Annotated in this window: 209 protein-coding genes and 1 tRNA gene (1 of these 210 cut by a window edge); 108 read left to right on the top strand and 102 right to left on the bottom strand. The window is 39.6% G+C overall.

The window, feature by feature from the left end; all coding sequences use genetic code 11:
* A protein-coding gene (locus tag ACEQZT_RS02885) for an isochorismate synthase (protein ID WP_370087045.1) crosses the window boundary here: on the bottom strand, nucleotides 1-600 show its 5' portion. 573 nt of this gene lie to the left of the window's left edge; only the first 600 of its 1,173 coding nucleotides appear in the window; its start codon is at nucleotides 598-600; the stop codon falls past the left edge of the window.
* Nucleotides 597-1,034, bottom strand: a complete 438-nt coding sequence (locus ACEQZT_RS02880) for a hotdog fold thioesterase (protein WP_370087043.1) — start codon at nucleotides 1,032-1,034, stop codon at nucleotides 597-599. Before ACEQZT_RS02880 ends, ACEQZT_RS02885 begins: the two co-directional genes overlap by 4 nt.
* Before the next feature lie 28 nt (nucleotides 1,035-1,062).
* Between ACEQZT_RS02880 and ACEQZT_RS02875 the strand changes: the two genes are divergently transcribed.
* Nucleotides 1,063-1,671, top strand: a complete 609-nt coding sequence (locus tag ACEQZT_RS02875; protein ID WP_370087041.1) for a histidine phosphatase family protein — start codon at nucleotides 1,063-1,065, stop codon at nucleotides 1,669-1,671.
* Nucleotides 1,672-1,778: 107 nt separating this feature from the next.
* Here ACEQZT_RS02875 and ACEQZT_RS02870 read toward each other — a convergent pair whose 3' ends face one another.
* The 3 genes from ACEQZT_RS02870 to ACEQZT_RS02860 all read right to left on the bottom strand — a co-directional run bounded on the left by ACEQZT_RS02870 (nucleotide 1,779) and on the right by ACEQZT_RS02860 (nucleotide 4,988).
* Entirely contained in the window at nucleotides 1,779-2,258 is a 480-nt protein-coding gene (locus ACEQZT_RS02870) for a hypothetical protein (protein WP_370087039.1), read from the bottom strand.
* Nucleotides 2,259-2,366: 108 nt separating this feature from the next.
* Nucleotides 2,367-2,729 (bottom strand): hypothetical protein, encoded by a 363-nt coding sequence (locus ACEQZT_RS02865; RefSeq protein WP_370087037.1) that lies wholly within the window; start codon nucleotides 2,727-2,729, stop codon nucleotides 2,367-2,369.
* A gap of 90 nt (nucleotides 2,730-2,819) precedes the next feature.
* Nucleotides 2,820-4,988, bottom strand: a complete 2,169-nt coding sequence (locus tag ACEQZT_RS02860; RefSeq protein ID WP_370087036.1) for a helix-turn-helix domain-containing protein — start codon at nucleotides 4,986-4,988, stop codon at nucleotides 2,820-2,822.
* Nucleotides 4,989-5,379: 391 nt separating this feature from the next.
* Between ACEQZT_RS02860 and ligD the strand changes: the two genes are divergently transcribed.
* Complete coding sequence (ligD, locus tag ACEQZT_RS02855; RefSeq protein WP_370087034.1) at nucleotides 5,380-7,686, top strand: non-homologous end-joining DNA ligase; 2,307 nt, start codon at nucleotides 5,380-5,382, stop codon at nucleotides 7,684-7,686.
* 57 nt (nucleotides 7,687-7,743) lie between these two features.
* On the opposite strand, the gene ACEQZT_RS02850 is transcribed toward ligD, so the two are convergent.
* Nucleotides 7,744-10,815, bottom strand: a complete 3,072-nt coding sequence (locus ACEQZT_RS02850; protein WP_370087032.1) for a WD40/YVTN/BNR-like repeat-containing protein — start codon at nucleotides 10,813-10,815, stop codon at nucleotides 7,744-7,746.
* Nucleotides 10,816-10,839: 24 nt separating this feature from the next.
* Entirely contained in the window at nucleotides 10,840-11,601 is a 762-nt protein-coding gene (locus tag ACEQZT_RS02845; protein ID WP_370087030.1) for an outer membrane lipoprotein-sorting protein, read from the bottom strand.
* A 169-nt stretch (nucleotides 11,602-11,770) separates the two neighbouring features.
* Between ACEQZT_RS02845 and ACEQZT_RS02840 the strand changes: the two genes are divergently transcribed.
* Nucleotides 11,771-12,154 carry a response regulator gene (locus tag ACEQZT_RS02840; protein ID WP_370087029.1) on the top strand — a complete coding sequence of 128 codons (384 nt, stop codon included), beginning with the start codon at nucleotides 11,771-11,773 and terminating at the stop codon, nucleotides 12,152-12,154.
* Here the strand turns inward: ACEQZT_RS02840 and ACEQZT_RS02835 are convergent.
* A complete protein-coding gene (locus ACEQZT_RS02835; RefSeq protein WP_370087027.1) occupies nucleotides 12,146-14,548 on the bottom strand; it encodes an ATP-binding protein in 2,403 nt (800 codons plus the stop codon). The genes ACEQZT_RS02840 and ACEQZT_RS02835 overlap by 9 nt on opposite strands.
* A gap of 36 nt (nucleotides 14,549-14,584) precedes the next feature.
* Here ACEQZT_RS02835 and holA point away from each other — a divergent pair, with 36 nt between their 5' ends.
* The 8 genes from holA to ACEQZT_RS02795 all read left to right on the top strand — a co-directional run bounded on the left by holA (nucleotide 14,585) and on the right by ACEQZT_RS02795 (nucleotide 24,668).
* Nucleotides 14,585-15,607, top strand: a complete 1,023-nt coding sequence (gene holA, locus ACEQZT_RS02830; protein WP_370087025.1) for a DNA polymerase III subunit delta — start codon at nucleotides 14,585-14,587, stop codon at nucleotides 15,605-15,607.
* A 53-nt stretch (nucleotides 15,608-15,660) separates the two neighbouring features.
* Nucleotides 15,661-18,594: a tetratricopeptide repeat protein gene (locus ACEQZT_RS02825; protein WP_370087023.1), complete on the top strand. Its 2,934-nt coding sequence runs from the start codon at nucleotides 15,661-15,663 to the stop codon at nucleotides 18,592-18,594.
* Between the two features lies 1 nt (nucleotide 18,595).
* Nucleotides 18,596-20,239 (top strand): hypothetical protein, encoded by a 1,644-nt coding sequence (locus ACEQZT_RS02820; protein WP_370087021.1) that lies wholly within the window; start codon nucleotides 18,596-18,598, stop codon nucleotides 20,237-20,239.
* Nucleotides 20,240-20,297: 58 nt separating this feature from the next.
* A complete protein-coding gene (locus ACEQZT_RS02815) occupies nucleotides 20,298-21,500 on the top strand; it encodes a hypothetical protein (protein ID WP_370087019.1) in 1,203 nt (400 codons plus the stop codon).
* Between the two features lie 79 nt (nucleotides 21,501-21,579).
* The gene (locus tag ACEQZT_RS02810) at nucleotides 21,580-22,254 is read left to right on the top strand and encodes a MotA/TolQ/ExbB proton channel family protein (RefSeq protein ID WP_372530125.1); all 675 of its coding nucleotides are present in this window, start codon (nucleotides 21,580-21,582) and stop codon (nucleotides 22,252-22,254) included.
* Between the two features lie 5 nt (nucleotides 22,255-22,259).
* On the top strand, nucleotides 22,260-22,649 hold the full coding sequence (locus ACEQZT_RS02805) for an ExbD/TolR family protein (RefSeq protein WP_370087015.1): 390 nt from the start codon (nucleotides 22,260-22,262) through the stop codon (nucleotides 22,647-22,649).
* Nucleotide 22,650: 1 nt separating this feature from the next.
* On the top strand, nucleotides 22,651-23,454 hold the full coding sequence (locus tag ACEQZT_RS02800; RefSeq protein WP_370087013.1) for a hypothetical protein: 804 nt from the start codon (nucleotides 22,651-22,653) through the stop codon (nucleotides 23,452-23,454).
* Nucleotides 23,451-24,668, top strand: a complete 1,218-nt coding sequence (locus ACEQZT_RS02795; RefSeq protein ID WP_370087011.1) for a folylpolyglutamate synthase/dihydrofolate synthase family protein — start codon at nucleotides 23,451-23,453, stop codon at nucleotides 24,666-24,668. Before ACEQZT_RS02800 ends, ACEQZT_RS02795 begins: the two co-directional genes overlap by 4 nt.
* Here the strand turns inward: ACEQZT_RS02795 and ACEQZT_RS02790 are convergent.
* Nucleotides 24,665-25,192 (bottom strand): hypothetical protein, encoded by a 528-nt coding sequence (locus ACEQZT_RS02790; RefSeq protein WP_370087009.1) that lies wholly within the window; start codon nucleotides 25,190-25,192, stop codon nucleotides 24,665-24,667. The genes ACEQZT_RS02795 and ACEQZT_RS02790 overlap by 4 nt on opposite strands.
* 32 nt (nucleotides 25,193-25,224) lie before the next feature.
* Between ACEQZT_RS02790 and trmB the strand changes: the two genes are divergently transcribed.
* Nucleotides 25,225-25,884 (top strand): tRNA (guanosine(46)-N7)-methyltransferase TrmB, encoded by a 660-nt coding sequence (gene trmB, locus ACEQZT_RS02785; protein WP_370087007.1) that lies wholly within the window; start codon nucleotides 25,225-25,227, stop codon nucleotides 25,882-25,884.
* Here trmB and ACEQZT_RS02780 read toward each other — a convergent pair.
* Both ACEQZT_RS02780 and ACEQZT_RS02775 read right to left on the bottom strand, forming a co-directional pair.
* Nucleotides 25,881-26,591, bottom strand: coding sequence for a flavodoxin family protein (locus tag ACEQZT_RS02780; protein WP_370087005.1), 711 nt, complete (start codon nucleotides 26,589-26,591; stop codon nucleotides 25,881-25,883). The two genes, trmB and ACEQZT_RS02780, sit on opposite strands and share 4 nt — an antisense overlap.
* Nucleotides 26,592-26,650: 59 nt before the next feature.
* Nucleotides 26,651-27,157: a 3'-5' exonuclease gene (locus ACEQZT_RS02775; protein WP_370087003.1), complete on the bottom strand. Its 507-nt coding sequence runs from the start codon at nucleotides 27,155-27,157 to the stop codon at nucleotides 26,651-26,653.
* A 174-nt stretch (nucleotides 27,158-27,331) separates the two neighbouring features.
* Between ACEQZT_RS02775 and ACEQZT_RS02770 the strand changes: the two genes are divergently transcribed.
* Complete coding sequence (locus ACEQZT_RS02770; protein ID WP_370087001.1) at nucleotides 27,332-29,098, top strand: ATP-binding protein; 1,767 nt, start codon at nucleotides 27,332-27,334, stop codon at nucleotides 29,096-29,098.
* Nucleotides 29,099-29,100: 2 nt separating this feature from the next.
* Here ACEQZT_RS02770 and ACEQZT_RS02765 read toward each other — a convergent pair whose 3' ends face one another.
* Nucleotides 29,101-29,877: a hypothetical protein gene (locus tag ACEQZT_RS02765; RefSeq protein WP_370086999.1), complete on the bottom strand. Its 777-nt coding sequence runs from the start codon at nucleotides 29,875-29,877 to the stop codon at nucleotides 29,101-29,103.
* Nucleotides 29,878-29,898: 21 nt separating this feature from the next.
* On the bottom strand, nucleotides 29,899-30,504 hold the full coding sequence (locus tag ACEQZT_RS02760; RefSeq protein WP_370086997.1) for a hypothetical protein: 606 nt from the start codon (nucleotides 30,502-30,504) through the stop codon (nucleotides 29,899-29,901).
* 84 nt (nucleotides 30,505-30,588) lie between these two features.
* Between ACEQZT_RS02760 and ACEQZT_RS02755 the strand changes: the two genes are divergently transcribed.
* The 11 genes from ACEQZT_RS02755 (at nucleotide 30,589) to ACEQZT_RS02705 (ending at nucleotide 42,255) form a co-directional block, all read left to right on the top strand.
* Nucleotides 30,589-30,903, top strand: coding sequence for a thioredoxin family protein (locus ACEQZT_RS02755; RefSeq protein WP_370086995.1), 315 nt, complete (start codon nucleotides 30,589-30,591; stop codon nucleotides 30,901-30,903).
* 1 nt (nucleotide 30,904) lies between these two features.
* Entirely contained in the window at nucleotides 30,905-31,147 is a 243-nt protein-coding gene (locus tag ACEQZT_RS02750; RefSeq protein WP_370086993.1) for a hypothetical protein, read from the top strand.
* Nucleotides 31,148-31,238: 91 nt separating this feature from the next.
* Nucleotides 31,239-32,210, top strand: coding sequence for an arsenosugar biosynthesis arsenite methyltransferase ArsM (arsM, locus tag ACEQZT_RS02745; protein WP_370086991.1), 972 nt, complete (start codon nucleotides 31,239-31,241; stop codon nucleotides 32,208-32,210).
* Between the two features lie 98 nt (nucleotides 32,211-32,308).
* On the top strand, nucleotides 32,309-33,424 hold the full coding sequence (gene mnmA, locus ACEQZT_RS02740) for a tRNA 2-thiouridine(34) synthase MnmA (protein WP_370086989.1): 1,116 nt from the start codon (nucleotides 32,309-32,311) through the stop codon (nucleotides 33,422-33,424).
* A complete protein-coding gene (locus ACEQZT_RS02735) occupies nucleotides 33,385-34,152 on the top strand; it encodes a hypothetical protein (protein ID WP_370086987.1) in 768 nt (255 codons plus the stop codon). The genes mnmA and ACEQZT_RS02735 overlap by 40 nt, the downstream gene beginning before the upstream one ends.
* A complete protein-coding gene (locus ACEQZT_RS02730; protein WP_370086986.1) occupies nucleotides 34,142-35,797 on the top strand; it encodes a S8 family serine peptidase in 1,656 nt (551 codons plus the stop codon). The genes ACEQZT_RS02735 and ACEQZT_RS02730 overlap by 11 nt, the downstream gene beginning before the upstream one ends.
* A gap of 108 nt (nucleotides 35,798-35,905) precedes the next feature.
* The gene (locus ACEQZT_RS02725) at nucleotides 35,906-37,135 is read left to right on the top strand and encodes a TlpA family protein disulfide reductase (RefSeq protein ID WP_370086984.1); all 1,230 of its coding nucleotides are present in this window, start codon (nucleotides 35,906-35,908) and stop codon (nucleotides 37,133-37,135) included.
* Between the two features lie 5 nt (nucleotides 37,136-37,140).
* Nucleotides 37,141-37,794 carry a ribulose-phosphate 3-epimerase gene (gene rpe / locus ACEQZT_RS02720; protein ID WP_370086982.1) on the top strand — a complete coding sequence of 218 codons (654 nt, stop codon included), beginning with the start codon at nucleotides 37,141-37,143 and terminating at the stop codon, nucleotides 37,792-37,794.
* Nucleotides 37,795-37,798: 4 nt separating this feature from the next.
* The gene (locus tag ACEQZT_RS02715; protein WP_370086980.1) at nucleotides 37,799-40,165 is read left to right on the top strand and encodes a carboxypeptidase-like regulatory domain-containing protein; all 2,367 of its coding nucleotides are present in this window, start codon (nucleotides 37,799-37,801) and stop codon (nucleotides 40,163-40,165) included.
* Nucleotides 40,166-40,209: 44 nt separating this feature from the next.
* Nucleotides 40,210-40,794, top strand: coding sequence for a penicillin-binding protein activator LpoB (locus ACEQZT_RS02710; RefSeq protein ID WP_370086978.1), 585 nt, complete (start codon nucleotides 40,210-40,212; stop codon nucleotides 40,792-40,794).
* 69 nt (nucleotides 40,795-40,863) lie between these two features.
* Entirely contained in the window at nucleotides 40,864-42,255 is a 1,392-nt protein-coding gene (locus ACEQZT_RS02705; protein ID WP_370086976.1) for a COG3014 family protein, read from the top strand.
* Between the two features lie 5 nt (nucleotides 42,256-42,260).
* On the opposite strand, the gene ACEQZT_RS02700 is transcribed toward ACEQZT_RS02705, so the two are convergent.
* Nucleotides 42,261-42,554 carry an MTH1187 family thiamine-binding protein gene (locus tag ACEQZT_RS02700; protein ID WP_370086974.1) on the bottom strand — a complete coding sequence of 98 codons (294 nt, stop codon included), beginning with the start codon at nucleotides 42,552-42,554 and terminating at the stop codon, nucleotides 42,261-42,263.
* A 106-nt stretch (nucleotides 42,555-42,660) separates the two neighbouring features.
* Here ACEQZT_RS02700 and ACEQZT_RS02695 point away from each other — a divergent pair, with 106 nt between their 5' ends.
* The 11 genes from ACEQZT_RS02695 (at nucleotide 42,661) to ACEQZT_RS02645 (ending at nucleotide 54,866) form a co-directional block, all read left to right on the top strand.
* Nucleotides 42,661-43,272 carry a hypothetical protein gene (locus ACEQZT_RS02695; protein ID WP_370086973.1) on the top strand — a complete coding sequence of 204 codons (612 nt, stop codon included), beginning with the start codon at nucleotides 42,661-42,663 and terminating at the stop codon, nucleotides 43,270-43,272.
* A 25-nt stretch (nucleotides 43,273-43,297) separates the two neighbouring features.
* The gene (locus ACEQZT_RS02690) at nucleotides 43,298-44,254 is read left to right on the top strand and encodes an FKBP-type peptidyl-prolyl cis-trans isomerase (RefSeq protein WP_370086971.1); all 957 of its coding nucleotides are present in this window, start codon (nucleotides 43,298-43,300) and stop codon (nucleotides 44,252-44,254) included.
* Nucleotides 44,255-44,274: 20 nt separating this feature from the next.
* Nucleotides 44,275-45,363: a hypothetical protein gene (locus tag ACEQZT_RS02685; RefSeq protein ID WP_370086969.1), complete on the top strand. Its 1,089-nt coding sequence runs from the start codon at nucleotides 44,275-44,277 to the stop codon at nucleotides 45,361-45,363.
* 112 nt (nucleotides 45,364-45,475) lie between these two features.
* Nucleotides 45,476-48,007 (top strand): DNA gyrase subunit A, encoded by a 2,532-nt coding sequence (gyrA, locus tag ACEQZT_RS02680; RefSeq protein ID WP_370086967.1) that lies wholly within the window; start codon nucleotides 45,476-45,478, stop codon nucleotides 48,005-48,007.
* Nucleotides 48,008-48,020: 13 nt separating this feature from the next.
* A complete protein-coding gene (locus ACEQZT_RS02675; RefSeq protein ID WP_370086965.1) occupies nucleotides 48,021-49,172 on the top strand; it encodes a tetratricopeptide repeat protein in 1,152 nt (383 codons plus the stop codon).
* A 59-nt stretch (nucleotides 49,173-49,231) separates the two neighbouring features.
* Nucleotides 49,232-49,852: a Crp/Fnr family transcriptional regulator gene (locus ACEQZT_RS02670; protein ID WP_370086963.1), complete on the top strand. Its 621-nt coding sequence runs from the start codon at nucleotides 49,232-49,234 to the stop codon at nucleotides 49,850-49,852.
* A 59-nt stretch (nucleotides 49,853-49,911) separates the two neighbouring features.
* A complete protein-coding gene (locus ACEQZT_RS02665) occupies nucleotides 49,912-51,633 on the top strand; it encodes a SulP family inorganic anion transporter (RefSeq protein WP_370086961.1) in 1,722 nt (573 codons plus the stop codon).
* A 59-nt stretch (nucleotides 51,634-51,692) separates the two neighbouring features.
* On the top strand, nucleotides 51,693-53,102 hold the full coding sequence (locus ACEQZT_RS02660; protein ID WP_370086960.1) for a rhodanese-like domain-containing protein: 1,410 nt from the start codon (nucleotides 51,693-51,695) through the stop codon (nucleotides 53,100-53,102).
* Between the two features lie 30 nt (nucleotides 53,103-53,132).
* The gene (locus ACEQZT_RS02655; protein ID WP_370086958.1) at nucleotides 53,133-53,693 is read left to right on the top strand and encodes a YeeE/YedE family protein; all 561 of its coding nucleotides are present in this window, start codon (nucleotides 53,133-53,135) and stop codon (nucleotides 53,691-53,693) included.
* A gap of 11 nt (nucleotides 53,694-53,704) precedes the next feature.
* Nucleotides 53,705-54,118, top strand: coding sequence for a DUF6691 family protein (locus ACEQZT_RS02650; RefSeq protein WP_370086956.1), 414 nt, complete (start codon nucleotides 53,705-53,707; stop codon nucleotides 54,116-54,118).
* Between the two features lie 121 nt (nucleotides 54,119-54,239).
* Nucleotides 54,240-54,866 (top strand): hypothetical protein, encoded by a 627-nt coding sequence (locus ACEQZT_RS02645; RefSeq protein WP_370086955.1) that lies wholly within the window; start codon nucleotides 54,240-54,242, stop codon nucleotides 54,864-54,866.
* A 146-nt stretch (nucleotides 54,867-55,012) separates the two neighbouring features.
* Here ACEQZT_RS02645 and ACEQZT_RS02640 read toward each other — a convergent pair whose 3' ends face one another.
* The 3 genes from ACEQZT_RS02640 to ACEQZT_RS02630 all read right to left on the bottom strand — a co-directional run bounded on the left by ACEQZT_RS02640 (nucleotide 55,013) and on the right by ACEQZT_RS02630 (nucleotide 60,934).
* Complete coding sequence (locus ACEQZT_RS02640; protein ID WP_370086953.1) at nucleotides 55,013-57,136, bottom strand: response regulator; 2,124 nt, start codon at nucleotides 57,134-57,136, stop codon at nucleotides 55,013-55,015.
* An 81-nt stretch (nucleotides 57,137-57,217) separates the two neighbouring features.
* Nucleotides 57,218-60,310, bottom strand: a complete 3,093-nt coding sequence (locus ACEQZT_RS02635) for a Tn3 family transposase (protein WP_370086951.1) — start codon at nucleotides 60,308-60,310, stop codon at nucleotides 57,218-57,220.
* Nucleotides 60,311-60,313: 3 nt separating this feature from the next.
* Nucleotides 60,314-60,934, bottom strand: a complete 621-nt coding sequence (locus tag ACEQZT_RS02630; protein ID WP_370086949.1) for a recombinase family protein — start codon at nucleotides 60,932-60,934, stop codon at nucleotides 60,314-60,316.
* Between the two features lie 281 nt (nucleotides 60,935-61,215).
* On the opposite strand from ACEQZT_RS02630, the gene ACEQZT_RS02625 reads away from it, so the two are divergent.
* The 7 genes from ACEQZT_RS02625 to ACEQZT_RS02595 all read left to right on the top strand — a co-directional run bounded on the left by ACEQZT_RS02625 (nucleotide 61,216) and on the right by ACEQZT_RS02595 (nucleotide 65,437).
* Nucleotides 61,216-61,566, top strand: a complete 351-nt coding sequence (locus ACEQZT_RS02625) for a SnoaL-like domain-containing protein (RefSeq protein WP_370086947.1) — start codon at nucleotides 61,216-61,218, stop codon at nucleotides 61,564-61,566.
* An 82-nt stretch (nucleotides 61,567-61,648) separates the two neighbouring features.
* On the top strand, nucleotides 61,649-62,278 hold the full coding sequence (locus ACEQZT_RS02620; RefSeq protein ID WP_372530124.1) for a YceI family protein: 630 nt from the start codon (nucleotides 61,649-61,651) through the stop codon (nucleotides 62,276-62,278).
* Between the two features lie 54 nt (nucleotides 62,279-62,332).
* A complete protein-coding gene (locus tag ACEQZT_RS02615; RefSeq protein WP_370086943.1) occupies nucleotides 62,333-62,989 on the top strand; it encodes an NAD(P)-dependent oxidoreductase in 657 nt (218 codons plus the stop codon).
* 79 nt (nucleotides 62,990-63,068) lie between these two features.
* Entirely contained in the window at nucleotides 63,069-63,548 is a 480-nt protein-coding gene (locus ACEQZT_RS02610) for a phospholipase (RefSeq protein ID WP_370086941.1), read from the top strand.
* A gap of 20 nt (nucleotides 63,549-63,568) precedes the next feature.
* Entirely contained in the window at nucleotides 63,569-64,015 is a 447-nt protein-coding gene (locus ACEQZT_RS02605) for a MarR family winged helix-turn-helix transcriptional regulator (RefSeq protein WP_370086939.1), read from the top strand.
* A gap of 49 nt (nucleotides 64,016-64,064) precedes the next feature.
* Nucleotides 64,065-64,928: a dioxygenase gene (locus ACEQZT_RS02600; RefSeq protein WP_372530123.1), complete on the top strand. Its 864-nt coding sequence runs from the start codon at nucleotides 64,065-64,067 to the stop codon at nucleotides 64,926-64,928.
* A gap of 77 nt (nucleotides 64,929-65,005) precedes the next feature.
* A complete protein-coding gene (locus ACEQZT_RS02595) occupies nucleotides 65,006-65,437 on the top strand; it encodes a PaaI family thioesterase (protein WP_370086935.1) in 432 nt (143 codons plus the stop codon).
* A 143-nt stretch (nucleotides 65,438-65,580) separates the two neighbouring features.
* On the opposite strand, the gene ACEQZT_RS02590 is transcribed toward ACEQZT_RS02595, so the two are convergent.
* Nucleotides 65,581-66,147 carry a TetR/AcrR family transcriptional regulator gene (locus ACEQZT_RS02590; protein ID WP_370086933.1) on the bottom strand — a complete coding sequence of 189 codons (567 nt, stop codon included), beginning with the start codon at nucleotides 66,145-66,147 and terminating at the stop codon, nucleotides 65,581-65,583.
* A gap of 77 nt (nucleotides 66,148-66,224) precedes the next feature.
* On the opposite strand from ACEQZT_RS02590, the gene ACEQZT_RS02585 reads away from it, so the two are divergent.
* The 7 genes from ACEQZT_RS02585 to ACEQZT_RS02555 all read left to right on the top strand — a co-directional run bounded on the left by ACEQZT_RS02585 (nucleotide 66,225) and on the right by ACEQZT_RS02555 (nucleotide 74,755).
* A complete protein-coding gene (locus ACEQZT_RS02585) occupies nucleotides 66,225-66,689 on the top strand; it encodes a GbsR/MarR family transcriptional regulator (protein ID WP_370086931.1) in 465 nt (154 codons plus the stop codon).
* Nucleotides 66,690-66,694: 5 nt separating this feature from the next.
* A complete protein-coding gene (locus ACEQZT_RS02580) occupies nucleotides 66,695-68,038 on the top strand; it encodes a TolC family protein (protein ID WP_370086929.1) in 1,344 nt (447 codons plus the stop codon).
* 8 nt (nucleotides 68,039-68,046) lie between these two features.
* A complete protein-coding gene (locus tag ACEQZT_RS02575; protein WP_370086928.1) occupies nucleotides 68,047-69,099 on the top strand; it encodes an efflux RND transporter periplasmic adaptor subunit in 1,053 nt (350 codons plus the stop codon).
* A 6-nt stretch (nucleotides 69,100-69,105) separates the two neighbouring features.
* Complete coding sequence (locus tag ACEQZT_RS02570) at nucleotides 69,106-72,243, top strand: efflux RND transporter permease subunit (protein ID WP_370086927.1); 3,138 nt, start codon at nucleotides 69,106-69,108, stop codon at nucleotides 72,241-72,243.
* An 18-nt stretch (nucleotides 72,244-72,261) separates the two neighbouring features.
* The gene (locus tag ACEQZT_RS02565) at nucleotides 72,262-72,942 is read left to right on the top strand and encodes a sterol desaturase family protein (RefSeq protein WP_370086925.1); all 681 of its coding nucleotides are present in this window, start codon (nucleotides 72,262-72,264) and stop codon (nucleotides 72,940-72,942) included.
* Nucleotides 72,943-72,978: 36 nt separating this feature from the next.
* Nucleotides 72,979-73,590 (top strand): HD domain-containing protein, encoded by a 612-nt coding sequence (locus ACEQZT_RS02560; RefSeq protein WP_370086923.1) that lies wholly within the window; start codon nucleotides 72,979-72,981, stop codon nucleotides 73,588-73,590.
* Nucleotides 73,591-73,927: 337 nt separating this feature from the next.
* Nucleotides 73,928-74,755 carry a tetratricopeptide repeat protein gene (locus ACEQZT_RS02555; RefSeq protein ID WP_370086921.1) on the top strand — a complete coding sequence of 276 codons (828 nt, stop codon included), beginning with the start codon at nucleotides 73,928-73,930 and terminating at the stop codon, nucleotides 74,753-74,755.
* Between the two features lie 1,131 nt (nucleotides 74,756-75,886).
* Here the strand turns inward: ACEQZT_RS02555 and ACEQZT_RS02550 are convergent.
* The 3 genes from ACEQZT_RS02550 to ACEQZT_RS02540 are packed head-to-tail and all read right to left on the bottom strand — an operon-like array spanning nucleotide 75,887 to nucleotide 78,453.
* The gene (locus ACEQZT_RS02550; protein ID WP_370086919.1) at nucleotides 75,887-76,648 is read right to left on the bottom strand and encodes a phosphoribosyltransferase family protein; all 762 of its coding nucleotides are present in this window, start codon (nucleotides 76,646-76,648) and stop codon (nucleotides 75,887-75,889) included.
* Nucleotides 76,623-77,012 (bottom strand): hypothetical protein, encoded by a 390-nt coding sequence (locus ACEQZT_RS02545; protein WP_370086917.1) that lies wholly within the window; start codon nucleotides 77,010-77,012, stop codon nucleotides 76,623-76,625. The genes ACEQZT_RS02550 and ACEQZT_RS02545 overlap by 26 nt, the downstream gene beginning before the upstream one ends.
* Nucleotides 76,999-78,453 carry a nicotinate phosphoribosyltransferase gene (locus ACEQZT_RS02540; protein WP_370086916.1) on the bottom strand — a complete coding sequence of 485 codons (1,455 nt, stop codon included), beginning with the start codon at nucleotides 78,451-78,453 and terminating at the stop codon, nucleotides 76,999-77,001. Before ACEQZT_RS02540 ends, ACEQZT_RS02545 begins: the two co-directional genes overlap by 14 nt.
* A 102-nt stretch (nucleotides 78,454-78,555) precedes the next feature.
* On the opposite strand from ACEQZT_RS02540, the gene ACEQZT_RS02535 reads away from it, so the two are divergent.
* The 4 genes from ACEQZT_RS02535 to ACEQZT_RS02520 are packed head-to-tail and all read left to right on the top strand — an operon-like array spanning nucleotide 78,556 to nucleotide 82,838.
* A complete protein-coding gene (locus ACEQZT_RS02535; RefSeq protein ID WP_370086914.1) occupies nucleotides 78,556-79,233 on the top strand; it encodes an NUDIX domain-containing protein in 678 nt (225 codons plus the stop codon).
* A 4-nt stretch (nucleotides 79,234-79,237) separates the two neighbouring features.
* Nucleotides 79,238-81,238 carry a TonB-dependent receptor gene (locus tag ACEQZT_RS02530; RefSeq protein WP_370086912.1) on the top strand — a complete coding sequence of 667 codons (2,001 nt, stop codon included), beginning with the start codon at nucleotides 79,238-79,240 and terminating at the stop codon, nucleotides 81,236-81,238.
* Complete coding sequence (gene pnuC / locus ACEQZT_RS02525; protein ID WP_370086910.1) at nucleotides 81,238-81,858, top strand: nicotinamide riboside transporter PnuC; 621 nt, start codon at nucleotides 81,238-81,240, stop codon at nucleotides 81,856-81,858. Before ACEQZT_RS02530 ends, pnuC begins: the two co-directional genes overlap by 1 nt.
* Entirely contained in the window at nucleotides 81,855-82,838 is a 984-nt protein-coding gene (locus tag ACEQZT_RS02520) for an AAA family ATPase (RefSeq protein WP_370086908.1), read from the top strand. The genes pnuC and ACEQZT_RS02520 overlap by 4 nt, the downstream gene beginning before the upstream one ends.
* 676 nt (nucleotides 82,839-83,514) lie before the next feature.
* On the opposite strand, the gene ACEQZT_RS02515 is transcribed toward ACEQZT_RS02520, so the two are convergent.
* Genes ACEQZT_RS02515 through ACEQZT_RS02505 form a run of 3 tightly spaced genes read right to left on the bottom strand, consistent with a single transcriptional unit; the run spans nucleotide 83,515 to nucleotide 87,607 of the window.
* Nucleotides 83,515-84,189: a hypothetical protein gene (locus ACEQZT_RS02515; protein WP_370086906.1), complete on the bottom strand. Its 675-nt coding sequence runs from the start codon at nucleotides 84,187-84,189 to the stop codon at nucleotides 83,515-83,517.
* 23 nt (nucleotides 84,190-84,212) lie between these two features.
* Nucleotides 84,213-85,259 (bottom strand): hypothetical protein, encoded by a 1,047-nt coding sequence (locus ACEQZT_RS02510; protein ID WP_370086904.1) that lies wholly within the window; start codon nucleotides 85,257-85,259, stop codon nucleotides 84,213-84,215.
* The gene (locus ACEQZT_RS02505; RefSeq protein ID WP_370086902.1) at nucleotides 85,259-87,607 is read right to left on the bottom strand and encodes an AAA family ATPase; all 2,349 of its coding nucleotides are present in this window, start codon (nucleotides 87,605-87,607) and stop codon (nucleotides 85,259-85,261) included. Before ACEQZT_RS02505 ends, ACEQZT_RS02510 begins: the two co-directional genes overlap by 1 nt.
* 335 nt (nucleotides 87,608-87,942) lie before the next feature.
* Between ACEQZT_RS02505 and ACEQZT_RS02500 the strand changes: the two genes are divergently transcribed.
* The 3 genes from ACEQZT_RS02500 (at nucleotide 87,943) to ACEQZT_RS02490 (ending at nucleotide 89,925) form a co-directional block, all read left to right on the top strand.
* The gene (locus ACEQZT_RS02500) at nucleotides 87,943-88,641 is read left to right on the top strand and encodes a helix-turn-helix transcriptional regulator (RefSeq protein ID WP_370086900.1); all 699 of its coding nucleotides are present in this window, start codon (nucleotides 87,943-87,945) and stop codon (nucleotides 88,639-88,641) included.
* A gap of 61 nt (nucleotides 88,642-88,702) precedes the next feature.
* Entirely contained in the window at nucleotides 88,703-89,095 is a 393-nt protein-coding gene (locus ACEQZT_RS02495; protein ID WP_370086898.1) for a hypothetical protein, read from the top strand.
* Nucleotides 89,096-89,124: 29 nt separating this feature from the next.
* Entirely contained in the window at nucleotides 89,125-89,925 is an 801-nt protein-coding gene (locus ACEQZT_RS02490; protein ID WP_372530122.1) for a hypothetical protein, read from the top strand.
* A gap of 1,105 nt (nucleotides 89,926-91,030) precedes the next feature.
* On the opposite strand, the gene ACEQZT_RS02485 is transcribed toward ACEQZT_RS02490, so the two are convergent.
* The 7 genes from ACEQZT_RS02485 to ACEQZT_RS02455 form a co-directional block, all read right to left on the bottom strand.
* Complete coding sequence (locus tag ACEQZT_RS02485) at nucleotides 91,031-91,642, bottom strand: BglII/BstYI family type II restriction endonuclease (protein ID WP_370086895.1); 612 nt, start codon at nucleotides 91,640-91,642, stop codon at nucleotides 91,031-91,033.
* Between the two features lie 4 nt (nucleotides 91,643-91,646).
* Nucleotides 91,647-93,284: a DNA cytosine methyltransferase gene (locus ACEQZT_RS02480; RefSeq protein ID WP_370086893.1), complete on the bottom strand. Its 1,638-nt coding sequence runs from the start codon at nucleotides 93,282-93,284 to the stop codon at nucleotides 91,647-91,649.
* Nucleotides 93,281-93,616: a helix-turn-helix domain-containing protein gene (locus ACEQZT_RS02475; protein ID WP_370086891.1), complete on the bottom strand. Its 336-nt coding sequence runs from the start codon at nucleotides 93,614-93,616 to the stop codon at nucleotides 93,281-93,283. The genes ACEQZT_RS02480 and ACEQZT_RS02475 overlap by 4 nt, the downstream gene beginning before the upstream one ends.
* A gap of 66 nt (nucleotides 93,617-93,682) precedes the next feature.
* Nucleotides 93,683-94,426, bottom strand: coding sequence for a BglII/BstYI family type II restriction endonuclease (locus ACEQZT_RS02470; protein WP_370086889.1), 744 nt, complete (start codon nucleotides 94,424-94,426; stop codon nucleotides 93,683-93,685).
* A 63-nt stretch (nucleotides 94,427-94,489) separates the two neighbouring features.
* On the bottom strand, nucleotides 94,490-96,064 hold the full coding sequence (locus ACEQZT_RS02465) for a DGQHR domain-containing protein (protein WP_370086887.1): 1,575 nt from the start codon (nucleotides 96,062-96,064) through the stop codon (nucleotides 94,490-94,492).
* Nucleotides 96,065-96,502 carry a hypothetical protein gene (locus ACEQZT_RS02460; RefSeq protein ID WP_370086885.1) on the bottom strand — a complete coding sequence of 146 codons (438 nt, stop codon included), beginning with the start codon at nucleotides 96,500-96,502 and terminating at the stop codon, nucleotides 96,065-96,067.
* 1,233 nt (nucleotides 96,503-97,735) lie between these two features.
* Complete coding sequence (locus ACEQZT_RS02455; RefSeq protein ID WP_370086884.1) at nucleotides 97,736-98,167, bottom strand: hypothetical protein; 432 nt, start codon at nucleotides 98,165-98,167, stop codon at nucleotides 97,736-97,738.
* A 416-nt stretch (nucleotides 98,168-98,583) separates the two neighbouring features.
* Here ACEQZT_RS02455 and ACEQZT_RS02450 point away from each other — a divergent pair, with 416 nt between their 5' ends.
* Entirely contained in the window at nucleotides 98,584-99,078 is a 495-nt protein-coding gene (locus ACEQZT_RS02450; RefSeq protein ID WP_370086882.1) for a hypothetical protein, read from the top strand.
* A 163-nt stretch (nucleotides 99,079-99,241) separates the two neighbouring features.
* On the opposite strand, the gene ACEQZT_RS02445 is transcribed toward ACEQZT_RS02450, so the two are convergent.
* Nucleotides 99,242-99,436: a cold-shock protein gene (locus ACEQZT_RS02445; RefSeq protein ID WP_370086880.1), complete on the bottom strand. Its 195-nt coding sequence runs from the start codon at nucleotides 99,434-99,436 to the stop codon at nucleotides 99,242-99,244.
* Between the two features lie 36 nt (nucleotides 99,437-99,472).
* Complete coding sequence (locus ACEQZT_RS02440; RefSeq protein ID WP_370086878.1) at nucleotides 99,473-99,667, bottom strand: cold-shock protein; 195 nt, start codon at nucleotides 99,665-99,667, stop codon at nucleotides 99,473-99,475.
* Nucleotides 99,668-100,485: 818 nt separating this feature from the next.
* Between ACEQZT_RS02440 and ACEQZT_RS02435 the strand changes: the two genes are divergently transcribed.
* Nucleotides 100,486-100,713: a hypothetical protein gene (locus ACEQZT_RS02435; RefSeq protein ID WP_370086876.1), complete on the top strand. Its 228-nt coding sequence runs from the start codon at nucleotides 100,486-100,488 to the stop codon at nucleotides 100,711-100,713.
* Nucleotides 100,673-100,903 carry a hypothetical protein gene (locus ACEQZT_RS02430; protein WP_370086874.1) on the top strand — a complete coding sequence of 77 codons (231 nt, stop codon included), beginning with the start codon at nucleotides 100,673-100,675 and terminating at the stop codon, nucleotides 100,901-100,903. Before ACEQZT_RS02435 ends, ACEQZT_RS02430 begins: the two co-directional genes overlap by 41 nt.
* Nucleotides 100,904-100,983: 80 nt before the next feature.
* Here the strand turns inward: ACEQZT_RS02430 and ACEQZT_RS02425 are convergent, their stop codons facing one another.
* Nucleotides 100,984-101,853, bottom strand: coding sequence for an RNA polymerase sigma factor RpoD/SigA (locus ACEQZT_RS02425; protein WP_370086872.1), 870 nt, complete (start codon nucleotides 101,851-101,853; stop codon nucleotides 100,984-100,986).
* A gap of 194 nt (nucleotides 101,854-102,047) precedes the next feature.
* Between ACEQZT_RS02425 and ACEQZT_RS02420 the strand changes: the two genes are divergently transcribed.
* The 6 genes from ACEQZT_RS02420 to ACEQZT_RS02395 all read left to right on the top strand — a co-directional run bounded on the left by ACEQZT_RS02420 (nucleotide 102,048) and on the right by ACEQZT_RS02395 (nucleotide 109,913).
* Entirely contained in the window at nucleotides 102,048-102,755 is a 708-nt protein-coding gene (locus tag ACEQZT_RS02420) for a fatty acid desaturase (protein ID WP_370086870.1), read from the top strand.
* Nucleotides 102,756-102,828: 73 nt separating this feature from the next.
* The gene (gene greB, locus ACEQZT_RS02415) at nucleotides 102,829-103,344 is read left to right on the top strand and encodes a transcription elongation factor GreB (protein ID WP_370086868.1); all 516 of its coding nucleotides are present in this window, start codon (nucleotides 102,829-102,831) and stop codon (nucleotides 103,342-103,344) included.
* 359 nt (nucleotides 103,345-103,703) lie between these two features.
* Nucleotides 103,704-104,378, top strand: coding sequence for a hypothetical protein (locus tag ACEQZT_RS02410; RefSeq protein ID WP_370086866.1), 675 nt, complete (start codon nucleotides 103,704-103,706; stop codon nucleotides 104,376-104,378).
* A complete protein-coding gene (locus ACEQZT_RS02405; RefSeq protein ID WP_370086864.1) occupies nucleotides 104,375-107,125 on the top strand; it encodes a TonB-dependent receptor in 2,751 nt (916 codons plus the stop codon). The genes ACEQZT_RS02410 and ACEQZT_RS02405 overlap by 4 nt, the downstream gene beginning before the upstream one ends.
* Nucleotides 107,126-107,133: 8 nt before the next feature.
* The gene (locus ACEQZT_RS02400) at nucleotides 107,134-108,309 is read left to right on the top strand and encodes a DUF4249 domain-containing protein (RefSeq protein WP_370086862.1); all 1,176 of its coding nucleotides are present in this window, start codon (nucleotides 107,134-107,136) and stop codon (nucleotides 108,307-108,309) included.
* Nucleotides 108,300-109,913, top strand: coding sequence for a hypothetical protein (locus tag ACEQZT_RS02395; protein WP_370086861.1), 1,614 nt, complete (start codon nucleotides 108,300-108,302; stop codon nucleotides 109,911-109,913). Before ACEQZT_RS02400 ends, ACEQZT_RS02395 begins: the two co-directional genes overlap by 10 nt.
* Before the next feature lie 132 nt (nucleotides 109,914-110,045).
* On the opposite strand, the gene ACEQZT_RS02390 is transcribed toward ACEQZT_RS02395, so the two are convergent.
* The 4 genes from ACEQZT_RS02390 to ACEQZT_RS02375 all read right to left on the bottom strand — a co-directional run bounded on the left by ACEQZT_RS02390 (nucleotide 110,046) and on the right by ACEQZT_RS02375 (nucleotide 116,145).
* Entirely contained in the window at nucleotides 110,046-111,695 is a 1,650-nt protein-coding gene (locus ACEQZT_RS02390; protein ID WP_370086859.1) for a RagB/SusD family nutrient uptake outer membrane protein, read from the bottom strand.
* Between the two features lie 20 nt (nucleotides 111,696-111,715).
* On the bottom strand, nucleotides 111,716-114,820 hold the full coding sequence (locus tag ACEQZT_RS02385; protein ID WP_370086857.1) for a SusC/RagA family TonB-linked outer membrane protein: 3,105 nt from the start codon (nucleotides 114,818-114,820) through the stop codon (nucleotides 111,716-111,718).
* A gap of 272 nt (nucleotides 114,821-115,092) precedes the next feature.
* Entirely contained in the window at nucleotides 115,093-115,482 is a 390-nt protein-coding gene (locus ACEQZT_RS02380; RefSeq protein ID WP_370086855.1) for a response regulator, read from the bottom strand.
* A gap of 21 nt (nucleotides 115,483-115,503) precedes the next feature.
* A complete protein-coding gene (locus ACEQZT_RS02375) occupies nucleotides 115,504-116,145 on the bottom strand; it encodes a hypothetical protein (protein ID WP_370086853.1) in 642 nt (213 codons plus the stop codon).
* A gap of 146 nt (nucleotides 116,146-116,291) precedes the next feature.
* On the opposite strand from ACEQZT_RS02375, the gene ACEQZT_RS02370 reads away from it, so the two are divergent.
* From ACEQZT_RS02370 to ACEQZT_RS02355, 4 genes are all read left to right on the top strand, one after another.
* On the top strand, nucleotides 116,292-116,708 hold the full coding sequence (locus ACEQZT_RS02370; RefSeq protein ID WP_370086852.1) for a hypothetical protein: 417 nt from the start codon (nucleotides 116,292-116,294) through the stop codon (nucleotides 116,706-116,708).
* Nucleotides 116,709-116,890: 182 nt separating this feature from the next.
* Entirely contained in the window at nucleotides 116,891-117,403 is a 513-nt protein-coding gene (locus ACEQZT_RS02365) for a hypothetical protein (RefSeq protein WP_370086850.1), read from the top strand.
* A 118-nt stretch (nucleotides 117,404-117,521) separates the two neighbouring features.
* Nucleotides 117,522-117,917: a DUF1987 domain-containing protein gene (locus ACEQZT_RS02360; RefSeq protein WP_370086848.1), complete on the top strand. Its 396-nt coding sequence runs from the start codon at nucleotides 117,522-117,524 to the stop codon at nucleotides 117,915-117,917.
* Between the two features lie 121 nt (nucleotides 117,918-118,038).
* On the top strand, nucleotides 118,039-118,920 hold the full coding sequence (locus tag ACEQZT_RS02355; protein WP_370086846.1) for a hypothetical protein: 882 nt from the start codon (nucleotides 118,039-118,041) through the stop codon (nucleotides 118,918-118,920).
* A gap of 1 nt (nucleotide 118,921) precedes the next feature.
* Here the strand turns inward: ACEQZT_RS02355 and ACEQZT_RS02350 are convergent, their stop codons facing one another.
* Nucleotides 118,922-119,389 (bottom strand): hypothetical protein, encoded by a 468-nt coding sequence (locus tag ACEQZT_RS02350; protein ID WP_372530121.1) that lies wholly within the window; start codon nucleotides 119,387-119,389, stop codon nucleotides 118,922-118,924.
* Nucleotides 119,390-119,449: 60 nt separating this feature from the next.
* Nucleotides 119,450-122,866, bottom strand: coding sequence for a PAS domain S-box protein (locus tag ACEQZT_RS02345; RefSeq protein WP_370086842.1), 3,417 nt, complete (start codon nucleotides 122,864-122,866; stop codon nucleotides 119,450-119,452).
* A 194-nt stretch (nucleotides 122,867-123,060) separates the two neighbouring features.
* Here ACEQZT_RS02345 and ACEQZT_RS02340 point away from each other — a divergent pair, with 194 nt between their 5' ends.
* The gene (locus ACEQZT_RS02340) at nucleotides 123,061-124,671 is read left to right on the top strand and encodes an ABC-F family ATP-binding cassette domain-containing protein (RefSeq protein ID WP_370086840.1); all 1,611 of its coding nucleotides are present in this window, start codon (nucleotides 123,061-123,063) and stop codon (nucleotides 124,669-124,671) included.
* Between the two features lie 52 nt (nucleotides 124,672-124,723).
* Here ACEQZT_RS02340 and ACEQZT_RS02335 read toward each other — a convergent pair whose 3' ends face one another.
* The 17 genes from ACEQZT_RS02335 to ACEQZT_RS02255 form a co-directional block, all read right to left on the bottom strand.
* Nucleotides 124,724-127,456, bottom strand: coding sequence for a TonB-dependent receptor domain-containing protein (locus ACEQZT_RS02335; RefSeq protein WP_370086838.1), 2,733 nt, complete (start codon nucleotides 127,454-127,456; stop codon nucleotides 124,724-124,726).
* Nucleotides 127,457-127,520: 64 nt separating this feature from the next.
* The gene (locus ACEQZT_RS02330) at nucleotides 127,521-128,324 is read right to left on the bottom strand and encodes a PP2C family protein-serine/threonine phosphatase (RefSeq protein WP_370086836.1); all 804 of its coding nucleotides are present in this window, start codon (nucleotides 128,322-128,324) and stop codon (nucleotides 127,521-127,523) included.
* Nucleotides 128,325-128,329: 5 nt separating this feature from the next.
* Nucleotides 128,330-128,797, bottom strand: coding sequence for a chemotaxis protein CheX (locus ACEQZT_RS02325; RefSeq protein WP_370086834.1), 468 nt, complete (start codon nucleotides 128,795-128,797; stop codon nucleotides 128,330-128,332).
* Nucleotides 128,787-129,161 (bottom strand): response regulator, encoded by a 375-nt coding sequence (locus tag ACEQZT_RS02320; protein WP_370086832.1) that lies wholly within the window; start codon nucleotides 129,159-129,161, stop codon nucleotides 128,787-128,789. The genes ACEQZT_RS02325 and ACEQZT_RS02320 overlap by 11 nt, the downstream gene beginning before the upstream one ends.
* Nucleotides 129,158-131,758 (bottom strand): nitrate- and nitrite sensing domain-containing protein, encoded by a 2,601-nt coding sequence (locus tag ACEQZT_RS02315; RefSeq protein WP_370086830.1) that lies wholly within the window; start codon nucleotides 131,756-131,758, stop codon nucleotides 129,158-129,160. The genes ACEQZT_RS02320 and ACEQZT_RS02315 overlap by 4 nt, the downstream gene beginning before the upstream one ends.
* A gap of 16 nt (nucleotides 131,759-131,774) precedes the next feature.
* The gene (locus ACEQZT_RS02310) at nucleotides 131,775-132,137 is read right to left on the bottom strand and encodes a response regulator (protein WP_370086829.1); all 363 of its coding nucleotides are present in this window, start codon (nucleotides 132,135-132,137) and stop codon (nucleotides 131,775-131,777) included.
* A gap of 70 nt (nucleotides 132,138-132,207) precedes the next feature.
* Nucleotides 132,208-132,804 carry a hypothetical protein gene (locus tag ACEQZT_RS02305; RefSeq protein ID WP_370086827.1) on the bottom strand — a complete coding sequence of 199 codons (597 nt, stop codon included), beginning with the start codon at nucleotides 132,802-132,804 and terminating at the stop codon, nucleotides 132,208-132,210.
* Nucleotides 132,805-132,885: 81 nt separating this feature from the next.
* Nucleotides 132,886-133,248, bottom strand: coding sequence for a response regulator (locus ACEQZT_RS02300; protein WP_370086825.1), 363 nt, complete (start codon nucleotides 133,246-133,248; stop codon nucleotides 132,886-132,888).
* Between the two features lie 6 nt (nucleotides 133,249-133,254).
* Nucleotides 133,255-134,073, bottom strand: a complete 819-nt coding sequence (locus ACEQZT_RS02295) for a protein-glutamate O-methyltransferase CheR (protein WP_370087135.1) — start codon at nucleotides 134,071-134,073, stop codon at nucleotides 133,255-133,257.
* Between the two features lie 20 nt (nucleotides 134,074-134,093).
* The gene (locus ACEQZT_RS02290) at nucleotides 134,094-135,803 is read right to left on the bottom strand and encodes a chemotaxis protein CheA (RefSeq protein WP_370086823.1); all 1,710 of its coding nucleotides are present in this window, start codon (nucleotides 135,801-135,803) and stop codon (nucleotides 134,094-134,096) included.
* Nucleotides 135,804-136,838 (bottom strand): chemotaxis-specific protein-glutamate methyltransferase CheB, encoded by a 1,035-nt coding sequence (cheB, locus tag ACEQZT_RS02285; RefSeq protein ID WP_370086821.1) that lies wholly within the window; start codon nucleotides 136,836-136,838, stop codon nucleotides 135,804-135,806.
* A complete protein-coding gene (locus ACEQZT_RS02280; protein ID WP_370086819.1) occupies nucleotides 136,839-137,510 on the bottom strand; it encodes a chemotaxis protein CheW in 672 nt (223 codons plus the stop codon).
* 5 nt (nucleotides 137,511-137,515) lie between these two features.
* Complete coding sequence (locus ACEQZT_RS02275) at nucleotides 137,516-138,262, bottom strand: ParA family protein (RefSeq protein ID WP_370086817.1); 747 nt, start codon at nucleotides 138,260-138,262, stop codon at nucleotides 137,516-137,518.
* Nucleotides 138,262-140,793: a methyl-accepting chemotaxis protein gene (locus ACEQZT_RS02270; RefSeq protein WP_370086815.1), complete on the bottom strand. Its 2,532-nt coding sequence runs from the start codon at nucleotides 140,791-140,793 to the stop codon at nucleotides 138,262-138,264. The genes ACEQZT_RS02275 and ACEQZT_RS02270 overlap by 1 nt, the downstream gene beginning before the upstream one ends.
* A 24-nt stretch (nucleotides 140,794-140,817) precedes the next feature.
* The gene (locus tag ACEQZT_RS02265; protein ID WP_370086813.1) at nucleotides 140,818-141,405 is read right to left on the bottom strand and encodes a chemotaxis protein CheW; all 588 of its coding nucleotides are present in this window, start codon (nucleotides 141,403-141,405) and stop codon (nucleotides 140,818-140,820) included.
* 91 nt (nucleotides 141,406-141,496) lie between these two features.
* The gene (locus ACEQZT_RS02260) at nucleotides 141,497-141,712 is read right to left on the bottom strand and encodes a cold-shock protein (protein ID WP_370086812.1); all 216 of its coding nucleotides are present in this window, start codon (nucleotides 141,710-141,712) and stop codon (nucleotides 141,497-141,499) included.
* A 54-nt stretch (nucleotides 141,713-141,766) separates the two neighbouring features.
* Nucleotides 141,767-143,419: a DEAD/DEAH box helicase gene (locus tag ACEQZT_RS02255; protein ID WP_370086810.1), complete on the bottom strand. Its 1,653-nt coding sequence runs from the start codon at nucleotides 143,417-143,419 to the stop codon at nucleotides 141,767-141,769.
* A gap of 219 nt (nucleotides 143,420-143,638) precedes the next feature.
* On the opposite strand from ACEQZT_RS02255, the gene ACEQZT_RS02250 reads away from it, so the two are divergent.
* The 4 genes from ACEQZT_RS02250 to ACEQZT_RS02235 all read left to right on the top strand — a co-directional run bounded on the left by ACEQZT_RS02250 (nucleotide 143,639) and on the right by ACEQZT_RS02235 (nucleotide 148,603).
* Nucleotides 143,639-144,064: a DUF2061 domain-containing protein gene (locus tag ACEQZT_RS02250; RefSeq protein WP_370086808.1), complete on the top strand. Its 426-nt coding sequence runs from the start codon at nucleotides 143,639-143,641 to the stop codon at nucleotides 144,062-144,064.
* 83 nt (nucleotides 144,065-144,147) lie between these two features.
* Nucleotides 144,148-144,963 carry a hypothetical protein gene (locus tag ACEQZT_RS02245; protein ID WP_370086806.1) on the top strand — a complete coding sequence of 272 codons (816 nt, stop codon included), beginning with the start codon at nucleotides 144,148-144,150 and terminating at the stop codon, nucleotides 144,961-144,963.
* 71 nt (nucleotides 144,964-145,034) lie between these two features.
* On the top strand, nucleotides 145,035-148,217 hold the full coding sequence (locus ACEQZT_RS02240) for an ATP-binding cassette domain-containing protein (protein ID WP_370086804.1): 3,183 nt from the start codon (nucleotides 145,035-145,037) through the stop codon (nucleotides 148,215-148,217).
* A gap of 5 nt (nucleotides 148,218-148,222) precedes the next feature.
* Nucleotides 148,223-148,603 carry a DoxX family protein gene (locus tag ACEQZT_RS02235; RefSeq protein WP_370086802.1) on the top strand — a complete coding sequence of 127 codons (381 nt, stop codon included), beginning with the start codon at nucleotides 148,223-148,225 and terminating at the stop codon, nucleotides 148,601-148,603.
* Here the strand turns inward: ACEQZT_RS02235 and ACEQZT_RS02230 are convergent.
* From ACEQZT_RS02230 to ACEQZT_RS02220, 3 genes are read right to left on the bottom strand one after another with little or no spacing between them, the layout of a single operon-like run.
* On the bottom strand, nucleotides 148,589-149,182 hold the full coding sequence (locus ACEQZT_RS02230) for a pseudouridine synthase (protein ID WP_370086800.1): 594 nt from the start codon (nucleotides 149,180-149,182) through the stop codon (nucleotides 148,589-148,591). The two genes, ACEQZT_RS02235 and ACEQZT_RS02230, sit on opposite strands and share 15 nt — an antisense overlap.
* The gene (locus ACEQZT_RS02225; RefSeq protein WP_370086799.1) at nucleotides 149,175-149,537 is read right to left on the bottom strand and encodes a VanZ family protein; all 363 of its coding nucleotides are present in this window, start codon (nucleotides 149,535-149,537) and stop codon (nucleotides 149,175-149,177) included. Before ACEQZT_RS02225 ends, ACEQZT_RS02230 begins: the two co-directional genes overlap by 8 nt.
* Entirely contained in the window at nucleotides 149,534-150,265 is a 732-nt protein-coding gene (locus ACEQZT_RS02220; protein ID WP_370086797.1) for an MBL fold metallo-hydrolase, read from the bottom strand. The genes ACEQZT_RS02225 and ACEQZT_RS02220 overlap by 4 nt, the downstream gene beginning before the upstream one ends.
* 16 nt (nucleotides 150,266-150,281) lie before the next feature.
* Between ACEQZT_RS02220 and ACEQZT_RS02215 the strand changes: the two genes are divergently transcribed.
* The gene (locus tag ACEQZT_RS02215) at nucleotides 150,282-150,944 is read left to right on the top strand and encodes an alpha/beta fold hydrolase (RefSeq protein WP_370086795.1); all 663 of its coding nucleotides are present in this window, start codon (nucleotides 150,282-150,284) and stop codon (nucleotides 150,942-150,944) included.
* Here the strand turns inward: ACEQZT_RS02215 and ACEQZT_RS02210 are convergent.
* From ACEQZT_RS02210 to rimK, 5 genes are all read right to left on the bottom strand, one after another.
* Nucleotides 150,928-151,620: a TIGR04283 family arsenosugar biosynthesis glycosyltransferase gene (locus tag ACEQZT_RS02210; protein ID WP_370086793.1), complete on the bottom strand. Its 693-nt coding sequence runs from the start codon at nucleotides 151,618-151,620 to the stop codon at nucleotides 150,928-150,930. The two genes, ACEQZT_RS02215 and ACEQZT_RS02210, sit on opposite strands and share 17 nt — an antisense overlap.
* A gap of 57 nt (nucleotides 151,621-151,677) precedes the next feature.
* Nucleotides 151,678-152,046, bottom strand: a complete 369-nt coding sequence (locus tag ACEQZT_RS02205) for a hypothetical protein (protein ID WP_370086791.1) — start codon at nucleotides 152,044-152,046, stop codon at nucleotides 151,678-151,680.
* Nucleotides 152,043-152,654 (bottom strand): tetratricopeptide repeat protein, encoded by a 612-nt coding sequence (locus ACEQZT_RS02200; RefSeq protein ID WP_370086789.1) that lies wholly within the window; start codon nucleotides 152,652-152,654, stop codon nucleotides 152,043-152,045. The genes ACEQZT_RS02205 and ACEQZT_RS02200 overlap by 4 nt, the downstream gene beginning before the upstream one ends.
* A gap of 3 nt (nucleotides 152,655-152,657) precedes the next feature.
* On the bottom strand, nucleotides 152,658-153,503 hold the full coding sequence (locus ACEQZT_RS02195) for a Ku protein (RefSeq protein ID WP_370086787.1): 846 nt from the start codon (nucleotides 153,501-153,503) through the stop codon (nucleotides 152,658-152,660).
* A 160-nt stretch (nucleotides 153,504-153,663) separates the two neighbouring features.
* The gene (gene rimK / locus ACEQZT_RS02190) at nucleotides 153,664-154,548 is read right to left on the bottom strand and encodes a 30S ribosomal protein S6--L-glutamate ligase (protein WP_370086785.1); all 885 of its coding nucleotides are present in this window, start codon (nucleotides 154,546-154,548) and stop codon (nucleotides 153,664-153,666) included.
* 205 nt (nucleotides 154,549-154,753) lie between these two features.
* Here rimK and tyrS point away from each other — a divergent pair, with 205 nt between their 5' ends.
* Together tyrS and ACEQZT_RS02180 are read left to right on the top strand one after the other, a co-directional pair.
* Entirely contained in the window at nucleotides 154,754-156,031 is a 1,278-nt protein-coding gene (gene tyrS, locus ACEQZT_RS02185) for a tyrosine--tRNA ligase (protein WP_370086783.1), read from the top strand.
* A gap of 112 nt (nucleotides 156,032-156,143) precedes the next feature.
* Nucleotides 156,144-156,536 carry a hypothetical protein gene (locus ACEQZT_RS02180; RefSeq protein ID WP_370086781.1) on the top strand — a complete coding sequence of 131 codons (393 nt, stop codon included), beginning with the start codon at nucleotides 156,144-156,146 and terminating at the stop codon, nucleotides 156,534-156,536.
* 99 nt (nucleotides 156,537-156,635) lie between these two features.
* Here ACEQZT_RS02180 and ACEQZT_RS02175 read toward each other — a convergent pair whose 3' ends face one another.
* Nucleotides 156,636-157,712 (bottom strand): AI-2E family transporter, encoded by a 1,077-nt coding sequence (locus tag ACEQZT_RS02175; protein WP_370086779.1) that lies wholly within the window; start codon nucleotides 157,710-157,712, stop codon nucleotides 156,636-156,638.
* A 62-nt stretch (nucleotides 157,713-157,774) separates the two neighbouring features.
* Here ACEQZT_RS02175 and ACEQZT_RS02170 point away from each other — a divergent pair, with 62 nt between their 5' ends.
* On the top strand, nucleotides 157,775-158,347 hold the full coding sequence (locus ACEQZT_RS02170; protein WP_370086777.1) for a hypothetical protein: 573 nt from the start codon (nucleotides 157,775-157,777) through the stop codon (nucleotides 158,345-158,347).
* A 2-nt stretch (nucleotides 158,348-158,349) separates the two neighbouring features.
* Here ACEQZT_RS02170 and ACEQZT_RS02165 read toward each other — a convergent pair whose 3' ends face one another.
* A complete protein-coding gene (locus tag ACEQZT_RS02165) occupies nucleotides 158,350-158,763 on the bottom strand; it encodes an OmpA family protein (protein WP_372530120.1) in 414 nt (137 codons plus the stop codon).
* A gap of 136 nt (nucleotides 158,764-158,899) precedes the next feature.
* Between ACEQZT_RS02165 and ACEQZT_RS02160 the strand changes: the two genes are divergently transcribed.
* From ACEQZT_RS02160 to ACEQZT_RS02145, 4 genes are all read left to right on the top strand, one after another.
* Nucleotides 158,900-162,127 (top strand): WD40/YVTN/BNR-like repeat-containing protein, encoded by a 3,228-nt coding sequence (locus ACEQZT_RS02160; protein WP_370086773.1) that lies wholly within the window; start codon nucleotides 158,900-158,902, stop codon nucleotides 162,125-162,127.
* Nucleotides 162,128-162,185: 58 nt separating this feature from the next.
* Nucleotides 162,186-164,546: a penicillin acylase family protein gene (locus ACEQZT_RS02155; protein ID WP_370086771.1), complete on the top strand. Its 2,361-nt coding sequence runs from the start codon at nucleotides 162,186-162,188 to the stop codon at nucleotides 164,544-164,546.
* A 57-nt stretch (nucleotides 164,547-164,603) separates the two neighbouring features.
* Nucleotides 164,604-165,428, top strand: coding sequence for a prohibitin family protein (locus ACEQZT_RS02150; protein WP_370086770.1), 825 nt, complete (start codon nucleotides 164,604-164,606; stop codon nucleotides 165,426-165,428).
* Nucleotides 165,429-165,494: 66 nt separating this feature from the next.
* Nucleotides 165,495-166,781 (top strand): citrate synthase, encoded by a 1,287-nt coding sequence (locus ACEQZT_RS02145; protein ID WP_370086768.1) that lies wholly within the window; start codon nucleotides 165,495-165,497, stop codon nucleotides 166,779-166,781.
* A 262-nt stretch (nucleotides 166,782-167,043) separates the two neighbouring features.
* On the opposite strand, the gene ACEQZT_RS02140 is transcribed toward ACEQZT_RS02145, so the two are convergent.
* Nucleotides 167,044-167,535 (bottom strand): nuclear transport factor 2 family protein, encoded by a 492-nt coding sequence (locus ACEQZT_RS02140; protein WP_370086766.1) that lies wholly within the window; start codon nucleotides 167,533-167,535, stop codon nucleotides 167,044-167,046.
* A 93-nt stretch (nucleotides 167,536-167,628) separates the two neighbouring features.
* Here ACEQZT_RS02140 and ACEQZT_RS02135 point away from each other — a divergent pair, with 93 nt between their 5' ends.
* The gene (locus ACEQZT_RS02135; protein ID WP_370086764.1) at nucleotides 167,629-168,018 is read left to right on the top strand and encodes a cytidine deaminase; all 390 of its coding nucleotides are present in this window, start codon (nucleotides 167,629-167,631) and stop codon (nucleotides 168,016-168,018) included.
* Here the strand turns inward: ACEQZT_RS02135 and ACEQZT_RS02130 are convergent.
* Together ACEQZT_RS02130 and ACEQZT_RS02125 are read right to left on the bottom strand one after the other, a co-directional pair.
* Nucleotides 168,015-168,524: a hypothetical protein gene (locus ACEQZT_RS02130; protein ID WP_370086762.1), complete on the bottom strand. Its 510-nt coding sequence runs from the start codon at nucleotides 168,522-168,524 to the stop codon at nucleotides 168,015-168,017. The two genes, ACEQZT_RS02135 and ACEQZT_RS02130, sit on opposite strands and share 4 nt — an antisense overlap.
* 44 nt (nucleotides 168,525-168,568) lie before the next feature.
* Complete coding sequence (locus tag ACEQZT_RS02125; RefSeq protein ID WP_370086760.1) at nucleotides 168,569-168,937, bottom strand: response regulator; 369 nt, start codon at nucleotides 168,935-168,937, stop codon at nucleotides 168,569-168,571.
* A gap of 278 nt (nucleotides 168,938-169,215) precedes the next feature.
* Here ACEQZT_RS02125 and smc point away from each other — a divergent pair, with 278 nt between their 5' ends.
* The 3 genes from smc to ACEQZT_RS02110 are packed head-to-tail and all read left to right on the top strand — an operon-like array spanning nucleotide 169,216 to nucleotide 174,336.
* The gene (gene smc, locus ACEQZT_RS02120; RefSeq protein ID WP_370086758.1) at nucleotides 169,216-172,737 is read left to right on the top strand and encodes a chromosome segregation protein SMC; all 3,522 of its coding nucleotides are present in this window, start codon (nucleotides 169,216-169,218) and stop codon (nucleotides 172,735-172,737) included.
* Between the two features lie 11 nt (nucleotides 172,738-172,748).
* A complete protein-coding gene (locus tag ACEQZT_RS02115; RefSeq protein WP_370086756.1) occupies nucleotides 172,749-173,675 on the top strand; it encodes a hypothetical protein in 927 nt (308 codons plus the stop codon).
* A gap of 58 nt (nucleotides 173,676-173,733) precedes the next feature.
* Nucleotides 173,734-174,336, top strand: a complete 603-nt coding sequence (locus tag ACEQZT_RS02110; RefSeq protein ID WP_370086754.1) for a DinB family protein — start codon at nucleotides 173,734-173,736, stop codon at nucleotides 174,334-174,336.
* A 40-nt stretch (nucleotides 174,337-174,376) separates the two neighbouring features.
* Here the strand turns inward: ACEQZT_RS02110 and ACEQZT_RS02105 are convergent, their stop codons facing one another.
* The 8 genes from ACEQZT_RS02105 to ACEQZT_RS02070 all read right to left on the bottom strand — a co-directional run bounded on the left by ACEQZT_RS02105 (nucleotide 174,377) and on the right by ACEQZT_RS02070 (nucleotide 182,259).
* Nucleotides 174,377-174,535, bottom strand: a complete 159-nt coding sequence (locus tag ACEQZT_RS02105; RefSeq protein WP_370086752.1) for a hypothetical protein — start codon at nucleotides 174,533-174,535, stop codon at nucleotides 174,377-174,379.
* Nucleotides 174,536-174,624: 89 nt separating this feature from the next.
* Nucleotides 174,625-175,104: a hypothetical protein gene (locus ACEQZT_RS02100; RefSeq protein ID WP_370086750.1), complete on the bottom strand. Its 480-nt coding sequence runs from the start codon at nucleotides 175,102-175,104 to the stop codon at nucleotides 174,625-174,627.
* Complete coding sequence (locus ACEQZT_RS02095; RefSeq protein WP_370086748.1) at nucleotides 175,101-178,232, bottom strand: T9SS type A sorting domain-containing protein; 3,132 nt, start codon at nucleotides 178,230-178,232, stop codon at nucleotides 175,101-175,103. Before ACEQZT_RS02095 ends, ACEQZT_RS02100 begins: the two co-directional genes overlap by 4 nt.
* Nucleotides 178,233-178,275: 43 nt before the next feature.
* The gene (locus ACEQZT_RS02090) at nucleotides 178,276-178,836 is read right to left on the bottom strand and encodes a uracil-DNA glycosylase family protein (protein ID WP_370086746.1); all 561 of its coding nucleotides are present in this window, start codon (nucleotides 178,834-178,836) and stop codon (nucleotides 178,276-178,278) included.
* 17 nt (nucleotides 178,837-178,853) lie between these two features.
* The gene (locus ACEQZT_RS02085; protein ID WP_370086744.1) at nucleotides 178,854-179,957 is read right to left on the bottom strand and encodes a fatty acid desaturase; all 1,104 of its coding nucleotides are present in this window, start codon (nucleotides 179,955-179,957) and stop codon (nucleotides 178,854-178,856) included.
* Between the two features lie 81 nt (nucleotides 179,958-180,038).
* Nucleotides 180,039-180,791 carry a LytR/AlgR family response regulator transcription factor gene (locus ACEQZT_RS02080; RefSeq protein WP_370086742.1) on the bottom strand — a complete coding sequence of 251 codons (753 nt, stop codon included), beginning with the start codon at nucleotides 180,789-180,791 and terminating at the stop codon, nucleotides 180,039-180,041.
* Entirely contained in the window at nucleotides 180,788-181,846 is a 1,059-nt protein-coding gene (locus ACEQZT_RS02075; protein WP_370086740.1) for a sensor histidine kinase, read from the bottom strand. The genes ACEQZT_RS02080 and ACEQZT_RS02075 overlap by 4 nt, the downstream gene beginning before the upstream one ends.
* Entirely contained in the window at nucleotides 181,843-182,259 is a 417-nt protein-coding gene (locus ACEQZT_RS02070) for a DUF2141 domain-containing protein (protein WP_370086738.1), read from the bottom strand. The genes ACEQZT_RS02075 and ACEQZT_RS02070 overlap by 4 nt, the downstream gene beginning before the upstream one ends.
* Nucleotides 182,260-182,483: 224 nt before the next feature.
* On the opposite strand from ACEQZT_RS02070, the gene ACEQZT_RS02065 reads away from it, so the two are divergent.
* The 3 genes from ACEQZT_RS02065 to ACEQZT_RS02055 all read left to right on the top strand — a co-directional run bounded on the left by ACEQZT_RS02065 (nucleotide 182,484) and on the right by ACEQZT_RS02055 (nucleotide 187,305).
* Complete coding sequence (locus ACEQZT_RS02065; RefSeq protein WP_370086736.1) at nucleotides 182,484-184,292, top strand: acyl-CoA dehydrogenase family protein; 1,809 nt, start codon at nucleotides 182,484-182,486, stop codon at nucleotides 184,290-184,292.
* A 114-nt stretch (nucleotides 184,293-184,406) separates the two neighbouring features.
* A complete protein-coding gene (locus ACEQZT_RS02060) occupies nucleotides 184,407-185,837 on the top strand; it encodes a TonB-dependent receptor (protein WP_370086735.1) in 1,431 nt (476 codons plus the stop codon).
* 79 nt (nucleotides 185,838-185,916) lie between these two features.
* Nucleotides 185,917-187,305, top strand: a complete 1,389-nt coding sequence (locus ACEQZT_RS02055; RefSeq protein ID WP_370086733.1) for a sodium-dependent transporter — start codon at nucleotides 185,917-185,919, stop codon at nucleotides 187,303-187,305.
* Between the two features lies 1 nt (nucleotide 187,306).
* Here ACEQZT_RS02055 and ACEQZT_RS02050 read toward each other — a convergent pair whose 3' ends face one another.
* Complete coding sequence (locus ACEQZT_RS02050; protein ID WP_370086731.1) at nucleotides 187,307-188,116, bottom strand: hypothetical protein; 810 nt, start codon at nucleotides 188,114-188,116, stop codon at nucleotides 187,307-187,309.
* Nucleotides 188,117-188,287: 171 nt separating this feature from the next.
* Between ACEQZT_RS02050 and ACEQZT_RS02045 the strand changes: the two genes are divergently transcribed.
* From ACEQZT_RS02045 to ACEQZT_RS02035, 3 genes are read left to right on the top strand one after another with little or no spacing between them, the layout of a single operon-like run.
* On the top strand, nucleotides 188,288-188,500 hold the full coding sequence (locus tag ACEQZT_RS02045) for a hypothetical protein (RefSeq protein WP_370086729.1): 213 nt from the start codon (nucleotides 188,288-188,290) through the stop codon (nucleotides 188,498-188,500).
* Between the two features lie 28 nt (nucleotides 188,501-188,528).
* Nucleotides 188,529-189,092 carry a DUF4136 domain-containing protein gene (locus ACEQZT_RS02040; protein WP_370086728.1) on the top strand — a complete coding sequence of 188 codons (564 nt, stop codon included), beginning with the start codon at nucleotides 188,529-188,531 and terminating at the stop codon, nucleotides 189,090-189,092.
* Nucleotides 189,089-190,504, top strand: coding sequence for a Na+/H+ antiporter NhaC family protein (locus tag ACEQZT_RS02035; protein ID WP_370086726.1), 1,416 nt, complete (start codon nucleotides 189,089-189,091; stop codon nucleotides 190,502-190,504). Before ACEQZT_RS02040 ends, ACEQZT_RS02035 begins: the two co-directional genes overlap by 4 nt.
* Here ACEQZT_RS02035 and ACEQZT_RS02030 read toward each other — a convergent pair whose 3' ends face one another.
* Genes ACEQZT_RS02030 through ACEQZT_RS02020 form a run of 3 tightly spaced genes read right to left on the bottom strand, consistent with a single transcriptional unit; the run spans nucleotide 190,505 to nucleotide 192,776 of the window.
* Nucleotides 190,505-191,095, bottom strand: a complete 591-nt coding sequence (locus tag ACEQZT_RS02030) for a tetratricopeptide repeat protein (RefSeq protein WP_370086724.1) — start codon at nucleotides 191,093-191,095, stop codon at nucleotides 190,505-190,507. It lies immediately after the preceding gene.
* 32 nt (nucleotides 191,096-191,127) lie between these two features.
* Nucleotides 191,128-191,913, bottom strand: a complete 786-nt coding sequence (locus ACEQZT_RS02025; RefSeq protein ID WP_370086722.1) for a DUF3108 domain-containing protein — start codon at nucleotides 191,911-191,913, stop codon at nucleotides 191,128-191,130.
* A gap of 50 nt (nucleotides 191,914-191,963) precedes the next feature.
* Nucleotides 191,964-192,776, bottom strand: coding sequence for a 2,3,4,5-tetrahydropyridine-2,6-dicarboxylate N-succinyltransferase (locus ACEQZT_RS02020; RefSeq protein WP_370086720.1), 813 nt, complete (start codon nucleotides 192,774-192,776; stop codon nucleotides 191,964-191,966).
* A gap of 24 nt (nucleotides 192,777-192,800) precedes the next feature.
* On the opposite strand from ACEQZT_RS02020, the gene ACEQZT_RS02015 reads away from it, so the two are divergent.
* The 8 genes from ACEQZT_RS02015 (at nucleotide 192,801) to ACEQZT_RS01980 (ending at nucleotide 199,278) form a co-directional block, all read left to right on the top strand.
* Nucleotides 192,801-193,904, top strand: a complete 1,104-nt coding sequence (locus ACEQZT_RS02015) for a hypothetical protein (RefSeq protein ID WP_370086718.1) — start codon at nucleotides 192,801-192,803, stop codon at nucleotides 193,902-193,904.
* 90 nt (nucleotides 193,905-193,994) lie between these two features.
* Complete coding sequence (locus ACEQZT_RS02010) at nucleotides 193,995-194,672, top strand: metal-dependent transcriptional regulator (protein ID WP_370086716.1); 678 nt, start codon at nucleotides 193,995-193,997, stop codon at nucleotides 194,670-194,672.
* The gene (locus ACEQZT_RS02005) at nucleotides 194,669-195,583 is read left to right on the top strand and encodes a metal ABC transporter solute-binding protein, Zn/Mn family (protein WP_370086714.1); all 915 of its coding nucleotides are present in this window, start codon (nucleotides 194,669-194,671) and stop codon (nucleotides 195,581-195,583) included. The genes ACEQZT_RS02010 and ACEQZT_RS02005 overlap by 4 nt, the downstream gene beginning before the upstream one ends.
* Nucleotides 195,580-196,371 carry a metal ABC transporter ATP-binding protein gene (locus ACEQZT_RS02000; RefSeq protein WP_370086712.1) on the top strand — a complete coding sequence of 264 codons (792 nt, stop codon included), beginning with the start codon at nucleotides 195,580-195,582 and terminating at the stop codon, nucleotides 196,369-196,371. The genes ACEQZT_RS02005 and ACEQZT_RS02000 overlap by 4 nt, the downstream gene beginning before the upstream one ends.
* Nucleotides 196,371-197,663, top strand: coding sequence for an iron chelate uptake ABC transporter family permease subunit (locus ACEQZT_RS01995; protein WP_370086710.1), 1,293 nt, complete (start codon nucleotides 196,371-196,373; stop codon nucleotides 197,661-197,663). Before ACEQZT_RS02000 ends, ACEQZT_RS01995 begins: the two co-directional genes overlap by 1 nt.
* Nucleotides 197,664-197,689: 26 nt before the next feature.
* Nucleotides 197,690-198,040, top strand: a complete 351-nt coding sequence (locus ACEQZT_RS01990; RefSeq protein WP_370086708.1) for a four helix bundle protein — start codon at nucleotides 197,690-197,692, stop codon at nucleotides 198,038-198,040.
* A 33-nt stretch (nucleotides 198,041-198,073) separates the two neighbouring features.
* Complete coding sequence (locus tag ACEQZT_RS01985; protein ID WP_370086706.1) at nucleotides 198,074-198,913, top strand: metal ABC transporter permease; 840 nt, start codon at nucleotides 198,074-198,076, stop codon at nucleotides 198,911-198,913.
* Nucleotides 198,910-199,278, top strand: a complete 369-nt coding sequence (locus ACEQZT_RS01980; protein ID WP_370086704.1) for a hypothetical protein — start codon at nucleotides 198,910-198,912, stop codon at nucleotides 199,276-199,278. The genes ACEQZT_RS01985 and ACEQZT_RS01980 overlap by 4 nt, the downstream gene beginning before the upstream one ends.
* Here ACEQZT_RS01980 and ACEQZT_RS01975 read toward each other — a convergent pair.
* Nucleotides 199,275-199,805 carry an adenine phosphoribosyltransferase gene (locus tag ACEQZT_RS01975; protein WP_370086702.1) on the bottom strand — a complete coding sequence of 177 codons (531 nt, stop codon included), beginning with the start codon at nucleotides 199,803-199,805 and terminating at the stop codon, nucleotides 199,275-199,277. The genes ACEQZT_RS01980 and ACEQZT_RS01975 overlap by 4 nt on opposite strands.
* 73 nt (nucleotides 199,806-199,878) lie before the next feature.
* Between ACEQZT_RS01975 and ACEQZT_RS01970 the strand changes: the two genes are divergently transcribed.
* Complete coding sequence (locus ACEQZT_RS01970; RefSeq protein ID WP_370086700.1) at nucleotides 199,879-200,262, top strand: hypothetical protein; 384 nt, start codon at nucleotides 199,879-199,881, stop codon at nucleotides 200,260-200,262.
* A gap of 28 nt (nucleotides 200,263-200,290) precedes the next feature.
* Here the strand turns inward: ACEQZT_RS01970 and ACEQZT_RS01965 are convergent, their stop codons facing one another.
* On the bottom strand, nucleotides 200,291-201,529 hold the full coding sequence (locus tag ACEQZT_RS01965) for an ABC transporter permease (RefSeq protein WP_370086698.1): 1,239 nt from the start codon (nucleotides 201,527-201,529) through the stop codon (nucleotides 200,291-200,293).
* Between the two features lie 60 nt (nucleotides 201,530-201,589).
* Between ACEQZT_RS01965 and ACEQZT_RS01960 the strand changes: the two genes are divergently transcribed.
* Together ACEQZT_RS01960 and ACEQZT_RS01955 are read left to right on the top strand one after the other, a co-directional pair.
* Nucleotides 201,590-202,846, top strand: a complete 1,257-nt coding sequence (locus ACEQZT_RS01960) for an asparagine synthetase B (protein ID WP_370086696.1) — start codon at nucleotides 201,590-201,592, stop codon at nucleotides 202,844-202,846.
* Nucleotides 202,846-203,328 carry a PH domain-containing protein gene (locus ACEQZT_RS01955; protein ID WP_370086694.1) on the top strand — a complete coding sequence of 161 codons (483 nt, stop codon included), beginning with the start codon at nucleotides 202,846-202,848 and terminating at the stop codon, nucleotides 203,326-203,328. Before ACEQZT_RS01960 ends, ACEQZT_RS01955 begins: the two co-directional genes overlap by 1 nt.
* Here ACEQZT_RS01955 and ACEQZT_RS01950 read toward each other — a convergent pair.
* Nucleotides 203,288-203,887, bottom strand: coding sequence for a tRNA-(ms[2]io[6]A)-hydroxylase (locus ACEQZT_RS01950; RefSeq protein WP_370086692.1), 600 nt, complete (start codon nucleotides 203,885-203,887; stop codon nucleotides 203,288-203,290). The two genes, ACEQZT_RS01955 and ACEQZT_RS01950, sit on opposite strands and share 41 nt — an antisense overlap.
* Nucleotides 203,887-205,743, bottom strand: coding sequence for a putative porin (locus tag ACEQZT_RS01945; protein ID WP_370086690.1), 1,857 nt, complete (start codon nucleotides 205,741-205,743; stop codon nucleotides 203,887-203,889). Before ACEQZT_RS01945 ends, ACEQZT_RS01950 begins: the two co-directional genes overlap by 1 nt.
* 127 nt (nucleotides 205,744-205,870) lie before the next feature.
* Between ACEQZT_RS01945 and ACEQZT_RS01940 the strand changes: the two genes are divergently transcribed.
* The gene (locus ACEQZT_RS01940) at nucleotides 205,871-206,965 is read left to right on the top strand and encodes a Nif3-like dinuclear metal center hexameric protein (RefSeq protein WP_370086688.1); all 1,095 of its coding nucleotides are present in this window, start codon (nucleotides 205,871-205,873) and stop codon (nucleotides 206,963-206,965) included.
* An 8-nt stretch (nucleotides 206,966-206,973) separates the two neighbouring features.
* Nucleotides 206,974-207,759 (top strand): zinc ribbon domain-containing protein, encoded by a 786-nt coding sequence (locus ACEQZT_RS01935; RefSeq protein WP_370086686.1) that lies wholly within the window; start codon nucleotides 206,974-206,976, stop codon nucleotides 207,757-207,759.
* Nucleotides 207,760-207,807: 48 nt separating this feature from the next.
* Here ACEQZT_RS01935 and ACEQZT_RS01930 read toward each other — a convergent pair whose 3' ends face one another.
* Nucleotides 207,808-208,359 carry a lysophospholipid acyltransferase family protein gene (locus tag ACEQZT_RS01930; protein WP_370086684.1) on the bottom strand — a complete coding sequence of 184 codons (552 nt, stop codon included), beginning with the start codon at nucleotides 208,357-208,359 and terminating at the stop codon, nucleotides 207,808-207,810.
* A gap of 50 nt (nucleotides 208,360-208,409) precedes the next feature.
* On the bottom strand, nucleotides 208,410-209,354 hold the full coding sequence (locus ACEQZT_RS01925; protein WP_370086682.1) for an acetyl-CoA carboxylase carboxyltransferase subunit alpha: 945 nt from the start codon (nucleotides 209,352-209,354) through the stop codon (nucleotides 208,410-208,412).
* A 131-nt stretch (nucleotides 209,355-209,485) separates the two neighbouring features.
* Between ACEQZT_RS01925 and ACEQZT_RS01920 the strand changes: the two genes are divergently transcribed.
* The 3 genes from ACEQZT_RS01920 (at nucleotide 209,486) to ACEQZT_RS01910 (ending at nucleotide 220,286) form a co-directional block, all read left to right on the top strand.
* Nucleotides 209,486-209,559, top strand: a tRNA-Asp gene (locus ACEQZT_RS01920).
* A 245-nt stretch (nucleotides 209,560-209,804) separates the two neighbouring features.
* Nucleotides 209,805-216,146, top strand: coding sequence for a T9SS type A sorting domain-containing protein (locus tag ACEQZT_RS01915; protein ID WP_370086680.1), 6,342 nt, complete (start codon nucleotides 209,805-209,807; stop codon nucleotides 216,144-216,146).
* Between the two features lie 180 nt (nucleotides 216,147-216,326).
* Complete coding sequence (locus tag ACEQZT_RS01910; protein WP_370086678.1) at nucleotides 216,327-220,286, top strand: T9SS type A sorting domain-containing protein; 3,960 nt, start codon at nucleotides 216,327-216,329, stop codon at nucleotides 220,284-220,286.
* 156 nt (nucleotides 220,287-220,442) lie between these two features.
* Here the strand turns inward: ACEQZT_RS01910 and rplT are convergent, their stop codons facing one another.
* From rplT to ACEQZT_RS01840, 14 genes are all read right to left on the bottom strand, one after another.
* The gene (gene rplT, locus ACEQZT_RS01905) at nucleotides 220,443-220,784 is read right to left on the bottom strand and encodes a 50S ribosomal protein L20 (RefSeq protein ID WP_370086676.1); all 342 of its coding nucleotides are present in this window, start codon (nucleotides 220,782-220,784) and stop codon (nucleotides 220,443-220,445) included.
* 87 nt (nucleotides 220,785-220,871) lie between these two features.
* Nucleotides 220,872-221,066 (bottom strand): 50S ribosomal protein L35, encoded by a 195-nt coding sequence (rpmI, locus tag ACEQZT_RS01900; RefSeq protein ID WP_349567321.1) that lies wholly within the window; start codon nucleotides 221,064-221,066, stop codon nucleotides 220,872-220,874.
* 26 nt (nucleotides 221,067-221,092) lie between these two features.
* Nucleotides 221,093-221,647, bottom strand: coding sequence for a translation initiation factor IF-3 (gene infC, locus ACEQZT_RS01895; RefSeq protein WP_370087133.1), 555 nt, complete (start codon nucleotides 221,645-221,647; stop codon nucleotides 221,093-221,095).
* Between the two features lie 71 nt (nucleotides 221,648-221,718).
* Complete coding sequence (gene thrS, locus ACEQZT_RS01890) at nucleotides 221,719-223,662, bottom strand: threonine--tRNA ligase (RefSeq protein ID WP_370086674.1); 1,944 nt, start codon at nucleotides 223,660-223,662, stop codon at nucleotides 221,719-221,721.
* Nucleotides 223,662-224,729, bottom strand: a complete 1,068-nt coding sequence (locus ACEQZT_RS01885; RefSeq protein ID WP_370086672.1) for a tetratricopeptide repeat protein — start codon at nucleotides 224,727-224,729, stop codon at nucleotides 223,662-223,664. The genes thrS and ACEQZT_RS01885 overlap by 1 nt, the downstream gene beginning before the upstream one ends.
* 42 nt (nucleotides 224,730-224,771) lie before the next feature.
* Entirely contained in the window at nucleotides 224,772-225,548 is a 777-nt protein-coding gene (locus tag ACEQZT_RS01880) for an XRE family transcriptional regulator (RefSeq protein WP_370086670.1), read from the bottom strand.
* The gene (locus ACEQZT_RS01875) at nucleotides 225,548-225,832 is read right to left on the bottom strand and encodes a hypothetical protein (RefSeq protein ID WP_370086668.1); all 285 of its coding nucleotides are present in this window, start codon (nucleotides 225,830-225,832) and stop codon (nucleotides 225,548-225,550) included. Before ACEQZT_RS01875 ends, ACEQZT_RS01880 begins: the two co-directional genes overlap by 1 nt.
* Before the next feature lie 59 nt (nucleotides 225,833-225,891).
* Complete coding sequence (locus ACEQZT_RS01870) at nucleotides 225,892-226,935, bottom strand: glycosyltransferase family 2 protein (RefSeq protein ID WP_370086666.1); 1,044 nt, start codon at nucleotides 226,933-226,935, stop codon at nucleotides 225,892-225,894.
* The gene (locus ACEQZT_RS01865; protein ID WP_370086664.1) at nucleotides 226,877-227,656 is read right to left on the bottom strand and encodes a hypothetical protein; all 780 of its coding nucleotides are present in this window, start codon (nucleotides 227,654-227,656) and stop codon (nucleotides 226,877-226,879) included. Before ACEQZT_RS01865 ends, ACEQZT_RS01870 begins: the two co-directional genes overlap by 59 nt.
* Before the next feature lie 95 nt (nucleotides 227,657-227,751).
* Nucleotides 227,752-228,438 carry an SGNH/GDSL hydrolase family protein gene (locus ACEQZT_RS01860; RefSeq protein WP_370086662.1) on the bottom strand — a complete coding sequence of 229 codons (687 nt, stop codon included), beginning with the start codon at nucleotides 228,436-228,438 and terminating at the stop codon, nucleotides 227,752-227,754.
* Between the two features lie 51 nt (nucleotides 228,439-228,489).
* The gene (locus ACEQZT_RS01855) at nucleotides 228,490-228,774 is read right to left on the bottom strand and encodes a GNAT family N-acetyltransferase (protein WP_370086660.1); all 285 of its coding nucleotides are present in this window, start codon (nucleotides 228,772-228,774) and stop codon (nucleotides 228,490-228,492) included.
* Complete coding sequence (locus tag ACEQZT_RS01850) at nucleotides 228,764-229,132, bottom strand: MmcQ/YjbR family DNA-binding protein (RefSeq protein WP_370086658.1); 369 nt, start codon at nucleotides 229,130-229,132, stop codon at nucleotides 228,764-228,766. Before ACEQZT_RS01850 ends, ACEQZT_RS01855 begins: the two co-directional genes overlap by 11 nt.
* Nucleotides 229,133-229,582: a hypothetical protein gene (locus ACEQZT_RS01845; protein ID WP_370086656.1), complete on the bottom strand. Its 450-nt coding sequence runs from the start codon at nucleotides 229,580-229,582 to the stop codon at nucleotides 229,133-229,135.
* A 25-nt stretch (nucleotides 229,583-229,607) separates the two neighbouring features.
* A complete protein-coding gene (locus ACEQZT_RS01840; protein WP_370086654.1) occupies nucleotides 229,608-230,327 on the bottom strand; it encodes a hypothetical protein in 720 nt (239 codons plus the stop codon).
* Between the last annotated feature and the right edge of the window lie 359 nt (nucleotides 230,328-230,686).

Here is a 230,686-nt window from a genome sequence, read left to right as displayed (position 1 = left end):
ATCTGAGAGGAGTAATTCAGGGCTTGCACCAATCCACATCCCTTTATCGGGAATAAAGCACAAGCTGCAAAAAGCATTGATGTAGGTCTTCGAAATGCTTTCAAAGAAAAGCCATGGGGAGAAATTTTCTGGTAAGGGCTCATCTCTGAATCTCGATAACACCACTTTCTCAAATGAGCCTTGTTTTATTTCTGAAATGGCATTTTGTACCATAGCTTCAAAATCATTGGTATCGGCTATCTCTGATTTTGGCAATGGCTTTGATTGTCCAGTCTTGCGAATTCCCTCCTTGAATGCGTCTATTTGCGAATCACTGATGTTTGGATTAATCGAAATTTCCTGATTCTTTATAACGATATCCGCCTCAATGAAATAAGGTGCAATAGGATGGTTAGCATCATAGGCATTGATTAAAAATCCGGTTTTAGAGTTAGCTAATTGAAGGTCCGTTTCCTGCCTGGTTTCTGAGAGAGATATTATGAAATGACTTTCAGTTTCATTCGGCATGCGCCACATTGCGAATGAATATCCGGATCCGGCGAGTTGTCTGATTAACTCCTCCGGCTGTTTTAAGCTTAAAATGGCGGTGAGTTCTTTCACTTTTTTCTGTCTAAGATAGCCATGGTAATCCGACTGATCGCCACAAGCTGATTGTTTTCATTATGAATTTCAATACTCCAAACATGCGTTCCTTTTCCAAGATGGATAGGCTTTGCAGTGCCGGTCACCACTCCACTGGTAGCTGATTTGATGTGGTTGGTATTGATTTCCAGTCCCACAGCATGTTGTTTGTTCAAATCGATGCATACGGTGGCACCCACACTTCCCATCGTTTCAGCAAGTGCTACGGAAGCGCCTCCATGCAACAATCCCATGGGCTGCTTGGTTCGGTGATCCACCGGCATGGTCGCTTTTAAATAGTCGGGACCGATTTCAGTGAAAACAATGCCGAGATGCGACACCATGCACCCTTCACCCATGCTATTGATTGCATCAAGTTCGAGGTAGTCGGGAAAAATTGGTTCTTTTGCCATTTGATCAGCAAACCAAGATAAAGACAGTTTGAAAAGCAAGACGATTTACATACTTCGGCACGGAGAAACAGATTTTAATAAAAAAGGAATGGTGCAGGGTAGAGGCGTCAATGCCTCAATCAATGAAGCTGGGAGAGAGCAGGCACGAAAAGCTGGCCTTTCCTTCAGAGACATCCATTTTGATCAGGTGTTTACTTCTGCTTTGATTCGAACCAAAGAAACCGTGGGACAGTTCGTCCAAAACGGAACACAAGTGACTGCTTTGGAAGGATTTGACGAGATCAGCTGGGGCAATCAGGAAGGTAAGGTGGCCTCATACGATGCGAAAAACCTGTATGCTGATACGGTGAATGGCTGGCGAAGAGGTGAGCTTCACCTCAATGTGGGCGGAGGTGAAAATCCTATTCAGGTGATGGAAAGGCAGAAAAAAGCTATGCAACTGGTTATGGAAGCCGATGGTGAGAATATTCTCATTTGTATGCATGGCAGAGCGATGCGGGTGTTACTCTGCTGGACGTTGAATTATCCACTAAATTTTATGGATGGCTTCCCACATGCGAATTGCTCTTATTATGTGTTAGGTTATCGAGGCAGTTCGTTTTACCTGAAGGATTTTAATCAGACCCGACACCTTTGAGGATAATCAGAGGGGTTAATTGAAGCTTTTTTAGATTAAAAAAAAGAGCTGATCTCAATTGCCTGAAATCAGCTCCAAATTATCATGTTAACAGTGAATTTTCTTCATCAATGACTAATGAATTTATTAGTAATTGCTTCCCATTTCCTAATGAGAGGTAGTTCTCCATTTAACTTAAAATGCTCATTAGAATCAAAGAACGCCAATCGAGAGGGAGCAACGTTTCCATCCTTTGGGATAAAAGTGAGCTCAAGCTTATCGATTATGGTTTCATTGCCACTTTTAGCGTTGACTGTTCGTTTGGCACTGTCCACCTGACATTTTCTAATAGCATTCAATGGAACACATTCTTCGGATATTGTCCCCTTTCTTTTCTTATAATAAAAGATGTAGTTATTTGCCGAAGATATCCCAATTGAGAATTCAATACCACAGTCATACGAAGAGATGTCACTGTTGTATGAATCTGCTATAGATCTCAGTCCATTGATCAGGTCTTGTTTGTTATTTTTTATACTGTTGTGCACCAGTACAAACGGAATGATGCACAGGGCTAGTGCAATTAGCCCAATTATGGTTATTCCCATGTTCTAATTTTTATAAATGATAGTATCCCAGCACGCCGCAAGACTGCTGAAAATTCAAGAGAAGGGTGTATATAAGGCTAACTGAGAGCCTTAGACTATCATTGGGAGTTACATGAAGAAGTGAAAGGAAAATAAGAGATTTACCTTTTTTTGCTCAATGAGAAGATCGAGCAAATCAGCAGAAAGTCTGCTGAATAGTCGATCAAAATAGATTGAATCCGTGCGCGGAAATGCCCATAGCTGAGCTTCATCTGAAGGGAATGGCTTTGGTGAGGGTTTTACCTGAACAGCGAGGTTGAACTTAACCGGTACGGTATGATTGAAATGATCCTTTAAATCATCAATTTGGTACCAGTCGTTTCCATGGTTTTTTTGAGGGCCAGATTGAAAGTGAGCAGAATAGCCCAGTCCAATAGTCATGAAATAAATGACAAGGGAAGAAACAGCAGCTATTTTCTTTAGATTACCCACTTTCTATAAAAGAATCAATTCACAAAATTACATTCAATAAACGATTTTTTGATATTAATGATACTGACTGTAGTCACAGAAATTCTTGAATTATGAGTTTCTTATAGCATGCGCAATCCCCATCTTAATCTCTCCCCAGGTATAGCTATCTGGTAAAGCGCCTTTTATTTCACCGGATCGTGTCAAGCCTTCATTATAGCATTTTAGAATGGCCTTGAGCTTGGTTGGTTTCACAAACTCCGATGCATCCAATTCACCTGACTCAACATATTTGGCCAGGTGAGATTCGATGGTGCCTTCCACCAGACCTCTTTCTTCTGCTATCACCTTAATGGATTTACCCTCTTTGTACATGTCATAAGTAATCTCGGCAGTAGGGGTTTTGTCTTTAGAAGCCACCTTGTTTACTTGCTGAGTTGAGTTGTGTTTATGCAGCGCCTCTTTTGTGAGAGGTTTCCCTTCATTGATATGCTGAATCAGGAGGTTAAGCTTGACAATTTGTCTCAGCTGATTGCTAAGTAAATCCTTAATCTCCACCAACTCAGCTCGATAGGTTTTTGCCTGCGTTTGGGTTTTGAGCATGCGATGCTGTGTGGTGACACGATCTATTTTATCCGTAAGTTGCTCTGTAAAATAATCAGACGCTTTGGTCATTCGCTCAGCTAGCTGATGCCATTCTCCTTTTGATAACAGTGAATTGACCTGTCGAATGAAGGTTTCTCCCACTTCTTTCAAGGGAAAAGTATCATTGATAAGCTCATCCGTCCAGGGTAGCTGCTTTTGCTTCAGTGATCGGTTTTCATCTTTATTGAACGTCTTTTTATGATTCACCAACTCCCTCAGTAATGGATCAAATAGAAAAGCACGTTCAGCAAACATTCGAATGAACCCGATGCGATCATTCTTAAATTGTTTCTCGAGCTTTTCCTGACCTTCAAAGTTCTCTATGAAGTATTGGAGTTGCTCATCGATGGAAGGAGAGCGTTTAGGAAGTGGACTCGAGAGAATCAATCCAGCCAAGGAAGTCAGCCTGGAAAGAGCAACGTATAGCTGTCCTGCAGCAAACGTATTTTCAAGATCAAGGATGGCTTTATCAAAGGTAAGCCCCTGACTTTTGTGAATAGTGACTGCCCATGCCAGTTTTAACGGATACTGCTTGAACGTTCCAATGACCTTTTGTTCCACCTCTTTGGTCTGCTTATCCAGAACATAGCGAACATTCTCCCATTCATACTGCTCTACTGAGACTTCCGTGCCGTCTTCAAACTTCACTTTAATGCCATCTTCGAAGCTTGAAACCCTTCCGATCTTTCCATTAAAAAACTGTCCTTTACCTGATGGATCATTTTTGATGAACATCACCTGTGCACCCTCCTTAAGTCTAAGGTTAACTTCATTTGGATACGCATTTTCAGGAAAGTCGCGATCAATATCAGCCGTGAATAGTTCATCCCTTCCATCCAGATCAGCAAGCCTTGAAGTATTGATTTTGTCTGCTTTTTGATTGTGTGTGGTGAGGTGGATGTATCCGTCCAGGTTCTTGTTGACTACTTCAGCATCATAGTGTTCGTTCAGTAGTTCTACATCATCTTCCAGCAGTTCATTATGCCTCAATCGATTGAGCAACTTTATAAAAGCCTCATCAGTTTGCCTATAGACCTTATTCAATTCAACGCGAATCGGAGGGTTGTCTTTAAGCACACGCGCATCGAAGAAATAAGGAGAAGCATAAAACTGCTGCAGCAACCCTTGTTCCTCTCTCTTAACAACAGGAGGTAACTGCATCAAATCACCGATGAAAAGAACCTGCAATCCACCAAAAGGATCAAACCTTCTCTTTCTTAAATGTCGAAGTGTAGCGTCAATACAATCCAAAAGATCAGCGCGAAGCATACTTACCTCATCGATGATTAGTAATTCCAGTTCATTGATCAGTTTACGTTTCTGAGCGCCAAACTTGGCCTCTCTGAATAGTGATGAAGGAGTGTTGACCAGTATATTCCGATCAGAATAGGGGATGTCTTCCGGAACAAATGCTCCGAATGGTAACTGTAGCAAAGAATGGAGTGTAACACCTTCCGCATTGATAGCAGCGATCCCTGTAGGCGCTGCTACTACTGCATTCTTGTATGTGTTTTTTACAATGTTTCTAAGAAAAGTCGTCTTTCCTGTTCCCGCTTTTCCTGTGAGGAAAATGTGACGATTGGTGCTGTTAACATAGTTGGCAGCTAGCTCTGCTGCGTCACTGAACTGGTTCATATGACGAAGATAAATGCAATTACATTATCTGTCGTATTTGACTCGCATAGATTCTGAAACAAGCTTGCCTTTGTCGGAAGACGGTTCAGAATGACCTTCGATTCAAAGAAATCTCATACGATAGTCACCCTGAATTTATTTCAGGGTCTAAATAAAGAATGATAACTTTCTACCCTGTCATGAGGGTGTCTCAAAAGGTCTGTCATCCTGAATTTATGAAGGATCTCTTTGTTAAGAATGCCAATAACCACATGTTGTAAGAGATTCTTCCTTCGTCAGAATGACAGCTAATATTAATAGACCTTTTGATACAACCTTTTCTTCCTTAAATAAGGCAGATTGTGGACCAAGTCCGCAATGACAAAATGAGAATAAGTACTAATATTACTCTATGGCCAAGCAAAAGATACATGCGGAGGTAGGAAAGCGGGTGATAGAGCTGTCCAATCTGGATAAAGTACTCTATCCGGAGGATGAGATTGTGAAAGCTGAGATCATTGAGTACTACCTAAAGCTTGCACCGACCATCCTGAATCACATTAGAGGCAGGGCACTGTCATTGGTGCGCTATCCTGATGGTATCTACGGGGAGCAGTTTTTTCAAAAGCACCGTCCTGACTGGACACCCGACTGGATTGATTATAAGAGGTTAGGCCAGGAGCGTAAGAAAGAATATGTGGTAGCAAAAGAAGAAGCCACACTTGTTTGGCTGGCAAACCTTGCTTGCTTGGAAATTCACCAGATCCATAGCTTTTCAGAGCACAGTGATAAACCGGATTATATCGTGTACGATTTGGATCCACCGGAGGATGGTTCATTTCCACTGGAAGATTTGAAACAAATTGCCTTTGCTTTAAAGGAACACCTGGAACGATACAACTACCACGTTTTTGTAAAAACAACAGGTGGAAAAGGGCTTCATCTTGTCACGCCGATAGAAGCAAAATACACTTTTGAAGAATGCTTTCAAGCTGCCAAAAAAGTCGCATCGGACTTCATTCAAAAACACGATCAAACCACCCTACACATCAAAAAGGAATCACGAAAAGGCCGGGTGTTGGTTGATATTTATCGTAACAGGCCATCTCAGACAATTGTCTGCCCGTATAGTTTGAGAGGGAAGGTTGGTGCTACAGCATCTACTCCACTTGAGTGGGAGGAGTTGGAACAGCTAAAGGATCTAAATCAGTGGAATATTAAGACCACACTAGAGCGAGTGATCAATAACGGAGATGCTTGGGAGCAGATCAGGGGTTGGGCTGTTCCACTTCATACGGATAAGCGTGCGGTGGTAGAAAAAGAGCTGCCACCAAATAAACGACACAAGACACCTGAACAACTTTCGGATTATGAAAGGAAACGGGATTTTAATAAAACTCCAGAACCTTTGCTTTCTGAAAATGAAGCACCGGGAAGTAGGTTCTGCATCCAGCGTCATCATGCGTCGCACCTACATTACGATTTGAGACTTGAACAAGATGGAGTATTAAAATCCTGGGCGATACCACGAGGCATGCCACCTGTGCCAGGTGTAAAACGGTTGGCTGTTCAAACGGAAGATCACCCACTAAAGTACCTCACATTTGAGGGTGAGATTCCGAAAGGAGAGTATGGTGGCGGGATGATGTGGGTATACGCGACCGGACGATATGAAATCACAAAAGAAAAGAAACAGGGATTTTATTTCAGGCTTTCGGGGAAACAATTGAGTGCTGAATACCGCATGCATTTGATGAAGGATAAAGAGTGGTTGCTAGAACGTGTTGATACTCCACAACAAAACTTGTTGGAGGTGGTGCTGAGTCCTATGCTGGCAGATGCATCCAAGCGTGTGCCCATCGGAGACTATTATTACGAAGTAAAGTGGGATGGAATAAGAGCGTTGATCTATTTGAACGAAGGTCAGCTTAAGATTTATAGTAGAAATGGTAATGACATCACCGAGCAGTTTCCCGAACTAAATGTTCCGGAACAAGCCTTCAGAATCAACAATGCCATCTTCGATAGTGAAATTGTATGTCTCGATCAGGAGGGAAAAGCCAATTTTAAAAAGGTGATCAAACGCTTAATGAGCAAGAAAAACTTTGACTATGAATCGAAACGTTCGCCAGCTTATTGCTATTTATTTGACTGCCTGTATTTGGATGGACGGTCGTTGATGAATGACCCTCAGGATCGTCGACGGTGGTGGATGATCGATTCAACTCGAGTAGGAGAGACCAACTACCGAATCAGCCAATCGGAAGAGGATGGTAGAGCACTATTTGCTGCGGCTAAAGCTCATGGTATTGAAGGCATAGTTGCCAAAAGAATTGATGCAAAGTATACCGTGGGAAAACGAAGTGATGCCTGGATCAAAGTGAAAGTGAAGGAAACCAAAGATTGTTTGATTATTGGTTTTACTCAGGGTGAAGGTGAGCGTGAAAGATCATTTGGATCGCTCCAACTAGCAGAACAAGATGGAGATGAGTTGATATATCGGGGGAGAGTAGGTACCGGTTTTGATGATGTGCTTCTAAAAAGTCTGGCTGCTCAATTTGTTGACATGATATCGCCGGATAAACCTGTGGATGCTGATGTGCATGAGGAGAAGAAGACGGTATGGCTAAAGCCTGAATTGGTGTGTGAAGTAGAGTATTCGATGATTACCGATAATGGGACTTTTAGAGATCCGGTTTTTAAGAAATTGGTGGATTAGAATTTAAAAAGCCATCTCGAAACTCGAAATGGCTTTTTTTCAAGTAAACTTATAAGGTTAATCCTCTATAAACTCTTCGAAAGTTTTCAATTGGATATTCGTAATTCCTTTTCCTTCCATGTATTTCTCCATTTTCGGAACTTTCTTCGATTTGATATAGCTGAAATCATTCTTTGCCTTTTCAAAGCGCTCATCAAGCAGTGAAAGGTTTTCCAATTCAGAAGCGGATGGGGGCTCGAATCCAGAAGCAATTTTGCTATATAGCTCACCAATCTTACTTCTAAGCTGTGGTTCTGCTGAGGCAACATAGTTGTCTCCCGTTGTAATTACCAATGTCTCTTTTAAGGCATTTAAATCTTTGATCACCCCTTCGGCAACTTTATTGCCACCACTTTTGGAAACCTCTTCAGCCTTTAGCAAAATTTCATCCATTTCATAAACCATATAAGCCAACTCCTGAGACATATCATAAAGCTTGGCAACAGTTCGGTAATACTGTGCTCTATCTGCATCAGTAAGTATAGAGTTTGGATCATTCTTTAAGGTCACAGTTGTGGTATAAGTGTCTTTGCCTTTAGTCATTACCACATTGTAGGTTCCGGCTGGCACCCTTGGTGAAGTAAACCCACCGAAAGCAAGGGTCTTACCTTTAGCCATTTTGGGTTGCTTTATCAATCCATTCCACGTTACAATATTTATTCCCTTGGATTTTCCGGGTGTTAACTCAATAAGTTTAACTCCTGAAGGATCCTGGATTTCCATAGTCATCTTGCCGAAAATGTGCTTTTTCTTTAGGTAATACCTGATTTGAGCATTGTTTGAGCTATTTGCTCCTACAAATTCCATTTCGGTGGCAGTGCCACCAAAAGGACTTGTCTCCTTCATGATCATTGGTTTACTTTCAAAGAAATGAACATCCTTCGCTAACACCTCCTGATTGATTTGTCGGAGTGGACTTATGTCATCGATGATGATAATGCCACGCCCATGTGTCCCCATTACCAGATCGTTGGTTTGCTTTTGCAGATCTATGAAATGCACGGCAACCGGTGGCATATTATTGGTAAATTGATTCCAATTTTTTCCTCCATTAATGGTCACATACAAGCCGAATTCTGTTCCAAGAAAAAGCAAGTCTTCATTCTCATAATCTTCCTGAATATTTCTCACAAACCCATATACTTCATCGGTGATTATTGACGTCCATGTTTGGCCATAATCGGTAGTCTTATAGGTATAAGGATTCATGTCTCCAGAGGTATGTCCTTCCAGCACCGCATAGGCAGTACCTTCACCGTGAACACTTGCCTCAATGTGATATACCCATGTGTTAGCTGGAACACCTGATAAATTAGCTGTTGTGTTTGTCCATGTTTTTCCACCATCTTTTGTCACCTGAATATTACCATCGTCCGTACCAACCCAAATCACCTTTTCATTCAATGGAGACTCAGCAATAGTGAAAATTGTACAGTGATTTTCAGCACCTGAATTATCCATGGAAAGCCCCCCGGATTCAGCTTGATTTTGTTTTGACTTATCGTTTGTAGTCAAATCCGGAGAAATGATTTTCCAGGTGTTTCCCATATCTTCAGATATATGGAGATATTGGCTTCCCATGTAAAAGCGATCTGGTTGAGCTTCACTGGTAGCCATAGGTGCGTTCCAGTTGAATCTTAGCTTATCATATCCTTTGACCTGAAGAGGTTGGATGGTTTTGGTCTGTTGCTTGTCCATATCATACCTCCACACATTCTGAGCTCCCTGCATTTCAGAATAAAGAATCTTCTTAGTAGGATGGGGTAGCACCCTGAATCCATCACCATAACCTACTACATTCCAATCTCTCGCTTCAACACCACCAGGTGAGCTTGACGGTCCGTACCAAGAGCCATTGTCCTGAAGTCCTCCATATACATTATAGGGTTCAGCATTGTCAACACTAATGTGATAAAATTGCGAAACAGGCATATTAGCTACAATTTCCATGGTGGCAGCACCATCCCAAGTTCTATATACGCCACCATCTGTGCCTACATACATTCTGTCAGAATCATTTAAATCAAACAGGATGTCATGGATATCAGCATGCATGTTGCCCATATTTTTGAAGGTCTTTCCACCGTCTCTACTAATAGAGCCAAGCAATCCTCCTTTTACAACTACATCGGGATTTCTTGGATCGATCACAATTCTGGAGAAGTAAAAAGGTCTAACAACCAATCCAAAATCGCTATTTAATAAAGTCCAATTTGAACCAGCATCATCAGATCTATAAAGACCTCTTTTAGTTTCATCCTCCGTTTCAAGTACCGCATATAAAATCTGACTGTTCGATGGAGCCACAGCAACGGCAATTCTTCCAAGCTTCCCTTTCGGAAAACCATTGTGAATTTTGTTCCATGTTTTGCCACCATCTGCTGATTTGTATAGTGCACTTTTGTCTCCACCTGAGTTGAAACCCCAGGCTTGTCTTCTGAACTCCCACATGGATGCATATAGAATGTTTGGATCATTAGGATCCATAATTACATCCGCACAACCTGTTGTTTGATCAATATAGAGTGTTTTCTCCCAGGTAACACCCCCATCTTCCGAACGATAAACACCTCTTTCATCACTATCACTCCATAGTGCTCCAAGTACACCTACATACATGATGTTGGTGTTTTCAGGATGGATTTCGATGCTGCTGATTCGTTCAGATTTTTCAAATCCCATTTTCTTCCAGTTTACGCCACCATCAGTAGTTTTATACAAACCATCGCCTACGGAAACACTGTTTCTGGTCCAGATTTCACCTGTCCCAACCCATATTGTGTTGTCAGGATCTTTAGGATCAACCTTTACTTTACCAATGCTTTGTGCATAATCATCGAAAATAGGTTGAAATGAGGCGCCTCCGTTTGCTGACTTCCAAACTCCACCACCAGCTGTTCCAGCATATAGAATTCGACCATTGGTAGGATGTCCTTCCATATCAATAATTCGACCACTCATAAGGGCAGGGCCAATGTGCCGGGCACGCATGTCGCCAAAAAGTTCTTTACCATTTAGCGTAATTTCACCCTCTTGTGCGGTAGCCATAGCCATTGCTCCACACATCAATAATGTGAGTAATTTCTTCATAATATGCTTTTCAAAAGTTCTTAATTACTCACCTCCTGATGGGAAAGCAAAGACGCTTTCATCAACCTCTGGATTCAGGGTTATCTCAGTTAAAGTAATAGGTTGAGATGGGCCATCTTTTACGCCCTGAGTCATTGAAAATGGAAAGTATAATCCATCCACTTCCTGATAATCACTGAAAGTTACCCTACCAACCATCCCAGCTTGTGGTCCTGCTTTAACTTCAGAGTCCATTGCTAGAGGTACATATGAATCTACATCAAAATAATAGTAGTATACATCCTCAACTTGCTTTCCATCTACTGTTTTTGGCTCTTTGATCAGTTTCACCTTGAAGGTTTCTGCACCATCAATTGTCTCCTTGCCAATAAACTCTGCTGTGTATCCCTTGTCCTTATAGTCAAGCCAGGAATCAGGAAAGTCATTGGCATCCAATTTTGCGTTTGATGTTGTTTCTGCATCAGCTTTTTCTGCTTTCAAAGATTGAAAGTTTGTACTCCACATTGTCTCTCCGTCAAAGACTCCCTGATAGAAGTCATTGCCCTGTAGTGAAATTTTTGTGTATTGACGACCGTTAGTCATTTGTACAATTTCGATTGGAATTTCCATTCCACCTTGATTAACCTTTGCTGTCATTTTCATTCCTTTGACAGCTTTCCAATTTTCAATGCCTCCGGTATTTTCAAAATACCCATTGATTATTTCGTCTACACTTACATCCTGACCTGAAATAGAGGTAAATGCAAAAAATGAGGTGAGTGCTACGATTAGTTGAATTTTTCTCATGACTTTTGTTTAAAAATTTGATTGTAATTTAAAGATTGGTATTAATTAAATCTCACAGAGAAAGCTAATCGGTTTAAACAAGCCACCGAGCGGAAATGACAAACTTGCGAATATCAAAATTCATTATTATTCTTAATCTAAATTTTCCGACCAGCTAATGGAGAATAGAATGAAAAGAATTGTGCTGATTGACGATGATTCTACAACTAATTACCTCAATAAATTAATCATTGAGCGATCTGATTTAGTAGATGAAGTACTTTCATTTGATTCAGCTCAGGATGCGTTAGACTTTTTTAATCACAGTAATTCTGCTGAAGATCAATCCCTTGTATTGCTGGACATAAATATGCCTATCATGAGTGGATGGCAGTTTTTAGATCAGTATCAAAACCTTCAAAACAGCAGTACCAATAAGATTGTAATCCTCACATCATCAATAAATCCGGCCGATAAGCTATTGGCAGAAGAAAGAAATGGCATCATGGATTATAAGTCAAAGCCACTGTCGATGGAAATGCTGGACGAGCTCGTGCAGTCCTACCTAAACTAAGTGTGGGTTTTTCGGGAACTTCATAATGAATGAAGTGCCAACACCTTCCTCACTATCTACGTCGATTAATCCGTTTATGGCGCTGATTCTGTTTTTTACAATGAATAGACCAATGCCACGACCTTCGGTATCCAGGTGAAATCTCTGATACATCTTGAAAATTTTATCTCCAACCTGAGCTAAGTTCATCCCTCTACCATTGTCAGATATCTTTAAAAGATTGTGCAACTCATCTTCGTAAGTTTCAATTTTTAGAAGAAGTCGCTTATCAGGATATGAAAATTTCAGACTATTGGAAAGCAAGTGATATAAAGCGTCCGACAAGAAGGGTTTATAGCTCTTGATCTTCGTTACTTTCAGGTTCTGATCTATGGTCACGTTTCGGGACTTCATCTCACTTTTTAATAGATCTAAAACCTCTTTTATAAGCCGATCAATTGAAATGGATCTAAAATCAGAAAGTTTGGGGTCACTCTCGTTCAGAATGGTGCTCAGTTCTTTAATGACCGTGTCAATACGATTCGATGCGGTGGATATTCGTGAAACTATTTCAAAAGCTTCTTCCTGGTTTTTGCCTTTGTTGTCTTTTAATAGATCAGAGAGACCGATGATTTGAGTAAGGGGTTCTCTCAGATTATGACTGATTATGCTATTGAATTCCTGCAAACTCTTATTTCTTATGCGCAATTTCTGGATCAGCTCCTCTTTTTCTATTTCAAGTATGTCACCTCTTTTCTTTGCCATTGCTGCAACTATAAGGTCGGCCAGAGAACCTACAAATCTTTGATCTTGCAAACTCCACTCTCTGCTTTTTTTGTGAAGTATTACGTAAGAGAGAAATCCAATAAATTTCTTGTCAGCAATGATTGGAGCATTTATAACTGCTTCAATTCCAGCTGGCTTATAATATCTTTCATAAATATCCTGCAGTCTGAGATCTGAGCTCATTCTGCTAACAGCCACTGTTCTGTTTTGTAGGAATTCGCTTAAAAAATCAGGAAACTCTTCATTAGAGAATTCTACGGTTCGGATATGAGGTGATCCTGGTTTCACGCTCTCTCCCTTGAGAACAAGTGAATTTTCAGGACTTAACTCCCAGTAAGTGGCCCTGTCACAGCTTAGGTTTTCTCTGGAACTGACCAATAAATCTTTTATAAAGGAATCAATATCCAGATTCTCGTGATTTAGTTTCCGAGAAAGTTCAAGTAGCGAGCTGGTATAGTTGGACTCTGTTGTAGTCTCATTGATTATTCGTTGTTTCTTTTTGTACTGATAAGTGGTGATTCCCAGACCGGCAATAATCAGAATACCCAAGGCAATTACAATCAGTCTTGCATCCTCTTCCGCTTTTGCCTTTTGCTGTTCCTGTCTCAAAATTTCATTCTCAGCGATCACTAGCTCAGCTTGTAGTGCAGATCTGATTTTTTGCACATTACCAATAAACTCCGCATTTCGAATACTATCACTTAGGTTTTTATGCCTGTTTAAGTAGGCTGCCGCCTCAGCTATATTATCTTCATTGAAGTAGAATGTATAGAGCTTATTGTAGACTTCATTGAGTAGATCATTAGCTTCATTCGACGAGGCAAGTTGCTCTGCTTTCTTCCAATAGTATAAAACAGAATCTCTTTGCGATTTAGATTTAAAATACTCACCAAGTTTCAGGTAAGATTGAATAAGCCCACGTTTATGATCTGCCTTGAGTCGACTTTGAATGGATTGTTTCTGTAGATCAATAGCAAGATCACTATTGCCCTCTTTAAAAGTACACTCTGCCAAACCATAATAACCATACCCTTGTCCTCTTAAATGATCGGATGATACAGCATTTTCGAGACACTTTTGGAAATAACTTTTAGCAGAATCAATCTGATTTTGCATAAGTAGTACCTCACCAATGTTGGACAGAATAATAACGGGCAGATATTGTTTCAGCTTTTTTTCTGCGAGAAACAATGCTTTGTTAAAATGTTTAAGACTGGAGTCATAGACGCCTTTTCTCCTGTACACTTCTCCGATATTATTATTGAGCCTCACGAACTCCATTGGGTATTTCTCAGCATTGTAAGACAAGGCTTCCAGGTAATAAGAAAGTGCTTGATCGGTGAGACCTATTATCAAAAAGCTACTTCCTTTAATCGTAGTAGCTCGGATAAGCCCCTTTTCATAATTGATTTCTTTTGCTATAGAAATGCCCTGATTTATATAATAGATTGATTGTTGCTGATCGGTTAGAGAAAGGCGAAAAGCTATATCGTTAACAACGTTCACATAGGTAGAGTCTTTCTTTTTCAAATCCCCTAAGGTCACCAACAAGCTATCTACTTCGTTGCGCTGACCGATTGTGATTGTCGGTAAAAGGAATATCAGGAAAAGAAATAAGAATTTGCGCATTACAATTATCTAAGGTAGCGTTTACCTTTGGAAAATATGGCATCAGAATACACTGAAATACTCAGGGATATTAACAATGGAACTTTCGCGCCAGTATACTTCCTACAGGGAGAAGAAACATTTTTCATCGACAATATTATTAAAAATATTGAAAATAACGCTTTAGATGAAAGCCAGCGAAGCTTCAATCAGATCATCTTATATGGTAAGGATACATCCCTGACTGATGTAATAGGAGCTGCGCGAAGATACCCAATGATGGGCGAGAGGCAAGTCGTAATCGTAAAGGAAGCACAGGAGATGCGAGACTGGACAAAGGAAGAGAAGCAGACTCTTGTTATTAATTATCTGGAAAACCCACTTGCCAGTACCATATTGGTTTTTGGTTACAAGTATAAATCAGTTGATAAGCGTACCAAATTTGGCAAAGCAATTGAAAAAAGTTCAGTATTTCTCAACTCCAAAAAATTATATGATAATCAAATCCCTGACTGGATAAGAAGCTTCTGCAAGGCCGATGGGGTGAAAATAGAAGATAGTGCGGTGATGATGCTTTCTGAAAACATTGGAAATAATCTTCAGCGTCTGGCCAATGAAATAGAAAAACTGCTACTGAATGTAAAAGAAGGAGAAAGCATTACCGCAGCAATGGTTCAGCGATACGTTGGAATTAGCAAAGACTACAACATATTCGAGTTGCAAAAGGCATTGAGTAGCCTGAACAAACAAAAGGCTCATAAAATTGTGGATTACTTCGCATCAAATCCTAGTAATAATCCATTAGTACTCACGATTTATAGCTTGTTTTCTTATTTCAGCAAGCTTCTTCTGATTCATCATTCAGACAACAAAAATGATAGAGCCATTGCTTCGCTAATTGGTGTGAATCCTTTTTTTGTGAAGGAGTATATGCAGGCAGCCAGGAATTATCCATTAGGAAAGGTCGTTCAAAACATTAAGTATTTACATGAAGCAGATATGCAATCAAAGGGCATAGGTTTTGCTACAAAAAAGGAAGGTCCGGTTTTAACAGAGTTGGTATATAAATTGATGAATTAACACAATTTGGAGCCAAATATTCGTTGCATTTGATGGTCAAAAACTATTCATTCTTGAAGAAATCAGTATTCATTCTATTATCACTCGCCATCAATTTTGGTTGGGCTCAAAATTCAATTCAGTCTGGGGAATATGCTGAGTTATCGGCTTTTGAAAGTTTCCAATCTCAAAATTATCAGGAGGTTGTAGGCGAACTGAAAAATCGTAGCAGTCGAACTCAGGATGAGCAGATTTTGCTGTTGCTAAGTGAGCTTAAAACTGGTAAAGCAAAGTCCGAAGAGATTGAGCAGTGGCTTCAGGATAATGCCAAACATCCTCTAAAGTCTTTGGCGACTTTTCATCTAGGTGAATACTATTTCTATTCCGGAGACACTCTAAGCGCAAAGAAGAATTTAGCTACAATTTCACGATCAGATTTAGGTAGTCAGGATAAGGGCTCCTATGGATTTGTCTATGGCGTTATTCAGCTTTCATCCAAAAATTATAAGCAAGCCAAAAATCTATTTCAGTTTGCCAGGGCAAATGGATTTAAAGAACCATTAAAACTTTCCTACTTCGAAGCATTCGCAGACTATCACTTAGGAAACATTGATGAGGCTTTAGAGGGATTTGCTGAGGCAAAAGATGATGCAAACTTTGGATTGTCTTCTAAATTTTTCATATCCAAAATCAAGTTGGACAATGGTGAGCTCGACGATGTGATAAGTATATCGCAGGGTGAGCTCTCAGATGACAAGACCCGGACAAACTCTGCCTTTCACCAACTCATTGGAGAGGCATATGCATTGAAAAACAATGTAGCAAAGGCAGATGCTTTTTTCCAAAGGGCAATTGAATTGCACCCTGGTAAACCATCAGCTGCATTGTATTATCAGGCAGGTGTTGCAAAATTCAAAATTGGAAATGAAGATAAGGCGATAGCTTTTTTAACTAGTGCCGGAATACAAGGTGGGGAATATGCACAATTAAGTGCGTTCCAGCTCGGAAGACTTTACCTCAAGAAAAGAGATTTTGAGCGTGCGCTCACAGCTTACATTGAGGCTTCCACGTCTGACGATATGGCCATAAAGGAAGAATCATATTATCAGGCTGCCATGATCAATGCTCAGCTTGGTTTTTTTGCTGACGCCATCAATTATTCAACTGACTATCTAAAGAATTTTAAAAATGGAAGTAAGGTGGAAGCAATTCAGAACCTGATTGCTCAATCGTATTTAAGGACTTCCAACTATGATCTGGCTATTGAGCACCTGAACGCTATTGGTGTTACCACTAACACTCAAAAAGAAGTATATCAAAAAGTAGCTTTTCAAAAGGCGGCTCAGTCATTCAACGATGGCAACTTTGCCGATGCAGAGAAGTGGTTTAGGCAAAGCTTGCGTTTTACTCCTGATCAATCTTTGAAAAACTCATCCAACTATCATTTAGCCGAGATTTCGCTAAGGAATGGCCGATTTAATGAAGCCATAGGTCATTACAAAAACCAATCACAGCTCGATCCAATGTCCAACTACGGGATAGGGTATGCCTATTTTAATCAGCAGCAATACCCAGAAGCCCTTCCTTATTTTAGATCCGCTACAAAAGCTCAGGATAAAACGGTCAAGCAAGATGCTAATGTTAGGCTGGCAGATTGCCTATTTGCAACAAAAAACTACTCGGAAGCATTGACGATCTATTCTGGTGTATCCACTCAGGTAGGCTCTGCATATGTGATCTTTCAGAAAGGAATGACATATAAGAATCTTGGTGATCGTAAAAATGCGATTCAGGAATTTAAAGATGTCTTCTCTTCTCAGAAATATGGGGCAGATGCCAGATTTCAGGTGGGAATGATCCACTTTGAAAGTGCTGAATTTTCAGAAGCTGAACGATACTTTACTCAGGTGATCAGCAACCACCCCAACTCAACCTATGTTATAGAATCCTTATTGAATCGTGGTGTTTCCAGAAAAAATCTGGGTCAGCTAAAAGAGGCACAAACTGACTATGAGAAAATTCTAAGTGATTATATAAACTCTGAAGTGGCTCTAAACGCCATTCTTGGTCTTCAGGAATTACAACAGAGTGGCCAGTCGGTAAATAACCTAGATAAGCATATAGCTAACTTCAAAAAAGCTAATCCTGAGAATGGAAGTCTGGAACTCATCGAGTTTGAGGCAGCTAAGCGATTCTATTTTGATTTTGCTTATGAGAAGGCTGTGTCAGCTCTTCAGAAATTTCTAAAAGATTACACCACCAGCAGTAGTAAGCAGGAAGCTAAGTATTATCTGGCTGATTCATATTACAGGCTCAACAACTTAAGGGAGGCTAAATCCGCCTTTGATGAGCTTAAGTATGTAAAAAATTCTTTCACAGGAAGAATCCTTAGCAGGTTAGGAGATATAAATAGACAACTGAAAAATGTAAAGGAATCGGAAGAGGCCTATCAGCTTCTGGTTGACCTCAACTTAACAGCAAAGGATACATATAATGCCAGACAGGGTCTGATGTATCTGTATTTTGAAAATAGTCAATATGAGAAAGCCATCCAGCTGGCAGATGAGATTCTAAAAGCAGAATGGAAACCATTAAATGCTGAAAATGAGGCTATTTTGATCAAGGCGAAAAGCTGGCTCAATTTGGAAAGTCTTCCTGCTGCAAAGTCTAATTTTGAGATTCTGGCAGGAGGTGATAATGTCTTTGCCGCAGAGGCGAATTACTACATAGGCCACATTCAGTTTACTCAAAATGAAAATGAAGCATCACTGAATACTTTATTTGATCTCAACTCAAAATTTGGCAACTATTCGCAATGGGTTGACAAGTCTTATTTGCTGATTGCTCGAAATTATATCATCATGGAAGAGCTGTTTCAGGCAAAAGCAACACTCAGATCAATAATTCAACATTCTAAGAATCAGGAAATTGTGAATGAATCGCAGCAGCTTTTAAATGCGATAGAACAAAACGTAAGCATGTCGGACTCTACTCAAAACAAGAATTAAGATGAGAATAATAGTTACAGGCATTCTTCTTTTGGGTTTTATCCAGTCTATGGCTCAAACAGACAGCACTCGTAATCAAGGCGAAATCCTGACAGGAGAGGTTGTGATCGAGAAGGATAAAAAGATAACACTTCCTCAGGCTGACAAGATTTTCGTTAGAAGTGAGCCTAAGACCTTTTCGAACGATCCACTAAATCTCACATTTGAAATCCAGGAGCCTTCATTTGAATGGCCAGACTATAAGTCCGATGTTCCATTCCAATCAGTCAGAGATGCATATCCGCTAGCGGAGTATCAAAATTACGTAAAGCTAGGCTATGGAAATTTCAACTCTCCACTGCTTGAAGCAGGCCTTTTTCAGAGTTTTGGCACATTTGATAGCCGTGCTAAGCTGTTTTATGAGAGTTTTAATTCCGGTCCGGTAAAAGGAGATAATAGTGGCAATTCCATTGCTGGTGTTGAACTGTCGGGTGATTATAAACTACCATCAATATCCGTTACACCATCAATTGTCTACAGTAGAAAGGAATACAATTTTTATGGCAGTACAGCTTCTACCAACTTCCCTGATAATCCTAATGAAGCGTCCTTTTCAGATTTTGGAATTGGTATTAACCTAAGCGGAGGAAGTGAAGATATCAACTATGGACTTAGACCAATTTTTTCTACGGTAAACCAGCAGATATCCCCATCTGAGTTTAATAAAGAAGATGTTTTGGAGCTGGCTGGTGCCTTCAATTATAAAATAGGCAAGGTCTTTAGCACTGGTCTTGACTTGGATGCCTCTAGCGCCTCCTATAAAAGCGGCACAGACTATGATCGCTCTCTAATCAATATTAAACCATGGGTTTCATATAAAAAGGAATTGCTTAGACTCAATGCCGGATTGATTGTTTCATCCGGAAAGATTGCCGAATCATCAAAGACAAGTATCTATCCTGACATACGAATGGAGTACGATCTTGCCGATCAATGGGTAGTTTATGGAATACTTTCAGGAGGACAGTCGATGAATACCCTCCGAGATATGATTGGCGAAAACCAATTTTTGGATGATTCTTTGGTTTTGAGTTTTTCTGAAAATGCAATTGAATTTGGCGGTGGGATAAAGGGTAATCCGTGGAAAAACATGCTGATTGAGGGGAGTGTGTCTTATCGTGATGTAAATGGAATGCCGTTTTTTACTCCTTCATCAAGTGACTCATCCAGGTATTCACTTGATTATGACACAGATGCTGTTAATGTCATAACGTTCAAATCAAAGCTTGCCTATATGCCCACTTCCACCAGTACCTATGGAGCAAGTGTAGAAATCAACGGGTATTCCACCGAATCATTGGATAAACCTTGGCATAAACCCAGTTTCATTTTTAAGGCCTTCACAAGTCACAATATCAAAGAAAAGCTTATAGTTTCTGCTTATTTAACCAGTATTGGAGGTATTAGAGCTCCTGCAAATGTCGATTTTGGCTACTTGAAATTGGATGGATTTACGGATGTTGGCATTAGTGCCAAATACCTATTCACAAAGCGCGCATCAGCATTCATTGATATAAATAATTTGCTTAATAACGAATACGAACGATATTTGGGGTACCCGACCCGAGGACTCGCTTTTAAAATAGGAGGTCAGTACCGTTTCTGACCGTAATATTTCCTAATAATGAATTTTATTTTATCTTGGTTCGGTCAAAAAACATACTATGGCTAAAGACGACAAGAACACAGACAAAGAACAGGACGATTTCTTCGGCGATGATGAGGATTTTGGTCTACCAGAGCTAGACTATGAGGCATTAGATGATGACGATTCTGATGATGTTCAGGAAGAACCAAAAGCGGAAGAAGCACCTGCCGAGGAGCCTAAGGTAGAAGAGGAGGAAAGCGTTAGTGCAGAGGATGATTCTGTCTTTGATAGTGAGTCAATGGACGACATGGATATGGATGATATCGGCGATCTGGATGGATTAGATGATCTGGATGAGGAAGATATCCCTGACCAGGTGACCGATGAGGAGTTAGAGGCTTCTTTAGCCGATGATAGTGGAGAGGATGACTTCAAGGATGAGCCGAAGGCAAAGTCAGACGTCAAAGATGCATCCGATGAGGATATGGAAATGGATGACTTTTATGAAGAAGAGTCGTTTGATGACTTTGATGTATCCGAGGATGATGGAGAGGACATTCCTGATTCGGTTTTTGACAGTGATGTTCTTGACGAGGACGAATTTGCTCAGTTTGAGAAAGAATTGATGGAAACCGAAGAGGGGGATATGGCGGACATGTCTTCTTTTGATGCGGATGATTCACCTGCGGCTACTGAAAGTAAAGGAAAGTTTGCCAAAGTAGTGATCTTCGGAATTATAATTTTTGCAGCTTTAGGTACAATATTCTGGTTTATGTCGCCGCTAGGAGGTGGAGAAGAAGATAAAAAACCAGTTGCTGAAAAAACTCAGAAACCTGTTGCTAAAAAGCCTGTAGAGAAAAAGCCGGAAGAAACTGCCAACTCCGGTACGTCTACCGAAAGAACATCAGGTGGAAGTGCCGCTACTGCCAAGCCAGCAGAGACTAAGCCTAAAACGCCTGCTCAAAGACCCGCTGCAAATACTACTAAACCTAAACAGCAACAACAAGTTGCATCTAATCCTGGTACGGTAAACTCACTGTCGGCCAGAACCGGCAATGCATTCATCATTATTGCCAGTTTCGTAGATGGTGATATGGCGATGGATTATGCGAATAAGTTGGCTGGACAAGGTAAGAGTCCTTCAATCATTCCACCTTTTGGGAATGCCATTACTCACAGAGTAGCCATTTCTGGATACCCGTCCATAGCTGCTGCTCAAAACGCAATTGGCGGTTTTCAAGGTGAGTACGGACAGGATATCTGGATTCTAAAATATTGAAGCACTAATCTTCAGTATATTACGTTCAGTCTGTTTGAGTGGGGCTTCCATTCATAAAACGTCAAGATAAAAAGAACATATGCTAATTAGTGTTATGCAAGATCCTGTGCTAGAGGGTCTGGAATCAGAAGAAAGTATATCATTATTGGAGCTTCTTACCAATGGAGGCTACATGATGATTCCCATCCTGCTTCTTTGGATGGTTGCTATCTACATATTTGTGGAACGAACCCGTACATTGAGTGCGGCAGCAAAAACCCCCGAATCTTTTAAGGATCAAATCAGGTCTTTGGTTATCTCAGGAGATATCAGTGGCGCAATGGTTCTGTGTGGCAAAACAGACACCCCAGTAGCCAGAATGATTGAGAAGGGCATCAGCCGCATCGGTCATCCATTGAAGAATATCGAAGTTAGTATCGAAAACATAGGTAAACTCGAAATCTACCGATTGGAGAAAAACCTGAATTTGTTGGCGACCATATCAGGTGCTGCACCGATGATTGGCTTTTTAGGTACCGTTACAGGTATGATTCAGGCATTTATTGCTATAGCGCAGGAGGAAGGTGCCGTTAGTCCAAAACTACTTTCCTCAGGGATTTACGAAGCGATGATTACGACCGCTGCAGGATTGTTTGTAGGTATCTTGGCATACCTGGGGTACAATTATCTTGTTTCTAAGGTGGGCAAGGTCATACACACAATGGAGTCAAATGTGATAGATTTCATCGACCTGCTGCAAGAACCTAAAAAATAGGAGCTATGGATTTGAAGTCAAAACATAAGGTGAGTGCCAATTTCAGCATGTCATCAATGACGGATATCATATTTCTGTTATTGATCTTTTTCATGCTTACAGCTTCATTTATCACACCTTCGGGTCTGCCGGTCAATTTACCTTCATCCAAGTCTTCGGAAATAGTGATGCAGAAGGTGAGTGTAACAATCACCAAAAATCTAACCTATTTCGTCAATAATCAGCGAGTGAATCGATCTTCGCTGGAATCCGTACTAAGAAGTAATCTGTCTGGCAAAGAGGGCATTGTGGTGTTGCACTGTGATGCTGACGTGCCTGTAGAGCGTCTGGTAGAAGTGGCGGGCATTGCCACATCACTGAAGGCGAAAGTCTCCATTGCAACGAAACCAGAGTAGAATGGACGAGCGAGAAAAAAAGGAAGAACGAAATAAGCGTATCGGATGGCTGACATCAGTCGGTGTGCAACTGGTGCTTTTGGTTCTTTTTTATTTCATCGTAGCATGGAAAGAACCTTTTCCACCTATTCCTGAGTATGGAATAGAGCTTGGCTTCACTACTTCTGCTGGTGCACCACCTACTTCATCCCCTTCAGAACAAGCCCCTGAAACGGAGGAGATCCCCGATGAAACGGTAGAAGAAGAGGCGGAAACAGAGTCCAACCAAGAAATAGAAGATGTTCAGGAAGAGGTGGAGGAGCAACAAACGCCTGTTGCCAAAGTAGAAACTCCGGTGAAGGTAGAAGAAACGAAACCTGCTGAAACTAAGCCTGCAGAGGAAAAGCCTAAGGTAGATTCCAGGGCTGTGATGAAGCCTTCAGAGACCGATTCAGAAGATAAAAGCACTAATCCTGCTGAAGGAAAAGAGGAAGAAAAGAAAGTTGATCAGCGTGCTATTTATGGCAGCCAGGGAACAAATACAGGAGAGTCTGAAGGTGCTAATCTCGCACTCTCCGGATGGATTTGGGATTTTAAACCTAAGCCGGATGATCAATCTGATGAGTCAGGAAAAATCGTATACAAGATTGCCGTAGACCAAGATGGGTATCTCGTTAAAATAGAAACAATAACATCAACTGTTTCTCCAGCTGTTGAACGAAAATATCGCTCTGCAGTAGAGAAGCTAACGTTTAGTAAAACTGCCGATTATAATACCGCTGCTGTTTCAACAGGCACCATTACGTTCATCATCAAGTCCAAATGACCTATAAGGAGACGTTAGACTATCTCTTTTCCAGGCTTCCTATGTATCAGCGCGTTGGGAAAGTTGCATACAAAAAAGACCTCACCAATACACTCAAGCTCCTTGAAAAGCTAGACAATCCACATAGAAAGTTCAAGAGCGTTCACATAGCCGGGACCAATGGAAAAGGAACCTCTGCACATGGTATTGCAGCTATTTTGCAAACTGCAGGTTATAAAACGGGTTTGTACACTTCACCTCATCTCAAAAGCTTCACAGAGCGGATCAGAATAAATGGAAAAGAGGTCTCTGAGTCTTTTGTTACTGATTTTGTTGATCGTATTCACGAAGCTATTGATGAAATAGAGCCTTCTTTCTTTGAAATAACAGTTGCCATGGCATTCGACTATTTTGCTCAGCAGGAGGTGGATATCGCTGTTGTTGAAACAGGTCTCGGTGGTAGGCTCGATAGCACAAATGTCATTAATCCTGAAGTTTCGCTGATTACAAATATCGGGTTTGATCACATGGATATGTTGGGAGATACCCTTGAGAAAATAGCTGCTGAAAAAGCAGGGATTATCAAACCAGGAGTACCAGTAGTAATAGGTGAGAGGCAACCAGAAACAGCACTTGTGTTTGAGGAGATTGCCCGAAAGCAAGGTTCACCACTTTCATACGCAAGGAGGGAGGCGTGGAAGCCGAAAGGATTGGTACCATCTTACCTCGTTAGGAATTATCCCGGGATAAAGGCTGTAGTAGATGTATTGATCGATCAGGGTTGGAAGATTAGCCCAAATGATATTGAAACCGGTCTGGACCTACTAAATGAACTAACGGGCTTAAAAGGAAGATTACAAGTACTTCAAAATCAGCCGCTTATCATTGCTGATGTTAGTCATAATGCCGATGGACTCAGAGTTCTATTTGAGCAGGTGAATGAGATTTGTAAACGAACACTTCACCTAGTTTTCGGGTCAGTCAAAGACAAAGATCTCAGCCCTATTTTTAAGCTTTTTCCGGTGGGGGCCAAATGTTACTGGACTCAATCAAGTGTTCCTCGATCATTGTCAGTGGAAGAGTTGGCCATTCAGGCAATTGTAAATGGGATTCAGGGAGAATGCTTCACAAACGTGAATGAAGCGATCACTCATGTAAAAGAAAAAGTGCTCCCCGATGATCTCATTCTGATTACAGGAAGCACTTTTGTTGTTGCGGAGATCAATGACCTCTAATCTTCCCCTAAATGCAGGTGATGCACGTGCTCATCAATCAAATCTATCTGCTTGGTGATTTCAATCACATATTTACTTAGCTCAGCTTCTAATGCTTCCACCTCTTCATCATATTCCGGGCCCTGCTCAGCTCCAAGATTTCGCTCTATGTCGTTGTATGTTTGGCATTCTTTGCGGATGAATATCCTGAATGACTTGGTGGTATAATCTACCTCCAGCTTTTCTATGTCATCGAGTGTGGCTTTTGCCTCCTTGTCTTTATCCTTTTTAAACTTACGTGTCACAATACCATATAGCAGGGTGTCGTAATGGTGGATTTCGTCCAACATCTCCGTAATCATATTTCTGTAGGTAGAATGGGCACAAAAACTCGCCAGGCCTTCATAAGTTTGCAGCATTTCTGCCTCATTGTCCCAGCGCATGGTGAGATCATCGATGGCTTTCACGATTTCAGATTCGTCCTCCTGTGCGAAGGATGAAAACGAAAAGAAGAAAAGTAAAAGGAGCAGAGTTTTTAGTTTCATTGATTTAAGAGTTAGGTTGAATAGATAGTACATTGGGTAAAAAGAATAAGTTAGCAAAGTTTTCCGAAAATATGGCAAGCAAAAATGTCATAGAGCCCGGAAAAGAACTATATGAATCAATCCATGGGAAGTGGAGTGAATTCTTCGGTAATGATAATGAAATCGTAATAGAACTTGCTTGTGGATGGGGTGAATACACGATTTCACTGGCAGAAAAGTTTCCTGATAGAAACTTCATTGGGATTGATATCAAAGGGGATCGAATATGGAGAGGAAGCCAGTATGCTCAAAAAAATGGGTTAGACAATGTTGCCTTTCTTCGTACACACATTATTGAAATACTAAATCTCTTTGACGAAAATGAGGTGGATGAAATTTGGCTCACCTTTCCTGATCCACGCCCTAAAGATCGAGATGAAAAGCACCGTCTGTCCAATAAAAGCTTCCTAGAGAAATACCGGAAGCTATTGAAACCGGAGGGATGGTTTAAGTTCAAAACAGATAATACCGAGCTTTTCGAGTATACGCTTCAGGTTCTTGCTGACTTTGATATCAAAGACCATGAATTCACCTTTGACCTATACAACTCACAGCTGTTGGCAGAACATCATGACATTAAAACCAAATACGAACGTATCTGGACGGAGAAAGGAGAGAAGATCAAGTACATGAAGTTTAGATTTGAGGATTAGCGATACTCAGGATTCTCAAAATTCCATCTGTTTCCATCATCCCAGTCTTTTCTCGAATTGCCATAGGTAGGGTAGCCATCATTCTCCTTTAGCATTTTGGCTAGATGCATGAGGTTATAGGTCATGAAGGTGGTGTTCCGATTTGTAAAATCATTGTTTATAGCTCCCGACTCTTCATCCATGTAGCTTGGGCCTGGTCCTGCTTCTCCAATCCAGCCACAGTCCGCCTGAGGTGGGATAGAGTATCCAAGATGCTGGAGTGCGTAGAGGATACCCATAGCACAATGCTTGATGCCGTCTTCATTGCCAGTAATGATACATCCTCCCACTTTACCGTAATAAATGTATTGGCCTTTATCGTTTTGCTTGCCACTCATGCCATAAAGTCGCTCTATCAGTTTTGTTGCTACTGAAGATTTTTCACCTAACCAGATCGGAGTACCAACTACCAGGATGTCAGCTTTCATAACCTTACGATAGATAGTTGGAAAATCATCTTTATCATACCCATGTTCAGTCATGTCAGGATATACCCCATAGGGCACTTCATGATCTACAAAACGTAAGAATTCCACCGAAACACCCTCTTTTTTCATGATATCCATGGACACTTGCATCAGTCCTTGGGTGTGACTTTGTCTAGGAGTTTTTTTCAGGGTACAATTAATGAATAGGGCAGAAAGGTTGGAGAAATCGGGATTGCTCATGATGTGATCGGTTTACTTTCAAGTTAACAAAACTTTGACTGCACTATGTGAAGGAAATACTAAAACAGGCTTCCAGTCTTTGGCAGGGCTTGTCTTTTCAAGTGCTTCAGGTAGAGTTGTGCACAGGCGTTAGCATCACTTAGTGCATTATGGTGTTGCAACTCAATTTTATACTTCTTACTCAGGTAGGCTAGCCCTCTGCGATAGATCACTCTCGTGCATCTAACCTCAAAATCTGGCTGTGTAATATCATAGTATGCGAGCGTATTTCGCAGGCAGTTTACATCAAAATTAGCATTGTGTGCCACCACCACTTCATCTTCTATCAGGTGCTTAATGTCAAACCAGACATTTTCAAAAAGGGGAGCATCCATCGTATCCTCTGGCTGGATTCCATGTACCTCAATGTTTTTGTAGAAATACTCGTTTCGTGGGGGTTGAACCAGCCGATCTACTTTCTCTACAACCTCCCCATCCACTACACGCACAATCCCGATCTGGCAAATACTTGCCGGATTCCATGTTGCAGTTTCAAAATCAAGAGCAGAAAAGGATTCTAGAGGCATGACTTAAATATAGCTGGATTGCGAAGAATTTATGAAGTAAATCTGTTTCATCCAGCGAATAATAAACTTAATCCAAACCGAAATGATGTTCATAGTTTAATGCATCAGTCTAGATATAAAATAAGTATATTTAACATGCTACCTAGTTAGGCTAAGCAGTCATTCACCGCCAGTATGATCAGGTTATATATTCTTATCGGCTTCATTTTAATTCCCTTTGTAACGCTGGGGTCAGGCGATAGCTGGGCGAAAATATTGAGAGAGGGCAAGGGGACGGTTGAGGTATACTGGTATCCGAATAATGTGATTATTGAAAACTCTTTGGACATTATTGATGGGATAGAGCATGATCTTTCTCTGGCTTTTGTAGATTATCTAAATAAGGAATACAGCGTTGAAATTGAACTAAAATGGATTAAGACACAAAGCTTTGATGAGGTAATGAGTACAGTTAGAACCGGAACAGGAGGAACTTTCGGTGCATCTTCTATCTCCATTACACCTCAGCGAATGAAGTATCTCAATTTCACTGAACCATACATGGCAGATGTTGCGGTTCTCATATCCAATTCCGAGTTACCAGTAGCTTTAACTGAAGAAGAACTAACATCTATCCTCCACAATAAAACCGCAATATCCATCACAAACACTACGCTTGTAGAGTCCCTTGAGAAACTTAGAGTGAGATTGGGGATTAGTTTTGACATCACATATGTTAAAAACAGTGGCGACATCATTGATATTATAAGTGAAACGCCTGGCAGCTTTGGATACGTTGATATCGCCAATTTCCTTGTTGCCATTGACAACAATACCAATGTCAGGAGGCAGTTCTTCCATCCAGTCAAGTTAGATGGACTGGCAATAATTTACCCTAAGAATAGTGATTGGACTGAGCCTGTAAACAGGTACTTTAAGAGTGGACAATTTCATAGAGATAAAGTTCGCATCATTACAAAATATCTGGGATCAAATGCCTCCGAAATCATCGAGCGTATTTCAAAATCAGCTGAAATCGGACCATTGGAAGAAATTGTGATTTCCAATAGAGAGAAGGAGTCTCAATACGAACGACTGATTGAAGCAGCAAAGAGAGATCAGAATGCGGAGCGCCTGACTATCATTTTAGCGTCCATAATATTTATCATTATTATCATCCTAGCGCTTCTTTATTTTCTCTACTGGATAAAGTCGAAGACCACTCAAAAATTGGTTTCTCAACAAAAGATAAACGAGGAAGCAAACAAGCGATTAAGAGAACTTAATGAGGAGAAAAACAATCTCATTCAGGTTCTCGCGCATGACTTGAGATCACCATTGTCTAACATTCTGGGTGGTGCTCAAATCATCGAATCTAGTGAGACTCTTAGCGATGATGGTAAAAAGCTACTTGGATTTATCCTGCAATCTTCCGAAAAAATGCGCGCGATGATTGATAAGATTCTGGATGTAGACGCAATCGAGACGGGCAAGCACAATCTGAAAATTGAATCGTTGAGCCTCAATGATATTGTAGCTACAGTACTAAAGGATAACATCTCCCGAGCCACTAGCAAAAAGATCAAATTGATATCACGATTGGAGGATAGTATAAAAGTCAAAGCAGATAAGGTTTACCTTATTCAGGTGATGGATAATTTAGTTTCAAACGCAATCAAGTATAGCACGGAGGGTTCCAATGTTGAGGTTGCTGCTGTTTATGATAAATCCATGGTTAAGGTTTCTGTCTCAGACGAGGGCCCTGGGCTTACGGAGGAAGACAAGGAAAAGCTTTTTGAAAAATATCAGCACCTGAGTGCAAAGCCTACACAAGGAGAAACTTCAATCGGATTAGGCCTTTCCATAGTGAAGATTTTCACAGAACGGATGGGAGGGGAGATTTCTTATGAAACAGAGCTTGGCAAGGGAACAACGTTCTGCATATCATTAAACAGGGGATAGGCTTACTCAATGATTTCTATCTGATCACATGTGCCAACAAAAGGCACTCCTGTAGTATAAAAAGCGTAAGTGATAAGCCCTACATATACCTCTTCTTCAAAAGTGGGTGCCGTGCCGGGTAAGTTTCCGGTTCCATTATACAGTATCCACTCGTCGGATTCTCCGCTGCTTTTTGGCTGTTGCCAGTAAACCGTAATGGTCTGATCTGCATTACCAACAATTCGGATATCTGCTCTACCTACGGGAACTGTGTTTGCACCTATGTCATTTACAGTAGAAGTGCCATTCAGTGTGTTTTTTCCTTCAATGGTAAATCCAGTTGCCCCACGGTGACCAACTACTACGTGTGCAGAGTTAGGATCATCTAAATCTAAAACGTGCACCTGAACTCCTGCAAAGTTGTAAGGCTCACCAGAATGAGCCGGAGCAGTTTGTGAATCCTCAAGTGTTCCTATTCCAATATTCCTTGCAATAAACTCGAAAGGAAAGCTCACACGTTTAGCATCCAGTCTTCCTTGATCCTCATTGAAATGTAGAGTTTGATTAGTAGCATTATCGGTAAGTTCAGCCCTGTATCTACCATCAACCTGCTGTACATTGGGCAGGGCTTCAGCATTGTTGGTTGTGAAATCTACAAGATCACCTGACCCATCAAAACTATCCACAAAGGTTCCTTCAACAATTTCATCTTCCGTTAAATCGTCTGGCTGACTATCGTCTTTAGAGCAGGATGTGTCTAAAACGACTAATAGTAAGAGTAGTAAGAAGGATCGTGGCATGATAGTGTGTTTGAATTAAAGTTAATCTTCGTCGATCACCTCTAAAACGTCCATGATCTGACCATAGTCTTTGTATCCTGGTCTTTCTTCTTCTGTTGCCTCCAGCTCCAATCCAGGGTAACGTTCTAGACCTGCTTCTGCCTTGATTCCATACCCCTTCAAAAGCTTGAGATTTCCATTGTAATAGCCTATTTGAGCGTCTAACTCATCATGAATCTCAGTGTTATTTGATCTGATAACAACCATTTTTACCAACTCATCCAGATAGCTCAAATTGGATTTTAGTTCATCTAAACCTGCCTTTGAATTGACATTCAGCCTAAAGATGATCGGTTTACCCAACAGTCCAACCTTTTCCACAATACCCAGATCATCAATCTCGATGAAATCCACAGGGTAATTTTTGATGGAATTGCGAATCTCGTCAATTCCCGCTCCATAATATTCACCCGCAAACTTCACACCAGCCACCCAATCTGTAATCTCTCCAAAGTCTCCCTCACTAACGAATGTATCTGTGGTAGGATCAATGTTAAACCCAATAACGTCCACCATCATTCCGGCGCAATAACGTGCATCTGAGAGATTGGAAACATTACTGATTTTCACAAATGTTTTGAGTGCCATAGATTCAAAAATTTCAGTCGCAAAGAAAGGGTACAGAACGAAACAATTTGAACAAATTTGCGGTTTTGCACAAAAAACATTCAAATGGCAGTAGAATTAAAGACAGATCAAGATTTTAAAACAGCAATTAGCGAAAATGATAAAGTGGTGGTAAAATTCTTTGCAGACTGGTGTGGAAGCTGTAGACTTTTCGCCCCAAAATTCAGAAGACTATCAGAGGATGAACGATTTGGAGATGTTTTGTTCTTAGATGTGAATGCAGAGCAAAGTCCTGAGGCTCGAAAACTAGCCGGTGTGACAAATCTGCCATTTTTTGCTACATTCAAGAATGGGGAGCTACTAAAGTCAGTACCTACGAGCAAAGAAGAGTCTGTTGTTGAAATGATAAGTGAGCTATAAGATGAAGATACCTGTAATAAAGAAGCTGGTAGAAAGCTATACCATTGAGGAACTAACCCAAGCAGAATCTGCAATAGCTGAAGAACAAAAACCTGAGATTGAAATTCCCGGAGATGATGAAGGAGAGCAATTGACACATGCTTATGCAGCTATTCAGATTTTGCAGAGCATGAAAGAAAATGATGTGGATTTTAAAACTGCTCTTAGAGAATACACAGGTCGAGTTCGAAATTCCATTAGTTAAGGTAGATATACGACACTTGGTTACGTAAAAGTCCAGATGCTAGAATTTTTACGTAATTGATGAATTAGCTTACTGATCTTAATAAGACAATATGGAAACATACTTAGATACCACCAAAGATATTTATAAGCGGGCAGCAGAAACACCGGATGTTGGGCTTTGCTGCACTACTACACCAATCTGGGCATTCCCGGGGTTGGACATTCCTAAAATCATGCAGCAGATGAATTACGGATGTGGTAGTACCGTTCATCCGAGAGATTTGATTAATAATCCTAAGGTCTTGTACGTGGGTGTAGGTGGCGGTATGGAGTTGTTGCAGTTTTCCTATTTCAGCCGGCAGCCAAATGGAGTAGTAGGAGTGGATGTGGTAGATGAAATGTTGGAGGCATGTGAACGAAATTTTATAGAAGCAGAGGCTTCCAACGAGTGGTTTCAATCCGATTTCGTAAGCTTACGAAAGGGTGATGCCCTTAATCTTCCAGTAGAAGATGAATCCATTGATGTAGCCGCTCAAAACTGTCTCTTTAACATCTTTCATGAAGAGGATCTGAAGAAAGCTTTGCAAGAAATGTATCGGGTACTTAAACCTCATGGTCGATTGGTTTTGTCCGATCCAGTTAGTGAGGATGTTATGCCTGAAAACCTGAAGAATGATCCGGAATTAAGGGGATTATGCTTAAGTGGAGCCTTGCCACTGAAAGACTATATCAAGATGATTACTGATGTAGGATTTGGTACTGTCGAGATTAGAGCCAAGCGCCCATACAGAATATTGGATACTAAGCACTATGATACCAATCAACCGATCCACATTGAAAGTGTAGAAGTCTGCGCGATTAAAGATCCAATCCCAGCTGATGGACCATGTGTATTTACAGGAAAAACAGCCATTTACACAGGCAATAAAGAGTATTTTGATGATCATGCAGGTCATGTACTTGTGTACAACCAGCCACTCTCTGTTTGTGACAAAACCGCAGGAAACTTATCCGCTATTGGGAGTGAGGATATCTATGTCAGCGAAAGTACTTTCTTTTATGATGGGGGTGGATGTTGTTAATTATTCCAATAATCTTGTAAACTGGTAAAGGTCAAGCAACTACCTTTGCACTTATAATGTATAAACCGTGGCTGTGAACCCGGCAGAAGTACAAAACAATGAGTAAAAAAGGACGAATTTTAGTCGCCATGAGTGGCGGCATTGATAGCTCACTCGCTGCAGTGATGCTACACGAAGAAGGATACGAAGTGATAGGCATGACCATGAAGACATGGGACTATCAATCTTCAGGAGGAAGTAGCAAAGAAACAGGCTGTTGCAGCTTAGACTCCATCAACGACGCAAGAAACATTGCGGTAAGCTTAGGATTCCCACATTTCATAGTGGACATCAGAGAAGAATTCGGTGATGCTGTCATCGATTATTTCACGGATGAATACATCGCTGGTAGAACGCCCAATCCTTGTGTGATGTGCAACACCCATATCAAATGGGACGCACTGCTTAGAAGAGCTGATAAGCTGGACTGTGAATACATTGCAACTGGGCACTATGCCAATATTAGAGAGGAAAACGGAAGACACATCGTATCAAGAGGAGTAGATGGATACAAGGATCAATCCTATGCGCTGTGGGGCATTTCACAGGAAAGCTTGGCCCGAACGAAATATCCACTGGGACATTTAAAGAAATCTGAGATTTATGACATGGCTCGTGAGCGTGAGTTCTATGAGTTGGTGTCAAAGTCTGAGTCTTACGAAATATGTTTTGTTCCTGACAATGACTACCGGGGATTCCTAAAAAGAAGAGTTCCTGAGTTAGAAAAGGAAGTTGCTGGAGGTGAATTTGTGCTGGAAACAGGTGAAGTCGTTGGGAAGCACGAAGGATACCCTTTCTACACTGTGGGACAAAGAAAAGGACTTGGAATCGCTTTAGGTTATCCTGTTTATGTGACTGAAATACAGAAAGATACGAATAGAGTGATTCTCGGAACCTTTGATGAGCTTAGTCGGGACGGTATGTACGTGAAGCAGCTCAATATGCAAAAGTACGCTTCCATCGAGGGAGAGAGAAAAGACACAATCACAAAAGTACGATATAATGATAGTGGGAATCCTGCCGTTATAGAGCAGGTGGGTGATACCATGAAGGTATACTTTGGCAATGGTGTGAGCGCAATAGCTCCAGGCCAGGCCGCAGTTTTTTACGAAGGAGACGATGTAATTGGTGGCGGTTGGATAACTTCAAGCTTTCATCAGAACAGGCAGAATTGAAAATAGCTAATAATTCATTTTCAAAATCAATTCCTCTCTTTAAGTGGCTGAGGGGGATATTATTGTTAGTGGCTGGTGTGGGTATTTCCTGCAGTGAATCCCGAAAAGCTGATCCATCAACTTTAGGATATGATTTCTACCCCCTAAATATTGGGCAATACAGAATCTATGATGTTGAGGAGATCAAGTATCTGGTTTCAGGGTTTGATACCACTGTGTTTCAACTTCGAGAAACTATCTTCGACTCAATCTCTTCAATTGACCAGACAGTTTATTTGCTCAGAAGAGATATCCGTGCAGATGACACTGCTCCCTGGAAAAGCGATTCAGTTTGGTCTGTGACGAGCACTTCCAATTATCTTTCCATTTCAGAAAACAACATCCCATATATAAAACTCACCTTTCCTGTAAAAGAAGGAAGAGATTGGGATGCGAATAGTTTAAATAGTAAAGACCCTTCAACTTCCTACTATCAGTCTATGAGTAATTCGATCATAGATTCTGTAGGAACTGAAAGCCATATGAGAGTTATTATCGAGGACATTGAAGAGAATGTGACAGGAGTTGATCTTAGAAGCGAAGTATATGCGAGAGGAATAGGTTTGGTTGAAAAAGATTACCTGGTTCAGAAGAAATGTACTTCTAGCGATTGTGGTGGTGATTTGGGAGAGGTTATTGCAGGTAGATCTCTAAAGCAAGTTTTAATAGAAATAGGAAATGAAGAATAAACTAGTCTGGTTAACCATTTTTCTCTTAGCCTCCAATCTTAGCGTTGGTCAAAGTCAGGTTAACAGGTATTTTATATACTTCATTGATAAGTCAAGTGAGTCGTATCCATACACTATCTCTAATCCAGAAGAGTTTCTCACACAAAGAGCAATTGATCGAAGAACCAAGCAAAACATAAGCATAGTTGAGACTGACCTACCAGTAGATCCAAGCTATGTTCAGGGTTTAAGAAATATTGGGATTGATGTGTTTTTCACATCCAAGTGGTTCAATGGGGCGTTGGTTAACGCAGACACCACCTTGCTTGACGACATTCAGCTACTTTCATTTGTAGATAGTATAGCCTGGATAGCGGACACCACGAGGCTGACATATGAAAAGGACATACCTGCTAACCCTGAAACATTTGACCCTCCTGGATCAGTGAATGGAGATTCTGACATTCAACTAATCATGCTGGGTGCCGATCATATGCATGCGGATGACATAAAAGGGCAGGGCATGCTCATTGCTGTGTTAGATAATGGATTTACCGGAGTGAATAAATATACGCCATTTCAGCACCTGTGGGAAAATAATCAAATCATTGCCACCAAAGACTTTGTCCAGAATACTGGTAATGTATATCAATTTGGTGATCATGGCACGTCCGTTTTCTCCACCATAGCCTCAAAATACGAATCATCAAATGGCAATCTCTATGGCATTGCTTATGAGGCAGATTTTATTCTGTGCATTACTGAAGAGGGAGGTAGTGAAGATCGGGTGGAAGAGTACAATTGGCTGTTGGGTGCTGAGTTTGCTGATAGTCTTGGAGCAGATGTAATTAACTGCTCGCTGGGGTATAAGTTTTTTGATATCTCCGAACATGACTATGGTGTTGATGATTTGGATGGAAATACTGCTGTCATCTCCAAAGCAGCGAGGATAGCCTCCGAAAAAGGGATGGTGGTAGTTACTAGCGCTGGGAACAGCGGAGATGATCCGTATCCTAGAAACCTGATAAGCCCTCCAGCAGATGCAGATGGGATTTTAACTGTCGGGAGTGTAAATCCTGATTTCTCCTACACACTTTTTAGCTCGGTTGGTAATACAACAGATGATAGAATAAAGCCTGACATTGCAGCATTGGGTTTTCAAACAGCCGTGGTACGAGGTTCGGGAAACATCCAGAGGGGGAATGGAACCAGTTTCGCATCACCGCTTATTGCAGGGTTTGCAGCAGGCATCTGGCAAGCCAATCCGGACTGGACGAGTGGAGAGGTAATCGCAGCTATAAAAAATTCAGGACATAGAAATCATAACCCGGATTCCCTCAGAGGATGGGGAGTGCCAAACTATTCGTACGCAGTAGCTGGCGAGACGGCACTTAAGGTCAAAGATATCCTGGAAGATAAAGTGACCATCTACCCCAATCCTTTCAACGGTGATACGCTGTACTTGATTACAGAAGGTTTGTTTGATCAGGGAATGAACATCCGCATCATCGACCCCAAAGGGAGTTTGATATTCAATCAGGAATTCAAGCAGAAGGAAATAAAGGAAAACATGGAATTGACGATTGATGGTAGCCAACAAGGAGTTTATTTCTTATTCTTGCAAACAGGAAAGAATCAAAAGATCGTCAAACTCATCAATTTTTAAATGAAGATTTTCTCACTCCTCGCTTTATTCTGTTGTTTTTTAACAGTTTATGGCAATACAACAAAAGTTCGAGGATCAGTTAATTTGCCAGGATTCGAAATTCAATTAATGGGTTTTGAAAACCCATACTCAGATAATATCTATTTATTGGATAGTGACAAAGTAACAGGCGATGGCAATTTTGAACTCTCACTAGAATCGGAGGTAGAATCAAAGGTTCTTCTACTGATAAATGATCAATCACAAGAGCTATTCTTAAGCCCAGGAAGCACTCTGGATATTGTTTTGGAATATGAAGAATTTGACAAGCCTGATGACCTTGGAAGGTCTGGTCAATTAAAATTGACGAGCATTAAATCCAACAATGAACTTGAAACCCAGATTTACAATTCAAAAACCGAATTAGAATCAATTAGGAATAGAAATAGAAAACGGAATGGTAGCTTGTCTAAAAACTATGTGACAGAATTAGAGAATTATTTAGTTAAGCAACTTCAAAATGAAAATCAGGCTTTCATAACCTCTCTTACAAATTCTACTGATTTTGCATACGCATTGTCATTTTTAAAGCGCAACAAGGCCAATTCTGTGGAATTACTTTCAAATACATTTAGCGATAATTTTAAGCCAAGCTTACAGGGAATCAAGGCTGTCAATATTCTTTACACGATTAACCTCCAGTTAGATTTTTTCAGAAATAAGATTAACTCAGTTGATTACTTTGATTTTATTGATCAAGCAGTACCGAATGTCACATCCAATAAAACTATCCAGGAGGCACTAAAACTGGATCTGATAACCATCGGTTTTGAACGAAAATGGACTGATCAAAAAAAGGCTGATAAAGCGATTTTGGAATTTATAGAAACTTCAAATTCTGATGTTCTAAAACAGTATGCTATTGAGTTTAAGAACCTTCAGGCAAACTCCATAATTGGTGAAGAGATTAAGAATTTCACATTTAGAAAAGTTGACAATTCTTCAATAGAACTAAGCTCATTCAAAGGCAAGTATCTTCTGATTGACTTTTGGGCCACTTGGTGTGGACCATGCATCAAGTCTATGAAAAAGCTACCATCACTAAAGAGTAGTCTAAACACAGAACTTGAGATTCTTTGTATAACGGAAGAAAATGATGTTGACAAGATTCAAAAATTTATCTCAAAGCATAATTTTAATGATGTTTTAGAATTTGCGATTTCGGAGCAAGATGACGAATTAGCAAGTTATTTCAATAAACGTGCTATTCCCCTTTACTTCTTAGTTGACCCAAATGGAGTCATTATTGATAAAGCCGTTGCAGATCCAGAACCAATGATTCTCAAGCACCTTAATTAGTCACTATGTCCAAAAAGCTAATCGCTCCATCGTTCCTCGCCGCTGATTTTGGCAATGTTCAGCAAGAAGTAGAAATGCTAAACAACAGTGAGGCCGACTACATTCATATCGACATCATGGATGGGGTATTTGTTCCCAATATTTCGTTTGGTTTTCCTGTTTGTCAGGCCATTCATAAGCACGCAAAGAAGCCAATGGACTTTCATTTGATGATAGAGCATGCAGATCCATACCTGGAAGAGTGCATGAAAGCTGGTGCTGAAATCATCACAGTGCATGAGGAAGCATGTAGACACCTCCATCGAACGGTCTCTGAAATTAGAAACCTAGGAGCCAAGGCAGGGGTGGTAATCAATCCGCATCGTCCGGTTAGTGCACTGGAAGAAATCCTACCTTATGTAGACTTAGTACTTCTTATGTCCGTTAATCCGGGTTTTGGAGGTCAAAAATTCATTCCAACTACGTTTGATAAGGTCGGAAAGCTGAAGAAAATGGTGGATGAAATCAATCCCGAAATCATCATAGAAATAGATGGTGGAGTGAATGATGAAAATGCAGGTGAACTTTTTAATGCAGGTGCAGATATGCTTGTTGCAGGGAGTTTCGTTTTCAAGTCAGATGACCCAGCTCAAACCATCGCTAACCTCAAAAAAGCCTAATCAGTTGAGATCACTGATTTCCTTATTTCTAATCTGTCTTTCAGCTTCTCTATTGGCTCAGCAAGCAATTATTGAAGGCAGAATTGTTGATGAGGAAGGAGAGCCTATTCCTGCAGTCAATGTGATATTGAAATCAGACCGATCTAAGGGAACAATTTCAAACATTGATGGATATTTTCTGATTGAATTAGCACCCGGGACCTATGATCTGATCTTCTCGCATGTTCAATATGGTGTCCATGAACTGTCAGGTATCCCAACCGGAGTTAGTGACTTCATAGTGACAATGAAACCTGAGGCAAGGCAACTCGATGATGTACAGGTAGAAGGTAATAGAGAACGAGATGCCATCGATCCAGCGACAAGAATTGATCCTAAATCAGCTAAGAATTTACCATCCGCATTTGGCGATTTCAATAAGGTTTTACTAACACTCCCTGGTGTGGCTGGCAACAATGAGCTGTCGTCTGCCTATAATGTGAGAGGAGGAAACTTTGATGAAAATCTGGTTTATGTCAACGATATACCCGTTTACCGTCCGTTTCTAGCTAATGCCGGCAGGCAGGAAGGGCTTAGCTTCATCAACCCTGATTTAGTAGGAGATATCAATTTTTATGCTGGTGGTTGGGAATCTAAGTATGGTGATAAGCTCTCCTCATCATTAAACATTGATTATAAAGAGCCCGAATCACTAGAAGGTCAGTTGAATGGGGGGCTGCTTGGTGGCTCAGCATACATCGGCAACCGAATCAGTGATGATGTTCAGTTCCTCTTTGGAGCCAGGCACAGAGACTCCAGGTATCTACTAAACACTCTGGAAACTGATGGCCAATACCTTCCGACCTACACTGACGCTCAGGCATTTTTCACATTCGATCTCACCGGAAAAAATAGCAAGCAGTTCAATCGGACGAAGCTAAACTGGTTGCTGGCTTATGGACGCAACCGATATCTAACATTACCAGCTTCACAAACCACAGAGTTTGGTTCCGTGAGTCAAAATCTCCGCATTCAAACGGCTTTTGATGGGAGGGAGGAACTAGATTATGATACCTATCAAAGTGGATTTAATCTGTCGCATCGCTGGTCAGATAAGTTTCTAAGTAGATGGATTGGATCAGCTGTGCATACATCAGAACGTGAAAATTATAATGTAGAGGGAGCTTATCGTATCTGTGATGTAGACAATAATCCCGGTTCCAATAGCTTCAACGAGTGTGTGGTTGTGCGTGGTATAGGCACCAATTTTAACTATGGTCGTAACAGGCTTGAGGCTCAGATATACAATGCGGAATGGCGCAATGAATATCTGCTGTCTGATTGGTCTATTCTTGAGGGTGGTATTGGGTTTGCAAGAAATGTGATTAGTGATGAACTGAATGAATACGCATTCCTGGATTCTGCTGGCTTTGTAAATCTAAATGAAAGCACTTTCAATGCTCTTGATCTAACAACAAATACAATCTCTGGCTATCTGCAGGCAACCATCTTTAGTAAGGACTCTATGCATGCTGTGAATTTTGGAGGACGTATAAACCACATGGATTATAATGGTGAGACTCTTTTCAGTCCTCGGGTCATCTATCGGTATAAGCCAAGATGGGAAAAAGAGACTTCTTTTAGATTTTCAATCGGTAAGTACAGTCAGCCTCCTTTTTATCGTGAGTTGAGAGATCGATCTGGTGACATTAGAGAAAATGTAAAGGCGCAACAATCCATTCATGTCATCGGAGCGATGGAGCGTATGCTAACTTGGTGGAATCGCCCATTCTTATTTTCAACGGAAGTTTACTATAAGTCACTTAAGAATGTGGTTGCCTACGATATTGACAATGTTCGTTTGAGATATTTTGCCAATAATGATGCTCAGGCATTCGCCTACGGTTTTGATTTTAGAATCAATGGTGAGTTTATTCCGGGTACTCAATCATGGTTTAGTCTGGGTATTCTAAACACACAAGAGGACATTGCTGAAGATGACAAAGGATTTATAAGAAGGCCTTCAGATCAGCGAATCAATCTGGCATTTTTCTTTGAAGATCACCTACCAAACGATCCAACCATGCGGGTTTATGTAAATTCTGTTTTCGGATCCGGTTATCCATTGGGACCACCTAATGAAATAAATGCAAGAAATATTTTTTCTGGTGATGAGTATTATCGAGTAGATCTCGGGTTATCCAAATCATTTGAACTAACAAACCATAAATACCTGAAAACCTTTTGGTTAAGAGCTGAAGTACTGAATGTTTTAGGAGCTGATAATACGCTATCCTATTCATGGATTCAGGATGTGACAGGAGCTCAACTAGCCATCCCCAATTCATTATCGGCAAGGTTTTTGAATTTCAGAATCTCAGCAGATTTTTAGGTGAAGGTTTCGCCTATCTTTGTTTCACCATATACATTAAAGAAATGAAAAAGATCACTCAATTATCCATGATAGCGCTAGCTGTTTTAGTGCTGGCATCTTGCAATAGACAAGTAACCCGAATCAATCCTGATCAGCAAGTAGACCTTAGTGGTCGCTGGAACGACACAGATTCTAAATTGGTAGCCGAAGAAATGATTCAGGATGTAACCGGACGTCCATGGCACAACAATTTCAGAATTGAAAAAAATACCAAACCTGTCGTAATCGTAGGATACGTTCAGAACAAAAGCGCTGAGCACATCGAATCTGAAACATTCATCAAAGACATAGAAAGAGAGTTCATTAACTCAGGTTTTGTGCGGGTTGTATCCAACTCAGAGTTTCGTGAAAAATTAAGAGAAGAGCGTGCGGAACAAGGAGAGTTCGCGTCTCCGGAAACTCAGGCAAAGTGGGGTAAAGAGCTTGGTGCAGACTTCATGATGTTTGGTGTTATCACCGCCGTGACGGACTCTTATAAGAAAGAAAAAGTGGTGAACTACAAAGTAAACCTTGAGCTTGTGAGCATCGAAACCAACGAAAAAGTGTGGTTGGGTGATAAGGAAATCAAGAAATATATTAAAAACTAATACCATTAAAATCGCAGGTTAGAGATGACCTGCGATTTTTAACCTTCTCTCAATCACCACATCAGACTCATGGTTTCATCCAAGACCATTTACGTTTTCATCACACTGATTGCGCTTACAGGTTGTGCATCATTCTATCAGCTCAATTATGAATTCAATAAGAATTTTGAGCAGGGGAATATAGAACAGGCGGCCACTGTATTGAATCAAAACAAGAAAGCAGCCAAGAGTAAAACTCGCTTTCTTTATTATGCAAATCAAGGAGTAGTAGAGCATCTGCTAGGCAATTATCAGGAAAGTAACAACTGGCTGGAGCAAGCATATATTTTCGGTGAGGACTATCAGAAAAACTACCTCAACTTTGCCGCTTCTTATTTCCTGAATCCCAACCTCATCGTCTACCCAGGCGAGGATCATGAGCACTTAATGCTACTTTACTACAAAGCCCTGAATTTCCTTAAGATGGAGGATTATGAATCGGCACTGGTAGAATGCAGGAGATTGAACCAAAGACTTTATGAGCTGGGAGACAAGTATACTTCGGAGAATAAATACCAGAAAGATGCCTTCATTCAAAATCTCATGGGAATTATTTATGATGCTGCTGGTGACTATAATAATGCTTTCATAGCTTATCGTAACTCGTTGGAAGTTTATCAAAATGAATTCTCTGAGATGTTTGGACTGTCAGCTCCTGAGCAGCTAAAAAAAGACTTGCTCCGAACCGGCTCACTTGCTGGTTTTCCTGAAGAGGTTGATCGTTATAGCGAAGAGTTTGGGATCGAGTATACCAATCTACCACCACCTGAAGGAGGGGAGTTGGTATTCTTTTGGCACAATGGGCTGGCACCTGTAAAAGATGAGTGGTCAATCAACTTCGTGGCAGTAAAAGGTGATGGTGGACAGATATTCTTCCAGAATGAGGAGTATGGTTTGAACTTTCCATTTTTCTATGATACAAATCAAGAAGGAAATGCCAGCATTACTGATCTTACCGGAACACGGGTGGCTTTTCCAAAATATGTGGAAAGGGAGCCTTTTTTCAACTCAGCAAGTCTGGAAATTAACAACTATTACTATCCATTAGAAAAAGCAGAAGATATCAATGCTATAGCTTTTAAAACACTAAGAGAGAGGATGCTGGAAGAACTAGGTAAGGGGTTGTTACGGGTAGCACTGAAAAAAACCATTGAAAGACAAGTTCGGAAAGAAGATGAAACACTGGGCTTTTTGGTAGGTGTTCTCAATTTTGCATCCGAGCAGGCCGATACCCGAAACTGGCAGACCATTCCCCACAGTATACACTATACCAGAGTGCCACTAAAGGAAGGTGAAAATGAGATTGTTCTTCACACTGAAGGTAAACGCGGCTCCAGTGAACAGACGTTTAAGTTTATAGGAGAGAAGCGTAAAACTCAATTCCAAACCTATCAATCACTCGAAAGCAATGTTGCTTTTTAGCTCTTTTACCTGTCTAACTTTTTTTCTTCCATAGTCACATCAGCTTCAGTACGGATGTGCATTTTTATGTTTACCAAAAACTCTTTGCACCCAGCATCCACCAGTGCTTGCTGAGCTTCTTTTGCCACCGCTTGCAGCTTATCATACGGCCCTTGCATTACTGTCTCCATTGGAGTTATCATGTACTCTACTCCTGAATTTTGAATGACCTCTATGGCAGCATCAATCTTTTCATAGATGTTACCTTCACGCTCTAGGGGCACGACCTGTATAGCTAGTTGAATATTTTTATCAGTCATTTTATTTGCTTTCCTACGAAAATAATTCTTACAATATTACATCTTGTCTTTTCCCTATTTAGGTAAAAGGCTTTATTTTGAGGTCACATAAATAACCATCCTGGCAATGTTCACCGAGTACGAAATAGAATCAATGATCGAGTATCCTGAAGTAAAGGATGCTACGAAAGCTTTAAAGAAAGATTTTCTAAAAACAGAAGCTCCATATCTGGAAATTGAAGATGAGGATTTCTTCTCGTTAATCATCATGACTCCTACCATAGGAATTGCCATGGCGGACGGTAAGATATCGTTGTTTGAAGAAATGGCACTTAATAAAAAAGCCAGGAAACTATCGAAGGGTGGTTACTTTATGAAGAAGGACCCGGTTGTTTATGCCATGAAATTCCTTATCAAAAATTACTACAACTGGTCTGATAAATTTTTGGATGTGCTAAAGCTGACCATCAAAGTAACTTGTGGACTTGATGCTATCGTTCACGCCCCGGTTGAGAAAAAAGGGGAAGTGGACTATAAAGAATATCGTCAGGCAGTATTGCACTCACCGTACCTTTTGATCAGGTTTATCGCTAGTTTTTTCCTGGAAAATGATGAAGACATCATCAATCAAAATCATAAGATTGGTAAAGAAGAATACCAGCGTATGATCATCATCGGTGAGAAGCTAGAACTGGATCACATTCCCGTGTTTCAGATGTTTTGTAAGACGTTCAAATAATGAATAACGCACATTGGCGTTGTTGATGGTAGTGAATCGAAACACACTCATAATCCTCCTTTTATCTATACTTTTTGCGTGCAGCAAAGATGACATTTCAATCACCTCAGTGGATGAGGAGATTCAGGCATGGTTGGATACAATGAACATTACAGCAACACGCGACAATTCAGGTATTTTTTATTACTCTGATATAATCAATCCCACTGGCGCTCAGGCGACTGATGGTAGTGTAGCTGCCATCTATTACACACTAAGCGATCTTGAAGGAAATGTTATTGCTAGTCATCAACAATCAGATGGTGATTCACTCATCTTCAAAGTTGGTTCGTCTGCAGTTTATCCTCTTGGTGCTGATTTTGGAGTGAGTCTGATGAGAGTGGGGGAAACCTACAATTTCATATTACCCCCAAGTCAAGCCTATCAGGACTTGTCTTCAGGAGCAATCAACCCGAATCTTATTGCTCATCTGCAAATACAGTTGGTTGGAGTTCATAATGAAAATGATCTCTTCGCTCAGGAACTTGTTGATATAGACGACTACATTTCCGATAACAACCTAAATGATGTGGTTGCAAATCCCCTTGACATGGTAGAGCAATTCCCGGCTTCAGGGATTTCATATAAACGGCGTAGAGCAGGAAGTGGAACTCTGCCATTAAATGGTGACACTATAGTTGTTGATTACTCAGGTAGATTTATTGATGATACAAGTTTCGGAAGTGATAGTGGATTTGAGTGGATATATGGCTCTGGAGAACCAAGAGAGCTGCTCACAGGCTTTGAATTTGGAGTTTCACTCATGCAGACGAACGAGCAGGCACTGGTAATGATCCCTTCATCCCAGGCTTATCGTGAAAGTGCTCTTGTTATTCCTGATTTCATCAAAGATGATTTGGTTGAAGATGCCATCATTCCAGACTATGTCACGAGGATTCCTCCGTACCGAACCTTATTATTTGAGATAACACGTGTCGATTAATCCATTAATTTTGAAATGATTTGCTCTCCACAATCAAACGATATGGACTTATTTGCCTGATTTGGCTAATCGCTTCGGAAGCGACATCTCAGGATATCTATCAGAAATACGATATCTATAGAAATCCTATTCGTGTAGTTCTAAATAAATTCAGTATTACAGCTACAACTGGAATTGGAATTACCAACTATAGTCATAGGTTGGAGGGAGTGTACTTCTATCAGGATGCAGAAAACCAGTTTATTTTCTCAAACGAGATAGAGAATTTGGGGAGTTCGTTTTCAGGCTACACAGATTGGCTCAATGATCCTCAGCTGGGATTTGAGACTTCACTAGAAAATCCGTTTGATGTTCCGTTTGATTATCTATCAAACCCGGTCTACAACCCATCTCTTAGTGATCAAACCTTTTTGGTAAATACTGATACCACAGATTTTGGGTTTAAAGGTGGATCCAGAGGTATCCCAATTACCCTGATGGTTCATTACGAATACGAGAAATTCAGAATAGGGGCAGGTTACTCGTATGAGTTTCATTTTCTCCGCCGTTTAGAACCAACTACCTATAGTGATCAGGTGAGAGATTATCAGCCAAACTTTGTTAAAACACGATATTCCAGGCTGTTTGGGATGGTAGGCTACAAATTCTACCAATTCTGGAGCTATGATTTTGTGGGGGAGCTTCAGTTCGGTAGAATCACAGCCGGAAAGCAATTTAATAGTGGTGCAATATCCAGAGGGATATACACCAGTCTTGGTGTGAGCATTGAAAACAATTGGTCAGAGTACTTTCGGGTGATCATTAAACCAAGCGTAGAGTTCAAGTCTTACAGCATCAGTATTCCGGATGGATCAACAGTCAATCATAAATATCCTACATTCTTTATTCAAGCAGGAGTGAGCATCAATATTCCGGACATTCCACGTTCTCCAATGAATAGCGATCATGTGCAGCTAAAACATGTTTATACAGACCCTGTGACAGGTAAAAGGATGGAAGTAAGAGGCCAACCGATTTGGAAGCGTCAGAATCCAAAAGTTGGTGAGAACAATCGCAGAATGTGGCCAAAGAGGAAAAAGGCCATCAAGAAGTTAAAGACTAAAAATTGATGGTCTGATCTCCCTCCAAAATCCTTACGATTTGTGTTGAATTAAGACTACTTTTTCAGCTAGTTTTTTGCTAAATTGCGGGTTGATTTTTAGCTCAAGCAAATAAGCGTAAATGGCAGACGGAGATATTGATAACCTGTCCTCATCCGAGGAAAATATTATCCCAATAAATATTGAAGAAGAAATGCGAGGGGCGTACATCGATTACTCGATGAGCGTTATTATTTCCCGAGCACTTCCTGACGTAAGAGACGGCCTAAAGCCGGTTCACAGACGTATCCTGTACGGAATGGACGAACTCGGTGTGAACTACAATAAGTCCTATAAAAAGTGTGCGAGGATAGTCGGGGACGTATTAGGTAAGTATCACCCTCATGGAGATACTGCAGTATATGATACCATGGTTCGTATGGCGCAGGATTGGTCCATGAGATATCCGTTGGTAGACGGGCAAGGAAACTTTGGGTCTGTGGATGGAGACTCACCTGCTGCAATGCGTTATACCGAGGCGCGTCTTCGAAGAATATCGGAAGAACTTTTAGCTGACATTCGTAAGAATACAGTTGATTACGTTCCAAACTATGACGACAGTACTGAGGAACCAAGTGTTCTACCATCTAAGATCCCCAACCTTCTGGTAAATGGTGCAAGTGGTATTGCGGTAGGTATGGCGACCAATATGGCGCCACATAACTTGTCTGAAGTGGTGGATGGTACCATCGCATACATTGAAGACAATGACATTACAGTTGAGGGGCTGATGCAGCATATCACCGCTCCCGATTTCCCTACTGGTGCCACTATTTATGGGTATCAGGGTGTTAGAGCCGCTTTTGAGACAGGTAGAGGTAGAGTTGTACTTCGAGCTAAAGCTGAATTTGATACTACCAGCACAGGTAGAGAGCAAATCATTGTGACCGAGATTCCCTATCAGGTGAATAAGGCAAACATGATTGAGAAGACAGCTGCCTTAATCAATGACAAAAAAATAGAAGGAATAGCCGACATTCGAGACGAGTCTGATAAGGCCGGAATGCGGGTCGTTTATGACTTGAAGAAAGATGCTATTCCTAACATTGTCCTCAATAATCTTTACAAGCAAACTGCACTTCAGTCATCATTTAGTGTAAATAATGTAGCACTTGTAAAAGGACGACCTAAGACTCTCAATCTCAAAGATTTAATTGTTCACTTCGTCGACCACAGACATGAGGTTGTTGTAAGGAGAACTGAATTTGAACTTGATGAAGCAGAGAGAAGAGCACATATCTTAGAAGGTTATCTCATTGCACTTGACAACCTTGATGAGGTGATCAACTTAATAAGAGCTTCCAAAGATCCAGATGAAGCGCGAATTGGATTGATTGAAAAGTTCAGTTTATCTGAAATTCAAGCCAAAGCAATATTGGACATGAGACTTCAGCGTCTCACCGGTCTTGAGAGAGATAAAATTCAGAAAGAATATGAAGAGATTCAGGCGCTTATCAAGGAGTTAAAAGACATTCTGGGTAACGAGGAGAGACGAATGGAGATCATCAAAGCTGAGCTTCTAGAAATGAAAGAGCGCTATGGTGATGAAAGACGTTCAGAAATAGAGCATAGTGCTGATGAATTTACAGCAGAAGATATGATTCCAGATGAGGACATGGTCATTACTATCTCTCATCAAGGATATATCAAAAGAACTCCTTTGGTAGAGTATAGAACGCAGGGAAGAGGTGGAGTTGGAAGTCGTGCTGCAAAATCTAAAGATGATGATTTTACAGAGCACCTGTTTATTGCCTCTGCACACAATTACCTATTGATTTTCACAGAGTTTGGTAAGGTATTTTGGATTAAAGTTTGGGAGTTACCAGAAGGAAGCAAGACCTCAAAAGGACGGCCAATTCAAAACCTAATCAATATTGAATCTGAGGATAAGGTCCGTTCAGTGATCAATGTGAAAACACTTGAAGATCCAGACTATATCAACAATAACTTCCTGGTGATGTGTACGAAGCGAGGTATCATAAAGAAAACATCACTTGAAGCTTACAGCAGACCAAGAAAGAATGGCATCAATGCCATTACTATCAGGGAAAATGATAAACTTCTAAATGTACGTCTTACTGATGGTGATAATCACATTGTAATTGCGAGTAATACAGGCAAAGCAATCAACTTCCATGAATCAGATGTCCGCTCAATGGGACGAATGGCATCTGGTGTTCGGGGAATGAACATCACAGACAAGGAATTTGTAGTTGGTATGGTTTGTGTAGACCATAAAAACCCACCAAACCTTCTTGTGGTATCCGAAAAAGGATATGGCAAGAGATCTGACCTGGAAGACTACCGTATCACCAAACGAGGTGGTAAGGGAGTTAAAACCTTGAATGTTACGGATAAAACAGGTGAATTAGTAGCAATAAAAGATGTAGTTGATGGAGATGAACTGATGATTATCAACAAATCGGGTATTGCCATCAGAATGTCGGTCGACAACTTGAGAGTAATGGGAAGAGCCACTCAGGGTGTTCGCTTAATAAAATTGAATGATGAAGATGAAATCTCTGCAGTAGAGAAAATTTCCAATATTGGGAATGATGATGAAGAAGGAGAGGAACCTTCAAATGAAAAAGAAAACCAAACGGATAACGATTAAACCAAAACGAATAATGAGAACATTATTAACCATTTTGTTAGCGGCTGTATGTGTAGTGGGATACTCGCAGAAGAAGCCCAAAATCAATCAGGCTCTTTCCGCCATGGAAGAGGGCAATCTGGCAGAAGCTAAATCTATCATTGATGCTGCCATTGAACATGAAAAAACAAAAGATGATCCTAAAACGTGGTTTTACAGAGGTCAAATTTATGCTGCACTTGATACAGCTAATAACGAGCCTGGCGCTCTTGATGAATCATTAGCCGCTTTTGATAAAGTTCTTGAACTAGATCCTGAGCAAAAGTCAGTTAATTCTGTAGACTTCAACTCAGGACAGGTTGTAAATGTAGATTCAAAAAGACAAGGTTATTACGCACATTATTACAACAAGGCGATTGAAGCCTACAACGCTGAGCAATTCGGTAAAGCTGCAGATAACTTTGAGACTGCTTTCTATATCTTTCCAAGTGATACCAATGCAATTCTAAATGCTGCATATGCAGCAGCAGCTGATGGCGATGATGCAAGAGCAGTAGCTAACTATAAGAAGGCATACGATGCTGGGGTAAGAGATAAGATGATATTTCTTCAGCTATATAACTATGCCATCAAAGAGGAAAGATATGAAGATGGTTTAGAAGTTATTAGAAAGGGTAAAGAAGCTTATCCTGGAGATATTGAACTCGCTAAATATGAGATTAATTTATTAATTCAACTTGAAAAAACTGAAGAAGCTAAAGCAGGCTTAGAAGAGGCAATAAAAGCTGATCCAGAAAACGCAGATCTGTATTTTAGTCTTGGTGTTTTAAAGGAAGAGTTAGAAGACAAGGAGGCTGGAATTGAAAGTTACCGAAAAGCCCTTGAAATTGATCCTAATCATTATAATTCAAATTTCAACTTGGGTGTTGCAGTTTTTAACGAAGCGAATGAGTTAATTAAAGAAAGAAATGCTCTAAGCTATAAAGAGACGACTAAGAACAAAGAACTAACTAAAAAAATTAACGTGAAGCTAGAAAAAGCTTTACCAATTTGGGAGAAGCTTTACTCTCTAAAAAATACTGATCAAACAGTACTTGAAACATTGGGATATATCTATAATAACCTAGGAATGAAAGATAAGTACAATAAAATTCAGGATGAAATTGATGCGCTTAGTGGAAACTAAATCTCATAAAAATTATAAAAAAGGCTGATCTTTAGATTGGCCTTTTTTGTTTTGAAAACATGATCGAAGAAATTCTAAGCTCTCTTGGTTTTGAAGCTCAACTTATTCAGGAAATCATAGATTCCGGGTTTACGAAAACTGCAAAGAAAGATGACCACATCATCGGTGAGGGTCTTAAAGATAAAAGCATTCCCATTGTATTGGATGGAGTATTAAAGGTTTATCGAAAAGAAGAAAGTGGCAATGAGGTTCTTTTATACTATCTGGAAAAGGGAGAGACTTGTGCCATGTCCATCACATGTTGCCTTGATAGCAAACCCTCTGAAGTAAAGGTAATAGCAGAAACAGATGTTAAAATTTGGATGATCCCCAGCGCAAATTTGGATCGATGGGTTTCAAAATACCCGTCATTTAGACGATATGTTTTTGGAGCTTATCAGTCTCGCTTTGATGAATTGATGCAGACAGTTGACAGCCTGGTATTTACAAATATGGAAGATCGTCTCTTAAAATACCTTCTGGACACCAAGCAGGCCATAGAATCTTTTGAAATACACAAAACACACCAGGAGATTGCCGACGAGCTAAATACTTCAAGAGTGGTGGTGTCAAGACTCTTGAAGAAGCTAGAGCAGGAAAGCAAAATTCGCCAGCGAAGGAATTGCATTGAAATTCTATGAGCCTGCATGTAACAAAAGTTACAAGGAACTATCTTGTGGACTGCTACTTTTGAGGTATCATGAACATCAAGCATTATTTCCCTGTTCTACAATGGCTTCCCTCTTATAAAAAAGAGCAATTAAGCGGAGACCTTTTTGCCGGAATCACAGTTGGTGTTATGCTAATACCACAGGGTATGGCCTACGCCTTAATTGCAGGCTTACCACCAGTATATGGGCTCTACGCCTCCATTGTACCTCAGATTATATATGCACTTTTAGGTACCTCAAGACAATTATCCGTTGCACCTGTTGCAATGGATTCATTATTAGTAGCAGCTGGTGTTTCAGTTTTAGCAGCCGAAGGGTCCGACAGCTATATTGCCTTTGCCATTCTAATAGCTTTTTTTATGGGAGCATTTCAGCTGATGCTAGGCGTTTTCCGGTTGGGATTCATCACCAACTTATTATCAAAACCTGTCATCAGTGGTTTCACTTCAGCTGCTGCTTTGATCATTGGACTCAATCAGCTCAAATACTTGTTAGGGACTGAAATTATTAAAAGCAATCGCTTTTATGAGATCATCATCAACGCTATTGAAAAGCTAAATGAATCCCACCTCGTTACCCTAATTATTGGTATTGGAGGGGTTGTTTTAATTAAATTCTTAAAAAGAATAAATAAAAACATCCCCGGAGCTTTAATAGCTGTGATTATAGGAACCGGTATGGTATATGTATTAGGACTGGGAAGTTCCGGAGTAAGTATTGTTCAGACAATACCAGACGGACTTCCTAATCTTAAATTACCAGACTTCTCACTAGGAAAATTCGGTGAAGTACTTCCCTTGGCATTCACGATCTCTGTAGTTGCGTTCATGGAAGCATTTTCAGTTGCAAAAGCAGTAGAAGCTAAAAAGAGAGATCACAAAGTGATACCCAATCAGGAATTAATTGGATTAGGAGCTGCAAACTTGATTGGATCACTTTTTCAATCTTTCCCGGTTACAGGCGGTTTTTCCAGAACCGCTGTTAATCACCAGGCAGGCGCAAACACACCTTTAGCCTCCATTGTTAGCGCTGGGCTGGTGGCGCTCACACTCATATTTCTAACACCTCTATTCTATTATTTACCGCACGCTATTCTGGCAGCAATCATCTTAGTGGCTGTGAGTAATTTGTTTGATTTGGAGTACGCTAGAAAGCTTTGGCATGATAGTAAAAAGGAATTCCTGGTTCTATTATTTACTTTCCTTGTCACATTAAATATCGGAATGGTGGTAGGGATTGTGACCGGAATTATTCTTTCCATATTACTCTTTCTCTATCGTGCAGCCTACCCACACATTGCGAGATTAGGTAGGATAAAAGGACACCATGAGTTTAGAAATGTCACCCGATTTCAAAATCTGGAGACCTGGGAAGAGATTGCTATCATCAGAATAGATGCACCCCTGAGTTTCATTAACATTCAGGAAATAAGTGAGTACATCGGTGATCTAATTTCCAAAGAAACCAAAGTGAAGGAGATCATCATAGATGCAGGGCCGGTTAGTCATCTGGATGCAACTGCAGCAGAGGGCCTTCATACCATTCTGGATGAGCTGAACCAAAAAGGAGTGAGGCTGGTTTTATGCGACGTTATAGGCCCAGTACGCGATACTATGAAGCAAACAGGACTTACTCAGGTTATTGGAAAGAAAAATCTATTCCTAAGTCTCAGCGAAGCTTTGGAAAATGCATTAACCAATGCAAAAGATCCCTATAAAAAAGTCACACTTCAATCGAATGTCAAAACGTAACAATTGTTACAAACTCGATCATTTAAGCATAGTACCTTTGCAATAGAATTATTCAGATTATGAACATTGAACAGATATATACAGGATGCCTTGCTCAAGGCGCATATTACATAGAAAGTAATGGAGAAGCTGCCATCATTGACCCGCTTAGGGAGTCTGCTCCATATCTAAAAAAAGCCGAAAAAGAAGGAGCAAGAATCAAATTCGTTTTTGAGACACACTTTCATGCAGATTTTGTATCTGGTCATGTAGATCTGGCACAAAAGTCGGGTGCAACTATCGTATACGGCCCTAATGCCAATCCTAATTATGATGTACATCAGGCTCGAGATGGTGAAGAATTTAAAATTGGAAAGATCACCATTAAGGCGCTACATACGCCAGGCCACACTCTGGAAAGCACCACTTATTTATTGTTGGATGAGACAGGGAAGGAGCACGCCATTTTTAGCGGAGACACCTTGTTCATCGGAGATGTAGGACGCCCGGATCTTGCTCAAAAAGGAAGCATGACGCAAGAAGATCTGGCTGGTATGTTGTATGATAGTTTGAGAAGCAAGATTATGACATTACCCGATGATATCATCGTATATCCAGCTCACGGTGCAGGTTCGGCCTGTGGAAAAAATATGAGCAAGGAGACGCATGACCTGCTGGGCAACCAGAAAAAGACCAACTACGCCTTAAGAGAAGATATGACTAAGGAGGAATTCATTAAGGAAGTAACAGATGGACTGTTGCCTCCACCACAATATTTTGCGCAAAATGTGGCGATGAATAAGTCTGGAGCTATCGGACTGGATAAAGTATTGGAAAAAGGAACAGTACCATTAGATGTAGAAACATTTGAAGCAATAGCCAACCATGAAGGCGCTTTGGTGCTGGATACCCGTCATCAGGCAGATTATATAAAAGGGCACATTCCAAACTCCATCTTCATAGGAATAGATGGTGGCTTTGCTCCCTGGGTAGGTGCTTTGATACCTGATTTACAGCAACCAATTATCTTTTTAGCTCCCGAAGGAAGGGAGGAAGAAGTTGTAACAAGGCTCTCTAGAGTGGGATATGACAATACGCTTGGCTTCCTGAAAGGTGGAATTGAATCATGGAAAGAAGCAGGAAAGGAGCTTCAGGATATGGAATCCATCTCTGCTGCTGAATTTGCTACCAGATATAAATCAGGGAATCTGCATGTGATGGATGTACGTAAACCGGGTGAATTTGAGGCCGAACATGTAGAAGATGCAGAAAGTATCCCGCTTGACTTCCTCAGTGAACAAATGGATAATATAGATGAAAACAAAACTTACCATATCCACTGCGCAGGAGGATACAGGTCGGTCATAGCTTCTTCTATTTTGAAATCCAGGGGCTTTCACAATCTGGTAGATGTAGCCGGTGGCTTCAAAGCCATCAAGGAAACAGATATCCCTACCACCAATTTTGTATGCCCAACCACCCAGAAATAGTATAGGGTAGCACTTTAAACTTAAAATCAAATGGAATTTATTAGCCAACCATGGCCATGGTATGTGGCAGGACCGCTTATTGCTTTTACAATGCTCAGCCTCTTGCTTAGTGGAAAGCGCTTTGGACTCAGCAGCAACTTGAGAAGTATGTGTGCAATCATGGGAGCCGGGAAGCATTGTGACTTTTTTGATTTCAACTGGCGCGCTCAGAGTTGGAATCTTGTATTTGCAATAGGGCTGATCATCGGTGGATTTATTGCTAATCAGTGGATGAGCACCGATGGAGTGAACATCTCTCAGCAAACAATAGAAGAATTAGAAAACATCGGTATTAACAATCCGGGTGAAAACATTGTACCATTGGAATTATTTGGATGGAATAACTTGCTGACTATTAAGGGATTGATAGCGGTCATTTTAGGTGGATTCTTAGTTGGTTTTGGAGCTAGGTATGCTGGCGGATGTACATCAGGACATGCAATCAGCGGTCTAAGTGACTTACAAGTACCGTCGCTAATAGCTGTCATAGGATTCTTTATAGGTGGACTAGCCATTACATACTTTGTGACGCCACATCTTTTCAATCTATAAGCATTAAAAATATGAAATTCATCAAATTCTTATTCTTTGGAATCCTATTTGGCATCACACTTACCAAATCAGAGGTCATTTCATGGTATCGTATCTATGAGATGTTTCGCTTCCAATCGTTTCACATGTATGGAGTAATAGGTTCATCTGTGGTGCTTGGCATATTAATTATCCAAATTATCAAAAGAAGAGAGATAAAAGCACTAGATGGCACTCCAATTCAAATAGAGCCGAAAGATCGTAGTATAATGCGCTATTTACTTGGTGGAATAATATTCGGGTTAGGCTGGGCACTTACAGGCGCTTGCCCCGGGCCAATGTTTATATTGATTGGCAATGGAGTGGGTACCATAATAATAACCATTCTCGCTGCAACGCTTGGTACTTATGTTTATGGGAGGATTAAGCATCGATTACCACACTAGAGGGTTGATCAGCAGCTATTTTATGGTACCTACGTGATTTACGTATTTTGGCAAAACCATTGAAATACGGATGTATAGCTTATCATAAGAGTTCACTTTTGTAGCATAGAAATTGAATAATATGAAAGCTTTAGTAACCATTTTACTTGTTCTTGGAATTACCAGCAGTCTGTTTGCCACTGATAACGTGCCTACTAAAAGGAAAAACATTGAAGGTCTGGCCATGAAAATCATTGAGAGCTTCAACTATTATAAGCAGCGTGACGAAAATTCTTGCAAAGCTTTGATGAAGCAAATGGGATTTAGTCTTTCTAAGGAAGAAGTCAATGACGTCCCTAAGACAAGCTTAGTAGCAAGTCTGGTTTATGATAACTCATCTGATTCTAAATGGGCTTACTATAAAATGGTGGATCTGGATTACATCCGAGATGTTGAGGCAACAATTTCATTTAAACATTCTGACAGCCAGCTTATTTTTGAAGCACTAAAGGAACTACTAAGCAACACACATCACCTTGAATATGAAGGCGATATGATGGGGATGAAAACAATCAAGTTTGTAGATCATGAAGGTGCAGTAGTTATCGATGATCGATTTCAACAAGAGTCTGCCTCTAAAGAAGCCAGCCTATACCAATATCAAATCAGCACCGACGGTGAATATGTCTTCATTGACCTAAAAGAGACCGTGCCAAGAAAAGTATTTGTGGCTAACGAAATTGAACTCCTTGCAGCTAACGAGGAATAAGTTCACAATCAAAGTGTCTTTAGCTATTCATCTTATACCTTTAAGCCATGCTATTGACTATTCTGCTCCTTCTGACCTTAGCTGGTATTATTTGGTTTGTGTATTACATCTTTAGAAACGAAGGCCCGCACCACCAATAAATCAACTTATTCTGCTACAGCCAGCTGTTTACTTACTTTTTGATAAAATTCAGTAGGATGGAAGGGCTTGGATATAAATCCATTCATCCCGGATTGGAGCACCTTGATTTCTACATCACCCATTGCGTCAGCAGTTAGAGCAATCACAGGCAATTTGTTTATCAAATTATTATGATGCCCCCTAATAGCCGCTATGGTTTCATAGCCATCCATTATCGGCATTTGTAGATCCAGTAAAACAATATCGACGGAATTTTTAGATAGAATTTCAAGTGCTTCCTTGCCATTTTCTGCTTCTAACACAGAGCAGCCCCAGGACTCCAGGAAATCCCGGGCTATGACGCGATTGAACGCATTGTCCTCTACCAGTAAAACTTTAGCTTCCAGTACTTGATCATTCACATGTTTGGATTCACCTTGAGTAGGAGAAGATGTTCTGGTAAGGTGTAGGATAAACGAAAATTCAGAACCCATTCCTTCTGCACTCTGCAATTGTATCTCGCTACCCATGAGTTCAAGTATTCGCTTTGTTATGGTTAGGCCTAGACCTGATCCTCCGTACTTTCGTGTAGTGGTTTTATCTACCTGTGTAAAGACCTCAAAGATCTCGGCATGCTTTTCTTGAGGAATTCCAACACCTGAGTCTTTGACGCTAAAGAAAATCTCATCTTTATCACCAACCGAGTTATTCATTCTAATACTAAGAAGCACTTCACCTTGATGAGTAAACTTTACGGCATTATTCATCAGGTTATGTAAAATCTGCGAAATACGAACCGAGTCTCCCAGATAGTAATCGGAGAGGTGCTGGTCATAATCAAGCCTTACATCAATACCTTTTTCATCCGCCTGAAGCTTGTAGTTGTTGTAAATACTTTCCGCAAGATCATTCAGACTAAATGCGGATTGATCAATCAGCACTTTTCCTTTTTCAATCTTTTCAAAGTCCAGGATATCGTTGACGATAGACATCAGGTTATTGCTACTCTGCTCTAGTACCTTCAGGTGGGAAATCTGTTCGTGACTGGGTGATTTGGCTAGTAGGAGGTGCGTAGTGCCGATGATTCCATTGAGCGGCGTACGAATTTCATGAGACATCATCGATAAGAAGTTTGCTTTGGCTATAGAGGCCTGTTCAGCTTTCAATCTGGTTCTCTTCATTCTTCGGTAATTAACAACCACATAAACAAGTACTGCTGCAATGAGTAAAAACCAGCTAAAGACAAATACCACACGGTAAACATTAGGAGTGGGGGCTTCTTTATATGCTGTACCTACCTGAACACCAACGCCATGTATGTCTACTTTGGAAGTAATAAAGTCATCCGTATTGCTGTAAGATTTATAAAACAGCGGATCATTCTCCTGATTGTAGATTACAGAACCATCATAAATAGCCCTTCGGTCAAAATCAAAGCCTCTGTCCGTTGTGAATTTGAATACAAAATCATCATTCATTTTAGGCTGGTAAATAGCATCCAAAATGGTACCCATGTCAATGATTGCCGCGATATAGCCAATGGATTTGCCACCTTTTTCTACGTTGAAAACAATAGGCATACCCAGCCAGCCTTCCACAAGGTTGATGGGATAATTGAAATGCAGCTCCTGATCCTTCATAGCATTCTCCAGAAATGCAATTTCTTCTGGGTCCCGTATAGAAGCCACATTTACACCGGAGAGATCATTTTCATTGACTGAGTTTCTGGTGAAGGAATAGATAAACACATGAGAAGCATTGACATACGAAATGACAAGACTGTCTTTGAAAGCAATCTTATCAAGCGCCTGATTCGTGAATGATTGCAACTCATACGTGCCGGGCATCTCATCACTTAAGACTATATGCGCACGAATACCAGAGATGAGAATGGTGAACTTTTCTACAGAGGACTGTAGCTGCTGAATAGCTCGCATGTGAGCAATTTCTTTTTTTACCTGCAAAGCTTCTCGTTCACGCTCAGCAATCACCTGGTTCATGTAGAGCACGTAAACGCCACTAAGAATAAAAAGAAGCGCAAGGGCGATATATAGGTAAAGTGATTTCCGTCCAACCAGCATAACTCCAGACATAGGGGAAATGCTAAGATAATACCATACAGGAGAATCCTTTATTTTATTACTTAACATAATATAAATTATATAACAAAATAGGTTTTGTTGCTGCTGGCGCATGATTGGCCCTGTACAAAAGTTCTGCAAAATTCGCAGTTAAATAATTTGACCATCTGACTCAAACTCATATCCAACTAGTGAATCAATATCAAATTTCTCTGAATTAGATCCCATCAATTCAAAATCGTATTCACCATGGATATTTACATGTTGCCACGAAATCATACTGTTGCTATTAAGAGAACCTAATATTTCTTCTTGAACTTGCTTCTTAGCATTTGATATTTTCTTCGTGAGATTTAAGTAGTTCCATAATACCACGGAGTTCTGAATTAAGTTTCTACATGTTACCGCTAGGTTTTGCTCTTCTTTAGTGCCAACCTTGAATTCTTGATTATTTCCAAAGAATATTTCTTTGGCAAATTTGTGCCATAACTCGCCTTTGTTTAGTTGCTTTTCTATTCTTTGCCTTAATTCAGGATCATCGTAGTATTCAAGCAAAAACAAAGATTTATGAATTCTGCCTAATTCTTTCAGAGCCTGATACAACGGATGGTTTTTCGCATAAGAGCTTAACCGCTTCATAAGTACTGATGCAGTGACTTTTTTAGTTTTTAAGGAAACTAAAAGTCTTAAAATATTATCCCACTGAGTTAATAAATGATTTTCATCGATGTATTTAGATTTTTCAGGAATCAGCCTGTACCCTTTATCCTTATAACTCCTTGAAGGATGATCTTTGAAAGTATATAGTATTTGATTACCTGGGCTTTTAATTCTTGGAGCAAACTTTATTCCTAGGGAATTACAAACTCCAAAAATCACTTCTGTATAGCCATGTGTATCAGTACTGTGGATAGTACTTTCAACCACATCATTATATAGTAATCCATCAAGTACATAGGCTGCCTCCCTTTCTGAAGCACTGATTACAGTATCATAGAATAGTCTACTGTATTCATCAATAAAACTATAAGCTGTGACTCCCCTTCCTGTTCCAAAATATTTATATGAATAACTGGAATGGATAGATGGTACGGAGACCCCAAATTTTTGTCCATCGCTTGACGTATGATGTTCTTCAGCAACCTCTTTGAAGTATCTAGGAACAGATAGTTTATCAATAAGTTCAATTACAACTCTATTGGCTTCATTTAGGTTTTCTTGACTAAAAAACCATCTTACAGTATTTTCCAATTTTTCAGAACCAATCCCTTTAGTAATCTTCCCCATCTTTCTCACTCCAATATTGCAACCTAAGGCAATAATTCCAGCCATTAATACTTCTTTTTCGGGCTTATTGGTCCCCCTTTTCATACTGAAATGGATGAACGAGTCAATGAAGTTCGTTGATTCAGAGATATCATATAAGATATCAACTAATGGGAAGATTTGATCATTTGAAATTAATGATCTTAAAGATTGTTCTGTATTGTTTTCATTTTTGGGAGTGTTAACAACCGGCTTACCTTTTTTGTCAATTTTTACGTGCTCATTTTTAACAAGCTTTTCATTAGTTTCAATATATCTAGAATGAAGTTCTTCTTTAAGATCATTCAGCACTTTTCGTCCATCCATCAAATGCAGAAGATTTGCGGACTCGAGAAGTTCTATCTTATTGGTGGACCATAATTCTTCCTCAATCATGTAATCATTGATAGATTTATAATTGTTAGAGTATTTAAGATTTAAAGCACCGGATTTAATATTGTTTGCGGATTCAATAAAAAGTAAAGCTTTATATAGTTTTCCATCAAATTGCCCATCAGAATCTATCAGAAACTTATTTTGGGTATCTGACAAGAATTCAACTTTTGGTTTTGTCCCTATATTTCCATTTTTTGATTGATAGTCAAATACTGGCATATAAATAATTGGGTCAGATGCTTTTTCATTAAATCTGATTGATATGAATAGATCTTTAAGTTTTCTTGAAATTCTCAAAGAACCAGTACTGATCTTTTCAAAATACATTTCATCTTTAAGTTTCTCCGATATAGACTCTTCAAGATTCTGAAATTCCTTAATGATTTGGTCTCTTAACTGGTTGTTCGATTGAATAATTTCCAATGAAGATCTTACTTTTTGTTCAGCACTATATCCTGGAGATGTCAGAATCTTCTTTACTCTCTGGAGCTTTGTCTCTTGCTTGTCAATGCTTCTTATAATCCTATCCTTTGTTTCAAGAACTTGTTTAGAAGGAGCTTTTCGCTGATTTATAAAGTCCTCCTTCACTCTGTTCTCAACTTGGTTAAGGAAAGACTGAATAGTTTTTAGAAAAATATCTACAAACAAATCTTGTCTAACCCTATACTGATATGTAATAAATGATAGAACATATAGATATCTTTTTTCTGGATTTTTGATGGCATTAAACTGAGGTTGTTCAGCAATTATCATCCAACTAGCATAATAATTAACTAGAGATTCTGAGATCGTTAGGTCATTTAATACAGGCTCAAAATGATGGAATAAATCAGAAATAATGTTGAATTTCTTGACACTCTCTTTAATTTTTGATGTCTTCGTTTCTTGATTTGGAGATTTGAGCGTTGTTATTAAATATGGATTATGTGGGGATAGTTCTCCATCCTCAGCTGGCATTGTAATAAATTGGTCGAGTACTTCCTTCTTCTCATCATCTAACCATTGATCTATTTCTCGTATTATATTGCCCTCATAAGTATTGAAGGTGTCCATTATTAATGTTGAGATTCGAGAGTAATTGGGGATTTCAATTTTATGCTCAATTAAGTACTTGACTAGTGAAAAAAAGATTTTTTTAGGTCTAATAGCTTTCTCTACTAAATTAAACGCCTCAGTCTTTGCATCGGCAATTGAGTCTTCAAATGAGTGGAAGCCACTCTCATCTAGTATTTGCCTTTTATGAAGCCTCAGGGTTGATTCTTTGTACCACTCGTCTTTTGATTCAATTATTAAGGAAGAATCATATTCAACAAGTGTTGAAACAAATATTATATCCTCCTTAAGAAATTTGCATGGAGGAAAAAATTTATTCTGGGATAGAAAATATGCTTGTAAAAGAATATAGCCAATTCTACTTTCAATATTCTTAAACCTTCTGTCTGAATCTTTAAAGAAAAGGCTTCTTTTATCTTCCTCAATTATTTGAGGAGAATCAAAAGTGGCAATTTCTGAATTACTTAAAAAACGATACCTACTAGACATGTCCTATTTTGAAAATAATGAATCCTTCACTTTTTTAATTGTATTAGGTGAACACTTACACAATTTCTGAATCTCCCTAGACGAATAGCCTTTCGCTAGATACTTCTGAATATCCATATGTTTTGCGAGAAAGTTATCAACTGATTCCCTTGATCCGACCTTCCTTCCGGTAGTTAGCCCTTTAGCTTTCCGCGATCTTATTCCGGACTTGATTCGATAACTCATTTGTTCACTTTCAAGCCTAGCCAGATCTGCCATGATCGTCACAATCAATTTAGTAAATATTTCGCTCGATGAATCTGATTTGTTGATAGTAGTTCCCAGGTTATGTATATATATGGCTACTGATTGTTTTTTAAGCTTTTCAATCAGTCCGAGGACTTCATGAGTATTCCTTCCAAGTCTTGAAACTTCTGAGACCATGATACATTCAATATTATTAGACTCAACAAATGCTAATGCCTTCTGAAGAACAGGACGCTCATTAAGAGAAACCGAAAATCCAGATATCTTTTCTGAGAACACCTTGATAACCTCAAAGCCTTTGAGAGACTTCATATCGTTAATCTGTCTTAAGGTTGATTGATCCTTGGTTGAAACTCTAGTATAAAGAATGGCTTTCATGTTATCATTTAAAGACTAGCTAAAATAGTATCTATTTTTAAAGCTAATGATTAAGGAATTGGTCAAACATCAAAAAAATGATAACATTATTTATTTAATAACATCTAAGAAAGAAAATTATATATTATGAGTACCAATTAATAAAGTAAAGGATTCACAAACTGAGCCTACAATCTCCTTTTAATTTACGATTTTATAATATATGTTTAGACATATTTTGTTTAAACTTTTAATTAGATTCACTTATTAATACTTAATTAATCACTTAAATCCAGAGAGAAATGAGTTTAAAAGAAAAAATTGAAGACCTGAATCAGATGATTTTGTCCGGACAAATGATGGAGGCTTTTGAAAAGCACTACCATACCGATGTTTCTATGCAAGAAAATAGTCAACCACCGACAATTGGAAAAGACGCTAACAGGGAACGTGAAATTGAGTCAATGGGAAATATTGAAACATTCCATGGCGCAGAAGTAAAAAGTGTAGCGATTGGAGACGATGTGACTATGGTAGAATGGGAAATGGATGTGACCTATAAAGGAGCGCCTCGGATGACCATGTGCCAAGTAGCTGTCCAAAGGTGGCAGGATGGACAGATAATCCATGAACGATTTTATTATTCTTCTTAATATGAAAGAGCTTTCATATAGATATTCAACTTTTTACTTATAGCATGATTTGAAAACTATCTAAAACCAATAAACGATGAAAATGAAAACCAGATTGATCGCAAGCTTACTTATCCTAGGGCTATTTGCGTGTAACAATTCAAACAAAAATGAGTCGTCTGACTCTGGGGAACAACAAGAAGCAAATGAAGACACAGTCACCTCAGTTTCTTACGCAATTGACACAACCAGTTTAGTAAACTGGAAGGGTAGCATGATTGGCGTATATGCCCATGAAGGAACTATCAGCTTCAAAGAAGGATCACTTACAATTACAGGCGGCATTGTGTCTGAGGGTGTCTTTGTAGTGGACATGTCATCAATGGTCACTACAGATGATGATGCGTTGTATGAAATGGCTCCTCGTGAAAAGTTGATCGGGCACCTTCAGTCTGATGACTTTTTTAGCGTAGAGACTTTTCCAACATCGAGTTTTACGGTAAAAAGTGCCACAGAAGGTTCAATCACCGGAGATCTGACCATTAAAGGGGTAACAAATGAAGAGACGGTTACGAATGTTTCCATAAATGAAGACGGAGGGAAGTTAAGTGCAAGCGGAAATCTGACTTTTGACCGTCAGGTCTATGGGATTTCATATAAAAACACAATGGGAGACATGGTCCTGGCAGATGAAATTGAGCTTCGCATCGAGCTATTAGCTACAAAAAAATAGCATCTAATCATTAGTTAATATGGAAACAAAACAATTATCAAAAGGTAGAGTAACATGAACGTTGCAATTTTTGGAGCTACAGGAAGAACTGGCATTCATCTTGTAGATGAAGCCGTTTCTTTGGGCCATAATCCTGTTTGCCTGGTGCGTGACGAATCTTCTTCAAAACTATCTTCGAAGAAGGTGTCCATCGTAACCGGGTCACCACTTGAATATGAAGATGTAAAGAAAACCATTGATGGTTGTGAGGCTGTATTTTGTGCGCTAAACATCGCACGGGCATCTGATAATCCCTGGTCAAAAGTTGTTTCACCTCAGAACCTTTTAGAACAGTCCATGTCCAATATTGTGAGGGTAATGAAAGAGAAAGGGATTAAAAGGATATTGACTGTGTCTGCCTGGGGAGTGGCGGATAGCTATGAAGAAACCAACTGGATGTTTAAACTATTGATCAACAAAACCAATGTAGGCACTGCTTATAGGGGGCATGAGCAACAGGAAAAAATCCTGAAGGAGAGCGACCTGGAGTGGACGTCTGTAAGACCTGTCGGATTAACAAATAGTCTTAAACATAAACCAACACGTGTAAGCATAGATGGTTCAAAAAAACTTCGCATGACAATTGGAAGAAAGGACGTAGCTAAGTTTATGCTGAGTATCTTAAAAGATGAGCAATATTTTAGGAAAGCCCCTAGTATTTCTAACGATTAAGATAAGGGCAGCTCAGAAATTTTGATTTTTTTGAGCTGCCTTCTTTCATTTACTACGTAATTGAATATGACATTAAGCTATGAACAAATTGGAATTAACCTCTTATAGGCCTGGAGCAAAACCCAAAACCACCCCCACGAACCCTCATACACAGTTAGATCAGCAGCCTGAGGATTTAACCTTTATAGAAGAGTTAAATAAATGGGCCTTTTCCCTCCCATATATCTCTAGGGAGCAAAGCAGAATTTCGGTACCCGGAGCTCAAGCTATGTGCTTACCCCATGATAAAAGTTGCCAGCACTGCAATGCGTTTATGGTAGGTACAGAATTCGCGCATTTTCATCCCTATCCGGATTATAGCATGCACCTAAGTCTGCCAGAAAATGACGTAAAAGAAGTCATCGACAAGGGATGGGGTGAAATGCACCCTGTTGTGTACAAGGGTTGGCTTCCACCAAATTTCATTATGCTTTATGCTCCCAGAAACAATGAAGAATTGGAGGTAGCCAAAATCATCCTTACCCAATCATATAATTTCGCCATTGGGAATAATGATTAGTTAGATTCAAAAGACTTATAGTGAGATTAGAAGACGAAATAAAAAGTAGCTTTAGAAACGAGTATCACAAGGCTCTTGTCAACTTGTACTATACCAATAGTTTAATCGGACAAAAATTTTTTAAGCTAATCAACAAGCATGGGTTAGCCACCCCGCAGTTCAACGTACTCAGAATTCTAAAAGGCCAGTATCCTAAGGCTGCCACTATTGGACTTATAAAAGATAGAATGGTTGATAAAAACTCCGATGCTAGTAGAATTGTGGACAGGCTACACAAAAAAGAGTTAGTAAACCGTACCGAAAGTCAAATTGATCGAAGACAAAAGGAAGTAATCATTACCCAAAAGGGTTTGGATTTACTTGAGAAAATGTCTTTTTGCGAGGAAGAGGAAGACGCCATCCTTTCTAATTTGAACAAACAAGAGGTGCAACATTTAAATATGCTACTAGACAAGATCAGGTCATAACACTATTATGGATCGATCCACTTTTTTAAAACTATCAATTATAGGAACTATGGGTGCAACCACATACGGGTTAAAGGGATTTGCAAAGTCGATCCAAGATATGAAACGTACTGATCAAGTGTTACCTGTATTGTTTACATCTCACGGAAACCCAATGGATATACCAATACCAGCTTATGGGAATCCATTCACCTCCTATTTGGGAGATACTGGAAAGCAGATCAGGGAAAAATATAAAGTAAATGCTATTTTGGTCGTCTCCGCTCATTGGTGCACGAATGGTACTTACGTAAATACATCACCATGGCCTGAAACGCTTTATGACTATTATGGTTTCCCTGCAAACTATTATACCGAAAAGTATCCTGCACCGGGAGCACCAGAAATCGCAAAAGTGATAGCTTCCAATATTTCTACTATCAATGAAACTACAGACTGGGGTTTTGATCATGGCAACTGGCCCATGCTGAAGCATCTTTTTCCCAAAGCCGATGTTCCTGTTTTTCAGTTGAGTATTGACTATTACAAGCCACCACAGTATCATTATGACTTGGCATTACAGTTAAAGAAGTATCGAAAAAAGGGAGTGTTAATTATAGGAAGCGGTGCACTGGTGCATAATCTCCAATTGGCGATGGCAAAAATGCAAAGGAGAGACACCAAACTATACGGTTGGGAAATGGAGTTTGACAGTTGGATTAAACAGCGAATTGATGCAAGGGACTTGAAAAGCATCATTAACTATGAAACGAATAAACTGGGTCTGTTAGCAGCTCCGACACCTGATCATTATGTTCCGCTGATCTACTCAATGGCGCTGGCTGATAGTCGGGATGAAATTATACATACTTATTCAGAAATGCTTCCCGGGTTTAGTAACAGAAGTTTTATAATCGAACAAGTGGATAAGTAGTATGTTCGAGCTTGATACCTTTCAATCCTTCATGACTAGATGACAATGACCAAGTTTTAACCTTTAAATTTTAAATAATGGAACAAAAGGAGATTTTCGATCTTCTAAAAAAAGGAATAGAAGATTTAATGCCGGCCAACAAGATTTTAGGACTGCAGATAGAGGAGTTAAAGGAAGGTTTCGCATTAATAAAGGTTCCCTTCAAAGATGAGTTCATCGGTGATTTTTTACAAGAAAGATGGCATGGCGGCATACTTGCGTCCATAGCCGATACTGCAGGGGGAATTGCCGGAGCAACTATGCTCAGTGCTATGTCGGATAGAATTAATACAGTGGACATGCGCATAGACTATCTACGTGGCGCTAAAAAGGGGGATGTAAAGGCGACTGCCAAAGTAATAAAGAATGGAAAGACCATCGTTAAAGTAGATATACAATTATTTCAAGATCAAAAAGATGATCCCATAGCTGTTGCGCGATGTGTTTATAGTGTTTTAAAATCAAAATAGCTAGAAAAAGACTGAGAAATCGGGAGGAACAAGTATTTTCATTTTTTTTAAATTCAATGTCTATTTCTTCTCTTCTTGTAAAAAAAGTACACAGATAGAATGGGTTTCGGAATCTTTCTGATCAGCTAACAAACTTATAATAATCATATTTTCATTTCCTCATGGTGATTTTTTAATCCCGCAATAAAATGATCTATTATTTGAGGTAAGTCCTTATTACTTTTCTTTAGTTCAGGAATTCTACATCGCAGTTTAGCCAATTGCAGGGCCATTATAGCCAAAATCCGTGCATCAACCTCTCTTCTGAAACATTGCAATGAAACCCCCTCACTAATTGCCTTTTCAAATGAAGAAACAATAAAATTATTTTCAAAGGTGCTGAGTTCATCTTTCCCATCAGGTATATAAATGGCTATAAATCTCAAAACCTTGTCGTCAATAAGCATGTATATTTCGTTACACATATAGAAGAGTTGAATAATTCTTTGTGTTGGATCTAGGTAATCTATTTTGGTTTCGTAATATTTTATGTGCTTAACAATAAACCTTTTTAGAAGAATAGTAAGTATGTCTGATTTAGAATCATAGTACTTATAAATGGTTTTTTTTGAAATTCCTAATTCAACGGATACACGATCGAGGCTTGCATTTTCAAAACCCTCTTCTAAAATCAATTTTCGAATTGTCGCCAGAATCCTAAGTTTTTTCATACTGTCAATTAATAAAATAAAGTTAGTTTTTCTGTTTCAGAACTAAAAATTACATATTTGCACTTCATAAAAAACTCATGGAAAAAGAAAAAGCTCAGTTTATTGAGACTACTGGTGCTCTCATTGAAAAAAAAGGATTCTCCCCTATAGTGAGTAGGGTACTTTCTCTGCTATTGGTATCTGATTCTGAAACGATGAATTTCTATGAAATACAAGAAACCCTGAAAGCCAGTAAATCAGCAGTGAGTAACGGAATAAACTATCTTCTTGATAAAAAATATATAGAGGCTAGTACAAATATAGGTGATCGTAAGAGGTACTTCCGCCTGAATTTTAAGACCTGGATTGAATTGTTAAAATCAATTAGCGAAGAATACAAAGGCTATAGGGTGGTGCTGGATCAAGCATTGGAACTCAGATCTAATAAATTAAAAGAAAGCAATTTACAACTCACTGAAATTCGAGATTTATATCAACTTTTTGAGAATAAGCTTTCCGTTATTCTTTCTGAATGGGAAGCTAAAAATTCAATACAATCATAGCATCGATGAATCAAATCTTTTATAAAACTATTTTTATTCTACTCGCTTTATCTGTTTTCAGAAATAGTGCAGCGGGTCAGGAAATTTTTTCATTGCCTGAAGTGGTAGCATATACGCTGGAAAACAACAGCGAGATCAAGAAAAGCCTGATACAGGAAAAGATAGGTTACGAGGTGACTAAAGAAGTCAGAAGTACGGCTTTACCACAGGTAATGGCAAGTGGGAATTACACTAATAACCTGCTTCTTCCGGTTTTGGTTGTGCCTGGAGAACTTACAGGCAATCCGGGTGAGGTTAGCACCTTAGAAGTAGGGTTGGATTACAACAACTCTATTGCATTGTCGCTTAACCAACCTCTTTTTGATAAATCTGTATTTACTGCTTTGAAAGCTGCAAGATCCTCTGAAGAGTTGTATGCTTTAAGGGTAAAAAAAACCAAAGAAGAGGTCGTTTACCGAGCAGTAGTCCTTTATTACAATGTCTCCATATTAGATAGGAATATTGATATCCTTCAAAGTAATTTGGATCAGACCAATAAACTTCTTGAAATATCCTCAGTGCAATTAGATCAGGGCTTCATCAAGCAAGTTGACCATGATCGTCTCAAGGTTTCTAAAATGAACCTTGAAATACAACTATCCGACCTGTCCCTTACTAGAAAAAACACCATAAAGCAACTGCAGCTAATCATGGGGATGGATCAGGGGACTATCCTCATTTTGGAAAACGATGAAGATAAAGAAGTGCAGTTGGTTGATGTACCGCCTATGACTAATGAAAATCTCACGGATCTCAACCTACTTAATGTTCAAAAGAGACTATACGAACTGGAAAAAATAAATTTTCAATCAGGGTATTTCCCTAAGCTGAGTTTTTTTGCCAACTATGCCTACAATGGCATAAGTAACGATGCGCTATTTTCGGGTTCGGATGCAACTACCAACTGGTATGACGTTTCATCCATTGGGCTCAGTCTTAAGCTGTCACTTTTTGATGGTTTTAGGAGAAGTGCCCAAAGCATGCAATCCCAACTGAAAAAAGAGCAGGTTGAGGAGTCCATCGAATTTACAAGAGAACAATATAGTGTCGACTATGCCAATGCTCAGAATAAACTCAATCAGAGTTTATCCACCCTTGAGACGAGAAAAACAAGTGTTGATCTGGCACAAAAGGTCTATGACCTTTCTCAGAAAAGTTATGAAGAAGGGTTGTCCGACCTGACAGACTTATTGAGTGCAGAGACTGCACTTACTACCGCTCAGCTCAACTACTCAGCAGCACTTCTTCAAGTGAAAATATCAGAAATAGAAATACTCAAATCAACAGGTAAACTCCTCGAATCTTATTAATTAAAAATATGAAAAAGATAATAATTAACTCAATAATATTCCTAGCCCTGATTGCTCTGGTTGCCTTTATACTGAAGAGCAACAAAGAAGAAATGAAAGAGGAAGTGAAATTGGCCCAGATAAAACCAGACTTCATTCCGGTGAGTGTAGAGCCATTGAGAAAAAGAACGATTGAGAGGAGCTTTCAGGTAAATGGTAACCTGATTCCGAACAAAGAAGTTACTGTTTCATCAGAAATGCCCGGGGTTATTGAATCAATACAGATTGAAGATGGTACATATATAAAATCAAACCAGGTACTTGCCAGACTTGATGACCAAACTATAAAAGCAGCTTTGGATTTAGCGAAGGCCAATTTTGAGAAAATAGGAAAAGAAAAGAAACGTATTGAGAACCTATTTGAAGCTGGTGGAATTAGCCAGCAGGACTTGGATAATATTCAGCTGGCTTACGTAAAGGCCAAGACTGATTTGATTTCAGCAGAAAAGGCTTATAATGACACATTTATTAGAGCGCCATTTTCAGGAATAAATGACAAAAGATACATTGAAAAGGGAAGTTATGTGCGAGGTGGAGATCCACTTTTTGACATTGTAGATGTAGACAGGATGAAAATGGTGGTAATGGTTTCTGAAAATCGCATACAGCAGGTGGAATTGGGCATGTCTGTTACTATTACAATACAAGCGATGAGTGGTAATGAATTTGAAGGGACAGTAAGCAGAATTGGAGTCAGAAGTTCAGAGGCCCTTACATTTCCAGTAGAAATTAAAATTACAAATGCATCAAAGAATTTAAAGACTGGAATGTTTGGGACTGCCCATTTCAATATTCAAACGAGTGAGGCATTAGCCTTAAATCGAAATGTCCTTGCAGGTAGCATTGAAAACCCACAGGTCTATATTTATCAGGACAGCACAGCGGTATTGAAGAAAATCGTGATTGGCCAAAGAAATGACAACTACATAGAAATAGTCTCCGGCATTAATGAAGGAGACTTAGTTATTATCTCCGGTCAAATTAATTTAACAGATGGTGCTAAAGTTGGGATTAAAGAATAGCTCATTATGAAAATCACTGAAATATCAATAAAACGATCCACAGCACCTGTTGTGGTTTTTATAGTACTTACATTGCTGGGTTTAGTCTCTTATTCGCTTTTAGGCTATGAGCTTCTCCCCAAGTTTACTCAACCCATTGTTACCATCACTACCACTTATCCAGGTGCGGCTCCCAGCGAAGTGAAAACATCAGTTTCTGAGAAAATTGAAGATGTACTTTCCTCCATGGAAAATGTGGAATCTATCAGTTCTACTTCGCTAGAGTCTGTTTCAATTGTCACGGTTGAGCTCACTACAGACGCAGATGTAGATTTGGCGCTACAGGAAGCTCAGCGTAAGGTCAACGGAATCATATCTCAACTTCCGGAGGATGCTGATCAACCTTCGTTATCAAAATTTTCAATTGATGACTTGCCAATTATTAGCCTGGCCAGTACAGCAAGCAACTTGGTCCCTTCGGCATTTTTTGATCTTGTAGATCAACGAATAGTTCCCGAGCTTTCAAGGATAGACGGCATGGCTCAGGTACAATTAGTAGGTGGAGAAGAGAGGGAAATCAAAGTCAATATTGACAGGGAAAGGCTAAAAGCATACAACCTTTCCATTTTACAGTTGGTACAAATGATTGAAGTATCAAATCTTGATTTTCCAACCGGGAAAATAGAAACCAATGAAGAGCAGCGAACCATACGGCTTTCAGGTAAATATCAAGACCTGGAAGAAATAAGAAATTTAGTCATTGGTTCTTTACCAAGTGGAGCAGAGATAAGGGTTAAAGATATAGGCGAGGTAGTGGACGGAAAAGTCAAGGTGGAAAAGGTAGCACGCTTTAATCTTGAAAACTCAATAGGAATACTCCTCACCAAGCAAACAGATGCAAATGCCGTAGCGGTTAGTGAGCTTGTACGAGATAAAATCCAGGAGCTGGAAGAAATATACAGTGAGGAAGGCCTCAAATTTAACATTGCCCAAGATCAATCAGAATTTACACTTGAAGCAGCAGATAGTGTAATACACGATCTGTACATAGCAGTCATTCTTGTAGCCATAGTCATGTTTTTGTTTTTGCACAGTATAAGGAATGCTATTATTGTAATGATAGCTGTGCCGATTTCCCTTGTTGCCACTTTTACTGCGATGTACCTTGCCGGCTTTACGCTAAATCTGATGACCCTTCTGGCACTATCCTTAGTGGTGGGTATTCTTGTGGATGATGCCATTGTTGTTATAGAAAATATATACAGGCATATGGAGATGGGCAAAAACCGGATCAGGGCTTCTTTTGACGGGGTGAAAGAGATTGGGTTTACAGTCACTTCCATCACACTTGTGATTGTTGTGGTTTTCTTACCGCTTGCACTGGTAGAATCTCTTATATCCCCGATATTGACGAACTTCTCTCTGGTGATCGTTGTAGCCACGCTATTGAGCCTTTTGGTGGCATTCACAATTATTCCCCTGCTAACCTCTCGTTTTGCTAAAATAGAAAGCTTCAATCCTAATGGTCTCGCAGCTCGGTTTAACAGGACTTTTGAAGGTGTTATAGACTCTTTTGGTGGATGGATTAACAGGGTTTTGATTCAATCAATGAACAACAAGACAATCACACTTATTGTCACTGGGGGATTGTTAATTGGATCCTTTTTGCTTGTTGGATTTGGATTCATTGGTGGCGAGTTCATTACACAAGGAGATCGAGGCGAGTTTGTGATTCGCATTGAGCTCCCGAAAAACGCTTCGGTGGAAAAAACCAACCTTACAACAAGGACTGCTGAGAACCTGATTTCAAAATTACCAGAGGTGGTGAGTACCTTCACCACTGTTGGTCAGACCAGTCAGGGTTTTGGTGGAACCCAGGCTATACCAAATGAAGCTGAGATCAATGTAAAGATGGTTCCTTATGATCAGCGTGATGTATCAGCAACCGTATTTTCAAAGCAAGTCAAGCTCATGCTTCAGGAAGATATACCAGGAATTATTGTCTATTCATCGCCTACAAGTATACTAGGTACAGCTACTGAAGCGCCAATACAAGTGATCTTTGCCGGACCGGACCTGGATCAGCTGATGAAGCTTGCTAATGACATAAAAAATGACTTGGCAAAAGTAGCGGGTACTACAGAACTTGAATTGAGTATTAGAGAGGGAACACCAGAAGTAAAAGTGGATATAGACAGAGACAAAATGGCTAGCCTGGGATTGGATTTGGGTACCGTTGGTGCTACCATGCAAGTAGCCTTTTCTGGAAACACTGATGCAGCCTATAAAGATGGAAACTATGAATATGACATTAATGTGAAACTGAATGAATTTGATAGGAGAAAAGTTAGAGATGTAGAATCCTTGATATTTATTAATAGGTATAATCAGCCGGTAACACTCGATCAGTTTGCAGTTGTTTCTGATACGGTAGGTCCATCAAGGCTGGAACGAAAAGACCGGATCAACTCGGTCAAACTATCTTCTAAGATAATAGGTATTCCAGCAGGGGCTGTTGGTCAGGAATTACAGGACATCATTGATAATAAGGATCTACCTCCAGGAGTAACGTATTCATTTGATGGTGATTTGAAAAGGCAATCACAATCGTTCGGGGCTTTAGGTTCTGCTTTTCTTTTCTCAATAATCCTGGTATATCTAATTCTTGTGGCCTTATACGATAATTATATCTATCCGTTGGTCATTCTTTTTTCCATACCTGTAGCCATCGTTGGAGCACTCCTAGCCCTGGCGCTCGCAAAACAAACACTGAATATCTTTTCCATCTTGGGGATCATTGTATTAATTGGCCTTGTAGCTAAAAATGCCATTTTGGTGGTTGACTTTGCTAATCAAGCCAAAGAAAGTGGCTCTAATACACGAGACGCTTTGATAGAAGCAACTAAAGCGCGCTTAAGACCGATATTGATGACGACCATTGCCCTGGTATTTGGTGTATTGCCAATAGCTCTCGCCAGTGGAGCTGGAGCTGAGTGGAAAAATGGCCTTGGATGGGCAATTATCGGGGGTCTTTCCAGTTCAATGCTCTTAAGCCTTGTGGTCGTCCCAGTTGTCTATTTGATTGCTGATAGACTGGTAGAAAAATTAGGATTGACGGAGAGAAAAGAGAAATATACCACTGAGCTGAATGCGACTCAAACGTAAACTTAAAAGATAGATGGAATGAAAGAAGCAGTAATATATCCCAATCAAAAAGCACCTAGCTTGTTCAGGAGCAAGATTTTAAATGCATTAACATGGTCCCATCCAGCCCTGATTTTCACTATGTATCTATTGCTATCTGCTGTAGCTGTGTTTATATATTATAGTGAGTTTAATGCGAGAATTGATTTGATAATCATCTACTTCTTATCTGGACTGTTTTCATGGACATTTGCTGAATATTTACTTCATCGCTTTATTTATCATAAAATTAAAGATGCAAGCTATGACACAGGATTTCATTATATGTTTCATGGCATCCATCATGCCTACCCCAATGACAAAAGCAAAACTGTTTTACCTCCAGTACCTTCACTTGTTATAGCTGGATTCTTTTTTTGTTTGTTTTATGTTATCCTCGGTCATGAAGCACTCATCTTCAGTCCGGGATTTGTTATAGGATACTCAGTTTACATGTGGATACACACAATGATCCATCGATTACCTGTGCCCAGTAGATTTAATTTCTGGTGGAAACATCATAATATACATCATTATCAACAACACGATCGTGCTTTCGGTGTAAGCACACCATTATGGGATATTATATTTCGAACTATGCCAAAGGAAGGCCGTAAAACCACTGTATGCAAATTTGATAAAAATGAATTAAAAAATAGAACTACAAGTAATCAATATTGAAGAAGATTTAGAAAGGAAATTGACCGTGTTTTAACAATGATTTCTGAGTCAACCATAATAGAAGTCAAACAATATACAAATGAACTGCTTATTAGTTTAGACCACAAATACCTATTTCATAATTGGAATCATACGCAGGAAGTTGTAAAAGTGTCAATGGAATTAGGTAAACAATGTGGTCTTTCAGAAAAGGATTTGTCAATCTTGAAAGTGGCGGCTTATTTTCACGACACTGGGCATGTCAAAAGCTACACCAATCATGAAGAAATGAGTGCAAGGATTGCAGCTGAGTTTCTAGAAATTAGAGATGTGGCAAAGGAAGAAATTGAAACAGTTAAATCCTTGATTCTTTCAACAAAACTAACTTCACCATGCTTAACCACAATGGAAGAAATCCTTCATGATGCAGATTTGAGTCATATCGGAACTTTAGATATGGAGAGGAGAGCCAAGGCACTAAGAAAAGAGTGGGAATACTTACTTGGATCTAAATATTCAGAACGTGAATGGTTAGAATTGCAGATTTCTTTTTTGAGTCACCTAAGATTCTTGACTGAGCCTGCAAAAATAAAATTCGAACCAATCCTTAGAATCCATATAGGACATATGAAAAAGAAACTTTTTGATTTGTCTTCAAAGGAAAAATGAGTTTTTTAAACTTTTCACAAATTCATGAGCAATTTTCAAGACATGTGAGGAATTAAATATTAATCCAAATTAATAGATCATTAGTCAGCATGTATGTACTATTATTGATCCTATTGCGAATTTGGAAATAACTCCAGACTTTATATATATGTATGAAATGGAGAAGTGTGAGGATTTGATCCTTATGGAAAAGGCTGGTAGGTTAAGGTATTTTTGATCCTTTCTTTGTGAAACTTACATATAGAGACTCATCTCCTTAGATAATAAAGCGAACGATAGGAAAGAACGATTCTATACATAGAATTGAATTTAATCCTCTACTTCATATTTTTACTAAATGGCCACACAACCGATTGTTGCTGAAATGCTAGACGGCTTATGGCAGTTTATTTTTCCTGAAGATATTGAATCTGAGGATGTGCAGGATAGATACTGGCAAGCTATAGAACTGCTAGATGTAGATACTAAAAAATCCGCAGAGATTTTGTCTGAATTAGCAACCCGATTCCCGTATTTCATTGATGCTCATAATCATTTAAGTATTGCCTACAAAAACCTCAATTTGAGAGATAAGAGTTTTGAAACTGCGAAAGAAGGATACCAAATTGGGAGAGCTTCTTTTCCTAAAGAATTTGACCACAAACAAGATATGCTAAAATGGTCGATCTTGGAAAACCGACAGTATCTAAGGTCGTGCCATGTTTTAGGCTTAGAATACCAGGACAGGAATGAATATCATCAAGCGATTGACCTTTATCATGATGTTTTGATAAAAAATCCAGGAGATAATCAAGGAGTGAGGTACCTTATTTTTGAATGCTATCTGCATGAACGAAATTTGGAAAAAGGCCGTGAATTTCTTGAAATGCACTATGACACTTCAATAGAGTTTACCTATGGAAGAGTTTTAGTTGACGTTCTTACTAACAATAAGGATTTAGCACTAGAGAATGTCAATGAGGCATTAGCTTCTAACAAACACCTTCCTCAAATTATAATTGAAAATGGTCGCAATAAGCCAATGCCATACAGAATACCTGGTGAGCCAAACTTTGTTCCAGAAGGTGTACCTATAGGTTCTGTTCACGAAGCATATGAGTATTGGAATAGAAATAAAGAGATTTTGTCTTCAAAAATTGTCCAAGATTTTATTAAGAGGATATGAAATTAATGAGCAGTAATCACATCTCGGAGACACTTTATAGGTTAAGAGGATATGCCAATAGAGTGGACGAAAACGATGACTTTAGCCAAGACGCCATGCTATTCTATAGAAAAGCTAAGAACGGAAAGTATGTGGTCATCAATCACTTTAATAGGAAAATGAAATTAGAGTTACAAGGTTTTGATTCTTGGCTCTGTGAGTATTCTAGAAATGATGAACCGGGGATAGATTCACCAATTAGTATAACGGAAATTAAATTGGGCTTAAAGCTACCTCAAGATCTTAAGCTAATTGATCAATATTATTGATGGTGTGAAAGGGTGGTTAGAGTGTACGTTTTATAATCGCAAATATACATCACACCCGTATAGACCATAGAGGCCAATGACGGGGCTAACTTGAATTTATTCAACTGCGAATTTTGCAGAACTTTTGTATGGAGCCATGATTGGTTCTATTTCGATTATATAATGATATTATGTTAAGCCGGCATCAAGGCCGGCTAGTATTGACGTGTAGAGCTTCTAAAGTTTAAATTTTCAGATTGTGCTTCTAGCCAAGGTGTTATATAATTAGACGTTATATTAAATAGCCGCTCGGCCAGCGCACAATTCCATCACGCACCTTTGCCCTGACCAAACGGCTATTAATAGTTTCCCACCCGCTTGTGAGCTATGGCTCACTCACCAGCCCAAATACAAGAGATTTCCAGGCAAAGTGATCGTTCTATTTTTAGTTATCTGTACGATTGGTCAGATTGATTTCAAATACCCCATTCTCGGCGATTAGGAATTTGCCTGTAAAACACTTGCAGGCCAATGCTTTGTTTTGGCACAGCTCACCATGCGTCTGTCATCCTGAGTTTATCGAAGGATCTCACAGACGCTTGTAAACGAATTAGAATAGCTCACAGGTCATCACTCTTTTATCTGTGTTCGCTTAATCGCTCAAGCCGCTGGGCTCATACTTTTCCATTGATGAAAAGTATGCAAAAATCTAGGCAAAATAATCACTCCCAACACACAACCCATCGCACCCCCGGTATTTTGCCTTGCCAGCCCGCCTGGAAAGATAAAAGTCTATTTAACATAATAATGATCATGAGTAAAGTTGAATTCACAAGTCACTTTTTTAGCTCAATCCCTCAATTTTGTATTGAGTTACAAAATCATCCTCAATATCCCTAAAGCTGTTGGTACAGTATATATGATCTATTGATTCTCTCAATTCATCAAACCCATAATTAAATTGGCCATGTGTTACATAAAGAAATACCTTATTTGCGCCCTGCCTCTTTAATTCCTTAGCTAAATACTCGAATGTTCGACCTCCATCCGCAATATCATCAACAATCAAACAGTCCTTAGAGTCAAGATTCCCTTGAATTTGAATCTTTGGTTCCCCATTAACTCTAACTTTATTAGATGGGATTAAGTCTGCATTTAGTTTTTCAGCAATTTCATGAGTTGTTTTATAAGCACCGGCATCAGGACTTATAAGCAATGGATGATTTAGTTTTTCATAAGTTTTTTTTACAAATTCAAAATGTGAAATAGATTCACTATTATGAATTAAGGCAAGAGTCACAGAACTATGCGGATGTAGAATATTCACTTGCTTAAAGTCCATGCCATTAATGAAGTTACTGATGACTTTTAAGTCAAAAGATTCTCCTTCATTAAACCTACGATCTGATCTCTGCCCAATTAGTGACATGATATTTAGTTCAGAGTAGTGACCATTGTAATCCAATCTATCCCACGCTTCTTTAATTGAAGCAACACTAAACAGATCTTCGTAACTGTTTCCTCGGCAAGTCACAACCAAATCACCAAATTCCAAAATTTTTGATGTGACCTGCCCGTCTTTATATTTTTTCGTTTCGTATTTCATCGACTAGTTTCTTAAGATGTTTATATGACTCTTTCAATCCTGCTCTGTCATCTAGCAAAATGTTGTAATAGGGTTTTCTAGTTTTCATCAACGGATTTTCATTGATTAGATCAAAGGGTATTTCCCTACGTTTCAAATCCTCTAGAATTGCATTGAGTTTCTCCCCTTCATTCCCCGTAAACAATATCATAGTGAAGCCTAGAGACTTACATTCGCGTAATAACTCGATGATCTTCTCATACGATATACCATGACCGTGAAAGTCATAAACAGTGTTATCATAATCATAAGCAACAAATAAACTTTTATGCTTCAAATAATCATTTCTCAAACGATTATAGTAATCATATTCAAATACATCCATTGATTCTATTTCTTATTTCTTGCAAAGAAACCTCATTGAGAAACCTGCCATCTTCATAGATTATTTTCAATTCTCCAGCAGATTCATCTTCTTCACTTACTTGATCAATCAATGAAAAACTCCCATTCAGTTTTTCGACCTTTAGTAATCCCCTTGCTGATTTCTTCACTCCATCATCCGTAATAGGATCTTTAAATATTTCACGCCTTTCTCCGTTTACAACTACTGAAGTGGCTTTCATAGCAAATCCAAACGTATCCCTTGTGTTAAACTGATACGTAAAGGAACCAATCCCAAGCACCACATTGGTAGAAGCAAATCCCTTGTCATAGAGTCTTTGGCAAATTTCTTCGGCTCTTTCTGTAGTGATGCTATCTCCATAAATAGCACCAATATGAGGGTCTAACACCTTAAATCCTTGCTCATTAACAGTTCCTCCAAAAACATCCCAAAGTAATTCAACAACTCCTTTTTGAGGTGGTGTACCATCACTTATTTCTCTGTTAATACCGCAAATTATATCAACAGGATCACCGCTATCTGGTCTGATGACCAACTTACCATCCCTTGCTAAAATTTCTTCCTTCAAGGTAGGCAGATACGATGTGATGACTTTCCAGAGATCCCATGTATCACTAACCACAGATAAAATTCCATTTGGATATTTTTCTATTAATTCACGAAAGGTACCAAGCTCATCCTCTTTAGTGCCAGCGCACATAACACTATGCTCGGTGGCGTTAACAGAACCAACTACGAACCCGTCTGCATTATAGTACTTTCTCATACCTCCGATTACAGGAAGTGTGTCAGATCCTAAAAAAACAGCAGCATGTCCCATGCCAGACGCTAACGCGCTGGATAATCCTCCCATTCCTCTCATGGAAAAATCATGACCTTGAAAATCAATAATAGCCAAGTTATTCTGGTCAGTAGCAAGCGCCCATTTTTTAAAAATTCTTTTATACTTTATCGCAATAGAAGCTGATGTCATAGGCTGCCATAGCATCGCGGAGAAAATGGTTTCAAGGAAGTTCGTAATCCAGTAAAACTCAGGCTTGGTATTTACCACCGTAACCATAGGCACTCGGATAGGAACTTCTTCTCCTTCATCAATAGATTTTACTCTAATCGGTAAATACTGAAGATCATGAAGTTGCTCAAAGTGAGTTACATCATAATCTGCATTTAGGTAGGTTGATAGTTCATTCTTAATTTCATTGCAGATTAATTCTTTTGGCTTGGAGAAGAAGTTCTCTTTGAAATAATCATGCAACCATCTCATAACGTACTGCTGACCAAAAGAAACAACTTTATCGATTCCCTTTGGGGCATATTTAGCGCTTCTTGGTGTCCAATTTGAGTAAACTTCTTCTGTACCTCTTGGATATTGGAAGTGATGACCTGTTTTATAACCGTCTGTTAAAAGTAATCCGTTCATATTTCAATTGTTTTATTTGTGTATTTATTACGCAAATAAAAACATGCAGTTTCAATATTAAAAATTATTTGTGTTATTTTTACACTAATAGATGTGATTCTTATGGAAATAAAGCTAGCTGTTGATGCAGTTGTTTTCGGGTATGATAAGGAGTATGGTATTTCAATATTACTAATTAAAAGAAAATTTTCTCCATTTAAAGGTGATTGGGCATTGCCAGGTGGATTTGTCTTACAAAATGAGACGCTTGAGCAAGCTGTTGAGCGGGAGTTAATAGAGGAAACGGGTATTTCAATTAGCTATTTAGAACAGCTCTATACGTTTGGGGAACTAAATCGCGACCCCAGACAAAGGGTAGTCTCTGTGGCCTATTTTGGACTAGTAAAATCATCAAAGTTTAAAAAGCTTTCTGCCACAACTGATGCAAGTGAGGCCAAGTGGTTCAACATCAAAGATTTACCTAAGCTTTCATTTGACCATGCTGATATTATTGGAATGGCAATTGACCGATTGAGAGCTAAAATCACCTACCAGCCAATTGGTTTTGAATTGTTAGATAAAAAGTTTCCTTTTTCGGATTTAGAGCATCTATACACCTCATTACTTGACCGGCCGATAGATAGAAGAAACTTTAAGAAGAAAATCATGCATCTCGATATTTTGGAAGAGTTAAACGAGAAAGTGAAACTTAAAGGAGCTGGTAGACCAGCAAGCCTTTTCCGATTCAATAAGAAGAATTATGAAAGGTTAGTAAAAAGAGGAATGCATTTTGAAATTTGATAGTATGATTAAAAACTTAACCTTATCATTTTTATCCATTTTAGTTTTTGTTGAAGCTTACGCACAGAAAAAGGTTGACTCACTTACTTATGAATTAGAAGAGGTGACTATTTCTGAAACCTATCTAGCAAAGAAGAGCGACCCCCTATCCTTTCAGAACTTGTCAATTGAACTTCTTGAATCAAAGAATATCGGTCAAGAGCCATCATTTATTCTAAGTTCTGCACCATCTATTACTGTCTATTCTGATGCTGGAAGTTATCAGGGTTACTCATATTTCAGACTTAGAGGAATTGATCAAACCAGGGTAAACATGACCCTAGATGGTGTTCCTTTAAATGAACCAGAAGATCAGGGAGCTTATTTTTCCAATTATCCTGACTTTCTCAATTCTGTCAGTAGTATCCAAATCCAAAGAGGTACTGGCACTACCAAAAATGGATCTGCAAGTTATGCGGGAAGTATAGATTTTAGTTCGCCCAGATTATTTGATGAATCTTCTTCAACAAATTTTGGTGCTGGCTATGGTTCCTTTGGGTCATACAGGTTATTTGGAGAACATAAGTCTAGGTACGATAACAAGTCTATTTATTTGAGAGCCACTAATTTTCACTCTGATGGCTATAAATACCGATCTTCAAATGACTCAAAATCAATATTTTATGCCGCTGGTGTATATGGCAAGAAGAATAAGTTTAAACTGATTGGATTTGCTGGTAATCAACAAAATGAATTAGCATGGCTCGGTGTATCAGAATCAGAAATTGAACTCGATCCAAGATCAAATGCTAATACCAATGAAGATGATGAGTTCACTCAATCCCATACCCAGATTCAACATCAGTATGTTCCTAATGATAATATTCTTGTTAGCTCAAGTATCTATTATAATTTCCTTAAGGGCAACTATGATTTTGATCTGAACAATTTCCTTGGATTTCCATCAACGGATGAGATGCTCAATTATGCTCTTAAGTCTCATTTCATAGGTATTCTTTCAAACCTGAATTATAGAACTGAACGACTTGATTTAACTGTTGGTATTCATGTAAATAACTATGCTCGAGATCATTTAGGTAGCGAAAGATCTGCAGGACAGCTATATGAGAACACAGGATATAAAGATGAATACAGTGCCTTTGGCAAATTGAGCATCGATTTAAGTCCTATACTATTAATCTTTACCGACCTACAATACCGCTATACATCTTTTGATTATCAAGGATCGGTTGAACTTGATAAAATGTCTTGGAATTTTTTCAATCCAATTGCAGGGATAACTTTCATGCCCTCAAATGATGTTGAGGCTTACTATAGTGTTGGTAGAACAGGAAGAGAACCTACCAGAACGGATATTTTCGGTGGATGGGACGACCTTCAATCAGATGAAAACAATGATCCCATCCTATTCATTGTAGACCCAGAGCATGTTATTGACCATGAACTAGGACTAAGACTTAACAAGCAGTTTGGTTCTTTATCAGTGAATTTGTTCCATATGAGCTTTGACAATGAAATAGTCCTAAATGGCCAGTTTGGACCAAATGGATTAGCATTGAACAGCAATGTTGACAAGAGTTTTAGACGAGGTATTGAATTGAACTTCTTTACTAAAGAAATCAACTCATTTGTCCTTGAAACAAACCTTTCATTTAACGACAGTGAAATCAAACAACAGTCAGAAACTTTTAAGCCGATTTTGACTCCATCAGTAATCCTAAATCAGGATATAATGTACTCCAAAAATAAGTTCGAAGTTGCCTTGGAATACAGATATCAAAGTAGCTCTTACATTGATTTCGCTAATGAAAATGAGGTTAATGATTACATGTTACTTAATGCACGTGCTTCATACAAGCTAAATAGATTTAAGTTTTCAGCTTTCATAAATAATCTAACTAACACTCAGTATTTCAATAATGGATATGTGGATTTTGACGGTTCACGAAAGCTGTTTGTTCAAGCACCAAGGAACTATTATGGCCTAATTACATACAGTTTTTGATGAGTCTCTTTGATATCGAAAATATCGCCTTTACAATATTAGGATACGACCTTAGTTACATTGAGCTTATAGGTACCCTATTCGGATTTATATCCGTAATTCTAGCCGCCAGAGCAAATATTCTTACATGGCCTACAGGAATAATTAATGAGGTAGCATTCTTCATTCTTTTTTATCAGGTACAACTTTACTCAGATATGTACCTCCAGGTCTATTTTTTCGGTGTTACAATTTATGGATGGTATTATTGGAAGAATCAAAATGGCTCAAGAAGCATAACCAATCTATCAAAAAAGTGGCGATTTAGAATCTTACTAATTCTTGTCATTACTACCCTTATGAGTGGCTATTTGATAAGTAAAGTTCACTTGTATTTTTCTGAAATATTCTCACAACCTGCGTCTTATCCATATTGGGATGCACTGACAACCATGAGTAGCATTGTCGCTACCGTGCTACTTTCTAGAAAGATTATCGAAACTTGGGTGCTGTGGATTATCGTAGACATTATTTCAGTTGTTCTATATCTTCTTAAGGGTATTCATTTGGTCGCAATCGAATACTTCATATTCCTCATTATTTGTGTCGTAGGATTGAGAAATTGGAGGAACAAACTATGACTAAAGGCTTTGTTTTTGGAAAATTCTTGCCCTTTCATTTGGGTCATAAAGCTCTAATTGAATTTGGAGCAAGCAAATGTGATGAACTTACGGTTTTAGTATGTGCAAGTTCTAAGGAATCTATATCCAGCGCAGTTAGATCACAATGGATATCCGAAACCTTTTTGACTAATCCTAAGATAAAAGTATCTGTTTATAACTATGACGAATCTGTACTTCCAAATACATCAGAATCTTCTAGAGACATTTCGAAGGTGTGGGCAAAGGAGTTTTCCAGGTTACTTCCTGATATGAGCATTTTATTTACTTCTGAGCCTTATGGAGAATATGTTGCTGAGTGCATGGAAGTCCATCATATACCCTTTGACAATGTCAGAAGTAAGGTTTCAATCTCTGGTTCTGATTTAAGAGAATCACTCTATGAAAATTGGCAATTTTTACCCCATAGTGTGAAGCTTTATTTCCAAAAGAAAGTCACCATACTTGGAACCGAATCTGTTGGGAAAAGTACACTCACTGATCATCTTTCAAATCGATTTAAGTCATCTGTGGTCCATGAATTAGGGCGAGATGTAATTCCAGATTCTAAGAGCTTCTCTGTAGATCAGCTCAGACAAATAGCCGAAGGTCATGCCCAGAATATTAACGTTGAAACTAGCCAATTGCAGCCACTAATAATTGTAGATACTGATATTCATATTACTCAGTCTTATGCCAAACACACATTTGGTGAGTATCTAGATTTCCCACAGTCAATCTATAATCGTAATAGAGCTGACTTGTATTTGTACCTCAATAAGAACGTTCCATACATTCAGGACGGTACGAGACTTGATGAGAATGAAAGGAATAAACTCGATATTTCGCACCGTGATACCTTAAGGCATTTTGGAGTTGAATTTGAGGAACTGACCGGTACTTATGAAGAAAGAAATCAGAAAGCTTATGAGCTTGTTGAAGAATTAGTGAATCGTTTCTAATGCCGCACACATTCATCTTTCACCTCTACTCTATCCCACCTCTATAAAGCTGAAAGAGTGCTCGTTAATACCAAGAAATGATGTGACTGCTTATAAGGACGAAAAAGGCCTTCCCTAAACTATTAATCCCGCCCCTGAACCCAAAGCTATATTAACATAACGCAGGCCATTATATAACAAAGCTGTAGTTTATTGCTGTGTGGTTGTTTGACGATTATCGTACCGCTTGATTATATAATGATGGCCGACACTGGCCCGGTGTTTTGGCAACCCACCCGCCTTTTTGATTGACGATCCTACTTAACATAATATAATACCTGGGTATTCCCCATAAGAAAAGCAAAGTTCCGGTTGCTCTTTCAGGAAATGACAAGGGTAACCTGCCTGCCGTCAGGCAGGAATGAATCAAGGCTCTTTAGCCATCGCTAAAACCAACCGCACCAAAACCAGCCTTGCCCCTTGCTTTTACGTCAGACCTTCCGGGTTAAACCGCATTCCCTGGTGTGGTTATCGGGGGTTCACTTTTTATATTATTTTATTATGCATGATTATAGACTATTTAGTTCAGCGGCATCAGTGGCTATTTTCATACGTCATTCGAATCGGTCGCTATGAGTTTGGTGTTTCTATAGTCCCTTATGAATAGGGACTTTTTTTTGTCATTTTGTAGAAGAGTTCAGCAGAAAAAACTCAAAACTATCCTAATTGGATTTCCATACCATGAATACCGAAGAAATGCCCAGATGATGAAAACTATTGAAAAGAAAAAGGGTAAAGCACTATACAAGAAACTACTTTTTTTGAAGACGAATCTGGGTGAAAAATACACTTTGAATAAAGTGAAATTGAGATACCTTGAAATATCTATAACAAAATCTTTAGATGTACTACTTGATGAGCCCTTACCATGCTTTACACTTATTGGGCCTATCCTGTATCTAAATATCGATCCATTTGAATTATCGGCAGGCTTAAGATTATCAAATGATACATTTATACTACCATCTTCAAATGATGAATCTTCCATATCGTACTCTTTCAATATCTGATTCTTGATTTCCTCTTTTACTTGATTCGTGAATTGGGATTCATTTCTTCGTAGGTAAAACTTAAAAGCTTCCGTCTTGTAAATATTGAATTGATTGCTAATTTCTTGTGAATAGCGCCATGCGTAATAAATATATCCTATCCATAATCCAGCATATATTTCTGGATTTGTGGCATTTATGTCAATACTCAAAAACTGAATTTTCTCCATTGAGATATTCAGGTACATTAGAACGAACATCAAAATGTTTATGGCGAAGAAGTTCTTTCTTACTGATTTATAAGTACCATCATCATCGATCATTGCTAAGAATACTTGAGCTCTTTTTATGAGGTTTGACTTTCTTTTTCCTTATTAATCTCCTCTTGTAATTCTTTGATTAGTGAAGATAAGGACTGGTCAACTTTTTTATAGTTATCCTCAGATTCACGTTTGATTAGTTCTTTTAGACTTAAAATCAATTTGTCGAAAGTCTGGAAAATATCTCTTGATTCACCTAAAACATTAAGAGTCCTAAATGAAGCTAACTGCAAAACCAATTCTTGCACATAGTCATTATAAAAATCGTCATCTTGATCTTCAAGAGTAATTCCATTCTTTTGACACTCTTCAAATGAGATTCTGATTTTCTGAAACGTTTCAAGTAAATATTGAAGACGGGTTGATCCTGATCTCACCTTAGACATATCAAGCCGATTCAGATATGATTGAGCTTTAATTACTGGAAATGCTTTGCCAAATTGTCTGGAATTTTCCTTAGCCTCTTCTGCCCTAGTTTTCGCTATCTCAGCATCTTTTTTAGCCTGTATTAGGTCTTTTGATTGACTGAAATTCAAATAAATAGGAGTCCCAATACCTAAAAACCCAAATAACAATATTACTACAGACAAGTAAACACTCATTATAGTAATATGATGTTCTAAATCATTATTGGCCTTCTCAATTGACTTATCAGCCTCAGAGCTTAAGTACAAAATATGACTCTTGAGATCTAGTAGATCTCTCCCCGAAATTTTATAGCTACTTGAGTCTATGTAGTTTGTATTGACTAAAAATTGCTTGAATTCCAGAGTATTTTTTAATGAGTCGTTGGACTTCAAATTGATCGAATCAAGAATGACTCCTAGTTTCTCCATAGCATTTCTACCGCTGAATTCTTTGATTTGCTTCTGAATTGAATCTGAATTGTGTACACTAATTACAAAGGGTGAACTAAGATCTAGTCTATACTTAGAAATAATATTTTTTGTGATTTTCTGCTCAATTTCCTCTTTAGTTTCAATAAAATAATTTCTCCAATAGATGATATCTATGATTGCAATCAGTAAAATGATTGAACAGAAAATTATTGCCGCTTTCGTAGTATGGTTCATTAGGCGAATAGGCTTTCTCGGTTTGCTAATCGATAGGTTAATTCATTGAATTGCCCATTAAAAACAGCTTGATCATGGCCAAACAGCTTTGAGAAAATCATCCTATCTTCATTCTCCAGATTCGAATACAAACTGTCAAATAAGGTTTCGTCGTGAGTAAAGTATATCATCTGTAGCGGTAAGTCTGGCGTGTACTCATTAAAATATTTGAGAACACTCTCAATGAAGCCATACATTTTGGCCTTATTTTCAAAATCGCCAGAGTTGAACACATCGTCAAATAAAAGTGGAAGGTTTACCCTGTATTGTATCCTAGTTGCGATGGCTATACTCAGACCAACAATTGTAGAAAAAAGCTTATACCTAAAAGTGTTATAGTATTTCTTGGGATCCACAAATAGAGACTTCTTCTCACTGAATACTTTTGCTGTGATAATCTTTGAAGTCTCCTCTCCTGTCATTGAATCGATTACTGGTTCAAAATCAATAAGCAGTTTTAACTCATCTTGCTCAACATATTGGTTAAGGATCTCTTCAACAACTTTTCGGATTGGATTAAAATTTTCACTAACAATTTTATTCACTTCGTCATTGATTATTTTGCTAAAAGTCTCGCTTTCACTTTTAATGCGATTCATTAAAGCAATATCTTTCTCAACGATATTAATTTGAGATTTTAAAGTTTCGATACTTCTTTGTTCACTGCTAATTTGCTGTTCAAATTCTTTTATTTCTTTTCTAAGAGAATACTGCAATTGATTTGTGGTCCCTGTTGAATCAACTATGCTTTTACTCTGAAGTCTGTTAAGCAAATCATTGCGGATTTGATTGATTTTACTGATTTCCGTAGTGATCTCTTTAAATCCATCAATGACACTGTGTGAATTTTCTTGGATAAAAGTTTCTAATCGACGACTTAATAGGCTTGCGGTATCGTCTATTGAATCAGTCGATAAGACCTCTTTATAATTCTTGAGTTCATCAATAAGCTTCACCTCTAAATTGAATAGATCAAGGAACTGGGTCGTATTTCTTATTTGTTCAGATTCAGACTTAACATCTTGGACAATTTGCGATACCTTATTACTAAAAGACAGGAGAAGATTTCTTATTGTTTGATATCCTAATTCAATATCTTCTTGGATTTTAAGATAATCCCTATGAAGAGCAAGCTTCTTCTCTACATTATTCTTGATTTCTGATGTACTAAGTTTAGAACTCTCGCAAAACGGGCAATCATCATGTGTGCCTAATAGTTTCAAACCATGAGCAAGAAAATCGGTAGCAGCATCCTTATCAATTTCTGGAAGTTCATTCAATTTCTGAATTGTACTAGTAATTTCTGATACTGATTGATTAAAACTATCTGTGTTCAAATCAAAAGAAATAGGATTTCTGAGTATCGAAATTTCCGTCGAATAGTCTTTTTGTGTTTTGGGAGCTTTATCACCTTCAGCTTCAAGATTATTAATCTCTAACTGTTTTGATTGAATCTCTTTTTGCCAATTATCAATATTTGAGAGTTTGTCCTTTAAGCTCGAATTCAATCTCGAAAGCTCTGTAGTTTCCTTTTTTCGATTGTAATTAGCTACTTGATTTAGAATTTGACTAATATCTAGATAGTCCTGTAATCCTAAACTATTGGCAACAAGGCAATGAAATGAATGCGATGAATCAGAACTATAGTCCAATTGACCATTGACTAAAATACTGTATGCACTTATGAAATTGGTACTCGGATTAAGTGCGTTTCTTTCTTCATCTGATAAAATTGAATCTTCGTGAAGATTAAAAGATCCTGCTTTAGTTGCCAGGGTGGCTTTAGAGCTTTTAAAAGATGAATTGAGATGTGTTAGGTAATCCTGATAAGACTCCTTTCTATCACTTCCAAACTCTCTGAGTTTACATTCTCCAATCGATCCTGTATAGAGAAACTCCATTGTTTCAAAAAGAGATGACTTACCTGCTCCATTAGATCCAAGAATAAACATAGAGGTGGGTTCATTATCCAATGAAAAATCAATTCCATAATCTTGACCCTCTCGGTTTGGCTCTGGTATACCTTTGATGTTGGCTAACCTTAATGATAATAGTCTTAAATCCTTCTCAGATATTTCATGATTAGCGAGAGATTTTTCCTCAACGTTAAAATATCGCCCTTCATCACTCAAACTACTTTTCATCAGGTCAAGAGTGGATTCAAAAAACCGATCTTTTCTTTTCTTATCAAGGCTATCAACATTGATGGCAACAACATAGGCTAGAAGATTCTCCTTAAGCTCATATTTGTTGTATAACTCTTTTAAGAATTGATCAATTGGTTTAATATGGGTGTAATCTTCACTCATAAAGGAAATCGTTGGTGAACTTCAGAAGGCGAAATTTAATGAAAAACAATCTTACTTTTCCGTTCAATATAATATTTACCATATTCCAGGTATTGACTTTATCTAAAAGATAATGGTTCTTTACAGCCGGAACCATGCTCACCCGCTACATATATATTTTTATACTCACCCCTTCCCTCCTTTTGCTTTTTGCAAAATCCGATAGCTTCATTTGATCTGTAGTATAAAGCATGATAGAGCTATCCTCTATTTCAATTGTTTTCAAAGTAACCAAACCCATGAATTAAGATTTTTTTATCTTTTAGCTATAAAAGCGACATGTTACCATGCCAAAAATGATAAACACTGAAAGAGAATCTTTAGAATCTATTCAAATAGGCATCTCCCTAATGGGCAAAAAGATAGATTTGGAAATGATCAAAGAGCTTGATAAAGTACTTCCAGGAATGATTCATTTAAATAATAAAAATGATATTGGACTTGAATTCTGCGGTAGAGAACTCGAACGAATTTTTGATTTAAATAATGAAGAAATAATAAAAGACGGATTCAACAACCTAATGAAAATCGCTCACCCTGAAACAGTACAAGATCTAGCTGGCGAGATAATTGAGTACTTCAAAGAGAAAGAACATTCAGATCAAATGAGCTTTTTTCAAAGGCTAAAGGACGATGTTAATGATGATAAATTTAAATGGTGGTTTACAACAACAAAGGGGTTTGGTGATTCATCGAGCCTGCTTTCGTTATCATTTGACATCAAAAGCACGATTAAGATTGGGAATCAATTACACAAACTCCTCGACGATAATCTGTTTATAAGAAAAAACTTTACCAAATTCTCTCGCTTAACAAAAAGAGAAAAAGAAGTACTTAAATTTTTAGCTATAGGAAAGACTGGTCCTGAAATAAGTGAAATCCTATTCATATCAAAAAACACGGTAAGAACACACCGCCAAAGAATCTTCGAAAAACTTCAAGTAAAGACTTTTACTGAGCTTCACCAATTTGCTTTTCATTTTGATTTGCTCTGAAAATACGAACATGTTCGTATTTCAATTTATATAATCCTTCCTTTCTTTTGGCTTAAAAGCCATGAAGAAGATCGCATTATTTGTTGCATACATTTTTGTTTTCTTTTCCTGCAAAGAGGATGAACCTACAACATCAGGATTTCAGGATTTCTCCGTTATCGCTACTGTCAAAAATCAAGAAACCAATGAACCTGTCAGTGGTGTGCGAGTTACTGTTTGGACATCTGATAATTGTGTGAATAGTGATGTTGTTTTAGCTACTAATAGGGGAACTGAAGTTTCAAATGTTGAAGGGCAATGTCTATTTATTTTGAATACATGCAGTACTCCTTGGGTATCAGGGTACAAAGTAGTAGATAGCTTTGGAAATATCTTGTCAGAAGAGGAACCTGATGCAGGTAAAGTCCTTTCCTGGCCATCTCCTTCTGGTATCATACTAGCTATTCAGCTTTAACCTTATTATAACCTATTGGATTCTGAAAAATGATAAGATCTATAATTCAAACAATCTTTCTTATAACTTCATTGATATCTTTTAGTCAAAAGTCAAATAATAACGTCTCAATATGTCTTAATAAGTCCATTTCAGGTATAGATGAAACAGAATTTGTAGCTGAAGATTACAAAAAGCTTAAAAAAAGTTCATATGTTATTTCTTCAACAACTAAACCTTTTGTCTCTGGTTGGTCTCTCGGATCTTCTCTGCCCGAAGATTACCGTAAGCTTCAAGAATATTATTCTTTTAGTTTGATGCCCGAGAAAATCAATTTCAACATACTTAAAGAAGGGTTACCGGAAGAAATTAAAATGATTCTTTCAAGAATCGTTTCCGAACAATACCAAAAGTATTTTATTAGTCCGGCTATTTCAGATCAGTTCGTTGAAGAGCTGTACACCTCTTTGATTAATTGTTCCAAAAACTTAAAAAATGACAAGCCAATACTTAGAGTTGAATTTAGAGTTCCTTTTAATGATAAGGAAAATGACAATAAGCCCAGAAAGGTTCGGCAAATTTTTAAATACTTATCATTAGTAAGTTTTGAAGATGAGGGTGGAAACAAATTCATCCGGATTGTTGACCATGCAGGAATATATAAATTTTCGTCAATTGTTTCAATTCAGGAAGGGATAGAGACAATTGGAAAAACTTATGATGAGCAAAAGGAAATGGAACGAAATAATTTTGATCGAATATTGGATTCGATAGATGAATATGTAATAGATTTCGAGTTGGAAAACGGTTCACATACATATCCACTTAAAACTCTGACATTAGTTGATTAACTATTTGATTTACAAACAATAAATAACAAACAGGTAATAGGTTAATCTACCTTCATCCGCACACATTTGCCACTCTCCTTTCCTTCCAGCGTTCCTCACTGCGGCATGGTGATTCCTCGCTCAGCAGGAGTGGCAAAAGAGTGCTCGTTACTGCTAAGAAATGATGTGATTGCTTTTGATTGATGAAATTGGCCTTTGCGCTAAACTATTAATCCCGCCCCTGAACCCAAGCTATATTAACATAACGCAGGACATTATATAACAAGACTAGTGATTTGCTGTTTGTGAGCTTCAGCGAACAATTAACATAAAATCAGATATGTAATGTGTGGTTGCCTGTGCGCTTGGTTAGTTACATATCGGTTACGATTTTATGTTGAAAGCAAATCACGGTCATCATGATCCTGCTCTTGAATGTTAAAGCAAATCACGGCCAATGCTACAGCCCATTGATTATATAATTCTATATTATGCTAAGCCGGCATCCAGGCCGGCGAGTATTGACGTGCAGTGCATCTAAAGTTTAAATTTCTAGATCGTGCTTCTAGCTAAGGTGTTATATAATTAGTCGTTATATTAAATAGCCGCTCGGCCAGCGCACATTCCATCGCTGGGCCGTTCCCTGACCAAACGGCTATTAATAGTTTTCCCACCCGCTTTCATCCGCCAACTGGTCGGATGATGACCAGCCCAAATACAAGAGAATCTCAGGCAAAGCTTGTCGTTTAAATTTTCGTTATTCGGGTAATTTTCGATTCGTTTTCAAATACGCCATTCTCAGCGATTAGGATTTTGCCTGTAAAACACTTGCAGGCCAAAGCTCTGTTTTGGCACAACTCACCACCAGTACGTCATTCCGGAAGTAGCGCAGCGGATATCCGGAATCTCTTTAAACTCTTAGACGAATCTGAATAACTCACAGGTAATCTGTCTTTCATATGAGTTCGCTGTGTCGCTCAAGCCGCTGGGCTCATCCTTTTCCATCGATGAAAAGGATGCAAAAATCTAGACAGAATAAAGCTTCCTCGCTCAAGGCCAACGCATGGCCCGCTATTCTGTCAAGCCATCCCGCCTAGACGTAGATTTGATTCTACTTAACATAATATTAAGGTTCAATACCAATTAGCACCAACGGCACTGCAGGAACGCCACGACCTTGTCTAGCAAGGTCATAAAGAGCTCCTTCATAATAACCTGGTCCTGACGACATTTCAGATTGCATTGATTTCATTGGTAGGATTTCGATCCCAACCTCAATTGAATTGCCAACATAAAATGCTAGATGCTTAACAAAAAGATCATACGCTATGAAGCTATACTTACCAAATTGCACTTCAATCGCAATTCGGCTTTTCATGAAATCAGTTTGATTGTAAGATCTAATTGCTGTTTTTCCCTCTTTCTCAATCAAATTTTTTTGATCTTCGGCAGGTAGATGAAGTGTCTTTGTGATTAGATCGTAATCATCAGTGACCCAGTAAGATGTTCGGCTTTCAGACCAGCCTAATGCCTCAAGCTCTTTTTCAAATTTCTTATTTAAGTCAATTGGACTGAAGAGTTTTTTACCCTTCATTGTCTTTTCTTTGCTGACCTTGGTTCTAAATTCTTCAGCATCAATTGCATCTATGACTGCCATGATCTCATCCCACAAATCTTTTTGATGATATTGAATCCATTCAAATCCATTTAAATGGGAATAAATCGCTCCTATTTTCATACAATTACGCTTCGACAGTACTTAAATTAATTTGCTCTCCTGTCATTAGAACATTAAAAATTGAACCTATCAATATTCCTGTTAGTACAACTTCTGGAAAATCGACCAACTTCTTGTTATCAAGCTCTCCGTTACCATTTCTAAGAATTATCTCAGTAAGTTCTGCTAGTTTCTCGTGTTTATCCGAGTAAGTCCCTTTTAACGTATTGATTAAATCATTTGCAAACTCCCCTATTCTATCTACTAACCATATTGGGCTATTCTTACTACGATCTTTGTTAGTCCAATTTTGTTGAAGCCCATCAACATCTATAGTCTCAATAAACTTGATGTAGTTACCAATTTTATCTTCAAGGTCAATATCCAATAGAATTAGGGACTCCCACACCACACTAAATCTCTCTTTCTCAAGCGGAAGCTGTTTAATTTTTTTTGAGTTTCCGTAATGAAAATTGATCCACCAAAAGGTTTTTTCAATCTCCTTATTACTCACATTCCGTAATTCAAATCTCACTCCACTACCAAATCTTAATCCTGGTATCGCCAACCAAAAAGATCGACTCCATGAGAATTTACTTCCTTGCAAGTCTGGCTCGAAGAACTTAGGAAGGTTATTTGAATTATCCTTAATCAAGTCTTTACTCTCTGGGGGCTTTATGTCTTCTAGTGGAGTTTCGAGCATGCTCTTTGCTAAATAGTATGTAAGCATAGGCGGAACAGCATTTCCTATCATCTTTAGTTTTCCTCCATAAGAATTACTATAGAATTGATAATCAGCTGGAAATGATTGTATGCATCCTCTTTCTCTTACTGTTAATCTTCGAAAACCACTACCTTCAGGAACAATGATGCTCTCTCTTGAAACTCTGGTACATAGTGCCGTTACAGTTCTAGAAGGCCTATCCAGTCGATCAGGAAATGACATTTTATTGTACACTGGATGATAGGCCTTAGCGTCATGATTCATTCTCCTTTCCTCATCTGTTAGAGGTGATTCATAAATATGATCTGTTAGTTTAGGTATTGAGTGATCATAATTAGGATCTACAACATCATCACCATTAAGAGAATCAATAATATATCCTAGATGTCTTTCAGGAGTTGTCTGCCGATAAGATTCAAATAGATTTCTAGGAAACCTACCAGCAATCATTCTTTTCCGGTTTTGAGCCACTCCAAATTCACTTGAGTCATAAACTTCTATAGTACCATATTCTCCATCAAAGAGATGCTTAAATTTGTATAAGGCTCCACTCTCTTGAATTTCTGACCTTAATATACCAGCAACTCTAGGTACATTCTCCATAGCCCAATACTTGGGCTTGAGATAATCAACAACTTCTAAGAATTTGTGAATGTCGATTAGCCCATCAGCCAAATCCCCATTTCCACCACGATTAGCATAAGAAAACTGTGTGCAAGGTGGACTACCCACAACAAAATCTACGTCTTCCGGTGAAGGTAAATCCGATTGTAAATCCAGCTTACGAATATCTTTTTCCCTATGATTTGTCCCAAAATTTTTGTTGTGTGTATCATTAGCATCTTTCCACCATTCAAATGATGAAATAACTTCAATACCAGCCATTTTTAGGCCCAGTGTCCACCCTCCGATCCCACTATAAAGATCAATTGCTTTCATTTAAAATTGAGATTTGATTGAACAGATTTTTTTTGTCGACCGTATTGAACTTTGGCTTCAGAGACTTTTAGTATTTCTTCATATTGTTCCTCATAAAGTAACATTTCTGAAATTTCATCACTGAGTAGCATTTTTTTCAATTCAACTTCTGACTTGTTGAAAAGGACGGCAACCTTATTAATGATTTCAGCAACCCGCTTCTTTGGAAACTTATTATCATTCTCAATTCTGCTCAAGACTGAAACATCAATGTCTAATTCATATGCGAGTTTTCTTTGTGGCCATTCAGCCTCTTCCCTCAGTCTTCTAATGTGTGTACCTAAAGATTCCATTTGATCGTAAAAATGTTGATAAAAAATTGTTTGACAAAATTTATCAACTTAAAATTCATCAACAACCTAAGTCAGTCGATCTTTTCCTATTCCGATCATGATTAATGGACATGGGTTTCCAACTCCTCTATTTATTCTTAAATGGAGCTTATCCATGTGTGTAGTAGTACTCCCAAATTTTGATGTGTATATTTTCCTTGCTATTGCCATATAAGTATTAACATCTGTATCGGTAAGCATATTTTTTATGATTGCTTGATCTTTTACCGAGAGACTTATATGTTCTGAAATTTCTTCAATTTTCTCAGGCCTTAATGAGATTAAAAATCTGTGAAAAACATTTAGTAACTCTTTTTGAAGAGTTTCTCCTCTCGTGATTATAATACCTAATGTGAGCTCTCCTAATTGATGCAATTTCCTAAAGTTCTCAAGATCTCTGTCAAAAAATGGGTCTTTGTTATTCCATTCAATTTCTAACCCAATGTTTCCTTTTTCAAATTCTTTATAGTGATCAATTTCATGACTTTCTGATGAAAGTACTCTATCTCTCACTCGTTGCTCACTTTTGATGTTTATTTTATTCCATCCTTTTTCATATAACCGATCTCTTAAGTTCTGAGTTATTGAACTTAGCCCACCACCACCTTCTACTATCTGATTTTCGGATATATGAAACCCATCAAGTACATATTTAAGATCATCAGTAGCTTCTTTAAAGTGATCACTTAAAATTGAATCAGAAAATCGAGTAAAATATATCTCGTAACCTTTAACTTCAATTACAACGCGGTTCTCATAGAAGTTCGCCATATTGATAATTTACTACTAACACAACAACCATTGAATAACTAATGTACTGATAAGTATTATATGCTAAAACAACTTAGACTGAGTAGTCTTGTCTTGAGTAACTAATTCATTAACAATGCTCCGATAAGGATCATTTTCCTCTTTATCTTCTATTACTTTCATTAAGAATTTCTTCTCATTTGAATTAAATGGCTTTAATTGATATAACAGCTCTGCGTTATAATATACAAGTTCCCCAAAAATTTTATTTCTTGTTCCAAAACCCGAGCTACCTCCATATGGCCCTTTGTTAGAAAACAAATTTGGTATTTTTTCATCGACACTCTTTACTAACTTAAGTACATAACCCTTTTGACCTTCCCTCTCAAGTTTAGAAATACGAGGATATATGAATTCTATGAAACGCATAAGTGAACCAATACCGACCGTTTTCAATAAGATATGATCATAACGATCTTTTTTACCACTTCCTTTATTGTAGTACCTGCGTACTTTATCACCATTTTTATTTTCTGAATCTTCCTGATCTGGAACTAATTTTTCCCAATAATCAAATATTACCGAGAAATAGTCATTGATGAAATTGAATATGTTTTCTTCAATTTTGTCTTTTTTGTTTTCTAATACTTTTAATTGATCTGTTTGGTCAGATTCCTTCGCTAATAGTTGAGAGTGTTCTTTACTGATTTCTAGATACTCCATTACCTCAAGTCCCCATATAGAATCTACTTTAAAATACCTAAGTAATGATTCTACAAAGAATGATTGAGAAAAGAGGCCAGGTCCTGATCCTAGCATTTTTATATTATCACTGAATATTGAATCTTCTCGATTGAAGAACATCTCTGTAACTTGATGAGCGAGAACAATTTCGTTATTATCAACATCAGGATAGGTGCCAAAAATGTCATAAAACAAGGATTTATTGACAGACTTTTGGTTAAAATTGACATCTGCAAATACTCTGCTTTGATCGTAAATATCAAAATCCAACATGACTGTGCATAGGAATTCGAACTCCTTAAGTTCAGCAATTATCTGCTCAGGAGTAACCTTGTTATTATAGGTTACATTGCTCTTATTAGATTTTTTTGAATAGAATCTATTAATAATATTTTGAGGACTGTCTCTTGTATTCTCACTAATAATTTCTTGGGCATCTGAGTAAAGTTTGGTTAAACCTCTCAATCTATGCTGACCATCAACGATAAGTGCTGTACGGCCGTACGGAACATGTATCTCTGCTGTTATTCCATCATCATTTTGGAGGAAGCATTCATTTAAGACAGTAAAACGTTCTTCTTTATTCAAATCGTTATAATACGCTTCAAATTCCTTCAATGAATTTTGATCAGATTGGTTTAATGCGATCAATGTTGATGTCGGAAAAGTACCAAGAGCTGTCGAATTAAGGTTCTGATTAATTTTTTTATTGAGTTGTTCAATGAAGAAATACTTTATTGATTCAATTTTACCTTCATTAATTGCTCTTTGATAATATTGTTCTTCATTATCTTCTCTTCTAGTATAGGCAACAATATTTCTTAAATCATCAAACGGTACATGAGCTATTCCAATCCTTCTTCCACGATTAAGGATTTGATTTAAAAATTTTATTGTTATTACCGAGTAGTTCATTTACTGCTCATTAATTTTTTTTATCAAGGATTTAATCTGATCCTTTAGCCAATTTATTTCATTTTCGATTTGTGATTGCTTTTCTCCTACATCATTAATAGGATACTTCTTTTCAAATTCTTCCATTTCTACTTTTAGTGATGATTTCATTTGATTTTCTAAATCGGCGAAGAAATTGTTTGCTGCATCTCCATCTCTCAATATTCTTTCTATTTCAATTTTTACATCATCTGTTAACACTACCTTGGATACTAATCGAGCTTCATCCTTTGCTTCTTGTCTTGCAGTTTCCTTTAACGTCGTTAGATTCCGATAGCCAAAAAAAGCAAACAAGGTGATTATGAAAATGATTATTGAATAGAAGAAATTGGCCTTGAATGTATAGTCTCCCTCAACTTCAGATAAATTGGAAATTCGATCATTGTAGTTATCAATCATGATATTTAAGGAATCGACTTTCCTTGTAAAGAGGCTATGATTGACTCTGTTTATAGAATCCATTGTCCTGATGGACCTATTCAATTCTAATTTGGCACTATCAAGAAATTTTATTTCTATAATGGCGTTGCTAAGTGAATCAATTGATTTTAATTCTGCTTGCAATAGGTCATTATTAAGAACAAGAAATTGTTGACTAATATCTAATACGAGATCTTGACTTGAATTGCTCTTGTGGTATGAGTACATTCCGAACGTAGTTATTCCAATGAAAACTATTGCAATAGCGAATGCAACTATCCAAATGATATTTACAAGATTATTATTCAGTTTCAACTTTCATTGATTAGTCAACTGTAATATAATTAGATATTGTTTACAGTGCCTTTAAATACCGCACACATTTGCCACTCTCCTGCCCCACTACCAACATTCCTCGCTGCGGCATGGTAATTCCTCTCTCGTGACGAGTGGCAAAAGAGTGCTCGTTTCTGCCAAGGAATAATAAGTGCGTTTTTAATTGATGCTAGAAGCCTTCCCTAAACTATTAATCCCGCCCCTGAACCGAAGCTATATTAACATAACGCAGGACATTATATAACAATACTAGTGATTTGCCGTAATACGAGCATTTGCGAGTATTTACACATAAGATCAGATATATAACTGTGTGCTGGCTCTGGCGTGGCTGAGTTGTATATCGGTACAGATCTTATGTTAAGGCAAATCACGGCAATCTCGATCCTGCTCTTATATACGAAAGCAAATCACGCCCAACTCCAGAACCCATTATATAATTCTATATTATGCTAAGACGGCATCAAGGCCGGCGAGTTTTGACGTGTAGTGCTTCGAAAGTTTAAACTTTGAGATTGTGCTTCTAGCTAAGGTGTTATATAAAAGGCCTGATCTCCAACCCAAATGCAAGAGATTTTCAGGCAAAGTATATCGTTCTATTTTTCGTTATCCGTACGATTGGTCAGGTTGATTTCAAATTCGTGATTCTCAGCGATTTGGAATTTGCCTGTGAACACGGGGACGCCTAGTCTTGCTGGCCAACGCTTTGTTTGGCTCACAGCACAAGCCATCAATTAGAACGTCATTGCGAGGAACCTTTGCGTAGTATTGGTGACGTGGCAATCTTCAAGCTAGTAGCAGTACAGTATAGCTCACGATTTGATATTCCTTTCATCTGTGTTCGCTACTTTTTTCGTTCATTAAAAGAATCCTAACTTATTGGATCAATGTATAATAACACATCGCATCTATATTGCCATTGCAGTTTTGAGTAACACAGATCATTTCATTACCACTTGGATAGATTAAGAGTTCCCATTTCTCTGTACATGACTGAGTTCTTCCTCTCTTTATTAAATCATTTGATAATAAATCAATAAAACCATTTGGACGACCATGTTCTATCATTGTCTTTTGAATCAATTCTAAAATTTCAAATTTGGATTCATCATTTTGAAACTCAAAACTTATTTTACTTAAAGACGGATCAACATTGCTAGATAGGACTATGATACTAGGACTGTCAATTAAAATCTGACTTATTTCATCAAAAATTCCATCTTGATGACGAATTTCTTCACTGCCTTCATTGCACGAATAGAGCAGAATTAATAAAGCAATACCAATAAGAGTTGTAGTTTTCTTCATTTTGTTTATGTTCAGTATTAATAAAGGTTAAAAGATCATTAAGTTAAATTAAAATCTCCATATATAAATATTTCTCTACATATGCCTTTTCTATCCGTTTTCGCTTAATCGCTCAAGCCGCTGGGCTTTTACTTTTTTCATTGCCGGGCCGACGTTTCGGTGAAAAAGTATTCAAAAATTCTAGTCAAAATCAATCCAGCTAACCCGCCAGTCCAACACGTGATTTTGACGGAGGTCCTGCAAAAATCTAGCGGTGCGACGTTTCGCCAGAAGAAAGCTTCCACGCTCTAGGCCAACGCATGGCCCGCTATTCTGTCAACCAGCCCTCCTGGATGGAGATTGGACTCTACTTAACATAATGTTATGTTATACGGCGAACTGTTATTTCAAAAGCCCTTTACAATGAGACGATTCAATTGGTTGATAACCAAAAGAAAGAATATCAGGAACAGAGCCTTGCTTATGACAAGTTTTACCTTGAAAAAGATGATGCGGAGGCAGACTTCAATCGTACATTGAAACTGGTGAAAGTACTTTCACGAAATGACAAGGACTTACAGAATAGATTGGGCTTACAAGCTGGCAAAGTTTATGCAATTGAAGAATGGATTGAAAGCGCAGTAGACTTTTACAACAGGCTTTTAAATGAAGCCGATTTCGTTACCAAACTAGGAAACTTCAAAGTAACTACTGAGCAACTAAATGCGGAGAAAACAGCAATCGAAAACCTTAAGCAACTTCGCAATGAAGCCACTGCTGAGAAAGGACAAGCCCAGGAGGCTACACGTCTCAGAAATGAAAAGCTAGATGAGCTGGATGACTATACCACAGAGCTAAAAGCCATCGCAGAACTAGCACTTGAGGGTCGCCCTCAGTTGTTAGAAAAATTAGGAATAGTAGTTCGCTCTTAAAATAGATGATGTGTGTGGGGCCAGCCCTGGTCTTCCACACATTTACTCCGTAAAAAATACCACAATTGCAATCCCGGCTGTTGAGCGGAAAACCACTCCAAACAAAAAAAAGGTGGACATGCTCAATTGCATATCCACCTTTTCAGATGTATCGCATGTTGAATTAATTCAACAGCTCAACGTTCACGGCATTCAAACCTTTTTTACCTTGTTCGGTTTCGAATTGTACTTTGTCGTTTTCCTTGATCTCATCGATCAATCCATTAACGTGTACGAATAAATCTTCGGTAGAATTATCTGGCTTAATGAATCCAAATCCTTTTTCCGTGTTGAAAAACTTTACTGTTCCTTCTTGCATTGTATGATATGTTTTAATTATTGTATTTGATTGTTATTAATCGATGCGCTCAACATTGATCGCATGAAGTCCTTTTTGACCTTCTGCTATTTCAAACGCCACTTTGTCATTTTCCATGATCTCATGAATCAGTCCACTGTAATGAACAAAGACATCTTTCTTTGAATTGGTTGGTGTAATAAATCCGAATTTTTTCTCAGAGTTGAAAAACTTTACTGTTCCTTCTTGCATAATTGTATGTACTATATTGTTTTATTTATTTAATTGACGGTGGGTAAGCTGCACCCGTACTTCTGCCCTACATGTTCTTCCTATTCGGTGGATAGAGCTATCCATGGTTTAGGGGCATCTGAAACAGTAGCATGACGATGGCCTTGAAAACCAATCCACAACTACCGTATGTGATTTTTTAGTGCTTTTGAAGTATTCCGAAACACGAAACTTAAGTGCAACGGAAAAATCAGAGTCTACTGATTTAGAGAGCGATAATTTTTTAATAAAATTAGAATTACGTAAAAACTGCTTCAATAAGGAAGGAAATGTTGCGGATAATAGTCAGTTTAAATAAACTGGCTGCCGGAAACGTTGGGAGAGGAATTCTTTGAGGAAAAACTAACTAAACGGATACTACTCACTCCAGGGAGTGCACTTACTAAATTATTGGACCCAAAACTTCTTGGGCTGTACAAATGTACGCTCTTATAGTCGCTATAAAAAATCGCTATTCAATTTGTGTGATATATGTAACATGTTATCATCAAAGTGTAAGAGTTATGGAGTAAGTAAATGCCATCTTTACTCTGGAGTTCTGATAAAATTAGTCTCTAATTAAGGGTTAATGATATAAAGGACAAGAATTCAATCTTGTCCTTTTTTTCTGCTAAACATAAAGTAAAGAATACATGTCAAAAGAAAAGGATGGCAAGGGTAAATCGGATAAAACCGCACCTTCCAAAACGCTCAAGGAGAAAAGAGCCGCCAAAAAAGAAAAACAAAAAACGAAGCGTAGTGACGAATGATCTCAACACACGATTCCAAATAACAAATAAATGAGTAGAACATTCAGTCCAAACAAATACAATGTTGGTGATACCGTGACAGCCAAGTCAGCAACGAGCCAAAAGCTAGTCATCAGACGATATATAGACCAGGTGTACTACTGCCAGGTGAAGGATGATCCTGAAAAAAAAGAACTTGTCTATTATGAAAGAGAGCTGGTGGAGGACATGGCATTGATTGAAAAGAATAAAAATTCAGGACAAGGAGAAAAAGAATGATGATATGCAGATAACCAGAAGTTGGAGAGAGCAAAAAGTAATGCTCAAGCGAAGATTCTCCATTCTAAATGATTCAGATTTTGAGTTTAAAGAAGGACAAAGAGAAAATATGCTCATGGATTTAGCCATTAAACTAAAAAAGACAAGAGCAGAGTTGGAGTTACTTTTTGCTGAGTTACAAACCTACTGATCTATCGTTTCCCTGTTCAAGAATAATTACGTCCGTATCTATAATGCACTTTCAAAATACCTGCAGTAAGCACGTATAGCCTAGCTTAAGTATGATTTTAGACGACTAGTATTATTAAGATTAAGCTTCAGTTTGTTTAGTGCTCGCTCCTTGATTTGTCTCACCCGTTCTTTGGTGATCTCCATTCTTATACCAATATCATTCAAGGTCAAACTTGGTTCGTCATTGAGTCCATAAAAAAGCACAAGAATTTCAGATTCCCTGGGAGTCAATGTTTTCAACGCACCACCAATATCTAACTTTAATGAGTGATTAATTGAATTAGCTTCAGGATTGTTTGCCTCCGGATTGATTAAAACATCGATTAAACTGACTACCTCGTCAGCTATAAGAGGTGCATCAAGTGAAGATGGCCTATTTCCAACTTTTCTAATATCAATTATATAATCAGGAGTTACGTTTAAATATTTAGCAATCTCGACATCTGTAGGCTCACGCTCATACTTTTGTTCTAATACAGATACTGCCCTGTTTAGTTGATGGTAGCTACTCACCCTATTCATTGGCTGCCTTACCATTCTTGAGTTCTCCGAAATCGCTGCTATAATGGACTGTCGTATCCACCAAACCGCATACGAAATAAACTTAAAGCCTCTGGTTTCATCAAACCTGCCCGCTGCTTTTATCAAACCTATGTTGCCTTCACTGATAAGGTCATTCAATGATAAATTGTGAATTCCACGATCATATTGCTTTGCAACTGACACCACAAACCTCAAATTCGCCTTGGTTAGTTTTTGTAGAGCCTGCTGATCCCCTGCTTTTATCTGCTTTGTCAGAATAATTTCTTCCTCCGCGGTAATTAGTGGGACTTTATCAATCTCTTTAAAGTACTTCTCAATGGAGGGAGTTCTTTTGGTGACCTGAGTGAGGATTTGTAGTTGCTTCATTTATATAAGGTTTAGACACGAGGACTACTTTGATATGTTGAGAATAAGACTTTTGCTAAGTCCTGGTCGGAAGATGAAGCCTGTCGCTCTTGTAAAAAGAATACATTAAAGGTACTTCTAATAAAGCAATCACTACCTTACAAGCTCTATTACTTTTCTAAACAAGAATCTTATCCCAGACATTTATTGATAAAGTGCTTAAGGTCCCTTCTTATGGTTGGGCAGATGATAATAATGAGTTGGTCGTGCCTAGCAAAAAGCAACTTTATCAGGAGTTTTTTTCCAGACTGAACGTGTTTAAACATCGTAAAAACTGGATCTCATCCATCAGCTGGATTATGGTTCTTTGTATGCTTCCATTCTTTATTTCCTTTCTGGTATATCATCTAAGTGTAGTGAGTGTTGTGTTTTTTATTCTTTATGCCATGATCATCATGAGCACCCACGGCACCATCAGGTTTCATCGATATTGTACACATGGTGCGTACAAATTCTCACACCCTTTATGGAGAATCATCACGCAAAACCTGGTCATAAAAACATTTCCGGAGGAGATTTACGTCATCTCTCACCATGTCCACCATGCCAAATCAGATGAGCCGGGAGATCCTTATATTCCAAAAGGAGGACTACTGAATTGCATGATGTCAGACGTGAATCATCAAAGTATTGCGGAAAATTTGGACGAATCAGACTATCGGAAAGCAACCAATTTCATATCCCAAAGTGGTATACAAATAAATAGCTACAAACAATATCAAAAATGGGGATCTGTTGCTTCTCCACTATACACCATTTCTCTATGGCTCATCAATTGGTCTCTTTGGTATTTCATTTTCTACTTGATTGGCGGGCATGCCATTGCAACATTAATAATATTTGTCATGCTGAGACGGCTGTAAGCCAGGACCCGAAGCATCAGACAGATGAGCGTATCATTATCTTGCGAACGTTTAAAAAACAAGATCATTTATTATGAAGCGAAAAATCCCGGAATCGACGTTACCCAAACTCAATCGCTCGCAAATGATTACGCCCGAGGGCCTGCAAAAATTAAGGGAAGAACATAATCACTTGTGGCGCATTGAACGTCCGGACGTTACCGCGAAGGTGGCATGGGCCGCAGGATTGGGAGATCGATCAGAAAATGCCGATTACCATTATAACAAAAAACGTCTCCGAGAGATTGATAGTCGCCTTCGGTATTTGCGTAAGTGTATTGATGATTTTAAAGTGATCGGCTACCACCCCAATCAAGAAGGAAAGGTGAGCTTTGGAGCCTGGGTAGAAATAAAAAACGAAGCTAAAGGCCTCCAAAAGCGTTTTCGAATTGTCGGTTATGAGGAGCTCATCGGTAATAAAGATTATATCTCTATGGACTCCCCCATGGCCAAAGCACTACTGGATAAAAAGGTAGGTGACGAAGCTATTGTCAAAACCAAAATGGGTGATTTTGTCTGGAAAATTCTGAAAATAGAATATCAGAAGTAGTAGAGATAAATTGCTTTGGTTAACCTATGGGTTAGGACATTCTTTCTCTCTTTAGCTCCTGCCTTTATCACATGTGTAAGGTTATACCCATTGGACGAAAGAAATGGATAAAGTCACTTAGTACTCCCACCAAATGCAAGGCATTTCATTAGGAAATGCTGGAATTAGGAATTTAATTTTCGGTATTCTACACTAGGTTTTTACCATTAGTGTCCATGGTTTTTCCAGTTAAATAAATTAAATCCAATTATCGAAAATACCAGAAGTTAGATAGTAGCTTAGGTTTAACAAAACTGCTAATCATTAAAAGCCTAAAAGAGTTTTTATTTATAATCATTGCCCTCATTTTCAATTTAGGTGTGGCGCAAGATTTTAATAGTCTTCCTACTATTGGCGGTGATTTGGATTCATGGTATAGCTCAATTGCAAATAATATCAATACGCCAGTTTTGAAAGGAGTTTATTTCTATATCCAAGAAGATCAAATGATAACTCCAGATCAAAACCCATTCTATGAAGAAGTCTGGGACTATAATGGTAGTATGACGTATGAGGGGCGCCTATATCAAAATATGAACCTTACTTACAATGTATCTTCAGATCAACTTTTAGTCTGGAGTTCAGAAATGAGCAAAAACGGGCTGAAATCATTATTAATCAATCAAAGTAAAATAGATTCTTTCACGATTCATGATCATAAATTTCTGAACTATAGACATGCAAAAATTGGTGATCAAGGCTTTTACAGAAAGATGATGCATGGAAAGCATATAATCTGCTACTCTAAAGTTACTAAGACGGGAAGTCTTCAGGGTTTTGACTATGAGTATGAGGAACAAAGGAAATACTGGATAAAGTATAAGAATTCGCTAACTAATTATAAGCGCATTTCTTCCTTGTATAAGATATTTCCCGATTTTAAGAAGCAGATACGCAATTTTCTAAAAGAAAACCATTTCATCTTTAAGGATGATAAAGAGAATAGGCTTCAATTGATTTTATCCTATTGTGACTCTTTAGTAAAAGAAGAATGAGATACGCGTTCAACATATTCTGCATAACAGTCACTTTATCTTGTCTTGGACAGAATGAGCAGGTCACGAGCGATAGCACTTCATTGATAGATGCATTAGATCAATTCAATACTGACAATGAAAATATCAACTTCTTTTATAAATCTGAATGGGTTTCTAATCTTCAAATTCATAAGGATAATGTAAAAACAGAATTACCCATCGATCAATTCATTGAACTACTTCTAAAGGATACACCTCTCACATATCATTTAAAAGGTAATGATGTCATTTTACTTTTCAATACAAAGATTATTACCCCTATCGTACAAAAAGGAGAAATAGGAATAAATACAGACGTTGGTTATTTAGAAAATTTTGTACTCCAGAATAATTCAGTTGATGAAAATCCAGAAAATAAAATGCACCTAATTGGTGATATCAAAAAATATAAAAAAGGAGAAAACAGTACAGTTAGAGGCAGGGTGATTTCTGAGGATGGACCCATTGAGGGTGTTTATATTTTTAATGTTGAGCCATTTGTAAGCACTATAACTGACGAGCAAGGACAATTCAATATTGTTTTACCAAATGGTATCAATGAACTAAACTTTCAGTCCATTTCAACCATTGACACAAAGCGAAAGCTCAATGTATATTCTAGCGGTGAACTTGAAGTAAATCTTAGGGTAGATGTGGTGGCTCTTGAGGAGGTTATTGTAAGTGCTCAAAGGGAAAAGAATTTCAGTTCCATTCAAATGGGAATGACCAATATTGATCCTCAGAAAATATCGGTATTGCCTGCTTTTCTTGGAGAGAAAGATATTATTAAGGTTGCTATTTCTACGGCAGGGGTGCAAAATGTGGGCGAAGGTTCTGCTGGAATTAACATAAGAGGCGGCAAAGCTGATCAGAACTTGTTTCTAATAGACAACAACACCGTTTTTACCACGAATCATTTCTTTGGGTTCTTCTCTGCATTTAATTCAAGAAGTATTGGAGGATTGTCGCTCTATAAAAATGGAATTCCAGCAGAATACGGCGGCAGGCTTTCTTCTGTTTTTGATATAAAGACTAAAAAACCTAACGATGAAGGTATGGAGCTTGATGGAGGTATTGGCTTAGTTACTTCACAATTGCAATTAGAGGGGCCAATTGAAAAAATTAAAACTAGTTTTTTAATTAATGGAAGGGGCACATATTCTCAATACATGTTAGATAGATTTAAAGATTCATCCATTGGTAATAATAAAGTCTCGTTTTACGATTTTATGACGAAAACTACCACTAAACTTAGTGAAAAGGATGAATTTTCATTGATGGGTTATTACAGCTATGACGCCTTCAAAATCAAATCAGACACCCTTCTTTCTTTCAGTGATTTCTCATATGAGAACAAAATAGTAGGAGCAAATTGGAAACATATTTTTAATGATAACCTGTTTGGTATTCTTGAGATTTCAAACAGCCATTTCAATTATCTATCCAGCTACGATTTATTGCCTACACAGGCATTTAATGTTAATCTTTTTATAAATGAATTTAGATCTGCGATAAAGTTTGACTATAATATCAGTGAAGATTTGAATTATAAATTTGGTCTTGAGTCAAAAGCATATACCCTCAGCCCGGGAGAAAAAACACCCAAAGGGCCTAGTTCATTAGTGGAAGAACAAAGTATAGATGTAGAGAGAGCTCTGGAATTAGCTCCTTACATTTCTGCTTCTTACAACATAACAGAAAAATTTGCCCTTGATGCAGGAATCAGGTATTCAATTTTCAATTCTTTTGGTCCAACCGAAATAAATATCTATTTAGAAGGAGAACCAAAGCAACCTTCTACAATTGTCGGCTCTAGACGTTTTGACAAAAAAGAGGTGTTACACAGCAATCATGGTCCTGAATTTCGAATCCAGGGAAGATATTTGACTGGCGCGGGAAGCTCAGTTAAGATGAGCTACAACAGGACTAGACAAAACACTCATTTGCTTCTCAATGCAGCTTCAATTGCTCCAACCGACGTATGGAGACTATCTAGTCCTTTTATCAAGCCGCAGATTGCAGATCAAGTATCTGTTGGATATTTCAAGAATTTCTTTGGAAAACATCTTTTAGAAACATCAGTGGAAGCTTACTATAAAGACATAAGCAACCTTCTTGACTTTAAAACCGGAGCTGAGCTACAGTTTAATCCTACAATAGAAACAGACCTTCTACAAGGAGATGGACGATCATACGGGATTGAGCTTTCCTTGTCAAAGTCTACCGGATGGCTGAATGGATGGTTGAATTATACTTATTCCAGATCTTTTATTCGCTTAGATGGCAACAACCCTACCGAGATTGTGAACGGAGGTGTATTTTTTCCTACTGGCTATGACAAACCACATTACCTGAACTCGGTTACAAATTATAAATTTACGAGAAGACTCACCGCGACACTTAACGTAGTTTATTCCAGCGGTATTCCGATTACGTACCCCGTGGGAAAATGGAATTTTAAAAACTCAGAAAACATACTTTACTCCAATAGAAACAAGTTTAGAATTCCCAATTACTTCCGGATCGATTTAGGCATAAATATTAATGCAAGCCACAAGCTTAAGAAATTCACTCATTCCTCTTGGACGTTTTCGATTTATAACATTTTAGGGAGAGACAATATTTACTCAATATTCTTTGAAGTAGATGGAAACGAAATAAAAGGATATGAGTTAAGCATATTCCCCACTCCTATTCCAACTATCACATATAATTTTAGATTTTGATAAAATATTTGGCCATAATCCTAATTGTTACGCTTCCATCTTGTATCCAACCACATGATATTCAGATGCATGACCAGCGTAGAGCGCTAGTGGTGGATGCTATTGTTACAAATATACCGGGTAGGCAAAGTGTTCGATTGGAGTATTCTTATTCATTAGTTAATTCTCACCCGGAATTACTCAGTGGCGCATTAGTGCGGTTATCAGATGATATGGGTAATAATATAGAGTTCAATGAAACGAGTTTAGGTACATATCAACCTGAACCTTCGTTTGCTGGTATAGTTGGAAGAAAATATAAAATCTTCATTCAGACTCCTGATGGGGATGAATATGAATCAAAAGAAGAGGAATTACTAGAACCAGCAAAAATCTCAGCCATCTATGGACGATACCTTTCATTAAGATCAGAATCTAGTGGTGGCTTTGATGAAGGTGTTCAATTTTTGGTTGATATCGTAGGAGGAAATAGTGAGAGCTCTAGTTATAGGCTAGAGTATCAAGAAGATTATGAGATTATGGTTCCATATCCCTCCCAGTATGAATACTACCCATCCACACGCACCATTGAAAGAAGAAGTCAATCATTGAGACTATGTTACATAAATGAGCAATCCAACAACCTATTGATTGCTAGCACCGGTGGGCAAATAAATAATGAGTTGCGAGAATTTCCCGTGCGATTTATTACGGAAGATGAGCCAAATCTGATTGGAAGATATTCATTAAATGTCATAGCCAACAGAATTTCTTCTAGCGCTTATCAGTATTATAAAGATCTTAAGGAAAATAATGAATCTGGCGGATCTTTTTTTGACAGACAAAAGGGACCACTGATAGGCAATATTATGAACATTAATAACTTATCAGAACCTGTACTTGGATATTTTGAAGTATCCGGGATATCTGAGGAATTTAGAATCTTTGAAGCAGGATCTTGGAAAGAAGATGGCTATATCCCAAAGGAGATTTTACAGTCTTGTAAGAATTCAATAGATACTGTTCGGACAGTTGAAATACTTAATGGAAATATTTCTTTTAACGGTAGACTTATCTACAATTTTGCTCCTACTGATGGCATAGTTCCTGGCACGACATACAATACTGAGACATTGATAGTTCCAGAAGTGTGTGCTGATTGTAGAGCCTTGGGGTCTTTGACAAAACCTATATTTTGGAATTAAGAAGTGTATTATATCTCTCATGTGCAATTGCCCTATTTAATCTTAAAGGGCAAGTAAAAGACTATCAAGAAGAAGTTCATCTTAGCGTAAATACGACTAATATTCTAGTTGGGGAGACACTTTATTTTTCAGCATTTATCTACAGCAATACCTCGAAGAGATTAAGTAGTCTCAGCAGTATTTTATACTTAGAGTTAGTTGATGAAAGTGGGAGTTCTGTCTACAAAACTAAAATTGGTTTAAGAGAAGGTAGAGGAGCTGGTCAATTGTATATTGATCCAGCTTGGAGGTCTAACACCTATCGAATTAAAGCCTATACACGATGGATGAAAAATTATCAGTCATTCTTTGAGCAAAAAATCTTGGTTTTAAACCCGTATATGGGAATAACTTTAAATGAGTTAATATCAGGAAACCCATTAAAAAATTCGAAGAATATCAAATCTGATATAGATACTTATGGTCAACTAAAAAATGTATCTATGGATTTAGGTCATTTAGAATCCTCAACATTATCGATTGCAGTCAACAAGGTAGAAAGACTCTATTTTCCAAATGAAATAACTCTTGAGAATCCTGCTGTAAATATGTCAACATTTGATGTGCTACCAGAATATCGATATGGCCTAGTTCAAGGTGTTGTAATGAAATTATTGGGAAATGTGGATCAACTTAGAGTAAACATGACAATAAAGGGTGATTTTATGCAAGTGTCCACAACAAAAACAGATACATATGGTAGATTTTGGATGAGCTATAATCCTGAATTGTCAGCTAATGAAAGTGAAGTGCAAATTCAAGTGGAGGGTGATTCCATTCAGCAAATAATCATTTTAGATGAGTTTTATGAAAACCATGACCCTTTAGATACATCTGTTGTGTCTATTCTAGATTCTTCAAGTGTATTTGAGTTAGTCGATAGAAGTGTCAATAGTCAGATCAAAATAGCTTATGCTAATTTGGAAAATGATAAATCAACTAATATAGATGTTTTCACAGAACCATATGCCAAGGTATATCGCCTATCGGACTATAAGCGATTTGCAACTATTAGGGACACATTTATTGAATTAATACCATATGTGGGTGTTTCAAAGTCAGAAAGCAATTACAAAATGAATGTTAGATGTGAAATACCTCCTGGCATGGAGTCTTTGGATAAACCCCCACTTATTTTATTGGATGGGTTGAAGGTTAGCCCAGAGAGTATATTTAATCAATCACCAAATGACATTGAAAAAATAGAAGTAATCCCAAAATATTACTTTGTCCAAGACATTGTATATAAAGGTATTATTTCCATTCAGACTACATCAGGGAAGAAAAAATCAGATTTAAGTTCCTTTGCTAAGAGTAGACAGTTTACAGATTATCAACCTTATAAAGCAAGTATCAATACCTTAAAGATAAATAGCAATCTCCCGCTTTATGACCCTAATATTTACTGGGAGCCGATTCGTAGACATAATGATGGTCAATTGATAATTGACTTCTCTACTCCTCGACTTGACGGACTTTATAAAATTTCCATTACTGGAATATCTGAATCTGGGAGTCCTATTAACCTAGCCAAATACTTTCAAGTCTCAAAGACTATAAAGTAAAGAGACCTTCTTTATATCACAGTAGAACTTTAAAGTAATGTAGAAGTAATTCTTGCTCAAAGAGCCAGCTTGTTTAGCAAGCACAAAAAAAGGCCATCTGAATGATGGCCTTTTTTTCTTATATAGACTTAATTAATTCTGATCATCTCCAGTTAGGTTAGGATTAGCATCGATCTCAGCTTGTGGGATCTTGAAAATCCAGTCATCATTAAGGGAGGGCCTTTCCACTTGATAGGCATCCTGATATAACACTGCAGAAGCTCCTGAACCACCATTGGCCGCATGATCAATAGGGTCATCCCAGCGTATATAGTTAGTATAACCGAAACCTTCGCCCCACATTTCCAAGTGCCATTGAAACTTGATTTCATCCATCAAATCATTTTGCGTTGTTAATGTAGTAGCATCAAATCCCGTATCACGTGTACCAACTAAAGCTTGAAGAGCATTTTGCGCCGGAACAATATTCCCTTGCATTGCTTCTGCTTCTGCTTCGATTAAATACATTTCTGCACTTCTCATGTAGATAATATCGTCAGGATCAATTGTTCCAGGGTTTGCCTGCTTTAATTTGAATGCCTGATAAGGATGTGTGTTATGGCCGGAAGTCAGACCATATTTAGCCTTTATAGCAGCCTCAGCAGCATCAAACTCCGCCTCTGTAGTGTATGCAGGATTGGTGTTGTTTTCCCATCCACCTTCACCGTTTGCTGCAGAGGTATTGGTATTTGGAGCATCCGGTTCAAAAACTTGGGCTCTAAAGTCAGTAGCGGGAATTGCCTCTACCATTCTACGGTCAGCAATCTTCGGGTTATTTCTAATTTTACTACCATTAAAAGTATTGCTTGCAAGATAAAAATATGAACGGAAGAATGTAGTTTCTGCGTCTATAACGTGGCTTCCCCAAATAACCTCTGATAAAAGATTTGAATTAAATCCAGAAAGCCATGCAGTTTCGTCCATCAAAGGGAATCCGGCTCGAGCAGCTATAGCTTCAGAAGCAGCAGTAGCCCAATCACCCATAGATAAAGCCATACGTGCCTTTAGGCCATGTGCTACATTAATATTCAGTTGCGACTTGGCCTCTTCGCCACTTCCAGTTCTACCTGTACCTGCTCCAAAAGCCGCAATAGCTGCATCTAGATCAGCTTCAATCTGATCATAGACCTCTTGTACAGAAGATCTTGGTTCACTTGTAAAGGGTGATTCTGTAGCAAAAAGTATAGGAACTCCCGGATCTGAAGCTGGATTACCAATTATGTAGCCACGAGCAAAATGTTGTACCAATGACAGGTATGCAAAAGCCCTGTACGTATGCGCCTGACCTAATATTTCATTGAGCTCAGGAGTCTCTGTAAAGCCACTTTCAGCAATACCATTAATCAAAAGATTTGCATGAGCGATAATATTATAACGGTGATACCACATGATCTCATTACTCAGTATAGTTGGTATAGTATGACCATTCCACTGCATATTATCCCGCCACCCTAAGTTATTTGCGTTGGCTGAATGAATGAGAATACCTGTTAAATTGTCTCCCTGAGGCACATACCAGTGGTCATTTGCAACAGCAGTGTTCCCTCCAGGAAATACAGTCTGAGATTGAGAATACATACCTCTATGCATTCCATTAAGGACAAGCTGCATGTTTTCCACACTTGCTAATGCATCAGTAGCAGATATCGCATCTGTCGGTGTTCTTTCCAGAAAATCCTCTTTACAAGAGGATAACAGAAATATAAAAAACACCAAAAGTGAAGTTTTTAATTTATATGACATAATCAAATATTTTAAATGAATTAAAATGACAAATTCAACCCAAGGGATACAATTCTACCAGGGACAAAATCATCACCAGGTGCTGTACCTGCCAAATTATATTGAGGATCTAGCCCGTCTCTTTTACTCTTAAGAAATAGATTCTCTCCAATAACAGAAACTCTCAAGCTATTTAAGCCCAACTTGTCTAGTATGGCAGGGCTAAAATTATAACCTAAGCTAGCATTTCTAATAGCCCAGAAAGAAGCATCAGTGATGAATCGATCTGATTGTGTCTGAACCAAATCTTGATTGCCAATTTCTAATCTTGGTACATCTGTAATGTCTCCAGGCTGTCTCCACGCATTTAGGATGTCTGGATGTAATGCACGTCCATAGTCACTTGAAAGCATTAGACCTGCATAGGCATTGTCAAGTACTGCACCGCCTACTCCAAAAGTAATTAGGAAATTAAAATCAAAACCCTTGTAACTAACACTATTGGAAATAGACCCAAGAAAATCAGGAACAGCTGAATCGCCCGTATAACCTCTTTGAGCTACTGCCCAATCAGTAGTATCTTGGTGCATTCCATTCTCGTCTAATATTGGGGTGCCATCAGACTCATACATATAGTACAATTGATCTCCAGTTTCTGGATCCACGCCTGCTGTATTGTATAAGAAGAAATCAAATCTGGATCGTCCATCATCCCAACGCTTGCTGCCATCAACAAACGGGGTAGGTATTTCAGTAATCTCGTTCTTAAATGTACTTCCAAGTAGCGTCATGCTCCATTTCCAATCCTCATTTCTTATGATATTACCAGTTAATGATACCTCCAAGCCTTTGTTAACCATCGTAGCGGCATTGGCTGGCACTTCATTTATTCCGTTACTTGGGGCAATTGGGAGTTGTACCAATAAATCCGTCACATTTCTTTGATAATATTCTACAGAACCTTCTAATATATCATCGAAAATGCCAAAATCAAGTGCAACATCGTAGGTCTCAGAGGTTTCCCATTGCAATGCATTATTACCAAACGAAGAAATTAAAAGAGCAGGATTTGCGGCATTAGAGGTAATCTGGAAAAGCGCTTGAGATATGAACCAGTTATTTAGCCCAAGGTTATCTTGTCCTACCTGGCCGTAAGACGCTCGCAATTTCAGTTGGCTTATCTGAGGTATATTTTGTACAAATGATTCCTGATCAAGTAACCAAGAAGCTCCTACGGAAGGAAAGGTTCCCCATCTAAAACCATCAGAGAAAGCAGAAGAACCATCTCTCCTTACTGAAAAACTTAGAAAATATTTATTGCTGAAATCATAATTAGCACGGAAAAAATAACTCTCGAGACCTCTCTCTTGAGTATCTCCGTTCAGATTTACAATGTTTGAAAAATTTGCGAATTCATAAATTCCACCTGCTGTTTCATTCGTTGCTAGTCCTGTTATGAAAGATCGCTCCCATTCCACACTTTCATGTCCCGCTGTTAGGTCAATTGTATGATTTCCAAAGTCTTTATTGTAAGTTAAAACTTGATTAAAAGTTGTAGTGGTTTGACGTAACCTTGTTTGACTAAGCCTAGCTGTCGGTTGGGCATCACCAATCACAGGGTTTTCATATTCACTTTCATTAAAATCAGTGAAATCACCACCATATGTTAATCTTAAATTAAGGCCATCAATGATCTTCACATCTCCAAAAGCTCTAAAGCCATAGGTATTATCATTATCACCTTCATTGTTCAATGTTAGTTCCTGAATGGCATGACGTCCCTGATTTCTAGGTCTAGAGCCTATTCCATATTCTGGATATCCTTCTCCATTATCCCAAACAGGGTTCCCTTCTGCGTCTCTTACAATGTTTCCATCTCTATCATTTACATATACTGGGTAAATGGCACCCATATTTTGTGAAAATCCGAAAGGATTTACAATGCTTCCTGTACCTGCTGAACTTGGCCCTCTTGTCTCTGTTAGAGCAATGTTAGCAGAACCTCCTACTTTAAAACGATCCTTTATATCGAATTCAGTACCTAAGCGCGCTGACAACCTATCAAAGCCAGATTTAATCACATAGCTTTCATCTGAGAGGTGTGATACTGAGAAAAAAACAGAGTGATCTTCACCACCTGCCGAAACATTAACATTGTTATTGGATCTAATGCCTGTTCTCTGTAATTCTTCGAACCAATCCAAGCTCTGGTATATAACCTGAGCATTAGGATTTATATTTCCATCTACACCAACAATTTGGTCATTTGGAACATTGAACGGGTTGTATCCTAATTGATTGTAAATGTTTGCAGATGCATAAGCTGGATCACCTCCTGCAGCACTTGTATTCCTGAGTGCCTCCCAATATGTCTCATAATATTGTCCTGGTGTAACCTGATCGTAGAAAGGTACACCACGGGACACCCGGCCAATTTGTGATGAAGCATTCACCTTTATTTCACCCTTACTTCCTTTCTTCGTAGTGATGATCACAACGCCGTTAGCAGCTCTTGAGCCATAAAGTGCAGTTGATGCAGCATCTTTTAAAACAGTAAATGACTCAATATCATCCTGATTCAAAGTATTTAATGGTGCATTATATTGAACACCATCAACTATAAACAAAGGAGCCGTAGTACCATTCAATGTCCCAACTCCCCTAATCACGATACCAGGAGAAGCTCCCGGGCCGGCAGGAGATGTAAACTGCACCCCTGAAACATTTCCCTCTATTGCAGCTAGTGGACTGGTCACTTGTCTATTTACAAGCTGCCTAGAATCTACAGTTTGTGCTGCACCGGTAAATTCTCTTTTTGTTGAGGTACCGTAGGCAGTTACAACCACTTCGTCTAATTCGGTTACACCACCCAATGTCACATCAATTGTTGTTCTTGTACCAACACTAACCTCTTGAGATTCAAATCCGACAAATGAGAATACTAAAATATCCCCATCATTAACTTGAAGTCGAAAGTTTCCATCAAGGTCAGTTGTAGTACCTGTAGTAGTGCCTTTAATCACTACATTCACTCCTGGTAAAGACTCACCGGTATCATCGGTAATCTTCCCAGACACAGTTCTTTGCGCTACAGCAAAAAATGCAGCGGAAAGAACCAAAAAATTCAGAAGTATTATCCTCTTCATACTTTATTTTTTGGTTAATAATTAATTTAAGTCAATTAAAAGAAACGAAAATCGTTCAATGAAACAACCTTTTTAGTAGATTAGTCAAGGAAACAGACATATAAAATCTATCAATGGTTAACATTCAATTTTAATGGTCGCGCATATTATCAAATGATAACTCAACAAGAAAAGTATAAATGCCTCCAAAGTGTAAGGGTGATAGAACCTAGGGTGTAGTTAGATAAAGAGAATTGATCATCAATACTTCTATGATTCATTCCCTTTAGGAATCACTTCAAATAAGTCTTCACCAGTACATTAATCATCCGAAGTGTCAATGGCTTAGACACCATTTCTGAAACGAATTCATTCTCTTCTGCAAGCCTCTGATCTCCCCGATCTATGGATGAGGTGAGCATGACGACATTGTCAACTTTTTCATTCTTGTTTTGTGAGGCGTAGTACTTCAAAAACTCCCAGCCATCCATTATAGGCATATTGATATCCAATAATACCAATGAGCCTTTCTTATCATCAGATCTTTTGTTGAAATAATCCAGTGCTTCTACTGGTGAGTGAAAAATGATGATCTCATCCACCAGATTTGATCGCTCTATGATCAGCTTATTGAGCGTATTTGTGTTGCTGTCATCATCAATGAGGACGATACGTTTGGGCATGCTTCTTGGAAAAACTATTGATCAATATTTTAACACCCAAACGCCATTTTCATAACCGCTAAATGACGCGGAGGCGGCTACAGCCTCATCCCAGGTTGCATAGTCACCCAATGATACACCATAGAATGGCAGCTCATTTGCATTGTGAGCCACGAGCTTTACATCATTTCCCTCTTTAGCCAACTTGCCGGCATAGTCCATCGCCAGATCGTCATCGATGCTACTGGATACGATCAGGTAGAACCTGCCTGTCGGTGAGGAGACCGTTTCCACAACTCCGGCTGCTTTCTTGGCTTCTCTGGCAGCTATTTCATCGAGTTTGCTATTAACGATTGCAAGTTGATCTTGAGGATATTGCTGATTCGAGTAAAGTGATAACGCCTCCGAATACAAAGACCGGGCTGACTCCCAGTTTTCCTGTGCATATGCTTCATCTGCATCTACAATCAACTGGTCATACCTCGCTTTTCGTTGAGCTGCTTGTTCCTGCCTTTTTTTCTCGGCTTCAGCCTTTGCGATCTCTTCGAGACGAGCTTTTTCTTTGGCCTCCTGCTCCGGCTTAAAACTAAACACATACCAGGCACCTGCAGAAACGAGTAGCACTATCGCTATGATGATAATAACTACTCCCGTTTTGCTGCTTCGATTTGAATATTCGTTCATTGACGTACTTATCTTTTCACTAAAGGTAACTAAATGGCAATATAATGATAGAAAATATTGAAATAGGGAAAATTATGCAAAAGAGGACTGGTGTGTATAGTTTGAAGAAATATGAAGTATATTTATATAGACCAACCTAAATAATTATGACAGCAAAAAACCGAGTTATTGCCACACTAGCTGGCACAGTTTCCTTATTCCTATTGGGATGGGTGTTTTATGGAATGCTTCTGATGGGCTTCTATGAGCAAAATGCAGGATCTGCTATTGGCGTGATGCGTGAGGAAGCAGACATGGTCTGGTGGGCACTTGTTTTGGGCAATGTGTTTCAGGCTTACTTTCTTGTATTTGTATTCAGCAAATGGGAAGGAATCAACTCTTTTGGGGCAGGGTTTAAGGCTGGAGCCTTGATTGGACTGATCCTGGGAATTGGATTTAACCTGATCATGTATGCCACCAGCAACATGATGAACCTCACTGCCACACTTGTTGATCCATTAGTGGGGATGATCATGATGGGAATCACCGGAGGAATCATAGGAATGATCGCCGGGAAGGAATAAGTAACATTTTCAGGCCTCTGCTCCACTTTTGCAGAGGCCTTTTTAGGTATCACCATGCCTTTGCCGCCATACTTTAGCGATATTTTTCGGTCTACGATGTAATTAATCCGATGAACTCGGTTTGGTTTATTCGACTTTAGATAGAGAATAAAATATCTTTATCAAAAAACTTAACCACACCCATGAAACATCTATTTATCATTTCCCTGTTAAGCATAGTTAGCATTACTGCCACCGCCCAGGATGAAGATATTGTTGCCATAGTCGATGACCTTACAATTAAATGGGACAAGCAAGCTCTTCAACTTGAGACCTATGTTGGGCTAAAATATTACTGTACTTCAGAAAAGTACCGTGAAACGACAATTGAGTTGCTTGATAAGATACACCACTACGATACTCTCCTATATGGGATAGTGACACGAAAGTATGCGAATACCAAAGATAAAGAAGCGGAGGCTACACTTAAAGACATCATAGAACTGGAGGCAGATTATACCACGGCTAGTTTTAAGGAATTCCTGGAAGAAGAATGTGAAGGGTTTACGGAGGTTGAGGAGAACTACTCCAAGGAAGACTCGGAATATTACAAAGAGATGAAAAAATTAGAAAAGGAAATGGCCAAATACGTGCTGAGTATTACAACCAGGATTGACATCATCGATGAACATATTCATCATCTGGATTTGAACTAAACCTGTTGTTTCCCGTTCATCAGGACACTTGAAGTACTGAACGAACAATTTTGGATTTTCAACTAAAATCAACGCTAATTAACAAAAAAGTAAGTCTCTTTAAGTTTTAAAATCGCCAATGGAACCAATCAAAATATATCCTACTAGAAATACTCCAGCTGTTTTACTCGATCCTGCCAGAGGAGTTTTCAAGATGTATGGAAGATCAAGTCCAGAAAACTCACTTCAATTTTATGAACCACTCCGAGCAGCCATTTCAAGTAATATCACTGTAGATAAGGTGGATGTCAGAATCAAAATGGAGTACTTCAACACAAGCTCATCCAAGTGCATTTACGATCTACTCAAGGAGCTTAAATCATTGGAAACCAAAGGGAAGGAAGTAACTGTGCGATGGTATTACGATGAGGATGATGAGGATATGCTGGAAGCTGGAGAAGATTATAGCGACTTGCTTGATCTACCATTTAGGTTTATTGAATATCATCCTGAGCATCAGCAAAAGACAGCCTGATTCTCAATCATCAAACACCTACAGTTTTATCTTCTTTTTTACAAAATCACAAAATAATCTATCAGATCATAGCCCACAGTGACTGAGAACTCGTTGAAAATTCTCAGAACTCAAAAGGACTATGTATGTAATCACCAACCTTCCGAAAGGCTTGATGTTTGTTATGATGCTGAATATATGTTTAGCTGGCCACTGCCAGTTTAAAAACATACTCGATTCTATTCTGCATCAACCCAACAAGCTACAGGCAGACAGATTTGAAGTGCTGCCTCACTCACATCTCCATAATCCCCTGGGTCCCACTGCTCAATTACTAAGAAAGGAAAGCTATGCAGCGTCCTGTGAAGAAGGACCCGAGGGTGAGCGTGGCTTTTGGATCAGGTATAATCAGATCGAGTATCTGTATAAAAATGAAACAATTTACCTCGCAGATGAAAATACACTCAAAGAAATAAAGCCCCGCTTATTTGGTCGAACACTAAACAGAGCGGTAAAGACCCTTCGCATGCTGGAAAGGCGATCACCATATGCTAAAAACATCATTCAAACACTACAACAATCAGAAAACAAATTTGTACTATCACTGACTAAAACAAGCAGAAGCTATACGCTTTTCCCTCTCCCAAATGGAAGGCTAGGTGTCCTGAATAATAATGCTTATGCGTTTCAGGTCATAGAAGGTGAAAAACTTATCGTGGAGTATGCGCCCTTTGATAAAATAGGAAGTGGTGCCGAAATACGCTGGACTCCCAAGCAAAAGAAGATATGCCTGGCGCATGAATTAGGGCATGCATATGATGCAAATTTTGGACTGGTAGATGATCGCCTCATGCATGCATATGGTGAGATCATGCCGGCACGCGAAATCCGTGCGTTGTTTCATGAAAATATGATCAGAAAAGATTTGCATCGACAACTGAGAAAGGAGCTCACCAGTGGAAGCTCACTTATAGCAGATGGCATGCCTTTTACCTATCCCCTGCCTGTTCCAGCCAGATATTGAGTTAGTCGATTAGTTTAATGTTTTGAAGCGAACCGGAGAAGAAAGTGGTATCTAAGACATTCACATAACCTACCGTATAATTCCCTTCAATTTGCTCCATCCAGTATCTGCCGTCAGCTTGGGTGCCTTTAACCTTAATTTGTTCATTTACGCTACGGTTATCAGAGTAAGTCTCAATCCCCGCTTTCAATCGATTTTCATAATTAAGGGAGGAGCCGGTGTAAATGTTGGAGGAGATATACAGCACGCCATCATTTTCAAATGACAACTGGTATTCGCAAAAACCGTGGGTGTCTATCTCTTTACTAAGCTGATAACCTTCGGGGACTTGAATGGAGATTTCACGAAAGCTTAGCTTCTCACCGCAATTTTTAAAATTCAGCCTAAGACTTCTAAGCTGTGTAGCATTGGTTGCCACCTTTGCACCATTGCAGCCTGCTACAAAGGAAACCAGCAGGAACCAGATCATTACCCTCTTCATAGAGTATAAAAGTAGGTATGATTGAGCTCAGCAGCAATTAGTCGATGTTCAATGTAAGCTTGATTTGATCGAGTCTAACTCTTCTTCGACAGAACTTAGAAAGGTTGGAATCTGGCTCCAAAAGTCATTAGACTTGTAGTTCGGAACCGCTTCCGAGAGCTCAGTCAAATCAAGATGCGCAAGATTTGTCTTCATCTTATGGAACGCGTTGTGAGCTTTGGTGACATCTTCTGATCTTATTGAGTCATGCACTTCTCCGAGGCTATTCTCGATTGAGGTCATGGTCATGTCAACAATCTGATAAACCTTTTCCTGATCACCTCCTAAGATCTCATTTAACATGACAAATGAATTGCTTGCTTTATTCGTCCTGATATTCATATTTCCTCGTTTTTTGTTTGAATAGCTAAATAGTTTGTTCAATAAGTCGTCCGGATTGAATGGCTTGGAAACAATATCGTTCATCCCACATGCCTGCATTTTTGATTTTGACTCTGCCAGTGTACTTGCCGTTAGAGCTATGATTGGAACGTCTTTAAAGTACTTACCTTTCATTGCTCTAATCTTTTCAGTGGCCTCATAACCGTCCATCTGTGGCATGTGTAAATCCATAAGGACAACATCATAAGATTTATTCAAAATCATTTCTACAGCCTCAAGTCCATTATTGGCCACCTCTATCCTTACCCCCCATCGGGAGAGGAAAGCCTTGGCTATCTCCTGATTAGCCATGTTATCTTCTACCAGTAGTATGTTTATGTCGAGATTAATCTCTTCTGGAATCATGTGTTTTGAGGAATCTTGCGTTGCTTCAGCAGCCACCATTGGGATGTTAAAGAAGAAGTTGGTACCAGCCCCTATTTCAGAGGTCACCTTCAATTCTCCTCCCATGAGTTCTACTAATTTCTTGCAAATTGACAGCCCAAGACCTGTACCGCCGGCTTTTACGGTTTTCTGATCATGGACTTGCTTGAAGGATTCAAAGATGGTTCCCAACTTATCTTCTGGTATACCAATCCCACTATCTATTACACTAAACAGCACATCCCCATCCTCACGAACCGTAATTTTTAATTCTACTTTTCCTTCATCTGTAAACTTTAAAGAATTGCTTATCAGGTTGTTAAGAATCTGAGTTAAGCGAACACTATCACAGAAATAGTTAGAGTTAAGTTCTTTGGCATAATCCAAATGGATTTCAATATTCTCACTGTTTGGCACTGCCCTCCAACTAGACATGATGTTTTCACCTAGCTCTTTTAGGTTGACATTTTCATGGACAATCTCTAAATGTCCTGATTCTATTTTTTGAAAATCAAGAATATCATTGATCAGAGAAAGTAGATTGTTGCTACCAAACTTGAGCATTTTCAGCCTGTTGCTGTCTGCAAGTTCAGGATGCTCTAGTTCCAGCAAATTGGTCACACCAATAATTGAATTCAAAGGGGTTCTGATCTCATGACTCATTGTAGAAAGGAATTGCTCTTTCACTCTTCCTGCCCTTTCTGCTTCTTCTTTGGCCTGCAGAAGTTCAACTTCCTGCCGCTTGATATCAGTTAGGTCATTTGTAAAAATGATGATGCCTCCTATCTTGTCTTTTGCCGTGAACCACGGGTGAATTTCACCTTGCACCCACTGGTGAGTACCATCTGCTCTTTCAAAACATTCTATCCCAGGTTTTACAATTTCACCCTTTAAGGCACGAGTGTGCATGTCCTTCCACTCTTTGGGAATCTCCGGAAATACTTTATAATGAGATTTACCAATTATATCTCCTTCAACACCAAGGTCATTATACCACCGCTTACTCGCTGAAATATAATTCATGTGCTTATCCAGCATCGCTATAGCAGCTGGAGCATTGGAGACAAAGGTTTTTAACAGATTTTGTTCCTCCTGCAACTTTTGACGGTTAGCTCTCAGTTCCATCAGCGAACCAACCCACCTGCTAACGAGCGCAATGAAGTCTACTTCAAAATCTGAAAATGGATCTTGTCTAGGAACTGGACTTGTGAAATTGACTGTTCCGGCAATTTTCCCATCCACCCGATATGCCGCACCAATGTACGATTCTAAATTAAAGCTTTTGAAACATGGATGATCCTTATGAACTGAACTAGACATCTCACCAACTGTGAACACCTTTCCTTTACTAGCCAGTGTGATGTCACAATAGGTATCTCCCAGCGAAAACTTCTGCCCCTTTTCCAAACCGCAATCAGCCGGAGCATATGCAAACACCTGATATTCATCCATCCAAATCTCACTAACGATACCCACATCCAAATTGAGATAGTCCAAACACAGATTCAATCCTTCTACAATTCGCTCTTCAATATTGAGGGTGGATTTTGAGCTCAGCTCATTCAGGAGCTTAAGTCCTTCTTTATATCTTTCTTCTTTCAGAGCCGTCAGCTTTTGCTCGGTTATATCCTTTGCTACATTGTATGAGTTGATGACATTACCATTTTCATCAAATGTAAAATCAACACTTTGGGATAACCAGATGGTTTTTCCATCAGAAGAAATTACTGGAAACTCATAATTACTTGATACTTGTCTAGCATCTGCTACACCCTGATAGAAATCAATTACTTCCTGACGATAATCTTCTGCTACAAAATCAAACCAATGCTTTTTGTTTAAATCATCGAGTGAATATCCGGTAATTGCTTCGAGCGCTTTATTGGTATATATATAATTCCCCTTGCTGTCTAGCTCATAAACGATATCCTGTGTTCCATGAATCAAATTCTCGAATCTTTTTCGAAGATTAATGGCGTTTAAGGCCCGATCATTCATTTTCCGGATATAGTCTTTGAAATGTCTTAATGAAAAGATGAATACCATCAATGCTGCTGCAAAAACTGCCGCTCCTATAAGCCAATATTGTGTATTAATTGCCTTCGCAAGCTTTGCATTGTTAGTAGCTGTAGTATTTCGGTAAATCTTAGTCAGCTCATTAAGCAACGGTATAAAGTCTTCCTCATACCTAAAGATTTCATCTTTGAATGCGACTGATCCACCAGCCTCTTGTATACCATAGCTACTCCTGATTAAATCAGTAAGCAATGGATCCAACTTATTCAGAATTTCATCTGTTCCTGATAATTCAGTGTTGGTAGCTTTAAGACGCTCATTTGCCTCCTGAATACGCACATGAGATTGCCTAAATTCAACCAGTGCTGAGTCGATTCTATTCAGTAGACTATCGGTCTTTAAGCCGGAATCTTCAGCAAGCATAAGGCCACTTTTAAATAAATACTGACTGATAAATTGCTGATTTCGACAATCTTCTAAGGCATCTCCCAGTAATTGATTGGTCTGACCATACCGGTTTATCTTCTCGTTACCAAAGTATACTGTGGAAATGACCATTGCTACCCCGACGGTAAAAATCAGAATTATCTTGAGGGTTAGTTTGCGAATCCTGGGGTTTGAATAATCCTCACTCGACTGTTTCATGTGGTCAACGCTCTAATAATAAGTGAATACGAGCTCAATTTACCACTCTAGAGCTACCAGAACTCGGCTTATTCGGTAGGATGACCCACTTTGGAGGTGAAGTGACTTTAATTGAACATGAACGTTTTTAGAACATTCTCACTTTCATTATCGTCATCATTCTTTGTACCTTCGCGGCTCAATTTTTAGAACTTATGATCTCTACAGAAAACGTATCACTACAGTACGGCAAAAGAATACTCTTCGATGAAGTAAACATCAATTTCACACCAGGCAATTGCTATGGCATAATTGGAGCCAATGGAGCCGGGAAATCTACATTCCTAAAAATCCTATCCGGTGAGATTGTACCTAACTCGGGTAGCGTGAAAATAGAGCCGGGTAAAAGGTTGGCAGTGCTGAAACAAAATCACCATGAGTATGATGAAGTGACTGTCCTCGATACAGTGATGATGGGTCATAAAGAGCTTTGGGACATCATGAAAGAGAAAGACGCTATCTATGCCAAGCCTGATTTCTCAGAAGAAGATGGAAACAGAGCTTCGGATTTGGAAGCCAAGTTTGCAGATATGGATGGATGGAATGCTGAATCTGATGCGGCTGCCTTGTTGAGTGGCTTGGGAATTGTGGAAGCGGATCATTACAAGCTGGTAAAAGAACTAAACGGAACTGAAAAAGTGCGTGTCCTTCTGGCTCAGGCGTTGTTTGGAAACCCTGACATTCTGATTCTAGATGAGCCTACCAATGATCTTGATATCCAAACCATATCATGGCTAGAAGATTACCTCCTGGAGTTTAACAATACGCTTATCGTGGTTTCTCACGATCGTCACTTTTTGGATACCGTCTGCACACACATAGCTGATATTGATTTTGGGCAGATTAAGCTATTTACCGGTAACTATACATTTTGGTATGAATCAAGCCAGCTGGCGCTCAGTCAGCGTTCTTCGGCAAACAAAAAGGCAGAGGAGAAGAAAAAGGAACTTCAAGAATTTATTGCACGATTTAGCGCCAACGCTTCCAAGTCTAAGCAGGCGACCAGTAGGAAGAAGCTTCTTGATAAAATTAATATTGAAGACATTCAGCCTTCTAACAGGAAATACCCAGCAATCATTTTTACACAAAACAGAACTGCAGGAGATCAAATACTGGAAACCCATAAACTGAGCAAAGAGATAAATGGAGAGTATCTGTTTAAAGACGTAGATCTTTTTGTAAATAAGGGAGATAAAATAGCAGTAGTAAGTGATGATAGCTTGGCTGTAACGACTTTTTTTCAGGTGCTAATGAATGAACAAAAGGCAAGCTCCGGTACATTCAAATTTGGTCAAACCATTACACACGCTTATTTACCTAACGATAACTCGGAGTACTTTAAGTCAGACGACAACCTCATCGATTGGTTGAGACAGTACACCTCTTCTGAAGAAGAGAAGGATGAAGTTTATGTTAGGGGATTTTTGGGCAAAATGCTTTTCTCGGGCCAGGAAACATTGAAGAAGTGCAGTGTTTTGTCAGGGGGTGAAAAAGTAAGGTGCATGTTATCTCGCATGATGCTTCAGGGTGCCAATCTCCTTATCCTGGATGAGCCTACCAATCACCTGGATCTTGAGTCAATCACAGCGCTCAATAACTCCTTGAAAGATTTTCCTGGTACTATTTTGTTCACTTCACATGACCACACATTCACTCAAACTGTGGCCAATCGTGTACTTGAGATTCGTCCTGACGGATATACCGATACGCTAAGTACTTATGATGAATTTTTGGAGAAAAAGCGCAAGGCTTTAGTGGCAGGGTAATAAAAAAAGCCGTTTCTAAGAAACGGCTTTTTTGTTTTGATTATCCTCACTTTTAGAAGTTGAATCCAATCCTTCCAAAGAAATAAGCTCCATCAGATCCCATCTGAACAGAATCGTACAAACTACCCTGATCGGTCCAGCCATCGTACTGCTCTGTAGGATATACATTGAAAATGTTATTACCCCCTAGCGTCAATCTGAGATTATCAGTGAATGAGTAGGTCATGCTAAAATCAACAGTTGTAGCTGCCTCATAGGTGTCTGTAGCTATTGGAAATAATGCGTCTGCTTCAGCTTGTGTGGTCGCGGGAGAATCCACCCATTGGAAATCCTGAATCACAACTTCACTAAATCGTGTGATAAACAGATTTGCTGACAGCTTTGAAACAGTGTACCCGATGTTAGCCCCAAACTTATAATCTGGTGCTGCAGCCTTTAGATAAGCCTGAGAAAAAGGCCCAAAGAATGTGAATCTATTCAAGCTACCATTATTAATCTTCTCAATAGTCAAATCATTGATATTACCTGAAATACCAAGATTCAGTCGACTTGTATTACTGATGTCATACGTATAGCCAAGTACGATATCCACCCCTTTGGTCTTGGTGTCTACACCATTTGCAAAAAATTGCGCCGCATCTACCCCCAGTCCCAATCCAGAAGCATCAAAATTATCAGTGAGCACAATCCGGTCTTCAACAGCAATGGAATAGGCATCTACTGTAATATTGAAGCCATTATCCATTTTGTAGGTAAAACCTATGCTAGTGTTTGTAGCTGTCTCTTCTTGCAATGGACCAATACCAAAGGCTTTAGTTACTGTGCTCGTATTTGCAGAAAGTAAAGAAGGAACAGATGCACCTGCTACTATATTGTTAAATATCAAATTGTAATGGATCTGAGCAAGTGATGGAGCTCGGAAACCGGTTGAGAATGATCCTCTCAGTGAAAAGTCATCATTGATATTATATCGTGATGCCAATTTGAAGTTGAAGGTTTCGCCAAAATCACTGTATTTCTCAAAACGTAGTGCCGCTCCTATCAAAAAATCATCACTCAAATTCAATTCAGTATCCAAATACAATCCTAGGTTGGATCTGCTTCTATCTACTTCATTGTCTGGGCTGTACCCAGGAAAGCCTTGAGATCCGCCAGGTAAGTCATCACCATTTGTGTCTGTGGCAGGTGTTTGGTCTGCAGGATTTCTGATTGCAATTCCATTATTATCATACAATGCATAAGAAGCTTCCTCTCCTGAGAAGATCATGAAACGCTCTGTACGATACTCCATACCATAGGCAAGGTTAAAACCAGCTGCAAAATCCTTGTAGAACTTGCTAAAATCAAGGTTGGTAACATTCATGGCCAGGCTATGGCCTCCAGCATCAAAATCAGTTGGTGAAGCCGCTTTCATGGAAGCATTATTTGTACCTGTGATGTAGTAGTGGAAGTTATTCTTACCGAATGAATTGCTGAAATCTACATTCCATCCATTTTCCATTCTGTGACGCACACCTGCAGATGCTGACACATCCGTAATATCTGAGGTGATGTGCGGGGTAAATCCATTAGGATACAGGCTTGGTACAGATCGATTATCTCCATCAGCAAAGCTGTCTCTCGAAAAGGCATAGGCATCTGTTTGACGGAAGTTTCGACCACCAAACGCATAAAACTCAGTATTCTCGTTGATCGGGAGTACACTATTTACCATGAAGTTGAAACCATCAACTGCCGCAGATCCATAGCCCTTTCTCCAGGCAAAACCTGGGCGCAAGGTTCTTTCTTTGGAAAGGAACTCAGTGGTGAAATTGACAAAGCCTCCCTTCTCTCCTAAGGAAACACCATAGTTCATGTCAAGCTTCACTGTGTTTCCATCAAAGCTTTTGTTCTCTCCATCCAGTCTGTTTTTCCCCTCAATATTCCACATGGTTTCACCAGTAGCATCTTCGTATCCAGCTCCAACATTCGTGCTATAAGCACCGTAAGTAATTCCACCTGTGACACCTTCATCATTGTCCTTTAACACGATGTTGATAACGCCTGCAATGGCATCAGAACCATATTGAGCCGATGCTCCATCTCTAAGAATCTCAATTCTTTTAATCGCACTTGCGGGAATAGCATTTAAATCGGTACCTGAATTTCCCCTTCCTCTCGTTCCAAACACATTCACAAGAGAAGACTGATGTCTTCGCTTTCCATTGATGAGCACAAGAGTCTGATCAGGTCCCAATCCTCTAAGTGATGCCGGGTCTATGTGATCCGCTCCATCTGATCCTGATTGCTTGGTTGCATTAAACGAAGGAGCAGCATATTGTAGAATTTGATTGATTTCAGCTTTACCACTATTAGCTGCTAAATCTGCAATATCAATTACATCAATTGGCACTGGTGAGTCTATGACGGTCCTATTTTGATTTCTGCTACCAACCACCACAATTTCAGATAATTGTTCAGCTGAAGGATTTAACTGAATTTGATAATTAGAGCGATTATCAACAACGCCAACAGTCATTCGTTGATAGCCAACATAGCTTACTTCAAGAATATCTCCTGTTTTTGCTTCTAATTGAAAGTTACCTTCAATGTCGGTCACATCACCAGAGGTAGTTCCCTGAATCACCACAGTTGCCCCAATGATTGCTTCACCTGTTTCAGCATCAGTAACTGTTCCACGAATTGTTCTTGAATCCTGCGCAAACACCCTTGGTGCAGCCATTAGGGAAAGAGCCAAAAAGAAATATTGGCTATACCGTAAAGGAATAATTAGGTTTTTGATCATGTCCATAATTTTGGTTAGAATAAGTTTACTTAATCTAATCAAATTATAGCTAACCCTTATATACTTATGCCTTAAATCCGATGATCATGATGTCATCGTTTTGGCGGTTGACACCCGTCCAGGAAACCAGATGTTCTTCTGCAATTGTGCGCTGCTCTGTCATTGGTGTCTTCCTACGTTCCCTAAAGAACTCACCGAGTTGTTCCACCTTAAGTTTTTTGTATTCTGCTCCTCCAATCAAATTAAAAACCCCGGTACTGCACAGGTAAAAACTAGAGTCTTCAGTATTTTCAAGTGATATGGATGTATAACTTTGTCGATGTTCTCCGGTCTCTCCTACTTGACTTTGCTCTCCTTTAATGACCTGAATGCCTCTTCTGTGCACTTGCAGCAAATCCATATTTGCACCCGCAAATTCCATTGCTTTTGTCTGCGTGTTGAGCTTCACAATTCCCACATTTGCATTGGTGTTAAGCAGGATGTTATTCTTGTCTTTGAATCTTGCCTGTACTTCTCTGTGAAGAAACTGAAGAATGGAGCCGGGAAAATCAATGGAATAACCATCCACCATTTTCTTAAGTGCATTCATATAGATCCGAATCATCATACTGGCCAGGTGCCCCTCTCCCACACAGGTAAACAACGCCAAATAAACATCGTTACCATGATTATGAAGCCAATATCCGTCTCCGCCTACTCTACCCTTGGGTTTGTTGATGACGAACGCCTCAGAAAAGAATTCCATCAACTTGTTTTCCTGAGGTAACACGGAGAAATAATTTCTCCTTGTGCTATCTTCAATTTTATCAAAATTGATGATCCACTTTGATTCATTGCTTACCTTCTTCTCCTTGCTGCTTTCCGACATCTCTTTCAATCTAAGCCTAATACTACAAAAGCCTCATGATTATTCCATTTGATTGGAATCACATACATGGTTACATTATCCGGAATCTGGAGTTCTTCAGGCATTCCTTCAAACACAGTAGGCACAGAAATCATAAAATTAGCTCCAAGGTTAGCTCTCACATTTCCAGCCACCACATTCGATATCTCTCCTGCCATATCAAGTATATCTTCCTCGGAAGGATCCTCAATTCCAATAAATAGGTTTATCAAATCAGCAAACATTTCACGATTTGCTGAGATATATACGAAACCTTGCCTACTTCCGGATATGCCTATCATTCCGGTAAAATCTTTGAGAACTAACCCATCAGACTCTTTCAAATATGGCACCTTCATATCAGAGTCGATTTCAGTCAAATGCTTGAAATAATTGCTTACCGAATTGATAAACAAGTTGCAGGTCGCTTCAAATTCTTCTTTCCTACTCTCCATCCCGTTTCAATAATTTATCAAATGAGCGAGAGAGATCTTCAGCATTCACCGGTTTATACATGAAACCCCGTGCTCCTTTATCAAGCGCAATAAGCCCTGTAAGCTTATCAGCGAGCGCTGTTATTATCATCACCTTGGTATCAGGGTTGATCTTCATTATTTGCTCCAAACAAGCAATCCCATCCATTTCCGGCATGGTTATATCCAAGGTCACAACATCCGGTTTTTCATCCATCACCATTTGAACAGCCTCGACACCATTTGCTGCCTGACCGATAATTTCCAGATCATAGTTTTGCAGGTTTTTTTCAATCGTCCTGCGCATCACTGACGAATCATCAACAATTAATAATCGCTTTTTCATCCCTCTTTCTCTACGTTAATGATTGGTAATTTGATCATCATCTCAAACGATTTGCGAGGAACGGATGTGATTTCATAGGCTCCTTTGTTCTTGTTGATGATTGACTTCACCAAATGCATGCCCTGTCCTCTTCCTGCATGAGCATCAGACTTATCGGCTGTAGAAAATCCTTCGTGGAATATTAGATCCACGATCTCGCGCTCTTCCATTTTCTTCAAATCCGTATCTGTAACCAGACCATGATCCAGCGCTTGCCTTTTAATACGCTCTAAATCAACACCACGTCCATCGTCCTTATATCTTATGAACATTTCATTATCTGATTTTGAAAGTTCAATCAGGATTTCACCCATGATCACCTTCCCTTCGTTCATTCTAACACTTGGAGCCTCAATACCATGCACAATAGAGTTTCTCACCAATTGGATCATCATGTCCTTAAACGGCTCGATATAAGCCTCAGGGAGAACAACATTGTCAATAGCATCAAAAGTCAGGTTAACTGATTTTCCAAGTTCCTTAGCTATCAACTCTGCACCTCTCTCTAGTGAATCAATCACCATGATATTGGATACTGAATCACCCTCTGCAGGGAATTTCTTGTAGATATTGATAATCTTATAAAGCATTTCTGCAATCTCTGCAATCATTCGATCAGCCTCATCTACTTCATAGAGTATCGCAAGGAAATCCTTTCCTCTCACCTCCTTGGACTGCAGAGCTGTAATAGCCTCTTCTATCTCATGAAACTTGTTGGCCATCAGCTCCATACCGATAACAACAGCATTCCCCTTTAAGTTGTGAATGATATCGAAAGTAAAGCTCAGCAGTTCTGAATATTCATCACCTTCGTTCTTCTCATACTTCTCTGAAATACTTTTAAGCGTTTTTCTCGAGTTGTGCAGGAATCCTCTCAAAATTGATGGATCGATCTTCAGAATGCTTAATACTCTTTCTGTTTCTTGCTGCTTCTTCTTCTCTGCTTCGCTCAGGTGCTGTTGCAATAGGATCGATTCCGTTTCATCCGAAACAGTCACCATGATGTTTTGAATCTTATCCTTACGGAAAATACGGGTGAACTCAACTCGGATATACTTTGTAGCAACAATTCCGTTTTGCTCGGTATGAATCTTCACCTGGTCAATAGGATTGAGTTGATTTACCACATCTTCATCCATATCCTCATTGAAGAGGTGTCTCATGAACATTTCTAAGGCTTCAAGCTCTCTTGGGAGGATCAGGGGTCGCATGAAATTGGCAAAATTCTCTCCAGCAATATGATCATTGCTGAATATCTCTTTCATCGCTTTTGAATGGAATTTTGAGATCTTGAATTCCTTATCTAGCAAGAAAATACCTTGTTGTATGTTTTCAAAAACCACAAGAGAAACGCCGTAAATGTTCTTGTAGAGAAACTTGGCCTTATCGCGTTGTTTTCTAAGTTCAAATTGAGACTTTCTTATCTCCAACACCATTTTATTAAAGGTGTTCGCATACTGTCCTAATTCGTCTTTTGTAGGGATTACTACCTTCTTAGTGAGGTCTCCAGCTGAGATCCTACGCGTGTAAGCTTCAAGTATAGAAACATTCTTTAGTAGGTTGGTAACCAGTGTGGTCATCAGCCATAAGGCAATGGCTCCAATGGTAATATCAAGAATCAGGAATGTCCAAAAGTTACGAACAGAGCGCTGAGCTATTACTTCTGTCTTCGCTTGAATCTTATCAGACATGTAGTCCTCCACCCTTTTTAAAGAGTTAATCTTAAAAGTGCTTGCATCATACCATGCGCTTGGATCTTCGGAAAGTGTATCATTCTCAAAAATGACCTCTCTCATTCTCTCCACTTCTTCTATCTCAGTCCCTCTTACAATTTGATTGTAATAAACACTGGACTCTTCGTTTGTGATGATTTTAAATGCATCCAGGTAAGAGTTTTGGCGGGCAACAAGCGTGGTAAACTGGTTGTAGAGATCAAAACCAATGTGGCTATGAGAAAATACCTGAGTACCAATGGCACGTTCGATACTTGCATACTCCTTCGATTTCAAAAAGTAGATGATAGCATGAATCTGCTGCGCTATTTCCTTATCTCGGGTCTCATCTATGAGCTTAATGACAGTGTTTAGTGCTGCATCATTTATCTCAGAAAAGCGATTGATTGACTCTTCTGATGAAATGCGATGCTGATCGATACTTTTTCTTAAGGCGGAGAGTCTGTCAAAAAAGGCATTCAGCTCATCCAAATCTGTACGGTGAAGATCACGCAGCTCAGCTAACTCCTCGCTCGCAATCTCAGAGTAATACTTCTGAATTGTGCTGTCAGTCCGATCACGCTGCTGACTTAATTTGATGCCAAAACTTTCACCTTCATTAGCCAGAAATCCTGAAGAAATACTTCTTTCCTTCTGAATCTCGTGTACAACATGATTAATTTCTATACCAACAGTGATGGCTTTATTGAGCCTTACACTATCGGAATAGTCCAGATAATGATACCTCACCTGAAGGTAATCAAATGCCAAAATGATAACGATAAGCGGTATAATGATCACCGCAAACTTTTGGCGTATAGGTAGATTGGTTAAACGTTTTATCATGAAAACTGCATAATGCTTATGCGAGTACTTTGTCTACTACCTTGAGTAAGTCCTCTTCGGTAAATGGTTTAACAATATATTCTGAAGCGCCAAGCGAAAGTCCTTTATTTACAACTGTCTGCTGCCCTACAGCGCTTACCATAATAACTTTCGACGGTACTTCTTCATCTTTCAAAACTTTAAGAATCTCAAATCCCATCATGTCCGGAAGGATATTGTCAAGTGTAATTAAGTCTGGCTGCAATTGCACAGCTAAATCTATGGCGCTTTCGCCATTCTGTGCTTCGCCTACAACTTCAAAACCTGCACCTTCCAATGCTGATTTGATCAACGATCTCATATAGATCGAATCATCAACTATCAAAACTGTCTTGCTCATTTTACTTTTTATTACTGTTTTATCACTTATTTATGCCTTTTGCAAACTTGATTAGGGTGATAATGAGTAACTAAACCAGATTCTTGATTTTGTCCACAAACTTGTTGTGGAACACCCAGATAAAATCCGGACAAATATCTAGCTCTTTTCCATGAAAAACTGCCTTAAAATGAATAATAGATTCAAATTCGCTGGATTCGTTAACGATAAATTCATTTAGTTCAGTTGCTTTTAATACTTTCAAAGATGGCACATTGCCATATATTTCTACATCCAAAAAATTAGAAAATTCTGTAATCACAGCCGCTGACACCATATTGTCAATTTCAGTAAGAAAGCCCATCTTCATAATCATGCTTTCTTTCGAGTCATCCTTCACAACTTTCTCTGGCAAGCATGCTTCGTATAGTTTGGCTACTTCTTTCTCTGAGAAAATCAGGTGGCTGGTGCCTTTTAGCTCCCCCATAAGCTCTGTTTTGATCAAATGCACGTCCTGATTAGGGCCACCAAATCGCTCTGTATCCAACTCTGCATTTACATAGTCAATCTTCTCAATACTTATAGGGCTTTGAAGAATCTGCTCCATAGACGCTTTGGCCATGGACAAGCCATCAAATATCAATTTGGTGGCTATTTTCATCTCACTATCATTCAAATCTTCAATCATATACTTCTCAAATATGGTTGCACTGTTTTTTGGTCAAAATAGTCCTTTATTCTCAATCTGATAAATGTTTTAGGCGAACATTTAACTTTCTTCATCGAGTTGCTTTAAAATACCGATTAACTCATCATTATCAAATGGCTTTACGAGATAATGTTTGGCTCCATTTGTCATGGCATCCACTACAGCCGACTGCTGTCCCACCGCGCTAATCATTATCACCTTTGAAGTGAAGTCATCGTTATTCAACGTTTTTAACACATCTAATCCTGTCATGTCTGGCAAAATGTTGTCCAAAGTGATAACATCTGGTTTTAGCTCTATAGCAAGGTCTATAGCCATTTCACCATTTTTAGCCTCTCCAACCACTTCATACCCATTCTCTGTCAACAATGTACGAAGTGTTGTGCGGATATAAGTTGAATCATCTACAATTAATACTCGCATAAGCAATCATTGTTTAGTGCCTGCTGGCAGTTTCTTATATATTCTGGTCTTTACATCATAGATTCCAAATTTGGTCTTGCCATAATCAGGCATGATATCGTAATAGCCGATGACCAGATATCCCTCATCTTTGAGACAGCCGTGCAAAAGGTCTAATACCCGTTGCTTTAAGGCATCATCAAAGTAGATCATAACATTTCTGCAAAAAATGATATCGAATTTTTCCTCCATCTGATCCATGACCAGATTGTGCTTCTTGAACGTCACATTGGTTTTGTACTTTGATTTGATAGTGGCATGCTTATCATGAAAATCAAAGTAATCTTCCATATCTCGATTTGGAAAAAACTTAAGAAATGGGACCAGATATTGTTTTAGCGTAATTAGCGAATAGTCGCCCTTCTTGGCGGAGTTTAAGGCCTTGGTACTCAGATCGGTTGCCATTAGTTTTGACCGATTCAATAAGCCTAGTGTTTCCAGCACAATATTCATGGTGTAAACCTCTTCACCAGTCGAGCATCCAGCATGCCATATCTTCAATGACTTATTCTCGATTTCCGGAATGACAATATCTCTAAGCTTTATCCACACATCAGGATTTCTAAATAGCTCAGTCAGGTTAACCAATAAATCATCTATGGCATTTAGAAAAAACTCATTATCCTTCAGCACCACCGACCAAAGCTCAATGATTGACTCCATGTTGTGCTTGAGCATCAAACGGATGATACCTCGTTTTAGTGAGGTCCGTTCATAATTAGTGAAATCCAGACCATAACGATTGTTTATCGCCTGCATTAAAGCTGTTAGCTCTTCATCACTGATGGTATCGGTTGATATTGTTGCTATGTCTGTATGGATTTAGTTGCTGACTGAAATAGAATATCCATAATGGATGCCACATCTAATACAGGGCACACATTTCCAGATCCTAGTATGGTTGATCCACTCAATAATTTACTACTATCCAGTGGTTTAGGTAGCTTCTTTTCTATAATTTCTTTTTGCCGATTCAAACGATCGACTACTATACCCAACAATCTACCTGAATGCGTAGTAACGATAACGTTCAATTGATCAGAATCACTAATATTTTCCAGGTTGTCATTGGCCAGAAATCGCTGATTGATGTCCGACAAATTTTTTATAGCCAGAAGGCTTTTCAAAAATATTACCGGGATGGATTGATCATTGTAATCGATCATCAAGCTATCGGCAACCTGATGCAACTCATCTTTTTTCAGGTAGGTTACTGAGTCAATGTATGTGAGAGGAATGGCATAATCCTGATTTTCCACCTCAAACAGTAGTGCGCCTTTTAGTGCCAAAGAAGATGGCAAAAGAAGGTGAATAGATGTACCCTGACCCAGGACAGTATCAACCAGAACCTGTCCGCCGATAGATTCTACGGCTTTTTTCACAACATCCATACCTACCCCGCGACCTGATATTTCTGTCACTTTATCTGCGCTGGAAAAGCCAGGTTCGAAAATGTATCTTATGATTTCTTTGTCCGCAAGACTATTGGCCACTTCTTCTGTTACCATCTTTTGGCGAACAATCTTTTCCTTAATTTTTGCGGTATCTATTCCTTTACCATCATCTGAAATGGTGAGGACCACATTATCTTTTTCCAGCTTAGCTGCAAGAGTAACTTTTGCTGTGGCATCCTTGCCTGAGTCTTTTCGCTCCTCAGCGCTTTCGATACCGTGACCGACAGCATTCCTCACTAAGTGAACCAATGAATCGCTTATAATCTTCAGAATATTCCGGTCAATCTCTACCTCCGTACCTTTCAATACCAGTTCAACCTTTTTATTCTCGGTAGAAGCGGCATCTCTAAGCACACGGTGAAATTTATTGAAAAGGAATCCCATCTGCACCATGCGGACATTCATAATGCCATAGTGAAGATTTGATGAGATTCTTTTAAGCCTTTCAAACTCCAAGGTGCTTTTGCCTTCCGCACCAAACAATGATATCAACCTATCTCGTTCGATCACCAGTTCTCCGACCATATTCAGTAGCTCATCCATTTTCCGTACAGGTATCTGGATGACATCTGCAAACTTGATTTCAGTTCCAGATTCTTCCTCTACAACCTCTTCAGACTTAGTCTCCGTCTCCGCTGGAGGCTGTTCTTGTGGACTTCCTTCTCCATCGCCTTCTTCTCTGGCATTTTTGAGGTAAACTGCAAGCTTAGTCTTAATGCCTAGGTAACTCACCCTTTGGTCGGTAGTAATAGCATTAATCAATCCTCCAATCTTATCATTAGCCCTAAAAAGGCTGTCCACCAGGTCTTTATCGGGAGATATCTCACCACTTTTAATAGCTCCAAACACATCTTCTACCGTGTGTGTGAGGTCTGCAATCTTATCATACCCCATACCCATGGCATTTCCCTTCAGTGTATGCACTATTCTGAAGATATTGGCAATTACCTTTTTATTTGTGTGATCCTTTTCCAGATCAACAAACAACCGATTTAGCTCTTCGAAATTCTCGAGAGCTTCAGTAAGAAATAATTGTCGATATTCTTCTTCCTTCGACTTCATTTAGAGGTCATTAACTAAATAGTTACCAATGTCTTTTATATCCAAAACAGACTCTACGGCACCTGCCTCTGAGGCTGCTTTCGGCATTCCATAGATCACACTACTTTCCTTATTCTGAGCTACTGTACGCCCTCCAGCATCATGGATGGCCTTCATTCCTTTCACTCCATCTTTGCCCATCCCTGTCAGAAGCACCCCCACCATTTTACTTTTGAAAATGCCAGCCGCACTCAGCATCATGGCATTTATGGAAGGGTTGTTGTATTCGGGATACACCTCATCTGTAAAATCAACCTTGACCGTGCCTTCATCTTTTACTAAAATCAAATTAGCATGACCCGGACAAAACAATACTACACCGGGTTGTGGCGACTCCCCCTGCACTGCTGATCTCACTTCAAGCTCGGTAAGAGAACCCAGACGCTGAACAAATTGTGGGATAAAAACAGACGGCATGTGCTGACAAACAATGATTGGAATGTTGAAGTCTGCAGGTAAAGAGCATATTACACGTTCTATAGCCGTAGGTCCCCCGGTTGATGCCCCTATGGCAATCAAGTCAAAGTCGACATTACGTTTCCTTTTTCTGTTGACAATTTTGGTTGTCAGTGATGAGCTGGAAATCTTTTTAGGTTTGGCTCTCGAAGTGCTTTTAATTTTTTGAATTAGCTCCGTTTGAAGCTCTCTCATTTTGGATTTGTTACGATCCGGCTTATTGATGTAATCAACCGCACCGTGTTTTAACGCTTCGAATACCGGCTGAAGATCTGTATTGCCTACTGAACTTAAAATCAAGATTGGAGTAGGCTGCTTTTTCATGATCGACTTGACGGCATATAATCCGTCATACTCTGCCATGTTGAGATCGAGTAGCACTATATCCGGTTTCAATTCCATCACCTGCTCGGTAGCTTCAAGCCCATTTATTGCCGTACCTACCACTTCAAGCTGATTGTCATCAGAAAGCAAATCAGTAATCAGCAACCGCATAAATGCGGAATCATCGACAACTAATATTTTGATTTTGCTCCCCATCTATTTGATAAACTCATCAGGTACAACAATAGCATTGTCACTCTCGACAAGCTCTCTTATATCGAGGTAAAAAATGATTCGTTTTTCAAGCTTCACAAGACCCTTTATATAGGTTATGTCCCTGGAGGTTTGATCCAGCATGGACAAGTCGCTGGAAATGCTATTTCCTGAGACCTTGAGCGTCACAGGCAGATTTTCAAGCAGTATTCCAATAGGCTGTTCGGAGTTGATAGTCAGAAGAAACTGGGCTTTTGTTTCTGGTTTTTTCATTTTGAGTGCCAGATCAATGGCAACCAATGTCTTTCCTCGAACCGAAGCTATTCCCTTGACATGTGGTGAAGAGTCCGGAGCTTCTGAAAACTCAGGGACAACAACTATCTCCTTTACTTTTGAAATGTCAATAGCAAACTCTTCCTTTTCGATTTTGAACACGACAAGCTGCATCTGCTGATCAGAGAACGCTGCTATCTCTCGTTTATACCTCTCTCGAAGATTCTTTTTTCGCTCAAGCTCTTTCTCGCTTATGTAATTAATTAAGTCTTGCTTGGTAGTACGTTTCTTGGGCTTAGCTTTTATCAACTTCTTCTTTTCAACCTTTTTCTTGGTTGCTTTTACCTCCTTCTTTTCGCTTGAGATGAGTTGCTGCTTCTTTAAGTTTTTGCCCAGTGCCATCTCTTCTATGCGTTTAGTTCTAGTATTTCGTCAGCAAATCGCATGTAGTCAACCGCACTGTTGGAGGTGGGTTTATAGTCAATAACACTCTTGCCGAATGAGGGTGCTTCAGACGCTTTGACATTGTTTCGGATCAAAGAATTGAAAATTTTCAACTCATAATTCTCGAGTATATAGTCCTTAATTTCCTGACTCAACTTCCTCCTTTGATCTACCATCACGGGCAAAACCCCCTCGATCTTCAGTTTCTTGGAAAGGGAATTTTGAACCTTATGAATTGTATGAACAATCTGGTCCAGTCCCTGTAAGCTCAACACCTCCATTTGCATGGGTATAATAACTTTATCGGATGCCAGAAGAGCATTTAATGTGAGCATGGATAAAGATGGTGGGCAATCAATCAGCACATAGTCAAAACCAGAAATCTCTTTCATAAGGTTGGACAAAGCATGCTCCTGTCCTTCACTTCTGGCAAGTGAGAGCTCCGCATCCGCTAGTTGATTATCAGATGGCGCCACTTGTAGGCCTCCGCTGGTTTGAAGCGTATCACTTATAGAGCACTCACCAATTAGTGCATCGGCCATGGATTTATCAAATTCGTTGATCCCTAATGAGTAGCTTAGGTTTCCTTGAGAATCAAGATCAATCAACAATACGTCCTTTGCTCTGCGCTTCAGCGCACTGCCCAGGTTAATTGCGGTTGTCGTCTTACCTGTCCCTCCCTTCTGATTTATAATGGAATAAACCACCATTATTCATCACCTTTCTTTGTCAACTTAAACATGCCTACTTTCTCTTTCAGCATACGAGCTATTTCAGTCACTTCCTCAGATCGTTGGGTGTAGCTTTCCATTCCCGCAGAAAGTTCTGTGGCTGAGCTAGCTACCTGCTCGGTTCCCGCGGCTGTTTCTTCTGCAATTACTACAATACCTTCGGTAATGGTCACCACGTTTTTGATGCTATCCATTTGCTCTTTGGTAGCATCCAGGATTTGTTTAGATATTTCAAGGTTTTGATTAGATGACGAAGCAATTTCCCTGAATGCTTCGGACGCATCATTGGATGCCGTTTCTCCACCAAGGATGCTTTCGTTCATGACCTCAATCACTTTAGCAGCAGCTGCTGTATCGTTCTGAACATCTGTGATCAGCTTCTCAATCTCTCTTGCTGAGCTTCGTGAGTCTTCAGCCAGTTTTCTGATTTCTTCTGCCACCACTGCAAAACCCCTTCCCGCATCACCAGCTTGTGCGGCCTCAATAGCAGCATTAAGAGCGAGAAGATTGGTTTGCGATGCAATGTCTGTAATGATTCCAAGAACTCGTGTGATTTCCTTAGATCTTTCGGTCAATACCTGGATGGACTTATCGGTATCATTTGCAAAGGCTTTAATGTCCTTCATGCTGAATCCGACCTTATTGACCATCTTGAGTCCTTTTTCTGAGCTTTCGGAAACGTTATGAGCTGCAGCATTGATTTCCTCAGCCTGATTGCTCATGACCGTAGCTGCACGCTGAATATTTTCTACCAGGTTGGATGATTCATCCACTTTAGATACCTGATTTTGAGCGCCACTACTCATCTCAGCAATGGCTGACGCAATCTCACCTGTATTGGTGTTCATCTCTTCACTCGCCGATAGCATTTCCATAGATGAATCTCCAATGATATTAGCGTTCTTCACAATTCCATCTAGCAACTCATCAAGGTTGGTCAAGGCCTTATTTAAGTTTTCTGCCAGATTTAAAATATCTCCTTTAGCCTCTTCCGTGTATCGAACAGTAAGGTCACCCTCTGCCATTCTATTGGCCATCTCATTCAAAACAACGAATGGTTTGGATACAGATCCAAGTAAGTTATTGATTGATTCGCTCAGCTCTTTCCACGCACCCATCTTATCAGAAGGATTCATTCGGGACGAAAGATCCCCCTCGCCTTCTGCATGACGTACAACTTCATTTGTTTCATCGATTACAGTGCGAAGGTTATTCCTCATCATGATCAATGAAGCACCAAGCACATCATTTTCACCTGCTATTTCAAAATCCGCATTCAAGTCTCCTTCACCGATTTTTCTTGAGAAATCTGCCTTCTTTCTTAATTCTTCCAAAAGAACATTCACCGATTGTGCTATTTCTCCAAGTTCGTCCTTAGAAATATTTTTAATAACCATTGAGTTGTCCAATACTCCTTTTGCCAGGTTTTTCAAGAGTGTGTTTGATTGGTCAAGAGAATCGGTAATTCTATTGGCCAGCTTCCAAATGGTGTAAGTAAGTAGTACTAGCCCAACAATACCAATAATTAGGGTTAGTCTGAAGGTAGCATTAAATGCTGCTTTTATCTCCGATGTGGGTACCACGATAGCTGCTGACCAAGGTAAATTTGACCTGCCTACTTCTATGGAGGCGAAGGATATATACACCTCTTCACCTAAATCATTATCGAATACTGTATATGCAAATGACTCACCATTTGAGATCTTGGAAGCGACATCAATCGAGCTATTCTTGATTACGCTCAGTGAATCCATCGGTTTATTGAATAGGGCTTTGTTTTTGTGAGCTGTGATTATCCCTTTGTTTGAGAGAAGCATGGCATAGCCATTCTTATAAAAATCAACGTCTGCGATGCTTTGGAAATCATCTACAGACATGTCAGTGCCTATCAAGCCAGCAAATTCACCATTAATTTCAAATTTTACCGCTGGAGATATTCCAAGCAGAGAATCTCTACTTTCAGAAGAATAATCATAGTCTAAGTACCAATATGGTTCGGTAAGGATTTCATGATCAGGTATTGAAGAGTTTTTAAACAACTCATATGTACTACTACCAGGCCTGCCATCTAACTCTGCTAGTTCCGTAGATGATTTTATTTGATCACCATCCCAATAAGAATTAAAGCGCTCTCGTCCATAATCATGCTCCCAGTCATTGTTGATAAACTTATACTGCCAGCTCATCCATACTGCATCATATTTTGGATAGTCTCTAAGGACGTTATCACACAGATTTCTTCTTAGCCGGTTTCTAGTTTCGTCCGGTAAAAGAGTATATTCCACCACAGCGTTAGCAAGCACTCTTGCTACGGCCAGATCTTCATCGATGATGACTTTAATTTCGTTGGCCTTCTCACTAGCATATGCATCAGCAAGTTTTTTAGCCTCGCTTATTGCATTATCTCTTAGATTGAAACTTATATAACCAAGGGTTATGACATAGATGATGACTGTCAATCCAAGGATGAACAGCATCATTTTTCTTCTTATTGTAAAGTTTTTAAGCATCTTTTTTGGTTTTTATCAATGGCCTCAAACCATAACTTCAGTGAACTTGGGACTCGAAATCATTTCTAATATATCAAAGAGAATGATCATTCTTTTATCCTTTTTGATAATTCCTTGCAGGTATTTTCGCCCTTTTACAGATTTTATCGTGGAGGATGTTAGCTTTTCAATTGAATCGACCGGGATGGAAACAGTATCTGGCACATCTGTTATCAGAATACCCATCTTATACTCTTCGTGATCAATAACCAGTAGATATTTGTACTCTTCATTGACCTGATTATCAGTCCCTTTGAAAAATGTGGTGAGGTCTAGGATTCCATAGATACTCCCGCGTACATTGACCATCCCTGTCAGGTAATCGGGCATTTGAGGCACATAGGCCATAGGAGGAAGCTTTACTACTTCCTTAACCATATGAATGGGTAGCGCATACTCTTCCTTACCGGCTCTAAAAACGCAAAACTGCTCAAGAGTCACAAAGCCCTCATCCTCAGAATCTACATCCTCCAAAGCAGTTGTTTTCAGATGCTCCGTTTCGGTCGGTTTTCCCTCAACCTTCTCAGATTTTTGATCGCTTGATTTTTTTGTAAGATTTTCGCCTAATGCCATCACCTGATATTTACTCAAAAATGAGTGATCTAATAAAATGAATTCAGATGACTTTTACCTAATAGCCATTAGTCAAAATGCTCAGATTGATCTAATTTTTACCCGGTTTCTTTTTATCTGAAACTTCTTCCGGTTTTTCATCCACGATATTTCCAAATTCATCAACGTAGGCAATCATATCGGACAGATCGCCCCCTTTCGCGTTATTCTCCTGACGCTCTTTTTTGCGCTCTTCCTTCTCCTTTTTCTTCTGCTGCTTTCTCTTCTCCTTTTGATTTTTGATGAATTTGTTTTGTGAATTTGACATATAAAGTGTTAAAAATTAAAAATTAGCTAAGATTTCGAAGTTAAAAAGATTCGACTATCTTCTTCTTCTCTTTGGTGGTTTTCTTCCATCCTGTCTCCTTCCGGATCCTTGTTTTTTGAATTTAGGTTTTCTGCCAAAATGATCTCCTTGACTTCTTCGGTCATTTCTGGGTTCATTATCAGGATGTACTCTGACATTTCGTCCCTCAAACTCTACGCCTTCGAATTTTTTACTCAATCCCTGATCATAATTCTTGTCTATCTCAAAATATGATCGATTTTTTAGTACACGAATAGTCCCGAAATACTTTTTATCTATTCCTGACAGATCAGCCAACAAATGAACCATATCACCCTTGATAAAACCATCAACCGATCCTATGTTAATAAAATACTTTCTGAACTGTCCACTATCGCTGTTTTCGGGTGATCCACCTTTAGTTTCATTCAGGTTAGCATCTTCACCACCATTTTTTGAAACCGTTTCGAGTTGAGTACTGATCAGTTTCTTTAAAATATCATCTTTGGTAAGCGAATCAAATTCGGATTTAACTTCCTCATACAGCGCATCAGCTTCGCTTTTAAGTTCTACTGAGAGCAGTTGGTTAGCCCAGTTCTTGATCCTGGAGGATTGCATATCATCAATGCTAGGCACTTCTATTTGCTCAAATTTCACATTGATCTTTCTTTCCAGATCACTGATTTTTCGTGATTCACGAGGATTTATAAATGCTAGAGAAACTCCCTTGTTTCCTGCTCTGCCTGTTCTTCCGCTGCGGTGAGTATAACTTTCCAATTGATCAGGCAAAGTATGATGCATAACATGTGTTAGGTCGTTCACATCTATACCTCTCGCCGCTACATCGGTTGCTACCAATAATTGCATAGATCTGGTTTTAAACCTTTTCATCACTGCGTCTCGTTGAGACTGTGACAAATCACCGTGAAGAGCCTCTACGCCGTATCCTAGATTGCTTAGTTCGTCTGCAATTTCCTGGGTCTCCCTCTTTGTACGACAAAACATAATACCGCGCATCTCAGGCTGTTTATCCATAAAACGCTTCAAAGCTGGTATCTTGTTTTTGACCTTGGTAATCACATACTTATGAGATATGTCTTTATTGCTTTTTTCTGAAGAATTAATAGAAACCTCCTTAGGTTGCGACATATAGTTCTTCACGATACGCCTTATCTCTGGAGGCATTGTTGCAGAAAAAAGCCATGTAACTCTATTTTCTGGGGTGTGAGACAGAATTTCATCAATGGGTTCCTGAAAGCCCATGTTAAGCATCTCATCAGCTTCATCAAGAATTACATATTTGACCTGATCAAGTTTGATAGCTTTACGCTTCATCAAATCGAGTAGCCTACCGGGTGTTGCAACTACAATTTGAGTTGGTCTTTTAAGTGCCTTTATCTGATTTACAATTGCTGCACCACCATAGACCACCTCAACATTCAATTGAGGTTTGCTTTTGGCAAAGTCATTCAGCTGCTTGGCTGTTTGCTGACCTAATTCACGTGTAGGAGCCATTATGAGTGCTTGAGTGGCATTATTGCTTGTATCAAGCAGATCAATTAATGGCAATCCGAAAGCGGCTGTTTTACCAGTTCCGGTCTGAGCCAGACCAATAAAGTCTGTTGGATTTTCAGTTAGTAGTAAAGGAATTGCTTTTTCTTGTACAGGGGTTGGAGTTGTAAACCCCATTTGGTCCAGGACTTTAACTATAGATTCTGAAAGTCCTAAGTTTTGGAAATTATTCAAAGAGCATGTTTTAAAATGAACTGCAAAGCTACGAGAAGCAAATAGATTCTTAATGCAATCATTTGATTATCTCATCGAATAATTGAAAAATAATGTTTTTGTGTATTTGTTGTCGCAGGTAAATATGCAATGGTATTTTTGTCGCCGCATTAACCGAAACAAATGGACAGTCGGAAAAGGCATATAGCAAAAACCATTACTTGGAGAATAGTTGCCACAGGTACCACATTCGTATTAACAATGATTTTCTTTCGTGAGGATCCGGAAGCAACTTCAAAAGCATCATGGGTAGCTTTCATCGAGACAACTATTAAGATGGTGACTTATTATTACCATGAAAGGATTTGGTTTAATTATGTCACTAAATTAAAAAGCACCGTTCGGCACTTATTAAAGACCATCACATGGAGGGTGATTGCGTCTCTTACTACATTCGGAATTGCCTTCTTCATATTCAGAGAAGATCCGAATGCAATGGAAAAGGCCACAGGAATAGCTCTTGTGGAAAGTGTGTTAAAAATGCTTTTTTATTATCTACATGAAAGAGCTTGGTATATGTCAAAATTTGGTCTAAATAATCCAAAATAGGGAAATACACGTAACAAGTGTTTTGAACAAAGTAATTAAAAGATTAATCTTGAATTTGAATTGACGATAAACAAACCAATCTCATGAAAAAGAATTTTATACATCTATCACTTTTCGTATCAGCATTCTTCCTAATCTCATGTGGAGGTGGCAAAGGCACTTCTGAAGAATCAACCGCAGAGAAAAAAGAGGAGATCGAAGATTTTGTAGAAAAAGAGTTTACCTACCCACTTCCTACGGCATTCGAAGTATCTCAAATGCTAAGCAATGCAAACACTTCATACTCTCAGGATATAGTAAACGATCCTACCAAAGCAGATCAGTATGTCGCTACTTGGCAAAAAGCTGCAAACCTTGGTGTCTATGGTGCTGACCTTAGCTATGCTGCGACTTTTGACAAAACACAGGAAACTATTGATTTCCTAGATGTTTCAAAGAAGCTGATTGATGATCTAAACATCACTTCTGCTTTCAATTCTTCCATGGCTCAGCGAATTGAGAATAACATGGATAACATTGACTCTCTTATTTTCATTGTAACTGAGTCATTCTATGACACTTACAACTACCTTAACCAGAATGGTGAAGAAAAAACATCAATCCTTGTAATCGCCGGAAGTGTGATCGAAGGACTACATATTACGTGTGAGCTTGTAAAAATGAGTGAAAACAAAGGTGAGCTAATGGCCGTTTTAGCTAATCAAAAGTCACAAGTAGTGAAGTTGGTTGAGTTGATGGAAGCACATCAGGATGACGAAGATGTAAGTAAAGTTCTTCCAAATCTCAGGTTTATCAGCCTTACGTATGATCAGCTGGGTGAAGGAACGGAGATGACTGAAGGACAATTCACTGATATTGCTAACAATGTGAAAGAGATGAGAGATCACATCGTTGGATAATCATTATTGAAATTATATTTTTAGAGCCTCGACCCCAAGTTGAGGCTTTTTTTATATTTATTGCATAGCTAATGACCGAATCCATAATCAATGCACTGGTACACCTCTTTGCCATTATAGAGAGCGCTAAAGAAGATACCGATGTAGTTGATTCCGGTGAATTGGTCATTCGGCCATATCTGCAAAAAAACCTCAACAACGAAACGCTAACAGCTGAGTACATCAAGCTGTTTTACGATTACCTCAACTTTTATAAAGATCAGCCTACAGCGCGAGATAGCGAGGGAATTACAATTGATAGCACCAGCATCCTTCAAATAGCCAAAATCTGTAACCAGCTCAATAAGGAATTACTGAGATCCGAACGACTAATTGTTTTCATGCAATTGATGGAACTGATCCGTGCAGATGAGAAGATCACTCCAAAAGAGGAAGAATTCGCAGCACTAGTTGCCCTTAACTTCAACCTGGATCAGGATGATGTTGTCAATCTCAAAAACTTTATTCTGAAACCAGATGAAAAGGAAATTGATAAAAATCGAATCCTTTATATAGACAACAAACAAACCGAATGGCCGGAAGAGATGGCCTGGATCATTCGCAAGAAGAAAACGGAAAATCAGCCAAGACATTTATTTGTTCAAAATCTTTTTGGAAAGATCACAGTCCTCTACCTGAAGAGTGTGGAAACATTCGTCTTCAGATATGATGGCCCCTTGAACCTTTACCTGGAAGGATTAAAGATTATCCCAGCAAAATCTTACATTCTAAGACCGGGATCTATAATCAAGGGTCCAAACATTTCATCCATCTATGAGTCTGAAATCACCAAGCAGTTCATTCAGGATCAAACCAGTACACGAGTAGTTCTGGCTGGAGAGAATGTAGAGTTTAAGTTCAGAAATAGTAGCAATGGATTAAAACCATTTTCGTTTTCGGAAGATTCAGGGCGACTTGTAGGCATTATGGGAGGTAGTGGTACGGGGAAAACCACACTAATGAATATCTTGAATGGGAAATTACACCTGGATAGTGGAAGACTTCACATCAATGGATTCTCACTGGAACAAGCATCTACTGAAGGGGTAATCGGTTATGTGCCTCAAGATGACCTTTTATTTGAGGAATTAACTGTTTATCAAAACCTCTATTTCAACGCAAAGACGTGTTTTAGTGATTTTTCTGAGGAACTCATTGAACGTACAGTTCTCAAGGTATTGGAGGATCTAGACCTTGAAGACATCAAAGATTTGAAGGTAGGTGATCCGCTAAACAAGACCATATCAGGCGGGCAAAGAAAGCGACTCAACATAGCACTAGAGTTGATGAGAGAGCCTTCCGTGCTCTTTGTGGATGAACCGACTTCCGGGCTTTCTTCCATGGATTCTGAGAAAATGATGCAGCTTCTGAAGGACTTGACACGCAAAGGAAAGTTAGTAGTGGCCATTATTCACCAGCCTTCTTCAGAAATATTCAAACTGTTTGATAGACTATGGATTTTAGATAAAGGCGGCTACCCCATTTACAATGGGAATCCAATTGATTCCGTGGTTTACTTCAAAACGATGAATACACAGGTGAATGCCGCGGAAAGCGAATGTCCACGATGTGGAAATGTAATTCCAGAGCAAGTGCTTCAGATTATTGAGGCAAGAGAAATTGATGAAAGGGGAAGATCTACCAAAAAAAGAAGAGTAAATCCATCCGTTTGGTACTCAAAATACAAGGAGAATATTCTCCCAAAATTGGTGCGGCTAAAGTACGATTCAGTCCTTCCCCCTTCCAACTTCCGAATTCCTGACGGCTGGAATCAGTTTAAAATATTTAGTCACAGAAACCTTCTATCCAAGATTTCAAACAGGCAGTACGTACTGATAAACCTGCTTGAAGCCCCTTTACTCGCTTTTATCCTGGGATACTTCTCTAAGTACTCACCAGAAAAAGTCTATGCCTTTTCGGAGAATATAAATCTGCCCGTATACTTGTTCATGTCAATTGTGGTCTCCCTCTTTATGGGACTGACTGTCAGTGCGCAGGAGATATACAAAGATCGACAAATTCTTGAGCGTGAATCATTCCTAAATCTATCACGATTTAGCTATATCAACTCAAAGGTTGTTTACCTGTTCGTATTGTCAGGGATACAGACCCTATCGTTTGTGCTTATAGGTAATTACATCCTGGAGATACATGGAATGACCCTGTACTATTGGGCAGTACTTTTTACGGTTTCCTGCTTTGCTAATATGATTGGCCTAAACATATCATCCGCACTCAACTCTGTCATCAACATCTACATTCTTATTCCATTCATCTTGGTTCCACAGCTTCTACTCGGAGGTGCTATGATTAAGTTTGATGAGCTTCATCACTCATTGAATAATCAAAAAAATGTTCCGGTTGTGGGTGATATGATGGCCTCCAGATGGGCCTATGAAGCACTTGCAGTGGCTCAGTTCAGGTACAACGATTATGAAAAGCATTTTTTCGAAGTAAACAAAGAGATCAGTAAGAATTCAGTTTACAGATCATTTATGGTGCCTGAGCTTATCAGCATAAATAAAGAAGTATTGCGAGATAGTACTAATTGGGATAGACAAGAAAGGTTGTTTAAAATTCTTAAAAACGAGGTGACTAATTTATCTGTCATTCATGGGTTAAGAACGTTCCCATATACTGAACAACTGTCCCCTGACTATTTTAGTGAGTCAATATCGGATCGTCTGCACAATTACCTTCTATATGCAAGAGAGCATTTTGCAGAAAATTACCTAAAAGCACAGGAATCTCGAGATAAGCTATATAAAGAACTGGTTGATGAATTGGGGAGAGAAGGATTTGTAGAGATGGAGAAAAGGTATCACAATGAGTTCTTGGCTGACCTGCTGATGAATCGTGCTCACCTGGACATGGTTTATAGAGGTGAAGATCAACTCATCCAGAAGAAAGATCCTATTTTCATGCGCCCCTATTCAAAGATTGGAAGAGCCCAATTTTACGCTCCTATAAAAGTGTTGGGAGATTGGGAAATTCCTACCTTCTATTTCAACATCGCTTTCATCTGGTTTATGTCCGTAATACTTTACCTGGCACTGCTGGATAATACACTCAAGAAGATCATCAAATTCTTCGAATCGAGAAGTAAAGATGAAAGCAGACCCAATGCATGGATTCGTCTATGGGATACATTTTTAATCGTAATAAGCTCACCTAGGGTATATAGAAGAGCCCTGAAAATCAAGAAAACAAAATAGATTCAATGTTATATTCAAACCTTGCTTCTCTCCTCTTACGCGTTAGCCTAAGTGCTTTGATGCTAACACATGGATGGGGGAAGTTTAATAAACTTATTTCCGGAAATTTTTCATTTGCAGACCCCATAGGCATTGGTGAGGGACCAAGCCTTTTTCTTGCGGTCGTTGGTGAGTTTGTATGTCCTATCCTTCTCATCCTCGGATTCAAAACCAGACTTTCTACCATTCCTCCTGCAATTACAATGCTTGTAGCGGCGCTAATTGTTCATGGCGATGACCCATTCAGAAGGCAAGAGTTACCTCTTATTTACTTTGTTGGTTTTGCTGCAATATTTCTACTGAATAGTGGTAGATACTCGCTCGATTGGAAGCTAAAGAAGGTTTAGTTTTTTATAAATCACTTTTTCGCTGATCTGGGTTATCTCTCCTGATTTTAGTGGCTCTAGCGACAATCCTTCTATGGCTATCCGAATGAGCCGCAAAGTAGGGTGGCCCACTTTAGCCGTCATCCGCCTTACCTGCCTGTTTTTACCTTCCGTAAGGCTTATTTGCAGCCAGGTTCTATTTGGATGCTTTAGGTAATTAACGGGTGGAATCCTTTCTCCAATATTTGGCCTGATCACTTCAACTTTGGCGGGTTTTGTTCGATGAGCTTTACCATTGACTTTGATCTCAACACCCTTTCTTAGTTGATCAAGTGAAGCAGCATCCGGAGAACCATCAACCTCTATCCAATAGGTTCTAGAATGTCCGTGATTAGGATTTAGAAGTTTGTTATTCAGCGACTTATCATTAGTTAAAATCAGTAGTCCTTCACTATCCAAATCCAACCTACCTACCGGATAGACATCCTTGGGTAAATCAGGAAATACTTCTTTCAATCCAATATTATCACCCTCATTCGTAAACTGACTCAGAACCTTAAAAGGCTTATGAATAATAAAATAGAGGTTCTTTCTAGCCACGATCAAACAATTTGAAAACCAAAAAACCAAGCACCGCACCAAGCACGTTCGCAATAGCATCTACCCATTCAAAAAAGCGATTAGGGAAAAAAACATATTGTGTGAACTCCAGCCCAAATCCGTACAAAGAACTTATTAGCAAAAGCTTTATTGACATACCATTGGTCAGTCGATTTGTCTTTTTAAATGCAATCAAAAAGCTTAGGATAAGTACCAAATAAGCAAAGCAATGCTCTATTTTATCAAAATAACTTACCTCTTCAATCTGGACGGGAAAGGCCAAAAAAGTGGAGAGCAAAAAGATCCCAAGAGCCACACATACTGCCGGCACAAACCAAATTAGATCTCTTTTCATATCTTGATTTTGAGGCCGTCCTCCAACCTATTGAAAACGAAATTCTTTTCATTAATAACCTCTTCTGCCATATGAGTAAGCCACAGTTGTTTAGTCTCAAACATCTCGCATTTCTTCAGAAGCTCCTGATAACTTAAATGACCAAAACTTACCTGATTGAGGAAGTTGCACTCACAGATAAACAAATCGGTCCCCTTTGCAAGCGAGGTGAGATTATCAGACCAGGACGTATCACCCGAGAAAGCAACATACTTACCTTTCCAAGTTAATCGAATAGCATGCGGAATGGATGATGGACTATGATCCACCTCCCATGCCTCTATAGTCTTATCTCCTACCTTCAAAGGAGTCCCCTGCTCATATTCCAGAAATGTCAAATCCAGATCTTCCATTCTTCCGGCTGTATCTGCGTACATAGCCTCTTGCAGTTCATGAACCCTCTTACCAACTCCCTTAGGCCCAATGATGGTTAAAGGGGCTTTACGAGGAGATTCAAACATACTGCTGATTAGAAAAAAAGGAAGTCCACCGTAATGATCTCCGTGGAAGTGAGAAATAATTATGGTTGAAATCTGATTCAGATCGATTCTGAAATGCTTGAGCCGTACAAGCGTGGTGGCACCACAATCTAACAAAACATGTTCAGCCCCCTCTGATAACAGAAATGACGTGTTGTTTCTCCCCGCATTTCCAAATGCATCTCCACAACCAAGTACAGTTAATTCCATTCGCTAAATTTACCCAATGGAGCTATTCTTAAATGAAAAACTGGGAAAAATAACCCTTGAAATTGATGAAAATAAAGGTGCTGACACCATTATCATTTTAGCACATGGTGCAGGGGCAGGCATGCACCATCCATTTATGAATAACCTGGCCAAGAAGATCTGCGATCTTGGCATAACCGCGGTTCGATTCAATTTTCCATACATGGAGCAGGGAAGAAAATCCCCAGGCTCACCAAAAACAAACATTGAAACGTGGAAATTGGTTGTGGAACACATTTCTTCCAAGTATAAGAACTCCAAAATCTATCTATCAGGCAAATCCTATGGTGGCCGTATGGCTTCCCACCTTGTGGCTGATGAGAGACCATCAGAAGTTAGGGGCTTAATCTACTTTGGCTTCCCTCTGCATGCACCCGGCAAAGATTCTAAAGATCGGGCTGACCATCTGAGCAGTATTGAGATACCTCAACTTTTCCTGCAAGGATCAAAAGACAAACTGGCCAACTTAGCGTTGATGCAAGAAGTTGTTGCCGATCTTAAGGAGGCTAAAATGGAAGTATTTGAAGATGCAGACCACTCATTTAATGTGCCAAAGAAAAGCGGACTAAGCAAGGATGATGTTTTGAACATGCTGGCAACAAAAACAGCAGAATGGATAAAAGTTAATCTAGAGAATTAAGGTAATACTCTTTGATTACAGCCGGATCTATCCTTCGTTTATACATCTTCATGGCCTGAAGGTTGGTGAGTTGAACCTTCATGTAAGAGTTCCGATTGTATTTCCTGGCAGAGACCTTCACACTTTTGGGTATGACCTTAAATGAAATGCCTTGAGCTTGTATTCTCTCCAGCAGGTCATAATCTTCCATGATCACAAATCGCTCATCAAATCCACCAATCTTTTCAAAATCAAAATTGTTAATGAATAAAGTCTGGTCTCCACCTCTACACCACATAAAAGGGAAGCGGGTAAAAAACCCATTAACATGGAGAAGTGGATTCCTGGGAGCATCGAACTTAAAGCGATAGCAACCGCTCATAACCCCTTGATTTATTGCCTCTTGAATGTCATCAACAAAGCTGGGTAACAGCTTTGTATCCGCATGGACAAAGTAGAGAACTTCACCATTTGCCGCACTGGCGCCAGCATTCATTTGGTGAGCCCGGGATTGAATAGATGTGACAATGAGTTTGCAGCTATGCTCACTTACTTTTTCAACCGTCGCATCATTACTTCCTCCATCCACTACGATCACTTCAAATCGATCCTTCTCAGGATGAGTAGACAAAAACTCAAGTAAAGCACCAGTGTAATTTTCTTCGTTGAGGGTAGGTATGATGATACTGATAAACACCGCCGGATTTTCAGCTATATACGAAAAAAATGATGAGCTGGCTTTTCAAACCACAAATCACATCGCCTTGCGATCCTGATCCTCTTTACGACTAGAACCCTTGGCCTTTTTCATTGGTTTCTTGGCCTTCATAATCATAAACTTAGCAGCCATTCCCAAGAGTTCTGGTTGTCCTGAATAACTATAACCCAGCTCTTTTAGCTCCTCTATGATCTTGCTGTACTCCTCTGCTTTAGAAAAAGAGAAGTTATCAGAATTTTGAAGATAAACTGCCTCAATGACACCCAGAGAGTGTTTTAGCATTCGAAATAGCTTTTGATTCTTAGTCTCACGCTCTTCACGAAAATGCTTGGCATAAACGTCGGGCATCAACTCTTTTAGTCGATCAAAATGCTCGCTTAGTACAGGGTGCTTGTCTTTGGTCATTTGGCTATGGAGTTTAGTGTTTTGATGAGTTCATTCGCTACCTGATGCTCCGTGCTCGGAGCTAGTTCAACGAATTTGTTGATGCTCTGGATGGCATCTTTATATTTTTTTAATGAAATCAATACCAAACCAAGGTTATAATAACCGTTAGGATATTCAGGTTCTATCTGGGTAGACAGTTCATAATGAACCTTGGCGAGCTCTAAATTGCCCAAGTCAGAATACACATTTCCAAGGTTGTAATGCGCTTCAAAATGTCGGGGATTCTTCTTTAAACATTGAGTCAGATAGTCAATCGCTTTGCTCAAATCTCCCTGGCTTGATTTTAAAATGCCCAAATTGCAATAGGCATCCTCAATTGACTGGTCATTTTCAATGGCGAGTAAATAATACTTTTCCGCATCTGCATTTCCGTCTTCATCCAGTTGTAAGGCTTCTTCGAAAAATGATCCGGCTTTTGGTAGAGAAACAACCGGTGTTTTATCAGGCAGCTGATCAAAGATGTTGAGTTGCCCATAGTCTTCCGGATTAGGCTTTCTTCTCCTGCGAACCTTCTTAGGGCCGAGTTTTTCAGGAGGGCTAACCGGAAACTGAACAACCTTAGTCATGGTTTAACTGGCTTTTCGCTTGACTTCTTTTTCTTCGTCCTTATCTTTCTTATCTGCCTTCTTCATTGGCTTCTTAGCCTGCTTAGCTTGATCAATGCTGGCTTTCAGGGCCGTCATGATATCAACCACCTCCGGCTCTTCTTCAACGTAGGATACAATCTCGTTACCCTTAATCTTACTGTCTATCATCTCACGAAGGGCATCATTGTACTTATCTTCCAGCTCTATTTTTTTGAATTTCTTAGTCATAGACTTGATGAGCATATTCGCCAGCTTCAATTGCTCTTCATCAGCATCTTCCTCAATTCTGACATTGGGGACATCTTTGATACTACGCACTTCGTTGGGGTACCTGAGCTTATAAATCATAATGCCCCTATCATGCGGTGTGAGTAAAACAACACTCTCACGATCCCGAAGCACAACCTTGCCAACTCCTACCTTGCCTGACTCGCGAAGTGCCTGACTAAGCAATGCATATGTCTTACTTGCCACATCACCATCGGGTCCGGCAAAATATGGAGAATCGTACAGTGTCTCATGCACTTCATCGGCATCCACAAATCCCTCAATCTCGATAACCTTGGTGCTTTTAAGCTTTATTTTCTCAAAATCGTCGGGCTCCACGATCACAAACTGACCTGGCTCATACTGAAATCCCTTTACGATATCCTCCTGACGAAGAACATCTCCAGTCACCTTGTCTCGCTTTTCGTATTTAACCGGATTGTTGGTTTCTTTCGATAGCAGGTTAAACTGAACCTTTTGAGCAGTATCAATGGCATTATAAATCCTGATCGGAATGGTGACCATTGAAAATCGAATATGTCCTTTCCAGATTGCCCGCATGAGTATGAATTTACTGAATTAGGCAGAAAATTAAAAATCTTTAATTATTAATCAAAGTAAATATACTTAACTAATTGATTATTAATTTTTTATAATACTCAAAACAATAAATTCACCTGCTATAGCATGTTGCATAAACGTCTGAAAACCTGCAACTTAATCAATCATCATAATCGGCATTTCGCTCGATGTATTTGATGATTTCTCCTGCGATGTTTTTCTCAGTTGCGGCTTCAATGCCCTCAAGTCCGGGTGATGAATTGACTTCCAATATCAACGGACCTCTCGAAGACTGCAGCATATCCACCCCTGCAACCCCCAGTCCCATCGCTTTGGCAGCTTTAAGAGCTGCACGTTCTTCAGCATCTGTCAATTCAATAATTTCTGCTGATCCCCCACGATGTAGGTTTGACCTAAATTCCCCTTCCTTCCCTTGTCGCTTCATAGCACCTACTATCCTATCTCCAATTACAAATACCCTAATATCCGCTCCTCCAGCCTCTTTGATAAACTCCTGAACAATCACACGTGCCTGCAATCCATTGAAGGCCTCCAGAACTGACTCTGCAGCTTTCTTTGTTTCTGCCAAGACTACCCCAAGGCCCTGTGTTCCCTCAAGCAACTTGATCACACAAGGTGCTCCACCTACAGCGTTTATAGGCGTTTCAACATCTTTCGAGTAGTTGGTGAAAACAGTTTTAGGAAGCCCCAATCCGGCACGAGATAAAATCTGCAAGCTCCTTAATTTATCTCGTGATCTCACAAGCGCTACCGATTCGGTGGTAGAAAAAACATTCATCATTTCAAATTGGCGTACTACCGCCGTTCCAAAGAATGTAACAGAAGCACCTATCCGAGGTATTATAGCATGAACATTTGTAATTTTTTCACCCTTATAATAGATTTTCGGTTTCTTTTTTTCGATTTCTATGTTGCACCTGGTGTGATCAATTACCATCATTTCATGGCCCTTAGCCTCACCCGCTTCTACCAACCTTTTGGTGGAATACAACTTTGGATTTCGGGATAATACCGCAATTCGCATTTCTTTTTTGCTATAGTTTAAAGTCCAATTTATGGACGAATTATTTTAGGCAACAAATATAGGATGAGCCACAAATGTTGAGTGTGTATTGGAAGTTAATTAAATAATTTACCATTAGGATTTACTTTCTGATTTATATGCATGATTTAGTTGACCTGAACAGATAACCCTCCTATTTTTGCCAGCTCATTTTTAACTGAACACAATGAAGGATTTTGTAGAAGAATTGAAGTGGCGAGGAATGGTGCATGACATCATGCCAGGAACTCAGGAGGAGCTAAATAAAGGCATGACTGCAGCCTACATTGGATTTGATCCTACGGCAGATTCTTTACATATCGGAAACATGGTTCAGATTATGACGCTCGTGCATTTTCAAAAATGCGGGCATAAACCATTGGCGCTGGTGGGAGGTGCCACAGGCATGGTGGGAGATCCTTCCGGAAAATCTGCGGAGCGAAACCTGCTTGATGAAGAGACACTCAATCACAATCTTTCGTGTGTTAAAAAACAACTTGAAAGCTTCCTTTCTTTCGAGGGGGAAAATGCTGCTGAAGTAGTCAATAATTATGATTGGTTTAAGGAGTTCAACTTCCTGGAATTTATCAGAGACGTAGGTAAGCACATCACCGTGAATTACATGATGGCTAAAGACTCGGTGAAGTCTAGGCTGGAGACAGGGCTGTCCTTTACCGAATTCTCTTACCAGCTGGTTCAGGGGTATGATTTCTACTACTTGTGGAAGCATAAGAACGCCAAATTGCAGCTTGGAGGCTCAGATCAGTGGGGCAACATTGTTACGGGTACGGAGCTGATCAGACGTAAGGAACAAGGTACAGCTTTTGCCATGACCACTCCCCTTATCACGAAGGCTGATGGCTCTAAATTTGGGAAGTCTGAAGGTGGCAATATCTGGCTGGATCCAGAGAAAACTTCTCCTTACAAATTTTACCAATACTGGATCAACTCGTCTGACGAAGATGTAGAAAAATATATCAAGATTTTCAGTTTGAAAGAGAGAGAAGAGATCGAGGCATTGATCGCTGAACACAAAGAAGCCCCTCACCAGCGATTGCTTCAAAAAACACTGGCGGAAGAACTGACCGAGCGAGTGCATAGCAAGCAAGACCTGGAAACAGCCATAAAAGCCAGCTCCATTTTGTTTGGAAAATCAACCACTGAAGACCTGGAAAGCCTGGATGAAAAGACACTACTTCAGGTTTTTGAAGGAGTGCCACAAACGGAGGTCAGCAAAAGTGATGTTGCAGGAAACGATGTGACGACCTTCCTAAGCGACACCACACAAAACATCATCTTCAAATCAAAAGGAGAAGCCAGAAAGATGATACAAGGTGGTGGTGTGAGCATCAACAAAACAAAAGTAGAAGCACCTGATCAGGAAGTGAACTACAGCTTACTTCAGAATAAGTACCTTCTGGCCCAGCGAGGCAAGAAGAACTACTATTTGATAAAAGTAGTCTGAGCAGTCTCGCTTAGTTGGAAATAAGCGTTCACTTTGCGTTATTTGGAAGGTAGATCTCTTGCAGGAAGGGAATATTTAATAGTTACAGAATTATTATAACGAAATAACAGTAATGAAGCTAATTGTAAAGTGTAAAAAATGTAGAGCCGAAAATGACAGCCCCAATAAGGCTTCTACACGAATTAACATTGTCCAGAAGTATGGTGAAGAATTTGAAATGAAATGTACTTCCTGCAATGAGACTGATACATATGAAGTCGATGACATTAAAGCTGTTGACTACAGTTTTGGAGAAATTGTAAAAAATAGAATAGCAGTTTTTATAATTGTTTTGGTGACAACTTTTATTCTTGGCTTTTTCTTAATTGGTATCGAAGGAGGATTCATTATTTCATTGATTTCAACATTGATTTCAATGGTTATGGTGAAGAAAAATAATTCAGGTAAGAACCTCACTTTCAATAAGCACAAGGTAAAAGGAAGAATGAGTAACATAGGCTCATAAGTCTCCTCAACTATCTACAAGTTCACTGAATAATTCAATGTCACCAATCTAAGGTTGCAACGAGGATTAATTAAATGGCATTTGCAATGCCTTCAATGATCACTTCTTCACCAGCTGTTTCTTTTCCATCAATCGTACCAGCACGCCTGCATCGGACATGTTCTCAAGGATCACCTTGAAAAGGAAGGTTAGCGGAACAGCCAGAAGCATCCCAGCAGTTCCCCAGAGAAAGGCCCAGAATACAAACCCGAACAAGACAGAGACGGTATTCATGGAGAAGGAATCTCCCATGAGCTTCGGTTCGATGATGTTGCCCATGATCAGCTGCACTCCCTCCAGACATACAAAAATCATCAAAACCTGAGATACGGAGCTGGAATCGATGATGCCCAAAACAAGCGGCGGAATGATAGCAATGAGGGAACCGATGTAGGGAATGTAGTTTAGCACAAACGCCAGGAATCCCCATAGCAGTGCATAGTCGATTCCAAAGAACAAACACACAAGCCCCACTCCTACGCCGGTCAATAAACTCACTAGTGTTTTTACTTTGATATATGACCCCACCGAATTTTTGATGCGATGAAAAACCTGCAGTGACTTTTCCTTATCCCTGCTAGAGCTCCCAATCAGGTAGCTAATTGTCTGATCGTATTGCGTAATCGCCCCTAATAACCCAGCGAAATACAAGATGGTCATAAGCAGTTCGGCAGCCATCCCGCTCAGACCATTGATAAAGGAGCCGGAGGCAGACCAGAACTGCCCCGTCTGCAGCATCTCCACCACCAAATCCCTGAGCTCACCCTCTTTGAAGGTCACACCAAAATAGACCGTGTAGTCATTGATGAAAGGACGCAAATCGGTAGAAATACTATTGAGGATTGTGTCACCATTCTCTATGAGTGCCTGTATCACATTGAAAATCCCCACACCAATGAAGAAAAAGATGGTCATAGTGAATAGTGTCGTGATCCCAATACTCAGGTTTACAGAGAAAAACCGCTGAAGAAACTGCACCACCGGCTGAAATAGTACGGCAAAAAACAGTGCAAAAAACAAAGGCACAAGCAGGTTGGACAACTCCCTCATCAGGTACAGCGTAGCTATACCCAGAAATATCATGAGGATAATTTTAATATGCCGTAACGATCGCTCCATGTCGGTTTGTGAACTCATGTCTGCAAAATAGTTGATTTACTCAGGAAACGATTAACTTTAATAAGCCCAAAATCAAGATCATGAAAAACTTAACATCTCCCATCCTTCTATTGTTGCTTCTTAGCTGCACAGGTCAGGAAATACCTAACAAAGATTACCAGATAAAAACGGCAGTACTGGCTGCTCCTGAGCATCAACGAGAAGCTGCAACCATTCTCGGGTATGACAAAGATGGTGAGCTTGTAACGCTGAGGGAAGGCACAAATGACTTTGTATGCATTGCAGATGACCCTACTCGTGACGGATTCAGTGTAGCAGCCTATCATAAAAGCCTGGAGCCATTTATGACACGAGGCAGACAGTTGAAAGCTGAAGGATTGGATGCAAAAGCCGTATTCGACAAACGTGAAGAGGAAGTAAAAGCCGGTACGTTAACTATGCCAGACAAAGCAACACTGTATGTGACTACAGGTGACCCGAACGAAGAGACAGGTGAGATTGATAATCTTTATACCAGGTATGTGATCTACATTCCATATGCCACTGAAGAAAGTACCGGCATGCCATTGAGTCCACCTGCACCGGGTGCTCCATGGATCATGGATCCGGGTACACACAGGGCGCATATCATGATCAATCCTCCGAAGAACTAAAATCACATCACAACTGGCCAGAAGATGATATCGACCCTTCGGTTTCGTCTTCTTCCCTCCCATGTGTTGTTATCATAAACCGGATTGAACTGTCCGAAATCTCGCTTTTCAATCTGATTGGATTTAAAATCCAGAAAAAGGAGTCTTTCAATCACAGCATCTCCACGCATTTGTGACAGCCATTCATTGTATGCCGCACCGCCAATATTATCTGTATGACTGTGGATGGTAATCGTGTAATCCCTAATATCCTTTACGGAATCTACTAAATGCTTCAGTTCGTCAAACTGATATTCATCAATGGCGTAGCTCCCTCCCCCAAAATAGATGCTTTTTAAAATGTAGGCTTGTGGTTGATCCTGCCCTTTCACAAAGGAGGTCAGAGAGGCTAGCAATATGAACGTTAGGAGACGCACCACTAAATTAACGATGATCTATCCTTCCGGTTTCGGGCGTCCATCTTTTGATTCAACCATTCATCAAGATTCGTTTACCTAGTCTCTTCTATAGTTTTTAAATTACCAAACTCTAAATAATTGAAACCTAATAGATATGAAGAACAAATTACTCACGTTGCTTCTCACAATCAGCTCAGTAGCATTCGCGCAAAAGCTGGACATGGAGGCATTCAAAAACATGGCGCCACGCAGCATTGGACCAGCGGGAATGTCAGGCAGAATCACAGCTATAGATGTGGTGACGGATGATCCTGATGTAATGTATGTTGGCTCGGCATCCGGTGGAGTTTGGAAATCAACCAGTGGAGGGATTGACTGGGAACCCATTTTCAATGACCAAACAACAGCCTCTATTGGTGCGGTGGCAATCCAGCAATCCAACCCTTCTGTGGTTTGGGTGGGTACCGGAGAAGGCAACCCAAGAAACTCGCTAAACGGTGGAGATGGAATTTATCGAACACTTGATGGAGGGAAAACCTGGAAGAAGATGGGATTAGAAAAGACCCGTCATATTCACAGAGTAATCATTCACCCGGATGATCCAAATACTGTATATGTGGCTGCAATCGGATCTCCATGGGGAGAGCACGAAGAGCGTGGCGTTTACAAAACCACCGATGGTGGTAAAAACTGGAATCGAATCCTGTTCACCAACATCAGATCGGGCGCAGCAGAGTTGATCATGGACCCAACCAATCCAAACAAGCTGATCGCCGCGATGTGGGAGCACAAAAGAGATCCGTGGTTCTTCAAATCCGGAGGTCCTGGCTCAGGACTGTATGTAACTTTTGATGGTGGTGAAACATGGGAAAAAAGAACCGATGAAGACGGGCTACCAAAAGGTGAGCTTGGCCGAATTGGTTTAGCGATAGCGCCATCTCAACCAAAAGTGGTATACGCACTTGTTGAGTCAAAAAAGAACGCGCTTTACCGATCTGATGATGGAGGCTTCAAGTGGAATAAAATCAACGACAATAGTGATATTGGGAACCGTCCCTTCTACTACTTTGAAATTTATGTAGATCCAATAAACGAAAACAGAGTGTACAGCATATTCACTTATGTAAACGTCTCTGTTGATGGGGGTAAATCCTTTTCTCAGCTTATGGGAGCTTACGGTGTGGATAACGGTGTTCACCCTGATCACCACGCCTGGTATATCCATCCTACTAACCCAGACTTCATGATGGACGGAAACGATGGTGGACTTAATATCACGCGTGATCGAGGTAAAACCTGGCGATTTGTAGAGAACCTTCCTGTTGGTCAGTTCTATCATATCAATGTAGACAATGAGACTCCTTATAATGTATATGGAGGAATGCAGGACAATGGCTCCTGGGCCGGACCTGCATATGTCTGGAAAGCACAAGGTATCCGAAATCATTACTGGCAGGAGATTTCCTTCGGAGATGGTTTCGATGTGCTTCCTGATCCTCGAGATAGCAGATACGGAATCTCTACTTCTCAGCAAGGATATGCTTCGATCTATGATCGTAAAACAGGATACAACGAGACTGTTCGCCCTACCTATCCTGAGGGAGATGTTGAGCTTCGCTTCAACTGGAACGTTGGGATGGCTCGTGATCCGCAAGATCCATCAACTGTTTACTTCGGAAGCCAGTTTGTACATAAAAGTACGGATGGTGGTCAGAACTGGGAAATCATTTCTCCCGACCTGACTACCAATGATCCTGAAAAACAAAAACAAGGTGAAAGCGGCGGACTGACGATGGATGCAACAGGTGCTGAAAACTATTGCACAGTGATTGTTATAGAGCCATCACCACTTAACTCAGACCTTCTATGGGTTGGAACTGACGATGGAAATGTGCAAATCTCAAGGAATGGTGGTGAAAGCTGGACCAATGTAGGTGGCAACCTGCCCGGCCTACCAAAAGGTACCTGGATTACTCAGATCAAAGCTTCCAATAAAAACCAGGGTGAAGCACTTTTGGTAGCAAACGATTACAGAAGGTTCAACTATACACCTTATGCTTACAGAACCAGGGATTACGGTCAAACATGGGAGCGTATTGTAGACGGAAATGACGTAGTGAGCTACACCCTTTCTATCGTTGAAGATCCGGAAGAATCCAGACTTCTTTTCCTTGGAACTGATGATGGGCTTTATGTATCAATAGATGCTGGAGCCAACTGGACAAAATGGGATTCGGAAACCTTCCCTACTACCAATGCTTATGATTTGGTGATCCACCCGACGGAGCATGATTTGGTGATTGGAACATTTGGGCGAGCTATCTGGGTATTGGATGATATTCGTCCGTTGAGAGAGATTGCCAAAAATGGTTCTTCTACTCTGAGTAAAATACTTAATGTATATGACCCTCCTGTAGCATATGTAGCTTCCAATCAGCAGCCAAAGGGCTCACGATTTGGAGGAGATGCACTTTACAATGGAGAAAACAGACCGTATGGCGCCATGCTTTCATACTCAATAAATCGACCTGAAGAAAAGAAAAAGGACGAGGCAAGCGAGGACAAGAAAGGTAAAAAACGAAAGAATACTGAAGAGCCTGAAGAAGAGAAGAAAGAAGAGAAAGTGTCATATGACTCGTTGACCATCGAAATCATCAAAGGTGATGAGGTGATCCGAACACTAAAATCAAAGGCTCCAGATAAAAATGGAATTCACAGAACCTTCTGGTACATGGACGAGAAAGGAACGGATCGTATGAGCAGAAGAGACCGAAGAGGAAACCGCGAGCCTGGCGGAGTTACTGTGCTGCCGGGATCGTACAAGGTTCGATTCACTTTGGGTGATCAGAAAGATTCAACCAATATTGAGGTAAAGTATGATCCAAGAATTGAATTGTCTGATGCAGCTATCCGAGCACAATACAATACATTGAAAGACCTGGAGGCTAAGTACGCAATGGGTGTAAAGGCAGTAGATCGATTAAAGGAAAGTCTTGATATTGCCAAGGATATCCAGGGTGCTTTGAAAAAGAAAGACAAGGAAGGCTACAAAGAGCAATTGGAACTGTGTAAAAGCACGATTGATACGCTTAATGCTATGTTGGATGTATTCTTAGGCGAGGAAGATGACAGGCAAGGTATCACACGAGGTACGCCAAACAGTGTAAATAACTCGTACTTTGCTGCTTCGAGATACACGTCCAATGCGCTTCATGCTCCAGGTGATACCGAGAATAAGCTCATCAAGAAGTTTGAAGATGACTTGAAAGAAGCCATGGACATGGTCAATGGGTATTACAACGAAAAATGGCCTGAGTTCAGGTCAGCCGTTGAAACCCTTGACACCTCTCCTTTCAAGGATTATGAGGAAATAAAAGAGTAACATGAAAAGCCGCTTCAATTTGAAGCGGCTTTTTTTATTTTACTTCAAAATCAATCTAATGAAGATCATTAAAATTTTGGCTGTTATCTTTTTGCTAATCATAGCAGGAATAGCAGCTTATTTCTTTTACCTGAAAAGTAACCTCACCCCTTCCTACAAAGGCGAAATACAAGTTCTGGGACTCAATCAACCAACTGAAGTCTATTTTACTGAGTTTGGCATCCCACATATTTATGCTGTGAGTAGTGAAGATGCCTACCGTTCACTGGGGTACATCCACGCCATGGAAAGGCTTTGGCAAATGGATTTATTGAGACATGTGGGCAGTGGTCGATTGTCTGAATTGTTTGGAGCTGATATGGTCCAAGCAGATATCTTTCTCAGAACCATGGGATTGAGTGAGTACGCTAAACAGTCCGCTCAGCTATACATCCAACGAAATCACGAAAGCTTGCCATTAGTTGAAGCTTATATTGAAGGCATTAATCAATACATAGAAAGTAATCCCAAACCGCTTGAGTACACCATCCTGGGTTTGGATATCGAACCGTTCGAAATCAAGAATGTATTTGAGACACTGACCTACATGTCATTCAGTTTTTCCAATGCTCATATCACTGATCCTGTTTTGACTGAGCTGTCAGCCAAACTAGATTCCAGCTATTTAAAGGACCTTAATATTTATCACTACCCCGGAGAGTCAGTGCTCCGATCATTCGATGACCGATATAGTAAGCATGCTTTGCAGACAGCTCAGATACTAGACCACCTCAAAATCCCTGAATTCATTGGGAGCAATAGCTGGGTATTGTCAGGAGAAAAAACGGAAAGCGGGAAGGTGATTCTGGCTAATGACCCACATATAGCATTCTCTCAGCCATCAGTTTGGTACGAGTCTCACCTGATCATGCCGGACAATGAGTACTACGGCTATCACATTGCCGGAGCACCCTTCCCCCTACTCTTTCATAATGAGAAACTGGCCACAGGGTTGACCATGTTTGAAAATGATGATATGGATTTTTATGTAGAAGAAATCCACCCGGAAGATTCCATGAAGTATATGCACCGCGGAGAATGGAAAGACATTGAGGCGGTTATTGAAGAGATCAAAGTCAAGGACGAAGAGTCGGTCAACTTCACTATACGAAAGACAGTCCATGGGCCTATCGTCTCTGACATCATACAAGAAAAACCACTACAGGATGTAGTTAGCATGCACTGGGTTACTTCAAATCATCCCAATTTCATGATTGAGGGGGTATATGGTTTCACAATAGCCAACGGCTTGGATGAAGTTGAAAAAGCAGCTTCTATGATTCATGGCCCTGGCCTGAACATCATGTATGGCGATGCAGAAGGAAATGTGGCATGGTGGGCCGCCGGAAAATTGATAAAAAGAAGGAATGAACGAACCAGTAAAACCTTTTACGATGGATCTTCAGGTCTCGACGATCCTGACAGCACCTATTCATTCGATAAAAACCCACATGCGATCAACCCACCGTGGGGTTATGTACATAGTGCTAATAATCAACCTGATACTGTAAACGGTATAGTGTACTCAGGATACTACCTTCCGGATGATCGTGGAGAGCGTATCACAGAATTACTTGATGAAGCAGTGAAAATAAAAGTAGATCACGTAAAGGCCATGCAGCTCGACGACAAGTCTATGATGCAGGAAGCAATAAAAGGAATTTTACTCCAGGCTATAAAAAATACTAAACGAGGAGATTTGCTTCGCGAACTTCTCAAATGGCAAGCCACTTTCGATCGAGATGACTTTAGAGCTTTAATCTTCCAGAAATGGGTGAATGAAATTCTGCTCGCTGCTCAAAAAGATGAAATTGGTGATGAACTCTGGCCTGTTTACAAAAAAACGCATACCTATAAAGTAGCCACCGAGCATTTAATTAAGGATGAGAAATCCAGGTGGTGGGACGACATCAACACAGAAGAAGCTGAAACAAGAAGCGATATTATACGCAAGGCTTTTGAAACTACCATCGCTCAGCTCTCCGCACAATGGGGTGATGACTACACGAGATGGAAATGGGGTGATGCCCACAAACTGAAACACAAACATGCGATGGGCGATATCCTCTCATTCCTAAACGTTGGTCACTTCCCGATTTCAGGCGCTAATGAAGTACTTAATAACATGGGCTACACCTATGATGAAGAAGCTGAACAAACCATTCTATTTGGTCCATCTACCAGAAGAATTGTGGATTTCAATGATCTTAGAAATAATAGCTGGAGCATCCTCCCTACGGGTCAGTCTGGGAATTACTTCAGCCCTCACTATGCCGATCAAGCTGAAATGTATGCAAATGGAACGTTTAGAAAAATGATTATGAATAATCAGGAGATTAGAAAGTCTGAAAATAAAATCACCCTCATTCCAAAAGACTGAACCGGAGACTCACAACACATGTTACATTTGTGTTTTAAAGAACAACCTTAATCAATCATGGACAACAGAAAATATTTACCCTTTGTCATCATAGGGATCATTGCATTCATTGTTTTGCTTTCAGCATTCAATCGAATTTTCTATCGAATAGAAGCATCTGAAAGAGCCGTACTATTTAGATCTATCAGCGGTACGCTCGAAAAAGACAATATCATAGGTCCGGGATGGAACATGAAAGCTCCATGGAATGATATCTACATTTATGAAGTTTCAGAAAGCAAGATTGAAGAAACAATGGACGTATTGGACAAGAACGGGTTGAGCATCAGTGTTGATGTAACAGTCCGTTTTCATCCAAAGTATGATGCTATTGGAACTATCCAGGAAAATTTCAGAGGAGATTACATTCAGCGATTAGTAATTCCTGAAGCTCGATCTACCGTAAGACAAGTGATGGGGCGCTACACTGCCGAAGAAATCTATTCAACGAAAAGACCGGAGGTAGAATCTGCTATAAAAGAGGAAACCAGATTAGTTCTTGGTGCTCCCGGTAATGAAGTAGAGATGAAAAGCCTTTTGATTCGTTCAATCAAATTGCCTGAGCAAATTAAAACTGCAATTGAAAATAAGCTGAAGCAGGAACAAGAAGCACTTGCCTATGAATTTAGATTGGATAGAGAGAAAAGTGAAGCTGAGCGTAAGCGAATTGCCGCTGAGGGAGAAGCTGCAGCAAACAAAATCATCAACAGCAGTTTGACAGATGAGCTATTGAAAATGCGTGGAATAGAAGCCACGATGAATATCGCCAACTCCCCAAATTCTAAGGTAATAGTGATAGGCGGAGCAGATGGTGGACTTCCACTAATTCTCAATGGTAATTAGATTGAAAAATCGAGTTTAAATCGTTAATTTCGTGGAAATTTTAAAATCAGCAAAGTAAAATAAACAATGTCAAAAACCGCCCAAATTATCATCGATGGCCAAACGTATGAACTACCGGTAATAGAAGGTACCGAGCAGGAAAAAGCCATTGATATTAGTTCATTTAGAGGTCAGTCCGGCGTTATCACATTAGACCGTGGTTTTAAGAATACCGGATCATGCGAAAGTGCCATTACCTTCCTTGACGGTGAAAAAGGAATCCTGCGATACCGAGGCTACCCTATCGAACAATTGGCGGACAATTCAACCTTCCTTGAAGTTGCTTACCTTTTGATCTACGGTGATCTGCCAAGCAAGCAGACCCTTGACAAATTTGCTGGAGACATCACTCATCACACACTGGTGAATGAGGACATTAAAAAGATTCTCGATGGGTTTCCATCAGCTGCTCACCCTATGGGTGTGCTTTCTTCTCTCATCACTGCTCAGACGGCCTTCTACCCTAGCAGTCTTGACCCGAACAGGTCGAAAGAAGAAACAGAGCTAAGTATCATCAGGCTGTTGGCTAAGATGCCAACGTTTGCTGCCTGGGCATATAAGAAAAAAGTAGGTCATCCGGTTATTTATCCAAGTAACAGCAAAGATTACTGTGGCAACTTCCTAAATATGATGTTTGCTCTGCCTGCTGAAGAGTACCAAGTAGATCCTGTTGTTGCCAACGCACTGGACAAGTTATTGATTCTTCATGCTGATCACGAGCAAAACTGCTCTGCATCTACAGTAAGAATTGTAGGATCAAGTCAGGCAAGCTTATGGGCATCTATCTCTGCTGGTATCAATGCTCTTTGGGGACCCCTTCACGGTGGTGCCAATCAGGCGGTAATTGAGATGCTTGAAAACATCAAAGCTGATGGAGGAGACACGAAGAAGTGGATGGGCAAGGCAAAAGACAAAGACGATCCATTCAGACTGATGGGCTTTGGACACAGAGTCTATAAAAACTTCGACCCGAGAGCAAGAATCATCAAGAAGGCCGCTGATGATGTACTGGAGAAATTAGGCGTACATGATCCCGTATTGGACATTGCGAAAGGTCTGGAAGAAGAAGCCCTTAGAGATGAGTATTTCGTGGAGAGAAAGCTCTACCCTAACGTAGACTTCTACTCAGGCATTATCTACAGAGCACTTGGCATCCCTACCGACATGTTCACTGTGATGTTTGCCCTCGGCAGGCTACCGGGCTGGATAGCTCAGTGGAAAGAAATGAGAGAAATGGGTGAGCCTATCGGGCGCCCAAGACAGGTTTACACCGGGCAAAACGAACGAGATTACGTTGATTTGAGCAAGCGATAATCTGAAAATGACACACTTTAAAAGCCCTGACCCACCTATTGACGGATCAGGGCTTTTTTTGTTTATTCAATGGATGCTACCATTCGTCCGCTCAAACCTACCTCTCATTCATTAGATTGAAATTTGAATCTTTTCTACAAGGATCAGACGTAATATTGTAGCGCTATTAAAGGACGATGAAGGTTTATCACCTAATCACTCTGATCTTCTCATAATCCTTATTTTAGCTCGCAAACTCTGACACTGCCATGTCAGAGTTTTTTTATTCGTAACCTTCAGGTGCCATCGGGAAGCGTTCTTCTTTTACCCCACTTACGTGGCTGCTAATCGCTTTCCATTTTCCGTTTACCTTCACCAGCGAGTTACTGGATTTGTATTTGGTAATGTATGCTTCGGCACCTTCAACACCTTTCATAGTTCCTGTTCCTGAGATTACAGCCGTACCATTTTCAAAGATGTCCAAACGGGTGATTTCATAATCAAACTCATTGTAGCTGGGTCCATAGTTTGAGATATACTCCATCTCATCAGCCTTAGTATATGAATCGCCATTATCATCGATCATTTGAAAATCATCATGAAGGAGTTGATTTAGTAACATCGTATCCTGCTCAGCATATGCTTTTGGCCAAAATACAGTTTTGAATTCACGCAGGGTTGCCTCATCATCATCCGTAATTACAACTGCATTAGTCGAAGAAGTAGTACAACTGGCTGCTACGACTGCCGCAAGTATCAATAAATAGTATTTCATAGGTCGGTTTTTAAATTTGAAGTGTAAACTACAAAAAAACACAGGCTTTGAAATCCCTACGTATATTATTTAAGATTTCATTAACATTGAGCAATGTCAGAAACTGAACTAAAAGCAAAAGCGAAAGAAGCAGCTTCCAGAGCTTATGCTCCATACAGCGCCTTTAAAGTAGGATCTGCGCTACTTACAAAATCCGGAAATGTATATACCGGTTGCAACGTTGAAAATGCCTCATATGGACTCACCGTTTGTGCAGAACGTAACGCAATCGCCAACGCTATCAATGTGGAAGGCGAAATAGAGATTGAAAAGATTGTGGTTTACACACCTACATCATCACCCACACCTCCATGTGGTGCCTGTCGACAAGTTATTCATGAGTTTGGAGATGCAGACGTTTATAGCTTTTGTGATTCCGAGCAAAGCACACATCACAAAATGAGCGAATTGCTGGCCAATGCTTTTAAACTAAAAAATGATTAATACTTCCGAGTGAGGATCTCACTATAGATCACAGCCTTCTTAGCTTCGGATGAATTCAATCCATCCCTGATCTCGTCAGCAATGGACCACTCTTCTTCCTCTGTGCTTCTATGGATTCCCTTTAAAACTCGTGGCTGTTGGAAGTGCTCATCGCGCTCAAATTCAATATCCGCACCCTCCGCCATCTTAATTGACTCTTCGTACACTCTCCTGCTCTCCTCATCAGCAAAGGCTCTTCGCTCCCCTTCAAACCTTCGTTTCTCTATTTCTTCTTCCTTATTATCCTCCTTGATTATCTCTACAGGCTCCTGTTTATAGGTGGGCTCATCTGTAGGTCTCCCTTCTGTTATTTCTCTTAATAAATCTTCAAATGACTTTGGCTGGCTTGGGGGAGGATTATTTTCTGATCCCGGACGAGAGGTGGGGTCTTCCTTTTTCTTCTTACCCCTGGTGAGGAAATAGATGACTGCTGCTATGATATACCACCAAAAACTAAAATCGTCCATGTGGCTAAGTTAGAGAATAAGAAGTGAAAAATTGGTGATGAGACTTATTCGTTAATGGTAGATTTTAACGTAGTAATGATGTTCTCTTTATCAAACGGCTTACTGAAGTATCCAACAATCAGGTTTTGATCGATGGCGTCTACTACCTCTTGTGCGCCACCGTATCCTGTAAGAAGGAAGCAAGGTAACCCTTCTCTAGTCTCCTTCACTCTAGTGATAAACTCAATACCGTCCATTTCTGGCATACGTACATCACTGACAATCGCTGCAATCTCACTATGCTCTTTGATTAGCTTCAAAGCCTCAGAACCTGAGGTTGCGTTCAAAATCTCAAATTCATTCTTGAAGTTGAACTCAAAGAGGGTAATGTTAAACTGGTCATCGTCTACGTATAGAATGGTGGGTTTATCCATATTGTTATCTCTCGTCTATTAAAAATAAATGACTTTTACCAAAAAGTTAAGACATTCTGATAATTGCTTCGCTTATGTTACAATAATGCAACGAACATTTTAATTCCATGACAATCATTCGATCAAACTTTTAAATAATTACATAAAAAAAAATTCTAGACCGATTTGGGGAAAAATGGTGGATAATTAGCCTAAACAAAATGCCCCTCAAGTCGTCTACTTGCAGTTGAATCTTATATTTTTGTCTGCTTCACCTAGTTTGAAACAAACATTTTTTCATGCAGTTAACCAAGTTAGAGATAAAAGGTTTCAAAAGCTTTGCCGATCGTGTGGTCATCAATTTTGATGAAGGAATAACTGGAATTGTAGGTCCAAATGGATGCGGTAAGTCTAACGTTGTAGACTCCATCAGATGGGTACTTGGAGAGCAGAAATCCAGGGTGCTACGCTCTGACAAGATGGAGAATGTAATCTTCAATGGTACGAAAGCTCGCAAGCCCACTCAGCTAGCTGAAGTATCACTGACTTTCAACAATACTAAAAACCTCATCCCCACAGAGTACACCAATGTGACCATCACTCGCCGCTATTATCGCTCCGGTGAAAGTGAGTATCTGCTCAATGGAATTACGTGTCGATTGAAAGACATAACCAACCTGTTTTTGGACACAGGTATTGCCTCGAACAGCTACGCCATCATTGAGCTGAAAATGGTTGACGATATCCTGAATGACAAGGATAATTCAAGAAGAGCCTTGTTTGAGGAAGCGGCAGGTATTTCCAAATTTAAGATCCGGAAAAAGGAAACACTGCGTAAACTAAGTGACACAGATGCTGACCTTGAGCGTGTGGAAGATTTGCTTTTTGAGATTGAGAAGAATCTTAAGTCTTTGGAGAAACAGGCAACTCAGGCCAAAAAGTACTACGAGTTGAAGGACGATTATAAGAACTCCAGTATTGCCCTTGCAAAAAAGGCAATGAACAATCAGCAAGAGCACTTTGACACCATCCAACAACAGATACAGGAAGAAAATGACAAGAAACTTTCTCTCAATGCTTTAGTAAATGAAAAAGAAGCTGCTATCGAAAAAGCTAAGGCTGATCTCATCAATAAAGAAAAGCTCTTATCGTCGCGTCAGAAAACGTTGAACGAGCATGTCAGCAAAATCAGACAGTACGAGAGTGATAAGAAAATCAAAAATGAGCGTCAAAAGTTTTTAAATGATAAGATTGACACGTTAAAAGAGCAGATTAGCCAGGATAAGATTAGTAGTGAGCGAGCAGCTGTGTCCCTTGAGGGTTTGAGAAATGAGGCCAAGCAAGTTGAAAAAGATGTTACCTCTATCCTATCCAAAGTAGAAAAGCTTAAAGAAGATTACGAGTCTCAGAAAAACTTAACCACCGAAGCTCAAAATAAACTCAACTCACTCAATCAATATTATTCTGAGAAAAAAGACAAGCGATTTCAAACAAGCAAGGAAATTGAGATCAAGGACATTCAGCTAAAATCTATGCTGAATGAGTTGAGTAAAACCAGCGAAGACTCGAGCGAGAAAAGCGCAAACCTAGAGGAGTTTAAAAATCGGCTTGAAGAAATCGGCAAGGAAAAAAATGAAAAACAGGAGCTTTATGATCAATTAAAGTCGGCAGAGGAAAGTCTCAAGGATCAAATTTTCGATACGGAGGAGCGAGTAACTCAGTTAAGAGAAGAATTGGCCAAAATCAACCGTACGCTTGATGCCCGCCAAAATGAATTCAGTTTAACGAAATCTCTAGTTGATAATCTTGAGGGCTTCCCTGAGGCCATCAAGTTTCTGAAAAAGAATCCTCAATGGAAAGATGCCCCTCTCCTTTCTGATGTATTGAGTTGTCCTGAGGAGTACCGGGTGACTATTGAGAATTTCCTGGAGCCTTTCATGAACTACTATATTGTAGAAACAAAAGAGGATGCTCTGAAGGCCGTTAATTTATTAAGTGAATCCACTCGAGGAAAAGCAAACTTTTTCATACTTGAGAATCTCACAAAATACAGTGCTGACAGTATCAAAGCACCAGAAGGAAGCAAAGCAGCACTTAGCCTAATCGACTATGATGCCAAGTATGAAAATCTCATAAAACATCTTCTTTGGAACGTATTCATCACTTCAAATCCAACTCACTCTGGTGAAGAAAATGTGATCCTGCTGGATAAGGAAGGCAAGGTCACATTCAGGAAATATAGCATCTCCGGAGGTTCCATAGGGTTGTTTGAAGGTAAGCGAATTGGACGAGCAAAAAATCTCGAAAAGCTTGAAGTTGAGATTAAAGACCTAAAGAAAAAGCAAGCTTCAACAGAGCAATCTGTATCAAAGTTTCAAGCGCAACTTGAGGAACTGAAGCAATCCTCCAAGGCATCCCAACTGGAAGAGGTTAAAGAAGATCTTGCCCGGATCAAAGAGATGGAGGTTTCTGTTCAGACCAAGCAGGAGCAGTTCCTTGAGCTTCTGACGTCTAACAAAAATCGCAGAGAAGATATACAGCAGCAGATTGTTGAACTTGAGAAAGCACTCGAAACCCTAAAACCTCAGGCCGAAAAAGAACTGGAAGACCTTGCAGAGCTAGAAAAAAGTCTGGAAGCTAAAAAAGAAGAAACCCGGACACTCCAAGAGGCTCTTGATTTAAAGTCTACAGCTTACAACGAGGAAAACGTGATTTTCCATCAAAGACAAAACAAGCTTAACAGCATTCTACAGGAAATATCTTTTAAGGAAGAGTCTTATGAAAGTTCATTACTAAGGGTTGAGAAAAACAAGGAAGAACTAGAAAGTGCAACCTCCAACCTAAACGAGTTGGTAAAGAAAAGTACGGCTAGTGATGATGAACTTGTTTCGATGTACGAAGAAAAAGAATCACTTGAAGGAGGAGTAAATGAGGCTGAAAAAGAATACTACGAAGCTCGTGGGCTGATTGACGAGGAAGAGAAAAATCTCAGAGAAACACAGCGCAAGCGTGAGGGAATAGATCATGCTCTAATGGAATGGCAAAACAAATTGAATGATGCCAAAATGGGGCTGAACTCCGTAAAAGACAGATTGTCTGTAGAGTTTAACATTGACCTTAGCAAAGTAAAAGATGAGGATGTCGAAGACTATAAAAAATTTACTGAAGAGGAGCTTAGAAATAAAGTAGATAAGCTTAGAAATCGTCTTGACAACATGGGACCTATCAACCCCATGGCCATGGAGGCATTTGAGGAAATTCAGGAGCGTCATACCTTCATTACAGAGCAAAAATCAGATCTTATTGAGGCTAAAGAGTCTTTACTTACAACCATCGGAGAGATTGACGAGGTAGCTAAGGAGACATTTATGGAGGCATTCCAACATATTAAAGACAACTTCATTAAAGTCTTCAGGACGTTATTTACAGAAGAAGATGACTGTGATCTAATACTAACAAATCCTGATCAACCGCTTGAAAGCTCAATTGACATCATTGCCAAGCCGAAAGGGAAAAGACCTCTGACTATTAATCAGTTATCTGGAGGGGAAAAGACGCTGACTGCTACTTCACTCCTATTTTCTATTTATTTATTAAAACCAGCGCCGTTTTGTATTTTCGATGAGGTAGATGCACCACTGGATGATGCCAATATTGATAAGTTCAATGAAATAATTAGAAAGTTTTCTAAGGAATCACAGTTTATAATTGTTACACATAATAAGAGAACCATGGCAAGCACTGATGTAATTTATGGTGTAACTATGCAAGAACAGGGTGTTTCTAAAGTGGTTCCAGTAGATTTACGTGAGTTAGCTTAACCAATATATCAATGAAGCTCATAAGCCAAGTTTCTTTAATTATAGCAATTGCGACAGCCTGTACGAATACTACTTCAGAAAGTAAAAATCAAACGATTGCACCTCCTGTAGCGCGTGCAGAGAGGGTCTTTGATTATCAACCACAATCTCCGGTTAATGGTGAACTCAATGCTGTCATTGAACTAGGCTCTCTTGGACTCAACTATTTCGTAGTAAATATCGACAATCAAGGAAGATGGAAGTTGGTTAAATCTGAGTATGGAAGAACTAACATTATTTACGGGGCAACTACTACCAATCAAATCATTGATAAAATCTCAGATTTTAAGTCAACTATTTTAAAAGCTGGAGTAAAAGATAAAAACATATTTGCTGTTGCGAGTTCTACCTTCGTAAAGACAGAAGATGTAAATCGATTAAGGGAACAACTTTCAGAGAAAGGGATCAAACTGAAAACAGTAGACGCTTCACTGGAAGGAAAATACGCAATGATGGCGACCATACCTCGAGAATTTATCAAGGAATCATACCTTGTAGACATAGGGTCTGGTAACACCAAAGTATCATGGATTGACAAAGCGGATACACTTAGCGTTGAAACTCATGGTTCTAAGTATTTTCTGAATAATACGCAGGACACGACCGTGTTTAGGGAGGTGCGCAATGTCGTGTTGAATATCCCAGAGAAAAATAGAAACCTTTGTTTCATCCTCGGGGGTGCCATTTATGAACTTGTAAAAGACGAGGTAAGTGAAAAGAATGGTCGATACTATGTTTTAAAGCATCCAAGTGCATATCCCAAAAGCAATGAAAAGCTAAATGCAGGTAATGTTATTTATGGAGCAATCTATTCGGAACCTACATATTCCTATATTTTTGATAGCCAATCAAATTTCTCTATCGGCTATCTGGTCAGTCTTAAATTAGAAAAATACTAATCGTGTCCTAAATACGATTGCTTGTTCGTCACTAGGATAAATTTAAAAAATCATAATCATGAGAAAAATTATCCTAAACCTTGCAGGAATATTAGTCCTTGCTTCTGCACTAGCTCAAAACACCCTAAATCCAGATGAACGAAAGAGAGCAATAGCTCATCTAAAAGAAACAGAGAATAATCTTGTTTCTTTAACCAGGGGTCTGAGCGAACAACAACTGAATTTTAAGGAAGATGACACTGCCTGGTCGATCGCTGAGTGTGTAGAACATATCGCAATCTCAGAAAAGAACCTGATTGGGATGATCCAAATGAGCCTCAAAGAGGATTCCGATCCTTCAAAAAGATCAGAAGTTCAAATGACGGACGATCAAATTCTTGGTTTGATCGAGAGTAGAGAACAAAAAGTGAAAACCAGAACTGAATTTGAACCCACCAATAGTTTCGGGAGCTACGCAGAAACCATGAAAACTTTCAGAGAAAGAAGAAAGGCCAATTTGCAATTTGTAAAATCCACGAGAGAAGATCTACGAAATCATTACCTGCAATTTCCCTTTGGTTTAATCGATAGCTACCAAGGGATACTGTTTATGTCAGGTCATACACGGAGACATACTGATCAAATCAAAGAAATAATGAGTAGTGAAGGATTTCCTAACTAGCAACAGTATTCAACAGAAGGGGGTTTACGCCCCCCCTTTTTTATGATGTTGCGAGTTTTCTCTTCACTTTTTCCAGTCCTGATGGGGAGATAAATTTACTCGTTTCTGGAGATTCAAGGTGGCGTTCCGCTAATTCCACAAGTGCTTTAGTGATTGTTTTAGAGCTAAGCTTGAATGAAGATTCTTTAGGCGTATTCATAGCGTGATATTTAATTAAGGCTAAATAACAGTGTACACCTATCAAATTCAATACCACATTTTTGGTATTTTATATGCCCGGAAATTCACCTAGTCCAAGGTAAATCTCACATCGACTTCTTCAACAGATCCATCAGGCAATCTATACGAATATAGTGCTCTATACTCTCCTGCCTCAACTTTTTTCTTTTCAGTGACCTTAACTGAATCAGTAGCCAAGCACTTTTCTTCATTCCTATCCCATGAAAATACAAAACCACCTTTCGGTTCAACCAATCTTACTTCGGGGGGTGCAGGACAAGGAGGACCTCCACAATCACAATACAAAACACCAATTTTATTCCATTGCCCCTCTTGCCAGATTTCAATTTTCTTCTCCATCGGATTTAAGATTTCAATTTCCTGGTCTGTTATATTCTTAAACTTGATAGTTACGGAATTATCTGTAATGATTCGATCAATCTCTTCGAATACGGTTTGTGAAGAAGGTGGGATTGATTGTTGATTAGTTGTAGAAGAAACAGATTTACAACCAATTATTAAAATAAGAATTATGTTGATGTACTTCATTTTTTTATAATCTTCCTATTGAATTCTGATGATTCGTTTATAATACACAGAAAGTACGTCCCTGTTGGGAACTGAGAAATGTTTATCCGTAAACCATTTTTTTCACGACTAGAATTCACCCGCATTTGTTGACCACTCAAATTGACCACCTCAATTTTTGAGTTCTGATCGACTCCTTTAATGAAGACTTCATTTTTAGAAGGGTTGGGGTAAACAATTAAATCCTTTTGAGAAATTGATAAAGGATCCAAAGTGATAGTACCAACATTTGAATAATCAGAGCTTCCAGCAGAATTAGCCGCTGCTAATCTAAAATAATAAGTGCCACTTGGTCTGTTATCAACTGTAAAGCTCGATCCCGTTAAAATTCTTCCTTCTAAATTTGGTAGGTATGTAGAAAAATCATCATTTTCAGAAACATCCAATAGTACTTGTGGTGCATCATCAACAACCGACCAATTGATTGTAAACTGAGTAGAGCTCTCATCTGTAGTAGTACCTAGAATAGGGACCTCTGGTATGCTAAGTATATTTCCATCAATAGTCCGTGAATCAGCTTCTGTCAATGAGCTTCCATAAACCCTATAATAATGTGTTTGATTCGTTTCAAAATCTTCATCAACAAAAGAAACGCTATTGGCCGGTAGTGTTGCAATAATTGAATATGCAGATTCATCACCTAATGAACGTTCTATCACATAGCTATCCTCTGCATCACTATTGTCAGTCCAGTTTAATGTAATGCCTAGGCTATTTTGGGTAATAATCAAGTCAGATGGAGTAGCTAAACCGTCAAAAACCGTTGAGGTGAATACACCTCTTCCGTGTGTAGCAACAATAACCAAATTATCACTCGAACGGTATTGAAGCATGTCACATCTTACGTTAGCCAGATCTGCAGAAGATTGTTCCCATCCAGGATTTGCATTTGTAATATTCGAAGTAGACCACACACCTAGTTCTGTGGCTAGCAACACCTCCCTTGTATCATTGGGGTTAAAAAGTGCCCATCTTATTGGCATATCGGGAAGACTTCCATCATTATCTTTGTCAATCCACGTAGACCCACCATCATCTGTGTACCAGACAGAGGCAATTCCATAATTTGAAAAAGTAACAATTAACTCATCATCTGATGAACCAACATCAATGGATGAAATGTATCCTGCTGCTGAAATATTTGAAGTAATGTTAGTTACTGATGGTGTAGTGTTGGCATTATCAATCAAATAAATGCTTCCACTACCAGTTCCTACATAAATTCGATTATTAGTATTGGCATTTGCTCGAATTGCTGAAATTTTACCTCCATCTAAACTGACTGGCAATGTTTCTTGTGAATTAGGAGTAGTAGTTATTCCACTAATACGCATTAGTTGGTTCTCATCACCAGCAGAGTAGAGAATGTTTTGTTCATTATCATAATCCGCTGGGTTAATAAACCTACCTTGATTTTGATTATTTGATAAATTTCCTGTCCATGATCCATTGGAATTATGTCGATCATAAACATTATATACATAGGATGAAATCTGGAAATTATTATCATCCTGATCGATAAAACAAAATGCACCATCTCCACCATTTATAGCAACAGTAGACATGCCATTTCCTTCTGTGAACTGCTGCGTTCCATTATCTTGAGCACCTGCAATAAAATATCCAACATCGACAGAATTTTGAGCTGCAACAGCATAAAACTGCGTAACATTATAATCTTTATTGCGATCAGAAAAGCTAGGATCCGACGAGGAGCCCACATTAACTGAATAACTTACTCCCCCATCGCTTCCAATTACAGCTTCATTTGGGTGATTGGGCCTGAAAACAATATTGTGTATATCCGCATGAACATAGGAATCACAACTTCCTGTCCAGTAGGATACTTCTGCTGTTGATACTCCACCATCTGAGGTTTTCACCACATTAATACCGCCTGCTAATACCACATTTTCATCTGTTGGTTTAACTGCAATAGTCAAATCATACCATACTTGACCTCTTGTGAAATCTGTACCACTAAGATTACAATCTTGAGATCTATATTGAGGAATTGTTAAGTTCGACCATGTAGAACCGCCATTTGTAGACTTCTTGAACCATTCTACTTCATCATTAAAATTGGATGCCAAGGCATATATCACGGTACTGCCTGTTGAGCTGCTGGCTGAAGGAGCCACAGCAATCTCTATTCTTTCAGGGCTACCAGAAGGTGTAATTGGCTCCCATGATGCTCCATCATCTGTTGACCTATGAATACTCCCAACACTGAAAATCCCTAGTGTAGCATAAATATCACCATTGGTGGCCAAATCAAGATCATTTGCTCGTGAACTGCTGGCTCCTGTTGAACTTGAGTTTAGTACAGTACTCCAACTTGCACCCCCATCTGTCGATCTCTGCACTCCCCCATCCCTAGTAGATGCTAAAACTGTGCCTGAAGTAGTAACAATTACTCTTTGAACATAATTAAAAGTAGAGTTGGATGTGGAACTAAGTTGTGACCAGTTTGCTCCACCATCTGTAGACTTAAAAATACCTGCACCCCTGACAGATCCACCATTAAAATACCCTTCACCAGTACCAGCATAGAAGACCTGAGTATTGGTTGGATCATATACAAGTGATGTTACAGCAAGATTTGCCATGAAGTCATTTACGTTTTGCCACGAAGAGTTTTCATCAGTTACATTATTATTAAACCAAATTCCACCGGCTACTCCTGCTGCCCACAATTTCTCATCATTTGGATCATTGGGGTCCCACATGAGAGCTCTGGTCCTACCACCTACATTGTTTGGGCCCTTTTCTACCCATGAGACCCCTTCAATTGCCGCGTGTGCTATAGCCATTCTGTTATTCTTTTGGTCTTCAAATACCTTCACTAGGCGATCAATCGGGATAGTTTTTGTTCTAGGGTCAACAGTCATTAGAAAATTTTGTTGCATCGCCAAATCCGGCCTATCTTGTTTTTTCAAAGCTTCAAGCTGATGAAGGCTAATCCCCTTATTATTATATGGATGAGATTGAACGTAATCCTTCCAATCCGATGTTGATCTGGAGTCTATTAAATGCATTACCCCAAAAGCAGAAAGAAATAATATTGAAATAAGTTTTAGCCTTCTCATAATTATAGTGGAATTAAAAAAAGAAAGATAGGCAATCTGATTATTACAACTTTAGATTTTCGATGTGTTGCTTCAGTTCAGGCAGCAACTCCTTCTCAAACCATTCATTCTTTTTCATCCAGATTCTATTTCGTGGAGATGGATGAGGTAAAGGAAACTGAGCTGGAAGATATTCTTTGAATGATTTAACTGTTTCTGTTAGGTTTACCTTGACACCTTTCCCCAAATAGTACTTCTGCGCGTATTGCCCTATTAGTAGAGTAAGCTTGATGGATTTACATTCATCCAACAACCGCTTATGCCATAGCGGTGCACACTCTGGTCGTGGCGGTAGATCGCCTGATTTTCCTGAACCTGGATAACAAAACCCCATAGGAATCAACGCCACCTTCGACTCATCATAAAATACATCCTCAGAAATACCTAACCAGTCACGCAGGTTTCTTCCACTAGCATCATCCCACGGAATACCAGATTCATGTACCTTTCTTCCAGGAGCCTGACCAATGATAAGGAGCTTGGCATTGGGTGAAGCTTTAACAACAGGACGGGGTTCATGCAAAAAAAAAGAGTTACACACTGTGCAACTCTTTATTTCCTTCATTAACTCCTCCATTTGGTTTATCTACCTAATGAATAGAGCATCTTTCCGTGTGATACCAACGCTGAAATAAATGTTGGGTATGAGCGATATGGAATATTATACTCCTCCGCTGTTTTTCTCACAATCTTCGAAATTTTTCTATAGTGAACATGGCAAATGTTCGGGAACAAATGATGTTCAATTTGATAGTTAAGACCCCCTGCAAACCAGGAAAGCACTTTATTTTTTTGTGCAAAATTGCATGTAGTCTTAAGCTGATGTACAGCCCAGTTTTCTTCAACAAAGTCCTTTCCTTCTACACTTTCAAATGAGTGATCTTCCATCACGTGAGCCGGCTGGAATATACATGCCAGACTGAATCCCGCTACATAATGCATCAGAATGAATCCAAGTAATATATGGTACCATGGAAGTGATGTAAAAAGAATAGGAAGAGCTAAAATGTATGAATAATAAAACACCTTGGTAACAACTAACCAAATCCATGCTCTGGTAACGCTCTTAGTTTGTTTCTTAAGGTGACCATCCTTGGTGTACTCAGCAAGTTGGCTCCAATCCTTCACAATGATCCAACTCATGGTCATCAGTCCATAAAGAAACCATGCATATATATGCTGCCATTTGTGATGCTTTTTGATAGGTGTATGCGGATCAAATCTTAATATCCCACCTTTAGGAGAAATGTCTTCATCCATTCCGGACACATTGGTATAAGTGTGGTGCTTCACATTGTGTTGAATCTTCCAGTTCGTTGCATTAGCTCCTACAAGATTCAATGAATAGCCAACCAAGTTATTGATCCACTTTTTTCTCGAATAGGCTCCATGGTTTGCATCATGCATCACTGAAAGGCCTATTCCGGCCTTACCTAATCCCATCAAGAAAGCCATCAAGTAGAAAATCCAGATGTTTTGAATTACACCAAAAAGAAATAAGAAATATGGTGCGAAGTACAGAGTGAACATGAAAATGGATTTCACAACCATTTCTGCATTGGCGTATCTACCATACTTAGAGTTTTTGAAATATTGATTTACACGCTGGTTCAAAGTTTTATTAAACTCCTCGTGCAAATTGTTTTTAAATCTGACAACCTTTCGGTTCATCGTAGCTATAGACATATGTAATTAATATAGTTCAATTCATTCAAAGATAGCTAAGAAACGATTGACATTCGGTAATAATTTGATCAATGGCCATATTTATCTGTCAAGCCACGACTTAAATTCACCAACTCGCTCTCTAGCTACAATTATTTGATCTTCTTCAAAGTGATCTATGACGATCTCTAATCTAGAATTTGTAAAAGCAATAATGTCCTTAATATAGTTCAGATTTACGATGTATTTCCTTGAAATTCTAAAAAAATGACTCGAACTGAGTAATTCGTCAACACTATCCAGTGTATAATCCACCAAAAATCTTTTCCCTTCATTGGTGAATAAATATGTCCCTTTATCTTGACTGTAAATGAGCTGAATATTTGCACTTTCCACTGTTTTCAAATGCTCCCCCACCTTCACCACAAACCGCTCCTTTCCAGATGGTTGTAGTGAATTGATCAAACCACTCAAATCACTAATTGGTGCAGGGTCAGATTTCTTATAATTCTTTTCAAACTTGACTATTGCAGCATTCAGATCATCCTCTGCTATGGGTTTAAGAAGGTAATCCACACTATTGGTTTTGAATGCTTTTAGAGCGAATTCATCATAAGCAGTAGTAAAGATGATGGGCTTGTCTACATGGATTTGGTCAAATATGTCAAATGAGAGACCATCAGCCAGTTGTATGTCCATGAATAACAAATCATATGAAAGTACTGGAAGAGAAATAGATGCAGATTCAACCGAATCAAACTTTGCCACAAATTGGTAGTCTGGTCGTATTTCCTCGATGATCGATCTCAGTCTTTTGGCTGCCAGCTGCTCATCCTCAATTATGATGTATCTCATTTAATTACTTTTAGGAGTGGGAGTTTTACCTCAAATGTTTGGTTTTCAATATTTACGACTACCTTCTTATCTGAGAGGTAGTGATATCTGTCCTTCAGATTTTGTAAGCCGATACCCGTTGAGTCTTTTACCTTTTTTTCTTTCAGTGAATTGCGGACAATACAGTCCTCCTCATTGATCTCTATATTTATTGATAGTGGATCTTTCTCACTAATCACATTGTGCTTAATGGCATTTTCTACCAGGATTTGGATAGCAAGCGGAGGCACAAATAATGGCGGATTGGAATTTTGAACCGTGACTTTAAGATTATCCCCAAATCGTATTTTTTGTAGAAAAATGAAGCTTTCGACAAAAGCTATTTCCTTCTCTAACGCCACCACTTCTTCATCCTTATTTTCCAGCACATACCGATAAACCTGTGATAGTTTCCTGATAAACTCCACGGCTCTATCCTGATCCTCATATACTAGTGAACTCAATGCATTTAGAGAGTTGAAAAGGAAGTGTGGATTGACTTGGTTTTTCAGGCTCTTGAATTGTGATGCAATCTGTTCCGTTTTTAATTTTTCATTGTCAATAGCAGCTTGGCGCCATGCAATAAGAAACCCCCTGCCATGCATAAAGACATTTATACCTAAAGTGATCCCTAAAGTTGGCCAAAATGGAGCACCGGTAGATTTGAGAGTTTCCGTCCATGTTTTACCAAGAATAACTAGGTCAAAAAATAAATCTAAGACCCAAACAGCAATAAAAACAAGTACAATGATTGAGAGAAGACTTGCTGAAAAACGCTTAACAGGCGAAACGACCCAGGGAACATAAAGGTCCCAAAAATCTACTAAAAACTCACTGCCCTTCCAGAAAAAAACCCAGGCAATTCCACTATATGAAAAACTAAGCCAGAAATTGTAAGAAAATAAAAACGGATCTTCAATGCAGTTGTCACAAAACACAACCATATTCGTGGTTCCACCGAAAAGAAAAATTAGAAGAGCACTAAGCAAATGGCTCTTCCAATTGTTCTTGCAATATTGCATCAATTTATTCATCATAGAGAAATGTTGATTTCCTGAGAGCCACCCAATATTTCAAACTGACATTGCTCAAAACTAGGCGGACCAAACATGCCGGTTGCATTGTTTGAAAAGGCATAAGGTTCGGTGGGTATACCCAGCAGGTTTGTGTCTAGCTTTCCATTATCATTCTCATCCTGATAAATAGAAACTGCATAGATCCCCTTCCCTAACCCTTTGAAAGTAAACTTGATACTATTCGATTCAATAAGTCTACCCTCACTCATAATCTCTTTGGAAAGAAAGTGATCTGCATGATCGAAAACAGCGATCATTAGAGACCCCTTCATTTTTTTTATGTTTTCAACTTTGACGATAAGCTCACATTCCTCCTGAGAATGAGCATTTAAAAATATGAAGCAAGCGATTGATAGCAGAAATATCTTTTTCATTGTCTTTTTTTCTTCAAAACTGCCCTGACCTAAGTGGCGACACAATTTTACATGACTCAACTGTCAATTTTGGAGGCTGAACTGTATGAATCAGTTTCAACAGCAATTATAGATCATGAAATCGTGAAAAATATTTTAAAAATATTATGCATGCAGAGTAAATGAATTATATTTGTTATGCATGCAGAGTATTTTTAGAATTAAAACACAATAGATAAACCAAAATGGAATCAGCAGCAGAAAAAACAGCACTAAAGGGCGGTGAATTTCTAATCAGAGAAACAAAAGCAGAAAATATCTTTATCCCTGAAGAGTTTTCTGAAGAGCAAAAAATGATGGCGGCCGCCACGCAAGATTTCATAGATATGGAAATCAACCCCATAACAGAGCGGATTGAAAACATGGAAGAAGGCATTATGCCTGGGCTAATGGACAAAGCTGGTGAGTTAGGTCTTCTAGGAGTTAACATCCCTGAAGAATATGGAGGACTGGGTATGAGCTTCAACACAGGAATGCTAATAGCCGATATTATGGCTGTAGCTGGGTCATTCTCAACTGCATATGGTGCTCATACAGGAATTGGCACCCTCCCTATCCTATATTATGGTACTGAGGAGCAGAAGAAAAAATACTTACCAAAACTAGCAAGTGGCGAATGGAAAGCCTGCTATTGTCTGACTGAGCCAGACGCAGGATCAGACGCCAACTCTGGTAAAACAAAGGCTAAACTTTCGGACGATGGAAAGCACTATGTAATCAATGGCCAGAAGATGTGGATTTCCAATGCTGGTTTCGCAGACTTACTCATAGTTTTTGCAAAGATCGATGACGATAAAAAGCTTTCAGCATTTATAGCAGAGCGTACTTGGGATGGTATCACCATGAACGATGAGGAAAAGAAGCTAGGGATCAAGGGCTCTTCCACACGTCAGGTTTTCTTTAATGACCTGAAAGTGCCCGTGGAGAATCTTCTTTCAGAAAGAGAAAATGGCTTCAAAATAGCGGTGAATGTTTTGAATGTTGGTCGTATCAAGCTAGGAGCTGGATGTATCAACGGATGTAAGGATGTAGCCACCAAGTCAACTCAGTATGCGAATGATCGTAAGCAGTTTGGAGTTTCTATTTCCAGCTTTGGTGCGATCAAGCAAAAGCTTGCCAACATGGCCACCCGTACTTATGCTACTGAGTCAGCATCTTATCGAGCAGGGCAGGATATTGAAGATTTGATAGCTAAACTTCAGAGTGACGGACTTAGTCCGAGTGACGCTAAGCTAAAAGGAGTAGAGCAATATGCTATCGAGTGTGCAATGATCAAAATCCATGGTTCGGAAGTTCTTGACTACTGTGTAGATGAAGGAATCCAGGTTTATGGAGGAATGGGATTCTCTGAAGAAGCACCAATGGCTCGAGCCTACAGAGATGCCAGGATCACCAGAATTTATGAAGGAACCAACGAAATCAACCGAATGCTTTTAGTAGGCATGATGTTCAAAAAAGCCATGAAGGGTGAAATTGATTTATTGGGTCCTGCGATGGCAGTTGGAAAAGAATTGACCGGAGTTCCATCATTTGAAACTCCTGATCTCTCCGCCCCTCTTGCAAAAGAAAAGGAGGTGATCAAGAATCTTAAAAAAGCAGTTTTAATGGCGGCTGGTAAAGCTGCTGAAAAGTTTGGTCCAAAGCTGGATCATGAACAGGAAGTTCTTATGAACCTTGCTGATATGCTTATCGAGGTTTATGTAGCTGAATCTACCATTCTGAGAACTGAGAAACTGATAGGCAAGTATGGTGATGAAGGCAGTTCCTTATACCAAAACATGGCAAAGCTTTATTTATACGAGGCAGTAACCAAAATCAAAAACTCTGGTGATGAAGCTGTTGCATGTTTTGCAGAAGGCGATGAATTGAGGGTAATGCTAATGGGAATGAAACGCTTCACAAAAATGGATCCAGTGAATACGAAAGTGCTTAGACAGGCAATTGCCGATGTGATGATTAAGGAAAATAAATTCCCTTATTCGCTCTACAACTAAATAACTTCCTTTACGTAACTAACAAAACCGGCCATTGGTCGGTTTTTTTTGTATACAAGTTTGTTTTGGTAGCAATTCAAAATAGCTTTGTATTGGACGCAATAAGCATCCACAATGGAAGAGTTTAATAAGAAATTAACCACAAAAGAGAAGGCTTTACAGCTCAATCTTGATACCAGAATTTACGGCACAGTTGCCGAAATCGGTGGAGGCCAGGAAGTTGCCTCATATTTTTTCAAAGCAGGTGCTGCATCAGGCACAATCGCTAAGACCATGTCTGCCTATGACATGACCTTTAGTGATGCAATCTATGGGAAGTGTGAGCGCTATGTGTCGAAAGAGAAGTTGCACAGAATGCTGGACAGAGAGTATTCTCTACTGGATCAGCGTCTGACACATAGAGCTAAGAAGAGCACATTTTTTGCGTTTTCGAATACCGTTGAGGTAATCAACTACAATCGTAGCAATATTGGTCATGGGTGGATGGGCTTGAGGTTTCAGCGCCATTCACAAACCGAGCCCAACGAATGCATCATCCACGTTTCATTGAAAGATAGAGACGCTGAATGGCAACAGCAGGTGCTTGGCATTGTTGGAGTAAATCTTATTCACTCTTGCTATACATATAATACGCCAGAGGAAATCATTGATTCATTGGTGGACAATGTTCGAAAGGATAGGCTCGAAATCGATATGTTCAGTATTTCAGGGCCCGATTTCCACCATGTGGACAATCGACTGATGACATTGAAGCTGGTGAAAACCGGACTAACAAAGGTGGCCATGTTTGGGCCAGATAAAGAGGTCGCACTTCCATCTGAAATCATTTACAGAAAGAATGCTATCGTGCTTCGAGGAAGATTCCGCCCAGTTACTCATGTTAACGTAGATATGATGATCACCGGAATGCGTGCTTTTAAAAAGGAGCTTGGGCATGCCAAAGACATTGTTTCGGTGGTTGAAATTACGCTCAAGGATTTGACACTGGCAGGAGAGCTGGATGAACAAGATTACCTTGATCGGGTGGATTTACTTTGTTCACTTGGTCAAAATGTGATGATATCCAACTATCAGGAACACTACAAACTGGCCGGATACCTTTCCCAGTTCATCAAAGATAAAACTCTGGGAATGATCATAGGGTTTAATAATCTGACTCAAATATTTGACGAGAAATATTATCAAAATCTGGATGGTGGAATCTTAGAATCTTTTGCAAGACTATTTGGAAGTAATGTGAAGCTGTTCATCTATCCTATCATTGATTCCAAAACCGGAAAAATTAGAACGGGAAATGACTTCTCGCCAGACAGGCATTTGCAGAGCTTGTTTGACTACTTCGTTGAAAATCATAAAGTGCTAAGTATCCCGGATGCCAAGACAGACAACCTTCACATTATATCAGATCATGTATTGGAGATGATAGAAAACGATGAGGAGGGTTGGGAAGAAATGGTACCAAACCGAGTGGCAGAATCGATCAAAGCCAACCACCTATTCAACTATCCATACCAAATTGAAGTGGACGAAGAAGATTTGATGTAGCCATCTGTAAAATTAGCCTTTGAAGGTACCCTCCTTTTGCTATATTTGACGCTTTAACCTAAATCTAAAAGTATACAATATGAGCGCACGTGGAAACTTTTCCAGTAGAATCGGATTTATCCTTGCAGCAGCTGGATCAGCAGTTGGCTTGGGTAATATTTGGAAATTCCCATTTGAAGTGGCTGACGGAGGTGGTGCTGCATTTGTGCTCATCTATTTGATTTTTGCGTTCATTCTATGTTTTCCTGTGATGGTGACTGAAGTAGCCATTGGTAGAAAAACTGAAAAGAATCCCATTGGAGCATTCAACGCATTGGGATTCAAAAAATGGAACATAATTGGAAAGTTCGGTATCCTTTGCGGAGTTCTGATCCTCTCATTTTACAATGTTGTTGCAGGCTGGGCCTTTGGCTATTTCCTTGAAATGATCATGGGAAATTTCGGTATTGGTGAAGCTTTCGGGTCATTTACTTCAGACATTGTAAAGGTTAGCGCATATGCCATCGTATTCATGTTTACTACAGCCTACATTGTTTCCAAAGGAGTTTCCGGCGGTATAGAGAAACTTGCTAAAATATTGATGCCAACCCTGATCATCATGATTCTGTCATTGGTGGCATACTCCTTCACACTACCAAATGCGATTGAGGGCGTCAAGTATTACCTTGTTCCAGATCTATCGAAATTGACTAATGTAAACACCATTGGTGGTGCGCTAAGACAGGCATTCTTTTCCCTTTCGCTAGGTATGGGAGCGCTTATTACCTACGGGTCTTATCTTTCAAAAAAGGAGAATATTGTGAGCTCATCAGCCATGATCACCTTGTTTGATGTGGGCATTGCATTTATAGCAGGACTAATGATGTTTCCGCTAGTAGCCTACAACCTTGGTGGCGAAATGAGCAACGTCCAAGGAGGTGCCGGGTTGATTTTCGTGACATTACCGGGAGTTTTTGAGACATTAGGTGGAACACTCGGAGTGATAGTGGGAGGATTTTTCTTCTTGCTTCTTTCGTTTGCAGCCTTAACCTCTACAGTGTCGCTTTTAGAGGTGCCTGTTTCGTACGTAGTTGACGAATACAAGATGAAGAGAACCAAAGCTGTGATCATTATGTCGGCTATTATCTTCATTATTGGTCTACCTTCTTTGGTAGGAAATGGCTACAGTGAGTTTTTCTCCAATGCATTTAAGCTACCAGGCGGGTCTACAGATTTCATGACATTGGTTGGGTACATCACCGATGTGCTTCTAATGTTTGGCGGCTTCCTGATTGTGACATTTGCGGCTTACGTATGGAAGAAAGAAAATCTTGCTGAAGAAATTTCACAGGGATACCCAGGCTTTAACGACAGCATAATCAAGAAACTATTAAATTTCTGTATCTCTTACCTATGTCCGGTGGTACTTGCTCTACTTTTTGTCGTAGTGGTGTTCAATAACTTCTTTGGAATCAACCTATTAGGTTAGATCATTCTTTAATAAAAGTACCCGGATCTTTTCCATTAAAATATATGACGTACTGTCCTTGACGCAGGACAGTTACGTCAATTGTTTTTCCCTGCCCTTCTAAGACCAACTTGCGTCCGGCATTATATATTTCATAGTGTGTAGATCGAGATAGGTAGAGTTTTGTCTTAGCAGATTTAGGAGTAAATTCAACTGGCTCTGGATAATGGTCAAAATCTACCTCTCTTGAATAGAGGTACTTCACTCTGCTACCAGGTGGGAAATTATATCGTATTCGATACTTATTGGCACCCTCTTCCATGTTAGGATAATAAGTGTAATTCGCTCCCTCATATCTACCAATGGCTGGTCTCACCTCCTGATCAACCCACACACCATTATAAAGTTTTTCAATCTCAAACTCTCCTACTCCAGACTCTCCTTTGGTATTCCATACCAATGCACTATCCGTCAAGGAGACATCCACAAATCTGAAGATTGTGTGGAAAAGCACTGCCTCAGGATTAATTATTGTTGGGATGCAAAGTGTGTCCTTATGTACTAATCTGATCTTAATAGGTGTGAATAGATCGTAACCATCAAAATCTATTTTAAGAGCACTGACACGGTAATTGATATTCAACTCATTTTCGTTGATATAAATTCTCTCTATACAGAATTTGCGATCCTTTTTGTCAAAGGGGTTTTGAATAAAAAGGGTTCTCCCCTGATAGACACCCGCGAGGTTTGTTTCAGCATCAGTGCCTGTCTGTGAAAAGATAGAAGTTGATATTAAAACAACAAGTGCAAAAAAACACGCCCGGTTAACCATTTTAATTTTTTGACTTTGTCACTTCAAACATGATGCTATCTCAATGAAAAGTATCAATTATTTCGATGAGTATGCGTAATAACCCACCAAAATATTTCGTTAATAGCATTAATTAAAGATTATTTATTCATATTTTTAAGTATCAACTAGCTATATAAGAAAATCACGATTATGCGAGATACTCTTCTTATATGGTTCAATCCTGACTCCCAATTTTATGAAGTTGGGCACTATTTAGACTTCAAGACCACCTCTTCTGGCAGCAGAAATGAGGATAGGTTTGAAGTGATCCATGAGTTTAGTTCTGAGACCGTTGGTGTTGCCAATAAGATTTTGAATTCCCTAAATAAACTGAGAACTAATCCACAGATGCTCAATTTTTAGTCAGGGTAAATTGATAAATTAGCCACTCATGAAAAAGTGGCTCTACCTGATAATTCTGTTTTCTTTTGGTTGCAATCCCAAAGTAGTTTCTTACATCAATCCAAAGGCAAAATTTGTTGAGTTCGAAACTTATCGAATTGTAAGTGCAAAGCTTGAGTCTAAGAATGTGACCCCCGACAATACGATGATTTTAGATTTGATCAAACAGAACATTCATAAACAAATGAAGGTCAGATCTTATGAGCAATCAAACATCACTCCGGACCTCACACTCCGATACGAGATTACGTCCAGCACAAGAGTTGAGAATAGATCAAATCAGGTAAATCCCTATTCCTTTACACCTTATCAAATCAATAGCCGAACTATATATGAGTCCGTCTTGCTACTTGAGCTCCTTGATTCTAAAGAAAAGCTGGTCTGGCAGGGAAGCTATGACTTAAGCCAGGAAAAGAAGGAAAAAAAGATGGCAAGAGCGATAGAAAAAGCTGTTGGATATATCTTCACCACCTACCCTTATCGAGCTCTTACAAAGGATCCGGATGAGGCGCTGAAAACAATTGAAAAGAAAAAGAAAGAAGACGCAAAATGAGTGACTATGGTTTCTGGTCTTTGATTCCCCCCATCCTGGCCATTGGATTAGCAATTAGAACAAAGCAGGTGGTTTTCTCTCTTTCACTAGGGATTTTTGTGGGTTACCTGATTATACAAAAGGGGAATATTTTCGATGGTTTTTTATCAACGATTGGCGCTTTTGTGAATGTTTTCCAAAGCAAAGGAAACACCCGAACCATTGTTCTAACTCTTATTATTGGAGCACTCATCCAATTGATTAAATATTCTGGTGGCATCAATGGATTTATCAACTGGGTACAAAAAAAGCTTGCCGGCCAAAGCAACTTTAAGGGTAAGGTTCAAGCTACCTCTGCCCTGACAGGCTTCCTGATTTTCGTGGAGTCCAACATCTCCATCCTGACCGTCGGTACCATTTTTAGACCTCTATTCGACAAACATAAAATACCTAGAGAAAAGCTCGCCTACCTTGCTGATTCAAGTTCTGCTCCGTCCTGCGTTCTTTTTCCATTAAATGCCTGGGGTGCTTATGTAATGGGGCTTCTTGTGGCCTTTCCAGAAGTTGATCCATTCAAGACATTGGTGTACTCCATTCCATTTAACTTTTATGCCATCCTCACACTGATATTCGTTTTCTGGCTTTCATTCTCTGGAAAGGAGTTTAGTGAGATGAAGAAGGTTACAGAACAGAAACGGCCTGAATTGGACACTGAAAGTGTCTCACCTGACAGAACCTCATCACCGCTAAATATGGTGATCCCTATTGCAGTGATGGTGCTTAGCATGCCTTTTTTCCTTATTCATGGAGGCTGGGATCCATCAGTTGCAGGAGGATTTGCTGACAAAGTATGGTATAGCATTAGTAATGGCTCTGGCTCTGAAGCAGTATTGAATGCCTGCTTTGCTGGTTTCCTCACTGCTGCCGTCATGTATGGTTTTCAAAAAATTCTAACCATTAAGTCGTTCATTGATGAGTCATTCAAAGGAATGAATGACATGGTGATCATGGCGGTGTTGATGGTTCTTGCATTCGCCATTGGAAATTTATGCAACGAACTAGGCACTGGTATTTATGTTTCGAGGGTAACGTCCTCATGGTTAATTCCTGAGATTGCCCCCGCACTTATTTTCATCATTAGCAGTTTCATCGCATTTGCAACGGGTACTTCATGGGGGACTTTCGCTATTATGATTTCTATTGGTGTGCCCCTGGCATTTGCAGTGGATGCCAACCTTTACCTGGTCATTGCGGCCGTATTGGGCGGAGGTGTGTTTGGGGATCACTGCTCTCCTATTTCAGACACCACTCTGATTGCTTCCGTAGCATCTGGGTGTGATCATATAGATCACGTCAGAACCCAGTTGCCCTATGCCCTCTTTACGGGTGGACTGGCGGTAATCTTCTACTTGATTTTTGGAGCTATTCTATAGCTATTTGCAATATTCCCTGATTGCTCCATCAGCTTCAGGAACATTTAGAGATTTTGCAAACTTGAAGTCTTCACATGCAGATCGCATGCGCTCCTTACCAACCTTCACCGCACCACGATACAAATACGCCTCACCGAAATCTCGATTGATAGTGATAGCATTATTATAAGATTCAAGTGCCTGATCAAAGTAGCCTAATTGATGCTCCGCCCTACCAGCAAGGAAGTGAGCCTGTGCAGAGTTTTCATTGATATCGATAGCATCGCCGGTGTATATGAGTACCTTATTATACTCACGGTTGTTATAGGAAATTTTTGCCAGACTCAGATACGCTGAAATGTTCTTTGGATCCAAATCTATAATGGCTTCAAAATCCTTAATAGCCTCATCAGTTTGTCCTACTTCCTCATAGGATCTTCCACGATTGTAAAGGCTTTTTACGTGATCAGGATGAGTAGAAAGATATGAGGTGTATGCTTCAATTGCCTCAGCATATTTTCCATCTTCAAACAAGTCATCTCCATTGAAGGAATCTTGGGTGTTGCAGCTGAAAACAGCTAAAATGATAAAGGCTTGAACAATGTATTTCATGTGAATGTATAAAGTCGGCAAAAGTAGGCCCATTAATTAAAATCGATACCGCTTTTAACATTTTTATATGAAGTAAGTTCACAATAGGCTGTGCCGAAGTTCATATCTGCCGAAACTTTCAATGGAAGCCTGTTTGCATCAGCAGAAATCCAAAACTCAACCGCATTCTCTCCATCAAAAACACTATTCTTTTGCATTATTGGGACAACCTTATGACAGTAGATCTCTCCCACTTTAGTCTTTATCATTTCAATTCCATGGTATACCATGCTGAAATCATAAAATTTCTTATCAAAAAAAGCATCTAGTTTGACTGTGTCACCTTTTTTCAAACTTCGATAGTCAATACTTCTTGCATGCATCAGTCCTCCCATCATGTCAAACACATTGTTCTTCTCCATATCAAAGAATTTGGTTGGCCGCTGACCTTCGGATGCTGTAGAACTTTCTACCCTCACCCTCATAGAGTCATAGTCGAAGTACACTTTCTCGTCCAGATCATAGTCACCCTCTGAAAGATCCCTATATGAATAGTGAGGTAAAAAGGTTTTTTTATCAACCACAGCTCCCCACCTATCATCAACTTTTGAAAAAACACCGGCAAGTCCGGCTGTCCGGCCCTCCACATTTATTTCAATGCACTCTTTACCATTTCTGTAAACAGGTTCATCCGAAATCCGAAAAGAACCACGACCAATAGTAAACCATCCATAAGAAAGCTTGAATTCAAGAAGTTCCCCTTTGCTTACAGGTTTTTCTTTCATCATTGGCTGGGCTTGGGTAAGCAGCCCTATGAGTAATAATGCAAAAGTTTTCATCACTTTAAAAGTTGGTACACATTGCATCACTACAACTAAAATGCCATGATTTAAACAGAGACGTTGTTTTCTCTCAATGCTTCGTTCAATGAGGTCTTTTTATCGGTACTCTCTTTACGTGTGCCTATGATTAACGCACAGGGCACTTGATATTCACCTGCTGGAAATTTTTTGGGAATAGTGCCAGGAATCACTACTGATCTTGGGGGAACATATCCTTTGTATTCTTTGGGTTTAGAGCCAGTCACATCTATTATCTTGGAGCTTGCCGTGAGCACCACATTTGCTCCCAGTACTGCTTCCTTGCCCACACGAATCCCTTCAACGACAATACATCTGGAGCCTATAAAAGCATTATCTTCGATTATAACAGGTGCTGCCTGTACGGGCTCCAAAACACCACCAATACCAACTCCACCACTTAAATGGACATTTTTACCAATTTGTGCGCAACTTCCGACTGTTGCCCAGGTATCAACCATGGTACCTTCATCTACATATGCTCCGATATTGACATAGCTCGGCATAAGCACGGTATTTTTTTGAATAAAAGCTCCATACCTGGCAATAGCATGTGGTACCACTCTTACTCCAAGCTGATCGTATCCTGATTTTAGCTTGATTTTATCATGAAATTGAAACGGTCCCACCTCAATCAACTGCATTTTCATAAGCGGGAAATAAAGGATTACCGCTTTTTTTAGCCACTCGTTCACAACCCAATCATCTCCAGAAGGCTCTGCAATTCTTCGCTTACCATTATCCAACTCCTCTATGACCGTTTTGATAGCAACAGCAACATCCTTCTTGTTTACGAGAGATCGATCCTCCCAAGCAGCCTCTATGAGGTTTTTTAATTCCATTGAATACCCAATATTTACAGTGATATGAAGAAAAAGATTGTGATTGCTTCTGTTTTAAAACCCGTGGATGATGTACGGGCATTTTGGAAGTTCTCTCAATCAATTGCGAAAACAAATAAATATGAAGTTAATATCATAGGAAATCGGGGGAAAAAAGAAATTAATGAAAAGAATATCACGTCACATTCCTTTCCTGTTAACGCCGGCAACTGGATATCGAGATGGATTATAAGAGAAAGAATTCTCTTTAAGATCTTGAAGTTAAAACCGGACTTGCTCGTTATTTCAACCCATGAGCTCATCAACATCGCATTTATCGTCAAATTAATTATAAGATGTAAGGTGGTATATGATGTTCAGGAAAACTATGCGTCCAATCTTAGGTATATCAATCCCAATGTTTTCAGGAAAGCATTAGCTTCCCTTGTTCAGATCAAAGAACACTTTAGTCGTACATTCATTAGTGAATACTGGCTTGCAGAAGAATGCTATAAAGATGAATTACGTTTCGTAAGAGACCGATACAGAATCATTGAAAATAAGGCTGGATATCATTCTCCATATGATGTTAAGTTGAATCCAATAAAGATGATCTTTTCAGGAACAGTCTCCACCTATGGTGGAGTTGAGAAATGTTTAAAGTTATTTTACAAGATACACGAAGAAGAGCCTGAAACTACGCTTCATATTATAGGGCAGGTTCATGATCCTAATCTTCTCCAATGGCTCGTTCATCAACAGTCTGCAAATGAAAATATTCAACTTACAGTGTCAGAAAAACCTGTTCCGCATGACGACATTTTATTTGCAATATCAAAGGCGAATCTGGGAGTAATTAGCTACATGCCAAATCCGGTAAATAGAGATAAGGTACCAACTAAGCTTTATGAATATTCACGCTATCGGATACCGTATGTGGTTCAAGAAAACACACGATGGTCTGAAAAAGGTGAAGAGCTTGGAGGAGCTATTCCAATGGATTTCATGAATATTCAAGCACAAAAAATTATCGATCAGCACAGGAATTCTGAGAAACTGTTTACTGATTCCTATCCCGCCAATGAAACCTGGGAGTACGAATCTCAGCAATTACTAATCTCAATTGATCAATTAATTGATCAAGATTAAGTATGCTGATTTATAGAATCTTATGTATCCATAAAAATACAATTCTAAATTTATTTTTAGGTTAATCTAAATATTATTTAGCTTTGCAATATGATTTCGGAGCTAAGTTTTACAGAGGAAAATTACCTCAAGGCGATTTATCATCTTTCCAATGAAGGTGGTGAAAGTGTAAATACTAATTCACTTGCGGAAAGCATGAGCACAACTCCCGCATCAGTCAATGACATGGTGAAAAGGTTGGCTCAAAAAAAACTTATTGGATACCAGAAATATAAGGGAGCTACCCTCCTTTCAAAAGGAAAAAAAGTAGCTCTCAACATTATCAGAAAGCATAGGCTATGGGAAGTTTTTCTGGTTGAAAAACTTGAATTCAAGTGGGATGAGGTTCACGAGATCGCGGAGCAGCTTGAACATATCAAATCACCCAATTTGATCAAGCGACTGGATAAGTTTCTGGGATATCCGACAATGGATCCTCATGGTGATCCTATACCTAATGAAGATGGTGTAATGAAAGAAACTGTCAGAGCATCGATCTCGGAAGTTGAGGTTGGTGAAAGCGGAATTGTGGTGGCAGTAAACAATGACGATACCCTCCTACTACAGCATCTTGACCAGATAGGCATCAAGCTAGGATCTCGGATTCACATTATTGACCGAATGAATTTTGACGGATCGATTTCTATATCAATTGATGAGGGGCCAAAACAGTTTATCTCTAAGACTGTGGCGGAAAACTTAATGATCACACTCACAGATAAAAAATGAAAAGCTATTTAATATCAATACTCGTTGTAGCTGCATTGGCCTTTGGATGTTCGAATGCAAAGGATGATGAGAAAACCAAGCCTCACATTGTTGCCACTACAGGAATGCTGTACGATGCGGTGATCAACATTGCGCAAGATAAAGTTACTGCTGAAGCAATCATGGGACCCGGAGTAGATCCTCACCTATACAAAGCGACTCAGGGGGATTTAGCAAAACTGAATAAAGCTGACCTGATCGTCTACAATGGAATATTGCTTGAAGGTAAAATGGGTGAAATCTTAGGTAAGTTGGGTCGACAAAAGCCAGTAGTTGCAGCAGCAGAATCGATTCCAAAAGAAATGCTGAAATCGGCAGTTGGATATCAGGATGCCTATGATCCTCATGTGTGGTTTGATGTGCGAAGATGGAAATATGCCGTCAAATCCATAAGCCATGCACTCATCACACTAGATTCAGCCAATCAGCATTTTTATGAGGCAAATACTCGTGAATACTTTCAGAGATTGGACAGCCTGGATGCTTATATAAAGAATCGCATTGCCGAAATTCCAGAAGATCACCGAATACTGGTGACAGCTCATGATGCTTTCGTCTACTTCGGGGACGCATACGGAATGAGGGTTGAAGGACTCCAGGGTATTTCCACAGTAGCCGATTTCGGTTTGAAGGACATTGCTGACATTATCGACCTCATCATCGAAAACAACATCAAGGCAATCTTTGTTGAGACGAGTGTTTCCGAAAAGTCAATCAATGCCGTGGTGACTGGCTGTAAAGAAAAGGGACATGCAGTACGCATCGGGGGCTACTTATATTCTGATGCCATGGGTGAATTTGGTACCGAAGAAGGAACATACATCGGAATGTTTAAGAAGAATGTTGAAACTATTGTAGAAGCTTTGAAATGATACATCAGGTAGAAAATCCGGCATTAGAGATTCACGATCTCACAGTAAGCTACGACAAAAAACCTGTGCTGTGGGGAATAGACTTATCCATTCCTAAAGGGGCGCTTTGCGGAATCATAGGGCCAAATGGTGCAGGAAAATCAACGCTCATCAAGGCTATAATGGATCTTGTGGATATGAACTCAGGCTATGTAAAGCTTTTTGATCAATCGCTTGATGAAGTAAGGAGCCGTGTCAGCTATGTACCGCAGCGTGAGTCTGTTGATTGGGATTTTCCAGCGTCGGTACTTGATGTAGTCTTGATGGGTAGGTATTCAAGCCTGGGTCTTTTCAAAAATCCTAGAAAAGCTGATAAGGAGGCTGCTCTCAAGGCTTTAGAAATGGTTGGGATGGAGAAATACTACAAGCGTCAAATATCTCAATTGTCGGGCGGTCAGCAACAGCGTGTATTTCTAGCACGGGCACTTACTCAAAATGCTGACATATATTTCCTTGATGAGCCATTCGCTGGAGTGGATGCCGCAACCGAAAAAGCCATCTTTAAAATCCTTCAGGATTTATCAAAAGAAGGGAAAACCATCATTGTGGTTCACCACGACCTTCAGTCAGTGGAAACTTACTTTGAATGGGTGATCCTACTCAATTTACGCTTAGTGGCCTCCGGACCAACCAAAGAAATTTTCACTCCTTCCCTACTTGAAGAAACTTATGGAGGCAAGCTCACGCTGCTTTCAGAGGTTGGTGAATTGGTGCAAAAAGGTGAATTCAAAGCAAGAGAAAAGCAATAATGGAAACATTGATTGAATTCTTATCATTTGAATATCCGAACATAAAATATGTGGTGTTTGGCACCATTCTACTTTCCATTAGTTCCGCAGTAGTTGGCTGTTTTACTTTCATTAAGAAAAAGTCACTCGTGGGAGACGTAATATCCCATGCCGTTCTTCCAGGAATCTGCATCTCATTTATGGTCTCAGGAAGTAAAGATCCCTTTTTACTGATTATTGGAGCATTCATTTCCGGCTGGATTTCCATTATGGTTATGGATGCAATCATCCAAAACACCAAAATCAAGGAAGATGCAGCTACAGGACTATCTCTTTCGGTCTTTTTTGGAATTGGAATATTACTGATGACCTACATCCAACACTCTGGGAATGCTTCTCAAAGTGGATTAGACACCTTCCTCTTCGGGAAGGCTGCTGCACTTGTTGGGAAGGATTTACTTGCTTTTAGTATCATAGCGGTTATTGTTCTTCTCACGGTTTTGATTTTTTACAAGGAATTTAAGCTGATCAGCTTCGACCCCCAGTTTGCTAAGGTGATTGGACTTCCCATTAAGCGTCTGGAAATGATTTTGACATCCATTACAGTTCTTGCAGTTGTGACAGGCATTCAGGCTGTAGGTGTCGTGCTTATGGCAGCTATGCTCATCACTCCTGCAGCAGCTGCAAGGTTTTGGACCAATCGTCTCTCCCGCATGATACTGCTTGCTTCCATATTTGGAGCTTTTTCAGGAATAAGCGGAGCGTTTATTTCCTATAGTGCTCCATCCATGCCTACCGGTCCCTGGATGGTAATGATACTTTCTATCATTGCTTTGATTTCATTCTTCTTAGCTCCTAGACGTGGTATTTTGATTCGCCAGTGGAGAAGGTTTTCGATTAGAAAGCAACTGCTTGAAGAGAACCTATTAAAAGCTTTCTATCGGATTGGCGAAAATAGCGGCGAGTATTTTAGTGGGGTAGCTGTCGATGATATTCGGCTCATTAGAAACTTCTCTCCTGCGCAACTTGCGAAGGGACTAAGAAAACTCCGTGTAAATGGATATGTTGAGAGAAGTAATGACTCGTGGCTTCTCACCAATGAAGGGTTCGAAAAAGGAAAGCGAATAACGAGACTTCACCGATTATGGGAGTTGTATCTCACAAAATACCTACGCATCGCTCCCGATCACGTACACGAAGATGCTGATACTATCGAGCATGTGATTACCCCGGAGCTGGAAGCACGACTTGAAAAGCTTTTGGAGTATCCAACTTCTGACCCACACTTATCAAACATTCCTAGGAACAATTAGCAATGGGTAATTAACAATTTTGGCTTATGGAGAGAGAAAATATTATACTAAATAAGTCCTACCGATTCGCAGTTGCAATTATTGAAACTTACAAAACCCTAACCAATGATTCAAAGGAATTTATCTTATCTAAGCAACTATTAAGAAGCGGAACATCAATTGGAGCTAATGTTGAAGAAGCCAATGGAGGCTATTCGAAAAAGGATTTTAAATTCAAAATGAGAATAGCATATAAAGAAGCCAGGGAAACGAAGTATTGGCTCAAGCTTCTGAAGGATACTAATTACTTACCAGCTGAAGATGCTCAGGAGCTCCTAGATTCTTGCGAGGAAATATTAAAAATTCTGTGGAAGATTATTAAATCATCTGAACATTGATCATTATTAATTACATATTGTTAATTGAGTGAAATGGACGCTTTTTGGATCATATTGACAGGGTCATTGGTGGCAGTAAGCTGCTCCTTACTTGGATCATTTTTGATACTCAGAAAGATGTCAATGGTTGGTGATGCCATCTCTCACTCAGTGTTGCCTGGGATTGTGATTGCTTTCTTTATTGCAGGAAGTATGCAATCAATCTGGATGCTGGTAGGTGCCGGAATCCTAGGAGTACTCACCACTTTCCTCATTGAGTTCTTTCATCAGAAAGGCAAACTACAAACCGACGCATCTATTGGAGTGACTTTTACCTGGCTTTTTGCTCTTGGGGTAATACTTGTGACCTATTATGCTGGAAACACCCACATCGATCAAGACTGCATTTTGCATGGAGAGATCGCCTATGTGCCAATAGATCTTATTTATGATTCGGCAGGAAATCCTATTGGTCCTAAAGCTGTAATCATCCTTTCTGTGGTTTTGATTATCATATTGCTTTTTATATTCCTATTCTACAAAGAGTTATTTATCACCACGTTTGATGCGTCCTTTGCCAGCGCCATTGGCATCTCCACTTCAAAGTGGCATTATGCCCTCATGGGATTGGTGTCACTGACAACCGTAGCATCGTTTGAGTCTGTTGGAGCAATACTTGTTGTAGCATTATTGATAACCCCAGCTGCATCTGCATACCTAATTACCAATCAGCTAAAGTCTATGTTGATTTTAGGTTCAGTATTTGGAGTAATTAGCTCGTTTTTGGGATACTGGTTGAGCTATTTGCTCGATGGATCCATTGCAGGTGCGATGGTGACCGTTTCCGGTGCTATTTTCGCAATTTGTTATTTAATCGTCCGATTTAAGAAATGAAGAATCTCATCCCAATTTTCATCACCCTTCTACTCTCCTCTTGCTATAGCACACTGACTATAGATGGTTTTGACAAGGAAAAATGGACGAACTATGAAGCAAACTGTAGCAGCTACAGAATTGAGGCTTCCAGTCTAATTATTGAAAATCAGGAGATTCTCCTAGGTGCTACTCAAAATGAAGTGGAAAGTTTATTAGGTAAAGCCAAAGAGCACGAGCTCTATCAGCGAAATCAAAAGTTCTTTCACTACAGACTCACCCCTCCTGATTCCTGTGTTCAACAAGAAACAATTGAGTTTCTCTCTATTCGTTTCAATGCCATTGGAAGAGCTAATCTGGTTCAGGTGATGCTTCGCGAATCCTAATAGCTCACGAGAGAATTAATTTCTGAATTATATCTTTTCAACTTTTCCGCTCCATTCAGGAATTCTAATTCTACCAAAAAGGAAAATCCGGCTACCTCTCCACCTGAAATCTTAATCAATTCTGCTGCGGCAATGGCTGTACCGCCTGTGGCAAGGAGATCATCATGCACCAATACACGTTGGCCAGCAGCAATGCCATCCTTATGGATTTCCACTTCAGCACTTCCATATTCCAAATCATACTCGAATGAGTAAGTCTCTGCCGGAAGTTTTCCCTTTTTGCGAATTGGCACAAACGGCACGCCCATTTTCTGAGCCAGGGAATTGCCCCAAATGAATCCACGAGACTCAATCCCAACGATCGCATCTATGTTGTAGCTTACCCAATATTCAGCAAAAGCATTTGTAATATCTGCGCTTAATTTCACATCCTTGAGTAGCGGTGTGATGTCTTTGAACATGATACCTGCCTTAGGGAAATCAGGCACATTTCTGATGGTTTGAGTAATTCTTTCTTGTAGATTCATGAAATGCTATGAAAATAGGTTTTAAAATTGAGGCACAGTATTTGAAACACAACCGCTAAAAAACTCAATGACCATGAGAAATTTATACTTAACACTATTTATTCTTTGCCTGACTTTATCAACTCAGGCTCAAAAGCTGTCTAAACTTGAAGAAGTACTTCAATCAAAGCAGAAATGGTCCGTGATCGATGTGAAGTGCTCTCGTCCATATTTTGAAATCGGCGAGACTTTCACCATCAGAATAGACCGTAAGTTCTACCATGACCGAAACAATTATGCAAAACTCGGCGGAGAGTGGACACTTGACGGGAAAAAGCTGATCCTCACTTACGACTCCTTCACTGAAGAAAGAAGAAGAATCCCTTACGTGTACAAAATCAAAAAGTGGGGAAAAGATGGGTTTAGACTTACTTATCGAAATAAGTACAACAAAAAAGAAAAAGTTTACTTGAAATAATTGAAGCCCCGAAATGGGGCTTTTCTTATTATTCAAATCTCAACGAATCAATAGGATCAAGCTTGGAGGCTTTATGTGCAGGTATATAACCGGAAATAAGTCCTACTACGATTCCAATCAAAACAGCTACAAACATCCATAGCCAGGGTACAATAAAGTCCGACTTAAAGAGGACGGTAGAAGTAAGGTTACCTATCCCCATTCCAAAAATGATTCCTCCAATGCCGCCCATCTGGGTGATTACAATAGCTTCAATCAAAAACTGCTGACGAATTTTCAATGGAGTCGCTCCCAATGCCTTTCGCACACCTATTTCTCTGGTACGTTCAGTCACCGAAACCATCATGATATTCATCAATCCAATGGAGGCTCCCAGCAAGGTTAAAAAGCCCACTACAAAGCCTCCTATTCGGAGATCACCAGTAATGGAGCCTATCCGTTGAGCTAACGACTTGCTAGCGGAAAGTTCAAATGAATCTTCCTGGCCCGGTCTGTCTTTCCTTATCCTCCTCATCAAACCTCTCGCTATCGCCATAGCATTTTCCATTTGGGTTGGGTCTGGAACCGATACCGCAATTTCATAGCCAAAATTTCTTTCGGGGGCAATGATCCTGGCCGTCTGCATTGGGATAATGATCGTTCTGTCAATATTAGAATTTCCGCTAGCTCCACCCTGTTCTGCAATCGTTCCTACAATTCGAAACTTTGAGCCCATCAAACTAATTTTCTTACCAATCGGGCTTTCATTTTCATCAAACAACTCATCAATCACATCACTACCAACCAGTGCTACATAACTTCCATTTAGACTCTCATCGGCGGAAAAAGGTCTACCTTCAGCTACATCATATCCATCTACTGTAAGGTAATTTTCATCGCCACCCCTCACGATCTGATTCGGATTTGTAACCTTGGAGCCGTACTTCACCTCTGCCTGTCCGGTGATCACTGTATAGATAGAGGCAGTACCCGGTCCTTCGTATTTTTCCTTGAAAGTCAATAGTTGGTCGTAGGTTACTTTTGGATAAGATTTTTCCTTTTTCCCATCGGATGATCCACGCCCTCTCCTTCTATCCTCAATATCAAATGTGTTTGCACCTAAGCTTGAGAAGCTCTTATCAATGGAATTTTGGATTCCATCTATGGCTGTGAGAATTCCAACTAATGATGTAATCCCAATGGAAATAAGAGCGGCTGTCAAAAATGTTCTCAGCTTGTTGGCTTTGATAGATTTGATGCCTTCTTTGATGTTTTCGCGAATGTTCATTGATGAGGTCTAGTAAAACACAAGGTTTTGATTAACGTTGTATAGACAAAAGTGATGCATATGCGGGGAATATTGTTACTAATTTTCTTAAATGTCTGTATAGCCAGCCGGGCGGCATATATCCTTATCCCAATGGATGAGACACAAACCAACCACCTGAAAGCTTACGGAATAGCTTATTGGATTCTTACCAAGGAGGTTGAGGTGGATTGGATGCTCAATTACAAAGGTGGAAGCTTTATGATTAAGCACCTGCAAGCATTTGAAAACGAGTGCATTATTCGTGGTGTTTCTTATCAGGTTATTTCTGATGCTGAAGCAAATGACATCCTGAACCTGATTGCCAGCCCATCCTCAAATATGGATGTGATGAAGCTGGAGAAGTTTCCAAAAATTGCAGTCTATTCACCTAAAAGTAAGCAGCCATGGGACGATGCTGTAACACTCGTACTTACCTATGCCGAAATTCCATACGATGTAATTTTTGATGATGAGATCATGGGCGATGAATTGCCCAAATACGATTGGCTTCACCTCCACCATGAAGATTTCACAGGACAGTATGGTAAATTTTATCGTGCTTACCATCACTTCCCCTGGTACCAGCAGCAGCAGCGAGAATATGAAGAATCAGCCAAGAAGCACGGCTTCAGCAAAGTTTCACAATTAAAACTTGCTACAGTTCAGCGGATCAAAGCATACGTGGCTAGTGGTGGATTCTTATTTGCCATGTGCTCAGCCACAGACACATATGATATTGCACTAGCTGCAGAAGGTCTGGACATTGTGGAAAGCATCTATGATGGCGATCCCGCAGACCCACGGGCTCAATCAAAGCTGGACTTCTCAAAAACCATGGCCTTTGAAAATTTCACAATTGAACGTGATCCCATGCGCTACGAATATTCAAACATTGACAACCAGGCTAATGAAAGAGGACTTGTGGAAAACAACGATTACTTCACTCTATTCGAATTTTCAGCTAAATGGGATCCCATCCCTACCATGCTGACTCAGAATCACCAGCAAATCATTCATGGATTTATGGGACAGACAACTGGATTTAAAAAACAGCTAGTGAAAGGTGATGTCATCATCATGGGTCAAACTCCGAGTATAAATGAAGCTAAATATTTACATGGAGTGATGGGTAGAGGGTTCTGGACCTTTTATGGAGGACACGATCCTGAAGACTATCAGCACTTTGTGAATGAACCTCCTACTGATTTAAATCTCCACCCCAATTCTCCAGGCTATCGGCTTATCTTGAATAACATTCTGTTCCCCGCTGCTAAAAAGAAAAAGCAAAAGACTTAATGAAAAGGTATTATTCGGAAGTCAGTCGGTTCACCAAGTGGACTTTCCTAATTTCAATAGCAATCGCATGGATTTCGATTATACCTATTCTAATAGGGGAAATCAGCACATTGTTTTTCATTGTTGCTGGCTTAGTTGGTCTATTTACAGTATTAATGTCAAGTATCTATTTCGGCACCTATTATCAGATTCAAGATGAGCACATTATCTGGGTCACAGGTCCGTTCAAAGGGAAATTGGCAATTAAGGATATCACAAAGGTTAAAAGGGCAAAGTCTATTTGGGAGATCGATTCTACTATCAAGCCCATTTTATCGCAAAGCCCATTATTACTTAGATACACGCGGTTTGATGACTTTCCGGTATCACCAGAAGAAGAAGATGAATTCGTGAATGAGCTACTTATTATAAACCCAAAAATTGAAATGGAACCGGAAATAATCAGTGCATCCGGTCTGCGCGAGGCTCCAGGTCTTTCATAATCTTAGCTTCCTCTGCCAAGAAATACCTCCAGCGATTTTCCACCTTATCCTCTGGCAGATATTCTTTTGCCAAGTCAATGAAGTTATGATAATGCCCTGCTTCTGAAACCATGAGGTCATAATAGAAACGCTGAAGCTCTTCGTCTTCAATATTCTTCCATAGCAATTTGAAACGCTCACAGCTACGGGCTTCAATCAGCGCATTCATGAGCAATCGCTCCACCAGCTGCTCATCCCGTGTCCCTCCTTTTTTCATGATGCCATTCAAGCGAGACACATATTCATCCTTCCTCGCTTTCCCAAGCTTAAATCCGCGCTTTTTTAGATGCTCGATCACCAATTCAAAATGAGCCCACTCCTCTGCAACCACAGGTGTAAGGACATCCACCAGCTTTTCTCGCTCCGGAAACATGATGATGAGTGAAATACACGAAGAAGCTGCCTTTTGCTCACAGAAGGCATGATCCACCAAAATATCTTCAATGTTCTTCTCAGCAATATTTACCCAACGTGGATCAGTGGGCAGCTCAAGTCCAAGTGTAGTTTTGTTCGGTTCCATCAATCAAAGAACATCCATCTTATTATGAGATCAATTGCTTTCTTCTGGCCCGGATAGTTTGGCGTTGTAAAATAACCATCGTCCTGCGGCTGGTTAAAATGTGTCCATTTCAAAGAGAAAAAGAACTTATCCACCTTCATATTGACGAACAAATCCGTAGCGACATAACCAAAGATTTCCTGTTCATCTTGCAAATAGAATTGCTGGATTTCGGGCGCATATGCATTTGCAAAATAGGCAGAGCGCCCATGAGCATCTATCCCCACTTCCACAGGCACCAAATCATTGAACCAATTGCCACGCCAGAAATATCGTCCATTGAAATACAGATCAGGAACTCTTACATGTCCAGCAGCACCACCAGACACATTTGTTGCCAATATTTCATTTTCAAAGTGCCAACCTTCCTGCTTGTCATTATATAGTCGAAGATTAAAATCTCCACCTATGGAAGAAATCAGCACTCCATCACTAGCCTGGCTTGGTTCTATGTCTTCATTGAAATAAATGAAATTATTATAGGCCGACAAGACGGCTTTTGGTTTTATTTCAAAAGATTTGAAGTCCAAATTCAATTGGCCTTCGATTTTATTGGAGAACACCGGATCAAAATCGTTGTGCCATTCATGATGGTTTCCAAAGTAGTCCGTATAAATAAACGGCACATTGAACTTCATCGAGGTGTATGAAACATTCAACAAGTCACTAGATAAATTCCCACCAAATTGATACTCACCTCCCACCAAATATTCAGCATTTCCTGATACGGCAAACTTATCTTTCCAATCAAACCTCACATATCCTCCCAAGTATTTCTCAATTGTCTCCTCTCCTGGATCATAAAGAAGATAATTGAAATCGACTGCTCTTAGTCGCGCATAAAAACGATAAAAGATATTGGATAAATCCCCTTTCAACCCAGCTTCATTAGACAATGAAGTAAATATGGATCGCTCGTGTGTGGAGTCAGTATCAAGTAAAAATTCGTTGTAAAAATCCGTGTAGGTGTTGTAGCCGTCTGCGGCATTTCCACTTCGGTAGTCCTGATAAATATTCGTTTCCTTTCTGTAATCAAATATGTGATATAGCTGAAATTGATCGGCTATTTGGTAATCGTGATACAAATGCCATTGAGATGTTTTCACAATGCTTTGTGCATCTTCAAGTCGAACAAGCGCATTGTCAAAAAGAAAATAATCCGTTCGCAAGGAATCGCCAGTAGGTCGTGCACCCCCCACTTCCACCACCTTATGGCTCATGCTCGAATAGCTTGCCGTCAATTGATAAGGAAGCTTTCCATGCTTATAATGTGTATATCCACTAAATGACGATCCAACCACTTGCCTGTCCGTTTGACTTTCAGGTGCCAACTGCTTGTTCGCCGTGATCTTGCGTACATCAAAACCAATATTCCAGTTTTCATTCACATTTCTGGAGAAGCCAATATCTACAATGTTTCTATTGCCTCCACCTAAATAAACAAAGAGCTCAATAAATGGTGATTTGGTATCGTAGTACCTAATATCAGAAGGCTGATATGCGTATCTACTATAAGCATTAAATCCTGATGTCCGACCAAATAGCTGCTGAGGTGTGTAAAAGATGGGGAACAAAGCAGTTCCAAAGTTTCCAAGGTTCTGGAATTTCCTTCCAGAATTATCCACAAAGGATTGCCTTTCAAATAGATAAATGGAAGTATCTACATGCTGATAGGCTTCAAGATTATTTAGAAGACTGGCTTCTGTGGTGTACTTTGTCGTTTCGGGACCATAAACCAATTTAGTGGAATCATCTACAATTTGGGCAGAGATCAACAAAGCTAATAGAACCGCTATTAATGATAAAAATATTCGCACGGGCAAATTTAATGATTGCTTACATTGAATAAATGTATTTGGCACCCTTTTGCAAAAAGCATTCCGAATAACTTCACAGAGACCATTCCTATTTTAGCAAACTGGTGGGTAGATTTGCTGACATACTATGCAAATCAGAGAAATTCTAAACTTCTTGGAGTCATGGGCTCCACCAAGTCTTCAGGAATCCTATGACAACTCGGGTCTCTTGATTGGTGAAAAAAGTACTGAAGTAAATCAGGCACTTATCACGCTAGACATTACTGAGAATGTGATAGATGAAGCAATTGATACTCAATCCGATTTCATCATCGCCCACCACCCATTTATATTCAAGGATCTGAAAAGGATCGGCGACACCCACTGGATCGATCGGTGCATTCGCAAAGCGATCAAACATGACATCAGTATTTACGCTATCCACACAAACCTGGATAATGTATATACTGGCGTAAATAGAAAAATTGCGGACAAGATTGGCCTAAACAACCTCTCTATACTTCGTCCTAAAAAAGAAACGCTATCCAAAGTGACTGTTTTTATTCCAGTGGAAAATAAAGATGAAGTGCTGGAAGCCATGTACAATGCAGGTGCCGGTAGTGTAGGCAACTATGACCGATGCAGCTTCCAGTTGGAAGGAACCGGCACTTTTCGCGGTAACGAATCCAGCAACCCTACAGTTGGACAACAAGGTAAGGATGAAGTAGTCAAAGAAGTGCGAGCTGAAGTGCTTGTACCAAATTACAACCTACGAGCCGTTCTATCTAGTATGATAAAAGCGCACCCTTATGAAGAGGTGGCTCATTACATCACGCCCCTCTCAAATGTGAATCAGGAAATTGGCTCGGGGATGATCGGAGAACTACCCGATGAGATAAGTACGAATCAATTCATCGATCATCTAAAAAAATCCATGAACCTACAGGTGGTTAGATGTACTGATTTTGTCAAAAGTAAAGTAAAGAAAGTAGCACTTTGCGGAGGTTCTGGAAGCTTTCTTTTACAAGATGCCATTCATCAAAATGCTGATGTGTTCATCACAGGTGATTTCAAATATCACGACTTTTTTGAGGCCAATAATCAAATCATTATTGCAGATATTGGACATTACGAAAGTGAAGTGTACACGAAAGAATTATTACTAGATGCTTTAACTAAAAATTTCACTAAGTTTGCGTTCCGTTTGTCGAAGGTAGACACGAATCCTATCAAATATCTATAGAAAACTGAATGGAAAATACAGTAGCTAAAAAGCTGGAAGCTTTAGAAAAACTACAAGCACTAGACTCAAAGATTGACGAGATAAAGAAAATAAGGGGAGCACTCCCTGAAGAGGTTCAGGATCTGGAAGATGAAATAGCAGGATACCAGACTCGTATTGATAAGCAAGGAGAAGAGCAGAAGAATCTGGAAGAATCAATCGCTGCTAACAAAGCTGCAATCAAAGATGCTGAGAAGCTGATCAAGAAGTACGAAGAGCAGCAAATGAACGTACGAAACAATCGTGAGTATGACGCAATCACCAAAGAGATGGAATTGCAGCAATTAGAGATTCAAATCCTTGAAAAAAGAATCAAAGAATCTCACGAGAAAATTGATGCAAAGAAGGAAGAAATGGAAGAAACAAAAGCCATCCTTTCTGAGAGAGAAAAAGATTTGAAAAGCAAGAAAGAAGAGCTTGCCAACATCGTTAAAGAGTCTGAAGCTGATGAAGAGAAGATGGAAAAAGATCGTGCTAAGGCTACAAAAAATGTAGAGGAGCGACTTTTAAAATCTTATGACAAGGTGAGGAAAAACATGAGAAACGGACTGGCTGTTGTACCTGTGAAAAGAGGTGCATGCGGTGGGTGTTTCAACGTGGTGCCACCTCAAAAGCAAGCCGAGATCAGAGAGAAAAAGAAAATCATCGTGTGCGAGCACTGTGGCAGAATCCTTTCTGATGTAGAAGATGTGATCGAGGAAGAAGTAAAGCCAAAAAGAAGAACTACAAGAAAAAAGGCAACCGCCAAGAAGTAGTTTGCAGAATAGATACAATAAAAAAGGCTTCCAAATTGGAAGCCTTTTTTATTTCACACCATCTTCAGGATTCTTTCCGGTAAACTTTCTGAAATAGTCTTTTATTTCCTCCATTTCTTTATCCATATCTCCGGTCGGATAAAACGGCTCATCCACAAACACCGTCTTTGTAGCGTAATCAAATCCAATTTTTACAATAGGCACACCAGCGTCCATAGCTATCCGATAAAACCCTGTTTTCCACTTAGGTGAATAGCTTCGGGTTCCTTCCGGAGTGATAGTCATGATAAACTCATCCCGCTCCTTGTACAAATCAACCACCTGCTGAACAAGTTGAGTACTCTTCCTTTTGTTTTTTCGATCGACTGGAACCCCTCCTATTGAAGATAGAAACCAGCCTACCAGTGGGATCTTGAATAGCTCTTTCTTAGCCAGAAAATTCGGGTAAAAACCAATAACATTTCGCGCTCCCCATCCAACAAAAAAATCCCAATTGCTCGTATGAGGAGCCACAATGATGACATATTTTTTTATCTCAGGTTTCTTGCCATCAACCTTCCATCTGGAGAGCTTGTAAAGCCCTGCCAGTATATGATTCACTAAGGATTTTTTTGCCACTTATAGGCTTGATTTATTTCAGTTCGATACAGCTATTTATATGCACCCATAGAAGAGAACTTTTCAATTCGTTCATTGATTCTCTGTTCAGGCTTTTTAGCCGATAATGCCTTTAGCTCCTTCAATATTACTTTTTTAAGCTCACTCGAAGCTTTGTTTAGATCTGTATGCGCTCCACCCAATGGTTCCTTGATTATTCCATCGATTAGCTTGTTCTTGAGCATATCTTCAGCTGTCAATTTCAGCGCCTCGGCAGCTTGTTCTTTATAGTCCCAACTTCTCCATAGGATAGATGAGCATGATTCTGGAGATATCACAGAATACCAGGTATTCTCCATCATCAGCACCTTGTCTCCAATAGCTATGCCCAAAGCACCTCCGGACGCTCCTTCTCCGATGATAATACATATCACAGGCACTTTCAACATCATCATTTCTTTCAGGTTTCTGGCAATTGCTTCACCCTGACCTCTCTCTTCTGCTTCAAGCCCTGGAAATGCTCCTGGAGTATCAATTAGCGTAACGATTGGCTTATTGAATTTCTCAGCCATCTTCATCAGTCTAAGTGCTTTTCTGTATCCTTCAGGATTAGCCATCCCAAAGTTTCTCATCTGACGCTGCTTCGTTGATCTCCCCTTTTGCTGACCTATAAACATGATGGTCTCGCCCCCTACTGTTCCAAAACCGCCAACCATGGCTTTATCATCCTTCACAGTACGGTCACCATGAAGCTCAATAAAGTCATTGGTGATTTCATAGATATAGTCTAGGGTATAAGGACGCTCCGGATGACGAGAAAGCTGAACCCTCTGCCATCTGGTCAAATTACTAAACGTCTCTTTTTTCAATTTCAATATTTTTTTCTCAAGCTGAGCCACCGCATCAGACACATCCACGTCACTGGTCTTGGCCAGTTCCTTCATGTCAGTAAGCTTGGACTCTAGTTCAGAGATTGGTTTTTCAAAGTCTAATAACATAGGATTGAATTTGCAGCAACAAACTTACTGTGAAAGGACTAAACGGGTTTAAAATATTCTCAAGAAAAATAACTTAGAAGGTATTGTTTAGGAAAAGATAAGCTTTTACTTTTGCATCGCTTTTGTAGCACGGTCCGGTAGTTCAGCTGGTTAGAATGCCTGCCTGTCACGCAGGAGGTCGCGGGTTCGAGTCCCGTCCGGACCGCAAAAAGCAGAAACCCATCTCTTATGAGATGGGTTTTTTGTTTTATGTCCAAAAAGTTGCTTTTGCAACTACTGGCTTTACCCTCACATAAAAATATAGTCTTAACACCCTTTTATATAGACATTTCATCGAAATAATCATCATCTGATAATTATCTATGGTATTTTAGCAATATATAATCTGCGATAAATCCAATGAGTGATGATGAATCGTAGATTTTATACTATTTCCGCTAAAAGATTACCATGAGAGCTATTGTCATTGCAAAATCCACTTACTTATTATTATTAGGTCTTCTTATCTCGATTTCCACATTTGGCCAAAATGATTGCCCTATTCGATCAGATTTTGATTGGGATACATACGATGGTAATGAACCTGTGATTGGAGATACCTATGTTGAAGAGAGTGTTTCATTTAGTTTTACTGCATCAGGTAATACCAATAGAATAACTGGTGATGCGATTGGAGGCTCATTTCCAATTGGATTCCTTGACTATCCTGACGCTTGGGTAATTACCCAAGATTTAGCCAATATCACTGAAAGCAACACATTTACTATTGATTTTAATGGTGATCTGCTTTATGATTTCTGCTTCACTCTTCTTGATATAGATTCAGATCAGGCAAATTTCGCAGATTTAGTTACTGTTAATGGAATTGATTATTTGGGCGCTACTGTTACTCTTTCAGCGGCTGACTATACTATCAATGGTAATAATCTTCAATTTAATGGTGCTAACCAATTCGAAGGAATAGATGAAGAGTTTTGTTGTGGTTTGGAGCCCTCAAACGTAGAAATTTGTTTCCCAACAGCTATTCAGCGTATTGAAATTGTATTTGGCAATTCTGACATTGATGCTGGTGCGCAAAATTTCGGAATTTATGATTTTGATTTTTGCTCCATGGATTTTGATGGAGATGGAATCCAGGATGAAGACGAAACAGATGCGGATGGTGATGGGATATTAAGCACGGTAGAAGGATATGCTACTGATCTTGATCTTGACGGAATTCCTAACGTATACGATGCTGACTTCCCTGGTCGGGTGGATGCAAATGGAGACAACACAGACGATCGATTTGATGCAGACGATGATCAGTTTCCGGATTATCTCGATTTAGATTCAGACAATGATGGAATTCCTGATTTTGTAGAAAATCTCCCCACAGAAGGTGGAGGATTACCAGCTGATACTGATGGAGATGGAACAGATGACTATTTGGATTCAGATTCTGACAATGATGGAGTAAGTGACTTTATTGAAGGTAATGACATTGACTTCAATGGTATTGGTGATGTAACTTCCCTCGCTGGTACTGATGCAGACGAGGATGGAATTGACGATAACTTTGACACAATTGACGGTCGATCGACAGCCAACAACAATACCGGAAGCCGCGCTATTGTGGCAGCAAGCTTAGTAGATGACGATGATATTGTAGATTTTCGAGACACGGATGATGACGGGGACGGAATCTTAACTAGCGCGGAGATTCCTGATGCAAACGGAGATGGAATTCCTGATTATATTTCACAATGTGAAGACGGCTTTATACTTGACTTTGAAAACTACGCAGTTGGAAGTACCCCAGGCCCAGTTTTTACTGTAGATGACGTAGATATCACATTTAGTTTCATAGACCCTAGTGGAGGTGCGGTTGATTATGAGATTAGTGAGCAAATTCATAATCCAGAAAATTCAGTGTTCGCATCTCAGCAGTTGTCCACGAACACAAGCTCGACCCAATTAAAAGTACTATTTAATAAACCTTTAGAAGGATTTTGCTTCGACCTGCTGGATATTGATCGTGGCGCTCACCTTGATTCAATGGCAGTAAACATCTTTAGAGATGGAGATGTGATTGTTCTGGATACAGACAATATTATTCCTGGAAGGAGTGTACAGCTTAATTCAAACAACTTTATAGTGGGTACGGCATTTGCTGATGATGCCGGCTATGATGGAAATGTAAGACTGTGTTTAGGTCAGACCGTTGACTCATTGGTTGTATTTTATGCCAATCATACACCCGGAAGTATTCAATACATTGGATTAAATGACTTTACTTGGTGTGGAGTTGATCATGACTATGATGAAATACTTGATATTAATGACCCTGATGATAATAATGACGGAATTCCTGATATCGTAGCTGGTGGCGGTGTTGACCCTTCACTTGATACTGATGGAGATCGTATCCCTGATTACATGGATGCTGATTTTGCTGGATTTACTGATTCAAATGGAGATGGAATTGATGATCGAAGAGATTTAGATCTGGATGGTGTACCAGACCACATTGATAAAGATATTGACAATGATGGTATCCCAAATGCAGTGGAAGCAAACGGAGGGTTCTTGCCGTCTAACATGGATGAAGATGGAGCATATTCTCCAGCTTATGCTTTAGCAAATGATTCTGACGGAGATGGAATAGTTGATGATGTTGATACATCTACTGGCGGAACGGCACTTACCAATCCTGATACAGATACGGATGGAATAAATGATTTTAGAGATTTAGATTCCGATGCAGATGGAATACCTGATCTTGTAGAAGCCGGTGGAACTGATGCTGATAATGATGGTCAGATAGACAACTACTATGATGATACCAACGATGGCTTTCATGATGGCTATGATCCAGATATGTTCGGAACTACCTTATTGCGTGGTAGTATCAATAAAAGAGCTAGAGATACTGATGCTGATGGAATCGCCGATTATCTTGATATAGACGCAGATGGTGATGGCATTACTGACAATGCAGAAGCTCAGTCAAGTACTGGCTTCACCGCTCCTGCCGGAGCTGACACAGATGGTGACGGATGGGACGACAGCTATGACTCAGATAATGGAGGTACTGCTCCTACTCTACCTGACACAGACACAGATGGTACAAGCGACTACAGAGATACAGATTCAGACGGTGATGGTATAATTGATAGGACTGAAAGTCGAGATACGGATAGCGATGGTGTGGCTGACCAGCTTGCTTCGGGTGTAGACACAGATGGAGATGGCTTAGATGATGCTTTTGATACGGATTGTGCGCCTTGTGGAAGTGTAACTGGAGTTGCTGCTGCCAATCAAGATACAGATGCAGATACACGTCCTGATTATAGGGATACTGATGATGATGGGGATGGAGTGTTGACATCTTCAGAAGATTTCAATGGTAACGGAAACTTTGCCGATGATATGACACAAGGTGGTCCAAATCCGGATTATTTGCAATTCACGGATGATCCAGACGGTGACGGAATTCCGAACATCGCAGATTTAGATGATAATAACGATGGTATACCGGATGCTGACTATGCAGCCTGTTCGCTCATAACAGGTAATGGTGTTTCTCAAACGAATACTGGTGTTAACAATCCTGCAAATGCACTTGGTGCTCCTGATGGAGCTGTAGCTGCAATTCAAAGTGGAGATAATATCATAATTGATATGAACACAACCGTTCCTGCTGATGTAATAATTTACCTGACTCTGGCAAAACTTCAAGTTGGTGGTCCAGATGCTGGAGTAATAGTTGAACAATCCACAGACGGAGTAGCCTTCAGCAATGCCCTAAGCATCCCCCTCTCCAGTAATACTCTTTCAGACTATGCATATACCCTTAATGCAGATGCCAGATACATTCGTGTTACAAGAAATGCTAGGGGTAATAATCTAGATGCAATCACCTATACCTATGCAGATTGCGTAGCAAGCGATCTAGATGGAGATGGCATTCCTGATCAATTAGACTTGGATAGTGACGGAGACGGTATACCGAATGCTTATGAAGCGAATGATGGTGTGTTACCTGCCAACATGGATGAAAATGGACAATATTCTTCCACCTATGCCTCTGCCAACGACAGTGATGGAGATGGAATCGTAGATGACATAGATAATACAGTAGGCAGCTACACTGCTGGAACTCCCCTACCAAACAATGATTTTGATGGAGATGGACTGACTGATGCAGTGGATGCAGATGCAGATGGGGATGGTATTCCTGATGCCATCGAATCGGTGGGAACCGATACCAATGCAAATGGTATCCCTGATTCATTTACGGATACCGACGGTGATGGTAACCCAGATTACAGAGATGGTGATTCTGATGGAGACGGAATTCTAGACTTGAGAGAAGGACAAACCACCGCTGGTTACGTTGGAGTCCCTTCAGGCACTGATACAGATGGGGATGGTATTGATGACAGCTTCGATGCTGATAATGGAGGAACCGCCATTACAGGCAATGATCATGATGGAGACGGCACACCAGACTTTCAGGACACAGATAGTGATAATGATGGAATTTCAGACTTAATAGAAGGAAATGACAACAATGCCGATGGTGTGGCTGATGCAACACCTTCAGGAACAGATGCCAACGATAATGGAATCGATGATACATTTGATGCTACCCCAGTAGTGCTTCAAAATACAGATGGAGACAGTGAACCAGACTGGAGAGATAATGACGATGATGGGGACGGCACTCCTACAGCAGATGAGAATGTGGACATAAATCCTGCAAACGGAACGCCAGATTACCTTGAATCAAATGGTAACACATGTGGGCCTGGTAAAGTGAGTGTTGGAACAGGGTATGCGGTAGCAGTAGCTGATGAGGAAACTGGTGGTGTAAACCAAAGATCGACTGCTGGTTTAGGAGCCCCTGATTATGTTAGTGCTTCAGACAATAATACTGCAATGGCATACTTAAATGGTGCTGGTGAATATTTTATATATGATCTGGGTGAAATTGTCTCTGAAGGGGAGATTATTACATTAACACTTTCATCCAACGCAGCTGGATCAGAAGTTTCCGTGTCATCTTCAATTACACTGGGCAACTTCAATAATACAGTCAATTATGCAGGACTTGCTCAAAGAACTAATACCCAAACAAGTAATTATACAGTTCCGGCAGGTGGAGCTCGATATTTGAGGTTTGATCGGATTACTGGCACACCATATATTGATGCAATGTCATTCAATAGCTGTGCTGAAGATTCAGATAATGATGGTGTCCAAGATGATAGCGATAACGACAGTGATAATGATGGATTAACTGATACCCAAGAAGGAAATGGGATTGATCCAACGGCTGATGCAGATGGCGATGGAATTGAAAATTATCTTGACCCTGATTATGCTGGTTTCGAAGATGCCAATAGCGATGGTATCAATGACAACTTTGACCATGACCTTGACGGAGTACCAAATCACCAGGATTTGGATTCAGATAATGACGGAATTCCAGATGCTGTAGAGGCGAATGGAGGATCGCTTCCGGCTAATATGACCTCCGAGGGAGCTTATCTGTCATCATATGTATCAGCAAATGATACCGACAATGATGGTCTGGCAAATGATGTGGATACTGACAATGGTGGAACAGCTCTCGCCAACCCGGATTCTGATAATGGAACAGGCTATGATGATGGATTACCTGACTTCCTGGATCGAGATTCAGACAATGACGGTATCACTGATACGGCAGAGAATAATGGAGCAGATAATAACCGTGATGGCATCCTGGACAATTTTGTGGACACGGATGGAGATGGACTCAATGATGCGGTAGATCCGGATAACGGAGGAACGGCATTAACCATCATTAATACGGATGGAGATGCATTCCCAGATTATTTAGATACTGACTCAGATGGAGATAGCGCTGGCAGCCCAGGTCTAGGTGATCTTTTTGAAGGACACGATTCAAACTTCGATGGAACTCCATCATGGGATGATGACGGTGATCTTATTTTGGATACCAATGAAGGCAATATTGATTTGGATGGTGATGGTATATTGGACGCTTTTGATCCAAATCAGGGAGGTATTGGAGCTTCTCTTCCGAATGCTGATGGAGATGGGTTAGCGAACTTCCGAGACGATGATGATGATGATGATGGTACCTTGACAATAGCTGAGGATACAGATGGAAATGGGAATTATTTTGATGACTTTACCCAAGGTCAGTCCGGAGAATTTGCTTCTGTACCTGATTATTTGTACAATCATGATTCTCCCCTACCGGTTGAACTTATTAGCTTCAAAGTCACGCTAAAGAATGGCAATAATGCTGAGTTGGCGTGGATCACAGCACAGGAAATCAACAATGACCACTTTGAAATAGAGTATTCAACCGATGGACTTGAGTTTGAAAATATCGGAGAGGTGACAGGAAATGGTACAACCAACGAAGTAAGTGAGTACTCATTTACACATAGTGGACTTAAATCAGGCTTCAACTATTACCGACTGAAACAAGTTGATTTTGATGGTCAGTATGAATACTCTGAGATAAAAAGAGTAAGTCTGGGTGCTTTTGAAGACGTGTCTATCAGCATCTACCCTAACCCTACCGACGAGAGAACAACAATAAGAGTAAATGATGGTATTGCCACTCAAATAGAGCTAATTACATTAGGTGGAACCGTTCTTAAGTCCATCAGATATGAAGAAGGCATGACGTCTCACACATTTGATGTAACAAACCTTGAGAGCGGTATGTACCTAATTAGAGTGCAAGGGCCTGATGTAAAAACCATCAAAAGACTGGTGATTAGATAAGATATGTTTAAGTATGAGGAGAGAAAAGCCTCAACCGTCACTCGGTTGGGGCTTTTTTATATTCAATAAACTAAGCTTGACCGATGAAATAGCTCATAAAGTCCTGAAACAAAGGCATTTATCGAAAAAATTATCAAATGCTAATACGTTGTGCATATATTTGAGTATATCACCGAAAATATGCTGACGAAAATTAAAAAGTTAATCACTGGTTTTACCTACATTGTGATTACTCTGATCACATCATCCCTCTTTGCTCAAACCAACACCTGGGACGGATCATCTAACGCAAACTGGAACACTGCCGCAAACTGGTCACTAAACCTTGTGCCTACAGCCGCACACGATGTTGTCATTCCTAACAACGTCACTGTAACAATTACCGTCAACACTGCTGCTGTATGTAATTCACTAACCATAAATGGTGGAGGAACAGACCAAAACCTCACAATAAGTGGCTCAAACAGTCTTACGGTAACAAATGCAGTAACAATCAATAGTGGAACTGGAAACGGTGATTACAAGATATTAGCTGTGAATGCGGGGACTCTCACCGCAGGATCAATCAATATTGCGGCCGGTGCAGGCTTTAACCGTGGTGCTGAGTTAACGATTTCAACAGGTACTGTTAATGTTTCCGGAGATATAATAATGGGTACGGGATTCTTTGGTGTCAACGATATAACTTTTACGGGTGCCGGAACGCTTAATCTTGAGGGCTTCATCTCTGGTGGTGACCTCACTCCTGCTACTGGTACAGTAAATTTCAACGGAAACAATCAAACCATCAGTAGCGAGTACAACTATAACAATGTTACATTTTCAGGAAGTGGGGATTCGGAAGTGGATGGAGATCTTACAATTGGTGGAGATTTCACACTCAATACCGGAGGGTCACTCGATCTTGGTTCTTTCACACATAGCATTTCCGGAGATTGGATAAATAATAGCGGCACATTAGATGTTACCGGAAGCACAATTAACTTAAATGGAGCAGGTCAGAACATTGGAGGCACTAATAGCACCACATTCAACAATCTAACCTTAAGTGGTACTGGAACCAAAACTTTTGGATTATCAACTACAATTAATGGCACCCTCAATATCGCAGGTGTGGTCGCTGATTTAGGTGCGTTTACTGATCACACAGCTAATGCATTATCGCTAGACAATGTGGGACAAACAGCCGGTACCTGGGGTAGTACCAGCTCTGCGGCAGCAAATACAAACGATACTTTCTTTGCCGCATCTACTGGAATAATCACAACAGCAATTGATGGGCCTACAACTTTCTACAGTCGCCAAACAGGAAATTGGAACGCTGCAGCTACCTGGTCCACTGTGACTTATGGAAATGCTACAAATGCAAGTGGTACATTCCCTCAGGCAGGTGATATTGTAAATATTGGAGGCTCCAATCTTACCATCACTGTCAATGTAAATTCAGCGTGCGGTTCGGTATCATTTTTAGCAAATAATGGTAATTCACCCACACTTGCCATAGGAACTGGTAATACACTCGATGTGTCAGGAACAGTTACAATTCCAAGAACTTCATTTTTTTCGGGCGATGTAAATACAGTTAATGTTGGAGACGGCACCTTAAATGCAGCAAATATTTTTTTTGAAGGTGGTGGGTTATTTGGAGAAAATCAACTGATCATAGATGATGGTACAGTTACAGTTACCGGGGACATGACCACCGAAGCTAGCCTTTTCTTCCCGGTAATTAATTTTACTGGGACAGGGTTGCTGCAGGTAGCAGGAGATTTTCTGGAAGCAGACGTAGTAACTTTTACTGCAGGAGCAGGCACTGTCGAGTTTAATGGTTCCGGTGATCAATCCATCAGCAATCTTGCGTATAATAACCTGATTCTGTCGGGTGGTGGAAACAAAACTGCTGCTGGCGCAATTGACATCAATGGTGATTTCACTCTAGGCTCTGGTCTAATATTCATTGGAGGTTCTTATACACACACATTAGCAGGTGACTGGAATAACAACGGAGCAACATTTACACCAACCGGAACCACGATAACACTTGATGGCACTACCCAAACCATTGGAGGAACAAATGCTACAACTTTCAATAACCTGACCATAGACGGATCTACAACCACCCTAAATTTTGCAACAACTGTCAATGCTACTTTTTCTATCAACAATGGAGGTGTTGCAAATCTCGGTACAATATTGACTCACACCGCTAAAACATTAGCTTTTGACGGGGGCGGGCAAACCCCTGGCACCTGGGGTAGTTCTAGTTCCGCAGCTGTCAATCAAAACGACACCTATTTTGCTGCAACTTCCGGCATTGTAACCGTTACGAATACCATTTATTATGCACGCCAGACCGGAAATTGGAATTTATTGACCAGTTGGTCAACTGTTGATTATGGGAATGCTACAAATTCTGGTACCTTCCCCATCGCTGGAGATATCGCGCGAATTGGCGGGGGATTTACCATTACTGTTACCGCTAATGCCGCATGCTCATTTATTGAATATGAAACTGGAGTTGGTAATACCAATACATTAACCATTAATTCCGGAAACACATTAGATGTTTCAGACGCAGTAAATATTGGCTCAGATGATGGAGACACCAACACATTAAATGTTGGAGCAGGAACATTAAATACCGTAGACTTAATCTTCATTCCAGCATTTGCGGCAGGAGCTGTATCAGAACTAACAATTTCTACTGGAACAGCTACAGTAACAGGGGATGCAACCAACAACGGACCTGACTTTTTAGGAGTTAGACAAACTGCATTTATTACTTTTTCCGGAGCTGGATTACTACAGGTTGCCGGTGATTTCCTGGATTCCGATGATGGAGATTTGACAGCCAGCACAGGAACGATAGAGTATAATGGCTCATCTCCACAGACAGTTGCTGATTTCACATATTACAATCTCATATTTAATAACACGTCATCATCCATTCCAGCACTTACATTATTTGATGATGTCACGGTTACAAACACCCTAACCATGACAGAGGGCATCTTGAATTTGAACGGATTTACTCTGACTTTAGGAAATGGAGGAGCTTCCACCCTTTCCCGCACTGCAAGCACGACTACCAACTGGGTATATGGTGGAACTCTGGAACGATATTGGCCAGCATCAACAGCCGTTACAAGCTCATCAGGAAATCATTACGGCCTCTTCCCAATGGGAACTTCGTCTGCTACATCCTACCGACCAGTCGAATTTAATAGTACGGTAAGTCAAACAGGTGCTGGAATAGTTAGCGTGAATCACACTGATTTCGCAGGCACAACTGAATTGTCCCCAGTCTATGATGACGGAGGAACGGATATTGAAGTGAAGGATAATTCCTCATTTGATATCACCAACGCATCCACTGGTGGGACATATGATGTAAGTATTACAATGACAGGGTTCAGCTCAGGCACATTAGATGATTACAGACTGGCGAAAAACAATGGTGCAACCACGGTGACTGCTGTTGGTACTCATGTAGCTGCCACCGGGTCGTCAACCAATCCAACAGCTAATAGATCTGGAGTAACATCAGCTCAAATAGCAGGAGACTGGCGAATTACCTCCACAGATATTACCTCAACACCACTACCTGTTGAGTTAATAAGCTTTGACGTAACCCTAAATAATCAGGCTGCTAAACTAGTTTGGATCACAGCACAGGAAATCAACAATGACCACTTTGAGGTGGAGTATTCCACGGATGGGCTATCGTTTGAAAATATTGGTGAAGTAGAAGGTAATGGTACCACAAGCGAAGTAAATGAGTACTCTTTTACACACACGGGCTTGAAATCAGGCTTTAGCTACTATCGCTTGAAACAAGTTGATTTCGATGGTCAGTTTGAATACTCTGAGATAAAAAGAGTAAGTCTGGGTGCTTTTGATGGTGTATCCGTCAGCATCTACCCTAACCCAACTGACGAGAGAGCAACAATAAGAGTAAATGATGGCATTGCCACTCAGGTAGAGCTAATTACATTAGGAGGAACAGTTCTCAGATCGATCAGGTATGAGGAAGGAATGAGCACTCATACATTTGATGTGACTAACCTTGAGAGCGGAATGTACCTAATTCGAGTGCAAGGACCTGATGTAAATACCATCAAACGATTGGTGATTAGATAAGATACATTTAAGTATGAGGAGAGAAAAGCCTCAACCGTCAGTTGGGGTTTATTGTTTCAATCATTCTCCCATGGAGTTGAGATTCAATACAAAAACTTATAGCAACAAAAAAGCCTGACATCACTGTCAGGCTTTTTAAAATCATTGGTGCTAATCTTACTTCACTGCGTCAACAACAGCTTTGAAAGCTTTAGGCTCATTCATTGCTAAATCTGCAAGTGCCTTTCTGTTGATCTCGATACCTTTTGCATTCAGTTTACCCATGAATACAGAGTAAGACATCCCGTGCTCTCTTGCTCCAGCGTTGATTCGCTGAATCCAAAGCGCTCTAAATTCTCTTTTCTTAGCTTTTCTATCTCGATAAGCATACTGCCATCCTTTTTCAATGGCATTTTTGGACACAGTCCAAACGTTTTTTCTTCTGCCAAAGTATCCTTTGGCGTGCTTCATCATCTTTTTACGACGAGCTCTTGAAGCTACATGATTTACTGATCTCATTTTTGTTTTGTTTTGGCGATTGGTGCACTGTTTTCACTCAGTGTCTTTCAACCAATAACCGGGTTTTACATTTAACCAATTAAAAAATTACAGATTCAAAAGACGCTTGATGTTTGGTTCATCCGCCTTATCCACTACTGCCATGTATCGAAGATTTCGCTTCTGCTTCGTCTCCTTCTTGGTCAGAATGTGGTTTTTGAATGCATGCTTTCTTTTAATTTTTCCAGTTCCGGTAAGCTTAAATCGCTTCTTAGCGCTGGAGTTTGTTTTAAGTTTCGGCATTTCTACTTTATTCTATTCTACTTTAATTACTTCTTTAACTGCTTCGGTGCTACGAACAAAATCATTCGCTTTCCCTCCATCTTAGGAAGCTGCTCCACTTTTCCATACTCTTCAAGTGCTTGCGCAAACTTTAAAAGTAGGATCTCTCCTCTGTCTTTAAATACGATCGTTCTTCCGTAGAAGTGAACGTATGCTTTCACCTTCGCTCCGTCTTTCAAAAATTTGATGGCATGATTCAATTTGAAGTTGAAATCATGGTCATCGGTATTAGGCCCAAAGCGAATTTCCTTTATGACAGTCTTTTGCGCTTTAGCCTTAATTTCTTTTTGCTTCTTCTTCTGTTCGTACTTGAACTTAGAGTAGTCTATCACTTTGCAAACAGGTGGGTCTGCATTTGGTGAAATTTCCACCAAGTCCAGATTTTGCTCTTGAGCAATTTTTATGGCCTGTTCGATTGGGTAAACATCAACCTTCACATTATCTCCAACCACTCTTACCTTTCGTGCAGTGATCTTTTCGTTTACCTTGTAAGGTTCTTCTTTTCTGATTCTGGAAGGACCTCTTCTTCTTAGTTTAGCGATTGTACTCCTTTATTTTAGTTGAACATTAAAAACAAAACGCAAATATCGTGATTATTTGCTCTTAACAAAACTCATTTGGTAAGTTCAGCCACTTTATCGTTGAAAAAACGAACAAATTCGTCCTTTTTCATCGATCCAATATCTCCTTCGCCATGCTGTCGTACAGAAACAGCTCCATCAGCTGATTCTTTCTCTCCTACAATGAGCATATATGGTATCTTTTTCACTTCAGCATCCCGAATCTTCTTTCCTATTTTTTCATCACGCTCATCAATGAAGCCACGGATATCATTCTCCTGCATCTCAAGGAAAACTTCCTTTGCATAATCATGATATTTCTCTGAGATAGGAAGAATTGCAATCTGCTCTGGTGCTAACCAAAGTGGAAAATCTCCCGCACAGTTTTCAATCAGGATGGCGATGAAACGCTCCATAGATCCAAAAGGTGCGCGGTGAATCATCACCGGCCGGTGCTTCTGATTGTCACTACCTACATACTCAAGTTCAAATCGATTAGGTAAACTGTAATCAACCTGAATGGTTCCAAGCTGCCATTTTCTGCCTAATGCATCTTTCACCATGAAATCAAGCTTAGGTCCGTAGAATGCAGCTTCTCCATATTCCACAACGGTATCCAACTCCTTCTCATCAGCCACTTCCTGTATCTCACGCTCAGCTCGCTCCCAGTCTTCCTCCTTACCAATGTATTTATCGGGATTCTCAGGATCTCTTAATGAAACCTGAGCAGTAAAGTCACCAAAACCAAGTGCTCCGAACACATGTAGGACCAGATCAATCACCTTGGCAAACTCCTCCTTCACCTGATCCTGACGACAGAAGATGTGAGCATCATCCTGCGTAAAACCTCTCACACGCGTTAGTCCATGCAGCTCTCCACTCTGCTCGTATCGGTAGACCGTCCCAAACTCTGCATAGCGAATTGGAAGATCTTTATAGGACCTTGGTTTCGCTTTATATATCTCACAGTGGTGCGGACAGTTCATTGGTTTTAGCAAGAACTCCTCATCTTCGGCTGGAGTCTTAATGGGCTGGAATGAATCTTCCCCATATTTAGCATAGTGACCAGACGTCACATACAGTTCCTTGCCACCAATGTGTGGTGAAACCACCTGGTCATACCCAGCCTTAAGCTGAGCTTTACGCATGAAATTTTCCAGACGTTCTCTAAGCACAGCACCCTTCGGTAGCCATAGCGGAAGCCCCTTTCCTACTTTTTCAGAAAAAGTAAATAGCTCCAGTTCCTTCCCTATTTTTCGGTGATCTCTAAGCTTGGCTTGTTCGAGTAACTCTAAGTATTCCTTAAGTTCTTTTTGTTTCGGGAAAGAGATCGCATAAAGCCTCGTCAGCTGCTTTCTGTTTTCGTCTCCACGCCAGTAGGCACCTGCCACGTTAAGAATTTTTACAGCCTTGATGTAGCCGGTATGAGGGATATGCGGTCCACGGCACAGGTCTGTGAAGTTGCCTTGTGTGTAAAAGGTGATGTTCCCGTCTTCCAGTCCATCAATTAGCTCAAGCTTGTACTCATCGCCTTTCTCAGTGTAATAGGAAATGGCATCAGCTTTAGATATGTCCTTCCGAACAAACTCATTTTTCTCTCGAGCCAGTTCAAGCATTTTATTCTCGATGGCGGCCAGATTATCTGCATCGAAATCTATTCCTTCAAAATCTATATCGTAATAGAATCCATTTTCAATGGGAGGCCCAATACCCAATTTGATTCCGGGATAGAGCGCTTCCAGCGCTTCAGCCATGAGGTGAGCTGAAGAGTGCCACATCGTAGACTTACCTTCATCATCATTCCATGTTAGGAGTTGCAGCTCTGCATCATCTTCGATGGGGCGAAATGAATCCCTCACCTCTCCGTTTATTTTAGCCGCTAATACATTTCTTGCCAGCCCTTCGCTAATGCTCTGAGCTACATCAAGTGCAGTTGCCCCCTTATCATAAGATCTCTTCGATCCATCCGGCAGTGTAATGGTGATTTGATCACTCATTAATTCTCTATTTTTTTAGGTTGTAATTCTAATGTGGGAGTCTTATTCTCCTCAAATTTTAAGCGCTGCAAATATGCAATTTTTCGCTGTATAAGGTCTATTCTTTGCCGGGCTAATGTGTCATTTGAGTTTAACTCCAGCAAATACTCGTAGTATGGCAAAGAGGTGAGCAACCAACCTCTGTCTTCATACATCCTGCCAAGTTTCCAGATTGGCTTTCTATCAGATGAATCTGAGGCTATAGCTTCATTCAATACATAGGTTGCTGAATCCCACATCTGATCCTTCTTGTACCATTCCACCAGCAGATATGAGATCGTATCCCTTTCACTGAAAGGTTTTATCACTTTTCGTGCATCGAATAAACGATTAGACTTTTCCAAAAGCCAGGCATATTGAAGCTGGATATCAAAATCATCCTTCTTTTCATTAACATAGTCATCCAGTACACTCAGGCCTTCATCGTTGTAGCCAAGGTTTACAAGTATGTTGCCATAGTTCCACATCAAATCACTCTCAGGGTTCATCTGGTATACCTTTCGTAGATTGTAGGCAGCCATCAACGTATCCTTTAACCTTAGGTATTGGGTGGAAGCGAATTCAAGATCATCTAAGGATTGATGATTCTTAAGAAAAATACGTAATTCTAACTCTGCTCTCTTTCGCTTACCGAGACGTGTCAAACTCTCAATATATGTCTTAATGTATTTATCAGCCAGATGATATTCCTGTCCCCATCTTTCGATTACATCGAGCAGCAATTGGTATCTTTTGTGACGAATATAATAGACGATGTACTGCTCCACCAGTTGATTGGTCATTCCATGTTTCTGCTTATAGGTATCTAATGCAGAAATGCAAGTCGTAGGCCAACCTAGCTGATCACAGTAAAAAAGCTTCTGATCTATCAGTCGATCATTGTCCGGGTCAGACTCCAGCTTATCATTGATTCGTTCAAGCGCATCATTGTAAAAACCAGCGTGCAAGGTGGGTACAACAATCCTGTCCTTCTGAGGAGAAGAACAAGCCGCTCCGACTAAAATCAATGCTAAAATGAATCCACGCATAAGTGGATTCAAAGTTAAATTGAAAGTAGAGGAATTCAGCCTTTAATCAGAACTCTTCTTCAACTGATCCACTTCAGTTCGTAAGTTTCCAATCATGTTCATTAGTTGATCCATAGATAGGTCGTTGGTCGTATTAGGATCAGGAAACTCTACAGAGATGTATGCCTTGGCTTCCCATATCTCCATCACTTCTGCCGGATCAAGTTCGTAGGCACTGAATGACTTGTTATCTGAAACCAAAAAGAGCTTACCTTTCTCTTCGATGTAATTGAACACTCGCTTATAAACGACACCCTCGGATTGTGTCACCAATACATAGGTGTTTCCATTCCGGATATAATCCAATTGCTCAACGTACTTTCCTATCACGATGCTTCCTGACACTAGGGGTAGCATGGAATCACCTGCTATCTCAAAAGCACGATATGTTCCTCCTTTTGGAAGTACGGGTAGATGAAACCGAGGCAAGTCCGTTAGATACTCCGGATCTGCATAGCCATTGGTGTAGCCTGCAGCTGCTTTTGTGGGCACCAGTTGAATGAACTCTTCATCTGCATTCTCATCTACAGTAACAGCCAGGATTTTTACATTTTGTTTCGGAATCCTGTTTTCTTTCGTGAGGTCCTCATTGATTAGTTCATCAACAGAAACCTCAAAAAGCTCCGCCATTTTAGAAAGTGTCGTGAGTCTTGGGTCAGCCCGACCTTCTTCATAGGCTCCTACAGATGGTCTGTTGATGCCTAAAGCCTGGGCGAAAGTCTCCTGAGTAAATCCCTTTTTTTTGCGGAGGTACTTTATGTTTTTTGGTATTCGAGCCATTATTGAAAAATCATCACATTTGAAGGTTGAGAATCCTGCCCGACATTAAATAGGTGAAAGTTTCGATACTCTGCACTATAGTCTATGTCTTTTAAGCGTCTTCTGATTCGGCTTATGACCGATTTAAGCGTTTCGTCCGCTTCAACGAGGACATATCCATACAGCTGCTTGTTTTGCTGTACAGTCGCATAAAATTTGACTTGATACCTCCCTGAGCTAAGCTTCTTGGAGGTAATCCGAAGTTTGTAATAATCATCTAATATCAAATCTTTGCTTGCCGGCATGGATTGCTATTTTGATGATAAATTTAGTAAAAAATATTAAATACTAAAATTTTTAGAATTTAAGATGCGAGAATGTAATCAATCCCCTCCTTGAAGCCTCTCTCATTTAGAAAAGAGCGAATTTCTTCCCTTGCTCCCCGATTGGCTACATACGATACCACAAAACACGAACCCGGATCAGGAAGCTCACTAAAGTGGATGGTCTTTTTGCTTTTTTTTAAATCGATGTAGCTAAGGACGTTTATACCCTCACTTAGCAAATAGTCACTTCTGCGTCTGGACAGCCGGCCTGCTCCCCAAATAAATATATTGGGATGGTGCGGATTCTTCTTTTGGAGCCAGCATGTCAGGTATTTCGCTTTTATACGGAAGAATGCGTCCTGGGAGTATCGTGGGTCAGTTCGAGTTAAACGTGTTGAAGAGTCTCTCCACTTCAAGACAGGCTGAGTTACCTTTTCCATACGAACTCCATGACTCTGTAGGCGAAGAAAGAATTCATAATCCTCCGGGAAGTCGCCCTCCCTATACATTCCATACTCATCAAATACTGATTTTCGGAACATCTTTGAAGGATTCGCCATTGGGAACTCCACAAACTGATTTAAATAAATGTCTGCATTGGTTTGAATCGAATTGAGCCAATCGACATAGTGAATAAAACCTTCGTTGGATTCTTCTCCCACGTATTCCACTAGTCCAGAAACCACACCAAGGGACGAATCTGACTGCAGTTTGTCAACCTGCCATTTCAGCCGGTCGGGAAGTGAAATGTCATCAGCATCCATCCGAGCAATATACTGACCTCTCGCAGCTTGAATACCGGTATTCATCGCGAAGACCACTCCCTGCCTTGATTCTTCGAGCAGCCAAACTTTTGGATGTGATGCGTATGATTTTCCAACCTGAACTGATTGATCAGTACTGGCATTGTCCACAAGGAGTAATTCAAAATCTGTGAAGGACTGAGAAAGAATGCTTTCGATAGCTTCTTTCAAAAATGGAGCATTAAAAAATGGAATAATTACTGAGACCAGTGGATTGGTGCTAGCCATCACCTCCCTCATTCTCTTCTTCAGGCGTGAGGCCCTCCTCTGCTTCTTCAACAGGAGCTTCTGATTCTTCTGCTGGTGAGTCAGTGGTCACATCTTTTTTCTTCTTCTTGAACAGCCCTTTGAAGAATGGCTCTTTGGTTTGCAGTGAATCCGGAACTGATCCAAGTGAGTCAGCAGCAACTGGTTGAGGCTTAGGTCTATTATCAACTAACTTATATCCAAAGTACCTATTGTAATACTCTTGCTCCACATTGAAATTATCCGAGGGATCATAGCCATACAAATATTTTGTCTCCTGCTTCGCCACTGCAGGCTCCACCTTGACTGAATCCATCGCCACAGCCATAGAATCAACACCCAATGAATCTGTGAAATCAGAGGCTACAAAATCATTGGTGATAGGCTCAGGAGCTAGCACATTCTCCATAGGGGCCGTGCGCATCTGGTATTTCTTAATGGGCGTCCATGCCGGCTTAATGATTCCGTACTTCGTTTTGTTTTGAACCCGCCATGGCACAACTTTTTCACCTGCATAGGCATAATAGTCCGTTTTGGGCTGAGCCACTACTCCCAAAGTATCTTCTGCATTGCCTCCTCGCTGCTGAGCAAGAAACTGAGATCGTGTGTTTTCGTCCAGCTGCCATACGTAGGAGAAATAAGCATTTCGGGTGGAATCGTCCAAAATGTAGGTACTCTGATAGGCAGAGCATATCACCTTGTCCTGACAAGACATCAGAGAAGCATAACACAAAACGACGATCAGCCTCTTCATAGAGATTGGTTGTGACAAGCAGTGATTTGGATCAAAAATAGGTGTATTTTCTTTTATTCGTATGAATCAACGACGAAATTGAACTTTTAGTAGATTTATCTGGATGAAAGGTTGTTAAATACGTGTTCATACATCTGATCCACCCACATTTTGTACATCTTGCCTGAGGGATGTAAACCATCAGATGCGATCAGTGATGGATCGTCTTTCGCTTTTCGGGAACCTGGTGTGATGTCTATAAACTTCACATCCCGCAGCTTTGCATTCTTCTCAGCTATTGCATTGTAGTTGTCCAATTCCCTGGCAATCTTTTCGGCATCCAGTAATTTCTTTGAAGCAAATGGAGTAACACCATAGTCCGGGATAGAGATCACCATCACATTGTAAGGATTTCCTCCGGCAAACTGAATAGCCTGATCTAATAGTTCTTTAAACTCCCGCTCATATTGATCAATCGGATAGCCTCGATATTGATTATTTACTCCGATAAGCAAGGAAACAAAATCATAGGTGCCCTCCACATCTGCCTTGATGATTCCAGATTTCAGCTCGTCAGTCGTCCAGCCAGTAGTGGCGACAATGACCGGATCTACCTGGATAGAGTCTTTTCTTAGACGTTTTGCCAACTGAACAGGCCAGCGCTTATCCACATTTACAGCCTCTCCAATGGTGTAAGAATCACCCAAAGCCAAGTGAATGAATCCATTTTCAGTCATAGGTTCAGATTTTTGTGTCGCGCACGCTGTGAAAATAAGTAGGGAAAGAATGGTTAAGAAACGCATGATTAGGGATTTTATGCAAATTAAATATTTTTAATCGCATGTAGGTAGTGTTTAGAGTACGTCTCGCAATTCTTCATTTCGCTCAAACACGGATTTGGCGTACGAGCAAAGGGGAATGATGCTGATTCCATTCTTTCGAGCATCTTCCACAGCTGTAATCACCAGTTTCTTCCCAAGCCCGGTACCACGCATTGAGTCATCAACCTCCGTGTGATCGATGATAATACGATCTGTCCCAGCTTTTGAATAAGTCATCTCGGCAACCCTCTCCCCGTTCACCTCGACGAAGTAGACACCTTTTGATTCGGTTTCTTCGTGTTGTATTTTAATGCTCATCACTTAACTCTTTTAGCTCTTCTTTTAATTTTTTTGGCAATTTGGCGACTATAAGATCGTAGCTATCGTCAATAAGCTGTCTAATTAAATCATCCGGGACTGCACCATCGGTATACACCGAGTTCCACTGCTGCTTATTCATGTGATAGCCGGGTCGTATAGAACCATCATACTTTTCACGAAGTTCGATCGCATACTCAGGGTCACACTTCAGGTTGATAAATTCGAAAGATTCAATTCCGGTGAGTGCATACATCTTTCCCATCACCTTAAATACAAGTGTATCGGGACCAAAAGGCGTGTGCTCCGTAGTGCCGGGCTTGGCCAGGCAGTAGTCCCGATATTCTTCGATGTTCATTTAAAATGAATATACAAAACCTATTTGATTAGGCATAACCTTCAAATCCAGTTTTCTGGCTTGAGCATTGGAACTACCTTCATAAATATCCACGGCCTCTTTCAATTTTTTTGATGCCGATGACATAACTGGAATTGCTATTACAAGAACAGCTGCCCCACCTCCAGCGATAGCCCAATTGGGGTCACCACCTCCAATAGCCGTTCCAATGGGCCAGCCTATCATAAAGCCTCCGATGAAACCAAGGACATTGCCGGTAGAATATCCGGATTTGCCTTTTAGTGCTAGCTTATAAGCTTCCTCATTGGACTGCATAGCGTTAACAAAATTATTGAGAGAGGTTACTTCATCGTTGATGTAAAATCTCCCCTTCTCAATTTTCAAATCTTGCTGTTGGGAGAATATTTGTAATGAAAATAACAGTAAAAGTGCGGTGATTAAGTGTTTCATCTTTGAATAGAATAAATTATATGAATTATTGATTGTAGATTTCTATGGCCTCACGAAGCTTATCATTTTTAGCTTTTCCTGTAAATAATGGGATGGTAAATGCTGCTGCCCCAACAAAAATTAAGGGAGAAAATTTCATTTCGGCATCATAAGGTGGTGGCCCTTCAGTCTTATTTAGGTTTGCCATGTGAACAAGCCCGGCGACAAGCAAAGCACCACCACCAACATAAGCGAAAGTATTCAATCGTTTCAGAGACTTTACTCGTGCTAGTTTAGCCATGCTATTTTGATTATCGGCAAGAGCGCCACGAAGATTTTCATAATTGATTTTACGGATACTTTCAGTTCCTTTTTTGAAATACTCAACCTTTGTAGAATTAAAGGTCCCCATGGTTGCTCCGGGTGTGCCCGGCATACCCATTCCTGGGGTATATGTACTGATAACTCGTGAATATGTACTCACCTTCCCTACTATTTCGCGCTTGAGGCGAGTTTGACTGTATCCATCTACTCGATCAAAAATATAGTAGCCTGAGTCATCCTGATAATAACGGACCTGATCCAATGAAATCTTTCGCTCTTTGTTGAGCAATAAATGACTTTCACCGAAGGTGGGTGTTTTATACTTTAAAGTAGTGGGGTAAAGTGTAGTCCCGTCAGCGAGACCAACTATCAATGTATTTGTTGATTGTGATAGTCCCAACAGCGTGGACGTGATAAACAGGGTGGTTATTAGGTATTTCATAAACAATGTATCTGCTAGAAGATAATATTACTGATATGGCAAAAAGAATAAAACTAATATCAATGGTGAAGAAAAAGCTAAACCAATGAATAAAGGGTAGGTTTTAGAGGACGAAGGGGTGTTCTGATATAATGAATGGGACGATCCCCAACCCGATATACTTCGCAATGCTCGCGATGACGTTCATTATTCCGGATGTCATCCTGAGTGAAACGAAGGATCTATTATGAACGCCCACCCACATACTTCGATAGACTCAGCATGACAACCACGCTTTTATAGCCTAACACATACTTCGAAAAGCTCAGTGTGACAGACGCACTTTAAAGCACACTGGCAATGTGGTTTTGAAATTAGGT

It is taken from the genome of Ekhidna sp. (assembly GCF_964218185.1).
In the GTDB taxonomy this organism is placed as follows: Bacteria; Bacteroidota; Bacteroidia; order Cytophagales; family Cyclobacteriaceae; genus Ekhidna.
The sequence above is the reverse complement of the archived record's forward strand: the minus strand, read 5'-3'. Positions and strand labels throughout refer to the sequence as shown.

Coding starts and splice junctions, on each gene's coding strand:
- ACEQZT_RS02750 (WP_370086993.1), top strand. CDS start 30,905: ATGAAGATACCTGTAATAAAGAAGCTGGTAGAAAGCTATACCATTGAG.
- ACEQZT_RS02790 (WP_370087009.1), bottom strand. CDS start 25,192: ATGAAACTAAAAACTCTGCTCCTTTTACTTTTCTTCTTTTCGTTTTCA.
- ACEQZT_RS02490 (WP_372530122.1), top strand. CDS start 89,125: ATGATAAGATCTATAATTCAAACAATCTTTCTTATAACTTCATTGATA.
- ACEQZT_RS02150 (WP_370086770.1), top strand. CDS start 164,604: ATGGACAACAGAAAATATTTACCCTTTGTCATCATAGGGATCATTGCA.
- ACEQZT_RS02520 (WP_370086908.1), top strand. CDS start 81,855: ATGACTAAAGGCTTTGTTTTTGGAAAATTCTTGCCCTTTCATTTGGGT.
- ACEQZT_RS02255 (WP_370086810.1), bottom strand. CDS start 143,419: ATGGGGTTTACAACTCCAACCCCTGTACAAGAAAAAGCAATTCCTTTA.
- holA (WP_370087025.1), top strand. CDS start 14,585: ATGGCATCAGAATACACTGAAATACTCAGGGATATTAACAATGGAACT.
- ACEQZT_RS02560 (WP_370086923.1), top strand. CDS start 72,979: ATGATTTCTGAGTCAACCATAATAGAAGTCAAACAATATACAAATGAA.
- ACEQZT_RS02225 (WP_370086799.1), bottom strand. CDS start 149,537: ATGAAAAGAGATCTAATTTGGTTTGTGCCGGCAGTATGTGTGGCTCTT.
- ACEQZT_RS01910 (WP_370086678.1), top strand. CDS start 216,327: ATGCTGACGAAAATTAAAAAGTTAATCACTGGTTTTACCTACATTGTG.
- ACEQZT_RS02085 (WP_370086744.1), bottom strand. CDS start 179,957: ATGTCTATAGCTACGATGAACCGAAAGGTTGTCAGATTTAAAAACAAT.
- ACEQZT_RS01940 (WP_370086688.1), top strand. CDS start 205,871: ATGCAAATCAGAGAAATTCTAAACTTCTTGGAGTCATGGGCTCCACCA.
- ACEQZT_RS02015 (WP_370086718.1), top strand. CDS start 192,801: ATGAAGAAAAAGATTGTGATTGCTTCTGTTTTAAAACCCGTGGATGAT.
- ACEQZT_RS02710 (WP_370086978.1), top strand. CDS start 40,210: ATGAAAAAGATCACTCAATTATCCATGATAGCGCTAGCTGTTTTAGTG.
- ACEQZT_RS02630 (WP_370086949.1), bottom strand. CDS start 60,934: ATGAAAGCCATTCTTTATACTAGAGTTTCAACCAAGGATCAATCAACC.
- ACEQZT_RS01975 (WP_370086702.1), bottom strand. CDS start 199,805: ATGAATCTACAAGAAAGAATTACTCAAACCATCAGAAATGTGCCTGAT.
- ACEQZT_RS02880 (WP_370087043.1), bottom strand. CDS start 1,034: ATGGCAAAAGAACCAATTTTTCCCGACTACCTCGAACTTGATGCAATC.
- ACEQZT_RS02115 (WP_370086756.1), top strand. CDS start 172,749: ATGAAGCTCATAAGCCAAGTTTCTTTAATTATAGCAATTGCGACAGCC.
- ACEQZT_RS02465 (WP_370086887.1), bottom strand. CDS start 96,064: ATGAACTACTCGGTAATAACAATAAAATTTTTAAATCAAATCCTTAAT.
- ACEQZT_RS02315 (WP_370086830.1), bottom strand. CDS start 131,758: ATGATAAAACGTTTAACCAATCTACCTATACGCCAAAAGTTTGCGGTG.
- ACEQZT_RS02635 (WP_370086951.1), bottom strand. CDS start 60,310: ATGTCTAGTAGGTATCGTTTTTTAAGTAATTCAGAAATTGCCACTTTT.
- ACEQZT_RS02570 (WP_370086927.1), top strand. CDS start 69,106: ATGAAAATCACTGAAATATCAATAAAACGATCCACAGCACCTGTTGTG.
- ACEQZT_RS02290 (WP_370086823.1), bottom strand. CDS start 135,803: ATGAAGTCGAAGGAAGAAGAATATCGACAATTATTTCTTACTGAAGCT.
- ACEQZT_RS02775 (WP_370087003.1), bottom strand. CDS start 27,157: ATGCCTCTAGAATCCTTTTCTGCTCTTGATTTTGAAACTGCAACATGG.
- ACEQZT_RS02765 (WP_370086999.1), bottom strand. CDS start 29,877: ATGCCACGATCCTTCTTACTACTCTTACTATTAGTCGTTTTAGACACA.
- greB (WP_370086868.1), top strand. CDS start 102,829: ATGAAGCGAAAAATCCCGGAATCGACGTTACCCAAACTCAATCGCTCG.
- ACEQZT_RS02100 (WP_370086750.1), bottom strand. CDS start 175,104: ATGAAGTACATCAACATAATTCTTATTTTAATAATTGGTTGTAAATCT.
- ACEQZT_RS02435 (WP_370086876.1), top strand. CDS start 100,486: ATGAGTAGAACATTCAGTCCAAACAAATACAATGTTGGTGATACCGTG.
- ACEQZT_RS01865 (WP_370086664.1), bottom strand. CDS start 227,656: ATGAAGAGGCTGATCGTCGTTTTGTGTTATGCTTCTCTGATGTCTTGT.
- ACEQZT_RS02090 (WP_370086746.1), bottom strand. CDS start 178,836: ATGAAGGAAATAAAGAGTTGCACAGTGTGTAACTCTTTTTTTTTGCAT.
- ACEQZT_RS02130 (WP_370086762.1), bottom strand. CDS start 168,524: ATGGACGATTTTAGTTTTTGGTGGTATATCATAGCAGCAGTCATCTAT.
- ACEQZT_RS02280 (WP_370086819.1), bottom strand. CDS start 137,510: ATGGCACTGGGCAAAAACTTAAAGAAGCAGCAACTCATCTCAAGCGAA.
- ACEQZT_RS02495 (WP_370086898.1), top strand. CDS start 88,703: ATGAAGAAGATCGCATTATTTGTTGCATACATTTTTGTTTTCTTTTCC.
- ACEQZT_RS02140 (WP_370086766.1), bottom strand. CDS start 167,535: ATGAAATACTATTTATTGATACTTGCGGCAGTCGTAGCAGCCAGTTGT.
- ACEQZT_RS01880 (WP_370086670.1), bottom strand. CDS start 225,548: ATGGCTCGAATACCAAAAAACATAAAGTACCTCCGCAAAAAAAAGGGA.
- ACEQZT_RS02345 (WP_370086842.1), bottom strand. CDS start 122,866: ATGAAACAGTCGAGTGAGGATTATTCAAACCCCAGGATTCGCAAACTA.
- ACEQZT_RS02665 (WP_370086961.1), top strand. CDS start 49,912: ATGAACATCAAGCATTATTTCCCTGTTCTACAATGGCTTCCCTCTTAT.
- ACEQZT_RS02310 (WP_370086829.1), bottom strand. CDS start 132,137: ATGAGCAAGACAGTTTTGATAGTTGATGATTCGATCTATATGAGATCG.
- ACEQZT_RS02690 (WP_370086971.1), top strand. CDS start 43,298: ATGGTAGTGAATCGAAACACACTCATAATCCTCCTTTTATCTATACTT.
- arsM (WP_370086991.1), top strand. CDS start 31,239: ATGGAAACATACTTAGATACCACCAAAGATATTTATAAGCGGGCAGCA.
- ACEQZT_RS02375 (WP_370086853.1), bottom strand. CDS start 116,145: ATGAACGAATATTCAAATCGAAGCAGCAAAACGGGAGTAGTTATTATC.
- ACEQZT_RS02770 (WP_370087001.1), top strand. CDS start 27,332: ATGATCAGGTTATATATTCTTATCGGCTTCATTTTAATTCCCTTTGTA.
- ACEQZT_RS02425 (WP_370086872.1), bottom strand. CDS start 101,853: ATGAAGCAACTACAAATCCTCACTCAGGTCACCAAAAGAACTCCCTCC.
- ACEQZT_RS02545 (WP_370086917.1), bottom strand. CDS start 77,012: ATGGATGTATTTGAATATGATTACTATAATCGTTTGAGAAATGATTAT.
- ACEQZT_RS02080 (WP_370086742.1), bottom strand. CDS start 180,791: ATGAGATACATCATAATTGAGGATGAGCAGCTGGCAGCCAAAAGACTG.
- ACEQZT_RS01980 (WP_370086704.1), top strand. CDS start 198,910: ATGAAGAATCTCATCCCAATTTTCATCACCCTTCTACTCTCCTCTTGC.
- ACEQZT_RS02340 (WP_370086840.1), top strand. CDS start 123,061: ATGATCTCTACAGAAAACGTATCACTACAGTACGGCAAAAGAATACTC.
- ACEQZT_RS02300 (WP_370086825.1), bottom strand. CDS start 133,248: ATGCGAGTATTAATTGTAGATGATTCAACTTATATCCGCACAACACTT.
- ACEQZT_RS02275 (WP_370086817.1), bottom strand. CDS start 138,262: ATGGTGGTTTATTCCATTATAAATCAGAAGGGAGGGACAGGTAAGACG.
- ACEQZT_RS02070 (WP_370086738.1), bottom strand. CDS start 182,259: ATGAAAAAGATATTTCTGCTATCAATCGCTTGCTTCATATTTTTAAAT.
- ACEQZT_RS01850 (WP_370086658.1), bottom strand. CDS start 229,132: ATGAACATCGAAGAATATCGGGACTACTGCCTGGCCAAGCCCGGCACT.
- ACEQZT_RS02800 (WP_370087013.1), top strand. CDS start 22,651: ATGGACGAGCGAGAAAAAAAGGAAGAACGAAATAAGCGTATCGGATGG.
- ACEQZT_RS02160 (WP_370086773.1), top strand. CDS start 158,900: ATGAAGAACAAATTACTCACGTTGCTTCTCACAATCAGCTCAGTAGCA.
- ACEQZT_RS02575 (WP_370086928.1), top strand. CDS start 68,047: ATGAAAAAGATAATAATTAACTCAATAATATTCCTAGCCCTGATTGCT.
- ACEQZT_RS02725 (WP_370086984.1), top strand. CDS start 35,906: ATGGGTTTTGAAAACCCATACTCAGATAATATCTATTTATTGGATAGT.
- ACEQZT_RS02500 (WP_370086900.1), top strand. CDS start 87,943: ATGATAAACACTGAAAGAGAATCTTTAGAATCTATTCAAATAGGCATC.
- ACEQZT_RS02355 (WP_370086846.1), top strand. CDS start 118,039: ATGTATGTAATCACCAACCTTCCGAAAGGCTTGATGTTTGTTATGATG.
- ACEQZT_RS01955 (WP_370086694.1), top strand. CDS start 202,846: ATGAAAAGGTATTATTCGGAAGTCAGTCGGTTCACCAAGTGGACTTTC.
- ACEQZT_RS02195 (WP_370086787.1), bottom strand. CDS start 153,503: ATGCGGGCAATCTGGAAAGGACATATTCGATTTTCAATGGTCACCATT.
- ACEQZT_RS02555 (WP_370086921.1), top strand. CDS start 73,928: ATGGCCACACAACCGATTGTTGCTGAAATGCTAGACGGCTTATGGCAG.
- rpe (WP_370086982.1), top strand. CDS start 37,141: ATGTCCAAAAAGCTAATCGCTCCATCGTTCCTCGCCGCTGATTTTGGC.
- ACEQZT_RS02105 (WP_370086752.1), bottom strand. CDS start 174,535: ATGAATACGCCTAAAGAATCTTCATTCAAGCTTAGCTCTAAAACAATC.
- ACEQZT_RS02475 (WP_370086891.1), bottom strand. CDS start 93,616: ATGGAATCTTTAGGTACACACATTAGAAGACTGAGGGAAGAGGCTGAA.
- ACEQZT_RS02590 (WP_370086933.1), bottom strand. CDS start 66,147: ATGAAAAAACTTAGGATTCTGGCGACAATTCGAAAATTGATTTTAGAA.
- ACEQZT_RS02350 (WP_372530121.1), bottom strand. CDS start 119,389: ATGATCTGGTTCCTGCTGGTTTCCTTTGTAGCAGGCTGCAATGGTGCA.
- ACEQZT_RS02760 (WP_370086997.1), bottom strand. CDS start 30,504: ATGGCACTCAAAACATTTGTGAAAATCAGTAATGTTTCCAATCTCTCA.
- ACEQZT_RS02610 (WP_370086941.1), top strand. CDS start 63,069: ATGAACAAATTGGAATTAACCTCTTATAGGCCTGGAGCAAAACCCAAA.
- ACEQZT_RS02565 (WP_370086925.1), top strand. CDS start 72,262: ATGAAAGAAGCAGTAATATATCCCAATCAAAAAGCACCTAGCTTGTTC.
- smc (WP_370086758.1), top strand. CDS start 169,216: ATGCAGTTAACCAAGTTAGAGATAAAAGGTTTCAAAAGCTTTGCCGAT.
- ACEQZT_RS02235 (WP_370086802.1), top strand. CDS start 148,223: ATGTTATATTCAAACCTTGCTTCTCTCCTCTTACGCGTTAGCCTAAGT.
- ACEQZT_RS02550 (WP_370086919.1), bottom strand. CDS start 76,648: ATGAAATACGAAACGAAAAAATATAAAGACGGGCAGGTCACATCAAAA.
- ACEQZT_RS02390 (WP_370086859.1), bottom strand. CDS start 111,695: ATGTCATATAAATTAAAAACTTCACTTTTGGTGTTTTTTATATTTCTG.
- ACEQZT_RS02270 (WP_370086815.1), bottom strand. CDS start 140,793: ATGCTTAAAAACTTTACAATAAGAAGAAAAATGATGCTGTTCATCCTT.
- ACEQZT_RS02365 (WP_370086850.1), top strand. CDS start 116,891: ATGAAACATCTATTTATCATTTCCCTGTTAAGCATAGTTAGCATTACT.
- cheB (WP_370086821.1), bottom strand. CDS start 136,838: ATGGGGAGCAAAATCAAAATATTAGTTGTCGATGATTCCGCATTTATG.
- ACEQZT_RS02000 (WP_370086712.1), top strand. CDS start 195,580: ATGATACATCAGGTAGAAAATCCGGCATTAGAGATTCACGATCTCACA.
- ACEQZT_RS02110 (WP_370086754.1), top strand. CDS start 173,734: ATGAGAAAAATTATCCTAAACCTTGCAGGAATATTAGTCCTTGCTTCT.
- ACEQZT_RS02440 (WP_370086878.1), bottom strand. CDS start 99,667: ATGCAAGAAGGAACAGTAAAGTTTTTCAACTCTGAGAAAAAATTCGGA.
- ACEQZT_RS02055 (WP_370086733.1), top strand. CDS start 185,917: ATGAGCGCACGTGGAAACTTTTCCAGTAGAATCGGATTTATCCTTGCA.
- ACEQZT_RS01935 (WP_370086686.1), top strand. CDS start 206,974: ATGGAAAATACAGTAGCTAAAAAGCTGGAAGCTTTAGAAAAACTACAA.
- rpmI (WP_349567321.1), bottom strand. CDS start 221,066: ATGCCGAAACTTAAAACAAACTCCAGCGCTAAGAAGCGATTTAAGCTT.
- ACEQZT_RS02265 (WP_370086813.1), bottom strand. CDS start 141,405: ATGGCATTAGGCGAAAATCTTACAAAAAAATCAAGCGATCAAAAATCT.
- ACEQZT_RS02260 (WP_370086812.1), bottom strand. CDS start 141,712: ATGTCAAATTCACAAAACAAATTCATCAAAAATCAAAAGGAGAAGAGA.
- ACEQZT_RS02040 (WP_370086728.1), top strand. CDS start 188,529: ATGAAAAAGTGGCTCTACCTGATAATTCTGTTTTCTTTTGGTTGCAAT.
- ACEQZT_RS02700 (WP_370086974.1), bottom strand. CDS start 42,554: ATGACTGATAAAAATATTCAACTAGCTATACAGGTCGTGCCCCTAGAG.
- ACEQZT_RS02755 (WP_370086995.1), top strand. CDS start 30,589: ATGGCAGTAGAATTAAAGACAGATCAAGATTTTAAAACAGCAATTAGC.
- ACEQZT_RS02035 (WP_370086726.1), top strand. CDS start 189,089: ATGAGTGACTATGGTTTCTGGTCTTTGATTCCCCCCATCCTGGCCATT.
- ACEQZT_RS02625 (WP_370086947.1), top strand. CDS start 61,216: ATGAGTTTAAAAGAAAAAATTGAAGACCTGAATCAGATGATTTTGTCC.
- ACEQZT_RS02135 (WP_370086764.1), top strand. CDS start 167,629: ATGTCAGAAACTGAACTAAAAGCAAAAGCGAAAGAAGCAGCTTCCAGA.
- ACEQZT_RS02125 (WP_370086760.1), bottom strand. CDS start 168,937: ATGGATAAACCCACCATTCTATACGTAGACGATGACCAGTTTAACATT.
- ACEQZT_RS02075 (WP_370086740.1), bottom strand. CDS start 181,846: ATGATGAATAAATTGATGCAATATTGCAAGAACAATTGGAAGAGCCAT.
- ACEQZT_RS02840 (WP_370087029.1), top strand. CDS start 11,771: ATGAAAAGAATTGTGCTGATTGACGATGATTCTACAACTAATTACCTC.
- ACEQZT_RS02360 (WP_370086848.1), top strand. CDS start 117,522: ATGGAACCAATCAAAATATATCCTACTAGAAATACTCCAGCTGTTTTA.
- ACEQZT_RS02805 (WP_370087015.1), top strand. CDS start 22,260: ATGGATTTGAAGTCAAAACATAAGGTGAGTGCCAATTTCAGCATGTCA.
- ACEQZT_RS02505 (WP_370086902.1), bottom strand. CDS start 87,607: ATGAGTGAAGATTACACCCATATTAAACCAATTGATCAATTCTTAAAA.
- ACEQZT_RS02815 (WP_370087019.1), top strand. CDS start 20,298: ATGGCTAAAGACGACAAGAACACAGACAAAGAACAGGACGATTTCTTC.
- ACEQZT_RS02005 (WP_370086714.1), top strand. CDS start 194,669: ATGAAAAGCTATTTAATATCAATACTCGTTGTAGCTGCATTGGCCTTT.
- ACEQZT_RS02470 (WP_370086889.1), bottom strand. CDS start 94,426: ATGGCGAACTTCTATGAGAACCGCGTTGTAATTGAAGTTAAAGGTTAC.
- ACEQZT_RS01915 (WP_370086680.1), top strand. CDS start 209,805: ATGAGAGCTATTGTCATTGCAAAATCCACTTACTTATTATTATTAGGT.
- ACEQZT_RS02405 (WP_370086864.1), top strand. CDS start 104,375: ATGAGATACGCGTTCAACATATTCTGCATAACAGTCACTTTATCTTGT.
- ACEQZT_RS02535 (WP_370086914.1), top strand. CDS start 78,556: ATGGAAATAAAGCTAGCTGTTGATGCAGTTGTTTTCGGGTATGATAAG.
- mnmA (WP_370086989.1), top strand. CDS start 32,309: ATGAGTAAAAAAGGACGAATTTTAGTCGCCATGAGTGGCGGCATTGAT.
- ACEQZT_RS02845 (WP_370087030.1), bottom strand. CDS start 11,601: ATGAGAAAAATTCAACTAATCGTAGCACTCACCTCATTTTTTGCATTT.
- ACEQZT_RS02660 (WP_370086960.1), top strand. CDS start 51,693: ATGAACATTGAACAGATATATACAGGATGCCTTGCTCAAGGCGCATAT.
- pnuC (WP_370086910.1), top strand. CDS start 81,238: ATGAGTCTCTTTGATATCGAAAATATCGCCTTTACAATATTAGGATAC.
- ACEQZT_RS02860 (WP_370087036.1), bottom strand. CDS start 4,988: ATGAACCAGTTCAGTGACGCAGCAGAGCTAGCTGCCAACTATGTTAAC.
- ACEQZT_RS02705 (WP_370086976.1), top strand. CDS start 40,864: ATGGTTTCATCCAAGACCATTTACGTTTTCATCACACTGATTGCGCTT.
- gyrA (WP_370086967.1), top strand. CDS start 45,476: ATGGCAGACGGAGATATTGATAACCTGTCCTCATCCGAGGAAAATATT.
- ACEQZT_RS02050 (WP_370086731.1), bottom strand. CDS start 188,116: ATGGTTAACCGGGCGTGTTTTTTTGCACTTGTTGTTTTAATATCAACT.
- ACEQZT_RS02305 (WP_370086827.1), bottom strand. CDS start 132,804: ATGATTGAAGATTTGAATGATAGTGAGATGAAAATAGCCACCAAATTG.
- ligD (WP_370087034.1), top strand. CDS start 5,380: ATGGCCAAGCAAAAGATACATGCGGAGGTAGGAAAGCGGGTGATAGAG.
- ACEQZT_RS02850 (WP_370087032.1), bottom strand. CDS start 10,815: ATGAAGAAATTACTCACATTATTGATGTGTGGAGCAATGGCTATGGCT.
- ACEQZT_RS02640 (WP_370086953.1), bottom strand. CDS start 57,136: ATGTTAAGTAATAAAATAAAGGATTCTCCTGTATGGTATTATCTTAGC.
- ACEQZT_RS02155 (WP_370086771.1), top strand. CDS start 162,186: ATGAAGATCATTAAAATTTTGGCTGTTATCTTTTTGCTAATCATAGCA.
- ACEQZT_RS02655 (WP_370086958.1), top strand. CDS start 53,133: ATGGAATTTATTAGCCAACCATGGCCATGGTATGTGGCAGGACCGCTT.
- rplT (WP_370086676.1), bottom strand. CDS start 220,784: ATGAGATCAGTAAATCATGTAGCTTCAAGAGCTCGTCGTAAAAAGATG.
- ACEQZT_RS02540 (WP_370086916.1), bottom strand. CDS start 78,453: ATGAACGGATTACTTTTAACAGACGGTTATAAAACAGGTCATCACTTC.
- ACEQZT_RS02010 (WP_370086716.1), top strand. CDS start 193,995: ATGATTTCGGAGCTAAGTTTTACAGAGGAAAATTACCTCAAGGCGATT.
- ACEQZT_RS01875 (WP_370086668.1), bottom strand. CDS start 225,832: ATGCCGGCAAGCAAAGATTTGATATTAGATGATTATTACAAACTTCGG.
- ACEQZT_RS02670 (WP_370086963.1), top strand. CDS start 49,232: ATGATCGAAGAAATTCTAAGCTCTCTTGGTTTTGAAGCTCAACTTATT.
- ACEQZT_RS02330 (WP_370086836.1), bottom strand. CDS start 128,324: ATGTCGGAAAGCAGCAAGGAGAAGAAGGTAAGCAATGAATCAAAGTGG.
- ACEQZT_RS02480 (WP_370086893.1), bottom strand. CDS start 93,284: ATGAAAGCAATTGATCTTTATAGTGGGATCGGAGGGTGGACACTGGGC.
- ACEQZT_RS02780 (WP_370087005.1), bottom strand. CDS start 26,591: ATGAGCAATCCCGATTTCTCCAACCTTTCTGCCCTATTCATTAATTGT.
- ACEQZT_RS01840 (WP_370086654.1), bottom strand. CDS start 230,327: ATGAAATACCTAATAACCACCCTGTTTATCACGTCCACGCTGTTGGGA.
- ACEQZT_RS01925 (WP_370086682.1), bottom strand. CDS start 209,354: ATGTTATTAGACTTTGAAAAACCAATCTCTGAACTAGAGTCCAAGCTT.
- ACEQZT_RS02065 (WP_370086736.1), top strand. CDS start 182,484: ATGGAATCAGCAGCAGAAAAAACAGCACTAAAGGGCGGTGAATTTCTA.
- ACEQZT_RS02675 (WP_370086965.1), top strand. CDS start 48,021: ATGAGAACATTATTAACCATTTTGTTAGCGGCTGTATGTGTAGTGGGA.
- ACEQZT_RS02215 (WP_370086795.1), top strand. CDS start 150,282: ATGGAGCTATTCTTAAATGAAAAACTGGGAAAAATAACCCTTGAAATT.
- ACEQZT_RS02370 (WP_370086852.1), top strand. CDS start 116,292: ATGACAGCAAAAAACCGAGTTATTGCCACACTAGCTGGCACAGTTTCC.
- ACEQZT_RS02455 (WP_370086884.1), bottom strand. CDS start 98,167: ATGAAGAAAACTACAACTCTTATTGGTATTGCTTTATTAATTCTGCTC.
- ACEQZT_RS02095 (WP_370086748.1), bottom strand. CDS start 178,232: ATGAGAAGGCTAAAACTTATTTCAATATTATTTCTTTCTGCTTTTGGG.
- thrS (WP_370086674.1), bottom strand. CDS start 223,662: ATGAGTGATCAAATCACCATTACACTGCCGGATGGATCGAAGAGATCT.
- ACEQZT_RS01965 (WP_370086698.1), bottom strand. CDS start 201,529: ATGAACATTCGCGAAAACATCAAAGAAGGCATCAAATCTATCAAAGCC.
- ACEQZT_RS02870 (WP_370087039.1), bottom strand. CDS start 2,258: ATGGGAATAACCATAATTGGGCTAATTGCACTAGCCCTGTGCATCATT.
- ACEQZT_RS02510 (WP_370086904.1), bottom strand. CDS start 85,259: ATGAACCATACTACGAAAGCGGCAATAATTTTCTGTTCAATCATTTTA.
- ACEQZT_RS02250 (WP_370086808.1), top strand. CDS start 143,639: ATGGACAGTCGGAAAAGGCATATAGCAAAAACCATTACTTGGAGAATA.
- ACEQZT_RS01950 (WP_370086692.1), bottom strand. CDS start 203,887: ATGGAACCGAACAAAACTACACTTGGACTTGAGCTGCCCACTGATCCA.
- ACEQZT_RS02835 (WP_370087027.1), bottom strand. CDS start 14,548: ATGCGCAAATTCTTATTTCTTTTCCTGATATTCCTTTTACCGACAATC.
- ACEQZT_RS02485 (WP_370086895.1), bottom strand. CDS start 91,642: ATGAAAATAGGAGCGATTTATTCCCATTTAAATGGATTTGAATGGATT.
- ACEQZT_RS02320 (WP_370086832.1), bottom strand. CDS start 129,161: ATGAAAAAGCGATTATTAATTGTTGATGATTCGTCAGTGATGCGCAGG.
- ACEQZT_RS02530 (WP_370086912.1), top strand. CDS start 79,238: ATGATTAAAAACTTAACCTTATCATTTTTATCCATTTTAGTTTTTGTT.
- ACEQZT_RS02615 (WP_370086943.1), top strand. CDS start 62,333: ATGAACGTTGCAATTTTTGGAGCTACAGGAAGAACTGGCATTCATCTT.
- ACEQZT_RS02240 (WP_370086804.1), top strand. CDS start 145,035: ATGACCGAATCCATAATCAATGCACTGGTACACCTCTTTGCCATTATA.
- ACEQZT_RS01990 (WP_370086708.1), top strand. CDS start 197,690: ATGGAGAGAGAAAATATTATACTAAATAAGTCCTACCGATTCGCAGTT.
- ACEQZT_RS02325 (WP_370086834.1), bottom strand. CDS start 128,797: ATGGAGAGTAGGAAAGAAGAATTTGAAGCGACCTGCAACTTGTTTATC.
- ACEQZT_RS02060 (WP_370086735.1), top strand. CDS start 184,407: ATGGAAGAGTTTAATAAGAAATTAACCACAAAAGAGAAGGCTTTACAG.
- ACEQZT_RS02145 (WP_370086768.1), top strand. CDS start 165,495: ATGTCAAAAACCGCCCAAATTATCATCGATGGCCAAACGTATGAACTA.
- ACEQZT_RS02180 (WP_370086781.1), top strand. CDS start 156,144: ATGAAGCTAATTGTAAAGTGTAAAAAATGTAGAGCCGAAAATGACAGC.
- ACEQZT_RS01985 (WP_370086706.1), top strand. CDS start 198,074: ATGGACGCTTTTTGGATCATATTGACAGGGTCATTGGTGGCAGTAAGC.
- ACEQZT_RS02600 (WP_372530123.1), top strand. CDS start 64,065: ATGGGTGCAACCACATACGGGTTAAAGGGATTTGCAAAGTCGATCCAA.
- ACEQZT_RS01970 (WP_370086700.1), top strand. CDS start 199,879: ATGAGAAATTTATACTTAACACTATTTATTCTTTGCCTGACTTTATCA.
- ACEQZT_RS02585 (WP_370086931.1), top strand. CDS start 66,225: ATGGAAAAAGAAAAAGCTCAGTTTATTGAGACTACTGGTGCTCTCATT.
- ACEQZT_RS02205 (WP_370086791.1), bottom strand. CDS start 152,046: ATGACCAAAGACAAGCACCCTGTACTAAGCGAGCATTTTGATCGACTA.
- ACEQZT_RS02580 (WP_370086929.1), top strand. CDS start 66,695: ATGAATCAAATCTTTTATAAAACTATTTTTATTCTACTCGCTTTATCT.
- rimK (WP_370086785.1), bottom strand. CDS start 154,548: ATGCGAATTGCGGTATTATCCCGAAATCCAAAGTTGTATTCCACCAAA.
- ACEQZT_RS02820 (WP_370087021.1), top strand. CDS start 18,596: ATGAGAATAATAGTTACAGGCATTCTTCTTTTGGGTTTTATCCAGTCT.
- ACEQZT_RS01845 (WP_370086656.1), bottom strand. CDS start 229,582: ATGAAACACTTAATCACCGCACTTTTACTGTTATTTTCATTACAAATA.
- ACEQZT_RS02245 (WP_370086806.1), top strand. CDS start 144,148: ATGAAAAAGAATTTTATACATCTATCACTTTTCGTATCAGCATTCTTC.
- ACEQZT_RS02730 (WP_370086986.1), top strand. CDS start 34,142: ATGAAGAATAAACTAGTCTGGTTAACCATTTTTCTCTTAGCCTCCAAT.
- ACEQZT_RS02645 (WP_370086955.1), top strand. CDS start 54,240: ATGAAAGCTTTAGTAACCATTTTACTTGTTCTTGGAATTACCAGCAGT.
- ACEQZT_RS02385 (WP_370086857.1), bottom strand. CDS start 114,820: ATGAAGAGGATAATACTTCTGAATTTTTTGGTTCTTTCCGCTGCATTT.
- ACEQZT_RS02170 (WP_370086777.1), top strand. CDS start 157,775: ATGAAAAACTTAACATCTCCCATCCTTCTATTGTTGCTTCTTAGCTGC.
- ACEQZT_RS02020 (WP_370086720.1), bottom strand. CDS start 192,776: ATGGAATTAAAAAACCTCATAGAGGCTGCTTGGGAGGATCGATCTCTC.
- ACEQZT_RS01885 (WP_370086672.1), bottom strand. CDS start 224,729: ATGCGTGGATTCATTTTAGCATTGATTTTAGTCGGAGCGGCTTGTTCT.
- ACEQZT_RS02045 (WP_370086729.1), top strand. CDS start 188,288: ATGCGAGATACTCTTCTTATATGGTTCAATCCTGACTCCCAATTTTAT.
- ACEQZT_RS02650 (WP_370086956.1), top strand. CDS start 53,705: ATGAAATTCATCAAATTCTTATTCTTTGGAATCCTATTTGGCATCACA.
- ACEQZT_RS01995 (WP_370086710.1), top strand. CDS start 196,371: ATGGAAACATTGATTGAATTCTTATCATTTGAATATCCGAACATAAAA.
- ACEQZT_RS01860 (WP_370086662.1), bottom strand. CDS start 228,438: ATGCGTTTCTTAACCATTCTTTCCCTACTTATTTTCACAGCGTGCGCG.
- ACEQZT_RS02335 (WP_370086838.1), bottom strand. CDS start 127,456: ATGATCAAAAACCTAATTATTCCTTTACGGTATAGCCAATATTTCTTT.
- ACEQZT_RS02200 (WP_370086789.1), bottom strand. CDS start 152,654: ATGACTAAGGTTGTTCAGTTTCCGGTTAGCCCTCCTGAAAAACTCGGC.
- ACEQZT_RS02025 (WP_370086722.1), bottom strand. CDS start 191,913: ATGAAAACTTTTGCATTATTACTCATAGGGCTGCTTACCCAAGCCCAG.
- ACEQZT_RS02220 (WP_370086797.1), bottom strand. CDS start 150,265: ATGGAATTAACTGTACTTGGTTGTGGAGATGCATTTGGAAATGCGGGG.
- ACEQZT_RS02810 (WP_372530125.1), top strand. CDS start 21,580: ATGCTAATTAGTGTTATGCAAGATCCTGTGCTAGAGGGTCTGGAATCA.
- ACEQZT_RS01960 (WP_370086696.1), top strand. CDS start 201,590: ATGCGGGGAATATTGTTACTAATTTTCTTAAATGTCTGTATAGCCAGC.
- ACEQZT_RS02795 (WP_370087011.1), top strand. CDS start 23,451: ATGACCTATAAGGAGACGTTAGACTATCTCTTTTCCAGGCTTCCTATG.
- ACEQZT_RS02695 (WP_370086973.1), top strand. CDS start 42,661: ATGTTCACCGAGTACGAAATAGAATCAATGATCGAGTATCCTGAAGTA.
- ACEQZT_RS02445 (WP_370086880.1), bottom strand. CDS start 99,436: ATGCAAGAAGGAACAGTAAAGTTTTTCAACACGGAAAAAGGATTTGGA.
- ACEQZT_RS02030 (WP_370086724.1), bottom strand. CDS start 191,095: ATGAAATACATTGTTCAAGCCTTTATCATTTTAGCTGTTTTCAGCTGC.
- ACEQZT_RS02515 (WP_370086906.1), bottom strand. CDS start 84,189: ATGATCGATGATGATGGTACTTATAAATCAGTAAGAAAGAACTTCTTC.
- tyrS (WP_370086783.1), top strand. CDS start 154,754: ATGAAGGATTTTGTAGAAGAATTGAAGTGGCGAGGAATGGTGCATGAC.
- ACEQZT_RS02620 (WP_372530124.1), top strand. CDS start 61,649: ATGAAAACCAGATTGATCGCAAGCTTACTTATCCTAGGGCTATTTGCG.
- ACEQZT_RS02380 (WP_370086855.1), bottom strand. CDS start 115,482: ATGCCCAAACGTATCGTCCTCATTGATGATGACAGCAACACAAATACG.
- ACEQZT_RS02595 (WP_370086935.1), top strand. CDS start 65,006: ATGGAACAAAAGGAGATTTTCGATCTTCTAAAAAAAGGAATAGAAGAT.
- ACEQZT_RS02175 (WP_370086779.1), bottom strand. CDS start 157,712: ATGAGTTCACAAACCGACATGGAGCGATCGTTACGGCATATTAAAATT.
- ACEQZT_RS02460 (WP_370086885.1), bottom strand. CDS start 96,502: ATGATTGATAACTACAATGATCGAATTTCCAATTTATCTGAAGTTGAG.
- ACEQZT_RS01855 (WP_370086660.1), bottom strand. CDS start 228,774: ATGAGCATTAAAATACAACACGAAGAAACCGAATCAAAAGGTGTCTAC.